This window comes from Kitasatospora sp. Ki12, from assembly GCF_054601375.1.
The window spans coordinates 1876875-2099233 of sequence record NZ_BAAIHT010000002.1 but is presented as its reverse complement, the minus strand read 5'-3'; the positions used below and the strand labels follow the sequence as shown (position 1 = coordinate 2099233).

The following is a 222359-nucleotide window of genomic DNA, read 5'->3' as shown; positions in this document are numbered from 1 at the left end:
ACGGCGACAACCCGCGGGCCCAGTCTGGCCACAGCGGCGACGAGACCCGCTGGCGAGAAGCCCGAAGCCTGCTCGTCGACCTGCTCCCGCCCCACGGTGGGACGTTCCTCGACATCGGATGCGCCAACGGCCACCTGATGGAGAGCCTGACCGACTGGGCGGCCGAAGCCGGGATCATCATCGAGCCCTACGGGGTGGAGATCTCCACCGCCCTCGCCGACCTCGCCCGAACCCGCTGCCCGAAGTGGGCGCGTCGAATCTGGACCGCCAACGCGATGGGCTGGAAGCCTCCACACCGCTTCGACGCCGTCCGCACCGGCGTGGACTACGTGCCGGCGGACCTGCGGGGAGCGTACGTGGGCCATCTGCTGGACCATGTCGTCGCCCCGGGTGGCCGATTGATCATCGGCGTCTACAACGAGGAACGAGACCAAGTCACAACGGCGGACCTGCTGCGCTCCTGCGGCTACACCCCAGGCGGTTCCACCACAAGAGACCACCGACACCCCGAGATCCGATACAAGGGGCTGTGGCTGGCCAACGCCTGAAGCTCCCAGGTGTCGCTGCCGTGGAGGGCTCTGGGGCTTCCGGTATCAGGTGCTGGCCGATCCCCGGCGATCGAACAGGCCGGCCTTTGCCCCGGCGAGGAAGTCCTCCCACTCGCCCGACGAGAGGAGCAGCGTGTCCTTGGCCTTGTTCAGGGAGTCGCGGAAACCGACCATGCCGCGGTCCAGGAATGCGACTTCGAGGCAGTTGCTTCCGCCGGTGCTGGCTGTGATCCAGTCCGCCCGTTCCAGCTGTTGCTCGACCCATACTGGATCGAGATGGTTCTTCTCGTCGGCCGTGACGATGCTGTCGAAGTCGATGGAGGAGGAGCGGGCGTCGCGAGTCACGAGAGATCCTTGGCGATTTGAGCGAGGAGTTCGAGCGATTCCCTCGGCGGCAGGGCGTCCGTCTTCAGGTGATCGCTTGTTGTGCGGTAGTCCGCGACCGTTGCGGGGTCGTTGAGATGGAGGGCGGTCTTCATGCCCTCGATGGTGACCGAGTCGTGGCCAGTCGGGAACGTCCAGGCCATGAACGGGCCGTCGCAGCCGGCGTGTGCGCCATGCGACAACGGGATGACCTGGATGACGATGCTCCGGTGGGTGCTGGCGAGTTCGATCAGGTGGAGAACCTGCGCGCGGGCCGTCGCCCGGCCGCCGACCTCCTGCCGGAGCTGGGCCTCGGTGAGCACCGCCCAGATCCGGAGCGGAGTCTTGCGGGAGAGGGCGGCACGGCGGCTGTTCCGTCGCACGGTGATGAAGCGCTGGATATCGGCGTCGCTCTTCCAGGCACGGCCGGCGATGATCACGGCCAACTCGTACTCGTCGCCCTGGAGCAGGCCGTGGACGGCCACCGGGGACCAGATGAACAGGCCGTCGGCGATCTCCAAGTTCACCAGGTAGTCGCCGAGGGGATCGTCCGCGACACCTGGGTACTGCTGGTGCCAGTCGCGGTCGCGCGCGTTCCGAACCATCTCGCGCCATGCTGCTTGGACCGCTGGGTCGGTGATCTCCAAGACGGCGAAGAAGTGCGGGAGCTGCTGAAGCTTGATGCCCTGTGTGCCGTTCTCGATCTTCGAGATTGTGGACGCAGAGCTGTACCCCAGCTCGGCGGCGGCCTCCTCGACACTCCAGCCGAGACGCTGCCGGGCGAGCTTGACCTCCATGCCGAGTCGGCGTCGGCGCGGTGTCGGCTCGACGGCCACCCTTGAGCACCTCCTCTTGCTGGGTTGAGGAAAGGCTAGCGCTTGGGCAGCAGCTCGCATATGCCTGTTCGTCGAAAAGGACAGAGTTTCCTTTTCGACCCTCTTGCCGATTGCCTGACGTATCGTCATCATCGGTTCACGGTCGGGATCGGGACCGCGCGCCACCCTGCGACCGGCAGGCGCCATCCTCCGACACGTTGACCTTCGTTACGCCACAGCCCGATTGCCGCCTGTGAGTCCATGCCTGGTGCTGCGCCTGTCGGTTTTGCGACGGCCTGGGACGGCTCTCTTTGTGACGTTCGGGCCGATGGGAGGCAGCAACATGGACCAAGCCACTGTCTTAACGGCGCTCTCCTTGGGAGCAGAGCGCGGAGCCGCGCTCGCAGCCCTGGCCGAAGGGCCTCGGGCCATCGACTGCCCGGACCTGGGCAGCGGTCGGCTTGTCTTCACGCGTCACCAGGAGGTGCGCTACCTGCTCCGGCACTCGGGCTTCGTGTGCGCGCCGACCGCGGCCGGCATGCTGGACGAGATCAGCCCCGTGCTCCGCCCGGTGCTCGAACCGGTCGCATCGTGGGTGCTCTACGCGGACGCGCCGCAGCACCCGCGGTTGCGGGGCCTGCTGGCGAAGGCATTCTCGCCGCGCCGGATCGCTGCCCTGAAGCCGCAGATCGCGGCGGCGGCGGACGCGCTCGTGGCCCGGTTCGTGGATGCCGGCGGCGGGGACGCGGTGTGCAGTATCGCGCAACCCCTGCCGGTCCATACGATCTGCGCACTGCTGGGCATTCCGGACAGCGACCGGGACCTCGTCAAGACCTGGTCCGACGATGTCATCCTCCTCACCGAACCCGCCCTCACGGACGACCAGGAGAAGCAGCTCGCCGCCGCCTGGGCGGGTCTGTGGGACTACTTCACCGGCCTCATCGAGCACCGTCGCGCCCGAGCGGCCGACGACATCGTCTCGGCCCTGGTCGAGGTGGAGGAGCAAGGGGAGCGCCTTTCGCTGGAGGAGGCGGTGGCCAACCTGATCGCCCTGCTGGTCGGTGGCCACGAGACGACCACCGGGTTGATCGGCGCGCTGCTCGCCGCGATGGCCGGTCACCCGGGATTGGCGGAGGCGGCGGCCGGATCGGAGCAGTCCGTCGCCGGGTTCGTCGAGGAGGTCTTGCGCTTGGACGGGCCGGCGCTCATCACCGCCCGGACGGCGTCCGAGGACTGCGAGGTCTTCGGTGTCCCGGTGCCGGCGGGCCGACGGCTGGTGCTGCTGCAGGCGTCCGCGAATCGCGACCCGGAGGTGTTCGAGCAACCGCTGGAGTTCCGCCCCAATCGGCAGCCGAACCCGCACGTCGGCTTCGGCCACGGTCCGCACGCCTGCTTCGGTGCCGCGCTGGCCCGCATGGAGGCCGCCGCCGTGATGCGCTCGGTCCTGCGGCGCGGCTGCCGGCTCCACGTGGAGGACGGGGTGTCCTGGAAGCCCTCGCAGGTGATCCGCTCCGCGACGTTCCTGCCGGTGCGCGTCGAGCGGGAGGCGAAACGGTGATCCTCACCGGCGAGGCCATCCGGCGGTTCATCGACCAGGGCGACATCGTCTTCTCCCCCTACGACCCGGCTGGCGTCAACCCCAACTCCATCAACTACCACCTGGGCCGCGAGCTGAAGGTCTTCGACGACCACACCGGTACGTGGCTGGAGATGGAGCTGCCGGATGAGGGCTACGTACTGGAGCCTCACCGGATGTACCTCGGGCACACCGAGGAGACGATCGGCAGCGACCTCTTCGCGATGCGGCTGATCGGATGCAGCAGCAACGGCCGCCGCGGGCTCTTCCTCCAGCTCTCTGCCGACCTCGGACACACCGCCTCCTGCCACCGGTGGACGCTGGAGATCGTCGCAGCCCTGCCGATCCGGATCTATCCCGGCATGGCTGCCGGCCAGGTCAGCTTCTGGCACAACACCGGGCTCATCGCTCCCACCGCGGCGACCTACGCCCACTTCAACCACGCCTGCGAGTCCCAGACGCTGATCGGAGCGCGCCCGTGATCCTCACCGGACACCAGATCGCCCGGGAAGTCGAACAGGGCCGCATCAAGATCGACCCGTTCGACCAGGCCCGGTGCACCACCAACAGCTACGACCTGGCCCTGGGAAACCTCGTGGGCGTCTATCTGGACGAAGTCCTCGACCCGACACGCGAGCCCGAGGTCGAGTACCGCGAGATCCCACCGACCGGCTACCTCCTCGAACCCGGAGACTTCGTCCTGAGCCACACCGTCGAACGGTTCGGCAGCGACGAGCTCGTCCCCATCGTGCACGCCAGGTCCGGGTTCGCCCGCCTGGGCTGCTTCGTCCACTGCACCGCAGACCTCATCGACCTCGGCTTCTACGGCCGATCCACCCTGCAGCTGTACGCCACCCTCCCCATCGTCCTGCGGCCCGGCACGCTGGTGGCGCAGGTCAGCTGGTGGACGACCTACGGCGAGATCAACCAGCTCTACACCGGCAAGTACCAGGGGGCGGACGGCCCGCTGGCCTCGCGCAGCCACCTCGACGCCTGGGCGGTGGCCGCCCGTGGCTGACGACGGCTTCGCCCGCATCCAGCGCGGATCCGCCTGCCTGTTCGCCGCCAGGGCCCGCATCGAGACGGTACCCGCCTACGGGGGAGCAGACCCGTACGAGGCCGGGCGAGCGGCCGGGCCCGCCGTCGCCGACTTTGCCCGGCGCGTCGAGGGTGAGGAACTCGACGGCCTGGTCCTCCAGCTCGCCGACCCCCGCCACGGCGCCACCCTCGACGCCCTCACCGCTTCGGTCCGGGAGACCGTCACCGGCCTGCTGGCCGTGACCGGCTCAGACCCGGCCGCCGAACTCGCACACGCGGGCGCCGACGGGTGGTGGCTGAGCCTTGCGGGCGTCCGGTGGTTCCTGGTCGTCTTCGCGCCCTGCTACCCCGAGACCTCCCCGCGCTCCACCCGCGGATCGGCCTCCACCTTCCTCCTTCTCCAGCCCGTTCATGCTTTCGACCGGCACGCCACCCCCAAGGGCACCGTCATCGCGCCCGCCATCCGGCAGCGCATCCGCGACGCCCACCACGCGGCAGGCACCCCCTACGACTCCAGCCTCGCCCAACAAACCTGCGAGGCAGCCAAGTTCGTCGCCGCACTCAACCCCGGCGACCCGCCCGTCACCTGGTGGCACCCCGGCCCGACCAACCCGGAGACGACATGACCACCACCAGCCTCACCACCCTGACCGACGCCATCACCGCCACCCACGCCTCCACCCCGCCCACCACCTGGGACGCGCCCACCGACCTGCTCAGCGCCGCGGCCGTCCTGTTCACCACCCACCTCACCGACGGCGCCGACGAACTCCTGGCCGGAATCGCCCGCCTCCTCGGCCACGGCCCGCACCCCGCCGTCACCCTCCACACCGACCCGTCCACCCGGGGCCCGCGCGAACTCGACATCCTCCACCACGCCCTCGCCACCGCCGCCGAACCCGGCCGACCGCCCTGGCCCCATGGCACCGCCGACCCCACCCGGCTGGCCGCCACCACCCGCACCCTCACCGCCACCATCCCGTGCCGCCTCATCGCGCTGCGCGCCGCCGCCGTCCTCCACCTCCTGCGCCTGCTACCCGACACCGGCAGCCTTCTCCACCGAGACCTGCTCCGCCGCACCGCCTGGCTCCTCGACCCCCGCACCGACGACCCCGTCACCCTCCTGCTGACCCTCACCGCCCCCAGCGATCCGCTCGCCCCCACTCCTCGAAGCCGCGCCCGCACCGGCGACCGCAGACCCGCACCGCTGCCGCTCGCGGACTGGGCCGCCTGGCCGGCCCTCGACCAGGTCCTCACCCTGTCCGGCCGCATCACCGCAGTCCGCACCCACAGCCACGTCGCCTTCGCCGACCTCGCCTGGGACCGCCACACCGCCCAGCTCGCCTTCGACCCCGCCACCGCCGCCGGCCTGCACACCGGAGACCTCGTCGCCGTCCGAGGAACCTGCTCCACCAGCCGCACCGGCCGCCCCACCCTCTTCGTCCGCCACCTGGAACGCCACGAACCCGGAGCACCACCGCCGTTACCGCCCGCCACGCACCTCACCCCGGTCCTCGGCCCGCTGCGCGCTCACCTCGCCGCAGGAGGCTTCCGCGAGACCATCAGCCCCGTCCTCACCGACAGCTACGTCGGTGGATCGGCACGACCGTTCACCACCTGGGCGCATGCCGCCGAACGCCGCCAGTACCTGCGCGTCACCAGCGAACTCGACCTCCTCGCCGTCATCGCGGCCGGCACCACCCGCTGCTACGAGATCGGCCCGAGCTTCCGCAACGAGGGCCAACGGGCACGCCCCACCGTCGAGTTCGTGATGCTGGAGGCGTACGCCGCCGACCTCACCCTCGACCAGGCCACCGCATACCTCGCCGACCTCGTGACCGCCGTCACCGGCCTCACCGCCCCGCTGACCCGTCGGACGTTCGACGACGCGTTTCACGAGATCACCGGCATCGACCCCGCCGACACCACCGCCGTCCATGCCCTCGCCGCCGAACGCACCCCCTACACCGCCGAGCGCACCGACGACCCCGACCGTCTGGCCCGACGGCTGTGGCGGCACAGCGTCCGCCAGCACCTACCCGGCCTGACCGCGATCACCGACATCCCCGGCCCCGCCTCACCCCTGATCGCCGGTACTGGCCGCCAGGCCCGGCGCGTCTGGCTCTACTCCGACGGCCTCGAACTCGCCGAGATCGCCGCCAACGAACGCGACCCCGCCCTCCTGGCAGCCGCCTTCAGCGCCCAGTTCGCGGCCGACCGCCATCTCGCCCACCGCACCTACCAGCAGGTCATCGACCTTTACGACAGCGGACTGCCCCCATGCGTCGGCTTCGGCATGAGCGTCACCCGCCTCGCCGGCCTCCACCCCGCCCACGTACCAGCCCAACGCCCAACCTCCACGTCGCCCACCGCAGAGAGGACTCCATGACCACCACGCTCACCTGGCCCCTGCCCACGGTGCCCAGGTCCGCCGACGCCGTCCGGGCCGCCAGCTACCCCGACTTCGTCGCCATGACCAACCAGACCAACGTGATGCCCGGCGCCCATGCCACGCTCAACACCTGGGCCCTGCACTCCCGCCTCGGCCCGCAGCACCACCTGCTCGACGTCGCCTGCACCACCGGCTTCACCTCGCGCGAACTCGCCCGCCTCACCGGCTGCACCGCCACCGGCTTCGACCTCAGCGCCGACTCTGTCGCCCTCGCCCGCTACAACCACGGCCTCCTCGACCCCGCCCTGCGCCTCACCTACCACCAGGCCGACGGCACCACCTACCAACCCGAGCACACCTTCAGCCACATCGCCGTCGGCGCCGCCCTCGGCTTCTTCCCTGACCCGCCCACCGCGGCCAAGCGGCTCCTCGGCTTCCTCGACGACGGCGGATACGTCCTCGCCGCACCGTTCTGGGCCCCCGAACCCCTGCCCGAGCACGCCGCCGCCGTCCGCCGCGAGATCTTCGGCATCACCAGCCCCATGGAGACCCGCGACCAGGCCCTCGCCCTCTTCACCGGCCTCGACGTCCTCCACCAGGCCGACCACACCCTCACCCCCGAGCCCGACGAGGCCATCGAGCACTACTGCCGCTCCACCGTCGACCGCGCCGTCGCCCAGAGCGGCAACACCGACCCCGCCGTCCGCACCGCCATGACCGACCGCCTGCGCGAGATCAAGCACGCCACCAACACCCTGCGCGCCCACCAGCGCTACACCGTGCTCGTCCTGCGCTACGACGCCTACACCTACCCGAACCGCTACGTCGAACTCTTCTGAGCAGAAAGGCCCCACGGCCCGTGATCGTCTTCGTCAACGGCCCGTTCGGCGTCGGCAAGAGCACCACCACCGGCCTCCTCGCAGAACGCCTGCCCCAGGCCCTGATCATCAACCCGGAGGACATCGGCCACATGCTCTGGGCACAACTCCCCGCAGCACTGCGCACCGAGGAGTTCGAGCTGGAGCCCGTCTGGCCGCCGCTCACCCACTGCATGCTCGACCAGGCCGCCCAAGCCTACGACCGCCCGATCATCGTCCCGATGACCATCGCCCGCCACGCCGTCTTCGAGCACATCGTCCACCCCCTGCGCGAAGCCGGCCACGACGTCCGGCACTTCACCCTGCTAGCCCCGGCCGCCACCATCCGCGACCGCCTGCGCGAACGCGGCGAACGCCCGGACAAGTGGGGACCGCTCAGCTGGGAGGGCAACCAGGTCGAACGCTGCCTCGCAGCCCTGAGCCGACCCGAATACGCCGTCCACCTCGACACCGAACACCGCTCGGCCGCCGAGATCGCCGACGAGATCCTCACCCGCACCGGACTCCAACCGGCAGCCTGACCCAACACCGAGGGCCGGGTCGGAGCGCGCTGCTCCGACCCGGCCCTCGACCGCTTCTCCGAGAAGGCCGGTGGCCATCGCCCCGGCCGCCCCAGCTACGCGACGGTCAGCAGCGACCGAATCCGGTCCGCACCGAGCGCCAGCAACAAGGTAGGAAGCCGAGGGCCGGTATCCCGACCCACCAGCAGCTCGTACAACAACACGAACAGCTCCCGCTGCGCGGTCTTCAGCTCCGGCGACGCCGGAGCATCCAACGGCAGCCCTGCCTGGATCTTCGGCACTCCGTACACCAGCGACGTCAACCCGTCGAGCGACCAGCGCTCGTCCAAGCCGTCCAGCAACAGCTTCAGCGCCTCTCGCTGTGCAGGTGCCAGTTGTTCCAGCCGGGCGCGGTCGGGCTCGGTGCGTACCTGGGTTCGGTCTTCAGCCGGGACATAGGTGGTCACCCACGCCTGTGCGCGGTCCAACCGGGGCTGAGCCTCGTCCAAGCTCGCGAGCGGCTCCTCGACGGTGAAGTCCCGAAGGATGCGCAGCGTCTGGTGTGGGTCACCGGCCGCCACGTCTGCCACCGACGCCAGCGTGCGGAACGGCAGAGGCCTGGGCGTGGCCGGCAATGGCCCGGAGGCCGGTCCGACCGAGCGGGTCCGCACCGCCACATCCAGCTCTGTCGCGGTCCCCGCATCCACCTTGCGCCCGAGTGCGTCCCACTCGTCGTAGAGCCGCAAGATCTCGGCATCCAGCGCGATCTGGAACGATTGCCGCGGCTGGCGACGGTTGTACAACCATCGCACCACCGCAGGCTCCAGCACCTCCAAGATGTCGATCGGGGTCGGCACACCGCCGGCCGAACTACTCATCTTGGCCATGCCACTGATCCCGACGAAGCTGTACCCGAGGTACGAAGGCGGCAGCCCGTCGAATACCTCGCGCACCAGCTGCGACCCGACGGTGAAGGACGAGCCCGGTGACGAGTGGTCCACGCCACCGGCTTCGAAGGTCACGCCCTCGAAGGCCCAACGCATCGGCCAGTCGACCTTCCAGACCAGCTTCCCGCCGTCCGTCTCAGACAGCGCGAAGCCACCCGCATGGCCGCACTCGCACCGGTACCGCATCTGCGTGCTGGCGTCATCGAACGCGACGACCGTGGTGGAGTCCCGCCCGCAGACCTCGCAGTACGGCCGGTACGGGAAATACCCTCCGGCGCCGGCGGCGGCCAAGTCCTCGTCGTCCTGCTCCACCTCGGCATCGGACTCGGCCTTCTTCGTCCGGTACCGGCCGAGGACCCCGTCAATCTGCGCTCGGTTCCGCATCGCGTGCACAATCTGCTCGCGATAGGCCCCCGAGGTGTACATCTGCGTCTGGCTGATCTCCTCAACCTCAACGCCCAGCTGCGCCAGCGCCGCGCGCAACGGGGCCTTGAAGTGCTCCGCCCAGTTTTCGTGCTCGCCGCAGGGATCGGGTACCGCCGTCAGAGGCCGGCCGATGTGCTCGGCGAAGCTAGCCGGGACACCAGCCGGCACCTTGCGCAGCCGGTCGTAGTCGTCCCACGACAGCAGATGCCGACACTCCAGGCCCCGGCGGCGGATCTCGTCCGCGACGAAGTGCGGCACCATGATCTCGCGCAGGTTCCCGAGATGCACGGGGCCGGACGGGCTGATCCCGGACGCGCACACCAGCGGAGCCCCGCCACGGCGTTTCCCCTCGGCGATCACCTGGTCCGCAGTTGCGACCACCCAATCACCTTGCTTCACTGCCACGGCACGTTCCTCCGGCTGATGGATATTCAGGTACGCATAGCCTAGAGCGGGTTGAGCAAGATCCAAGCCAAATCGGTCGGTGCGTCATCAGCATCGACTCCTCGAACCGCTAGGCCGTCGCGCCAGTGGCCTCCGCCCAGCACCGTCTCCGCCCCCAACCCATGTCCGCACAAGGCGTCGGACTCAGGGGTGCCGCCACACTCCACTCATCGGGCGGGAGCAGCTGATCGGTCCATGACTGTGACCGATCTCTGTGATCGACGTCGCTCGCGGTCGCCCGTCAGCATCGGCGGCGTCCTGTGCTACGTTCCGTGATCCAACCGAACACAGAAAACCCTCGGCGGGTGCAGCGAACACCATGTGCCGAGGGCCTCTGGCAAAAGGAGCGGTCACTCCCGATGCTCGTACATCGTAGCGCCCACGCGCGCAGCTTCACCGTGCTGCCCAACGCAGCCCTCCAGGACCGGCGGCTGTCATTCACTGCCCGCGGCCTCCTTGTCGACCTCCTGTCGCGGCCGGTCCGGTGGCGCGAAGACGCGCGACAGATTGCCGACTCCAGCACGCAAAGCCGCGCTGCGGTGCGCAAGGCCCTGCAGGAGCTGACCGCGGCGGGGTACTACCGGGTGGATAAGGTTCGGATGCCCGACGGCACGATCCGCTCGGAGGCACACGTCTACGACACCCCACAGATACCTGGGCTGGAGGAGGCGAAGGAGCTGCTGGAGGCGGAAAATCTGCAGGTGGAACCGGGTGTGCCCCGTCCGGCGTCCGGTGCGGCGAACTCCGGTGGTGCTGGCGTCCCTGTTGTAAAGAACCTGATCCAAGAACCCTCCCTCCCCACTCGCGGTGACGACGTACACCGCCCTCCGGCGGCGACCACCCGGCGGCGGAAGCCTGAGGGCGGGTGGGCGGTCGCCTCGCTCGCAGACCTGGACGACGGCCCCCTGCGGGCTGCGGCGCAGACGCTGTACCGGACGCTCAGGGACCAACCGCGCCTGCGGCTGGGTGAGGCGGAGGTTATCGAGCTGGCACCGCTGGTGGCGCGCTGGTTGGCGGTGGGTTGTGGCCCGGCGGAGCTGGCCGCCGCGCTGCTGCCCGGCCTGCCGGAGACGATCCACTCGCCGGCGGGGGTGATTCGGGACCGGCTGTTGCGCAAGCTGCCGCCGTCGCAGCGCCGAAGCGCGCCCGCACGCCAGGAACACGAGTGTGACGTGTGCCGGGCTCCGTTGCGCAGGCCCGGCTTGTGCGGGCCGTGCTCGGGGATTCCCGGCCCGACGTCCACGATCGGCAGCGGGGAGCCGTACGCCGCAGCAGGGGCGGCGAGGGCTCGGGCGGCGATGCGCGGGCCGAAGTCGCTTGCCGCAGCGCGCTAGTGACACGGGATGCCGGACGGCCGTCCCGCAGGGTGTTGCGGGACGGCCGGGGCCGGTATCGCTGGTGGGCTACAGCCGGGCGCCGAGCGGGGTGGCGGTCAGATCGCTGATGTCCCGGGCGGTCCGCACGGTGTGGTGGATGAGCGGGCGCAGGTCGGCCGGCATCATGCTGCTCGGCTTGAGCAGCAGGACGGAACCCATGACCTCTTCGCGCCAGAAGACCGGGGCGGCGACGGAGTCCCAACCGGCCATGCACTCCTGGCGACCGATTGCGTAGCCGCGTTCACGGATGGCGAGGAGGGAGTCGGCCAGCTGGTCGTTGTCGCGGATGACGCCGGGCCCGGCGGTTGGTGGCACTTCCTCGGCGAGGACCTGGTCCCGGACGTCCTGGCGCAAGTACGCCAGGATGGCCCGGCCGGAGGCTCCGGTTCGGAGGGACCGGGAGACCGAGACGACGTCCTCCGCCGTCATGCCGACCTCGGCCGGGTCCAGGCCGCCGATCTCGTAGTCGGTGCACAGCCTTTTCGCGCCGCCGAAGGCGCTGAGCACGTAGAGGAGTGCGAGGCCGCCGGTGGCCTGGTGAAGGCGGACGAGATAGGTGTGGGTGCACGCGGCACCCGGAGTCCGGGTCATCGCCTGGACTCCGGCTCGAGCGGTGCCGGTGCCGAGTCGGTAGGTGCCCCGGCCCACTTGCTCGAAGACCCCGGTCTCGACGCCGGTCTGCAGGATGCGGTGGGCGGTGGCGTCGGGGAGTCCGGCCGTGCGGGCGATGTCCCGCAGGGCGTGGACGTCACCGGGGAGCCGGGTGAACGCTTGCTGGACGGCGTAGGCGCGGGCGGCGAGCGAGGCGGATTTGGCTGGCGGCTCGCTGCTTTGGCGCTGCGCGGAAACGGCGTCCTCGCGCATGGCGCTGCTCTTCATTTGGCAGTTCCTCCCAGAGGGATCGTCGCGCCTTCTTGGGGAGCGACTGCGGATGTCGCGGGCCCGCCCCTGTGCGGGCCAGCGGGGAGGTGGAGACCGCAGGGTCAGTTGCGTACGTCGAGGACGACCTTGCCGGCGGTGAGGCGGGCGGCGAGGTCGTGATGGGCCTGGCGGGCCTGGCCGAGCTTGTAGACGGGGCCGGTGAGCGGCTTGAGCCAGCCTTCCTGCACAGCCGTGAACAGCGCGGTCATCGACTCGTTGATGTGGGTGCGCGACGGGTAGAGGCTGGGCAGCCAGAAGCCGGTGATGCTCTTGGAGCCGGCGACGAGCTGGGTGATCGGGACGAGCCCGTCGACGCCGGTGACCGCGCCGAAGACGGACATACGGCCCCGGGGGGTGAGGGCGTCCAGGGTCTCGTGCAGCACCTGGCCGCCGGTCATCTCCATGGCCGCCGTGACGTGACCGCCTGCGGCCTCCAGAATGCGCTCGGCGAGGCCCTCGACGACGGAGGAGTCCACTACGGCATCGGCGCCCAGGTCGATGGCGGTCTGCCGCTTGGCCTCGGTGCTGGCCATGGCCACCACCTTCGCCCCGATGCGCTTGGCGAGCTGGACGGCGAGGGAGCCGACACCACCGGCCGCAGCAGGAACCAGCAGGGTGTCCTCGGCGGTGAGGCGCAGATCGGTGTGCAGGAGGTGCCAGGCCGTGTTGCCCTGGAGCATGAGCGCCACCGCAGAGTGGTCGTCGACGCCGTCCGGGACCTCGAAGGTCAGCTTGCGGTGGGCGGCGTTGATCTCCGCGTAGCCGCCGCCGCGGCCGAGGGACACGTAGCGGCGTCCGTCCTCGGCCTCGCCGAGGACCTCGTTGCCAGGAATGAAGGGGGCGGGCATCGGGGCCGGGTACGTACCCTCCCGCAGGTGGATGTCCGCATAGTTCACGCCGGCCAGGCGGGTGCGCAGGCGAATTCGGCCCGGCTTGATCTCGGGCTCGGGCATCTCGCACAGTTCCAGGACCTCGGGTCCACCGAACTCTCTCACAGCAATCGCGCGCATTTGGTTCAACCCCGGATATTGCTTGGCAGTTTCTTGGGGAAGCGCCTCGTCGGGGGGCGCTTCGGACAAGGAATATACCCGCCACGAAAACAGCGACTTCGATCGCGCATATAGGTGTCCCGGGTAGGGAAAGCTCAAGATCGTTTACGGAGTGTTCTCTGTCACGTCACTCTGGGTAGCCGACATCGTGATGTTGCTTACTGTGAACAGCGCAGGTGGCGGCCACTATTTTGATCATCGCCACCCATTGCCGAGGGTGAATCGCCCTCGATCTCATGATCGTTTTCCAGCCTCTGAAAAATGACCCACGCTATGCGCGTAGATCGCTCGAATTCGTTGACCGGTATCCGAGCGACTACCTATTGTCTTTCTTGCGACGCAGACCTGCGTCGCCCATTTGATGGAGGGTCACATTTCGATGGCGAACCAGGAGCTCTGGCCGGTCCCGGCGTGGATCGCACAGCGCCCGGACGGTCGTGCGACCGTAGCCATCACGGTCGGTGAAGAAGCCGGCCGAGCGTGCCCTGCACGAACGGTGACATCGCCCGGCCCCGGGAAGGGCCGGACGATGTTCGACAGCGGCTGGCGGTGACGCAGGGCAGCGGCCGGAGTCGGCCCTCGCCCGCGCCCCGGTGGTCACCACCGGGGCGAAAGCACGACGGCGCCTGGAGCGGGAACTCCAAGCGCCGGTCGTAACACCGTGTGAGTCGTGCAACACAACCCAGCAGGTGGGCTGCCTTTTCGACGAGCCTGGCCGACCTGCTACCACACTAGGAGTAGTGAACCATGCCTACGCTTCGGCGTACAGATGGAGCGGCAGGACGCCTGTCCGCACTGCAGAGCCCCGGCGCGCCCGCTGGCCTCTCTGACCGCACCGTCCGCATCATCACGGACAGTCTTCGCGGCGTGGCCCCGGCCGCCGAGATCGTGCGGATCACCGTGTCCGAGCCGGACAGCCTGTGGCTGGCCCGCGCCTACGGTCCGGACGGCGCGGAAATCACCCTTCCCGCCGCACTCGACGAGGCTCTGGCTCGCTGGGTGGCTTGCGACCTGCCCGCACTCGACTGGCGCCACCAGCACGACCTCGAGCTCGCCAGCGGACGCATCGCCCAGGCCGGCGACATCGCGAAGGCAGCGTGATGGCCACCCACGACGGGCGCATCCGCACCCACAAGCCCGAGATGTCCAGGGACTCCAAGCTGGCCGAGGTCTCGTTGACGGCCGAGCGGACCTTCTTCTACTTGCTCAACTACGTTGACGACAAGGGTCGGCACATTGACGATGCCGGAATCGTCCGCGGGCTGGTCTGGAAGCGCAAGAAGAGCTGGGACGGCGGGGTCCACACCGCCGAGCGCGTCGAAGACGACCTGCGGCAGCTCACCGAGGCCGGGGTGGTGTGCCGGTACGTGAACCCGGCCGACGAGGGCGAGGAACTGCTCCACGTCACGAACTTCAACAAGCACCAGCGCATAGACAAGCCCTCGCAGTCCCGCCTGGCCCCCTGCCCGCTGCACCAGACCCAGGAAGTCGACGTCGACAAGTCGGTCCCCGCCAAGCGGATCCGCAAGAAGACCACGGAGACTCACCCGGAGCCGCAACTCACGGCTGTCGCCCCGACCGCGAACACCGCCAGCGGGGGAGCGGCCGACACCAGCGACCTCGATCACCAGGGCCCGTGCTCGGGGAACTCCACGACACCCTCCACGACACCTTCCAAGACCGGATCCAGGATCACGGATCCTGGATCTACCCCTCCGGGGGGCGGCTGCGCCGCGCCCGCCCAGTCCATCTCGTCGGAGGAACCCTCGGCCGAGCAGGTCGCCGCGATGCACCCGCACGCCACCGGGGCCAGCGCCCTTGTCGCCGAGTACGTGCGGGCCTGCCCGCAGCAACCCACCGAGCGGTTCCGCGGGCACCTCGGCCGGGAGATCAAGCAACTGCTCGCTGCCGGATACAGCCCCGAGCAGGTGCGGTCCGGTCTGCGGCTGCTCTCGCAGAACCCGAAGGGCCCCAGCGCCCTGGAGTCGTTCGTGCAGGAGGCACTGACCTCCCGTGGAGCCCGTGCAGGCGCGCCCTACCAGGCGTGGACCAACCCGGTCGCCGGGGCCGCCGCCTACGCCGGGGACCTGTAGTGGCCGGCCGCGACCGAGAGCCGCGCCGTGCCGGCAACGCCCTGCATGGCCTCGTCGAGCGGTTCGCCCGCCTGGGCGTCGACCCCGAGGTGATCGGCGTTCCCGAACAGGCCTCGGTGCCGCAGCCGAACCGGGACGCACTCGAGCTGGCGGCCAGCCGCATCCCGCCGCTGTACCAGAACGCGATCGCCGACGACCCGCAGGTCCTCGCCTGGGTCGAGCACGTCAAGCAGGCCGCCAGCCGAGGCCCGGAGGGACAGCTCGGCATCGCTCGCGCGCACTCCCTGCTCCTGCTCGGCGAGACCGGCACCGGGAAGACGCACCAGGCCTACGGTGCAGTCCGCGCATTGCTGGGCGCCGGCGTCCGGCTGCGCTGGCAGGCGATCACCTCCGTGACCCTGCACGCCATGATGCGACCGCGACCCGGGGCCGACCCGGAACGAGAGATGCGGGAGCTGGAGCGCACACCGCTCCTGCTGGTCGACGACCTCGGCGCCGGCCGCGCGAGCGAGTTCACCGAGGAAACCACCTACCGGTTGGTCAACCACCGCTACGAGCAGCAGCTGCCGACCATTTTCACCAGCAACATCACACCGGCCGAACTGTCCGGTCTCCTCGGTGACCGCACCGCCAGCCGCCTGCGCCAGATGTGCCACAAGGCCGTCCTCGCCGGCCCCGACCGGCGCAGCGCCCCCTCCTTCTAACCTCCCGCGATCCCGCGCGGGGCCGGCCGAGCCGCCCCCGGGAGACGCCCTGCCCGCGTGCCCGCTCACCGAGGCGCGACCGGAGACACCCCCGAATGAACACCGCCGTCAACGAACTCGACGCCGCACACCTCCAGCTTGACCGCGGCTCCCCGCGCTGGCGCCTCAACGCTGCCTGCGTCGGGATCAAGAACCCCGACATCTTCTTTGCCCAGCCCCGGGCGGCCGCCCACCGCCAGGCCCTCGCGCTGTGCCGGCAGTGCCCGGTTCGCCGTGCATGCCTGAACGACGCCATCGAGTGCGGTGTCCGGGACGGCATCCGCGGAGGCCGCACCGAGGAGCAGTTGCGCGAGATCGTCGTGTTCCGTGAAGGCCGCCGCGTCGAACTCGACCGCGTCCGCGCCGTCCTTGCTGGCACCCACCGGCCTCGGCTGACCGAAGCGGAGAAGGGGTCCGTGGTCCGCGTCGCCCTCGACGCCGACCTCCCGATCGACGTCTGGGCCGCTGCCCTGGGCATCGGCTACAAGGCGGCCACGAAGCGCCGTCGCAAGGCGACCACCCAGCTCGACGTCATCCCGGCGTCCATGCGGCGCGAGGAGATCACCCTCGCCGCGGAACTGCGCCGGGCCGCCGCGAGCACCCTGGCGGTGGCCGCGTGATCCCCCGCCGCCCCAAGGTCTCCCAATGGGACATGGCCGCGATCGGTCTGCTCGGCGCGACTGGCTTCGGACTCTCCTACGACGCTCTCCAGCAGATGGCCCAGGCGATCCACGTCCGAGGCCACCTCAGCTACGCGTGGCCGGTCGTCGTTGACGGGTTCATCGCCTACGGAGTCCGAGCCCTCGTCCTTCTCCGTGAGGCACCCTGGACCGCCCGCGCCTACGCCTGGTCCCTCTTCGCCGGCGCTACCGGAACCAGTGTCTGGGCCAACGCCCTGCATGCAGTCCGCCTGAACGAACAGACGGCCAGCCACCTCGGAGAACTACACCTCGGAGACCTCGCTGTCGGAACACTCAGCACAATTGCCCCAATCGCTCTCGCAGGCGCGGTCCACCTCGGCATCATCGTCACCCGCCACGAGGCAACCCAGAGCGGCTCAGACGGCAACGCCCTTCAACTCGCCGACCCAACCCCGGGCGCCGTGGCGTTGAGCCGCGATGCAATGCCCGACCAGTTGGTCTCGCTCGACAAACCGACACCGGTCGATCGAGCGACACCTGCGCTCACCGCAACCCGCACAAGCAGAGCGGAACTCACGGCTGGCAACCCGGAGGCCCGGACCAGAACCGCAGGAGAGAAGCTAGCCGCCCACCGCCACGGCTCACGTTGGCGAGACCGATTTGCCGCACGGATTCTGCGCCGGAGCGAGAACAGCTCCGGCGGTCCGGCCGGCAGTGGTCCGGTTCCTCTGCCGGGTGGTCCGGCTGAGGGCGGCGGTCCGTCCGACGGTGGTCCGGTTCCTCCGCCCGGCGGTCCGGGCGCTGGCGGTCCGGTCGGCAGCGGTCCGTCCGCTGGTGGTCCGGTTTCTCTGCCGGGTGGTCCGGCTGAGGGCGGCGGTCCGTCCGCTGGTGGTCCGGTTTCTCCGCCCGGTGGTCCGGCTGAGGGCGGCGGTCCGGTCGGCAGCGGTCCGGTTTCTTCGCTCGGCGGTCCGTCCGACGGTGGTCCGGTTCCTCCGCCCGGCGGTCCGGGCGCTGGCGGTCCGGTCGGCAGCGGTCCGTCCGCTGGTGGTCCGGTTTCTCTGCCGGGTGGTCCGGCTGAGGGCGGCGGTCCGTCCGCTGGTGGTCCGGTTTCTCCGCCCGGTGGTCCGGCTGAGGGCGGCGGTCCGGTCGGCAGCGGTCCGGTTTCTTCGCTCGGCGGTCCGTCCGACGGTGGTCCGGTTCCTCCGCCCGGCGGTCCGGGCGCTGGCGGTCCGGTCGGCAGCGGTCCGTCCGCTGGTGGTCCGGTTTCTCTGCCGGGTGGTCCGGCTGAGGGCGGCGGTCCGTCCGCTGGTGGTCCGGTTTCTCCGCCCGGTGGTCCGGCTGAGGGCGGCGGTCCGGTCGGCAGCGGTCCGGTTTCTTCGCTCGGCGGTCCGTCCGACGGTGGTCCGCTTCCTCCGCCCGGCGGTCCGGGCGCTGGCGGTCCGGTCGGCAGCGGTCCGTCCGCTGGTGGTCCGGTTTCTCCGCCCGGTGGTCCGGCTGAGGGCGGCGGTCCGTCCGTCACCGGTCCGTCCGCTGGTGGTCCTGTTCCTCTGCCCGGCGGTCTGGTTGCTCGACCCGGCGGTCCACCTGAAGGACTGGATCCGGCGCTCCTAGCTGCTGGCCGTCAGGCCGCAGCACAGGCAGGTCGTATCACGTACCGGACGGTCCGCGAGGGCATCCGTCGCCAGGGGCTCAGTGTGGCGAACGACCGGATTCCGGAGATTCTCGAGGCCTTGCGGACCGACAGGCCACCGCCGCCACGCCGGTGACCGTGCACTATCCCCACCTCCTCACCCCTCCCCAACTCACCCAACGGAGCACCACATGAGCACCACCGTGCTGGCGGACCGCGACATCGTTGCCGACTTCATGGCCGTCCTGGCCCGCCACCATCACGTCCACAGCGCCCAGCCGCTGGGCGACGGCCGCTGGAAGGTCCGGCGGACCGTCGGCGGTCCGGTCGAGATCCTGAGCGGCGGTCAGACGGAAGAGCTGGTCATGGATCACTTGATCTCGGCGCTCGCCGCCCGTGGACTGGCCGGCGACGACGACTTCTGACTACCCGCTCTCCATCCGGCTCCGAGGATGTACCTGACTTCGGCCGCCGCCAACCGCCCCGGAATCCGGGTGCGTTGCCACCTACGGCGGAGCGAGCTATCCCCTTGGAGTGTCCTATCGGACACTCCAAGGGCTCGCCCCCGCCAAGGGGCGGGGGAATGCCGAGTGCCGTGGCCGAGCGGGGGCGCTCGACCACGACACTCGGTTCGCCGCAGCCAGGGGGCATCGGCGGGCAGGACAACCGACAGGAACAGTCCGAGATGACCGCCGCCGAGCCCGTCGCCGACGCCGCCGAGCTCGTCGCCGACGCCGCCGAGCCGACCGCAGAGCGCCGTCCGCGTCGCCGCTTCCACGAGCCGCAGCAGCGCCAGCGAATCCTGACGATCCGCGTGAGCAACGACGAGCAAGCCCTGATCCGCCGCGCCGCCGCCGATCGTGCCGAGACCGTCGCCCGCTTCGTCGCGAGCGCAGCGCTCACTGCCGCGACGCACCCCAACGCCACTCGCAACCCAGACGATCAGCTCGACCGTGCGATCGACGAACTCGCCTCCGCGCGCCGCCAGACCGCCCGCGTCGGCAACAACATCAACCAGATCGCACGGGAGCTGAACGCCGGCGGTCTCCCGCGCCCGGCCGATCTGGTCGCGGCGCTGACCGCGGTCCGCGGCGCCATCGCCACCGTCGACTCCACGGCAGCTGGACTCCTCAAGCAGCGGAAGAAGCACTGAACCCGAACATCACCCGCGGGGAGCGGACGTACGGTCTGCTGGCCTACCTCTACGGCCCCGGGCGTAAGGACGAGCACACCGACCCGCACCTCGTTGCCTCCTGGGACGGCTTCGCACCCGACCCGGGGCGCGATCCGAACGCCACGATCAAGCAGCTCCAGACGGCACTCGACCTGCGGGTCGACCAGCGCGGCTCCCGGCGCCGGTTGAAGAAGCCCGTGTGGCACTGCTCGGTCCGCACCGCCCCCGAAGACCGGCTGCTCAGTGACGAAGAGTGGGCGGTGGTGGCGCGCCGGGTCGTCGCCGCCACCGGTATCGCCGAGGACGGCGATCCCGACGGCTGCCGGTGGGTCGCCGTCCGCCACGCCGACGACCACATCCACATCGCCGCCACCATCGTGCGCGGCAACCTGCTCAAGGCGGACATCGAGTTCGACTTCCGCCGGGCCCAGGCCGAGTGCCGAAAGATCGAACGCGAGTGGGGGCTGCGCGAACTCAACTCCGGTGACGGCACGGCCGCGAAGGAGCCCACCAATCGTGAGAAGCACAAGGCCGCCCGCCTCGGCGAGGCGGACACGAGTCGGCAGCAGCTGCGCGACGCGGTCCGCCAGGCCCTGGCCGGCGCGGTGAGCGAAGCCGAGTTCTTCACCCGGCTGGAGACAGCAGGCGTGCTGGTCAACCGCAAGATCGGCCCGTCCGGCGACACCCTCGGCTACAGCGTCGCCGTCGTCGGAGAGCGCGACGCCACCGGCGAACCGGTGTGGTTCGGCGGGTACAAGCTTGCCCCCGACCTGACCCTGCCCAAGATCCGCCGCCGCCTCGCCGCTCCGGCCCCGGACCGTGGGGAGAATCCCGGTCCCGCGGCACAGGACGGTGGTGGCCGCACTCCGGCTGGCCGCCGGTCTCCGGCGGCCGCCGCCCGGCTCCGGGCGGCGGACACGGTCCTGGAGGCCATCGACCTGCTGGGGGGTGAGCCCGAGGACGTCGCTGGGGTGGTCGAGGCGACCGGGGAGGTGCTCGACGCCCTGGCGGCCACGGCCCTGCCCGCGCAGAGGACGGAGCTGCTCGCCGCGGCCCGGGCGTACGAGCGAGCCTCGCGCTCGCACGTGCGAGCCGCGAACGCCGACTCCCGTGTCGTGCGGGCCGCCGCGCGCGCGGTGCTGTCCGGCGGCTACACCACCAACCGGGGCCCGGACGCCACTGCCGCCGCCACCGTGCTGTCGGCGCTGATCCTGCTCGTGATCGCGACCAGCCGCTGGCACACCGAGCAGGGCCACCGCCAGCAGGCCGCCGCCGCCCGTGCTGCGGCCGACCGCCTGCGAGCGGCTTACCAGCAGGCCGCCGACCAGCCGCTGGCCGCCCTGCGCGAGCGCGGCCGCCAGCTCCCCGCCGCGGTGCGCGCACGCCACGAGCAGGCCGTACGCCGGGCGGTACCCGGTGAGGACGGTCAGCGGATGCTCGCCGAGCCGGAGTTCGACGCCCTGGCCGCCGCCCTCGCCGAGGCGGAGGCAGCCGGGCACGACCCCAACGCGCTGCTGGAGCGCGCCCGTTCATGGCGAGAGCTGGACACCGCGGGCTCGGTCACCGCCGTGCTGACCTGGCGAGTACGGCACATCGCGAAGCTGCCGCACCCCGCTGCGGGCAAGCCGGCCCGGATCACCAGCGCGACGGCCCCGGTCCCGCCCGCCACGACCGCTGCCGCTACGCGGCAGCGCCGCTGACCCGGCCGCCGACGGACGCCACCAGGGCTCCGTCGGCGGCCGAACCAACCCCACTTCGCCGCACCCACGCAGGAGACCGCCCTTGTCCCGCCCGACCGCCGCCGGCCACCAACGGCACCGAGCCACCAGCGCGGCCGACCGCGACTGGATGCTGCGCTGCTACACCCTGCGCGCCAGCGACTCGCTCGCCGCTGCCGTGGTCATGTACGCCGTGCCGCTGCTCGTCCTCACCCTCACCCACTCGCCGGGATGGGCCGGACTGGCCTTCCTACTGGAATGGCTGCCCCGCCTCGCCGCCATCGCGGGCGCCGGCCCCATCATCGACCGGTACAGCCCCCGCACCGCCGTCCTGGCCACGAGCCTGCTGCGCGGCTGCACCGCCCTCGCCACCCTGATCGGACTCGCCGTCGGAGCCGGGGCATGGCTGGTGCTCGTTTTCGGCGTGATCGCCGGCATGCTCGCCGAGGCCGCCTACCTCGCCAACGAATCCGTGGCCGCTGAAGCCAGCCGCCGGGCTGGCGAGCGCGCACACCGTGTCCAGGCCGTCCTCACCGGCACCGACCAGGCCGCCCTCCTGATCGGCCCGATGATCGGCGGCCTGCTGCTGCTCGCCGGACCGGCCCTGCTGCTGGTGGTCGTCGCGATCCTGTCAGCCGTCACCGCCACCGTCGCCGCGAGCGTCCGCAATCATCGCCCGCACTTGCACGTCGTCACCGACACCGTTGCCCGCCACCCGCTGGCCAGCCTCGCCACCGGCATGGGCACCCTGCGCCGTACCCCCGCGCTGGCCTGGCTGGTGGGAGCGCTGGCCTGCGTCAACCTGGCCAGCGGCCTGCTCCAGGTCTCCGCCCCCGTCACCGTCACCCGGATCCTGCACCACTCCAGCGCCGCCGTCGGCGCGGTGTGGAGCCTCGCCGCCGCCCTCTCTCTGGCCGCGGTCGCCGTCGCCCACCGCGCCATCGACCGCTTCGGCCTGTTCGGCGTCGGCACGGCCTCGGCCGCCGCCATGTGCACCGCCACCCTCGCCAGCGCCCTGGCACCCAACCTTCCTCTCTACGCCGCCGCGGTCGGGCTGCTGATGGCCGGCGAGGGCGCGGTGACCGTGGTCCTACGCACCGCCCGCGCCCGCCTCATCCCCGAGCGGGCCTTCGCCGCCACGCTCGCCACCACCGTCCTGTTCGTCCTCGCCCCGCTCCCGCTGGCCGGGCTCCTGGTCGCCCTGTGGCCCGCCGACCACCTGGCCCTGCTGGTCGCCGCGACCGGACTCGTCGTCTCGGCCGGCACCATCGCGTGCTTCCGTGGGCTTCGCGCCCACCGCGCCGCGTGGGAACACCCCCACGACACTGACCGGTCCCTGATGGCCGCTTGATCCGGAGGACACCGTGCCCGACGACCCGATCGCCTACATCGACCACGCCGACCTCACCGCCGAGGACTTCGCGACCTTCGAGTACCTGCGCGCCTACCTTCCCAACACCCACCCGCGCTGGGAGCTCGCGCTCGGCTCCAATTCCGTTACCACCGACGGCCAGTGGGCGAGTACCGAAGTTCTGTTCCGGCTCGCCGAGTCGCCCCCTGGGGCCGGGCGGTTCGCGCGCGTGTACTTCGACGAACACGGCAACGCCCTTCCGGACCGACCGGCAGACCCCGTCACCTCGCCACTCGCAGAGAGCCTGGCCGGCCACCTGCCCGGCTGGTCGGTCCGGCCCCTGCCGCTCCACCCGGGCCGCGACCTCGCCGACCTGCACGACCGGGCCTGGTCCTGGTCCTGGCCCGGCTTCACCAGCACCACCGCTCCGCACACCGCCATCGCCCTCACCGGCCCCGCCGGTGAGCGCCTGCTCGCGGTCCGGCCGGGCGCCGACACTCCGCTCCTCGTCGGCCCGGCCCGGCCCGACGACAGCCACCACCTCTTCGGCGGCGCACCGGAGCCGACCGCACCGGACCGCTTCGCGAAGGAGCTGGATACGGCCACGGTGGCGGCCGAGATCACCGGCACCGTCGCACCGCGCTACCAGCAGGCCCTCTGGCGGGCCCGCTCGGAAGCCACGGCCAACGCCGTCCAAGGCCTCCAGGACCTGAGCAACGCCCTGGTCGGGGAGCACTCCTGGTCGGACACCCGAGACCGAAGGGCCCAGATCTTCGAATCCGAGCACGACCGCAACCGCAGGGCCTGGTACCACGTCGAGGTACTCCTCGACACCGGGCAGCACGTCGTCGCCGGCATCCGATCCGCCACCCACGTCGAGGACCACCTGGACCCAGCCGTCGGACCCGACCTGCGACGCCTCGACATCGTCGAATACGCGCTCGCCCACCTCCAGGAGATCCGGGACGGCTGGCGTGACGCGAGAGCAGCCCTCGTCGGACCGCCCGAAAAAATCGAGCCCGTCCTGCGCCGTGCCGACGACCTGCGCAACCAGGAGGCCTGGCCCGTCGCCCAGCGGCTCGTGCAAGGCCTGCTGCCCGCACTGGCCGTGCACATCACGCCGAGGATCGGCACACCCGTCCCCGACCGGGACCAGCAGATGAAGGCCGCCCTCGCCCGCGCGAGCAACCTTCCCATCCAGCCCTCACCCGCCACTGAGGCCGCGACCGCAGCACCGCCACCAGGCCGGCACCGCCCCACCCGCTGACCACCCACTCGGCCGGTGCACACCGAGCCCGAACCGGGCCGACCGACCACACAACCGACCTGCCGGAGAGACATATCACCCACAGCACCAATGACGCCGACGACGAGATCACCCACGCCCTCAGCACCTGGTACGACACGATCGCCGACGCCCCCGACGACAGCCACCCCGCAGCCCACCCCTCCCGCACCCGGGCGTGGACCGCCGCCTGGGAGAAGCTCACCACCGAGCAGATCGATGCCCACCGCCACCTGCACATCACGGACTTCGGCGCCGGCATCACCGAGACGGTGCCGTACTTCCTCGTCCCCGCCCGCGGCTGCCCGTACTGGTCCAGCCAGGAAACCGACGCGGGCGTCGCACCGGTGTGGCTCGGCCCGGTCCTCTACTCCGGCAGCCCCCACGGCCAGTACGGCGGCGCCGGAGCCGCCACCGACACCAGCGCCCGCCTGGCCACGCTCGCAGGCCTCCACCTCGCCGACGAGTACGGTGCCCACGCCGTCGTCTACTCCGGGCTCACCGCCGACCAGGCCGACCGCCTCACCACCGCCGGACGTCACGAAGGCGCCGCCCGCGTCCTCAACCTGGCCACGGACGTCGCCCACGTGCGCGACCTGCCCACCTGCGCAGGCCTCGACCACTGGTGGGACGACACCCCCGCCGGCCACCGCCGCGACGCCCGCCGCCAGTGGCGCCGCGCCACCGAGGCCGGACTGACCCTCGACCCGCTCACCGGCCCCCGGATGCTGCCGCACCTGGAGGAGTTCACCGCGCTGGCCGTCGGCACCGCCGAGCGCCACGGCACCGCCCTCTACGGTCACGACATGTTCGAGCATCTCGCCCAGGTCCCCGGCGCCGTCCTGCTCGCCGCCCGCCACCAGGGGCGCCTCGTCGGCGGCATGTACGCCTTCCTCCACGACAGGTGCCTCTACCTGTGGGCCTCCGGCATCGACTACCAGCACCCCCTCGGCCGCCACGCCTACACCTGGCTGATGACCGAAGCCCCCCGCTGGGCCATCGAACACGGCGCCCGCCGCATCGACGCCGGACGCGCCAACTACCTGGCCAAGAAGCGCCTCGGCTACCGGCCGACGGTCCTGCGCACCGTCATCCACCTGCCCACTGAGGCTGCCACCACCGCCGACGCCCTGACCACCCTCTCCCGCCGACTCGGCGAACAGGCCCTGCGCCACCACCCCGACCTGCACTGGTGACACCCCCGCACGCTCACCCCCCCGGAAGGACCACCCCCTGACCAGCACCACCCCGACCCTCCTGCTCGTCTCCTCCGGCGACGAGCAGTACCGCCGCTACGCGCTGGAGCAGATCGCCGAGCACCACCGCGTCGTCCTCCTCGCCCAGCACGAGCCGACCTGGCAGCTGCCCTACATCGCCGACCACCGGGTCACCGACACCCGCGACCCGGACCAGGCGCTGGCCGCCGCCGAGCGCCTCGCCATCCGCCACCGCATCACCGGGGTGCTCACCTGGGACGAGTACGCCCAGCACAGCGCCGCCCGCCTCGCCGCTGCCTTCGGCACCTTCGGCAACTCCGAGACCACCGCCGCCACGTGCCGGAACAAGGCCGCCAGCCGCGCGGCCTTCGCCGCCGCCGGTGTCCCCTCCGCCGCCAGCATCCGCGTCGACTCCATCGACCAGGCCCTCGCCGCCGCCGAGCGCATCGGGTACCCCGTCGTCGTCAAGCCGACCGCCGCAGCCGGCAGCATCGGGGTGCGCCGAGCGGACGACTCCTCCGACCTCGCCGACGCCTACACCCAGGCCGCCACCCACGCCGACGACGGCTTCGGCGTCCTCGTCGAGGAGTACCTGGACGGGCCGGAGGTCTCGGTCGAGTGCGTCACCGTCCTCGGCGTGACCACGCCCGTCGCCGTGACCCGCAAGCGCCTCGGGCCCGCACCGCACTTCGAGGAGACCGGCCACAGCGTCGAAGCAGGAGACCCGCTCCTGACCCTGGTCGGGCCTGTCGCCGTGCAGGCCCTGGACGCCGTCGGCTTCGCCAACGGCGTCTCCCACGTCGAGATGCGGCTGACCGACGGCGGCAGCACCCCCCGCCTGATCGAGGTCAACGGGCGCCTGGCCGGAGACCTGATCCCCCACCTGGTCCGCGAGGCCACCGGCATCGACCTCCCGCTCGCCGCCGCCGACATCGCCCTCGGTCTGCAGCCCGACCTCGCCCCCACCAGGCGCCGGGCCGCCGCCATCCACATGGCCTACGCCCCCGCCACCGGCCGCCTCACCCGCGCCACGGCGAAGCCCGCGCTGCACGCCCAGCCGTGGCTGGAACGTCTGGTCTGGGAAAAGCAGACCGGTGACCACGTCGCCCTGCCGCCCGCCGGCGACCTCGGCACCGCCCGCGTCGCCCACCTCGTCGCACGCGACACCACCGCCGAGCGCTGCCTCCAGCACCTCGCCGACGCCGTCCGCCACCTCGACATCACCGTCAACTAACCCAACGAACAAGGCCCGGGGCCGGAACGCACTGCGTTCCGGCCCCGGGCCTTCGTGGTAGCGGGGACAGGATTTGAACCTGCGACCTCTGGGTTATGAGCCCAGCGAGCTACCGAGCTGCTCCACCCCGCGTCGGCGACAGTGACTCTACGGCAGCTACGACGTGGGGCGAAATCAGCGGACGGACACGTTGTACGTGCAGACGGAACTGGGGTGTCCCGCATGCTACTTCCAACTCCCCGGAGCGCCCGGTGCAGGCAGTTGGCTCGTGAAGGTGAGCGTGCCGTCGAAGGCCGCCGCGATCCATGCCGCCCAGGTGTGACCGAGCCGACATCGGTAAAACAGACAATTTGGAACAAGATTCTCTTTGCGGGATGTTCTATCCCGTACATCACGAGAGTTGGGGGCTCCTTGACCATGTCTGACCGCAGCGACGACCTGCCTGGCTTCACCCACTTCCGCTTCGGCCAGGAGCCGCAGCCAGCCGAGCCAGTCCCGAGCACCCTGGCTGTCCCGCACCCCGGCCCCCTGAGCCCTCGCGGCATGCTCATCGCCTGCGCTCAGTGCCAGGCGACCCGCGACTGGCTCCTCATCCACGTCCACCCCGACCTCGTTTTCGTCCGCTGCCGTTGCGCACACGAGTGGCGCGAGACGGACCTCGAGGTTGGCGATGTCGCCGGCGCCTGGGACGACTCCTTCGAGGAACGCGAGTGGGACTCGTTCGAGGAGATGTACCGCGGCCTCGGATTCGACGGCCTCTTCCGTGGGGCGTACTTCCAGTAACGAGCGGTATTGCATCCGATGCAACATTCATCGGATGCCGCGAAGGGTCTCGACCTGGGCTTCATCAAGGGAGCCGATCGAACCCGGCCCCCTTGATTCCCCTTCCAGGCGGGGAGGAGCATCCAACGCAACGATGTTGCGTTGGATTCAACGTGAACCGAGTGCTCGATCTGCCCGGTGCGTCCCATCTGGTGTTGGCGTCCGGGGCCAATCGGTGCGGTGCTCGGGCCCGGAACACACCGGGGTCATGGGCGGAGAGCATCGTCGAGGTACGCCTGCACCGGCGGGAAGAACCCCTGTGGCACGTACTTCGGCAGTGCGCCGTGCTCGACCCACGCCACCTCGGCGATCTCCTCGGGCGTAATCACCTCGGCGACACCGGCCACTACCTGGCACGCCACGTAGAACAGGTACCGGCCGGTGTCCGGATGGCACCGTTCTCCGAGCAGTCCGGAGAAGGCGACGTCGAGCCCCGTCTCCTCCCGGGTCTCGCGGGCAGCGGCAGCGTGTGGTGTCTCCCCGTGTTGCAGCTTTCCGGCGGGAAGTTGCCACAGGAGTGTGCCCTCGCGGTTGCGGCGGCGCACCAGCAGCACGCGGTGGTCCTGAACGACCACCGCGGCGGCGATGTGAGGCCCTTCCGGTGCCTGCGCCGAGTTGGCGCCGACGGCGGGGATCGGTTGGCCGGTGCCGGTCATGATGTGCTCGTCGGGCCGCCTGGTCGGCGCCTTGAGACGCAGCTCGGAGGGGAGTGGCGGGAGACCTGCGAGCCCGGTGGCGAGCCCGGTGTCGTCCAGTCCGGCCAGCGGTTCCAGCTCGATCGCCTTGGCTAGGATCTGCCGCAGCTCGCCTTCGATCGCCCCGAGGTCCAGTTCCTGGCCTGCCACCGTGACCCGCCACGACGCCGCATCAATGCGTTGTGCCGGCGGCGGCGGGAAGGTGGAACCGATCCCCTGCTCCCACTCAGCCGCGGTCGGCCGGGGGTGGTGGACGACCCACTCGTCCAGGTGCTCGTCGAAGTGCTCGGCGGCGTCGCGCACCTTGCGGTCAAGTACCGCAGCGTCGTTAGGCACCTCAAGCAGACCGCACAGGTACTTGCCGCGCTGCCCACGCCAGGCCCGCCCCTCCTTCGTCTGCCCTGGGAGCGGCCTGCCGATGATCGGCTTGAGCATCTTGGAGACCTTCGCGGTGTACATCAGGAAGGACTCCAGCAGCATCCACGCCTTCGGGTCGGGCGGAACCTGGCCGGTGAGGTTGGCCGCTTCACCCAAGGTGGCCAGGGCGTACCGGACGTCCCGGGCCAGCCAGGTCAGGTAGACCCGACGGGTCCAATCGCCCTTGATTGCATCGGTGTTCACGACCGACCATCCTGCCCTGGAACGCAGTCCAGCTCACGTCCTTTTGCCCGCAGCGACGTCCGAGACGTCGTCTACTCCACCGTGAGCAGGGCGAGGAGAAAGGACGGGGCCAGCCGCCGCATCGCCTCGCGGCCGTCGTCGTCGGTGTCCGCGAGCGTGGTGTTGAAGGCGTCGGCCATGAGGATCAGCTGCACGGCGGTGGCGGCCTGCTCCGCTGGCGTAGGGTTCGGCTCGGACAGCCCGGTCAGCAGGAAGGTCCGGCTGGCCCCGAAGATCATGCCCATCGCCCACTGCTCGGTGGCCTCTGCCGGTTGGCCGGCGGACAGCTCGGCCTCGACGGCCGCGCAGCTGGTTTCTGCCCAGGGCGGGATTTCCCCTGCTGCTGTCCAGGCTGCTTGCAGCCGCTCGATCGGGGTTGCCCGGGCCACGGTGTAGAGGTGGTTGGCGATGCTGTCGGCAGGTAGGCCCGGGAGCTGGTGTTGCGGTGGGGCTGCCAGGGCCGCCAGCGGGTCGCGGGGGTCGGTCTCCAGCAGGTGGGCGGCCCACTGCGGGGTGCCGTCCGCGACAGTGCTGCGGGCTGCCCGGGCGAGCGTAGCGGGGGACATCTCGCTGGGGCCGGCCATGGCTGTGATCGCCGAGAGGAACAGGAAGTCGGTCCTGTCCAGTGGGTCGGCCTCGGTTGCTCCCGGATCAAGTTCGGTGGCGAACTGCCACCCTGGGGCGAGGTTCGGCCTTGCCCGGACCTGCCGATCGATCGCCTGGACGCGGCGCTGCACTGCGGTAAGGCGGCGCTCCTGGGTGCCGGCCAGGTCAGCTGCGCCGTCGTACACCCACTCCTGGAGATCACCGTCCACGGGCATGGGACCGAAGCCACGGCGCAGCTGCTTGGCCAGGTCCTCGGCCGGGCGGGCGAAGGCGTGGCGAACGGTCTCCTCGGGCACGGGCAGGCCCGCGCCGAAGGCCCTCAGCGCGAGGTGGCTGCGGTCCGCGCCCTGGCGGCGGTTCTGGGCGAGCCAAACCACCAACGCGACCAACTGCTCGTCCGCCGTCGAGGAGCTGCCACCCGAGGGGCGGCCGGGGTAGTACCGGTGGTGAGGAGGGAGCAGCGGGTTCGGACGGCTACGCCAGCGTTCGAGATGGCGCGCCGACACCTCGGCGCCGTGCTGTGCCGCGAGGTCGATCAACCGTCGGTCGGCGGGGCTGGGGGAAGTTCTGGCCATGAGGCGAACGTAGTGCCGCCGCGTGGGCTCTGGCCGGGCTGTGGCGAACACCAAGTGGACGGCCTCTGCCCGGTGTAGTGTCCACCCGCCGTAGAACCCCCCGAGGTTCCCCCGGTTTGGGCTGGACGCCACTTGCTTCGATGAAGACACGAGGCCGGAGCAACCGGCCGGTGGCGCCAACGCGCGCGGGAGGGGCAGGAGATGGCAATGGACTCGATCGGCGCGGGGCAGGTCCGTGGCGCGGAGGGGGAGTGCCGTAGGACGGCTGGAGTCCGATGGCGGCGGTACCTGCGGATGGCCGGCATCAGTGCGCTGAGAGGCGCGTCGTCAGCGGCGGGGGCGGCGGCCGTCAGCGGTGCGCTGTGGTGGCTGGGGCATCGGTGACGGACCGCGTAGGCGCCCGGATGTTCCCGTTGCCGGGCGTTCTCGGCGCCCGGCTCTGATCAGCGAGGGGAGGGCCATCAGACCAGGCCACAGCGACTGCGGGCCCGCATGGGTCTTCGTGCCCGGTAGGGCGCCGCTCAGCAGGTTCCGTAGCGGACAGTGCGGTTGACGGCGTTGACCGCTTCGACCTGCCCGGCGCGCTCCAGACGGGCCAGGCTGAGCCGGACCGGGCCGGGCTGGCGGCCGAGGCGGCGTGCCAGATTGTCGGCGCTGCACGGCAGGGGGGAGGCGCGCAGCAGGGCGAGGACATCGGCGTCAGTCAGGTCGTCCCAGGATCTGGCGGCGCCGAGCGTGAAGATGGTGAAGGAGCCGCAGACAACGAGGGAGCCTCTGTCGACGGCGTGGTGGGCGAGGGCGTTGTAGGCGCCGAGTGCGCCGAACCCGCTGGTGCCGGTGATTCCGGTGACCAGCAGGCCTCGAACGAACAGCTTGAGGCGGCGGTTGTTCTGGGGGCGGATGGTGGGCTTCACGGGCTGCTGGCTCCCGGGCGAGGGGCAAGAGGGGCGACGGGACCGGAGTGGTGATCAGCTGGACTTGTCGCGCTGGCGGGTGATGCGGCCCGTGGCGAAGGCGATGGTCGTCGCACGCTGAAGCCGCTGGAGCTTGACCTGGAGGACGATCTGCTGAAGACAGGTCAAAAGCAGGGTTAGGGTGAGCAGGGTCGCGTGGAGGCCCACGCAGACCGTGGCGGTGAAGGCAGTGGTGACGGCCCCGGCGATGGCAAGGTACTGCGCGTCCGCGAGGTTCTTGGTGATGTCGGATTCGCTGGTGCTGCTGTCGGCGGTGATGACGAGGCCCTTCGAGGTCAGCGGGTGGTGCGGGTGTACATGGCGGTCAGCAGATCGAGGACCAGCTCGACCGGTGCGTGACGGTCGAAGGCCGCCTTCCAGCCGGGGTCGTGGGCGGTGCCGGTGACCGCGATCGTCCAGGTGTCCGCGGTCGGGTCGTCGGGCGCGTAGCCGAGGTAGACGCGTGTGTCGGGGGACGCGGCGTGGATGGTGCCGCGCGGGTCGATGACCCAGCTCCACTTGTGGAGGGCCAGGAAGTCGCTGATCAGGTAGGGGCTGCCCTCGCCGGTCAGCCATTTCCGGTGCTCGATGCGACCGCCCGGCGCGAGGCCGGGGACGGTGGGTGCAGTGACGGCGACGGTCATGATGATCGCCTTCCTTGTCGAAGGCGTCCATGGTTCCTTGCCGATGGCCGATATGCGTAGTTTGTGGTGTCTGCCGGAGGCGAACAAGGGGCGCTGCGGGACGAGCGACCCCCAGGCCGAGCGGGGCTCGGTGTCCTGTCTAGGTTGTGCCAGCGGGGGAGGCACGGCGGAGGGTTGCCGGCCTGGCTGGGGAAGGGGACCGTGGAGCGGTTGCCCTCGGTCCGGGCCGGGAGTTCGGCGAATCTGGCGGCGAGGTCTGCCACACCGAGCCCAACGCCTCGGCCGACGTCTTAGCGTGTTTTGCGGATGGCTTCGGTGGCGGCCTTGGCGATGGCGGCGGGAGCACTGGAGGGCCGGGGCAGGTGGAGCAGGGTGGTCCCCGGCAGGTGGCGGGATTCTGCGGTGAGGGTGAGCTGGAGCACGGCGCAGCCGGCGGCGGTGAGGCGTTTGATGCGGGTGACGGCTTGAGCGGTTTCGTTGCCGGTGTAGTGGGCGTCGGTGACGATCACGAGGAGGCGGCCGGTGCCGGGGCGGCTGAGGTCGAGGCCGTGGTCGAGTGCGTCGATGGCGTCGCCGAGGTTGTGGTTGCCGCCGTTGGCATCGAACGTCGTCACGCGGTCTGGGGCCTGGTGGGTGGGCCGGGTCAGTGCGGTCAGGTTCATGTCGTAGGCGATGGTGGCGGTGCGGGAGTCGGGGTCGGTCAGGGCCGCTGCGCGGGCCACGATCCAGGCAGCGGATGCGACGGGTTTGCAGGCGGCACTCATGGAGCCGGAGACGTCGACGGCGATGCCCACGCGCAGTGGTGGGGTGGGGGAGTTGCGGCGGCGGGTCTGGGTGAACGGCTCTGCGGTGGGTATCGATCCGGCAGCGCGCTGGGCGTCGCGGGCGAGGGCCCGGCCCATGTTGAGGCGGCCAGGCGGGGTGGGGCTGGTGGTCCGCTCCTCGGTGCGTTCGCGGTAGGCGGCGGCGCGAAGGGCGCGGCTCAGGCGCGCGGCGGCGGTCTGCTCGGCGGCGGTGGGCTTGCGGGTGCCGGTGATCGGGTTGCCGTAGGGCACCGGTGTGCCGTCGGGGCTGACGGTGGTGCCGCGGGAATTGAAGACGGACCGGGCGGTGGCGGCGGCCTGGCGTCGCCGGTCGGCCTGCTGGGCGCGGTCCTTGGCCTGCGCCTTGGCCTGCGCGGCCACGGCGTTGGTCGCGGCGACTTGTGCCGCGAGGTCGGCGGCGTCGTTGGCGTCCATGCTGTCCATGACGACCACCACGGCGCCGGACAGCAGATCGGTGAGGTCCTCCGGCACGGGCAGGGCGGGGGCAGCGGTGTCGAGAGCGTCGCACCACTCCCGGGCGTGCGCGAGCATGGTGGCGGCGTCGTGGTCGGCACACCGATGGGCTGCGTTCCAGATGCGGGTGAGGGTGGCCAGTAGGTCGGCGCCCAGGACCTGTTCGCACAGGTCGGCGACGGCCCGGGTCTCGCCGGCGTCCAGGATGCCGGCGTCCCGGCGGCCGAGGATCAGGGCCGCCACGCTGGCGGCATGCTCGGCGCCCTGGAGAGTGGGGTTGGCGATGTCGGGCATGACCAGGGTCCGGGCGCTGGTACGCAGGTACGTGCGGTCGGTCGGCCGCCTGATCAGGTGGGCGCCTTCGGCACGGCTCTCCTCCAGCAGGAGTGCGGCCTCGACGACGCGGGGGTCCGCACCGGCCGGCTGCCGCCATACGGAGTGGGCCGCGTGGGCGGCCTCGTGGACGAGAACGCCCCAGGCGGCGGGATAGCGCTCCTCGTCGCCCACGATCCGCGGATGGACCTCGTGCGGCTGGAGGGGGGCGAACAGGCCGGAGTCGAACTCGATCTCTGCCAGGCCGGGGTAGAACGCGGCGGGTGCGCCGCTGCGGGTGCCGGGGCGGCAGGTGACGAGCAGATCCTGGCGGCCGGACAGGGCGACCAGCCGATCGCCGAGCTCGGCTCCCACGCGCAGCCACGCGGCCGGGGAGGGCTGGGGTCGTGCGGGTGGGGCGCCGTCGTTGTCCCAGCGCGCCAGGTCGGTGTCGTCGTCGGGCGTGGTGGCGGAGGGCTGTACGTGGTGGTGGGTACTCATCGTGAGGGCCTCTGGTGCGAGGGCCCGGTGCTGGTCGGGGGCTGCTGGGCGGCTGCGGTCGCGGCGGAGAGCTGTCGGCCGAGGGTGAGGGGCGCGACCGATGTGACGCCCGCGACTTTGCTGACGGCGGTGGCGACGGCGTCGCGGTCCTCGATGGGTGCGATGCCGACCAGGTTTGCGAGCGCCGCCTTGGTGCCGAGGACGGCCTCGGTTTTCTGGTAGCTGAGCAGTTCCCGCAGCTGCGGTGCCCAGCCAAGTTCACCGAGTTCGACCTGGCGGGCGAGGTTTCGGGCAACCCGGACCACTCGGGCATCGATCCGCAGGGCCAGGGCGAGGTCGTAGTCCGTGCCGACCTGGATCTGCACGCTGAATCGGGACGACAGCGCCTCCGTCAGCACGGCGCCGTGCACGCCGGGATTGTGGCCCGCCACCACGTAGAAGCCCGGCTCGGCCTTGATCGTCTCGCCCTGGTGGGCCTTGACCTGGATCTGGCGCCGCCCGTCCATCGCCGGGTACAACGCCGCCAGAACCTTCGGCGAGATTAGGCTCGCGTCGTCGATCAGGAGGGCGCGGCCCTCGGTCATCGCGGTGACCAACGGGCCGTACCCGAAGACGTAGGCTCCTGCGTCGTCCTGCGTGTACTCGCCGATCAGGTCGCCGACCGTGGTGTCGCCGTCGCCGGCGACGGTGAGCAGGTCAGGGAACGCGGCCTCCACCAGCGAGGTCTTGCCGGTGCCAGGGGGGCCGTAGAGCAGCACCGGCACGTCGGCGTCGCGTAGACGATTCAGAGCCTCGACGTCGGGCAGGTCGGCCAGCTCCCGGGGGTGGTAGAGCTGGCCTCCCGCGCGGCGGATCGGGCCGCCCTGCTTGGGCGTGTTCGCTGCGGGAGCGGTCGTGCGGGCCGTGGCCGCTTGGGCCCGGGGAGAGTGGGTTCCCGGTGGACTGATCACCGCGGTCTGCGCGGCTGTGGCGGTTTTCCCGTTCGCGTGGAACTGCGGCTGTCCGGTGCCGAGCTGGTCGGCCTCGCCGCGCCGCACCAGGGTGAGGGCGGCGTTGCGGACGGCACCGTGGGAGTGGCCCAGCCGCCGGGCCATGTCCCCGATGGTGAGCATGTCCGCCGGCTGGTCGACCAGCAGTTGGGCCACCTTGGCCCGAAGTTCGCCGCCCTTGGTGCGTGCTGGAGTGCCGGGCGGTCCGGGTGTGGTCAAGGCGAGGATCCTTCAACGGGTGTGCGTGCGGGCGGGGTTGGCAATGTGCTGGAAGTCGGGCCGCTCTCGGAGCGGATCACGGACTGTGCCGACGTCGGCGACCGGCCCGGCAGGGGGCGCACCGGACCGTCCGCTCTCGCAGGCTGGAAACACCGGTGTTCCCGGCAGGGGCGTACCGTCGGCGCTCAGGGGCCGGCCGAGGGCTCGGTCCAGGCACATAGGGTGGCTGGCGGCGAGCAGCTCGCTGGCTGCCGAGCAGGTCCGTGCGTCTGGTCCGTGCTGGTTTCCGTCGCTGGGCAGGCGCAGCCAGGAGCCTCTTCGAAGCCGGCCTGGAGCAGGATCCGCCGGGCAGCGGCGTTGTAGCCGGTGGTGGTGATCTCGCCGGTGCTGGTGTGCCGGATCGTCATGAACGGCTGGGCGCTGCGCTCTGCTGGCGCCCCCGCCTCGTGGACGGGCGAGGGCCCCGGGACGACGAAAGTGTGGGCCGCCGACAGGGATTCGAGCGCCTCCATGCGGCGGTCGTGCAGGTCCTCGTCAATCCTGGCCAGGGCGTGCATCAGCGTGTACGCGGGGACGGAGTCCGGGTCGGGGTGAGTCTCGTCGAGGTCGGGGTCGACCGCGGTACGGGCACGGGCGATAAGCCGCTCGGCGGCGTGGAGCAGGCCGCCGTCCTGCAGGAGGCGTTCCAGGAGTTGGTCGAGCTGATCGGTGTCGGCGGTGGTGAGGCGGTCAGCGAGTTCGTGCAGTGTCGCTGCGCTGGCCTTGACGTTGGCGACGGAGTCGAGAGGATGCGAGATCAGGATTTCTCCGTGTTGTTCGGTTCGGGGGGTTGGAGGGGCTTGCGCGGCCGGTGCCAGCCGTGTTCCGGGTGCGGGACTCGGCGGTGGGGGGCCGTCCCCAGACGACACGGAGCTGGTGTCCTACCAGGTGGAGGGCACGCTCCCGGTTCGGCGTGGGGGACGTGATCGGTCTCCACTGGGACAAGGTGGTGGTCACCGCTGTCCGCACGATCTATGGGCGTGACGAGACCACCGGCCGACCGGTGGTGCACACATCGGTCGACGTTGAGGCCCAGTCGTCAGGTTCTGAGAGCGCCAACGCCGCACTGGGGGACTCCCGTCAGCCGTGAGCCCCAGAATCGCCGTGATCAACGAACGAATCGCAGTCCATCCGCCTCAACGACCACGGCGAACCGCGTGCCAGGGCTTGTGACTCCGCAACCTTCACCGAGACCGGACACTCGGCCTGGGGCACAACACGACGTCGTTGATGTGAGGTTGTGGGCCGTGGCAGTTACCGGGAGATGGTGTGGCGCTCCATGCCGGGGGAGGCCGCTCGCGCTGGGGCGGTGGTTCCTGCGGGCTGCGCCGAGCGGATGAGGGCGCTTCCCGCGTGCGCGGCCAGGGCACGGCTGTTGCCGCGGATCGGGGCTACCGGCTTGGCGGTGGCCCGCGCGGGCAGGGTACGCAGGTCGGCGCCGTAGCGGCGGACGGGGTTCGGGTTGACGACGGCGCCGTACAGGGAGGACACGAGGCGGGTCGGCGTCGCCGAGGACGCGGTGATCCACCAGCGCTCGTCGTCGGTGCCTCCGGTGATCACCCATCGGGCCTTGGTGCCGGCCAGTTCGGCCTCCGCGTCCAGGTCGCCCGGGAGGTGGTGGGCCTCGGCATACCCGTCGGGCGACTGCCACGGGAGGTGGGAGAGCCGTTCGTCCTTGACAGCGTGCCAGCCCGCCGCGACGAGGGTCTCGTCGAGGGCGATCGGGTAGGTGTCGGCCAGGTAGTGCTCGGGGCCTTCTGCGTGGGCGGCGACGAGGTCGGTGGCGAAGTCGGCGACGATCTCGGCGGGGGTGTTGTGATCCATGGTGACGAGCCAGTCCGGAGCGCCGTGGAAGGGGTCCGCGGAGGCCACGACCTTCCACAGAGGTCCGGGGGCTTCGGGGAGGAAGCCAAACCGTATTCGCAGGTCCGGTGAGGCCGCGTACACGTTGGCCGCCGAGTCGTCGCCCATGAGCCAGCGGGCATTGGCGAGTCGGCCGAGCGCGGTGTCTGGCAGGCCGGTGCCGGGGGCGAGGTAGCGGGGGGAGACGAAGTACTCGCGCCAGGCGTTTCCTCTGTGGTGGGGGGAGTTGTTATCGGGCGAGGACGAGATCAGGGAGTTCTCCGGGGCGAGCGCGGGGGCGTGGTGGTGTCGGGCCGTTCGGTCGAGGCTTGGGCCGGCGCGGACAAGCCGGAGGTGGTTCGGGCCGTCGCGGCATCCTGCGGGCGGAACGTCTGGTCGGGCCCGGGGTGTTGGCGGCGGTAGGTGTCCACCAGGACCGGGGCGTGGTCGGCCCACTCGTTCATCTCGTGCCAGATGTCGGCGGCGATCTCCTCGGCCAGTGGGTGGTCGAGGTCGTGGGCCAGCGCGATCAGGTCGTCGATGCGCCGGAAGCTCGAGTGGTAGGCGGTGCTGAGCGCGCGTCTGCTGTGGACGACCTTCGGGTCGGGCGGGTCTGCTTCGACCGCCATACCGACCCGGAGCAGGAAGCCGGCCGCGTACGGGAGGATCGCCTTGTAGTGCTGCCAGGCGGCCAGGTCGCGGGCGACGATGCCGTGGTCCCACCCCTCGGTGTCCACGATGTTGCCGTCGGCGTCGCAGAACCCGTCGTTGATGGCGTCCCAGTCGTCGGCAGCCCGCCGGATGCCGCGGGCCGCGGCATCGACGACGGCGATGTACTCGGAGACGGAGTGGATGGTCGGGTCCTCTCGGGTCATCGGGTTTGGCGTCGGGGGGAGGGCTGGCCGGCCTCTCCGGTCGGTTTCACCGCCGGCGGCTTCGATGGTGCGGCGGTGGTGCGCGTTGCAGCGGCGATCTTGTGTGCGGGCGCGGGCGCGGGCGCGGGCGCGGGGCGATCGTGGCGCAGGGTGTGGAATACCTCCTTGAAGTCGGCTGGGCCGCCGGCGAGATAGGGCGGTGCGATGGCCACCAGACTGGAGCGGGGATCGGAAGTCATCGGGCGGGTCTTCGGTTCTGAGAAGCGATGCTGTCGCGCGCGGTGCCGGGCATCGGAGAGGGCGTGGGGCTGCCAACCGGACGAGGACCTGCGCGGCGGGGGAAGCTTGCGGGCAAGGCGTTCGTGCAAGGGGGAGTTCAGTGCACCGGGGCGACGCGCGAGGTGCTGGCCGACGGTGGTGGTGCCGAAGGCCGGACAGGGCTGGCCAGCAATGGGGCGGCCGAGCGTAGGCGGGCGGCCGAGGGCCTGGGGACGGGTGAAGGCTCAGCGAGGCGGGCTGCGGTCTGCCGCAGCAGGTGGTACTGCTCGGAGCGGGGAAGAGCGGACAGGCTCCGCAGGTGCCGTGGGGCTTCGGGATCGAGGAGGGAGCCGGTGCCGAGCCCTGCGGTGAAGAGCAGCGCCTGCGCGGTCGCGACCTGGACCAATGACGCCCTGTCGTAGCCGGAGACGTACTCGGCGGCGCCGGGGAGGACTTCCGCCAGGCCTCGCGTGTCGTCGTCCAGGCCGTACTCGGTGACGGCGAGCACAGCGCGCACGGAGTCGCGCAGCGCGGCGGGGTTGCTGTCCGAGTACGACCAGGGGCCGCCCCAGGGCAGGTCGGTATCCGGGGAGAAGTCGGGCAGTGCGCCGCGCAGCGCCGTGTCGTAGCGGGGTAGGAGTCGCCCGGTCACGGCTGCGGCGGCGCGGACCGGATCGGGGGCCACGGTGATGCCGTGCGGGGCGAGGTGCTCGACGTCGTCCGTCGTACGGCCGAACACCGCCGGGAGGAGAGGGGCGACGATGTACTGTCCGATGTGCGGGAAGGGGCGGGGAAGGACGAGCAGCTCGCGGCCGGCCGGACCGCGCAGTACCCCGGCGCTTGAGTACACGAACTCGCCCAGCGCCCAGTCGGCGTGGGCGAGATCCCAGAGCCTCTCATGGAGTGCGTTACGGGCAGCCGTGGTTGGCAGATCCATGATGTCGGCGGCCCAATCGCCTGGCAGGCGAGGCGCGAGCGCCTGGGTGAAGGCGGCCAACGCGCGGGCACGTTCGGTGTGTTGTGCTTCGACTGCCCTGCTGGAGTCAGTGCTGCTCATCGGCGACTCCTGGACGAGCCGGTGGTTCCCGGCCGCGAGGCGGCCGCGACAGGGGCCTGCTGCAGTCGTACGGGGCGGGTGAATCGCAGGCCGGCGGCGGATCGCCGGTTCAGGGTGGCTGTACTGCCGGGGGCGCGGAGGAAGGGGCGGGCCTGGCCTACATCCTGTGCCCAGCCGTGGCGGAGCATGGGCGTGGTGATGGTGGCGCGGTCGCCGGGACCGGCCAGGTGGACGGCTTGGAGGTGGATGTGCGATGTCGCGGTCAAGGGTGCCCTGGGTGAGGTGGTCGGGGGCGGGATCAGCGGGAGCGGGGCCGGCCTGCGGGCGGCGGTTGAGCTGACCTCGGGGCGAGGCGCGGTGCGCCGGTGGCCGGGATGGTGCTCTGGCGGGCGGCGGCGGCGCGGGCGCTCGGCGAGATGACGGGCGGCAGCGGAACGCTGGTGTCTCGGGTCCACGCGTACGCGGCGTCCAAGCCGGCGAAGCCGCCCTCGCGTACGGTGTACGTGTCGTCGTCGACCTGCCGCCGGCTGTGGAAGGCCCGCACCGGTGCCTCGGCAGAGGACGGCGCGGTGTCCTCGGCGACGACCCAGACGTCGTACGGCTCGCTTCCGTCGGTGTAGCTGTTGCGAACGTTGAACCGGTCACCGGAGCAGCGCAGGAACTCCTCTATCCGCCGGGTGAGTTGGTCGGCAGGGTCGAGGGGTGCGGCAGATTGGGTGAACTGCTTGGGGTCGGCGCCCCGGGCGATGAGCCAGCGTTCGGCGAGCGGCACCAGCGCCTCAGTCTCCATGGCGGCCCGGACGGTTCCGGCGGCCTCGTCGCGTTCCAGGTGGATGGCGACGACGTCGGGTGTGCCGGGGACGTCGTAGATCGCGGACCTGTCGACGGCGATCACGTAGCTGGTGCGCAGCCGGGAGGAGGGATCGGCCCGGTGCTGCGCGGCGAGGAACAGGTACTCACTCTCACGGACGGCGAGCTTCGAGAGAACCTCGTCGCTCTCCTCGTCGGCGGGCTCCAAGTCGTAGATGTCGAAGCCGAGGACGGAGCTGGTGGTGGGGGCGATGGGGGCTCCTGGGTCAACGGTGTCGAGCTGCGGATCGGCTGGTGGGCGTGGCGGAGGCGGCTGCTGGGGCGGGGCTCACCGTGCTGGTTCGGGTGCTGCGCGCTGTGGCGGCGGCGCGGCGGGCCGCCGTCGGGGTAGCGGGGGCGGTCGCCCGCGTTGCCTGGGTGGCCAGCCAGGAACGGGCGTCGGCGGCGTCGCCGGTGTGGTGCAGACGCACGGTGTAGGTGCCGGAACGCTGGTCGCGCGTGATGACGGCGGCGATGTGGCGGCCTTCGACCGAGCCCAGGATGGTGCTGGTCCGCAGACTGTGGGCGTGTTCCACCGCGAAGTCGGCACCACTGTGGTGCAGGACTCGGGCGCCGACGGCGTCGTCCGCGGTGGCGGGGTCCAACCCGACAAGGCCGAAGTCGACACTGCCCGGCGGGGTGGAAGCGGTCACCGGCGCGGGGCCTGGTGCGGGGCCGATGCGCCCTGGACGGACGCGACGGAGCTGCCTTCGGTGTCAGGCGTAGCGGCACTGGTGACGCGGGAGCGGGCGGCCACGGCCCGGGCCGTGGCCGGTGTTCCCGAGAGGCGCTTGGTTGCCTCCTGGTAGAGGTAAGTGGCCTCGGCGAGGTGCTCGGTGGCGAGGTCGAACCTGGCACCGGCGGTTTCGAGGTCCGTTCCGCGCGATCGAAGGGTTCCGAAGTGCCGGACCTCCCGGTGATCGCCGGCACGGATCGGGCTGAGAAGTCCGATGACCTCGGCGGCGGATCGTCGTAGCTCCTGGTCGAGGCCGTCGAGCCGTTCGGCCTGACGGGAGACCAGCGTCGCCAGCGTCCGCAGTTCTCCCGGCTCCGGGTGCATGCGGAGCAAGTCCTCGGGTTCGGCGCCGAGGCGCGCCAGGACGGTGAGCCGGCCCGCGAAGGCGGGGGCGCCGTCGACCAGCTTGGCCGGGGCCGGGCCGGTGGTGGGGCCGCCCTTGCTCATCGTGTCCGCCCCGTGGGCTGTGCCGAGTGCACGCGGGCCGCTGCCGAGGGGGTTGTGTGCTTGGCGGGTGCTGCTGCTCGGTTGGGGGCCGTGGAGCCGGACTGGGCGGCGTGCACGCGGCGTCCGAGCGGGGTGAGGCGGAGCTGGTACCCGGCGCGAGGTCCCGCGTTCTTCTCCTGTACAACGAGGCGTCGGCTGATCAGCGAGTTCACCAGGGAGTCCGCCGTGGCCGGGTGGATGTGGGGAGCGTCGGTCGAGACCGTCCGGATGGTGCGGCTGCCGTGCCTGGAGAGCGTGATCTGGCCGCGGGCGACCGCGTCGAGGGCCCGTCGCTGGGCATCGGTGAGGTCAGTCACCGGCTCAGCCGAGGGGCTGGGGGTGGAGGCGAGGACCAGGTACAGGTCGGTGGCGGCGTCCAGCCGTTCGAGCAGTTCGCCGCGGCGCAGGGCGAGCGCGTCCAGGGACTGGGCGGTGGATCCCAGGAGCCCGTTGGCCTGCGCCAACGTCTCGTCGCGGCCTTCGATGACCAGCTCCATGTCGTCCCGGATCGAGCGGGCGAGGCTCATCAGGCGTTCCTGGACGTGGTCCAGGCGCCTGGTGACGGTGCGGATCTCATCGCTGACCCGGCCGAGTGCGGTGTCCTCGCTCTCCCGCCAGCCGGCCAGGTCACCGAGCCGCTCGACGCCGAGCTTGCGCAGTGCCATGGCGGTGCCGACGCGGGTCGAGGGAGCGCTGGGCGGCTGGGTCACGAGCGGCCAGTGCGGTTGGTGGCGACGGCGGCGAGTCCGACCTCGACGGCCTCGGCCAGGGTGTCCACCAGCGGGGCGCCCACTGCGGCCAGGCGCTCCGGGCAGTGCAGGCCGCCGGTGTGCAGCACCGGGACGGCGCCCACAGCGCGGGCGGCCACGGCGTCGTCGGCGCTGTCGCCGATCACGATGACGTCGGCCGGGTCGATGTCGGGGCCGAGGGCGGCGAGGTGGGCAGCGAGCGCCGGCGCCTTGGTGGAGACGGAGGGACCGATGCGGCCGTCGATCCGGTCCATTAGCTGGCGGATGCCGACATGCTGCACTTCGTGGAGCAGCCGCTCGTGCGGGGCGAGGGAGAGCAGGGACTGGCCGATGCCGCGGGCGCGCAGGCCCAGCATCAGCTGGCGGACGCCCGAGCGGAGCTTGATCGGGCGCTGGTCGAGCACGGCGAGGAAGGCGGCGTCGTTGCTGGCCCACTCCTCGTCGGAGATCACACGGCCCAGGAGATGGTCGTAGAACGAGCGGATCGGAACCCGGTGCTGGGAGCGGTAGGTGTCCACGCTGACCGGCTTGCCGCCGAGGGCGGGAAGAGTGCTGTTGAGGGCCGCGACGTGGTCGCCGAGATCGTCACGGACGGTCCCGTTCCAGTCCCAGACGATGCGGACACGGGCGGCGGCGTTGGTGCTGGCGGTCAAGCGCTTGTCTCCTGAGAGGTGGTGGGGTTGGTGCTGAGAAGGTCGGTGCGGAGGAGGACGGCCGCGGCCAGGACGGCGGCGAACACCGCTACGGTGGCGATGGGTGCGGTGCCGTGTGCGGCGAGACGGCCGGCGACGGCGGTCCCGATGGCCTGGCCGACGCCTATCACCGCGACCAGCCAGGCCGCGGCCTCGGTGGCGGTGCCCTTGCGGGCCAGGCGGTCGCAGAGCAGGAACGCGCAGGCGAGCAGCGGGGAGAGGTAGAGGCCGGGTGCGACGCTGAAGGCGACGGCCGCCAGCGGAACGGTGGCGAACACCATCGGCGTGAACGACAGTGCGTACCCACCGGCCGCCGTGAGCAGCTGGCGCTGAGGCGAGAACGGCCAGGGGGAGCGGGTGTAGGCGATCCCGCCGGCCAGACTGCCGACGGACAGCGCCGCGGGCAGCAGCCCGGTCAGCCAGCTGGCCCCGGTTCGGTCGGCGAGGGCGACCGCCAGGACATTGAAGGCGCCGAGGTTGACGCCGAGGCAGAGCATCGCGGCGAGCAGGACCAGCAGGCCGCGCGAGCGCAGAGGTCCGCTCCAGTGGACCTCGCGTCGCTCGGCGGGCGGCCAGCTGGCCGGCGGTCGGGTGGCGACGATGCCCGTGCCGAAGACGCCGATGACACCGCATGTCCACAACGCGACGGCGGGAGAAAGGAGTTCACACGTTGCGCTTGCGGCCAGGGGCCCCGCGACGAAGACGATCTCCTGGCTGATGCTGTCCAGGGTGAAGGCCACCCGCTGCTCGGCCGGATCGGGCACGAGGCGCGGCCACAGCGCGCGAAGTCCGGCCTCCAGCGGCGGCGTTGCGGCCCCGGCGAGTACGGCGAGAGCGCCGGCGGAGACCGGCCGAGCGGCCAGGTCGACCACGGCGAGCAGGCTGAACGCCACGAACGCCACGCTCGCCGCGACGGCCGAGACCGGTCCCAGCAGTGTGCGGTCGACGAGACGGCCGAGCAGGGGCTGGCCGATGGCGCCCGCCAGCCCGTAGAGGGCTGCGAGGACGGCCCCGAGCAGGACCGGTCCGCCGGCCGCGCGTACGGCGAGCAGCAGCGCAAGGGGCGCCATCGCGGTGGGCAGCCGGCCGATGAGGGTGCCGGCGAGCAGCGCGGGCACGTGGGGGCGGGCGAGGACGTCCCGCGTGGTGGGGCGGTGGCGGGAGCTGGAAGCGGGGTGCATGCGGGCGGCGGGGTCTCCTGGTGGTACGGGTGGCGGTCTCAGCCGGGCGGGGCGGCGCGCAGAGTGGCAGCGGCGGCGACCAGGTGGGCGCTGGCGCTGGTGAGCAGCGCGCCGGCGCGCAGGCGCCCGGCCTGGACGAGGCCGGCCGTGTCGGTGATGGTGGTGCCGGGGGCGGTCAGCTGGTCGAGGACGGTCGACATCGAGCCGCTGGCCGACAGGAGGGCCTGCTGGGCCTGCTCGATCCGCGCCAGGGCACGAAGGTGGGCGCTGGCGGGCGGGTCGGCGGCGTCCACGACGGCGGCGGCCGAGGCGCTGACGGTGGCGAGGTGAACCAGGGTGGTCAGCAGGTTGCGGCTGAGCAGCCGGACCGGGTCCGGGGAGCGGTGGGGGAGGTCGAGGGTGCGGGCGAGGGCCTGAACCTGTTCCGATTCCTCTTGGAGATCGGCGGTCAGCAGTGCGGTCGCCTCGTGGTGGACGGCGGTCAACGCATCCTCCGGGGTGAAGTGGCGGGGGGCTGAGCGGGGGTGATGACGAGGGCGGCCGGACCGGCGGCCAGGGCGGACGGAGAGGTCTGGCGGGCCGCATCGGAGCGGTACGGATCCGGTCCGATCTCCAGGTAGCGGCGCAGTGCCGTCGGCAGATCGGCGGTGCGGCGGCGGGCCGGGGACTCGGCGGCAAGGCAGCCGATGACGCTCTCGATGAGCAGCTCCGGGCAGTCGCCGACCAGTTCGGCCTCCCAGCCCTCGCCGTCCAGGCCAGCGGTGAACAGCCACGCCTGCTGGTCCGGGGGATGCAGGATCTCAGCGAGGTGGTCGGGCGAGGTGATCCGCGTGATCGCCGCGCCGCGGGTGTCCGCGCCGTCCCAGCCGGCCTCGGACAGGCAGTAGAGCGCCCCATCGAGATCGGAGCGGTCGGCCGTCTGGCCCTCGCCGACCCCGGCTACTTCGACCAGCGCCTCGGCAGCCGAGGCGAGGACCTCGTCGGGGGTCTGGACGCTGAACGTGGCGCGCCAGCCGGGCCCTTGAGCGGTGAGCGCCTCCCGCTGGTACGTCTGGTCGGCGAGGTCGTGCAGCAGCACCTGGACGTCGCCGTGCGAGAAGGACTGGTCCGAACCCTGGGCGGTACGGGCCCAGGCCGCCTCCTGCAGAACCCGGCGGGCCCGCACCACAGATGTGTACGAGCCGAGGGCGAGGTAGGGGGGACGGACCCCGACGATCCGGGTGTTCCAGGAGGCCAGCGGAATGGAGGGGGCTACCCGGGGCTTCGGCGCGAGGCCGGGCGGACGGCGCACCCGGGGAGCGCGGGCAGACGGGGTGGAGTTGGTGGTGGAGTCCATAAAGGTCCTCAGCGCCGCTTGGCGGCAGTGGAGTTGGAGATGGCAGGGGCGGGCTGGGCCGGGGTCTCGTGGCTGAAGACCAGCGAGGCGGCCTGGACGCGAGCAGCGGCCTGCTGCGACGGCGAAGCCACGAACTGCGCCACGGCCGCCGGGCCGGAAGCGGCCGAAACCAGCGCCGCCCGGGCCGGTGCCGCGGACGAGGACCTCAGGGCAGCCGCGGCCGGGGACTTCTCGGCGGGAGCGCTGCTGCGCGCACCGGCACGGCGAACGGTCGTCTCGGAGCGCGGAGGCCGCGGCAGATGGCGCTGCGCCCAGCGGCCGATGGCGGCCAGCGGTTCGGAGAGCGCCTTGCCGGCCGTGGTCAGCCCGTACATGTAGTTGCGCGGCTCGCCGGTGCGCTCCACCAGCCCGTCCGCCTCCAGCTGCTGCAGCCGCAGGTAGAGGTTGCCGGGGTTCATGTCGGCCGGCAGGGCGTCGTCGAGGATCTCGCTCGGATAGGCGGGCTCTCCGTAGGCGGCCAGGGCCATGATGGTGGCGACCGTGTTGGTCCGGTTGAGCGTGCCGAGGGCCTGCTCGGTGTACGCGCCCGGACCCGTCCCGTGCTGCGGGAGCGGCTGGTGGGCCGAGGACCAACGGGTGACAGGGATCTGGATGTACGCCACGGCCTCGCGGCCCGCGCGAGTGAGGGAGGCGAAGGTCATGCCGGCCTCCTGCCGACGGGTGATCAGCCCGTTCTCCTCCATCGCGTCGAGCCGCTTGTCGAGCTGGGCCTCGGTCATCCCGCGGGACTTCTCCGCCAGCTCGGCCACCGGCCGGGTTCCGTCGGCCAGCTTGAGCAGGCGCAGGAGCGAGACGGTGTCCTGCGGGCCGAGGATCGACACGGCGGCCTGGATACGCTGGGCCTGGGCAAGGATGGAGGGTGCGGTGGGCATGCTGGTCCTTCGCGGGTAGGAGAACGGGCGGAGGTGGGCGGATCAGGCCGCAGGGAGGGCGGTGAGCAGCTGCAGTCGGCGGGCCGCGGTGTTGTAGACCTGGTGGCCGCTGCGGCGTCCGGCGGCGAGCAGGTAGATCTCGCCGCGGCCGGAGGCAGAGTGGGTCGGGCGCTCCTGGTAGACCAGGCGCCAGCACCGGTCGCGGTCGAGGTAGATCCGGCGGCAGCCGGTAAGGTCCCACAGGCCGCGCCGGCCGAGGACGGGGCCGCGCTGCTGGCATCGGACCAGGCGGCGCAGGTTGTCGACGGCGGCGTCCTTCACGTCCTGCGGGAGCTGGTCGAGGTCGGTGAGCGCCGCCGGGTGGGCATCGAAGTCCAGCAGAGCGGCGGCGGTCACGGGCAGTCCTCGGTCTAGACGGAGATGCGTGGCACCCCGGGCTGGGGCAGGGAGTCCGGGTCGGTGAAGGGGGGATGCGGCAGCAGCCGGTGGTGCGGATGGTCGGGGTTGGTGGTGCACGCACCGAACGGCCCGTCCGGGGCCCGGAGTTTGAGCAGCAGCGGCTCCAAGTGGTCGCGCTGCCACACGGAGGGACCGGTCGCGCCGGAACGGGAGTCGGTCAACTCCTGCCAGGCCAGCCAGCAGTGGTGGATCCTGGCCAGCGCCTCGTCGTGCTCGGGCCACCGGGCGCACCACGGCCTGCCGCTGGTGATCTCCTGCCCGTAGACGCCGAGCAGGATGTGGTCGACCCACGGCACCATCGTGGCCACTTCCACGGCGAGGGCGTCGTCGTCGAAGGCGAGGAGGGTCAGCGACACAGCGGCTTCGGAGTCATCCGGCGCGCCGTCCGCCTTCGCGTCCGGGCCGTCATCGACGAGCGGCTCGGAACCGGGCTGGTCCTCTTCCTGCTCCTCGGCGAGGCGCTCTGCCACGATGGCCAGCGAGTCACGCTCCGCCTGGAGACGGGCCAGGGTTGCGCGCCACTCGGCCACGGTCTCTGGTGAGACCGCCGGGCGGCCGGGCGGGTCGGCGGGCGTGGGGGTGGACAAGGGCGGCTCCTGGGGAATCGGTCGTGCGTCGGTGAACACGACTCTGCCCGCGGGCCAGGTCCTTGCTCGGGAGATATCCGATGAGGTATGCCCGCCAGAAATTCACTTGCGAGGAGCTTGGTGGTTCTCGCACAGAGGAATATCGAGTGTCAGCAACTCGGTTGCAAGGGCGGCTTGTTGGGGAACAACGCCATTTCCTAGAGCGGTCAACTGGGCAGACCTGGAAAGTTCTGTGATCTGCGTCACCCATCCATTTTCGAGGCCCATCACCCATTCCACGAATGCCGGGGAGAGGCGGCCGCGGGAATCCACCGGATCGGGTGCCGGACGGGTCATCCGCTCCCACTGGGAGATGGCGGAGGCGTACTCGCCCCAGCGTTCGCCTCCGGTGGAGGCGGTGACCACATCGGCAGCTCCGGCTGGGGTGGTGGCAGGCTGAAGTCGTTGCGGCCGCGACCGGGCGGGCGCTCCGTGCTGCAAGCCTTCGGTGCCGGGCGGAGCTTGGCCGCCGCGCTCGGCAGGGTCAGATCGCCCCTGGATCCGCGCTGGTTGGGGCCTCCCTTGGTGCCGTCGCTCGCCCGGGGCGTCGGCAGCAGGTGCTCCACCAGGTCGGAGAGATTCGGCCCGTGGCCGCCGGCCTTCCGCCGGGACGGGTGCTGCGAGCCGCCGATCGTGCCGAGATTCGAGGTCGGGGTGAGCAGCAGCGTGACCACGTGGCCGAGGTCCCCCCGGCCGGCATCCGGACCCTTGAAGTCCCGCGCCCTCGGGGTCGGAAGGCTCAGCCGGCCAGGCAGCGATGAAAACGCGCTCCCTTCGGTGGGGGGCTCCGACGTCGGATGCGCGTAGCACCTGCCAGCGCGCATCGAACCCTGCGGAGGCCAGGTCTGCGAGTACGGCACCGAGTGCCCGCAGATGATGTTCATCTCCGGCGTCTCCCAGACACCACGGGCAGCGCTCCACGTCGCCATCGGTATTCGAGCGAGCGGGGGTCGAGAGCAGGCCTCGGACATTCTCCAGAATCACCAAACAGGGCTTGAGAGTTGATATGGCGCGGGCGATGGTGTGCCACAGCCCGGAGCGGGTGCCGTGGGCGAGACCTGCCTGCTTCCCGGCGACGGAGACGTCGGTGCACGGGAAACCGGCGACGAGGACGCAGACCGGTTCGACCTCGGTCCAGTTGACCTGGGTGATGTCGCCCAGGTTCGGGACGGCGGGCCAGTGGTGCGCAAGGATGGCGGCTGCGCCGGGGGCCGGGTCGGCGTGCCAGGCGACCGTGCCGCCGAGCACCGACTGGACGCCGAGGTCGAGGCCCCCGTAGCCGGAGCACAGCGAACCGATGCGAAGACCAGTCATCGCGACGCCCTGCCTCGTGCGCCCGTCGACAGGTCCCTGGCGCGCGGTGCTTCGGCGATCGGCGCGAACGCGGGGGCTGTTCGGCGTGCGAAGGCGGAGCGCACCCGGGCGGCGCCGGCTCGCAGACCGCTTCGGGTGGGCGCGGCGGCACGCTCGGCGGCAAGGCGCAGGCCGTCGGCGGCCCGGTCCAGCACCAGCTCGGAGCGCCGCAGCGACAGGTGGTGTCCGCTCTGGTCGGCGGTGTAGGTGGAGCCGGTGGAGTGGTCGTGCCAGATGTTGCGATTGAGGGCGACGAGGTGCTGGTCGGCCTCGGCCAGTCCCAGGGCGGCGTCCCGCAAGGCCAGGCCAGCAGGATGGGGCGGCTTGCCAGGAGGGCGGGACGCGGTGAGGGCCGCCGCGAAGGACACGATGCTCAGGTGGATCTGGCGCAGCGTCTCGATGTGCTCGGGCGCCGTGCGCAGGGTGTCCGGTCGGCGCAGGGTATCCAGGCCAGTACGGGCGATGCGTATTCGTTCGGCGGCGCCGGACAGCGCCGCGGGCAGGTCGGGGTCGGGGGAGGACAGGAACGGACTCCAGGTGGGGTTAGAGCCTCTTGGCCATGGAGGGGCCGGCGCCGGGCTGGTGGCCGGGCGGTGCGGCCTCGGGGCCGGTGCGGAAGGTGCGGGTGAGGGCGGAGCGCAGACGGGCGGCTGCTCCGCGGGAGGGGCGGGCTTCGGCCTCGGTGGCCTGGCGGGAGGACCTGGCGGCCGATCTGGGCGCCGGACCGTTGTTGCGCAGGTGGCGGGCGGCCGTGGAGAGCGTCTCGGCGGCCTCCCGGTACAACCACTGGGCGTGCTGGCAGGTGAGGGCGGTCGGCGAGAATTGGTGGGCGTCGGCGAGTTCGAGGACCTCGCTCACACGCTGCAGTGCCACCGCCGACATCGAGACCGCCCGGGTGGTGGCCCGGCGTTCACGCCGGGCGGCGGCGGCCTGCTCCGGTGCGGCGAACGCATCCACGGGTCGCAGGGCGGCTTCGATCAGCCCGGTATGGAGTACGTGCAGGGCGAATAGCTGCACGCCGACGGCGCCCGGGGCGGGGAGCGGGCCGTGCGCGGGCACAGCGGGCCACGAGGCGGCGATCTCGTCGAGCATCGCCGCGAGCTCCCACGAGGTGGGGTGCGCGGTGGACAGGGCGGACTCCTGGTGGTCAGCGTCCCCGGCGCAGCGGGATGACCTGCGCCGTGGGTGCGGAGGGAGCGGGTTGGCCGGCGCTCGCGGGCTGGGCGCTGACGATCCGGGGCCTGGCCACGGCGGCTGAGGCCTGCCCTGCGCGGCGCTGGCGCAGCTCGTCGGCGGGCAGCGGCACCACCGGCGCCGGGGCGGTGTCGGTGAGCAGATCTGCGACGGCGCCCAGTTCGCGGGCGGCAGTGCCGGCCAGGGCCTCGGCGGCGGCGAGCGCCTGCTGGACTCCGTCGGCGCCGACCGGGTCGAGGAGCCGGGTTGCGGCACCGGCCACGGCGGCCAGGGCCTCACTGGTGCGCGAGGCGGCGGCGGCGAACGCGGCGAGGGCAAGGCGGTCGGCTCGGGGGTCCGATACCCGAAAGAGGTACTCATCGCTCGCCTCAGCGGCGATCGCCACCAGATGGGTCATCGGCCACGCGGCCTGGGAGGGGTGGTCGGCGATGGCGGGAAGCGTGCGGCGGACGGCCTCCAGCCGGTCGGCCAGCGACCGCATCACGGCCGTGGGGTCGGTGCTGTTCAGAGCGCTCCGATCGTCAGGGGGACATGAGGCAGGTCATCGGCGAGGGGCTGAAGGAGCCGGTGCTGCGGTGGGCGCGGGGGCCTGGAGGCAACGCGGGACGCGCCGGCCCGGCGCGCCGCCGTGCTGGCCGCCTCCTGCCCGGAGACCGGGGTGAGTACCGAGGCCTGGCCCCTGGCCTTCGCGCGTGCGGCGACCGCCCGGGCTGCAGGCCCGGTGGGGTTCGCCACCGCCTGTTGCTCTTGCTCCAGTTCGCGCATGCGGACCTTGCCGAGCCCGGTGCGGAAGCGGCGGATCGTGCTGATGGTCTGGGTGAGCGCCTTGTCAGCTGCGGCGAACTGGGCCGACACGCGTAGATCCAGACCGGCGGAGTAGAACTGCGAGCGGTACTGGCTGCGTGGCCGACTCTGGTTGGCCAGGTCGCAAGCGTCGTCCAGCAACTCGGTGAGCTTGTGCAGGACGGGGCTGGTCCGGGTGGCGGCGAACGCGGGCCCCCAGTCCTCGCCGTAGTTCGCTGGCGCCGGTCCGGTGCGGTGCGAGAGTTCGGCTCGAAGCCGGGACGCGGAGGCGACGTAGTCGGCCAAGGCACTGATGTCCCGGGCCAGCAGATCCGGCACCGCGGACGACGGCCGTCTCGCGGTCTGACGAAGGTTACGGCGGATCACGGCCAGGCGGTCGGCGAGGTCGGTCAGACGCTGGACGTCCTCCTCGCGGACGGAAGTCACCGCCGGCGGCCCGACGCCGCGGCCGGCTGGCCGACGGCGGAAGCAGGTGCCGTGGTGGAGACGGCATGGGTACGCCGGGTACGGGAGGCTGCGGGCGCAGCAGCGGCTGGCAGTTGTCCGCTCAGCACCACCAGCTCGCTCCCCGCGGCGATGGCGGCGTTCCGTCCCTCGGCGACCGCGCACAGCATCTGGTAGTCGAGGCGCCGCTCTCGCTCGACACCCTCGGCGTCGTCTCGTCGAGCCGGAGGTGTGTCGTCGACGAGGATGGCCAGGGCGTGGGCAAGGTGGCGGTGAACGGTGGCGGCTCGCGCCCGCCCGGCGCGGAAGGCCGACGTCGCCGCCGCGAGGCGCCGCGGGTCCTGGGCCGGTGTGGAACCGGCGAGGTCGTGCATCCGGGCTGAGCAGTGCCGCATCACGGTCCTGGCGTGCTCGCACTCCTCGGAGATGGCCTTGACCATGCCGGGACGGCCGGGCACGCGGGCCGTCCTGTCGAGGTTCTCCGCGATGAAGGTGAAGACGGAGGCCATCTGCGCCAACTCAACTTCGTAGTCGACGGATTGGGGTTCCGGTCGGGGAATTAGTGGCTCCTGGGTGAGACTAGCGACGGTGTGCTGCGGCCGGGGTGGGGGTTGCGGTGGAGCTGGTCGGCGAGGCGGTGCGCGACGTGGGGGCGGGTGTGCCAGCGGTGCGGGCAAGGGCGGCCCGGCTGCGCATCGGAGGCAGGGTGGCGCCGTCGCGGCCTGAGCGGGCCTGCTGGCGCAGGGTGCCGCTCGCGCCGGTGAGCGCGAGTCGGGTGCGGGAGAGCGCGAGGTTCAGCTCGTGCCCGGCGCGCTCCCGGACGGCTTCGGCGTGCGGGCCGCTCAGGCCCGCGACCTCGTGGAGGCGAGCGGACATGGCGACGGCCTGGCTGATGCCGTACACGGCCTGGCCGACCTGGGTGCCGGCGTCGGCGAGTGCGCGGGCCGTGGCCCGCCGGGTGCTGTCGGCCAGCGGCGAGGATGCCAACACGTCAGCGGTCGCGACCAGTTGGGTGTGCCGGTCGCTGATGTGGCCGACATGCTCGGCCAGCTCGCGCACGCCGGGAGCGCCTTCCTCTCGGTAGGCACCGGGCAGTGCGGCGGCGACGACATCGATGGCGTCGGCTGCGGCCCGCAGTCGGGTGGCCTCGGGGCTCGGCGGTCGGGGCGAATTCTTGGTGGGCAGGGCTGGACTCCTTCGGAGGGGCTATCGGGACCGGGCGGGACGTTCGGCGTCGGTCAGCGGCTGCTCCTGATGGGTGATCGGGGCGGCGCCGCGGCTTCGGCCGGAGAAGGGAGAGCGGCACCGTGTGCGATGGTGGCGGGGGTTCGGGTGCGCGCGGCCTCGCGTCGTTCGGTGCCGCCAGGGGACGGGGCCAGGGGCGGATCGGACCGGAGTGGGAGTCCGTTGGCGGTGAGCCAGCGCTCCTGGACGGCCTCGGCGCTGCCGAGGGTGTGCAGCGCGCAGCCGAGCAGGCGCGCGGCCGGCAGGGAGGAGTCCCGGGCGAGCAGCCGCACGATCCCGGCCGATGCGGCGCTCTGGCGGAGCACGGAGGCTCGAAGGACCCGCTCGCCCCAGTACTGCGGATCGCCGGTGAAGCCGTCGCGCGTAGCCGCGCGCACGCCGTCGGCGGTGATGGCGCCGGAGGCGATGGCTCCCTGCTTCTGCGCTTCCCACAGCACGGTCAGTGCGTCGATCGGCTCCCCTCGGTGCGCGAGGGCGGCCAGGGCCTGGAAGGCGGCGCCGTGCCCGCGGTCGAGGAAGTCGCCCGGCCGCAGCCACCGGATGATCTCCTTCAGGTCGTCGGGAGCAGCGGTGGCGGAGGAGAGCAGCGCGGTCTCGTCGACCATGGTCGTCTCTCGTACGGCGTCGGGGATTTCGAGCGGCCACGGGCCGGGCAGCGGACGAGGGCGCTCGTCCAAGGTGCCCCAGAGGTCGGCCAGCTCGTGGACGGCCTGGCGCAGCTCGCCGGTCAGTTCCAGCACGCCGTCCAGAGCGCCGGTTCGCGCGGCGTGCTGGAGCCGGTGCGCGCGCTCGTGGACCTGGCGGCGGATCGAGGACTCCAGCACCATCCTGGCGTAGGCGCGGGCGTGGCGCGGGTGCGGACAGACGGCGATCAGCGTCGCGCCGTAGCCCGGGCTCAGTCCCTGGCTGGTCCTGCGCGCGGCGGCCAGCGCTTCCAGCGCGAAGTCCCGGACCTGATCGTCGCCGGCGCCCTCAGCCGCACCCGGGTGGCCGGCTGCGCGCTGATCGAGAAGCACCTCGTACAGCGCGGCGTGGGCGGGGCGGAGGAAGTGGGGCGGCTTCAACCACCCGTTGATGGAGGCGAGTTCCGTGGGGGAGAGGAGTAGCGCTCCGAGGAGGGCCTGCTCGGCCTCCATGCCGGGGCTGAGCGCGGTGGCGGCCACCGTCACCGTGACCGGCGGGTGGAGGAGACGGGGAACGCGTGAACCGTGCCCGCGGCTCGGAGCGGGGCCGGCAAGCCGCGTGGAGCCAGTCCCGTGGCTGGGTCGGTCGCGGGCAAGGGCGGGGTCGTTCCCGTTTTCGCGTCGATCCGGTCGATCCATCGGCGGGCCTGGGCGAGGGTGCGGAAGCCGCCCTCCGTGATGCTGTACGTCGCGCGCCGCATGTGCACGGTCTCCAGCTGGATGAGGAAGCGGCGGCCGACGGCGCGCGAGTGCCGGTCGTGCAGCAGGACGAAGTTGGCCTCCCGCTCGCCGTTCAGGAACGCGGGGAAGGCGCTGTTGTAGCGCAGGATCCGATAGCGGTCTCCCGAGCGGCGCACACGGTCCTCGATCAACCGGGTGGTCCTGGCACCGGGGCGGGCGAAGCCGTAGTCCTCGCCCGAGAGCAATCCCTCGATCCGCTCGCCGGGGCCGAGGTTGTATGGGTCGTCGGGGACGGGCCGGTACTCGGCGACGGCGCGGGGGTCGGCCCCCTGTCCGACCAGCCACCGACCTGCCCAGCCAAAGGTCGGCGCCGGGCGGGTGCGGACCCGGCAGCGGTGGGTCTCCGGGGCGAAGGATACGTGGATGCCGTACGCGCGTGGCAGCCCGGGGGGTCCGCCGATCGTGTCCCAGTTGAAGGCCACGTGGAAGTGCTGATGGCCCATCCGGTGGGAGCTGACGACTTCGGTCAGTTCGGGCGCCAGGCTCAGGAACTCCACGGCGGCTTCGGTCTGCGGGTCGGCGGGTGTCCAGCCGTGCAGGGACTGGGCGATGGTGTTCACGAGCCTCCTGCTCGGATCGGGGGAAGGGCAAGGACCGGGGTCGCCGGGCCGAGCGCCCGCTCAGCGGATGGGCTGTGGCGGGCACCGGGGCGACGCTGGGTCCGCGAGGGCTGGAAGGGCGTCGAGCCCGGGCAGCATCGGGGTCGCGGAGACGATCGCGCCGCGGCGGCGCCGCGGGCCGCCGGCCACCACGGACCTCGCGGCGGCGGCCTGGCTGCGCGGACCGTAGAGGTTCGCGAGGTAGCGGCGCACCGGTTCCTGTGATGGGCGGCGCACGAGCGGCCCCAGGACCCGGGCCGCCTCTGTGGGGGGCACGACATCGCCCGCCTGCTGGAACTGGGCCGAAGGCGAGCCGGCCCACGGGTGGTCGGCCGGCATCCCGACCAGCAGCGCGACCTCCGCCAGCCCGAGCCGTCGCTGCGGATCGCTTGCCCAGTACGCGCTGCGGGAGCGGCCGGTGATGGCCGGGGCGGTCCGGTCCGCCGACCACTCGTTGCCGCCCGGAGTGGAGCGTTGCCCCCGCGTGTTGACCCGTACTCCCGCCGGCCAGCCCAGGGCCTCGGCCGCTGTTCGGGCAGGAACCGGGTCGTCAGGATCCACGGCGTTGAACTTCACGTAGCGGTGGCGCCCGGCGATGAGGTAGGTGCGGCGGCGGTGGGAGGCGAGGCCGACGTCCGCCGCGTCCAGCTTCCACTGGGCGGAGTCGCACCAGTCCGCCATCTCCAGCACCTCACCGATCGCGTCCGGCACGATCGAGGGCAGCGCGCTGGACTGCTCCATCGCGAGCCATTGCAGGTGGTCGTAGCAGGCGGACAGGCTCAGCGCCCAGAGCGCGGACTCGGCCACGAGCCCGATGCCCGGGTCGGTCATCCTGGAGATGGGCTCGCGGGCGTCGTTGCGGGTGATCAGCGGGCCGGTCCACCCGCAGTTGCCGTCCCAGACTGGATCGGTGCAGATCAGACAGCTGTCTGCCTCGTCGCAGTCGCCGTCGCCGTGCCAGTGCCCGAACGTGGCCTCCAGCGCGAGGGGGAGCATGTCGAGCAGCAGCTCCAGGTTCTCGTGGGCGTGGCCCTGCCGGAGTCCCGCGGGGCTCCAGGTGATGCAGGGCGCGCTGACGATCAGACCCTCGACGTACCGAAGAGCCGGGTGGGTGGGGTCAAGGTGACGGACATCGGCGACGATGCGCCGGAATCCGGCCGCCCGCGCGGTGGCCGCCGCGTTCTCGTCCAGCTCGACGCCGACGGTGTCGAAGGGCGTGCCGCCATCAGCGAGGATCTGGAGACCGACCTCCCAACCGCCCGGTCCGGCGAAGAGGTTGACGATCCTCGGCGGGTCGCCGCGCCGCGGCGGGTACAACCAGGAAACCGGCCAGGGGTGCGCGAGCGAGACCAGTTCCCGGTGGGACCAGGGGCCCATCTGCCGCAGCTGGGGGAACCACGCCGGATCCCCGGCCGTGGAGAGGTTGGACCACCGGCGGGGCGGCAGGGACGTGTACTCCTGCCGCGTCACCGCGTCCGGCCCGGTGCGGGCGGTGCCGGTGGCGGTGGCGGTGCGGGAGACGAGCGGAGCACCTCACCGTCTGCGCCCCTCACGGCGTCGGCCGGCGGGGGAGCGGCGGATGGAGCGGTCGCGGAGGTGCTCAGGGCGGCGGCCCTGCGCGGCGAATCGCCCACTGCGGCGACCGGCTGGCGGAGGCCGGTGGTGATCTGCGAGGCGATCTCGTCCAGCGTTTTGACGTGGCGGCGGAACTCGCCGGCCAGGTACGCGTCCGTGACGGAGGGTCTGGCAAGTTCCAGCAGAGAGGACCGAAGGCCGCGCAGGAGCTGCAGGTCGTCCCTGATGGAGGTGGTCCGCGCGCCCTGCACGGCTTCCCACTCGCCCGTGAGGTCTTCGAGATCGTTGTAGATCCCGCCGGCTACCTCGCTCGGGACATCGGGATCGAGGTACGGGAGGGAACGGTCCGCCAGGGCCTGCGGGTAGGTCGCGCGGAGGTCGACGAGATGGTCCGCAAGCCACCACAGGCCGTCGACCTGGTGCATCGCGGTGAACTGCGGGGCCTCCGCCGGGGCGAAGACCCGGACGTAGGTGTCGACCGCTTCACGGACTGCGTCGGGCAGGATTCCCCTGGTACAGAGCAGATCCCGCTGGTTCTCCCGGGTGAGGGTGCCAGGGTCGGAGCGCCCGTCCCGGGCGTCCCGGTTGAACACGGAGTGCTCGTCGAAGCCGAACCAGTTGCCGGGCAGCTCCCCGTACGCAGGCGAGACGATGCGGACGTTGACGCCCGTCCAGGTGTCGTGGACGCTCCCCTGCTCGAGCGTGGCGATGACGACGGTGTCGGCGCGGCGGGCGATCTGCTGGAGGCCGGTGGTGGTGCCGTCCGGAAGGGGACGGATGAGTCGCAGGGCCTTCGCCTGGTCGACGGGGGTGCACGAGGACGTCAGAAATGGCCTCCGAGGAAGGCGAGTGCGGGCGGCGCCAGCCACCACGCCCGGGAGTGAAAGGTCAAGCGGGGCATGGGCGGTGACGTGGCTGACGTCGCGGTGACGTGTGGGGAGTGAGGAGATCAGACGGGGTCGCCGGAGCGGCAGGAGTACGGCGAGCACCCATCGGCGGGGCCGAACTCAGCCTCGTCGGCGGCGACCCGCTCCTCCAGGGCGAGCTGCTCGCGGCGGGTGAGCCGGTCGATGGGAGCCTCGGCCAGCGGCATCCGGGACCGGTGCAGATACGCCTGGCCGAGCAGCGGCCGGCCGTCGGCGTTGGCGCGGGCGTTACCGGCGCGGATCTCGCGGTCGAACTCGACCACGTCCTCCCACTCCGCCGGATCGCCGTCGCGGATCGCCCGCCACTGCGCGTTGCCGTGGTACGGGCACCCCAGGCACGACGACTTGGGGGTGCTCTCCAGGCCGTGTTCGGCGAGCAGGCCCAGGCAGTCACCGCGTGAGAGGCCCAACTCGATCAAGGGGAACCGATTGCGCGTGTATTTGACGTCGGCGTCCTTCGCGCGGTGAAACTCGTCGGTGCTGATGCCGATCCACTGCTCGGCGAAGACGTCGGCCGGTATCCGCGCCGGATAGGGATATCCGAGGATTTCCCGAACCTGCCGCTTAATTGGCTTGATTTTGTATTCGCCGGTACATTGACGGCGCGTCATGCCAGGTGAGCCGTCCTGGTTTAGGATGTAGAGCGGCATGCTGGCGAAGCGGTGGGAAGGGTTCAGGGCGTCGGACCTGATGTTTCCCGAGGATACCCGGAGGATGGGTATTCTGGCGGGTTTCGCTATTTCCTGTTCGACGCGGTCGAGGTGTTCGTAGACCTTCTTCGGCTCCCAGCCGGTGTCCGCGAAAATGGCGTAGTCGAGGCGGGGCAGCTCACCGAGGGCGGACAGTAGCAGCAGGCAGGTCGACTGGACCCCGGCGCCTAGAGAGAGCGTGCGCACGGTCGGGGCGTTCGTGGTGGCGGCGCTCACGCGGCGGCCTCCGCCTTGGCCTTGGCCCGCTCGGTGATCGCCGCAGTCTGCCGGGACGAGGCCTTGCCGATTACGTCGGCGCCGGGCTCCTTGTACCAGGGCCGGAGCTCGAGCAGCGCTGGCTTGATCCCGGTCGCGAAGAGCAGCGCCGAGCCCTTCTTGAGGGCGCGGACCTGGTCGGCGGGCAGGATCCGCTCCTGCCGCATCGAGACCGAGGTGGAGCGTCCGGAGTCGGACGTGGAGTGCGAGACGGTCTCGACGTCGTGGTCGCCGACGAGCCGGCTCAACTTGTCGGCGAAGTCGGCGTCGTCGATGCCGCTGCCGACCAACTTGATCGTGGCGGCGGACCACATGGCGTCCATGCCGACCTCGCCCCAGACCCGCTGGCCCTGCCGGTAGGACTGGAGGATCGTGATCGGGATTACGCCGCGGGAGCCCAAGTGGCTGTACAGATCGGGGAGATCACCGATCTTGCACACATTGGCGGCCTCGTCGAGGACGCACAGCAGCGGCGGGTCGAGGCGTCCGCCGTCGCGCTCCGCCTGGATGACCGCGGTGCGCATCACGCTGTCCGCAGCGGCGGCGATCAGCGCGGACGCGGAGCCGCCGCCGTCCTTCGACAGCAGGTACAGGGTGTCCCTGCGGGTGACGAAGTCCGAGGGCTTGAACTCCGGGAGCGTGTCGTTCGGGGTGACCCAGGCAGCGATCTTCGGGTCCAGAAGGCAGGCCGCGTACTGCCGCGCGGTTTCAAAAATGCCGTCCCGCGTCTCGACAGCGCCTGACACGGTGCCCTGCAACTGTGCTGCGATGGCAGTGAGTTGGTGTTCCTTGAGGATGTCGATCGGGGTGCGGTCGGCGGGCTGGGCGAGCCAGCCGAGCACGTCGGTGATCGGGCGACCGTCCGCGCCGGCAGCGAGGAACAGCGCCGTGAGCGTGTTGGCGGCGGCCGTGGACCAGAAGTCGCCCTGCTCGCCTTCGTCGACGGACGCGGTGACGAAGTGCTGGGCCAAACGCCTCGCGCCGGGGAGGTCCTTGGCGTCGGCCAGCGGATCCCACCACATGGCCTGCTCGGTGTGGGCGATCTGCTGCGGGTCCATCGTCCACACCCGCCCGGCCTCGGACCTGGCGTCGAGCGTGACGGTGTAGGCGTCGCCGGCTGCCTTGTTGCTGGTCAGGAGGACGGGGCCGGGAGCGCGCAGGATCGACGGGACGGCCAGACTGGTCGTCTTGCCGCTTCGGGGGGCCATGATCGCGACCGCGACGTCCTCCCAGGACGTGCGGACCTCGGGTCCGCCGTCGCCGAGGTTGCCGAGGAGGACGCCGGTGTCGTCGGGCTTGATGGATCCCGGCTTGGCGTCGGCGAGGCTTGGGCGAAGGCTCTTGGCCTTGGCCGAGACCTCCTTGGGCAGTAGGACGGCCAGGTCGCGGCTGGTGGCCAGCCCGGCGGCCTTCTTGGAACGGCGGCGCTTGAGCGCCTGGGCCGCGCCGACGGCGGCCAGGGCGGCGAAGAGCAGGCCGGGGGCAATCCTGGCGCCTATCAGGACCTGGAGCGAGCCGAGCGCCGGCCACAGATGGTCGGGGTGCAGGGCGGCGGTGACCGGCTGGTACGGCTGCCAGGGTCCGCTGCCGACGGCGGAGTTGGTGAGGTTGCCACCGACCCAGGCGAGCGAGCCGTAGGCGGCGAGGGCGAGGCCGGCGCCGATCAGGGTGTAGAGGAGGGCATCGGTGCCGGGGCTGGAGGACGGCGCCTTTGGGGAAGGGGAGGAGGGGGAGGGCAGAAGAAGGTCCTTGCGGGAAGCCCGGGCGCGGGGCGGAGCGCGCGGGCGTGGGGAAGGCCGCAGTGCGGGCCTGGGGACGGGCTGGCGGCGGCGCGGTGCGGTCGCGCGCTCGCGGCCGGGGCCGAGATAGCCGCTGGTCAGCGATGGGAGGTTGCCGGGCGGTGCTCTGGCGCCCACAGCCGGGCGGCGGCTGGAGGGGCCGCGGAGCTGACGGCCCGGTGCCCGGTGCGCGCGGCCACGGCGCGGTGGCGGCCTGCGAGGTCGAGGTCCACGAGCTGGCAGGCCGCGCGCGCCAAGGAGTGATCGCGGTGCAGTGGCGGGGTGGTGCCGTCGGCACGCATCAGCGGGGCGATGATCCGGACTTCGTGGCTTCCGGTCCGCAGCGCGATCCAGCGGCAGCTGGCCGACGGGTCGTCGGCGGACACGATTCTGGTGGAGGCCAGGACCCGCCGGGCGGTGGCTGCCCACTGGGCGTCGGTCAGGCGCGGCGCGTCGGGGTGGTCGCGGATGGTGCAGTGCCACACATCGCGGCTGCGGCCCAGGCGCTCGTCCTGGTCCGGACGGTGCGCGCGGAGAAGCTCGTTCAACTCCTCTGCAAGGGCGGCGAGTTCGATGCTTCCGGGCAAGGGGAGTTCGCCGACTTCACGCCAGCCGTCGATGACGCTGACCGGCGGCTCGCCTGGCTGGCGCAGGGCGTGGTGCTGCGCGGCAACGAGCAGGTCGCGGGTGCTCGCGTATCTGGTGATGGAAGGGATCAGAGGGGAAACGTTTCTTCACCGCCCGCGTGAGCGAGCCTGCGGGGCCACGATGGAGGCCGGTGGCGGCTGCTGCCGCTCGGGCCCGGGCACGGTGGCGCCGCTGGTGCGCGCGGCGGCAGAGCGGATTCGGGGCGGGTTGGCGGCCAGTTCGCGGATCTGTGCGGGCAGGTCGGTGATGTCGGCGCCGGCCTCCCAGATGTCGTCCGCGGCTTGGCCGAGCGGCTGCCAGAGATATCCGCCGCCGGGCCGGTCCTTGGCCCACCGGCTCGCGGCGGCCACCACGTCGGACAGCGCCTCAAGGGTGCCGCCATCTCGGGTGATCTCCGCGAGTAGTCCCGCCACTTCGGACGGGTCGGCGGATGCGCGGATTCGTGCGGCGACGTCACGCAGGCCGGTGGTGAGAAGGGCAGTGGGAGTGCCTGAGGTCGCCTGTTCCTGCGGCAGCGGGTTCACCGCGACCTGCCGGGGGCGGCGGCCGGTGCGCTGTGCCGGGTGGTGGTCTCGGACGAGGCTGCCGGGGAAGGCGTGCTGGAGACGATCCGGGCGGCGTTGGCCCGGGGTGCGAGTTCGGGGTCACCGGGACGGTAGTACATCCACGGCCACTGGCCGCCGATCGCGTACAGCCCTCGGTCGTCCGGGACGACGTGCATCCGTCCGCCGTCGCCGTCGTACTCCTTGGGCCAGGTGTAGATCAGCGATCCGTCCGGCTGGAACGCGGCTTCGAAGCCGGCGTCAGCGGCGAGCATGTCGGCGACGACCTGCTCGGCGGCCTGGCGGGTGAACAGCGCGGTGCCGTACGGGTCGGCATAGCCGCGCCGGGTCGGCGCGAGGCCCGGCAGGGGGATATCGTCCGAGCCTTCGGCATGCCAGTAGTACACGCGTTCGTTGCCGCGGATTTCAGAACCGTCCCACAGGGCCTGTTCGGCGGCCAGGGCTACCGCAGCGGCCTCGGCGGGGTCGGCGTGGTCGGCCATCAGCCGGGTCGCTGCGGGCAGGTGGAGTTCGGCCTTCTCCATGGTGCCGAGCACGCTCTCCTCGATCGTGGCGGCCTGGCGGCTGAGTTCCTGCAGGTGCGTGCTGTCCGGGTCGGGGCTGAAGGCCTGGTTCCAGGCATCGAGGTCGATCCGGGCGGTGGCGGCTGCCTCGTGGGTGAGGTTGAGCAGGCCCTGTGGGGCGAGGAGGGCCTGGATCAGGTTCTGGCTCGGCCGGCCGTTGTCGGTGTCGAGCTGGTCGGCAAGGTTCCGCAGCCGCTGTGCGAGGGACAGGTGGGTGGGGTGGGTCAAGCTCGGGTTCTCCGGGGGTAGGAGGTGCGGGGGAGGGTAGGCGCGGCGGCGCTGACCGGGGCGGTCGTGGCTGTGCGGGCGGCCGGGGACCGGTTGCGGGCGGCCGGCGCCCGGGCAGCCGGAGAGGTGTCGGACTGCTGCGGGTAGGGCACGTTGGAGGCGTTCCGTTGGAGCGTGGCGACGGCCTCGGCGCCCGCGTCGAACCAGTCGGCGATCTCCTCCCGCTCGTGCGGGGGGCCGTGGGTGTCGCGCGCGGATCCGGCGGCGGTTCTGAGAAGCTCGCGGGTGCCGTCGGCCACGTTGTGCGCTCCGGCGACCATCTGGGCTGCCACATCGGCGAGTTCACGCAGGTCGTCTATTCGGCTGACCACGTCGGCGAGTTCGTTGAGCTTGCCGCGCAGGTCGGCGAGAACCTCCAAGGCCTCCTCGCCGATCGCGGAGAGCCGAAGGCGCGGATCGACCTCGACCTCGTACCCGGCGCCCTCCAGCCGACGGGCTGCCTCTTCGACGACGGCGCGGAAGACGAGTGGGCCGTCGAGCATGTGCAGGGACATGGGCTGATCGGTGTTGCGCGGTGGCGCGAAACCGAGCTTCGTCAGCATCGCGCCGGCCGCGGAGTCGGCGCCGCTGGCGGAAGCGGCGCCGAAACTGCCCGGCGAGATGCGGATCGGGCCGGTCACCGCCGTGTCGTGTGGCCGAGCACGCTGGTGATCGACGCGGCGGGCACCGGGGCTGGGAGTTGCACGGACCGCGGGGCGTGCACGACCTGGGGCGCAGTGCGCTGGGCGGCGTTGGCCCGGGGCGAGAGGTCGGTGGCGTCGATGGGGAAGTCGAGGTCGAAGCCCCGCAGCCGGGCGGCGATCTGCTCCAGGTGCAGTCGCAGGAGGACGGTGGTGGCGCTGGCCTGCCCGAACTGCTCGGCGGCGGCGTGAGCGGAGCGTGCGGTACTGGCCCCGCCGGCGGCCTCGGCCGCACGCTGCAGCGTCTCCTCGACCTCGTGCAGCACAGGTTCCAGCAGCTCGATCGAGCGGGCGAGGTCCGAGGGCAGGGTGCTGTCGGCGAGGGAGTCGCCCAGCCGCCGCACCGCCCAGGCGGCGACGCGGGAGCTTTCGCCGTCGTCGGGCTGGTTGCGCGAGAGTGCGGTGATCAGGCTCAAGTGATGTCCGCCCCTCGCTAGAACGGGTTCTCGACGACGCGGTCGGCGTCGGTGGCGGCGTCGAGCAGCTCCGGCAGGTCACCGGGGCTGGCCTCACGCTGGTCCACCCACCAGCCGGCGCGGTCGATCGTGCGGGCCAGAGCCTCGACCTCCTGCCACCGTTCCTCGGTGAGATCGCCCTCGGTGACGAGGCTCTGGTAGGCGCCGGTCACGAGCTGATGGCGGCAACGCGCGCCCCAGGCGAGGATCGTCGCCGGGCCGGACAGCGGCGGCATCGCGTACCGCTCGGCCCAGTCGACGGCGGCCTGCTCCTCCTCTGCGCGGCGGGCGGCGACCCAGACGGTGCGTTCCTCGTCGTGGTCGCCTTCGCGCTGGGCGCGCCAGCAGTCTGTGCAGTCGCGTCCGGCGAGCCAGCGGGCGTACCCGGCCCGCCGGTCAGCCGGCCTCGCGCCGAGGTCGTGCTCGTGCTCGTGTCCGCAGGAGTGGGTGACCACCCACTTGGTCTTGACAGCCATGTTGTCTGTTCTCCTTGGCAGTTGGATGGATCAGCGGTGCTGCGGGTGCGCGGACGTCACGGAGCTGCGGGCCAGGACGGCGGCGACGATCTCCGGTTGGACGGCGACGGTGTACCGGCCGCGCCGGAGGCGGGCGGTCGCGCGGGCGGCGGCAGCGAGGTTGTCGTCCTCGGGGCGGTCCGTGACCGGAGCCCGGTAGAGGTCGAGGGCCGGCACGTGCTTCCAGCCGGCTCGGGTGAGCAGCGGGGCTGGGTCGATCGGCAGGCCGGAGGTGACGGCGGCGACGATGCCCAGCTTCGGGTGTCGGCCGATCGCGACGTCGGGCTCGCCGTCGCTGCTGCGGCGGGTGGCGGCACAGGTGTCGAACTCGGGGTCGGCGAGCACTCGGTGGCCCATGGTGCGCAGGGCCCGGACCGCGGCGACGGCCCGTTCCCGGCTGTTGCGCCGCGGGGCGGCGAGTCGGAACGAGCCGAGCGCGGTCGGGTCGGGCTCGAATCCGAGTTGCGGCAGGAGCGCGTCCGCGACCCTGAAGGTCATGCCGCTGGGCGTGGCCGAGATCGTTCCCGTCTGGGCGTGGCGGGAGATCGTGATGTCGACGATGTCGTTGCTCTCGGGGGTCGTGGACACGGTGGACTCCTTGACGTCGTTGAGCAGAAGGGGCGTTGGTCAGCGGGCGTGGATGCTGTAGGCCCGGCGCGGATCGACCGGCTGCGCGGCGGCTTCGACGGGCTGGGCGGCGGTGACGCGGCCCAGCCGCAGGCTTGTGGCGGTGGCTGCCTGCGCGCGGGTGCCGAGCTCGGGGGCGACGGTCGATCGGGTGGCCTGCGCGGGACGGGCGGTTCGAGCCGGGGCCGCGGCTGAGATCGTCGCGAGGTCGCGGCGGACGCCACCGAGGGTGGTCTGCGCATCGTTCAGGACGGCGGACACCTGCGAGGGGTCCAGGGCCCGTGGGTCGTCGCGCAGCTGCTGTGAGAGCCCGGTGAGGATCTCCTGGATCGTGACGAGCGTGTCCTGCCGGTTGCTCAGCAGCGCGCCCATCCGGCTGTCCGCCTGATGTTGTTCGGGGGCCGGGAAGATCCGCGTTGCGAACGGGTCGAGGCCGGCCACCGGTTCGGCGGTGCCCGTTTCCTGCTTCGGCGCCGGGAAGATCCGGGTGGCGAAGGGATCCTGCGCGGGGTCCTGTGACGTGGTGGCGTCGGCGATCTTGACGAGGTGGGTGCGGAACGACTCGCCGGGGTTGCCGGGAGCGTGGTCGGGGTCGAACGCGGCGTCCGAGACGACGGTCAGCCCGGCCGCGCGCAGGCGGGCGACGGTGTCCGTGGCTCGGTCGACTCCGCCCGCCTCCGGCCTGGTCAGGGAGTACAGGGTCGGATGGTCCGGGACCCGGTAGAAGCCGGCCTTCGCCAGGAGTGTCGCCGCGTCCGGGCTTCCCGAGTGGTTGGTGGCGGTGATCCCGTGGTCGGGGTGGTGCCGGACGGCCACGTCCGGCTGCCGGTCCGTGGCGACCTCCGGCGGCTGCGGGGAGACGCGACCAGGGGTGATGATCTTCGCGCCCTGTCCGGCGGCGACCGAGGAGGGAGAGGGGTGGCCGGGATGTTCGGCGTAGTCGAACGCGGGGTCCGGGCGCACCTCAGCACCGGTGGCGCGCAGGGCTGCCACGGTCTGACGGGCGTGGAGGAAGAGGTTGTCGGTCTGGCCGGTGAACGCCAGATCGGCGCTGCCGGGGACCGGCGTGAAGCCGTAGTCGGCCAGCAGCCGGCGCTGCCGGTAGGTGGCGTGCTCCAGGCCGGCGGCGGTGACGCCGTGCTGGGGATGGCGGACGATGTGGATGGCGGGGCTGTCGCTGATGCGGTCTCTCCTAGAGCGTGGCGGCGGTGGCGGGGGCGGTGGCCAGCACTCGGGCGGCGGGCGCGGCCTGGATGATCGGGCCCGCCGGGAGCCCGCGAGCGGTGACAGCGCTTGCCGCAGTCGCGCGCGCACTGCGCGTGGTTGTGATCGGCGCCTCGACGACGCTGCCGACGTCCGCCAGTGCGGCCTGGACGGTGGTCAGGTTCTCGGCCAGGGCGGCTGTCTGGTGCCGGGCGATGCTCACCCGGGCGCCGAGGACCTCGCCTTGGGTCGGGGGGAGCTGGGAGACGAACGCCTGGGTGGAATCGAGCAGCTCCAGCAGGTTCGGCAGCGCCCCGACCCGCGGATCGAGTGCGACGTCGAGCACATCGGCCACGTCCCTGCTGTCGGTGAGGCTGCGCAGGCTGACCGTTTCGACGGCCAGGTCTTCGGCCGCCTCGGCGAGCCGGTCGGCACTGGCCGGCGGTGCGGCCAGCCCGACCGTGGCGACCTGCAGGCCCAGGCCCTGTAGGACCAGGCTCGCCCGGGCCGCCGCGGCCAGGGCCTGCCGTTCGCTCGCGTCCTCGGGCGGCAGGTAGATGTCGCGGTCGGGAGCGCCGCCGTCGTAGCGCCAGCCGAAGGTCCGCAGCACCTCGGGCACCAGGCCCTCGGTGGAGTCCGTCGCGGTCGCCGCGACGATCCCGTCACCCGGGTGGCGGGCGAAGACCACGTCAACCCCGGCCAGCGGCATCGTCCGCGAGGTCGACGGGGCGGAAGCACCGAGCGAGTCCGCCCGGTTGAGCCAGGCGACCTGGGCCGCGCGGGCGACGGCGTCCGGACCGTCGAAGACGTACTCGCCGTCGCGGGGGCCGGGGGTCGCGCCGTTCTGCTGGAGGAGCCGGTGCGCGCTGTCGGGTGCGTCGGGGCCGAGTCGGGCGGTGATGGCACCGTCCGGACCCGGCCCGAAGGAGATGTCGGACATGATCCTCGCTGTCGAAGTGGGGGCTAACGGCCGGGCGGTCAGCGCCGTCGTCCCTGAGCGGACGACGCGAGCCGAGCTGCGTTGGGTACTGAGGGCTGAGCGGGGGGAAAGGGCCGGGAGGTCGCGCTAGCGGCGCTGGCCCGGTCGGAGACCGGTGGACGGGTCTCGCGCAGGATGAGCTGTCGGAAGGAGCGGCGGGTGTGCCCGGCGAACGCCTCGGGCACGTCGCCCGTGACGAACATCGCGCTCTGGGGCAGCCGATGGAGTAGTTCCACGTAGCGGTCCGGGCTGTCGCGCTCGGAGGCGATCATCCACTCGGCGTCGTCGAACGTGCGCCGCGCCTCCACCAGCAGCTCGCCGGACGCGATCTGCTCGGTGATCGACCGCGAATCGGGCGACTGGACGCGGCTGAGTCGGCGGCAGGCCTCCACCCGGGCCGCCGCCGACGTCGCCCCCGCGTTGTGGAACGGGGCCTCGGAGGTCAGCCAGTCGTAGTGCCGGACAACGTCCGAGGAACGCTGTTGTGGTGCATGCCAGTTACCCACCCGGCAGCCGACTTCGGCCAGCTGGCGGACCGCGAGAGCGGCAGCATCGGCCTGCTCGAACATCGTGGTTGCCGGGGACATGCGCCAGGCCCCGAGCGGCTCGGCCCGGTTCACGAAGCCGGCCTCGGCGAGGATCTCCGCGATGTCGGGGGCAAGCTGGTGCGGGGCGATGACGAACTCGCCCCAGTCGAAGTTCCAGCCGAAGGTCGCGCGTTCGGGCCGTCGGGTGGCGCTCACCGGTGGCGGACGGAGAGGGCCAAGCTCGGGACCGAGCGCGTGCTGGGCAGCGGCTGCTTCATCTCCTTGACGCGGGCCAGCAGGTCGGCCTCGGCCTGGTCGCGGGTGGCTGCGGCGTCTTCCAGGATCTCCAGCTGATCGGACAGATCGGCGAGCAGCTGGTCGTCGACCCGGCGCTGCCGGTCGGCGCAGATCACGAGCCGCACTCGTTCGAACGCGACGCGGGTCTCGGCCTTCACCAGCACACGGTGGGCGTCCAGCACGCGGGCGGCACCAGCGCTCAGGCGTGCCTCCTCGGCGTGCAGAGCGGCGATGCTGGTGCCGACAGCCGCCTCCACTCGGTCGTCCAGACGGGTCAGACAAGCAGGCAAGGAGCAACTCCGGGAAAGGGGAGGGGTGGTAGAGGGCGGATGGCCCCAAGGGATTGAGTCGGGTGGGGGCACCGCGGGGACGACGGGGCGGGCAGAGTCCCGAGCCGTCAGCGCGCCCGGCCGGCAGCAGGCTTGGCCAGGGGAGCCGGGCTGAGCGCACCGTCCGGATCGGTTGCTCGAGCGGGCGCGGCGGAGCGGATCTTGCCCGAGGAAGCCCGTGCCGCCGCGGCAGCCGACGACGGCGGCGCGGTCACGGGCAGCGGACCGGTCGGCGACCAGAGGCCGGCGTAGTCACTGAAGACGGAGGTCGGCTCGGTGTCCCAGGGCACCACCGGTCCGCGCTCGTACTCGTACAGGCCAATCACCTCGACGCCCTCCGCGTGCAGGACGTACGCCCAGTTCAGGCCCTCGGTGGTCTGCTCGGTGACGATGTCCTTCGAGGGCGGCGATCCGTCCGAGGTGAGGATGCCGCCGGCGCTGACCTCGCTGCTGGCGACGGAGTCCCTGCCGATCAGCCGGGCCCGCAGCCCCTCAGGGGCTCCGTTCAGCAGATCGACGCCGATCTCCTCCCAGCCGATGGCCGGGGTGTCGATCAGGTGGTGGGACAGTGCCTCGACATCGCCTCGGAAGCGGTGCTGCCGAGCGCTCAGCAGGAGGGGCAGCATGTGGCTGGGATAGCCGTCATGGTGGCAGTAGATGCCCGTGAAGCCGACGTCGGTAGGCCGGGCGATGACAGAGCGGGTGGACAGGAAGCACTCCTGGGGGCGAGCAGAGAGGAAGGCGAGCAGGGAAGTGGGGCTGGACGTGGCTGCTGGGGGCAGGGTCAGCGGCTGCGGTCGTGGGCGGCAGCGGGCCGTTGCGCCGGGCCGGCCGGGGGACTTACGGATGGATCCCGGCGGCGGCCCGCGGCGCTGGCATCCGCGACGACAAGGCCGGATCCGGCAGGACAACCTCGTTGGCGTTCTCGACGTACCGGGTGGAACGCGAGGCGGAGGCAACGGCCCTGCGCGGCTCCGGCTGAGGGAACGGGGAGGTCAGCGGATAGCCCCAGCCGACCACTGCCGCGTCCAGGTCGGGGTACTCCGTGGCGCCGAAGAAGCCGGTGCCGTCAGTGGAGAGGACCGCCGCAGCGCCGTCCGCCGGAAAGCTGGTCAGCAGCTGGGTCGGGCCGTCAGCCTTGCTGAGCCGGGCGTGGACCACGAGTCGGCCTGAGATCAGGTCCGAGGCCAGGTGATGGGCCCAGATCGTCCCGGGCGCGCGGGTCATCGTGGGCTCCTCCGGTGCCGGCTGCGTGACGGACTGCTGCTGCTCCGTCTCGGAGTACAGGCGCAGGACGTCGTAGCCGGCCGCATTGAGCAAGCGGGTAGCTTCGGTGACGAGCCGCGGGGCCAGAGACTCGGCAGTGGTGCGCGAGACCCGGTGCAGACCGGTCGCGTCGTCGCGGACGAAGCCGGCCTGCTCCAGCCGCTGCCGACTGGAGCGGTCTACGGACAGAGCGGCGACCGCGTCGAGAGCGGGGTCGACAGCGAAGGTGATGGTGGGCGAGGGCACGTTCCTCCGTTCGTTGAGTGGTTGAGCGAGGACGCCGGGAAGCGCGGCTACTCCTCGTCGTCGCTCAGGTCCGGGTTGTCGCTCGGGTCGTGGACGTAGCCGAAGACGATCCGCTCCAGCTGGCCGAGCAGAAGGCCGTCGTGGATTCGGAAGGCGTCGAGGCGCTCGGCGACGTAGTCCTGCCGGTCGGCCTCGGCACGTGCCACCCGGGCCAGGTTGCGCGTGGACAGGCGGCCCCACTCCAGGAGGTCAGTCGGCGTGGCGAGTTCCATCCACACCCAGATCCCGGAGCCCAACTTGAGGATCCCGTGGGGGTGGAACATGCCGGACCGACGGCGGGGGTTGGGGCTGCGACGCTCACCCCAGCCGCGCACCAGGCCGTGCGCGAGCTTGTCGAGGGCAGCGGCCTGGACGTGCGTTTCGAGGTCGGCGTCGGAGAGCCGCTGGCGAACCTCGGATTCGAGATCGCCCTTGCGGAAGCGCCCGGTGTCGTCGGTCACGGCTTGGGCGGCTTCCTCCACGATCTCCCACAGCCGCACTTCGGCGGTCACGCTCATGCCGCCTCACGCTCCCGCCAGGCCGCGGCCATCTCGGCGAGCGCCGCCATCGCCTGCTCGATCACCTCGCCGGTGACCGCCCGGCCGACCAGCATGAACTGCTCGTCGTAGAGCTTCACCGTGTCGGTTCCGCGGGCCTGCGCGAGCGGCGGCACCACCTCACACAGGAACTGGGTGGCAACCCGGCGCCGGCGGACCTCCTCCTCGGCCCGTTCCTTGCGCTCCGTCCACGCCGCCGGCAGGCTCAGCTCGCCCTCGACGACCTTGTCGGCCAGCTCCGGGTCCTCCGCGCGAAGCCGGGCAAGCTGGTTCTCCACGGAGTCCGCCTGCGCCTTGGCCTCGCGCGCGGTGTTGTAGGCCTCGGTGAGCCCGAGCGCGCCGTTGATCACCAGCTCCACGAGGTCGGGTGCGTGCCGGAGAACGGTGTTCGCCTGGCCGATGCGCCCAAGGGAGACCCCTGCCTGTTCACTCAGTGAACGGGCAGGCCGTTCACTGCGTGAACGGTCGCTCTGTTCACTCAGTGAACAGGCCTTCGCGGCGATCATCGCCATCTGCCCCTTGGTCAGGTTGCGGCGCCGGATATTGACCGAGAGGGCGAACATCGCGGGGTCGTCCCCGCTGTAGGTGGCGAACTCCGGCGCCACGCCGGCGATCTCGCAGGCCTTGATGCGGTTGCGGCCGTCGAGGACGCGGCCGGAGTCGTCGAGCATGATCGGGTGGTACTGGCCGTTCGCCTTGATGTCCTCGGCCAGTGCGAGCAGCTCGTCGTCGTCGAGCATGGGGAACGAGGCGGCAGTGGGGTGGAACTCGATGATGATGTCCTAGAGTTGGTGGGCGGATGTCGGCAGTGGCGCCAGCGACCGCTACGCGGCGGAGAGTTGGTCTCGCGGGGCATTGGCCTTCATGCGGCTGTCGGTGTCGTAGAGGCTCCGCTCGGCGGGGTGGAGGAGATGCTGCACCACGAAGCTCCGGCCGGCGATCTTGTAGAGGCCGCGTCCCCGGGTGAGCGCCGCGATGGCCTGAGTCTCAACTCCGGTCAGCCCCAGCAAGCTTGCGGTCGCGGCGAGCTGGTCCGGCTCCTGCCGGTAGATGATCCGAGTCGCGCAGTCGGTGAGCAGGCCTTCGGCCAGGGCCCGGCCGCGGGATCCGGCATCGCCGGCCGACAGGAGGTCGGAGAGGCGGTGGATCACCAAAAGGTTGGCAATGCCGAGGCCGCGGCTGAGCTTCCACTGCTGCTGCATTCGTTCGAGCAGCGGCAGGTGGCGCATGAGCCGCCAGGCCTCGTCGTACACCACCCAGCGCCGTCCGCCGCCGGGGTCGGACAGGGCCGCCTCCATCCAGGCGGAGGCACAGGTCATCGCCAGGATGAGCGCGGTGTCATCACCTGCGGATCCGAGCTGGGAGAGGTCGATGCTCAGCATCGGTGACCGGGCGTCGAACTCCACGGTGCTCGGCGCGTCGAACATCCCGGCGAGGTCGCCCTGGACGAGGCGCCGCAGCGCATGGGCGAGGTCCTCGGCGGCGGCGCCGAGGCGGCGGGCGGGATCGCCGAGGGCGTCGTCGAGGCGCCGCGCGTCGCCGAGCATGGCGGCGATGTCGCCAAGCAGCGGAACCCGGCCGGTGCGCTCGGCGTCGGAGACGACCTCGTCGAGCGCGACGTCGAGCGCGGTGTGCTCCATCGGGACCAGGTCGCGGCCGAGCACGGTGCGGGCGAGCGCGCCGAGCAGCAGGAGCCTCCGCTTGCGGACCTCGGTGGTCCAGTCGGCGAGGTTCACGCCGGCCGGGGCGGCGGGAGCGTCCAGCGGGTTCAACCTGCCGCTCATCCCGGGCCCGAGGGCGATGGTCCGCCCCCCGAGCGCCTCGGCCACCCCACTCCACTCCCCCTTGGGATCGCAGGGGATGTAGACCTTGTAGCCGTGCGCGATGCTGCGCAGGGCAAGGCTTTTGGCCAGCGCCGACTTGCCCATGCCGATCACGCCGGCGAGCAACACGTTAGGGTTAGTAAAACCTTCAACTTTCCCGTACAGGCTGAACGGGTCGAAGCAGAAGGACCCTTCGGCGTGGACGTCCCGGCCGATGTAGATGCCCCCTGCGCCGAGGCCACCCTCGGCCAGGAACGGGTAGGCGCCGGCGGCGACGGCGGTGGTCATCCGGTGCGGGGGGAGCTTGAACTTGCCGCCGCGGGCGGAGGCGGGGCCCGGACGCCCGGCGGCCGGGTAGAGCGGGCGCGCGTCGAGTTCGTCGACGCCGGCGGTGAGGGTGCGCCGCCGCGGCTGGTCGGCGAGGCGGGCTTCGCGGCGGGCGGCGGCCAGGTCGCGGCGGGCGCGGCGGCGGTCGTCGCGATCGCCGCCGGTGGGGGTGAACAGCGCGCTGGCGCTGGTGCGTATGCGCAAGGAGGAGTGTCTCTTCTCGTCCGCCGGTCAGCGGCGGATCAGGCCGGCGACGGGGGCGTGCAGGTCGGTGGGGGTCGTGAACTGCCTCACGTGGGCGCTGGTTTTGAGGTGGCGCTGGCAGACGGTGAGGTCGGGAGCGCCTTCGGGCAGGCGTGTCGCACAGGCCTCCCTGGTCGGCAGGCGGCCGTCCGCGCGGGGCGCCGCGTGGTAGGCGGCGTGCAGGTGCTCGCACACCTGCCAGAGCCGGATCCGGGAGTTGTGGAGCTGGTCGCCCTCGGCGGCGGCGTGGGCGCGGGTGCGCGCGGTCGCCCGGTCGAGGAGGGTGTGCAGTGCGATGCTGAGCTCGTGGAGCGCGTCGAGTTCCTCGCGGGAGAGGGGTTGGCGACTCGTCAGCTCGATGTCGCGCTGGGATGCGATGGCGGCGGTGGCGAACCTGATGAGGTTCGGCTCGTCGTGGTCCATGGAGACGGTGCCCTTCGGCGGTCAGAGGCGGGCCAGCGGCAGGGCGGCGGCGCTGAAGGCTTCGGCCTGCTGCATGGTGAGGCGGCGCAGGTCGATCAGGGCGGCGACGGCGGCGGTTTCGACCTGGGCGCAGGCGGAGTTGAGCGCCTCGGCGTCGTCGGCGGAGACGACGAGCAGGCCGGTCATGGCGACGTCCGCATGGCCGGCGATGAGTTGCAGCTCGCGTTCCTTGACGTCGGCGTACTCGACCGTGTCGGCCTCGCTGTCGACCTGGCCGCGACGCACGCGCTCGGCGGCGTCGGCGATGATGGTCGCCTTCTTGCGCTGGACGTCCTTGAGGGCGGCGTCCAGGCCCTGGGGGGTGTAGAGGAGCGAAAGGGTGCGCCGCACGCCGCTGCTGTACAGGAGCTGGTGGAGGAAACCGGCCGACGTCTCCGTCCGGGGCCACTGCTCGATCCAGTAGACCGCGTGGTGGGCGGAGTCGGTGCGGATCTTCTCAGGTTCCTCGACGAGGACGACGGGTCCGGCGGCGGCCACGTCGGCCTCGGGTCGGCCGGAGTCGGACCACCGCTCCAGCGCGCCCAGAACCTTCGGGTCGTAGGCGGTCCGGACGGTGGCAGCGATCTCGCCCGCGGTCAGCCAGCCGCCCGGGGCGAGCCCGGCGCCGCGCAGGGACTGGTCGAGGGAGGATGTGAGCTGCTGGAGAACGGAGAACGAGCCGGCCAGTCCGCCGCCGGCCTGGTTGATGAGGCGCCGGGCGGCGCGCAGATCCATCGAAACGGCGACATACGCCTCGTGGGGGGCTGCGGCTGGGCCTGCTGCGGAGAGCAGATCCTCGTAGATGGGGCCGGCGACCGGAGTGTTGGGGCGGCCGTGCTCCAGCCAGTAGCGCTGCAGGGCGTCCCCGGAGTCGGGGACGGTGCGCTCGACGACCTGGATGCGGGCGATCTGCCCGGAGCGGGACAGCGCCGCCAGGGCCCGGCCCCAGCCGGCCACGTTGTCGGACTGCGTGCCGGGGTCGAGCAGCGCGAACGCGCGGCTGCTGACGCGGGTGACGGCGGTGAGGGTAGCCCGCTGCTGGTCGTGGACCGCGCCGAGTCGGCCGTCCGGAGAGGTGACCGCGCGCAGCGACGCGGCGGTTCCGGGCAGGTGGAGCAGACCTTCGACGCGGGGGCGGGTCGAGGGGCGGGCGAGCCACAGCAGCTGGCCGCGGGCTCGGCGCAGCCAGTAGCGCAAGGCGACAGGCGCCCACTCGGCCGGGGACCGGCCGCGTATTCGTACCACGACCGTGGCGGCGAGCAGCGCCCACAGGGGGCTCAGGGCCACGGCGGCGACGACGCCGGAGGCCATCAGGACGCCGAGCAGGAGCAGGCCGGCGACGCCGACGACGACGAGCTGAGGGAAGGTCAGGCCGAGGAGGATGCCCCGGCGGGAGCGGGTGGGGAACTTGATGGTGGCGGGGGTGCTCAGGTGGTGCTCTCTGGAGTCGGGGAGCTGTCCCGGGGGCCCTCCCGGCCCGCGTGAGTGCGGGCCGGGAGGGCAGGCGGCGGCACGAGATGGCCAGCCGCTTGGGACACGGGAGGGAAAGCGCGGTGGGCCAGTCCGTCAGGACGGCGGGCGCTGCGGGAAGGTGAAGCGCGTACCGGCGTCGGCACCGGTGGCGGCGGGCCCGGCGGGCGGGGCGATCACCGGGTCGAAGGGCGCGGCGGCCCCGGCAGGGGCAGCGGCCGAGCCCGGTGTGGTGATCCGGACCGCGGGCGAGGCGGCGGCCGAGGCGCCGCCCGATGCCGGGGACGGCCCTGCGGGGGAGGCCCCGGACGAGCCGGGGCGCGTGACGAGCGCCTGCCCCTGGTCGCCGTCGCTGCGGTCGGACGCCGGGCGGGAGACCAGCGGGACGCCGCCGTCGCCAGGGCCCGACCGCGTACCCTCCCCGTAGCGGAAGGCCGCCGGGGTGGCCTTGGCGAGGACGGTGGACGGCTCGGATCCCTGCGACCCGCCACCGCCACCGTCGCCCATGGCCTGGCCGGGGACCTGGGCCGGTCCCTGCGGGCTGGCAGCGCCCGCTCCTGCGGCGCCGCCGGCTCCGGCTCCACCGGCGCCTGCGGCTGCTCCGGCGCCCGCGCCCGCTCCACCGGTCGCGGCGGTCATGGCCAGCTGGCCGCCCTTCTTGGCGGTCGAGGTCGCGGCCTGCAGCCCCGCAGCCGTGGAGCGGTGCAGGTCGTGGCTCTGGCCGCCGTCGGCTGACGACCAGTGGACGAACTTGAAGACCATGAACGGGGCGCACAGGACGAGCGCCATCACCACGAGACCGGCGATGATGTCGCTGAGCGCCGCGATGCCGTCCCTGGTATCGCTCTGGCCGATCGCGGACACGCCGACCAGCATGACGATCGTGACTACGAGCTTCGTGAAAACCAGGGTGGCGGTGGCCTCGATCCACTTGCGACGCCAGTCGCGGGTGGGCTCCCAGGGCCCGCCGGCCGCGGCCAGCGGGGCCAGGACGACGAGCACGAGGATCGTCACCTTCCGCATGACCATCATCGCCCAGTAGAGGACCGCGCCGATGGCGCATCCGATGGCGGCGAACACCGGCACGAGCCAGCCGAGCGGGATGATGACACCGAGCTCACCGACCTTGACGATCCTTCGGACAGCATCGGAGATCGAGACGTTGGCGATCTCGAACAGACTGCGGGACAAGGCGTCGACCACGGCCAGGGCTACCGAGGTGAACGTGATCGCCGTGACAGCGAAGAGCACAGAGCTGATGGTGGCCGTGACCGCCTGGCCCAGGGCCTGACCGTCCCGCCGCCAGGCGGCCCGCATCAACTGCAGGATGAACGTCAGTACGATCACGGTGAGCCCGATGGACAGCACCAGGCCGTAGTTGTCGCGGAACCATCCCGCGCTCAGGTCGACCCGGGTGGTCTCGTCGACCGCCCGCGAGGCCATGTCGACGGCGGAGGAGGCGAGTTCGCCGCAGCTCTTCGCGATCCAGTTGCCGATGCCGGAGGTGACGGAGTCGGCGACCGCGCTGGCGCCGTCGCAGAGCAAGTTCACGCCAGGGACATCACAGAACCCGATAGATGATCAGCTCCTCAAGTGGACTCCTGGGGGAAGGAGTGGTTAGGGGTAGACGGTGGGGGCGACGGCGGCCAGCGCGCAGTCCTGCATGGGGCGGCACTGGACGGCCAGGGTGATCGCGCGGTCTTCGGCGCCCCGGCCGCCGCCGTCCCATGCCACCTCGACCTTGCCGGTGACGGTGACGGCGTAGACGTACGCGGCGGTGAGCGCGCCCGGGTTGGCGGCGATGGCTCGCGAGTAGGCGTCGGGCACGTGCGCCTCGCTGATGGCGGCCTTGGAGGTCTGGCCGTTGGCGGACAGACGCGACCACATCACGGGGTCGGGGACCTGGCCCTCGACGGACGCGCCGTCTGCGTACTGGGCCTCGTGGGTGAGCCACCTGCGCAGCCCATTCACGAAGTCCTGCTGGCTGGTGGCCCGGGAGTCGTAGGTCCACAGCGCGCCGACGAAGGCCGCGGCGAACTCGGTGGGGCTGGTGGTGTGTGGCGGGGCGGCCACGGCCGCGCCCGTGCCAGCAGCGGCGGGTCGGCCGGAGGCGGACCCAGCGGCGGAGGCGGGGGAGGGTGAGTGGGCGGGACGCAGGGTGGGTGCGGCAGTGGGCGGCCGGTCGCGGTGTTCGTCGCCGCCCGACAGACGGGCGAGGAGCCCGGCGAGCAGGCCGGCGACCACGAGGACTGCCAGGCCGATCAGAAGCCGCCGGACGGCGATCGGGTCGCCGCTGCGAAACCGCACCGGGGACGGGTACTTGCGCTCTCGCACTACTTGACCTGCGTCCCCAGTGCGGAGAAGAAGCTGACCAGACCGTTAGCGGCGCCGAGCAGCAGCGCGACACCGGCCGCGACCATCGAGCCCTGCTTGCCCTTCGCCTCGGCGCCGTGGCTGCCGGTGTGGTGGCCCCACGCCCACACGACGCCGGCCACGCACAGCGCGCCGACGGTCGCGATGACCGCGAACAGGTTGATGGAGGAGACGACCTGCTTGAGGACGCCGAGGCCGGGCAGGCCGCCCTCGGCGGGCGCCACGCCGGGGTCGAAGGCCAGCTGCGTGGCGGTGGTGGCTGCGAGGATCAAGGACAAACGTTTCTCCTGTAGAAGGCGTGCCGGGGCGCGTACGCGCGCCGTCCGGCCGGAGGAAGGGAAGAAGGGGGAGAGCCCACGTGGGATGTGGGAGAAGGTCTGAGCCGTCGCGGTGGCGACTGGGGTGTCGGCGAGCGACGCCGGTGGCGCCCCGCCCTGCGCGGGTAGACTGGGAACTCCCAGGCTCCGGCGGTCAGGTCAGCAGTGATCAGGGGGCGATCCGCCGGGCGGCGATCACGTCCGTGCGCCAGCTGTCGAGGGTGGCGATCCGTACGACGTCGCCGGTGTGCGGCGCGTGCAGGACGAGCCCCGCGCCGATGAACATCCCCACGTGTTCGGGGCCGTTGGGGCCGGGACGGGTGAACAGCAGGTCTCCGGGCCGGAGTTGGTCGAGTGCGACGGCGGTGCCGTTCTTCACCTGGTCGTACGTGGTGCGGTCGATGGCGAATCCGGCGGCCTTGTAGGCCTGTTGCATGAGGCTGCTGCAGTCGCAGTGCTGCATCGGGTCGGTGCCGTGGCTGTCGGTGCAGGTGCCACCCCACTGGTAGGGGGTGTTCAACTGGCCCAGGCCCCAGCGGATCGCGGCCTGCACCTGTGCGCTGGCGTCGGTCGGGATCTGGTAGCCGGCGGGCAGGGCGCCGGGCGGGATGGTGCCCCAGTTGGTACCGCCGCTCGGCGGCGTGCACGACCCCGGGGAGGCCGCAGGGGCCGAAGGTGGTGCCGCGGTCGACGGGGAGGAAGCCGGTGCCGTGGCCGCCGGTGCGGCGGTGGCGCCGGTGCCGGCGGCGGGGGAGCCAAGGGCCTTGGTGATGGCCTGCTGCAGGGCGGTGGCCAACGGTTCCCACTGCGCGTAGGCATCCGGGAAGCCGCTCTTCTGTACGGCCTGGGCGGCAACGGTGAGCGGCTTGTCCTGCCAGCCAGGAACCTTGAGCAGCTCCTTGTAGAACGCGGTGCTCGCGTACACCGGATCCTGCAGCTGTGACGGGCTGCCCCAGCCCATGGAGGGCCGCTGCTGGAAGAGGCCGAGCGAGTCCCGGTCCCCGCCGGCGAGGTTACGCAGTCGAGACTCCTGCATGGCCGTGGCGATCGCGATCACCTGCCCGCGCGGCGGGACCTGCAGCGCGATACCGGTGGCCGCGATCGTCTTGGCCATCGGTATCTGCACGGACGGCAGGTCGAGGCCCTCAGTCGGCACGGTCGGGCCGGACTGGCCGCCGAGGATCAGCTTCACCGCCGACTCCACCGCGGCGGGGTCCACGCTCTGAGCACCCGCGCCGCCCGCACTCACACAGTCCGCCTTGGCCTTGGCGTCGTGCCCAAGGACAACGAGCAGCGGCAGGATCAGCAGGAAAGGAGCCGCGAGACCGGCCGCGCCGAGACCGGCGACAGCCTTCTTCACATTGCCTGCCGCAGATGCGTGTCCTTTCGGCTCAGACCCGGCGGGGCGCCGGAAGGCATGAAATGGTGAAGTCCCGGCAAGGGGAATCTCCGATCGTTGGAGTGCGCAAGCGGATCGCGAAAAGGCGACTCGATGCGCATCGGGGAAGGGGGCGTCGCGGCCAGCCCGGGATTTCGACGGAATCTGTAGATTTCGTCTGCCCAGGTCGTGGCGCTTGTGGCGACGTCTTCGAACGTAGAGATCCGAATGTCTCCCGTGCAAGGAGTTCGCGAACATTCGTAAAAATTGCCGAAGTCCTTGCACGGGAGACATCCCGACTTCTACCTTCGAAGGAAGCCCCGCAGCCACCCGTGTTCCGGGGCTCACTTCTATGCGCCAGCCGTATCCGGAACCGTCCCCGGCAGCGGCTCTCGCGCAACACCCCCCAAATACCCAAGAGGACATTTGACGACCGACTACACCCTCCTCCGGGGCGACGCCCTGACCCGCCTGAGCGAACTGCCGAGCGGCACGGTCGACTGCGTCATCTGCGATCCCCCGTACAACAGCGGCGGGCGCACGACCCAGGAACGAGTCGGCCGAAGCGCGAAGGCGAAGTACACCACCGTCGGCTCGAAGAACCAGCTCCCCGACTTCCCCGGAGAGAACAAGGACCAGAGGTCGTACGGCTTCTGGCTCTCGCAACTGCTCGCCGAGAGCTTCCGGCTGACCGCAGACGGCGGCACCGCGGCGGTGTTCACCGACTGGAGGCAGTTGCCGACCACCACGGACGCGCTGCAGGCCGGCGGCTGGACCTGGCGCGGCATCGTGCCCTGGTACAAGCCGGCCGCCCGCCCGCAGAAGGGTCGCTTCACCCAGAACACGGAGTTCGTAGTCTGGGGCAGCCGCGGTGCCATGGACGGCGATCGCAACCCCGTCTACCTCAAGGGCCTGCTGGAAGGCAGCCAGCCCAGCGGATCGAAGCGCCAGCACATCACGCAGAAGCCCGTCGCGATGATGCGCGACCTGGTCCAGATCTGCCCGCCAGGCGGCAGGATCCTGGACTTCACCGCGGGCTCCGGCTCGACCGGCGTCGCTGCCCTGCTCGAAGGTCGGTCCTTCCTCGGCATCGAGCTGACCAGCCACTACGCCGACATCGCCGAGGAACGCCTCGCGGAAGCCAAGCGCACAGCCGAGGCCGTCGACCAGGCCTCGGAGTAGGCGCCTCCGACCTCGACTACGGGACGGCGCCCACCCGCGAGCAGCCCGCAGACGGCCTGCGCTCGACACCAGCCCGGCCGTCGCCCACAAGGTCGTCCGGTAGAACGGCCGGCTCGCCGCACGTCCACCGCAGGCGCGCGCACCCCATGGCATCGGAGCCGGCCGTGCCCAGGCGCTCGCCGAGATCCCCAGGCCGAACGTGACCCCGGTCTCCTCGGACACAGCCTCACCTCAGCGGCCCCGGAGCACTCCGGGGCCACCCCACCACCCAACGGAGCCACCACGCCGATGGCGCACACCAACCCGCACACCCACGACATGCCGATGGCGGTCTTCCCGGGCTACCTCGCCGGACCCGGCGAGGACCTCGACACGCTCTTCGCGTTCGGCCGGGGGCGAGACGACTGGCTGCTGACCGTGGTGGACGACAACCTGGTCGCCAGCCACGAGAGCGCGACCGGGCTCGTCATTCTCAACCGAGCTGCGGACAGCCCCTACCCACGGTGGATCATCGGCTCCAGCCGCAGCCCGCTGAGCGACTTCGCCTGGCACGTCACCTTCGACGCGCCTACACCGGCCGAGGTGGTCATGGCCGTGGCCCGTCGTCTCGCCCATGGCACGGGCCAGCCCACCCACCCCGAACGCGAGCAGCAACTGTGGAGCCGCACCTCCCACGCCAACACCCTCAACGCCCTCCACGCAGAGGCAGCTCGCGCCCGCTGGAGTGCCGGCACCCGGTGCTGCGCCGCGACCCTCGATGCGCCCGACGACACCGCCACTGTGCAGATCCACCGCGCCGCCGAGGGCCATGGCGGCACCGCCGACATCGCCTACACCCTCACTGCCGGAGCCCGCGGCCACGAAGGAACCTGGTGGACAGGCAAGTTCAGCCGTGACGTCCCGACCAGCGTCATCATGGCGGCCCTGCGCGCCGTCACCGACCCCGGCCGCTACACGCGCCGGGCCTCCCAGATCCCGATGCTCCACCGCGCCCTTCTGCGCACCCGCCCGGTGGCCCGACGATGCCCGGAGCCCGTCCGTGGCCGGTGACCACTCCAGCCACCGCACTGCGCAGGCCGAGCAGCACGTCGTGGTGAGCCCCGGCTACCTGGCCGGGCCCGGCGACCTGGACAGCGCCAATGCGGCGTTCGAGGCCTTCCTCGCCGAGCACCCAAGCTGGTCCCGATACTCCTGCGACGGCGGAGACACCAGCGTCGCCATCAGCGACTGCCTCACCGGCCGGATCCGGCTCGGCCACGAGCCCGGCGACCGCAACTCCCGCTGGACGGTCGCCGGATACGAGTCCCCGGTTGGTGAACGGTCCTGGCACGCCGCCTTCGACCTGGAGACCCCGTACCAGATCGCGCTTGCCGTCGCCGGAACCCTGTCCTTCGCCTTGTCCCGCAGCAGCCACATCGCGAAGGACGAAGCGCTCTGGGGCCGGGAGAACACCTGCGAGACACTGCTGAACCAGATGCGCGAGGCCGACTGGCTCGACGTCAGCACGGAGTCCAGCATGGCGTTCCAGTCCCCCGACGCCACCACAGGGCTGATCCGCTGGGACGGCGGAGGGTTCTACAACGAGCCCTGGGGCGCGGATCATCCGGCCGAGGTCACCCTGTGGGCCCGCGACCCGCGAACGGGGTGGCGAGCCCGCTTCTCCAAGGACGCACCCACCCGCCTGATCACCGCAGCCCTGGGCCACCTTACCGACCCGCAGCCCGAGATACGGCGACTCGCGGACGTCCCCACTGCCCACCTGGGCGCGGTTGAGATCCGGCCCTACAAGGAGTCACCGCGGCCCACGGCCGCCACCGGGCGCACCACGCTGGCCGACATCGCGGTGGCGCGGTGGGACGCCGCAGCTGCCACGGCAGCACAGGTCGCCGCCACTCGATCAGCAGGGAGGAAGACCTGAGCACCACCCCGCGCCCTCGACACTGGACGGAAGTCGACGGCGACGTTCACGTCCATCCGGTCTACCTGGCTGGAAGCCCGCACGTGGGCGATCCCGCGCTCCAGCCCATCCTCGACCTGCCGAGCGTCGAGCAGCACCACGACGAGCTGGGCAACTTCTTCGCCTTCACGACGGACGGGCGCATCCGGGTCGGATTCATCCCCGAACAGGACTGGGACACCCTGTGGAAGATCGCCGTCGCCCCCGGCGCGGACGCCTTCGAAGCGCCCCGCTGGGTCGCGAACTTCTCCACCGACACCCCGATCGAGATCGTCAAGTCCGTCACGACCGAACTCGCCCGCATGTACCGCACGGACGGCGACACCTGGCTCGACGAGCGGACCGCCGGCCCCTTGGAGTGGGTCGCTCCCTTTGCCCAAGCCGAATGGACCCCCCAAGGCGTGGACCTCAGTCGACTCACGCTGCGCTCGCCGGACGGCCTGGCGAGCATCACCTACCGGCGTGCCGGCCTCCTGCACACCGCCGATACCGAACAAGCTGGCCAAGACGGGCGGTTCAACCGGCCTCGAAGTGAGTCACGGCCTGGTGCCGGACCCGCTCCCGCGCGACTCTCTCAGCGTCGGTCAAACTGCCGCCCTGCGGATATCTCACCGTTCCAGGACTACCGAAGCCACCTGTCCACTGTTCGGCGAACAGCCCGACATCACCCAATCAGGTTCAGCAGCGAGAAGGATTACCCTGCTTAGTTCATCGCACCGTGATTCAACGGCCCCGCTTGGCGGGGCATCAGCCCGGTCAGCACGCTGTGCTGGTAACGGACCAGACCCTCGATTGCAGAATGCTCCTCTTGAGGAGGCCCACTCTGCGTTGTGCCGTGTCTTGGATGCTCTTCCAGGTGGAGAGGTCAGTCCGGCTGACGCTGAGGTGGTTCGGCAGGCGTGGAAAGCCTATACGGCTGTCCTTGTCGCCGATGAATGAGTGTTGATGGAGAGGCGGGGACCGAAGCGCAGGCTCGATCTGGAAGCCGAGTACTGGCGCTTGCTGCAGTCCGGGGTGGGCACGGTCGAGGCGTGCAAGCCTCCCAGATGGGGAGGTGAGTCCGGCCGTCGCCGAGGTCGTTCGGCGGGCGTGGGCCGCCTGTTACGTGCGCCCTGGTCGCTTCGTGAGTGCGCATCCCACCGAGGCCGGGCCTCGCCGACCGGCACAGTCCAGTCCGCGCGAACGAACTCGATCCGAAGCTCTGAGCCCTGGTCAGCCTCCACCCTGGGCTGAGCGCATAACCCACCGTTGTCCGTTCTGCCGCCCACCCATCTGCCCAGCGCCTATTGCGGTCCGCCCGAGGCAGCCCGGCAGCCGAGCTACCGAGACAGCCAGTTGAGATGGCGCCTTATTCCCAGTCGTAAGGCTGACAAATGACAGTGGGATTCTGAATGCCAGCGGGTTCGGGAGCTGGAAAGCCACCCTTTATGGCGCATTCGCGGCAACAGAGCAACGGCAAATCTTCATACTTTTGATGGTTGAAAACTTCGCCAGGTCCACAGTCAAGAAACCTGCTGATCATGAACTTAGCATCATTGGGTGGTATTCCCAGCTTCATCAGGACGCCAGTCAGCCACTTGCCGCCTCCCTGGAGGCATAGGAGTGTGCCAGTAGGTTTCCCGCAGATGGTGCAAGTCGGTTGCATGGCTGGTCCTTAGAATGCTTCTGCTTGCTGATCATTATCTCGTCCACTCCCCAGCTTGCGCTTCACCCAACACCTCCAATTGCCAGCTGCGAGCTGACCTTGCGGCCGATCAGGCCCGACAAGCCGTGCCCGTAGTCGCGCATCCGCCACCTCGGACCCATCCGGCAAAATCGGCGGCCGCCTCATGGGTAGAGGTTGTTGATCTTGCCCCCTCGGATCTCAACCGCACATTCGTCGAAGGAATCGGGAGGATTTCCCGACGCCCCACACCTCCGCCACTTTGAGTCAACCTCGGAGCGCTTAGGAATCGGGCAGACCCCTGCACTTCAGCGACAATTGCGATCTCCAATTAGGGTCCTGTGTGCATATAAGAAGCCCATCGCGAGGGAACATCTGGCGCCTCGTCGCGAATGTGGCGGACGACGTCCCCCAGGGCTGACGCCGTGTGAGCGACTCCCAGTGCGCCGGCTGTGCCGCCAGCGTGGAGAGTCTCATAAATTGCCTCGGTAACCGTTATAGCCGTGCTGACAGTAATGGGCCACAAGGTGCCGACGACATGGGTGTAGCCAGCTAGCTGGAAGGCGGACGCCACATGAATGGCCTCGTCCGCGAGCGCCGGGTTTCCGTGCTGATTGGTGCTACATGCCGACAGGAACGCGAACTCGGCATTTTCGTTCTGGATCCGTGAGACGCTGAGGACCGACAGATTCTTTCCATGAACCATTAGGTGACTAGCTGACGGCTGCTCGGCATCGCTCGATCCATGGCAGGCGAAGTGTACCCAAGCGCAGCGCGGGAGGGCGTCGAGGACGCGGCCAAGAGTCGCCTCTGGCCCGACTAGACACTCCAAGTCGTCCGGAAAGTGTTTGTCGAGTATATCGATCGCTTTCTCTACTTCCGGCAGGTCGGCCTGGCCTGGTGTGTGTGGCATGGCAACGATCAGTTTGTGTGAGCGTCTGCCCGTCGTCGTTCTGGTTCGCGCACGGCTTAGCGCTCGGATGGTGGGGGTGTAGGAGGAGACGACCCGATCTAGGACTGTGCGTGGGGAGGCTCCGTCGTGTTGGTCGTGATGGCCGGCTGCGTGCAGGGGTAGGAAGTTGAGTGGGCCGGTCGGCGACCACCAGACCCGAGGCCACGGCTGGCCGCGCCGGGGAGCAGTGGTGAGGCCGAGGTCGGTGAGAACTGGTTCGGCAATGGTGTCCCACAGCCAGCCGAGGGTACCGGAGGCATTCTCTTCCGCATCGGCGCGCTTCTCGATGTCCGCCTGTTGGTCCTGGGCGGTCCTGACGGCATCCAGGAAGGCGTCCGCTTGCTCGGCGAGGGCTTCGGGTGTGAGTTCGGGTAGTGGTATGACATGCAAGTCATTGCGAGCCAGAATGAGGGCGTCGGAGCCATATTGGCTGACGTTGATGGTGATGATGGGGCCCGAGTGGGCCGCACCGAGCAGTTCGTCATACCCCAGTGGTGATAGGAAGCGGCGCAGTTCGGGTTCCTGGTCGGTGAGTTGGTCCCATTGGAGGGCGAGTGCTTGGCGGCGGTCCACGGCGCCTCTGGTCCTCGCGGGTGATTCGAGGGAGTCTGCTGTCAGTGTTGAGGTGTACACGTCGCTGTCGAGTTCTTGGCGTAGCCAGTCGAATCTGTCGGCCAGTTCGCTGTCTCGCTGGCGTAGTTCGGTGAGGTCGCTGCGAGACTCCAGGGCCTGGGTAATCAGGACTCCCCGCCCCTTCTCCAGCAGTTCGACGGCGCGGGTTGGGTGACCAGCGTGGAGCGCGGCTGCGGTAGCGTCGGATACCAATCCGGGGAAGCGCGAAAGCTGATGTTCCTGGTCTCTTCGCCATAGGTGGCGGGCGGCCACGCGTGGCAGTAGGTCGACAGCCAAGGCCAGTGCGTCGGCCGCCTCGGACCAGTGGCTGGCGGCGGCTTCCAGGCGACCCCAGTCGCGGGCGGCGTCCAGACGTATGTTCGGCGGCGCCTCGTTCATGTGCGCTGCTCGACGCAGAGCGACTACGGCCTCATCGCGTGCTGTGGTGTCCGCCGGAAAGGCGTAATGCCAGGTGTTCAGGGCGCTGCCCAGGTTCGCGAGCAGCCTGGCGCGGTCTGGGTGCGTTCTGGGCGTTACCTCTACTGCTTGCCGGTCCGCTTGGATGGCTTGCGTGAGGGCTGGCAGGTGCCCCGTGTTGTCGTAGACGATCTTCAGTACTGCGCCGAGTCCCGACAGGACCATGCCCCGGTTGGGGTGCGTCTCCGGGGTTGCGGTTACCGCTTGGTTGAGCACGGCAGGTGCCTCAAGGAGGGGCTCCAGGGATCCGGTCTGCTCATACTTGGTCATCAACGCGTTTCCCAGATTGACCAGGAACCCAGCTGTGCGAGGGTCTTGGTCTCGCGTTCCGTCGAGCGCTTCCCGGTCTGCGGCGATGGCTTCGTCGATGGTCGCCTCGTCGGGTGTGCGCCGGTAGAGAACGACCAGGGCGTGGCCGAGGTTGGTCAGAAACCCCTGGCGCAACACCCCGGCTGGCTCTGCCGCGGCTGCATCCCGGAGAATACCGACAGCGTCGTCGAGCGTGCCTAGGTCGCCAGTTGAGTCGTACCTGACGCGTAGGGCAGTGCCCAGTGGCGACAGAACGCTCCCACGGCCTTTGTGGCCAAGCGGTGTAAGGTCGGAGGCTTCTCGGTAGAGCCTGATGCTCTCTTCCAATGCGGCCCGGTCTCCCGAGCTCTTGCGCCACAGGAGCAGAGCGTTGGCGAGGTTGGAGAGCGAGGACCAGCGGAGAACATGGCCGACCGGAGTGGCTTCAAGGGCTTCCCGGCCGAATCTAATTGCCTCTTCCAGCGCTGCGGGGTCGTATACGCGCTCGTGCCAGGCCTGCAGCGCGCTGCTGAGGCCGAGCGCGAAGTCACCCCGGTTCTTCGTTTTCGATCGCCTCGCCACCGCCTCACGGAGTGCGGATATCGCCTCTACGAGCTCCTCTTTGTCATCTACACGCTCGTGGTGAGCGTGTAGCGCCTGGCCGTATCGGGACAAGTAGAGAGCCAGTTCTGCGTCATTGTCCTCGATCTGCCTGCCGGCCAGGACTGACTCCCGGCCTGTCTGAATAGCCTGCTCCAGTGCATCAATGTCCCATGTGTTGATGTGAAGGTCTACGAATGCGGTGCACAAGGTAGACAGGTATCCTGCTCGGATGGGGTCGAGGTCTGCCGTGAACTCAATCGCACGCTGTAAGAGAGCAATCGCCGCCTCAATTTTTGTGCGGTCCTGTGTGTCAGCTTCCTCGAGGAGGTCGACGGCTTGGTCGTGCCACGATGTCACCTCGTCTAGGAGCTCCTGTACCTGAGTCGGGACAACCTCAGGGATCTGCCGATAGACGGGGCTGAGGAACTCGACGGCCTGCTCCAGTTCTTCCCTGCCCTCGCTCTGCGGCAGTGCAAGGTATCTGTCCCAGTGCAGCAGGCCAACAGCGCACAAGGCTTCCCAGTCGGACACGGGATGTGTACGGCTGTCCAGTAGGGCCGCGGCTTCCCCCGCAGCCTTCTCCCCCAGAACCACCTGGGGGTCTTGGCCATCCCGGAACTCGTGCAGCCGTTCCATCACCGTGGCCAGCAGACTCTCCCGCGACATGTCTCCTCCACGTGTCTCGCAGCGGTGCTGAATGCGACTTAACTGACCGTAAGGAAGCAGATGCCACACCACGACAGCGCGCCTCGTGGACAAATGGTATGTACACCACGCTAGTGTGCATCGCGCCGCGTTGCACGCCGCGCAGCCGGACTCGAGCCCCAAGGGGTTTCAGATGACCGATACGCGTCAAGATGTCGCGTTGCTCTGTGAGCAACTCCCCGCCCTCCGCCGCCTGGCCACGAAGAAGGGCGCCGCCCGGGAGCTCGCGGACATCGTCGACACCGCTCGCCAGCAAGGCGAGTTCATGGAACGCCTGAGACACTTCACACTCAAAAGGCTAGGCGTGGACCTGGGCCAGCTGATGTCGAGTAAGCCAAGCCCTCCACCAGTCAATGCTGAAGTGGTCTTCCTGTGTCCTGGCGACCGCTGCTCCCGCTACTGGGCGCCCCGCAGTGACCCAGCCTCGAATCGGCCTCCTCTCTGCGAGATCGAAGGAGAGCCTCTGCACGGGCAGCCGCTTTAGCATGGACACGCTTCTGGCTGAACTCGGCAAAAAGCTCGCCGACCGCTGGCTAACCCTCCTGGTCCTACCCGGAGCCCTCTACCTGGCCGTCGTCGCCGCCTCCCAGCGTCTTGGGCACACCCACCCATTTCGCATCACCGGACTCACCGGGTGGGTGCGCCACCTCGCGACCTCGCCAGCATTCAACGCACCTGCCAGCCTGACCCTGGTCCTGCTCGCCGCGCTTCTCGCATCGTCCACCGCTGGCCTGGCCGCCCAAGCCGGCGGATCCCTCATCGAACGCCTTTGCCTCGCCTCGCACTGGCAAGCCTGGCCGACTCCACTGCGTCAACTCGCTGGCAGGCAAGTTGAAAAGCGGCTGACCCGCTGGCAGGCAGCAAAGCTCGCCTACGATGAGAGAGTCGATGCCGAACGCCGCGCCCGTGCGACGCGCATTAGCGGTGGGACCGAACGCAGTGACCGGATCGCCGCGCAGCTCAAAATGACACGCATCGCCGAGGAGCGGCCTGTCCACCCCACCTGGATCGGCGACCGATTCAACGCCGCCTCCGTCCGCTTCGATCGTGAGTACAACCTGGACCTCGGGACGGTCTGGCCCCACCTCCGTCTCACGGTGCCCGAAACCACGCGAAGCGAGGTCGCTGCCGCGCAGGAAGCCCTCAGTCGATCCACGACACTGGTCGCATGGGGCGCCCTTTACGTTGCACCAGCCGCACTGTGGTGGCCCGGACTGCTCATTGCCGCGGCCATCGCCGCCGCCGGCTGGCGGCGCACCCAGACCGCCACTGACGTGTACACCACACTCCTTGAAGCGGCCACCCGCCTCTATGCCGCAGATCTTGCACGCCAAATCGGTATCACCCACGCCGGACCCCTTAATCGCCAAACCGGCTGGGCCCTCACCTGCCTCCTGCAAGACCAGCCCCACCTCATCGAGCTCACAGCCGGCCACACCCAAGTTAGCCCGCCCCAGCCCGATGCCCCGCCCCGCACGACGAGGCTCAGCCTCCGCCTGGGCCGCTGGCTCCGCGGTCTCCCAGCCCGGCGGAAGGAGATGCTGTTCATCGTCTCGAGGTCGGCGGCGTGCTCCGGCGCCGGCAGGCCGTCGGCCCACCGGGTCTTGTCCTCCCCGGAGTGATGGGGAAGGCGCCGTGCCGGGCGCCGCTCCTGTGGGGGTGCACGCGACGTTGTGGAGTGCCTTGGACACACTTCGCGGATGGGGAGGTGTGTCCGCCGACGCTGAGGTGGTTCGGCGGGCGTGGGGCGGCCTGTTGCGTGCGCCATGGTGGCTTCGTGAGTGACTGTGCTGGTCGGCGAGGCCGACCTCGGTTGGATGCGCCCATTCAGGGGGTTGGTAGGTTGGTGGTATTAATGGATGTTCCTCCCGGCCAGCGCGAACTGCAGTGGGTGCACGCCCGGGTGGGCGCGCAGCGCGAACAGCGGCCGCCAGCAGGCGGGCGGCTCGTGCCCGGCCGCGTCGGCGGCCACGGCCCGCAGGTACCGCCCGGCGAACACCACGTCCAGCTCGGCCATCGCCGGCGGGTCGGCGAAGTACCCGTCGCCGAGCCGGTCGCGGACCGCCTCCGTGACGTCGAGGTAGAGCCGGTTGAAGACCGCCACCCCGTCGGCCGGGGGCAGCTCCGCCGCGAGCCCGCGCAGCCGGTCGACCACCTCCGTGACCGTGGCCGTGACGGTGGCCGTGGCCGCCGTCGCCGTTGCTGTCGCCGTGCGATCCACCGCTGTGCCGGGCATGCGCCACCCTCCGATGTCGATCGTGCACTGATCGCATCATCGTGACAGCGCGCCCCGGCGCCGGCCGGGCGCGGCACGCCGTGGCCCGGGCGGGCCGCGGGCCTCAGCCCAGCTCGTACGCCAGGACGAAGGTGTGGGCGCCGGACTCGTCGACCGTCAGGTGGAACTCCCCGGTGATCCCGGCCAGCTCGCCCGCCCCCGTGCCCGGCACCACGCGTATCGTCGTGCCGCTGGTGTCCCAGGCCGCGTGCTGGAGCACGAACGAGCCCTTGCGCCCGTCCAGTTCACCCGTGACGTGCTCCACCGCGACGTACGACGCCGGGGCGCCGGACGGGCCCCCGACGGAGAGCATCCGCACCTCGCTGGTGCCGCTCAGCGCACCCGTGAAGGTCTTGGCGAGGCGGATCCGCCCGAAGGCGGCGCCCTCCCGCTCCTCCGTCTCCACCGGCTCGAACGCCGTCACCTCGAACGATCCCTCGGCCTCGAACCCCATGGCACCCGTCCCCTCGTCGGCCGATCCGCGCGATCGGCACCCCGCCGACCCTGCCGTGAGCCTTGCACACCCCACTGACAATCGGCCGCCCCGCCGACCCGGGGCCGCCGCCCGTCACGGCTCCCAGCGCACCGCCAGCACCGCCGCGTCGTCCGCCAGCCCGTCGGCCCCGACCCAGCCGCCGACGTCCGTCAGCACGGCGTCCAGCAGGTCCGCCGGGCTCCCGCCGTGCAGGCCCGGCAGCCGCTCCGCCAGCGGGTAGAACCGCCCGCCGGCGTCCCGGGCCTCCGACACGCCGTCGGTGTGCAGGAGCAGCAGGTCGCCCGGCTCCGGGTCGAAGCGCCGCGCCGGGTACGAGTCGCCGGTGAGCCCGCGCAGCCCCAGCGGCGGCGCCGGGAACGGGGGCTCCAGCTCGCTCACCAGGCCCGCCCGGCGCAGCAGCGGGGCCGGGTGGCCGCAGTTCACCACCCGGACCGGCCCGCGGTCCGGCGCCACGTCCAGCAGCACCGCGGTCGCGAACCGGTCCCCGTCCGGCCGGGCCGTGAGCGCCGCGTCCAGCCGCTCCGCCAGCCGCCCGGGATCGGCCTCGGTCCGCGCCGCCTCCCGGAACACCCCGAGGACGTCCGCCGCCGTCTCCACCGCGGGCAGCCCGTGCCCCTGGACGTCCGCGAGCAGGATCCGCACCCCGAACCGGGTCTCCACCACGGCGTACAGGTCCCCGCCGATCCGCGCCTCGGCCGCCGCCGCGACGTACCGCACCGCCACCCGCAGCGGGCCGATCCGCTCGGGCGGCGGCCGCAGCAGGGCCCGCTGCGCGGCCTCGGCCACCGTCCGGACCTGGAACAGCTCCCGCTCGCGGGCCGCCACCAGGACGACGCTGGCGGCACTGGCCAGCGTCGAGGCCAGCACGGTCACCGGCACGCTGATCCGCACGGACAGCGGCAGCTCCGCGTTGGCCGACTCCAGCAGCCCGACCGCGAGCAGCGCCGCCGCGCCGACCAGCAGCGGCACCCGGGCCCGCCGGGTGGTCGCCCCGGCGAGCACGGGGGCCACCGCGAGCAGCGGCGCCAGGGTGGTCCCCGGGCCGATGGCCAGGGCCGCCACCACGGCGGCGACCAGCAGCAGGAGCGCGCCGTACAGCAGGGTCCGGGTCCGTCGGGGCAGGTGCAGCGGCGGCACCCCGTCCGGGCCGTCGGCGGTCACGCGTCCTCCAGTGGTGCGGCGTCGGACGGGTCCGACAGGGGTCCGGCGGTCGGTCGGGCCGGTCGGGCCGCCCGACCGCGGACGGGTCGAAGGCCCCGGCGGAGCGGGGGCCACCGGTCCACTCTCCCCGCCCCGCCCCGGGGCGGCACCTCGGCGGAACCTCGGCGACAGCTCCGACCCGGGCGCCGACCCAGGGCCTGTCTTCGGACTCCCGCCTGCGGGGCGACGCCGGGGCACGCACCTCGCGGCGTTGTCGTCGGTCGCCGATGTCCCCCAGCCTGGCGGCCGGGAGGTGCCCCCACCGCATGGACTCCCTCCTCCGCCTTGCGATGCACGCACCCCAACGCCGCCCCGCCCGCCCTGGCGGGCGGACGACGGGAGTCCGAAGACAGGCCCTAAGCTGGGCCGGGAGATGAGACGCAAGAGCCGCCGCCCGGCCTCCCCCCTCCCGCAGCGCCGGGGCGTGGACCCGGTGCACCTCCGGCTGCCGCTGGAAGGCCCCTGGCCGACCCTGCGGGAGCACCTGGTCGAGCGGCTGCGCGCCGTTCCGGCCGAGCGGATCGACGCGGCGCTGCGCGAGGGCGAGATCGTCGGCGAGCAGGGCCCGGTCGCCCCGGACGAACCGTTCCGCCCCGGTGCCCACCTGTGGTTCTACCGCGACCTCCCGCCCGAGGTGCCGGTCCCGTTCGAGCTGGTCGTGCTGCACCGCGACGAGCACCTGGTCGTCGTCGACAAGCCGCACTTCCTGGCCACCACCCCGCGCGGCCGGCACGTCACGGAGACCGCGCTCTCCCGGCTGCGGCACGCCCTCGACCTGCCCGCGCTCAGCCCCGCACACCGGCTGGACCGCCTCACCGCGGGTCTCGCAATGTTCGTGGTCCGCCCCCAGGACCGCGGCGCCTACCAGACGCTGTTCCGGGACCGCCTGGTCCGCAAGGAGTACCGGGCGATCGCCCCGTACGACCCCGGGCTGAGCCTGCCGCGCACGGTGCGCAGCCACATCGTCAAGGAGCGCGGCGTGATCGCCGCACAGGAGGTCGACGCGCCGCCGAACAGCGAGAGCCGGATCGACCTGCTGGAGCACCGCGACGGCCTCGGCCGCTACCGGCTGCGCCCGCTCAGCGGCCGCACCCACCAGCTGCGGCTGCACATGAGCGGTCTCGGACTGCCGATCCTCGGTGACCCGGTGTACCCGGTGGTGCTGCCCGAACCGGCCCCCGACGACTTCCGCCGCCCGCTGCAACTGCTCGCCTCGACGGTCGAGTTCACCGATCCGCTGACCGGCCGCGAACGCCGCTTCGAGAGCCGCCGCACACTGACCGCCTGGACCGACCCGGAGGACTGGGCCGACCCGCGGGGCCTTTCCGATGGCTCCGGTACGCAGTCCTAGGACCGTCCGATGATCTAGTCCCAAGGTCCGACCGAGTCCCCGTCCCGGCGGCCGATCCGGTGCGCGGCGGGCGGCGGGATCGTTGCGGTATGAACGCAGAACAGCGCACCGCCGTACCGCACTCCGCCCCCGTGGCCGTCGTCACCGGCGCCTCCCGAGGCCTCGGCCTGGCCCTCGCGCGGGCCCTGGCCGCCGACGGCTGGCAGCTGGTGATCACGGCCCGGGGCGCGGCCGAACTCGCCGCGGCCGAGGCCGGACTGGCCGCCGTCACCAAGGTCGTCGCGCTGCCCGGCAGCATCGTCGACGACGACCACCGCGCGCACCTGGCCGAGGCCGCCGAGCGGCTCGGCGGCGCGAGCCTGCTGGTCAACAACGCCGGTACGCTCAACGGCGCCGCGGCCCCCGGGTCCGAGCCGCTGCCCCGGCTGGCGGACTACCCGCTGCCGGACCTGCTGGAGACCTTCGAGGTGAACGCGCTCGCGCCGATCGCGCTCACCCAGCTGGTGCTGCCCCAGCTGCGCGGCCACGCCGGCGCGGTCCTCAACATCAGCTCCGACGCCGCCGTGGTGGCCTACCCCGGCTGGGGCGGCTACGGCGCCAGCAAGGCGGCGCTCGACCTCGCCACCGCCGTACTCGCCCGGGAGGAACCGGAGTTGCGGGTCTGGGCGGTCGACCCGGGCGGCATGCGGACCCGGATGCTCCAGGAGGCCAGCCCGGGCGAGGACATCTCCGGCGAGGCGCTGCCCGAGGACGTCGCACCGGTCCTGCTCGGCCTGCTCCGCGATCGCACCCCGTCCGGCCGCTACCGGGCCGAGGACCTGGCCATCTCCGCTGTCACCGCCGTCCTCGCCGCCCCGGCCGCGGACCGGGCCGGGCGATGAGCGCACCCGCCGATCCCGGCCTCGACCTCACCGTGCCGCCCGAACTCTCCGCCCGCGCCCCGGCGGAGGCCCGCGGCACGGCCCGGGACGCCGTCCGGATGCTGGTCGGCCGGCGGGCCACCGGCGCCGTCGAGCACCGCCGGTTCACCGACCTGCCCGAGGTGCTGCGCCCGGGGGACCTGCTGGTGGTGAACAACTCGGCCACCCTCCCGGCCGCCCTGCCCGGGCGGCTGCCCGACGGCACGCCCGTCGCGCTGCACGTCTCCTCCGCCCAGCCGGACCGGAACGGCACCCACCTGGTGGAGTTGCGCCGGGTGGTGCCGGGCGAGGCGGCGGCGTACTACCCGCCGGAGGAGTCCCCGGCCCGCACGGGGCTGCGGGTCGCGCTTCCCGAGGGTGGTGCGGCGGTGCTGGCCGGGGCCTTCACCGCCCGCCTCTGGTACGCCGAACTCTCCCTGCCCGAGGGGATGTTGTCGTACCTGGCGCGGCACGGCCGGGCGATCCGGTACGGCTACGTGGACCGCGAGTGGCCGATCGAGGCCTACCAGACGGTCTTCGCGACCGTCCCCGGCAGCAGTGAGATGCCCAGCGCGGCCCGCCCGTTCAGCGCCGAGGTGGTGGCCCGGCTGGCGGGGCGGGGCGTGCTGGTCGCGCCGGTCACCCTGCACACCGGGGTGGCCTCGCCGGAGGCGCACGAGGCCCCGTACGCGGAGCGCTTCCACGTCCCGGCTGCCACCGCCCGGCTGGCGGGCCACGTCCGGGCCGGCGGCGGCCGGGTCATCGCCGTCGGCACCACAGTGGTCCGGGCCCTGGAGTCCGCCGCCGAGCCGGACGGCACGCTCGGGGAGGCCGACGGCTGGACGGAGTTGGTGATCACGCCGGAACGCGGTGTCCGCGCCGTCGACGGCCTCCTCACCGGCTGGCACGAGCCCCGCGCCTCGCACCTGCTGATGCTCGCCGCCGTCGCCGGACTGCCCCTGCTCACCTCCTGCTACCGCGCCGCTGTCGACCACCGGTACCTGTGGCACGAGTTCGGCGACGTCAACCTCCTGCTGCCGGACTGAGACCGGGCGCGGCACCGGCCGGTCGGGCCGGCGGGGTCGGGCCGGCGGGGTCAGGCCAGCAGGGTCCGGGCGACGTGGTCGGTGTCGAGGTACTCGCGGACGGCGGTGATCCGGCCGTCCTCGACGGTGAACACGCCCAGGCAGTGGTTCTCGTACGGTGCGCCGTTGGCGGCGGTGCCGACGGTGGTCCACTCGGCGACGGCCAGCGGGCCGTCGGCGAGGACCCGGGTGAGGGTGATGACGGGCAGGCCGTCGGCGGCGAAGTAGGTGCCGATCCGGCCGAGGAAGTCGCCGAAGATCTCCTCCTTGCCGCGCCAGGTACGGGAGATGGCGAGGTGGCCGGGGTAGTCCCAGGTGGCGTCCTCGGCGAACAGGGCGATCGCGGCGTCGAGTTCGCCCGCCGCGATGAGGGTGACGTAGTCGGTGACGACGGTGCGGGCGTCGGGGTGCTGCACGGTGGCTCCCTCTGGTCGGTCCGGTCGGGGCTGTCCCGCCGTGGCACCAGGTAACCGCCGGGGCGGGCCGGCGGGCCAACAACCGTGGCGGCGGCCCGACAACCGTCCGTTGTCCATGCTGTCGGGGGGCTGGTGCGGGTGGTGTTCAGGCGCCCGGGGAGGTGCCCGGGGGCAGCTCCAGCTCGAACCAGACCACCTTGCCGTCCTCGGTCTGCCGGCTGCCCCAGCGGTGGGCGAGCTCGTTGACCAGGTGGATGCCCCGGCCGCCCTCGTCCTCGCTGCGGGCGCGGCGGATCCGGGGCGCCTCGCTCTCCCGGTCGGCGACCTCGACGGTGAGCACCCGGTTGCAGAACAGCCGTAGCTGGGTGGGGGATCCGGCGTGCACTAGGGCGTTGGTGATCAGCTCACTGGTGAGCAGCTCGGCCCAGTCGGCGAGCGCGCCGAGCCCCCAGGCGTCCAGCGTCTCGCGGGTGAAGCGGCGGGAGTGCGCGACCATCGCGCGGTCGCCGGTGAGCGGCAGGGTGGCGATCCGGTCCGTGCCCCGCGGGCGGACCTGCGCCATGATGACGGCGATGTCGTCCTCGCTGGTGCGGCCGGTGAGCCGGGCCAGGACGGCGTCGCAGGTCTGCTCCAGCGTGGGGCGCCGGTCGGCGACGGTGCGGCAGAGCAGCTGGATCCCGTCGTCCAGGTCGCGGCCCCGGCGTTCGACCAGTCCGTCGGTGTAGAGGGTCAGGATGCCCTCCTCGGGGAGGGTGAACTCCGCGCTCTCGAACGGGACTCCGCCGACGCCGAGCGGTGCGCCGGTCGGCAGCTCGATCAGGTGCGCCCGCCCCTGGGTGTCGGCGACCACGGGCGGCAGGTGCCCGGCGCAGGCCGCGGTGCAGCGGCTGTCCACCGGGTCGTACACCACGCAGACGCAGGTGGCGAACTGGCCCTCGCCGACGGCCGTGGTGGCCTCGTCCAGCCGGTGCAGCACCCGCGCCGGGTCCAGGTCCAGGGTGATCAACGTGCGGGCTGCCGTACGGAGTTGGCCCATGGTCGCGGCGGCCCGGATGCCGTGCCCCATGACGTCCCCGACGATCAGGGCGACCCGCCCGGAGGAGAGCGGCACGACGTCGAACCAGTCGCCGCCGACCTCGCTGACCACACTGCTGGGCAGGTAGCGGTAGGCGATCTCCAAACCGAGGGTGCGGTGCACCTCCTGGGGCAGCAGGCTGCGCTGGAGCATCAGCGCGGTGTCCCGTTCGCGGCGGTAGAGCCGGGCGTTGTCGATGGCGAGCGCGGTACGGGCGACCAGCTCCTCGGCGAGTGAGCGGTCGGCCGGGCCGAACGGCAGCGGGTTGCGGGTGCGGACGAACTCCGCGCCGCCCAGCACGTGTCCGCGCGCCATCAGCGGCACCATCAGGTAGGAGTGCACCCCGGCGTCCAGCCCCGGCTGCACCCGGTCGGGGGAGGCGACGATCCGGCGCAGCTCCTCCTCGGTCACCTCGGACACCAGGATCGAGCGCCCGGTGCGCAGGCTCTGCGCGTACAGCTGGGCGGACTGCGAGGTCTCGCCCACCTGGTCGGCGGCATCCGTCATGCTGCCGTCCGGGGCGACCTCGCCGACTGCCACGGCCCGCATCAGCACCCGCCCCTCGGCGGGGACGGGGCCGGGCTCCTCGCCGCTGAGCACCGCTTCGCGCAGGTCGACGGTGATGAAGTCGGCGAAGCGCGGGATCACCACCTCCACCAACTCCTGGGCGGTGCGGTGCAGATCGAGCGTGGTGCCGATCCGGTTGCTGGCCTCGTTCAGCAGCGACAGCCGCTGCTGGGCGGCCCAGGCCTCGTCCAGGGCCCGCTGCCGGGCGGCGGCCGCGTCCCGCTCCCGGGTGAACAGCAGCGCGTTGTCGATCGAGACGGCGGCCCGCACCGCCAACTCCCCGGCGAGCGCCACGTCGTCGTCCTCGTACGGGCGCTCCACGAGCGTGCGGTAGAAGCCCGCGACGCCGACCGGAGTGCCGCGCGCGATCAGCGGGACGACCATGAAGGAGCGCACGTTCTGCTCCTTGACGGCGGCGGTGCGCACCGGGTCGTCGGCGAACCAGGCCAGGCCCTGCTCGTCCATCCGCGGCACCAGCAGCGGCTTGCGGTTCGCCAGGCACCACGCGTACGGCGAACCGGGCCGGAAGCGGTGCACGTTGCCGAGGCGGGCGATCGGCTGCAGGGTCGAGCCGTGCACCGAGTGGAAGGCCATCCGGCGCAGCAGGGCCGAGCCGTCGGCCGGCGCGCGGGCCTCGCGCTCGCCGCGGACCAGGTCCTCCAGCACCTCGACCACCACCGTGTCGGCCAGCCTGGGCGTCGCGACCTCGGCCAGCTCCTGGGCGGTCTGGGCGAGATCGAGCGTGGTCCCGATCCGGGTGGAGGCCACGTTGACCAGCGCCAGGCGTTCCTGCGCGGCCTTCGCCTCGCGCAGCGCCTGCTGGCGGGCCAGGACGGTCTGGTGCTGGCGCAGGTACAGCCGGGCGTTGTCGATCGCGACGGCGGCCCGCGAGGCCAGTTCGTCGCCGAGCGTGATGTCGGCCTCCGCGAAGGACTCGCGCTCGCCGCGCCGCGAGTACACCACCATGCCGAGCGTGGTGCCGCGCGCCACCAGCGGGGTGATCCGCACCGAGCGCGGCCGGTCGCCGAGGTAGGCCTGCCGGCGGCTCTCGTTGATGCCCTCGCTGAGCATCGGCAGTTCCCAGGACGGCGTGACCACCGTGCGGCCGGTGCTCAGCGCGCGGGCGTACGGGGAGTCGGCGGGCAGCTCGTACACGGCGTCCACGGGCAGCGCGTCGGACGGGTAGAGCGGGTCGGCGGTGACCAGCGCCAGCCGGCGCACCAGCTGCGGGGCGTCCGGGGCGGGCGGTTCGACGGTGCGGCCGGCCACCAGGGCCTCCAGCGCGAACACCCCGCTGATGTCGGCGACCCTGGGCACCATCGCGTCGGCGAGCTCGCGGGCGGTCTGCCGCAGGTCGAGCGTGGTGCCGATCGAGGCGGTCGCGTCGACCAGCAGGGACAGCCGCTCCTGGGCGCGGGCCGCCCGGGCGTCGGCCCGGAACCGCTCGGTGATGTCGATGACGGTCGAACTCACTCCGAGGACCCGGCCGCCCCGGTCCTCCAGCCGGAAGTACGAGGCCGACCAGGCGTGGTCGTGCTGCGGATCGCCCGGGGTGCGGCCGTGCGAGCGGGTGTCCACCACCGGCTCGCCGGTCTCCAGCACCCGGCGCATCACCGCCTCGGCCTCGGCGCCGTTGATCCCGGGCAGCACCTCGGTGAGCCGGTGTCCCAGGTGCCGCCCGGGGGACAGGCCGTTCGCCCGGGCCAGCGCGTCGTTCAGCCGGACGAACCGCAGCTCGGTGTCGAAGACCCCCATGCCGACCGGGGACTGCGTGAAGAACCCGTCCAGGACGGCGAGGTCCGCCTGGATCCGGCGCAGCGTGGTCACCTCGGAGGCCACGGCCAGGACGAGCGGTTCACCGTCCGGCCCGACGATCGGATGGGTGCGGAACTCCAGGTTCACCAGGTGCCCGTCGCGGTGGCGCACCGGGAACACACCGGTCCAGGCCCGGCCGCCGAGGATCTGCCGGAACAGCTGCAGCACCTCGGGACGCTCGTCGTCGGTGGTCAGCAGCTTGGCCGCCTTCGCCCCGACCGCGTCCTCCACACGGTGACCGAGCAGTGCCTCCGCGTCGCCGCTCCAGTGCAGGATCCGCCCGTCGGCCGCGATCAGCGCCGTCGCGATCGGCACCATCAGCAGGGCGTCCTGCTGCGGTTCCCCTGCGCGCCGCGCGTTGTGGTTCACCATGGCCAGAGAACCGTCCCAGAACCGTCCGGTGATCGTTCCCACCAGCCCTGCCATCTTCGCACGCGGCCCCGGGAGAGCGCTCACCGTGGCGGCGGGCGAGGTCCGCTCACCGCGGTAGCGGGCGCTCCAGGCAGAACTCCGTCCACCGGCCCGGCTCGGCCTTCTCCAGCACCGGCCCGCGCCGAGGAGGCCGTCGGCGGGCAGCCGACGGCCTCGCCGGTGGAGCGGGGTCAGGAGTGGAAGCGCACCTCCGGGTCGGCGGCGGTCGGGCCGTCGAACAGCGGCTGCTCGACGCCCTTCAGCTGCAGGTCGAAGAAGGCGCCGACGTACCGGCGGGTGAGCTCGACGGCGCGCCCGCTCGCGATGGTGACGCCGGGCCCCCGGGGCAGGCCCAGCCCGTCGATCAGCACCGGGAAGTCGGTGAAGCTGTGGTGGTCGGTGCCGTCGACGGTCAGCCAGCGCTTCCAGCCGTCGAGGTTGGGCCAGCTCTTGACCCAGCTGCTGTCCTCGTCGTCGCCGCCGAGCGGGTGGCCCATCATCAGGAAGGGCTTGCCGCCGATCCCGGAGGCGGGCACCAGGACGTCCATGGTGCCGTCCAGGTCCACCCCGGCCCGGATCCGGTCGTCGGAGAGCAGGGCGGGCACGGCGGCCGCACCCCCGGCGGAGTGCCCGGCCATGCCGATCCGGTTGCGGTCGATCATGCGGGCGGCGTAGCGCCAGGCGGGGTGCGGGCGGCTGGTCAGCCGGTCGATGACGAAGGACACGTCCTTCGCCCGGCTCTCGTCCACCTTCGACCAGTCCTTCGGCTGGCCGCACATCACGCAGGGCACCGTCCGGCCGTCCGGGAAGGTCGTGCCGGTGTTCTCGTAGGTGTGGTCGACCAGTGCGACGACGTAACCGCGGCTGGTCAGGTCCTCGGCGAGACCGGTGATCGCGGTCCGCGGGTCGACGAAGCCGGGGGACAGCACCACCAGCGGGTAGTGGCCGCCCTGCGGGCGCGCGCCGGTCTCCGACCAGGTCCGGACGCCGGTGAGCGTCTCGGTCGGGACGGTGTTGCCCGGCAGCCTGAAGTCCAGCAGCCCGCGGGCCGCCCCGGCGGTCATGTACGGGGCCGGGGTGCCCGTCCCGGCGCGGGCGGGGTAGTAGATCGAGACCATCAGCTGGCGCGGACCGGCGGAGGGCACCCACGGGTCCGGACGGTCCTCGTCCACCAGGTGCAGGACCTCCTGGCCGACGGCGTACGGTCCGGTCGGACGCGGGAGCTCGATGCGGACGGCGGCCGGGTCGCTCGTCGGGGCGGTGCCGGGTGCGGCGGGACCCGCGGTGCTGGTGGCGGGGGAGGGGGCGGTGCCGGGGGCGGCCAGGGCCGGAACCGCGGCGGCGACGGACAGGGGCAGCGCGAGCAGCAGGGCCGCCGCGCCGGCAGTGACGCGAAGTCGTCTCATGTCGGCGACGGTAGGCCGCGCGCCTGGGAGTTGACGTCCACTCAGCGACGGACCGGACCCCTCCGGGAAGAGCCGTTCGCGCCCTTAGGGGCCGGTCCTCCGGAGGCCGGTCCTCCGGCGGCCGGCCCGCGGGCTCCCGCCGGTCGCCCGGAGCTGCTCCAGGAAGTCCGCCGCCGCGCGGGCGTTGGGCACCGGGAAGGTGAGCGGCAGGCCGGCCGAGTGCATCCGGATCTCCAGCTCCCCGAGGCCCGACGTCCGGGTCGACTCCACTTCGGCCCACCGGTAGGACTCCGTCGCGGCGAGCGGGTGCGGCGGGCGGTGCACCAGCCCGCCGGGCGTCACCGTCAGCCGGCCCCGGGCGAACCGGACGCTGCCCTCGGTGCGCAGCGTCTCGTGCAGGGCTGCCCGGAGCCCGGGGGAGAGGCGCTCCTCCAGCTCCCGGAACAGCCCGCCCAGCCCGCGCAGCCGCGCCAGCACCACCGGCTCGTCCACGCCGGCCAGCCATATTCGCCCCTGCTCGTGCTCCCCGCAGCGGCCGCCGGGGGAGTACTCCGTGGCCTCCACCGAGCCCCAGGGGAGCGGGCGCTCGGAGCCGTCCGCACCCACCAGCACCAGCCCGGCCTCGTGGACGCGTACGGACCGCGGCCCGGACGCCGGCCGCAGCCGGCCGAACGCGCTCGCCGCCACCACCGCGACGGCCCCCACCACGGGCGCGGGCCACCACCCGCCGAGCGCCAGACAGGCCGCCACCGCGACGACGACCGCGCAGGCGCCCACCCAGACCCGGACGAGCCGGGGCACCGGCCGGAACCGCCGGTACACGCGCACCACCGGCCCGAGCCGATCGGCCGGATCGACCGGACCAGCCGGGCCGGTGAGGCCGGCCGGACCGCTCGGACGGACCGCGCGCACCGGTGTCGGCGACCACACCACCGCCACGTCGGCCCCCTTTCACTCGGCGGACCCCCATCGGGACCGCAGCTGCCGGATCCCAGCATCGACCGTCCGTCGCACCCGGCAACAGTGCCAATCGGCACCTTTTGGCCTGAAACGACCCGACCATCATCGCTCCCCGCCCGCTGCTCCCCGCGACCGGGGGTGCCGATGAGCAGGGGAAACGGCCTCCGGCCCGCCCAGGCCCGCCCAGGCCCGCCCAGGCCCGCCCAGGCCCGCCCAGGCCGGCCGCAGCCCGCCCCGGCCCGCCCCGGCTGCCCCTCGCCCCCGCCTCACCCAGCCGTCGCGAAGTCCCTCTGCAGCCTGCGCAGCAGCGCCGTGCCCGCCGGATCGGCCGACCGCCGGGTGTTGGCCAGCACCAGCGCCCCCACCTGCTTCTCCGGGTCGAAGGCCGCGAAGGACCGGAACCCGCCCGTGCCGCCGTTGTGCCAGATCTGCAGGTGGCCGCCCTGCTGGGTGTGCAGCCGGTGCCCGAGCCAGCCCAGGTGCATCCAGGCGAACGGGTTGACCCGGTGCCTGGTCTCCCGGGTGAGCGTGATCGCGGGCGACAGCGGCGCGTCCGGCTCCCGCTCGGCGGCCAGCTGGGCCCGCAGGAGTATCGCCAGGTCGGCGGCGGTCGACCGGAGCCCGCCCATGCCCGGCAACGCCGCCAAGTCCCAGTGCGGCACCGGCCGCCCGCCCGCCGTGTGTCCGTGTGCCAGTCGCCCGGTCCGGTCGGAGCCGCTTCGGTCCGCGTCGGTCCGGTCCGCGTCGGTCCGGCCCGCACCTGACCGCTCCGCGCCGGACCCCTCCGCACCGGTCCGCACGTGGGTGTCCGCCAGCCCCAGCGGCTCGCAGACCTCGCGCGCCACCAGTTCCTCGTACCCGGTGCCGGCCCGGTGCGCGAGGGCCAGGCCGAGCAGCCCGGCGCCGAGGTTGGAGTAGCGGAAGCTCCGCCCGGGGGTGGCCCGCAGCCTCGTCCGGGCGAGCCCGCCCAGCACGTACTCGGCGCTGCAACGGGCGTACGGATCGGGGTCGTTGGGCTTGACCAGTGCCTTCAGCAGCATGCCCCGGGGCAGCCGGGGGAGTCCCGAGGTGTGGGTGGCCAGGTGCCGCAGGGTGATCGGTTGCCCACCCCGGCCCGGGACGACGGCCGGGCCGTCGGGGCCGTCGGCGAGCACCTCGGCGAGCGGCTCGTCCAGCCGGACCGTGTCGTCGAGCACCAGCCGTGCGAGCACGAGCGCGGTGAACACCTTGGTGACGGAACCGATTTCGAACACCGTGTCCGGCCCGGGCACGCCGCCGCCCGGGCCCGTCCGCCCGACGCCCCGGATCTCCGTCTCACCGCCGGCCAGCCCGGCGACCACCACGCCGACGTGCTGGCCCGCCAGCCGGTCGGCCGTCTGCTGCACGACGCGCGCGAGTTCGTTCATGGCAGTGAGCCTAGGCGGGCCGACCTGCATGATCCCTCCGCCCCGAAAACGATTTCGGCCGCTCCTGATGCTCCTCCAGATGTACGCCCGGCTGCGCCCGGCACGGTACAACCCGGCGCGCCGCCACCCGGTCAGCATCAGTCGGTCCGACGGTCCCCGCCCGGCCGCGCGGCAGGACGCCGAGCTCACTCCGCCAGTGCCGCCCGCAGCCTGGCCGCGACCTCCGCGGCCCCCGCCTCGTCCGGGTACTTCCCCCGCGGCCAGAAGAACCCGCGCAGCCCGTCCTTCGGATTGCGCGGCACCACGTGGACGTGCAGGTGCGGCACCGACTGGCTGATCCGGTTGTTCGCCGCCACGAAGCTGCCCGCCGCACCCAGGCCCCGCTCGACGGCGGCGGCCACCCGCTGCACCCGCAGGAAGAACGGCCCGACCTCCTCGGCGGGCAGGTCCGCCAGCGTCCGGTGATGGGCGCGGGGCACGACCAGGACGTGTCCGGGGAACAGCGGGCGGCGGTCCAGGAAGGCCACCGCCGTCCCGTCGTCCAGCACCAGGTGCGCGGGCTCCTCGCCCGCCACCACCGCACAGAAGACGCAGTCCATCCGTCCATTCAAGCCATCGGCGGCCGCCCCGGCACCCCGGCAAACCCCCGCCGCCCCGGCGTCACCCGACCGGCCGCCGACCGGGTGCGGCCGCCCGGCCGCCGGGCGCACGGTGCTGCAGGGGGCCGATCAGCGGGCGCGCCGAGCGCCGCACGAGGAGGTGGCCCGGATGTCGGGCAAGTTCGAGGTCTATCAGGACGCCGGCGGCAAGTACCGGTTCCGGCTCAAGGCGGGCAACGGCGAGATCGTCGCCACCGGCCAGGGCTACGTCAGCAAGGAAGCCGCCCATAAGGGCGTCGACGCCGTCCAGCGGGCCGCCGACGGCGCGGCCGTGGTGGACGTCCCCAAGGCCGCCTGAGCGTACGGGCCCCGGCGGGCGGACACGCCGGTCCGGCCCGCCGGGACCCCGTATGCCCGGCCCGGCCCGGCCCGACCGTCCCCGCCCGCCGGGGCCCGTACGCCCGGCCCGGCCCGCCGCCTCACTCGTACCGGTACAGCAGCGACTCCCGCTCGGTCTGCTCGATCATCTCGATGGTCAGCGACTCGTCCCGCAGGTGCGAGAGCGTGACCTCCGCCGACGTCGGCTGCGCGTCCTTGGCGAGCCAGTTCTCCGGCTTCCAGGCCGAGGCTCGCAGCAGGGACTTCGGGCAGTGCGCGTACACCTCCTCCACCGCGACCACGATCGCACTGCGCGGCGGCTTGCCGACGGCGGTCAGCTGCCGCAGCAGCTCGGGGTCGGTGGAGACGCAGGCCCGTCCGTTGACCCGCAGCGTGGTCTCCCGGCCCGGGACGACGAAGAGCAGCCCGACCCGGCCGTTCTCCAGGATGTTGTGCAGGGTGTCCAGGCGCTTGTTGCCGGTGGCGTCCGGGATGGCCAGGGTGTGCTCGTCGAGCACCGAGACCAGCCCGGCCGGCCCGCCGCGCGGGGAGACGTCGCAGCGCCCGGCGGCGTCGGAGCTGGCCACGAAGACCAGCGGCGAGCAGGCGATCAGGCGCTGGGCGACCTCATGCAGGTGGTCGACCTGCTTGCGGCGCGCGTGATCGCCGGGCTGCTCGTAGATCTCGCGCAGTTGGGCCGGGTCGCGGAGGGCGTCCGCGCGGAGGGCCTCGAACAGACTGGTCGGCCGGTCCGGTCCGGCGCTTGACGGAGCGGCAGTTTCCGGTGTGGTGGTCATACCGGAAATCTAGCCGAGGCCCTCCGGCACCCCGCCGGCCCGGCCGCCCGCGACCCCCGGGAGAAGCCCGGCCGTACCCCTCGCCACCAGCGGTTTTCCGCTGATAATGGGGCCAGGGACTAATGGGGCCGGGGACCCCAGCCAGCCGGAGGTGGTGGTCGTGATCGTCAGAATCTGGGCCGGGCAGGTGCCGGCCGGTCGCATCGAGGAGTTCTGCGCCCACCTGGCCGCCCAGGTGCTCCCGCAGCTGGGGCGGACGGACGGCTGCCTCGGCGGCGAGCTGCTGCGTCCGGTGTCGGAGGAGAACGGGAACCGGGTGCTGGTGGTGAGCCGCTGGCGCGACGAGGACGCGCTGCGCGGGTACGCCGGGCCGATGTGGCGGATCCGGCCGGTCTGGTCGGAGGGCGAGCTCCGCTACCTCGCCCACCCCCCGGAGGTCACCCACTTCCTCCAGGTCACCGCACCCGCCGCACTCTGAACACTCCGCGGGAGCGCTCGCCGAGAGCGCTCCCCGCTCGCACTCCGTAACGCGCCCGTCCCTCTCCTCGCACCGGCGACGGCGCCCTCACACCGACAACGGCACCGGGTGGATCTCGTCCGCCGGGTGCCCGCTACGGGTGTGGACCCGCTGCACGGCCTCCTTGGTCGGAGCCTCGGAGAGGCAGTACACGGTGCCCGAGTCCGGGTCCGCCCACGCCTGCTCGAAGTGGACGCCCTCCTCGCCCTCGACCTTCAGGTCGGCCGCGTGGGCCGCCTTGAGCTGCTCGGCCGTGATCCCGGCCATCCCGTGGTGGACGTCCATGAACTTCATCGCCCTCGCCTCCGTAGCTTCGGTGCGTCACCGGCAGGGCCCCACCTACCAGCGTCGCCCCCACCACGCCTGTCCGCCACCAGACCGCCCCGGCTGCCCTGCAGCCCCCCGCCACGGACCCACCGCACCGGATCCCGACAGCAGCGCGTAGCACCCCGCCGCACATTCCCCGCAAGGCCGTGAAACAGGCCACAGCGAAACCCACTCCCTGCCCTTGCGTCGACCGTGGCAGAATGACCGCAACAGCAGTGACGTTCAGCGCACTCCGGGGTCGGTGAAAATCCGAACCGGCGGTTACAGTCCGCGACCCGTCCGCAGCCAGCGGCCGGTTGACCAGGTGAAATTCCTGGACCGACGGTTAAAGTCCGGATGGGAGGCGTGCGCGGGCGGACGAAGAGCAGTGCCCGTGGTCCATCGGATGTCCCGAACATCCGGGCCGGCCGCGGTCAGGTGAACGACGGGAGACGGGTGTCTCCCGAGCCGGGTGAGCGATCTCCCGGCGGCTTGGGCGCTCCCGGCGACGGGTGCTGCCATGAGCCCGTGCACCGGTGCCCGTCCGCGTCATCTCCCCCTGCCGCCCCGGAGTCCGCGCCCCAAGCGCGAGGAGAACCCGGGTGTTCACCGGCATCATCGAAGAGCTCGGCGAGGTCGTGTCGATCGAGGAGATCGGCGACTCCTCGCGGATCCGCCTGCGTGGCCCGGTGGTCTGTTCGGACGCGGGGCACGGCGACTCCATCGCGGTCAACGGCGTCTGCCTGACCGTTGTCGACAGCCCGGAGGAACTGGCCGCGGGCACCGGCGAGTTCAGCGCCGACGTGATGGCCGAGACGCTGCACCGCTCCAGCCTCGGCGAGTTGAAGCCCGGCTCCCGGGTCAATCTGGAGCGCGCCATGGCGCTCGGCGCCCGGCTCGGTGGCCACCTCGTCCAGGGCCACGTCGACGCCACCGGGCGGCTGCTGAGCCGCGAGCCCGGCGAGCGCGACGCGAACGGCGAACTGCGCTGGGAGGTCCTGCGGTTCTCGCTGCCGGACACCATCTCCCGCTACCTGGTGGAGAAGGGCTCGATCACGGTCGACGGCGTCAGCCTCACCGTGGTGGAGGCCGCCCGTGACAGCTTCACCGTCAGCCTCATCCCGGCCACTCTCGCGCTGACCACGCTGGGCGCCAAGACCGTCGGCGAGAGCGTCAACCTGGAGGTGGACGTGCTCGCCAAGTACGTGGAGCGGCTGCTCGAGTCGCGCACCCTGCCGAGCCTGCCCGGCCTCTCCACCCTTTCCATCCCGCCCGACCCGTCCACCTCGTCCGACCTGTCCGACCTGCCGACCGACGGAACCCCGGGGGAGTCCGAATGAGCTGGCTCAGTGGAGAAGCGTTCACCGTCTTCGGTGAACACGTGAAGTGGGCCGACATGTTCGGCAACCTGCTCGGTTTCGGCGGCCTCGCGCTCGGCTGGCGCCGCTCGGTCTGGAGCTGGCCGGTCCAGCTGCTGTCCGGCGTGGTGCTGATCACCGCCTACCTCGGCGGCCACGTCCCCGGCCTGATCGGCAAGCAGCTGATCGTGATCGCCACCGCCGCCTGGGGCTGGGCCCAGTGGCGGCGCGGCCGCCGCGACACCGGCACGATCGCCGTCCGGTTCGCCACCTGGCCCGAGCGGGCCGCCCTGGCGGCGGGTACGGCGGTCGGCACCGTCGCGCTGGCGATGCTCTTCCAGTCCTACCCCAGCCTGTCCTGGAGTCCCTGGTCGGACGCCTACATCTTCGTCGGCACGCTGGCGGCGATGGTCGCCCAGGCCCGTGGCTGGCTGGAGTTCTGGTTCGCCTGGATCGCGGTCGACGTCGTCGGCGTCCCGCTCGCCTTCAACAGCGGCTACTCCTTCTCCGGCCTCACCTACTCCATCTACTTCGTCCTGGTGCTGCTCGGCCTGCGCTCCTGGTGGCTGAGCACCCGTGAACCGCGCACCGAGTCCGCCACCGTCCCGCAGGGAGCCACGGCATGACCGAGAACCAGTCCGACAAGGGCACCACCGAGGTCGACCTCGTCCTCGACCCGGTCGAGCGGGCGATCGCCGACATCGCCCTCGGCCGCGCGGTGATCGTGGTCGACGACGAGGACCGGGAGAACGAGGGCGACATCGTCTTCGCCGCCTCCGCCGCCACCCCCGAGCTGATGGCCTTCACCATCCGCTACAGCTCCGGCGTGATCTGCGCCCCGATGACCGGGGAGGAGCTGGACCGCCTCAAGCTCCCGCCGATGACCCAGGTCAACGAGGACCGCAAGGGCACCGCGTACACCGTCTCGGTGGACGCCCGCGAGGGGGTCGACACCGGGATCTCCGCCGCCGACCGCGCCCGCACCGTCCGGCTGCTCTCCTCGGCCGGCACCGAGCCCGGCGACCTCACCCGCCCGGGGCACGTCTTCCCGCTGCGCGCGGTCGAGGGCGGGGTGCTGGTCCGCCCCGGCCACACCGAGGCCGCCGTCGACCTGGCCCGGCTGGCCGGGCTGCCGCCGGCCGGCGCGATCGCCGAGGTGGTCAACGACGACGGCTCCATGGCCCGGCTGCCCGAGCTGGTCGTCTTCGCCCGCGAGCACGGCCTCGCGATCATCTCCATCGAGGACCTGATCGCCTACCGCCGCCGCACCGAGCTGCACGTCGACCGGGCCGCCGTCACCTCCCTGCCCACGGCGTACGGGGAGTTCACCGCCGTCGGCTACCGGGGCACCATCGACGGCACCGAGCACATCGCCCTGGTGGCCTCCGGCGGCCCGGACGGCGGCCTGGACGGTTCCGGACGGCTGCCGGACGGCGAGGACGTCCTGGTGCGGGTCCACTCCGAGTGCCTGACCGGCGACGTCTTCGGTTCGCTGCGCTGCGACTGCGGCCCGCAGCTGGAGGCCTCGTTGCAGCGGATCGCCGAGGCGGGCCGGGGCGTGGTGCTCTACCTGCGCGGGCACGAGGGGCGGGGGATCGGCCTGGCCCACAAGCTGCGCGCGTACGAGCTGCAGGAGCAGGGGCGCGACACCGTCGACGCCAACCTGGACCTCGGCCTGCCCGCCGACGCCCGCGACTACAGCATCGCCGCGCAGATGCTGGTGGACCTCGGCGTCCGCTCGCTCACCCTGCTCACCAACAACCCGCAGAAGCTGACCGCGCTCACCGAGCACGGCCTCAAGGTCAAGGGGCGCGAGGCGGTCGAGATCGCGCCCGGCGAGCACAACCTGAGCTACCTGCGGACCAAGCGCGACCGGATGGGCCACGACCTGCCCGGCCTCGGCTCCTGAACACGCCCACCACTCGTACGACGAACAGGAAGTAAGAACATGAGCGGCCACGGAGCCCCCGAGCTGACCATCGACGGCGCCGCCGACCTCAAGGTCGCCGTCATCGCCGCCCAGTGGCACGACCAGGTGATGAACGGCCTCCTGGACGGCGCCCACCGCGCGCTCAAGGAGCTGGGCATCGCCGAGCCGACCGTGCTGCGCGTCCCGGGCACCTTCGAACTGCCGGTCGCCGCCAAGCGGCTGGCCGAGCGCGGCTACGACGCCGTGGTCGCCCTCGGCGTGGTGATCCGCGGCGGCACCCCGCACTTCGACTACGTCTGCCAGGCGGCCACCGTCGGCCTGACCCAGGTCAGCGTCGACACCGGCGTCCCGGTCGGCTTCGGCGTGCTGACCTGCGACAACGAGGAGCAGGCGCTCGACCGCGCCGGGCTGCCCGGCTCCGCCGAGGACAAGGGCCACGAGGCCGTCACCGCCGCCGTCGCCACCGCCGCGGTGCTGCGCGCCGCGCACTGACGAGGGCCCGTACGGTCCCGGACCGCGGACGTCCACCGGACTGTCCACGGTCCGGGACCGTTTACCGTCCGTCCGTCCGCACGCCGTAAGGTGGCCCCATCATGGCTTCGAAGACATTCGAGGAGCTCTTCGCCGAGCTCCAGCAGAAGGCCGCCACCGGCGACCCCTCGTCCTCCCGTACCGCGCAGCTCGTCCAGCAGGGCGTCCATGCGATCGGCAAGAAGGTCGTCGAGGAGGCCGCCGAGGTCTGGATGGCCGCCGAGTTCCAGTCGGACGAGCAGACAGCGGAGGAGATCTCGCAGCTCCTCTACCACCTTCAGGTGATGATGATCGCCCGTGGGCTGACGCTCGACGACGTCTACAAGTACCTCTGAACCCTCAAGCTCCGCCGAGCAGTCCCCTCCAACAGGTAAGGAAGCAACCTCCCATGCTGCGCATCGCCGTCCCCAACAAGGGTTCGCTCTCGGGTCCCGCGGCGGAGATGCTCCATGAGGCCGGCTACCGCCAGCGGAAGGATCCCAAGGAGCTCGTCCTCGTCGATCCGAACAACGAGGTCGAGTTCTTCTTCCTCCGCCCGCGCGACATCGCCGTCTACGTCGGCTCCGGCCGCCTGGACGTCGGCATCACCGGCCGCGACCTGCTGCTGGACTCGCACTCCAACGCCGAGGAGGTGCTCGCCCTCGGCTTCGCCGGGTCGACCTTCCGCTTCGCGCGCCCCGAGGGCGTGGCGGTCGAGGACGTCAAGGGCCTGGAGGGCCTGCGGATCGCGACCTCGTACACCGGCCTGGTGGAGCAGCACCTGGCCGACCACGGGGTGAAGGCGACGGTCACCAAGCTGGACGGCGCGGTCGAGACCGCGGTGCAGCTGGGCGTCGCCGACGTGATCGCCGACGTGGTGGAGACCGGCACCAGCCTGCGCAACGCGGGCCTGGAGGTGTTCGGCGAGCCGATCCTGATCTCGGACGCCGTGGTGATCCGCCCCAAGGGCGCCGGCGACGACCCGCAGGTGGAGCAGTTCCTGCGCCGCCTCCAGGGCGTGCTGGTGGCCCGCCGCTACGTGCTGATGGACTACGACATCCGCGCGGAGAACGTCGGCGCGGCCGTGGGCCTGACCCCGGGCCTGGAGTCGCCGACCGTCTCGCCGCTGCACACCGAGGGCTGGGTCGCGGTCCGCGCGATGGTGCTCCGCAAGGAGGCGCAGCGGATCATGGACGACCTGTGGGGCATCGGCGCCCGGGCCATCCTGGTCACCAACATCCACGCCTGCCGCCTCTGAATCCCACTCGCCCGTGCGCGAGCGACCCGCTCGCCTGTGGGCGCGTGACCCGCTCGTCCGTGGGCGAGTGACCTGCCCGCCCGCCCGCGGGTAAAGAACGGTTCAATGGGGCGGGGACGCCGGCCGGCGTCCCCGCCCCGTCGTGCTGCCGCCACCAGATCCACCCGGAGACCCCCGTGTCCACGCCGTCCGTCGAGTTCCCCGTCACCTGGGCGCCGCGCCGCACCCGCGTCGTGCTGCTGCCGGTCTGCGCCCTGCTGGTGGTGCTGTTCGCGGTGCTGGCCGTGCTGCTCCCGGAGAACTGGCAGCTCAACGACCGGATCATGATGACGGCCAGCGGCGTGCTGTTCGCCGCCGTCGGCCTGATGCTGGCCCGTCCCCGGGTGAGCGCGGACGCGGACGGCGTGACGGTGGTCAACTTCGTCCGCAGCCGCCGGCTGGCCTGGGCCGAGATCGTCCGGGTCAACTTCCGGCAGGGCGACCCGTGGGCCACCCTCGACCTCGCCGACGGCACCTCGCTCGCCGCGGTCGGCATCCAGTCGGGCGTCGGCAAGGCGCAGGCGATCGCGGCCGCCCGGACGCTGCGCGACCTCGTGGAGCACCACGCCGGGGCCTGACGCCGACGTCCACGGACGTGGCGCCCCCGGCGCCGCCCCGGCCTGCGGTTCGTGGGCCCGGCGGGTCCGAACACCCTTCCTACGCCTGTCCGGGTATGGTCTACGCTGGTAAAAGCAGGGCAAAGTCCGCCCTGCCCCGAAGCGCCTCGAGAGCGCCAGACCGTACCGACCTGAGGAGTGACACTCCCCCTCGATGGACGATCCGTCCGGTAGTACCTGCGCCGCCCCACTTCCGGCCTCCGGAAGGCAGGCGGCACTGTGATCACCGCCTGGCTGCTGTTGTTCGCGGCCGTTCTCCTGATCCTCGCCAACGGCCTGTTCGTGGCCGCCGAGTTCGCCTTCGTGACCGTCGAGCGCGGGGCGGTGGAACGTTCCGCCGCGACCGGCGACGCCCAGTCCGCCCGCGTCTCCCGGGCTCTGCGGCACCTCTCCTTCGAGCTCTCCGGGGCCCAGCTCGGCATCACCGTCACCTCGCTGGTGGTCGGCATGCTCGCCGAGCCGGCCCTGTCGACCCTGCTCTCACCCGTCATGTCCGGCCTGGGCGTGCCCGACTCGGCCGCCCGCGGCGTCGCCGTGGTCGTCGGCATGGTGCTGGCCACCGTCGTCCAGATGGTGATCGGCGAGCTGGTCCCGAAGAACTGGGCGATCTCCCGCCCGCTCCAGGTGGCCCGCGCGGTCGCCGCCCCGCACATGGCCTTCTCCTTCGTCTGCCGCCCGCTGATCAGCTTCCTCAACGGCGCCGCCGACCGTACGGTCCGGGCCTTCGGGGTCGAGCCGCAGGAGGAGCTGGGCCACGCCCGCACCCCGGCCGAGCTGGTCTCGCTGGCCCGGCACTCGGCCAAGGCCGGCGCGATAGACGAGGAGTCGGCGCGGCTGTTCGTCCGCACCCTGGGCCTGGGCGAGCTGACCGCCGAGTCGGTGATGACCCCGCGCGTCGACGTGGCCGCGCTCCAGCGCGACGCCACCGCCTCCGACGTCGTCAACCTGACGCGGGCCACCGGCCTGTCCCGCTTCCCGGTCTACTCCGACAGCCTGGACGAGGTCACCGGCATCGTGACGCTCAAGGACGCGCTCGCCGTCCCGGCCGCCCGCCGCGGCCTGGTGCGGGTCGCGGGCCTGTCCTCGCCGCCGCTGCTGGTGCCCGAGACGCTGCCCGCCGAGGTGCTGCTCGACCGGCTGCGCCGGCTCCAGCCGATGGCCATCGTGGTCGACGAGTACGGCGGCACCGCCGGCGTGGTCACCGTCGAGGACATCGTCGAGGAGATCGTCGGCGAGGTGCAGGACGAGCACGACCCCGACGACCACCCCGACCTGTCCCCGCTGCCGGCCGTCGACGGCCTGCCGGTCTGGGAGGCCGACGGCCGCGCCCGGATCGACCAGCTGGAGAGCATCGGCCTGAACGCCCCGGACGGCCCGTACGAGACGCTGGCCGGCCTGGTCGCCGACCTGCTCGGCAAGCTGCCCGAGGTGGGTGAGCAGGCCGGGCTGCCCGGCTGGCGGTTCACCGTGACCGCGGTCGACCGCCACCGCACCAGCCGGGTCCGGGTGGAGCGCACCAGCGCGCCCGGCTCCTTCGGCGAGGACGGGGAGGGCGTCCGATGACCGCGCTCCAACTCGCCGTCGCGCTCCTGCTGCTGCTCGGCAACGCCTTCTTCGTCGGCGCCGAGTTCGCCGTCGTCTCGGTGCGCCGCAGCCAGATCGAGCCGCTCGCGGAGGCCGGGCACAAACGTGCCCGCACCGTGCTGCACGCCCTGTCCAACGTCTCCGCGATGCTGGCCGCCGCCCAGCTCGGCATCACCGTCTGCTCGCTGGGCCTCGGTGCGCTCGCCGAGCCGACCATCGCCTCGCTGCTGGAGGACCCGTTCCACGCGATCGGCGTCCCGTCCGGCCTGATGCACCCGCTCTCGTACGGGATCTCGCTCGCCGTCGTGGTGTTCCTGCACATGGTGATGGGCGAGATGGTGCCGAAGAACATGGCCATGGCCGGCCCGGAGAAGGCCGCGCTCTGGCTCGGCCCGCCGCTGGACCGGCTGGCCCGCTGGCTCGCCCCGGTGATCCGGGTGCTGAACGCCCTCGCCAACGGCATCCTGCGGCTGTTCCGGGTGGACGCCAAGGACGAGGTCGAGTCGGTCTTCACCACCGAGCAGCTGATGTACCTGCTGGTGGACTCCCGGGACGCCGGTCTGCTCGACGAGGACCGCCAGGAGCGCCTGGAGGACGCCCTGGAGCTGGGCCGCCGCCCGGTCACCGAGGTGCTGCTCCAGCCGGAGCAGCTGGTCACCGTGGACACCAAGGCGACCGCCGCCGAGGTGGAGGCGCTCGCGCTGCGCACCGGCTTCTCGCGCTTCCCGGTCACCGACGGGGACCCGGCCGGCCACGGCTACCTCGGCTACGTGCACCTCAAGGACGTCCTCGACGTGGACGACCCCGCGGCGCCGATCCCGGCCCGGCTGTGGCGTCCGATCACGGCGCTGCGCGGCGGCCTCCCGCTGGACGACGCCCTCGGCGCGATGCGCCGCGCGGCCTGCCACCTGGCCGCGGTGCTGGACCAGGACGGGCGCACGCTCGGCGTGGTGATGCTGGAGGACGTCCTGGAGGAGCTGGTCGGCGAGATGCACGACCCGGACCACCGCGCCACCGCCTGACGCGCCCGCCCCGCCTGACGCGCCCGCCTGGTCGACCGGAGACCCGCACACCGGAGACCCGCGCACCGGGGACCCGCACACCGGAGACCCGCGCACCGGAGACCCGCCGACCGGAGTTCCCGCGTTCGCCCGGGGCGTGTCCGCTCACGGCGATTCTGCCCACAGCATGCAGCCGTTCCGTGCCGGCCACTCTCGGAGGAGGGTGGTCGGCATGAGACTTCTGCTGCTGGGTGGAACCAAGTTCGTCGGACGGGTCGTCGCCGAGGAGGCGCTGGCCCGGGGCTGGGAGGTGACGGCCCTCAACCGGGGCACACAGCCCGCCCCCGAGGGCGTCCGGGTGCTGACCGGCGACCGCACGGCCGAGGGCGGGCTCGCCGCGCTCGGTTCGGGGGAGTGGGACGCAGTGGTGGACACCTGGTCCTGGGCGCCGGCGGCGGTGCGCGACAGCGCCCGGGCGCTGAAGGGCCGGGTCGGCCACTACGCGTACGTCTCCAGCCGGTCGGTGTACGACTACCCGCTGGCGGCCGGCGGGGGCGAGGCGGCGCCGGTGGTGGCCTCCTCGCCGGACCTCACCGGTGAGGTGCCCTACGCCGAGGCCAAGCGCGGTGCCGAACTGGCCCTGGAGGCGGAGTACGGCGGGCAGGCCCTGCTGGCCCGCGCCGGGCTGATCCTCGGCCCGTACGAGGACATCGGCCGGCTGCCCTGGTGGCTGAACCGGATCGCCCGGGGCGGCCCGGTGCTCGCCCCCGGCCCGCGCGACCTGGCGCTGCAGTACATCGACGTCCGCGACCTCGCGGTCTGGACCCTGGACGCGGTGGTGGCCCGCCTCGGCGGCCCGTACAACGTGGTCAGCCCGTCCGGGCACGCCACCATGGGGGAGCTGCTGGAGGCCTGCGTGCGGGCCACCGGCTCGGACGCCGAACTGTGCTGGACCGACCCCGAGCGGATCCTGGCGGCCGGCGTCGAGCCGTGGACGGAGCTGCCGATCTGGCTGGCTCCCGGTGAGCTGTACGACTACCTGCACACCGGCACGGTCGAGCGGGCGGTCGGCGCCGGGCTGCGCTGCCGGCCGGTCGCGGAGACGGTCGAGTCCACCTGGGCCTGGCTGCGGGGGATCGGCGGCACCGCGCCGCAGCGCGCGGACCGGGTCACGGTCGGGCTCGACCCCGAGCGGGAGGCCGCGCTGCTCAGGGGGTGAGCCCGGCACCCGCCGGGACCGGCGGGCGCGGATCAGCCGCGGCCGTCCATGCCGTGCGGCCGTCCCTCAGCCGCGGCCGTCGATCAGCTCCCCGTACGCCTGGACGAGGTCCGGCAGGCGCAGTGTGGCCAGGTCCTCCCGGCCGGGCGGTTCGCGCAGCAGCGACAGCCGCAGGTCCCGGTAGGCGCAGGACTTCTCGTACAGGGTGCGGATGAACCGGCCGTTGCCCAGCTCGTCGATCCAGCCCTCGCGGACGACGTGGGCGCAGATGCTGGCCAGCTCCTCGGCGGCGTCCTCGTCCCAGCCGTCGCCGTCCCGGCCGGCCAGCGCGGCGCCGATCGCGGTCAGCTCGCCGGGGCGGTAGCTGGGGAAGTCGACCCGGGTGGTGAAGCGGGAGTTGAGGCCGGGGTTGGTGGCGAGCAGCCGGTTCATGCCCTCGGGGTAGCCGGCCAGGATCACCACCAGCCGGTCCCGGTTGTCCTCGGCGCGCTTGAGCAGCACCTGGAGCGCCTCGTCGCCGTAGGCGTCGCCCTTGGTGTAGCCGGAGTTGGAGAGGCTGTACGCCTCGTCGATGAACAGCACGCCGTCCAGGGCGGAGTCGATCAGCTCGTTCGCCTTGACGGCGGTCTGGCCGAGGAACTCGCCGACCAGGTCGGCGCGCTGGGCCTCCACCAGGTGGTCGCCGGAGAGCAGGCCGAGCGCGTGGAAGACCCGGCCGAGGATGCGGGCCACGGTGGTCTTGCCGGTGCCGGAGGGGCCGGAGAAGACGAAGTGGCGCTTGGGCGGCTGGACCGGCAGGCCCTGCTCGGCCCGCAGCCGCGACATTCTCAACTGGGCTGACAGTGCCCGCACTTGTCGCTTGACGGGCTCCATGCCGACCATCAGCGAGAGCTCGGCCAGGGCGGCGTCCAGCTCGCGCTCGTGACCGCCCGCCCGGGGTGCGGGCGCGGCGGCGGTCCGGGGCTGCGCCTGGCCGCGGACGGGCAGCGGCGGCGCGGTGGGGGCCATCGGGGTGCCGCTGCCGGAGCGCTCCCCGGCGGCCTGCGGTGCGCCGTCCGGTGACGTCCCGTCGGGCAGGACCTCCTCCGCGGTGGAGCCGGCCGCCGGAACGCCGTCCGGCAGCCCGTCGGGCAGGGAGCCGTCCGGCACGGGCCCGTCCACCAGGCTGGCGTCCACCGAGGGCCCGCCGCCCACTCCGCCGCCCGGCAGCCCACCGCCCACACCGCCGCCCGGCAGCCCGGCGCCCGACAGCCCGGCGCCCTGCAGCCCGAGGTCCTGGGTGCCGTCGGTCAGCGGTCCGTCGCCGGAGACGGTCGCACCGCTCTGACCGGCGCCGTCCCCGAACTCCTCGCCGTACCCCGGACCGCCGGGGTAGCCGACCTCGTCCACGAAACCGGCCGCGCCGCCGTCGGCCCCGCCCGGGCGCCCGTCCGCCGGCAGGCCGTCGGCCAGCAGGCCGTCCGCGAGCCCGTCCTCGGCCGAGATGGCCGTCAGCCGGGTCGCGGTGTCCATGAACGCCGGGTCCGCCCGGTGCACCGCCCGGTAGAGCGGCAGCGCCGCCGCGCTGCGCCCGGCGCCCTCGTACGCCCGCGCCAGCCAGTACCGCAGCTCCTTGCGCTGCGGCTGCTCGGAGCGGCAGCGGGCCAGCGAGGAGGCCAGTGGCGCCTGCGCCTGCGCGCACATGTCGAGCCGCACCCGCGCCATGCCGGCGAACAGCCCGGCCTCGATGCCGAGCAGCGGGTCGTCCAGCAGCCGGTCGGTGTCCCGGATCAGCTGCTCCCAGTCCTTGAGCAGGTAGGAGCGGCAGGCGTACAGGAAGCGGGCGGACGGGTCCTCGCTGGGCGCCGGGCACTGCTCCAGCGCCCGGTCCAGCTCGGCCAGGTGGCGGCCGTCCAGCCAGTGCGAGGCGTGCGCCAGCGCGAGGTCGCGGGCGTCCTCCAGGACGGGCTGCACCCACCAGCCCAGCCAGTACCAGGAACTGAGCGGCCGTCGGTGCAGCCGGCGCTGTTCGCCGAACCGCTTCTGGTGGCGGTACATCGCCAGCAGCGCGGCCGAGGTGTCGCTGCGCAGCGCGTGCAGGCCGAGCCAGGCGTCGGCCATGCCAGGGTCCAGCCGGACGGCGGCCCGGAACTCCTCCTCGGCCCGGGCGTACGCGCCGGCCGTGTAGGCGTCCATGGCGCGCAGCCAGGCCCGGTCGGCGAGTCGGTCCGGGCCGCCCGCCGTGCTGTCGGAACTGTCCACCGTCGTCACTCACGCCCCCCGCGGTGTGGCCCGGGGCTCGGCCGGTGAGTCGCTCCGCGCAGCTTGGCCGGTGGTCGTCGAGCCCCCTGCGGCGCATATGCGCCTGCCTGGAATCGTACCGGCGCCGGGCTGATCCGGAAGGGTGCCGCACAGGGTCAAATGCGATCGCGGGAGCGGCTGTTGAGCGGCCGGGCGACGAAGCGGGCGGCGGGGGAGCGAGATTCGGAAGGGGACCGGACGACGCCCCCGGCTCACGGGGGAACAAGCCGGGGGCGCCGGGTCCGAGGCGGCCGGAAGCTTTCGTTCCGGCGGCTGGGGAGAACCTAATTCCTGGTGATGTCGCAGGTCAAGGAGCTTGTTGAAGATTCACCTACAGTGCCCGGCAGGATCCGTCCGGTCACCCCGTCGACCCGCGTCGCGGCGTGCGGGCGGCTCGGGTCGACGGCGAAATGCGCCGATTCGGCCCGGGCCCAGCCCGCCCAGAACTCGGCCAGATCCGGACCGTCCCGCTCCTCCCCGCGCCGCCGGGCCGCCGCCGCGTCCAGCTCCATCCAGATCACCCGGGCCAGCCACGGCCGCACCTCCCGCCGCCCCGCGCCGACCCCCTCGACCAGCACCACCGGGGCGGCCGGCACCGCGGCCGTGCCCGCGAAGCGGCGCAGCGTCCAGTCGTACACCCGGTACCCGGCGTCCCGGCCGGCCGCCAGCGGCTCCAGCACCTGCGCGCGCAGCCGCCCGGTCCAGCCGAAGAGCTCCTGGTGGGTGGCCAGGTCGTCGAGGCGGACCACCGGCGCCCCGTCGAGCGCCGCCGCCAGCCGCCCCGCGAAGGTCGTCTTGCCGGAGCCCGCGTGCCCGTCCACCGCGACCAGCCGCACCGGCCCGCAGGACGGCGGCAGCGCGCGCAGCTCCGCCGCGAGGGCGCCCAGGGCGTCGTCGACGGGTGTGGGGAAAAGTCCTGATGCAGCCACATTGTCAACCCTACGGTGCCGTAGCCCACCACTGCGGCCAGTTCATCTCCGCAGGTCGTGACGGCGGCACCGGATTCGGGCATACTCGCTTCGCCACACATGTGAACGGCCGTTCACCGCGACCCGGTGCCGGTCGGGCCGATCTGCCACACCCCGCTCCGGACCGAGCCACACCCTCGGTCCGGCGCCCTGATCGAGGAGGCGACCGCCGCCATGACCCCCTCCCCTGTGAAAGCCGTGGAGCGCCAGCTGCCCAGCGAGGAGGCCCGCGAGCTGCTGAGCCTCACCCGGGACCTGGTCCAGCGCGAGCTGCAGCCGCGCGCGGCGGAGGACGAGGCCGCCGGCCGCTTCCCGCGGGAGGTCTTCCGCACCCTCGGCGAGGCCGGCCTGCTCTCCCTCCCGTACGGCGAGGAGCACGGCGGCGGCGAGCAGCCCTACGAGGTCTACCTGCAGGTGCTGGAGGAGCTCGCGGCCGGCTGGCTGGCCATCGGCCTCGGCGTCAGCGTGCACACCCTCTCCTGCCACGCGCTGGCCACCTTCGGCACCGACGAGCAGCGCGCCAAGTGGCTGCCCGGCATGCTCTCCGGCGACCAGCTCGGCGCCTACTGCCTCTCCGAGCCGCAGTCCGGCTCGGACGCGGCCGCGCTGCGCACCCGCGCCGACCTCGACGGCGAGGCGTACGTGGTGAACGGCACCAAGGCGTGGATCACCCACGGCGGACAGGCCGACTTCTACAGCGCCCTGGTGCGCACCGGCGGCGAGGGCGCCAAGGGCATCAGCTGCCTGCTGGTCCCCGGCACCCAGCAGGGCCTCTCGGCGGCCCCGCCGGAGCACAAGATGGGCATGCGCTCCTCGCCGACCGCCCAGCTGCACTTCGACGGCGCCCGGGTCCCCCGCGAGCGGCTGGTCGGCGAGGAGGGCCAGGGCTTCCAGATCGCGCTCGCCGCGCTGGACTCCGGCCGGCTCGGCATCGCCGCCTGCGCGATCGGCGTCGCCCAGGCCGCGCTCGACCTCGCGGTCGACTACGCGCGCACCCGGCGCCAGTTCGGCCGCCCGATCGCCGACTTCCAGGGCCTGTCCTTCATGCTCGCCGACATGGCCACCCAGATCGAGGCCGGCCGCGCGCTGTACCTGTCCGCCGCGCGCCTGAAGGACGCGGGCCGCCCGTTCTCGAAGGAGGCGGCGATGGCCAAGCTGTTCTGCACCGACACGGCGATGCGGGTGACCACCGACGCCGTCCAGGTGCTCGGCGGCTACGGCTACACCCAGGACTTCCCGGCCGAGCGCTTCATGCGCGAGGCCAAGGTGTTGCAGATCGTCGAGGGGACCAACCAGATCCAGCGCCTGGTGATCGGCCGCCACCTCACCAAGGGCTGACCCCCCGGGGGGGCTCGCGTACGGCCTCCGGCCGTCACTCCAGGGTGCGGAGTGACGGCCGGAGGCGTTCCTGGCGGAGCGTCGGCCCGGGGCCCCGGGCGGGAGGTCAGCGCCGGACGAGCCGGCGGCGCTGCTCCGGGATCGACCGCAGCGCGGCGACGGTCGGGACGGGCACGGCGGGCACCGTCGCGTCGACCACGGCCATCCGCACCGGGCGGTCCGCCACCGCGTGCGAGAACGGCTGGGTGCGCCAGTCCAGCCCGTTCGGGAGCTTGAACAGCGTGTCGAACGCGGTGGGCTCGGCGTCCTCCGGCGTCTCCACCTCCGCGAGGTCGTCCGTGGGCGTGCCCGAACCGGGGCAGATCGCGGGGGTGAAGGGGTTCCAGGCGGTCGGCAGCAGGGCGTGCTGGGGCAGCCGCTCCTCGTCCGCTACCAGCGCGATCGGGCGGCGGCAGTCGGGGCAGTTGACCCGGAAGACGTCCCAGTTCTCGGCCTCGCCGGGGTCGGTGCCCGGCGCGTGGTCGACCGCGAGGTCGTCGCGGCCGGACACATCGTCGATCTCGTCGGCGCCCAGCGCGCGCTGGTCAGTAGCAGGCATGAGGATCCCCCTAGGATCGGGCCCGGCATGGTCGTCCAGGGCCACAACCAGCACTTCCCTGTGATCCGGGCTCATAACCCTGCGGTGTTGTGCACCGTGATGCACCGGGTGTGTCCTTGGCCACACCTCGCGCCACATTCACCCGGCACGTGCCCGCCTGGCACCTGCGAGCACCGCCCGTGCCACCGCGTGCGCCCCCCGTGCTCCCGACCGGGTAGGTTTGCGGACTGTGGAGGATCTCGACCAACGCATCGTCCAGCTGCTCCTAGAGGACGGCCGGATGAGCTACACGGACCTGGGCAAGGCCACCGGCCTGTCCACCTCGGCGGTGCACCAGCGCGTGCGCCGCCTCGAACAGCGCGGGGTGATCCGCGGCTACACCGCGATCATCGACCCCGACTCCGTCGACCTGGCGCTGACCGCGTTCATCTCGGTCAAACCCTTCGACCCCAGCGCCCCGGACGACACCCCGGAGCGGCTGGCCGGCCTGCCCGAGATCGAGGCCTGCCACAGCGTCGCCGGGGACGAGAACTACATCCTCAAGGTCCGGGTCGGCGCCCCGGGCGACCTGGAGGACCTGCTCGCCCGCATCCGCAGCGCCGCCGGAGTCTCCACCCGCACCACCGTCGTCCTCTCCACCCCGTACGAGGCACGACCCCCGAAGCTCTGAGCGCGAAGGGCCGAGGTGCAGACTTAGCGGCATGACCGAACGCGACACCCGGACCGTCCTGCTGCGCGGCGGCGCCGTCTACAGCCCCGCCGACCCCTTCGCCACCGCGATGCTCGTGGAGGGCGAGCACATCGCCTGGGTCGGCAGCGACGGCGCCGCCGAGGCGTACGCCGCGACCGCCGACGAGATCGTCGAGCTGGACGGCGCCCTGGTCACCCCCGCCTTCGTGGACGCCCACGTGCACGCCACCGCCGCCGGTCTGGCGCTCACCGGCCTCGACCTCACCGGCAGCCCCTCGCTGGCCGCCACCCTGGCCGCCGTCACCGCCTTCGTCGACGCGCGGGCCGAGCCCGGCGGGGTGCTGATCGGCCACGGCTGGGACGAGACCGGCTGGCCTGAGGGCCGCCCGCCCACGCTCGCCGAACTCGACGCCGCCGCCCGGGGCGCCGCACTCTACCTCTCCCGCACCGACGTGCACTCCGCGCTCGCCACCACCGCCCTGCGCGCCCTCACCGAGGGCCTCGCCGAGCGGCCCGGGTACGACGACGAGGCCCCGCTCACCAAGGACGCCCACCACGCCGTCCGGCGGACCGCGCTGGCCCGCCTCACCCCCGAGCAGCGCCGCCGCGCCCAGCGCGCCACCCTGGCCCGCGCCGCCGAACTCGGCATCGGCGCCCTGCACGAGTGCGCCGGCCCGGAGATCTCCTCCGAGCAGGACCTGGCCGCCCTGCTGGACCTGGCCGCCGACCGCGAGGGGCCCGAAGTCTTCGGCTACTGGGGCGAGTTGGGCGGGGTCGAGACGGCCCGCCGGCTCGGCGCGGTGGGCGCCGGAGGCGACCTCTTCGTGGACGGCGCGATCGGCTCGCACACCGCCTGCCTGCACACCCCGTACGCCGACGCCGAGCACACCGGCACCGCCTACCTGACCGCCGAGCAGGTCGCCGACCACGTCGCCGCCTGCACCGAGGCCGGGCTGCAGGCCGGCTTCCACGCCATCGGCGACGCGGCCGTGATGGCCGTCGTCGAGGGCGTCCGGGCGGCCGGCGAGCGGGTCGGCGCCGGCCGGGTCAGGGCCATGCGCCACCGCGTCGAGCACGCCGAGTCGCTGGACGACAAGACGATCGCCGCCTTCGCCGAGCTCGGCCTCACCGCCTCCGTCCAGCCCGCCTTCGACGCCGCCTGGGGCGGCTCGGAGGGCATGTACGTCCAGCGCCTGGGGGCCGACCGGGCGGCCGCCCTCAACCCCTTCGCCGCCCTGCTGCGGGCCGGCGTCCCGCTGGCCTTCGGCTCGGACGCCCCGGTCACCCCGCTCGACCCCTGGGGCACCGTCCGCGCCGCGGCCTTCCACCGGACCCTGGACCACCGGATCTCGGTCCGCGCCGCCTTCACGGCCCACACCCGCGGCGGCTGGCGCGCCATCGGCCGGGACCAGGACGGCGTGCTGGTGCCCGGCGCGGTCGCCAGTTACGCGATCTGGGCCGCCGCCGAGTTGGTCGTCCAGGCCCCCGACTCCCGGGTGGCCGGCTGGTCCACCGACCCGCGCTCCGGCACCCCCGGCCTGCCCGACCTCACCCCGGGCCACCCGCTGCCGACCTGCCTGCGCACGGTGGTCCGCGGCCGCACCGTGCACCAGCGCTGAAGCCCGTTCCGGCGGGCCGGACAGGGCGCTTAATCGGATGAGGGCGCCGGGTACCGGCCCGTAGGTTGATCACCATGACGACCGACCCGCTGGTACCCGCCGACTTCACCGTCCCGCGCGAGCTGCTCGCCCCGGAGTTCCGCCTGGAGCCCCTGGGCGAGCGGCACAACGCCTCCGACCACGCCGCCTGGACCGGCAGCATCGAGCGCATCCGCGCCACCCCCGGCTTCGTCGGCCGGAACTGGCCGCCCGTCGAGGGCATGGCGCCGGAGCGGAACCTGGCCGACCTGCGTCGCCACGCCGCCGACTTCGCCGCCCGCACCGGCTTCACCTACACCGTCCTGGAGCCGGCCGGCGCGGAGGTGATCGGCTGCGTCTACATCTACCCGGACCGCGAGGAGCCCTCGGCGGTCTCGGTCAGCTCCTGGGTCCGCGCCGACCGCGCCCACCTGGACGCCCCGCTCCACCGCGCCGTCTCGGACTGGCTCGCCGACTGGCCGCTGGGCCCGATCCGCTACGCCGAGCGCTGACCGCCCGGGCGGGGGCGAACAGTTCCACTGAACGGGGCCGGTGAACGGGGCCGAACGGGTCGGCCCCGGCCCCGGCACCCTCACCTCACGTCCCACCGATGTTCCGGGGTACCTTCTTCGCACAGCGTCCGAACAGCAAGCCCCAGGAAGATGGTGCGCCGGTGGCCATTCCCGTCACCCAGGAGCGGTCGGGGACCGTGCCCGAGCCCCAGGAACCGGCACCCCGACCGGGCCGGGGCGCCCGCGCCCTCACCAAGGTCCGCGCCGGGCTGCCCCGGACCGGCCTGGCGGCCCTGGCCGGCCTGCTGCTCGCCCTCGCCTTCCCGCCGTACGACCTCTGGCCGCTGTCGCTGCTCGGTGTCGCCGCGCTCTCGCTGCTCACCCGGGGCCGCACCGTCCGCCAGGGCCTGTGGACGGGCTTCGCCTTCGGCCTGCCGTTCTTCCTGATGCTGCTCAGCTGGCTGCGGGTGGTCGGCTGGGACGCCACGATCGGCCTGTCCGTCGTCGAGGCGCTGTTCCTGGCGCTGCTCGGCGGCGGACTGGCCGTCACCTCCCGGCTGCCGGCCTGGCCGCTCTGGGCGGCCTGCCTGTGGATCACCCAGGAGTGGGCCCGTGACCGGCTGCCGCTCGGCGGCTTCCCCTGGGGCCGGCTCGCCTTCGCCAACACCGCCACCCCGTACACCCCGCTGGCCGCGCTCGGCGGCGCGCCGCTGGTCACCTTCGCGGTGGCGCTGTCCGGCGCCCTGCTCGCCTGGGCCGTGCCGCGCCTGCGCGGGCCGCGCAAGGCTCCCGGGGCGGCCGCGCTGGCGGCGTTCGGCGCGGTGGGCCCGCTGGTGGCCGGCTACCTCGTCCCGGTGCCGACGGCCGCGGCCGACACCGTGAAGGTCGCGATCGTCCAGGGCAACGTGCCCAACCCGGGCATGGACTTCCTGGGCCGCCCGATGATGGTCCTCAACAACCACGCCTCGGCCACCGAGCGCCTCGCCGCCGACATCGCGGCCGGCAAGGTCGAGCGCCCGGACGTCGTGATCTGGCCGGAGAACTCCTCCGACCTCGACCCGTTCAGCGACCCGCTGGCCCGTCAGCGGATCGACGAGGCCGTCCGGGCGATCGGCGTGCCGACCCTGGTCGGCACCCTGGTGGACGGCCCGGACGCCCAGCACGTCCAGAACGAGGGCATCGTCTGGGACCCGCAGACCGGCCCCGGCGCCTCCTACACCAAGCAGCACCCCGTCCCGTTCGGCGAGTACGTGCCCTTCCGCGCCCAGCTGATGAAGGTGATCACCCGCCTCCAGCGGGTCGCCCGGGACTTCTACCCCGGCGACCACAACGGCGTGATGCAGCTCGGCCCGGCCCGGATCGGCGACGTCATCTGCTTCGAGGTGGCCTACGACGAGATCGTCCGCGACACCGTGGACAGCGGCGCCCGGGTCCTGGTCGTCCAGACCAACAACGCGACCTACGCCAAGACCGGCCAGCCCGAGCAGCAGCTCGCGATGAGCCGGCTGCGGGCGGTCGAGCACGGCCGGGCGGTGCTGATCGCCGCCACCAGCGGCATCAGCGCGGTGATCTCCCCGGACGGCACCGTCCAGCAGCGCACCGAGGAGCTGACCCCGGCCGAGCTGTCGGCGACCGTCCCGCTGCGCGACGGCACCACGGTGGCCGACCGGGTCGGCGCCGCCCCGGAGTGGACGCTGGCGATCGGCGGCCTGCTGGCCTGCGCCGCCGCGGCGCTGGTCGGCCGCCGTCGGAGGTAGGGGCCCGTCGTCGACGGGCCCCGGCCACCGGAACACCGGCCGGGCGGGAATCGTTGGACCAGGTGGTGCCGTAGCCGGCCCGGACCTCCCGTGCGGCGCGCAGAGCACCGCTGGGAGTGGATCCGTACCGTGACGCAGCAAGCTACCCCCACCCGTCCGGCCCCGCGCGGCAGGCTCCGCCGGGTGCTGCCGCTGCTGGTGACCGCCTGGCTGGTGCTGGAGATCTGGCTGCTGGTCCAGGTCGGCTCGTGGCTGGGCGGTCTCACCGTCCTGCTGCTGCTCGTCGCCGGCGCCCTGATCGGCGGCTCACTGATCAAGCGGGCCGGGCTGAAGGCGCTGTCGGCGGCGATCGAGCAGAGCAAGAACCCGCAGTCCGAGCAGCCGCAGACGGGCACCAGCATGACGGTGCTGGCGGGCGTGCTGCTGATCGTCCCCGGCTTCCTGTCGGACCTGGTGGCCCTGACCCTGCTCTTCCCGCCGACCCGGGCGCTCTGGCGGGCGGCCGGGCGCCGGCTCGCCGACAAGGCGCTGCGCAGCACCGGGGCGGTCGGCGCGGACGCGTTCGCGGACGCCGTGCGGCTGCAGGAGCAGATGCGCATCCACCGCCCGGACGGCAAGGTGATCCAGGGCGAGGTCGTCGAGCCCGGGGCCGGCCCGCGCGGCCCGCAGGGCCCGGACACCACCTACCGCCCGCCGATCACCGGCTGACACCACCGACCGACACCGGTCACCGAACCGCCACCCGTCCACCGGGCGACGCCGACCCCCCGGTCGGCCGTCGCCCGGTCGGCCGTGCGCCGCCGGGGGCGACGGTCGCGCCGGGACCGGACAACGCGAAAGGGACCCTGGAAACCAGGGTCCCTTTTCGCGTCCTCCCGCACGGGGCGGGAGCGAGGTCAGGCGCTCTTACGGGTGTCCCGCGGGTGTACCGCGAGGTTCATCCCGCCGGAGCGGAGCACGGCCAGCCGTTCGGCCAGCACCTCCTCCAACTCCTCGCGCGTCCGGCGCTCCATCAGCATGTCCCAATGGGTGCGCGTCGGCTTGGTCTTCTTCTCTTCCGGCTCGTCGCCGTCGAGAAGCGCTGCCTCCTGGCCACAGAAGCGACATTCCCAGGTCGCGGGGATCTCCGCCTCGACCGAGAAAGGAACCTCGAATCGGTGTCCGTTCTGACATGCGTACTCGACGGTCTGGCGGGGAGCCAGATCGATACCGCGGTCGGTCTCGTAGCTAGTGGCCCCGAGTCGCGTGCCGCGGAGAGCTCGCTCGCTCATGAATCGTGCCTCCCGGGCTTATGGCCCACAGGACTAGTGGTCGCTGTTCTTCGTCGTTCGGTCAACGCTCGGCTTCCGACGAAGATTCCCGTCCCGGGACATGCGTCGTCTGTTGTGCCGCCCCTGTTTGTACCCACCTGCGCCCGATTTGTCACATCTGGCCGGTGATATCACCCCGGGTGTCACCTATTTCACATCTGGTGATCGTGCGGACTTTCTGTGACGAGCGTACCGGGACGGGTTCCGGAGGCTTCAGCCGACCCCGGCCCGGAGCCGGGAGGCCGGTCAGGAGATGGGACGTGAGCGGATCATCGGCTCGCCCTTGGCGAGGTCGACCGGGCGGGTCCGCGGGGCCGGCTCGGCCGGTGCGGCCACCGGCGGGCGCTCCGGGCGGGGCGGGACGCCGGCGGCCGCCTCGGTGCGGGTGTCGCGGTGCGGCAGCAGGGCGATCACCGCGTCCCGCAGCTGGGCCGGGGCCTCGTCGTCCAGCGGGTCGACGGTGGCGGGCACCTGCAGCCGGACCGGGGCGCCGTTGCCGATCCGGGCGTAGCCGCGGCCGGCCGGCGCGTGCGCGGCGGGCACGATGTCCAGCGGCGCGCCGAGCGCGGCGCGGCCCTCGTCCGGCCCGGCCGGGCCGAGCAGCACGCGGGCCCGGGTGGTGGCGCGGACGGTCGGGGTGATCCGGTCCCGGGCCTCGATGTCGTCGGCGATCACCACGGTGACCCGGGCGGCCCGGCCGTGCCGCAGCGGGAGCTCCAGCAGGTCCTGCGGGTCCGGGCGGCCCTCGGCCTGGGCGAGCTCGCTCAGCTCGGTCGGGTGGTCGAGCAGCAGCCAGAGCGGCCGGGTGACGTCCTCGGGCGGCGCGGAGCCGGCCCGCCGGGCGGCGTTGAGCGCGGTGAGCCGGCGCTCGGTCTCCTGGACGGACCACTCCAGCGCGGCCAGCGCGCCGCGCAGGCTGGTCTCCACGGTGTGCACGCCGGGCCGGTTCACCAGGCAGGCGTGCTCCCCGGTGCCCGCGCCGTCGACGATCACCAGGTCGGCGTACGGGAGGGCCTGCAGCGCGATCGAGCGGAGCAGGCTGGAGGTGCCGTAGCCGGTGACGCCGAGCGCCAGCAGGTGGGGCTCGGAGGAGCGCGGGCCGGTGCGCCAGACCACGGGCGGCTGCTGGACGGTGGTGCCGCCCCGGGTGACCGGGATGGTCCGGGCGGTGCCGTCCTCGTCGGTGAAGCCCAGCACGATCTCGCCGGGGGCGGCCACGAAGCGCTGGGCGACGAGGTCGGCGGGCAGCGGGGCGAGCGCGGCGATCAGCAGCCGGTTGGACTCCTCGTCCCAGTCGAAGCGGTACTCCCGGGCCCGCCCGGCCTTGCCCTGGACGACCTGCTCGATCCGGGCCCGGGCGGCGGGCTCGGTGTCGGTGAAGTAGGCCGGGTAGCTCAGCTCCAGCCGGGAGAGCCGGCCCTCGCCGTCGAACTCCCAGGAGGTGAAGGCGTTCTTGTAGCTGCCCTCGAAGTGGTAGAGCGGGTTGGCGTCCTCGGGGCCGCACAGGTACGGGGTGAGCGCGGCGTAGAGGGCGCCGAGCTTGACGTCGGCGACGTCGGGCGCGGCCGGGGCGGGCGGCGCCTTGGGGGACCGGCCGGCCCAGGCGGCGCTGGCCATCAGGGCGATCAGGGCGAACAGCAGGCCGTGCGGCAGCAGGTAGACGCCGACCAGCAGCGCGGCGGTCAGGAAGACCGTCGGGCCGCGGCGCTCCTTCGGGGTGGAGTGCCAGCGGCCCTTGGCCCAGGCGACGTGGTGGCGCAGGCCGCGGCCGATGACGGAGACCGGGGCGAACATGTCGGAGGCGTGGTCCCCGGCGGTCCGGGCGATCTCGCGGCCCTTGCTGAGGTGGCGGTGGAGCGGCATTCCTTGACTCCCCGGGCGAGTGGGACGGGTGGGAGGAGCGGGACGGGCGGGTGCGGCGGTGGGGTACGACGGGGCCCGGGGCGGTGGGATCCGCGCCCGGGCCGGTACGGGGGAGTGGGTGCGGCTAGAACCTGATGCCGCCGAGCAGGCTCGCGAGGCTGGCGCCGCCCGCGGTGATGCTGGGGGCGATGGACGAGCCGGCGATGTAGAAGCCGAGGAGAGCGCAGACGATGGCGTGGGAGACCTTCAGTCCGTCTCTGCGGAAGAAGAGAAAGGCGATGGTGCCGAACAGGACGATGCCGGAAATCGAGAGGATCACGATCCGCTCCTCGGGAGGGGGGACAAGCGGGGGTGGGGGTGTTACGTAAAGTGCACCAATCGTGACAAAAAGTAATAGATGATGGAACGGCGCAAATGGGTGGTTCTGCCGTTCGATGCCGTTCCGGACGCCGGACGGCGGTATGCGAACCGGCCGGTACGGGGCCGGTCACCGGGGGGATTCGGTGCGTCGAGGCATTCCCGGGGGGTGGGCGGGAAGTTTCCGGGGGGTCCGGGAAGTTCGCTCGAATGGCCGCGCAACCCGCGTGGCCGCGTGTCGTGGCCGTTCCGGGCCGTCATCCGGATCACGGACACCGGCTGGCCCGCTCCGGCGCCGGCCGCTACCGTGCCCTGGGCGCAGCCCGTGACCACCCGACGAACCGACCGGAAAGGCCGCCCGCCATGACCGACGCCGCCAGCCAGCAGCCCGCCGACGCCCCCGACGCCGAGGTGATCGCGCTGGCCGGGAAGCTCTTCGACGCCGCCCGCGCCGGGGAGACCGACACCCTGGCCGCCTACCTGGACGCCGGCGCCCCGGCCGACCTCACCAACGACCGTGGCGACACCCTCGTCATGCTGGCCGCGTACCACGGCCACGCCGCCACCGTGGAGGCCCTGCTCCAGCGCGGCGCCGACCCGAACCTCGCCAACGACCGCGGCCAGACCCCGCTGGCCGGCGCCGTCTTCAAGGGCGCCGACGACGTGCTGGCCGCCCTGCTGGCCGGCGGCGCCGACCCGCAGGCCGGCACCCCGAACGCCGTCGACACCGCCCGGATGTTCGGCAAGGACGAGCTGGTCGCCCGGTTCGAGGCCCGCTGAGCGGAGATCGTAGGCTTTTCGACCATGGACACCACCGCCACCGAGGACACCGGCACCGTCGAGTTCCACATCACCGGCTACGCCCACCCCGACGCCCAGGCCCTGTCGGCGGAGGTGCAGCAGGAGTACGTCCGCCGCTACGGCGACCCGGACTTCACCGAGATGAGTGCCGAGGACTTCGAGGCACCCGCCGGGCTGTTCCTGATCGCCTACCTGGACGGCCGCCCGGTCGCCTGCGGCGGCTGGCGGGCCAAGGAGGCCGGCGGCGCGGACGAGCTGCGCGAGGGCGACGCCGAGCTCAAGCGGATGTTCGTGGTCCCGGACGCCCGCGGCCGCGGCCTGGCCCGGGCGGTGCTGCGCCGCCTGGAGCAGACCGCCGTCGAGGCCGGGCGCACCCGGTTCATCCTGGAGACCGGCACCCAGCAGCCCGAGGCCATCGCGCTCTACAAGTCCGAGGGCTACACGGCGATCCGGAAGTTCGGCTACTACAAGGAGCACCCGCTGGCCGTCTGCCTCGGCAAGGAGCTCGTGACGGTCTGATCGGCCGCCCCGCCGGGTAGGCTCCCGTCGCCCTGACAGCCACGTCCTGGGGGACGGGATGAGCCACCGAGCACCCGGAGCCGACCGGCTCCCCGCCCTGGCCGCGCCGGGCGGGGAGCTGGACCGGCTGGTCCGCGCGGGCGTGCGCACCGTCGGCGCGGGCGCCGTCTGGGCCGTCGGCGACGCCGGGGGCACCCTCGGCGGCGGCAGCCACGGCGTGCTCGGGCAGGGCCCGTACGCGCGGCTCACGCCCGGACCGGACACCCGGTACGACCTCGCCAGCCTGACCAAGATCGTCGCGCTCTGGCCCTGCGCCGGGGTGCTGTGGCGGTCCGGGCGGCTGCCGCTGGACGAGGCGCTCGGCCGCTGGTGGCCCCCGGCCGCCGGCCGCCCGACCGGTGCGGTCACCGCCCGGCAGCTGCTCGCCCACACCGCCGGGATGCCGCCGTACACCCGCTTCGAGCGGCTCTACGGGCGCGAGCCCGCGGCGATCCGGGCCGGGGTGCTCGCCGCGCCGCTGCACCGTCCGCCCGGCACGGCCGTCGAGTACACCGACCGCGCCGCCGTGCTGCTCACCTACCTCGTGGAGGACCTCGGCGGCGCCCCGCTGGACGTCCTCGCCGCGCGCTGGACCTGGCGGCCGCTCGGCATGGCCGACACCCGGTACGGGCCGCTCGACGCCGCGCTCCTCGACCGCACGGCGCCCACCGAGTACGACGAACGGGCCGGCGGGCACCTGCGCGGCGTCGTCCACGACCCCTCCGCCCGGCTGCTCGGCGGCGTCTCCGGCAACGCCGGGGCCTTCTCCACCGCCCGGGACCTCGCCCGCTTCCTCACCGCGGTGCTCGCCCCGCCGCCCGGGCCGCCGTGGGGCGGGGCGTGGACCGAGGAGTCGCTGCGCGAGCAGACCGGCGGCCTGCGGCCCGCCCGCGGCCTGTCCTGGCTGTACGCCCCCGGCACCGAGCCGGCCGAGGGCACCTTCGTCCACTACGGCTTCACCGGCACCGGCTTCTGGGTCTCCCGGCGGCTCGGCCGCTGGGCGCTGCTGCTCACCAACAAGGTCCACCACGACCGGGTCACCCAGCCGCTGACCGATCTGCGCAACGCCTACCGGCGGCTGGTGTTCGGGTGAGGAGCGGGCGGCACTCGTTCGGGTGATCGGGTGCGAACCACCGTTTGCGGTGCGGAGATCGCGGCAGATTGTCCTCGACGGACGGCACCCGGCGGAGGAGGCGCGATGACGGACACCTGGACACTCTCGGAGGAGGAGTGGCTCGCCCGGATGGTGCGCGCCTACGTCGGCTGCAGCGTGCTGCTCACCGACGAGTCCGGCAAGGTCCTGCTGCTCAAGGCCAGTTACCGCGACCAGTGGCAGTTCCCCGGCGGCGGGATGGACCCGGGAGAGGCGCCCGCTCAGTGCGCGGCGCGGGAGCTGCGCGAGGAGACGGGGCTGGCCGCCGGGCGCCTGCGGCTGCTCGTGGTGGAGTGGCGCGACGCCATCCCCGACCAGGGCGAACACGCCCACCCGGCCGTGCAGTTCATGTTCGACGGCGGGACGGTCCCCGCCGGCGCGGCGGTCCGGCTGCAGGCCGAGGAGATCGCCGACCACGGCTGGTTCACCCCCGCGCGGGCGGCCGCCGTGCTGCACCCTGCCGCGGCGCGCCGGCTCACCGGGGCCCTGGAGGCCCGGCGGACGGGCGCCGCCGCGCTGCTGCACTCGGCGGGGTACGTGGGGTGAGGGGCGGCAGGACGATCAGAGGAGCGTGCTCCAGTAGAACCAGAACCGGTTGAGCACCAGCAGCGCGATCACCGCCGCCCACAGCACCGGCAGCGCCCAGTGGTAGCGCGCCGCCTCCCGGACCACCACCCGCAGCCGGGGCCCCACCGGGATCACCCCCGTACGGAGGTTGTGCAGCGTCGTGTACCAGAACAGCGCCACCACCGTCGCCCACACCACCATGCAGTACGGGCACAGCGCACCGATGTCGTACAGCGCCTGGTCGATCAGCCAGTGCACGAACACCACACCCAGCGCGGTGCCCGCGTGCAGGCCCAGCCAGAACCAGCGCCGGTACGCGGCGCCCGACAGCAGGCCCGCCCCGATCGCCGCCAGCGCGCCGAACGCGGCCAGGCCCAGCAGCGGGTTCGGGAAGCCGAAGACCTCCGCCTGCTCGGTCCGCATCACCGAGCCGCAGCTGATGATCGGATTGATGTTGCAGCTGGGGACGTAGGAGGGGTTCTCCAGGATGCGGAGCTTGTCGAAGGTCAGGACGGCCGAGGCGGCCAGCCCGACCAGCCCGCCGAGGAACAGCAGGAACGCGTAGGCCCGGCCCGCCCCGATCGGGGCCCGGCCGGCGGCGTCGGGAGCGGGACGGGACAGGTGCACGGTGGTAGCGGCGGACATGGCAGCACACTCCGGTGGCTGGCTGGGAGGAGCCGGCCCGGCCGGGAGTTCGGCCGGACCGGTGGTGCCGTGCGGTGCGGGGGAAAGGGCCTGGCTACTGGAGGCCGGCGGCCTGCTTGACCTGCGCGGTGAACTGCTCCGGCGAGACCACGGCCTTGCCGGCGAACAGCGTCACCGGCTTGCCGTCCACCTTCACCGTCGGGGTACCGGTCACCCCGCTGTCGTTGAACGCGTCGGCGACCTTCGCCGCCCACGGCGCGTAAGTCCGGTCCTTGACCGCCTTCACGAAGGCGTCCGTCTTCAGCCCGGGCACCTGGCCGGCCAGGTCCAGCAGGTGGTCGACGTCGCCGAAGCCGTCCTCGCGCTCGTCGGGCTGGTTGGCGTACAGCACGTCGTGGAACTGCTTGAACTTGTCCACGCCCTCGTTCAGCGCGGCGCCGACGGCGGCCAGCGCGGTGCGCGAGCCCTTGCCGCCGAGGTTCTTGTCCAGGAAGGCCGCCAGGTGGAACTCCACCTTGATCTGCCCGTCCTCGGTGAGCTTCTTGACCGTCTCGCCGTTCGCCGCCTCGAAGTGCTTGCAGATCGGGCAGCGGAAGTCCTCGTAGACCTCCATGGTGTGCGGGGCGTCGGCCTTGCCGTAGGTGATCACCGTGCCGTTCGGGCCGCCGGCGTTCGCCGGCACGACCAGCGGCGCCGAGGTGGCCGCCGCGGCGGCCTTGTCGCTCTTGCCCGAGGCCGAGTTGACGGCGACGGCGGCACCGCCCGCGAGGGCGAGCACGGCGACGGCCGAGACCGTCACCACGATCCGCTGACGGCGCTTGGCGGACTGCTGCTCGCGGCGCTGCGCCTCCTGGATCCGCTCACGGGCACTGACGCGCTTGTCCTGCTGCTTGCTGGGGGCCTGAGCCATGGGAAGTCAACTCCTGTACGCGGCGCGCGGGAGCGCGCGGGAAACCGCACCGGGTGCGGCGGGGCCAGGGAACGCGGGAGTCGTGCGCACTGCCTGCGGGCGCACCGGGGCCGAGGACCGGCGGGGTACGGAAATGACCGGCGTACGGGGGAAAGCCCGGTACGGAAGGGGTCAGCAGGCAGGCGCGAAGGCCGGCGGGCCGCGGCGCGGCGCCGGGCTCAGCACCACGTCCTCGCGGCGCGGCCGCACCCGGTCCGACACCGGCAGCGGCACCCGCAGCACCGGGCGCTCCGGGGCCGGGACCAGCAGGACGAGCAGGGCGCGCAGCGGCCGCCCCAGCGACTCGCGCAGCGCGCGCAGCGCCCGGGCCAGGCCCGACAGCGCCGAGTCACCCAGCCGCAGCCAGGCGGCGGCGGCCAGCGCGATCACCAGGTGCACCAGCAGGAGCAGCAGTTGGGTCAGCGCCGGCGCCAACTGCCCGGCGTGACCCAGCGGGCCCGAGAGCAACGAGCCGTCCACCGAACCGCCGCCGCAGACCAGCAGGTTCACCCCGCGCGCGGGGACCTGCCCGGAGAACACCGGCCCACAGCCGGTCTGGCCCAGGTTGAACGTGGTGTTGAGCAGCAGCTCGACCGGCACCATCACGGCGGAGATGTGCAGCATCCGCCGCTCCCCGCCGGCCACCACGGAGGCGACCAGGAAGACGACGGCGCACGCCGAGGCCACCAGCGACAGCGGCAACGGGCGGCCCGTGATGACCACCTGGCCCAAGGCGGCCATCGGCACGGCGAGCGCGGTGAACACCGCGGCCCGCAGGGCCCTGGTCGCATGGGTGGAGGTCGTCACGCTCCGGAGTATGCCATGACGCTCACACCCGGCACGAGGGCGCATGGACCCTTGCGCTTCCGGCTGACGCGCCCTCAGGGGGAGGCGGGGACGGAGCCGGGGCTGGAGGCGGGACTGGAGGTGGGAGCGGAGGTGGGATCGGAACCGGGGCCGGAGGCGGGGTCGACAGTCGCCGGATAGGACCTAGCCTGGAAGCGTTCCCGGCGACCCCGACGAGGGGATGGACGCGCATGGCGAAACCCGAGACCACCGTCGGCCAGGTCCTGATGGCCCGGATCGAGGCCCAGGCGGAGGTGCTGGCCGGACTGGACGACGCCGTCCGGGCCGACGAACCGGACGCGGTGCACCGGATGCGGGTCGCCTGCCGGCGGCTGCGCAGCGCCCTGCGGACCTTCCGGCGGCTGTTCGCCCCCGGCACGACGGAGCACCTGGTCGCCGAGCTGCGCTGGCTGGCCGGCGCCCTCGGCGGCGCGCGCGACCTCGAGGTGCTGGCCGCCCGGCTCGCCGCCCAGGCCCGGGAGCTGCCTGCCGAGTGCGGGCCGGAGCGGGTCGCCGCCGCCCTGGAACGCTGGGGCGAGGCCGAGTACCACCGGGTCCGGCCCGAGGTGGTCGCCGCCCTCGACAGCCCCCGCCGCCGCGCCCTCGGCGAGGCCCTCACCGACCTCCTCGCCGACCCGCCGCTGCGCCACCGCGCCGCCCGTCCCGCCCTCCCCGAACTGTCCCGCGTCGCCGCCCGCGAGCAGCGCCGCACGGCCGACCGCGTCCGGGTGGCCCTCGCCGCCGGCCCCGAGGACCGCGACCACGCCCTGCACGAGGCCCGCAAGGCCGCCAAACGCGCCCGCTACACCGGCGAGACCGCCACCCCGGTGGCCGGCGGCCCGGCCGAGCGCTACACGGCGCGGATGAAGGCCGTCCAGGAGGTCCTCGGCGAGCACCAGGACGCCGTGGTCGCCGCCGCCACCCTCGCCGCCCAGCCGGTGGCCGCCGCCGAGCCCTTCGGCTACGGCGCCCTGTACGGTCGCCAGCTCGCCGCGGAGCAGGCCGCCCGCGAGCGCCTGCCGAGCGTGTGGCAGCAGGCGGGCAAGCGGACGCTGGCGCGGTTCGGGTAGGGCGCCCGGCCCGGGGCGGGGGCCGCGGTCAGGGCGGGCGGAGAGGTGGCTACGGGTGCGGCGGTGGGGTGTCCGGGGGGCGGGCGGTGGCGAAGGCTCGGCGGGCGGGGCTGTCAGGTGGGGCGAGGAAGGCGAAGACGTGGCGGCCCTCCTCGGGGAGGGGGAGCACGGTGTAGTCCAGGACCCCGGTGGCCAGGTCGGGGTGGCGGATGTGGAGGCGGCCGGGGCGGGGTGGGGCGGCCCGGTGGCGGTCCCAGAGGGCGGCGAAGGCGGGGCTGTCGTCGGACAGCCGCCGGACCAGTGCGAGGAGGGCGCGGTCGTGGGGCCGGTCGGCGTGGTGGGCGCGCAGTGAGGCGACCAGGTCGGCTCCGATCGAGCCGTCGGCGGCGACGTTGCCCTCGGAGCGGTCCCGGTGCGGGCAGCAGAACACCTGCCAGAGCAGGTTGCGTTCGTGCGGCGGCCGCCGGTCCGGCCGGGCCATCAGCAGGGCCGCGGCGGGGTTCCAGGCCAGCAGGTCGAAGGTGGGGCCGGTGACGAAGGCCGGGGCGGCGTCCAGGGTGTCCAGCAGGGCGAGGGTGGTCGCCGGGAGGGCCGGGGGTTCGGCGGGCGGCGGAGCCGGGCGGCCCTGCCGGGCGGCCAGGCGGTGCAGGTAGGCGCGTTCGGGCCCGGCGAGCTGCAGGGCCTCGGCGAGGCCGTCGAGGACGGGTCCGGTGGGTACCCGCTGGCGGCCCTGCTCCAGGCGCGCGTAGTAGTCGGCGGAGATCCCGGCGCGGGCGGCGACCTCCTCGCGGCGCAGCCCGGGTGTACGGCGGCGCCCGGCGGTCGGCAGGCCCGCGTCGGCGGGCACGAGTCGGGCGCGGCGGGCGCGCAGGAAGGCGCCCAGCGGTGTCTCGGGCATGCGCGCCACGCTGCCACAGCCGGGCCGGATCAGCCAGGACCTGGCTGTCCCCGGCAGGCCGTTCCCGGGGAACGCCCGGCCGCTGGTGGGCCGCCGGCCGCGGCGGCAGGCTCGCCGTATGGGACTTCTCGACGACAAGGTCACGATCGTCACCGGGGCCGGCCGTGGCATCGGCGCGGCCGCCGCCCGGCTGTTCGCCCGGGAGGGCGCGCTGCTGGTGCTCGCCGCCCGCTCCGCGCCCGAGGTGGAGGCGCTGGCCACCGAGCTGACCGCCACCGGTGCCGAGGCGGTGGCGGTCGCCGCCGACCTGACCACCGCCGCCGGTGCCGAACGTACGGTGGCCGCCGCGCTGGAGGCCTTCGGCCGGCTGGACGCGGCCTTCGACAACGCGGGCAACGGTGCGGTGCCCGTCCCGCTCGCCGAGCGTTCGGAGGCGGAGTGGGACGACGCCCACGCGCTCAACCTGCGGGGCAGCTGGCTCTGCCTGCGAGCCCAGCTGCGGGTGATGGCGGCGGCCGGGCGCGGCGGCGCGGTGGTGCTCAACTCCGGGGTGGGCGCCCTGGTCGGGGGGTTCGGCGACGGCGCCCAGCAGGCCGCCAAGCACGGCCTGACCGGCCTGGTCAAGGCGGCCACCGCCGACTACGCCCGGTACGGCATCCGGGTCAACGCCGTCGCGCCCGGGGTGGTGCGCACCCCGGGGACGGAGCCGTTCTTCGCGGCGGGCCCGGAGTTCGGCGCGCTGGTGGAGCGGTCCACCCCGCTGGGCCGGGCGGGCTCGGACGTGGAGGTGGCCGAGGCGGCGGCCTGGCTGCTGAGCGACCGGGCGTCGTACGTCGCGGGGGTGACGCTGCCGGTGGACGGGGGGATCACGGCCACCCGCCGGTTCGACTGAAGTCGGCCGAGGGCCGGCTACCGGGGGCTGAGCCCCGCCGAGCGGGCCGCGTCGCGAAGCAGGGCGTGGAGCATCGCGGTGGTCAGGCGGCCGGTGTTCGTGTTGCGCGGGCTGACGTGGTAGCAGCCGTAGAGCCGCAGCGGGGGGCCGCCGTCGTGGGCGGGGAGGACGGCCGAGGCGGCGTGGCCGAAGGCGGGGCGGGGGCGGGGTACCTGCCAGCCGGCGTCCGCGATCACCGGGAGCAGGGCCTGCCAGGCGAAGCCGCCGAGGGCGACCACGGTCCGTACGGTGGGGCGCAGCAGCCGCAGTTCGCGGGTGATCCAGGGTCGGCAGGTGTCGCGTTCGGCGGTGCTGGGCTTGTTGTCGGGCGGGGCGCAGCGGACCGGGTCGGTGATCCGTACGCCGTACAGTTCCAGGCCGTCGCCGTGGCGGACGGATTCGGGGCGGTTGGCGAGCCCGAGGTCGTGGAGGGCCGCGTAGAGCAGGTCGCCGGAGGGGTCGCCGGTGAAGATCCGGCCGGTGCGGTTGGCGCCGTGGGCGGCGGGGGCGAGACCGACCAGGACGAGCGGGGCGTCGGGCGGGCCGAAACCGGGGATCGGCCGGGCCCAGTAGTCCCAGTCCTGGTAGGCGCGGCGCTTGGTGCGGGCGGTCTCCTCACGCCATTCGACGAGGCGGGGGCAGGCCCGGCAGCCGGTGACCACGCGGTCCAGTGCGGCGAGTCCGTCGGCGCGGGCGGCGGCCGCGGCGGGGTGGCGGGGGTCGCCGGGGTCGTCGGCGGGGGACTGCGGGGCGGCCACGGTCGGCATGGCCCGATCCTAGGGCCCTGGGGGTGTCCCGGGTGTCGGGGATTTCGTGCCGTTCTGTTCCGGTTCGACCCGGTCGTGGCCGGGCAGACGTAGCGTGGAGGCGGTTGCTCCGGCGGCCCCCGGCCCGGCGGGCCGGTGGTGGCCGGGCGCGCCGTGCGTGCGGGCCGCGAGGAGGCCGCGATGATCGTCGATGCGGTGCTGGGGGCGCTCGGGGGGCTGGCCGGGCTGGGGGCGCTGTGGGCGGCCATGAGCCTCAGGGTGGTCCAGCAGTTCCAGAAGGGCGTGGTGTTCCGCTTCGGGAAGGTGCGGGACGAGGTGCGCGAGCCCGGGCTGGTGGCGCTGATGCCGGTCGCGGACCGGCTGCGCAGGGTGAACGTGCAGATCGTGACGATGCCGATCCCGGCACAGGAGGGCATCACCCGGGACAACGTCACGGTGCGGGTGGACGCGGTGGTCTACTTCCGGGTGGAGGACCCGGTGAAGGCGACGGTCAACGTGCAGGACTACAACTTCGCGATCTCCCAGGTCGCGCAGACCTCGCTGCGGTCGATCATCGGCAAGAGTGAGCTGGACGACCTGCTGGCCAACCGCGAACCGATCAACCAGGGGCTGGAGTTGATGATCGACAGCCCGGCCCTCGGGTGGGGCATCGAGATCGACCGGGTGGAGATCAAGGACGTCGCGCTGCCGGAGTCGATGAAGCGCTCGATCGCCCGGCAGGCCGAGGCCGAGCGGGAGCGGCGCGCGCGGATCATCACCGCGGACGGTGAGTTCCAGGCTTCGTCGCGGCTGTCGGAGGCCGCGGCGGTGATGAGCGCGACCCCGGCCGCGCTGCAGCTGCGGCTGCTGCAGACCGTGGTGGAGGTGGCGGCGGAGAAGAACTCGACGCTGGTGCTGCCCTTCCCGGTGGAGCTGCTGCGCTTCCTGGACAGCGCGACCGAGGTCCAGCAGCGGAACCTGCTGGCGGCCGCGGCGGTCGCCGCCGGGGCGAAGGCCGTGGAGGAGGCGGTGGAGAGCGGGGAGATCCCCGGAGAGGAAATCGACCAGGAGCCGCCCCGGCACGAACTGCCGCCCTTGGAGGAATTGTTGGGGCAGACGCCGCTGGACGGGCCGGACTCGCCGGGCTCGTCGGACTCGCCGGACGGACGGGCCGAGCGCGGGGCGGCGGGCGCTCCGGCCGACGCGGAGCGCTGAGCGGCCGCCCGGTGGCGTGGGGCACCGGCCCGGCTCAGGATGGACAGAGGAAGCCAGGTCAGGAGGCGGACCATGACCAGAGCCAGCGACATCATGCACCCGGGCGCGGAGTGCATCCGCGAGCACGAGACGCTCGCCGCCGCCGCCCGGATCATGCGGGAACGCGACGTGGGCGCCCTGCCCATCTGCGGGCCGGGCGACAAGCTGCTGGGCATCGTGACCGACCGCGACATCGTGCTGCGCTGCGTCGCCGAGGGCCGTGACCCGGCGTCGGTGACGGCGGGCGAGCTGGCCCAGGGGCGGCCGATGACGGTGGAGGCCGACGAGGACTGCGAGCAGGTGCTGCGGGTGATGGAGCAGTACCAGGTGCGCAGGCTGCCGGTGATCAACCACCCCGAGCACAAGCTGGTCGGCATGATCAGCGAGGCGGACATCGCGCGCGGCCTGCCGCAGACCAGGCTGGCCGAGTTCGTGTCGGCGGTCTGCGCGGAGGAGGCGCCGGCGAAGGCTGACGTGAGCTGAGTCCGCACGTGGTCCGTGGCCCCCGCCCCCGCCGGGCGGGGGCCACGACTGCGCGGCAGGGGCGGGGGGCGCGGGCGGCCCCGGTCACCCCAGGGCGTAGACGGTGGTGGCGTGGGCGGCGGGCTCCTCGGCGCCCTCGGGGGTGAGGGTGATGTCGAGGAAGGCGATCCGGCGGCCGAGCTTGGTGATCCGGGCGTGCACCAGGACGTCCTGGGCGAGGACCGCGCGCTGGAAGGTGGTGGACTGCTGGACGGTGGTCATCGGGCCGAAGCCGCCGCGGGCCGCCGAGAGGGCGATCACGCAGGCCGTGTCGGCGGCGGCCATCAGGGCCTGGCCGGAGAGTCCGCCGCCCTCCCGGGCGAGCCGGTCGGACCAGGGCAGGCGCAGGACGGCGTGCTGTTCGCCGGTCTCGACGGCGGCCAGCCCGAGGTCCCGCACCCAGGGGGCGAAGTGGTCGGCCAGGAGCTTGTCCGCCTCGGCGGTGGTGAGGGTCATCGCGCCATTGTGGCCGGGGTGTTGGCGCGGTGTCAGGAGCTCGGCGCGGCCAGGGTGTCGAGGTGGCGGCGGAGCACCGCGCGCAGCTCGTCCGGGCCGACCAGGGCGGGGTGCTGGACGGCTTGCAGGGTGAGGCCGTCCAGCAGGGCGGAGAGCCGGCGGGTCTCGATGTCGAGGTCCAGGCCGGGGGCGAGGCCGCCGGCGCGGACGGCTTCGGCCAGGACGCGTCGGACCAGCGCGTCCAGGCCGGTCTGCATCTCGGCGGCGCGGGGCCGGAGTTCGGGGCGGGTGCGGGCGGCGGTGACGAAGGAGAGCCAGAGCGCGGACTCCTCCCGGCGCGCGGTGTCCAGCGGGAGGATCTCGGCGAGCAGGCGCGTGGTCTGTTCGCGGCGGTCGGTGCCGGGGGCCGGGGCCGGGTCGAGCAGGGTGTGGGCGTGGGCGCGGATGCGGGTGTCGATCCGGCGGGCCAGCTCCTGCATCGCGAAGATCATCAACTCGGAGCCGCCGGCGAAGTAGTGCCGCACCGAGCCGATCGCGAGCCCGGCCTCCTCGGCGACGTTGCGCAGCGAGGCGTGTTCCAGGCCCTCCCGGGCCGCGACGCGCAGCACGGCGTCGGCGACGGCCTGGCGGCGTTCCACGGGGTCGACGATCTTCGGCATGTTGCCGTTATAGCACGGGTGAGCTAAATTGCTGATTTAGCACGGTCGAGCTATAAAAATCGGGGGGCAGGAATGAGCAACTGGGTGTACGTGACGCTGGTCGTCGCCGTGATCGTCGTGGTGGTGGTCCGCAGGCTGCGCGGGGAACCGCTGAACGTCCGCGACCTCTGCACGCCGCCGGTGGTGCTCACCGGCCTCGGCCTGTGGGCGCTGTGGCAGCGGCACGGTCTCGGCGCGGGCGACTACGCCTGGGTGGCCGCGGGTGCGGTGCTCGGCGTCGCGCTGGGCGTGGCGCGCGGCACCACCATCCGGGTCTACGAGCGCGAGGGGGTGCTGTGGCAGCGCTACACCGGCCGGACCTTCCTGGTGGCGGCGGTCTCGCTGGCGGTGATGGCCGGATTCGCCGCGCTCGCCGGGCGCAACGGCCTGGTTCCGGACGCCCGCCCGGTCCAGCTGTCGATCGGGGTCGGCTTCCTGGGGGAGGCGCTGGTGGTCGGCCTGCGCGGGCTCGCCTCGGGAGTCCCGTTCGCCCCCGAGCGGCCGGTTGCCGGCTCGTCGTTCGGGTTGGACCGATTCCGGCGGTAACTTTGGTTGTCAAAGGCGGATGCGGTAACTATGGTTGTCACCATGACGACCGTGGAGATCACCCATGAGGAGCGGGCGGAGCTGGCCAAGGCCCTCCTCGGCGCGCTCGACCCCCTCGCCGTCGCCGTCCGCACCCGGGCGACCGGCCTGCCCGAGGAGCGGATCTGGCACGCGGAGCCGGCCGAGGTCGCTCTCTCCGTCCTGTCCGCCTGGAAGCTGGTGGACACCGAGGTCAAGCGGCTCACCGCGATCGCGGCCGCCACCGCCGGCTCCTACGGCGCCAGCTACGAACAGCTGGGCGCCGCCTGGGGCATCACCCGGCAGGGCGCGCGGAAGAAGTGGCCGGAGGCGGTCAGCCGCCCGGCGGGGCGCCCCGGCTCACTCGAACTGTTCGGCGGAACCGCCGAGTTGACCTCGGACGGGGCCGAAGGCGGCTGGCGCTGGACGGCCACGGGTGCGGACGGGGAACGCGGCGGCTCCACCACCGGCCATCCGACCCGGGAGGAGGCGGCGGCGCACGCCGGGGCCTTCCTCGCCGGGCACGCGTAACCCGGGCCGCGTAACTTGGGCCCGCGTAACTCGGGCCCGCGCAGCCCGGGCACGCGTAACGTCGGAGCGCGTGACCAGGCCCGCCCGCTCACTCCGCCGCGCGCAGCCCCCTGGCGATCAGCTCCGCCAGGTGCAACGCCTGCCGCCCGTCCGCGAGTTGGGCGATCTGGGTGCGGCAGCTGAAGCCGTCCGCCAGTACCACGGTGTCCGGCCCGGCCGCCCGCACCTCGGGCAGCAGGACCCGCTCGGCGATCGCCTCGGACACCTCGAAGTGGCCCTTCTCGAACCCGAAGTTGCCCGCCAGGCCGCAGCAGCCGGAGTCCAGCACCCGGTTGTCCAGGCCGAGTCGGGCCTCCACCCGGCGGTCGGCGGCGCTGCCGAGCACCGCGTGCTGGTGGCAGTGGGTCTGGGTGACGGCGTCCAGCCCGAGGCGGGGGAGCGGGGCGTCCGGGGCGTACTCGTCGAGGAACTCGGCGAAGGTGCGGGTGCGTTCGGCGAGCGGCCGGCCGTCCGGACCGAGCAGTCGGGGCAGGTCCTCGCGGAGGGTGGCGGTGCAGCTCGGGTCCAGGCCGACCACGGGGGTGTCGGCCGGGAGCCCGGCCGCCGCCAGTGCCCGTAGGCTGCGCCGCAACACCCGGCGGGCGGTGCCTAGTTGGCCGGTGGAGTACCAGGTGAGGCCGCAGCAGACCGGGCCCGCGGGCAGCCGGACGTCGAAGCCCAGGTGCTCCAGCGCCTCGACGGCCGAGCGCGGCACGTTCGGCTGCAGGTGGTCGGAGAAGGTGTCCGGCCACAGCAGCACCGGCCGCGCGCCGGGCGGAGCCGGGTGGGTGGCGCGGTGCCGCCGGTACCAGGCGGTGAAGGTCTCCGGTGGGAAGACCGGCAGCACCCGGCGCGGGTCGATCCCGCCGATCCGTTTGAGCAGCCCGCCGAGCGGCGAGCGGGCCAGCGTGTTGGCCGTCCCCGGCGCGAGCGCGACCGCTCGCAGCCAGAGCGGCAGCCAGCCCATCGAGTAGTGCGGCAGCGGGCGCGGGCGGTGCCGGTAGTGCTGGTGCAGGAACTCCGTCCGGTAGGTCGCCATGTCGACGTGGACGGGGCAGTCGCTCGCGCAGCCCTTGCAGCCCAGGCAGAGGTCCAGGGCCTCCCGCACCTCGGCCGAGCGCCAGCCGTCCGGGATCGCGTCGCCGCGCAGCATCTCGGCGAGCAGCCGCGCCCGCCCCCGGGTGGAGTGCCGCTCCTCGCCGGTGGCCATGTAGCTCGGGCACATCACCCCGGTGGTCGGGTCCACGCACTTGGCCACGCCCACGCAGCGGTGCACCGCCGTGGTCAGGCTGCCGCCGTCCTGCTCGTACGGGAGGGCCAGTGGCAGTGGGCGGCGGGGGGCGGTGACGAAGCGCAGGTCGGCGTCGAGCGGGCGGGGGTCGACCAGGGCGCCCGGGTTGAGCAGGTTCTCCGGGTCCCAGATCCGCTTGAACTCGCCGAACAGGCCGATGATGCCGGGCGGGTACATGCGCGGCAGCAGCTCGGCCCGGGCCTGCCCGTCGCCGTGCTCGCCGGAGAGCGAACCGCCGTACGAGACGACCAGGTCGGCCGCCTGCTCCAGGAACTCCCGGAAGAGCGGCACCCCTCGGGGTTCGTCGAGCGGGAAGTCGATCCGCAGGTGCACGCAGCCGTCGCCGAAGTGCCCGTACGGGACGCCGCGCAGGCCGTGCCGGCGCAGCAGGGCGCGCAGGTCCCGCAGGTAGTCGCCGAGCCGCTCGGGCGGGACGGCGGAGTCCTCCCAGCCGGGCCAGGCCTGCCCGCCGCCGGGCAGCCGGGTGACGATCCCCGCGCCGGCCTCCCGGACGGCCCACAGCTGGCGCTGCTCGACCGGGTCGGTGACCAGGGAGACGGCGGCCGAGCGCTCGCGGCGCACCGCGTCGGCGAGCCGGCGGGCGGCCTGGTAGGCGGCCAGCGGGGTGGCGCCGCCGGTTTCGAGGAAGAGCCAGCACTCGCCCGCCGGCAGCCGGTCCAGCGCAGGCGGACGGGGGCCGGCCGCGAGCAGTGCGGCGATCAGGTCGGCCGCCATGCCCTCGGCGGTCAGCGGCCCGTACGGCAGCAGTGCGGGGACGGCGTCGGCGGCGGCGCCCTCGTCGGGGTAGCCGGCCACCACCAGGGCGCGGGCGGGCGGGTCCTCGACGAGCCGGACGGTGGCGCCGAGCAGCAGCGCGCAGGTGCCCTCGGTGCCGGTGAGCGCCCGGGCGAGGTCGTGGCCGTGTTCGGGGAGCAGGGCGTCCAGCGGGTAGCCGGAGGTGCGGCGCGGCAGCCGGGGCATGTCCTGGCGGATGGCGGCGAGGTTGCGGTCGGTGAACTCCTGTAGCTGCCGGTGGAGTTCGCCGGCCCGCCCGGGCAGTCCGGCGAGCGCGGCGCGCTCGGCGGGGCCGAGCCGGCCGCCGACCGTCAGCTCGGTGCCGTCGGCGAGCAGCAGCTCCAGCCGCTCGACGTTGTCGGCGGTGCGTCCCCAGGCGAGCGAGTGCGAGCCGCAGGAGTCGTTGCCGATCATGCCGCCGAGGGTGCAGCGGCTGTGCGTGGACGGGTCGGGGCCGAAGCGCAGCCCGTACGGCCCGGCGGCGCGCTGGAGGTCGTCCAGGACGGTGCCGGGCCGCACCCGCGCGGTGCGGGCGTCCGGGTCGACCTCCAGGACGTCGCCGAGGTGGCGGCGGAAGTCCAGCACCACCGCGCCCGGGCCGATCGCCTGACCGCCGATGCTGGTGCCGGCCCCGCGCGCCACCACCGGCACCCCGTACGCCCGGCAGAGCGCCAGCGCGGTGCGCACGTCGTCCGGGTCGGCGGGCTTGACCACGCCGAGCGGCAGCTGCCGGTAGTTGGAGGCGTCGTGGCTGTAGACGGTCCGCTCGGCGGCGCCGAAGCGGACCTCCCCGCGCAGTACGGCGGCCAGCTCACGGCCCAGTTCGGCCCCGGGTTCGGCGGACGGACGGCTCACGGGGACCTCCCGGGCGGTGCGACGGCATGGGCTCCGCCGATGATCGCAGCCGGGGCGCCGTCCGGGTACCGGGCATGACGGGGGTTCCGCCGTCGGGGTGGCGTCCGGCTTCCCGCACGTCGGCCGTGGACGGTCCGTGCCGCGCCCGGGCCCGGCGGGTCACTTGCGGCCGGTGAGTGTGCCCTTCGCGATGTGGGACAGCTTGGCGACCTCGAACGCCGGGTAGGCGCCGCCGGCCAGCAGCGAGAACTTGATCCCCTCGCGGCCGCCGGGCCGGCGGTGGCCGGGCGGCTGGAAGCGGCGGTGGTGCTCGGCGGCCCGGTGGAAGAACTGCGGCCGCTCGGCGCGGGTGACGCAGCCGGCGAGGTCGAAGACGAACAGGTAGTGCCGGATCATCCGGACGAACAGCGCGTCGCGCACCGCGTAAAGGTGGGGCTGGTCCTCCAGCAGGGCGAAGCTGCGCTCGTACTGGTCGAAGAGGTCGAAGACGCTGCTGCCCGGGCCGCCCGCCGGGTGGACGGTCTCCCGGCGGCGCAGCTGGACGCACTCGCGGGCCAGTACGGCGGCCTTCCGGGCGCCGAGCAGGGCCTGGTGCACCACCGGGACCTCCTCGTAGCGGCCGGCCGGGAAGGCGAGCCCCAGCTCCTCCCAGTGGCCGCGGCGGATCAGCCGGTCCCAGATCAGCGGCGGCGCGCCGAACAGCGCGGGCCGGTCGAAGGGCTCGAACGTCTCGGGGCCGGCCTCGGCGAGCAGCGCCTCGGCCCCGCCCGGCCAGTCCCGGTCCTTGTGCCGGCGGGAGTGGCCGAACAGCAGGACGTCCACCGGGCCGGTCTGTTCGAGCCGGTCGGCGAGCGCCCGGAGCGCGTCCCGGGGCAGCAGGTGGTCGGCGTCGAGGAACAGCAGGTAGTCGCCGGTCGCCCGCGCGGCCCCCGCGTTGCGGCTCACCCCGACCCCGACCGCCGCGTTCAGGTGCAGGGCGGTCACCCGGGGGTGCCGCGCCGCGTACGCGTCGGCGATCCCGCCCGCGGTCTCGGGGGAGCGGTCGGCGACCACGATCACCTCGACGTCGGCCAGGGACTGCGCGAGCAGCGAGTCGAGGCAGTCGGCGAGTTGTTCGTGCTGGTCGTAGGCGGGGAGCACGACGCTGATCAGGGGTGAGGGCATGACGCCGGAGCGTAAGAGGGACCGCGAACGGTCGCAAAGCCTTGACGGCCCGTAATTCCGAGCAATTGGCGGCAAATCGTACGACCGTGCGCCATATCTTCACGCCGTCTTCCGGACGCGTCCACGACAGGTGTGAACCGGCCGCTCCGCGCCCCGCGTTCGCCGGAACGCGCGGGGGCCCGCGACGCGGGAGTGCGTCGCGGGCCCCGGGGCCGGTCTTCCGTCCGCAGCTGCGGGGGGCCGGCTCAGTACCAGTGGCTCGGTGCCGGTGGCTCAGTGCCGGTGGTCAGGCACCAGCGGCTCAGTACCAGTGGTGGCTCTGCCAGAACGACCAGGCGCCGCAGGGGCTGCCGTAGCGGGTGTTCATGTAGTCGAGACCCCACTTGATCTGGGTGGCCGGGTTGGTGCGCCAGTCGGCGCCCGCGGAGGCCATCTTGGAGCCCGGCAGGGCCTGGACCAGGCCGTAGGCGCCGGAGGAGGCGTTGACGGCGAGCGGGTTCCAGCTGCTCTCGCGGAACACGATGTTGCTGAAGCACTGCAGCTGGCCGGCCGGGACGATCTGCGCGGCGATCTGCTGCGGCGTGCCGGAGTAGGTGGTCACGAGGCTCTGGCGCTGCTCGGAGCGGGAGGCGGCGGCATCGGCGTCGGCCTTGGCCTTGGCGTCCGCCTGGGCCTTCGCCTCGGCCTCGGCCTGCGCCTGGGCGGCGGCCTGCGCGGCGGCGTCCGCCTGCGCCTTCGCATCGGCCTCGGCCTGCGCCTGGGCGGCCTGCTGGGCGGCGGCAGCGGTGTCAGCCGGGGCCTGGTCCGCGACCTGCTTGCCGTCCACCGAGACGGCGGCCACCGGGGCGGTGGCCTCGGTGGCGGTCCCGGCCTGCGGGATGGCGAGGGCGGCGGTGGCGGCGCTCGCGACCACGAGGGTGGCGACGCCGGTGATCAGGGAGTTGCGGCGGGCATGGCTGAGCTGCATGGAGCGGGCGTTCCTATTCCGTCGGGGACCGTGCCGGGGGTGCCGGGCACGGGGCATCGCGCGGGGCTCCGGGGTGAGCGGGGCCCGCGCGGCCGTCCGGGACGGCCGTGGCGCCCCGGCGCAAGTGGCGGGGCGGGCGGGCTGCACGGCGGATCGGACCGGCCGTGCTGCCTTGGCGACGGACCATTCTTGGCAGCGCCCGAGGCGGGTCGCAAAGGCGGTGGCTACTACGCCGGGTAGTGGTCGCCGGGCGGGCCGGGCCAGGGTCCCGTGGTCGATTTGATGGGATTTGTCCGCTCTGTGCATCTGCGGGTCGGGCCCGCCCCGCACCGACGGAAGGTACGGGCGACAGTCGTGGTGGCCTGCGTTCTTCAGGCCGGGCGGTGCCGGGCCGGGTCCGGCCCGGGCGTGGCCCCGGTGCCCGGCCGGAGCCCGTGCGGCGCCCGTCCACTAGCGGGAGTCGTAGATGCCGAACCCCCTGTGGGCGGGCTCACACGCGGAGCGGCCCGATGTCGACGCGGCGTGACCGCCCGCTCACGGCTTCAGGGGGTCGCGTACGGATTTCCCGGGACGGGCCGCGCGGCGGAAGGGGCGGCGGGGGAAGCCGCCGGCTCCTCCTCTGCGAGGTCCGCCGCGTCCGCCGCGTCCTCCCGCCCGGCCGGGACGAGGTCGCGGGCCAGCAGGGTGGCGCCGGCGACGGCCCCCGGCATGGCGAGCACCGTCACCAGCGGCACCAGGAAGGCCAGCACCAGCGGCGTGCCGAAACCCAGCGCCAGTCCGAGCCGGGCGCGCAGCAGCCGGATCCGCTCGCGCTGCGGCACCCGGCGGCGCTGCAGCGCCACGGCGGTCAGCTCGACGGTCAGGAAGAAGCCGGACACCAGGAAGCCGAGCGCCGGGACGACGGTCTGCCCGACCACCGGGATGAAGCCGCAGCCGAACAGCAGCACGCCGAACGCGGCCACCCGCAGCAGCACGGACCCGGTGTCGCCCAGCGCGGTCAGCAGCTCGCGCCAGAGCGGGGTTTCCGGGGGCTCGGGCGCGTCCCCCTCGGTCTCGTCGACCCGGGTGCTCAGCGCCTCGTAGAAGGGCTGGCCGACCAGCAGGGTGGCGGCGGTGAAGGTGAGCAGGGAGACCAGCAGGCCGCCGCCGAAGACGATCGCCGCGAGCGCGTCGCGCAGCAGGCCCCGCCAGGGCGAACCCCAGTGGTCGGCGAAGGGGGTGGCCCGGGCCGCGAGGTCCTCGGACCAGGCGCCGAGGAAGGCGAGCGCGACGACGTAGCCGACCAGGGCGAGCAGCGCCGGCAGCATCCCGAAGCCCCACCAGCGGCCGTGCCGCCCCACCCACTTCTGGCCCTCGACCAGGTACTTCATCCCCGTCGCAAGATCCCGCATGGGCGATCACCCTAGGGCCTCCGGGTCCGGAACCCCGCATTGCCGTGTTCCTGCCATTTCGAACCGGCAGGGCCGGGCCCTTCCTGTCGCGCCGCCCGCCGGGCCACGCTCGGTCTTCCCCCACATGCAAGGAGGAACCCGATGAAGCGTCAACTCGGCAGAGTCGTCAGCCTGCTGGCGGGCCTGGTGCTCGGCGCCGGCATGCTGGTGCTGCCCGCCGCCGCCTCGCCCGCGCCGTCGCCGACCGTCGTCGGCGGCACCCGGGCGGCGCAGGGAGAGTTCCCGTTCATCGTGCGGCTCTCGATGGGCTGCGGCGGCGCGCTCTACACCCCGCAGATCGTGCTCACCGCCGCCCACTGCGTCGACGGCACCGGTGCCGACAGCAGCATCACCGCCACCGCCGGTGTGGTCGACCTGCGCAGCGGCAGCGCGATCAAGGTCCGCTCCTCGTACGTCTACCAGTCGCCCGCCTTCACCGGCGCCGAGAACGGCGACGACTGGGCGCTGATCAAGCTGGCCTCGCCGGTGAGCGGCGGCCAGGTCACCACCCTGCCGATCGCGACCTCCACCGCGTACGACAGCGGTACCTTCACCATCATGGGCTGGGGTGCCGCGCGCGAGGGCGGCGCCCAGCAGCGGTACCTGCTCAAGGCCACCGTGCCGTTCGTCGACGACGCCACCTGTGCCGGCGCGTACTCCGGCCTCAACGAGGCCGGCTCGCTCTGCGCGGGCTACGTCTCCCAGGGCGGCGTCGACACCTGCCAGGGCGACTCCGGCGGCCCGATGGTCCGCCAGGACGCGGCGGGCCGCTGGGTCCAGGTCGGCATCGTCAGCTGGGGCAACGGCTGCGCCCGCGCCGGCTACCCGGGCGTCTACACCCAGGTGAGCACCTACGCGTCCCAGATCGCCGCGGCGGCGGCCCGGCTCTGAGCGGCTGACCCGTCGCGGCAGGGCCGGTCACCACACCCGCAGGTGGTGGCCGGTCCTGCCGCGCGCGTGGGGCCGGGCGCCGATCGGACCACTCCGTGTGGCCTGCGGCGCGGCGCGGCGGTTGGCTGGGGACCGCGCCGTCAGGAGGTGCGCGCCGTGAGCGAACGGTCGCCCGGTGCGAAGGGCGGGGACGTCACCGGCCTGCGGAACGCGATCAACGCGGCCAACGCGGCCGGCAGCGGCGACATCGGGCCCTCACCCGTGCAGCCATTCCTCGGCCCGCCGCCGCTCGCGGGCGATCCGGCCGGCGGTGTGCGGCGGCAGCCGGGCGAGCAGGGCGGTGGCCGCGTCGGGCCGGCCGGCGAGGACCTGGGCGCCGGCCAGGCGGGCGGTGACCAGGGCGTGGTCGCGCGGGTGGGCGGCCGGGTCGAGCAGTCGAAGGGCGCTCTCCAGCCGGGCCGTCGCGGTGCGGGCGTGGGTGGTGCGGCCGGTGCGCAGGGCGAGGTCCCGCTGGCAGGTGCCGTGGGCGACGGCCAGGACCAGCTCGGCGCGTGCCGTCCAGGGCGTCGGTTCCCCGGTGCGGCGCGCGGTGTCGGTCAGCCGCCGGGCGTCCGCGAGCGTCCGGCGCACCTGCGGCGCCTCGCCGGCCAGCGCGTGGGCGTGGGCCCGGGCGACGGCGGCCCAGGCCTGCAGACCGGGCTGGGGCGGTGCGGTGGTGCGGGCGGCCTCGGCGAGGGCGAGTGCGGCGGCCGGGTCCCCGCGCCACCAGTGCAGGGCGCTCTGCCGGGCGAGCAGGGTGGTGGCGGTGGCCCGGTCGTCGGTCGCGCGGGCCCATTCCAGTCCGGTGGCGTACCAGCTGAGCGCGCGGGCGCGGCGGTCGCCCTCGAAGTGGGCCCAGCCGGCGAGTTCGGCGTACTGGGCGGCGAGCGAGCGGACGGCGGCGAGGGTGTCGCGCGAGGCGGTGTGCTGCCAGCCGGCCAGGGTGCGGGCGTGGTGTTCCAGGACGGCGGCGAGCTCCTCGCCGCCGATCCGGCCGGCGGCGGCGCGGTAGTCGGCGAGCAGGTGGGCGAGCACCTCGATGGTGGCGGCGTCCGGTGGGGCGGTGTCGGTGGTGAGCGCCGGCCGGGTGGCGACGGCGAGTTCGCCGAGGCGTTCGCGTTCCTGCCGGACGGTCTGCCACAGGTGTGCCAACTCGCCGCCGGCGAGCAGGAGTTCGTCGGCCCGGGCGGGCAGCCCCGGCGGTGGCCAGCGGCGGGCGTTCTCCACCCGGCTGATCAGTGAGTTGTGGTAGCCCAGCAGCCGGCCGAGCTCGGCCTGGCTGAGGCCGCGGGTCTCGCGCCAGTGGCGCAGCCGTCGGCCGAAGCGCAGGCGTGCGGACTCGGGTTCCGGGCGGGGCCGGGCAGGCGGGGGTGACGTGCGGGAGGGCAGGGGCGGCACGGGGTCTCCCGGTGGGCGTGGGGGAGCGCTCGTGGGGGAGCGCCATGCCCAGGTATCCCCCTTGACGTGCCTTGGTCAAACTGGCGTGGGGTGCTGGAAACGGCACCGGGCCCGGGAGCCTCCGCAACGGCTCCCGGGCCCGGCGTTCTCGCGCGGGGCGGACGGGTCAGGACTCCGCCGCCACCGCGGCCCGCCGGCGGCGGCCCACCACGGCCGAGGCCGCGAGCACGATCGCCGCGGCGACCAGCGACAGGTACATCTGCTTGCGCCCGTCCTCGGTGGTGAACATGTAGATCATGACGAACCCGATCATGCCCATCGCGGTCCAGGTCAGGTACGGGTACAGCCACATCCGGACGGTGTGCCGCTCGGGCATCTCGCGCTCGATGATCTTGCGCATCCGCAGCTGGGTGGCGCAGATGGCCAGCCAGACGAAGAGCGCGATCGCACCGGAGGAGTTGAGCAGGAAGGCGAACACGGTGTCCGGCGAGGTGTAGTTGAAGAACACCGCGACGAAGCCGAAGACCACCGAGGAGAGGATGGCCACCCGCGGCACGCCGCGCTCGGTCACCTTGGCGAAGGCCTTCGGGGCGTCGCCGCGCTGGCCGAGCGAGAAGGCCATCCGGGAGGCCGTGTACATCCCGGAGTTGAGGCAGGACAGCACCGCGGTCAGCACGATCACGTCCATCACCTGGCCGGCGCCGGGGATGCCGATGTGGGACAGCACCGCCACGTACGGGCTGGCCTTGACCTCGGCCGAGTCCCAGGGCAGCAGGGTGACCACGAGCAGGATCGAGCCCAGGTAGAAGATGCCGATGCGCCAGATCACGCTGTTGGTGGCCTTGGTGACCGCCTTCTGCGGGTCCTCCGACTCGCCGGCGGCCAGGGTGACGATCTCGCTGCCCATGAAGGCGAAGACCACCGTGAGCATGCCGGTGAACACCGCGCCCACCCCGTGCGGCAGGAAGCCGCCGTGACCGGTCAGGTTGCTGGCGCCCACCGAGTGGGTGCCGGGCAGCAGGCCGAAGGCGGCCAGGGTGCCGATCACCAGGAAGGCGGCGATCGCGACGACCTTGATCCCGGCGAACCAGAACTCGAACTCGCCGTAGGAGGAGACCGAGAAGAGGTTGGTGGCGGTCAGCACCGCCATCACGATCAGCGCCCAGCCCCACTGGGGCACGCCGGGCACCCACTGGTTGAGGATCTTCGCGCCGGCCGTCGCCTCGACCGCGAGCACCACGACCCAGAAGAACCAGTACAGCCAGCCGATGGAGAAGCCGGCCCAGCGGCCCAGCGCGCGGTCCGCGTACGCCGAGAAGGAGCCGCTCTGCGGGTCGGCCGCGGCCATCTCGCCGAGCATCCGCATCACGAGCACGACGAGCGCGCCGGCCAGTGCGTAGGAGAGCAGGATGCCGGGACCGGTGGACGCGATGCCCGCGCCGGAGCCGACGAAGAGGCCGGCGCCGATCACGCCGCCGATGGCGATCATCGACAGGTGGCGGTTCTTGAGCCCGGCCTTCAGGTGGCCGTCGCCGTCGTGCCCGTGCGGTCCCGCCTGGTGGGGGACCTGCGCGGCTGCCGCCGACTTGGTGGTGTTCGCACTCATCTGTGGGGTGCCCTGTTGCCTTTCCAGCGCGGCGACCCCGGGCTCGTCGCCACAGGGTGGGGGGACAGACCCGCGCATTGCGGTGCAACCTAACTTCTACGCCCGAGTATCGGAACAATGCTTTGATAACTGTTCGCTTACCGGACATAAAAGCCCAGGTCAGGGTGGGTTTGACCGGGCTCCGGAAAGCTCAGATCTGACGCATCGTCAGGGTGGCGGGGGTCGGCCGAGGTCAGATCTCCCTCAAATCGAGCACCACGACCTCCGGCCGGAACCCCGATGGAAGGGCCGTGAGCCGGGCCGCGAGGATCCGCGGGATGTCGTCCTCCCGCGAGTACCCGGGCACCACGGTGACCTCGTCCTGGCGCACCTCGCCCGAGACGGCGTAGGTCACCCGGTACGCCGTGCGGTCCGGTGGCGGGGCGGGGCCGGTCGGGCTCGTCGCGGTCATCGGCGTCGACCTCCTCGGCCCATTGTCGGCGCGGTGTGGCCGATCGGGGCAAATCCGGGCAGAGTGGGACTCTCGGGGCGATCGTCGGAGCATCCCCCGAGCGTGCGGCGCCCGTCGGTTCCCGGCGCCGGGCAGGAGCGACCCCATGCAGACCACCTGGAAGGGGACGATCAGCTTCGGGCTGGTCAGCATCCCCGTCCACCTCTACTCCGCGACCCAGGAGCACGACGTCCCGCTGCACCAGGTGCACGCCAAGGACGGCGGCCGGGTGCGGATGAAGCGGTACTGCGAGCAGGAGGAGAAGGAGATCCCGTACGCGGAGATCGCCAAGGGCTACGAGTCCCCCGACGGGCGGACCGTCACGCTCAGCGACGAGGACCTGGCCGACCTGCCGCTGCCCAGCAAGAAGATCATCGACGTGCTGGCCTTCGTCGACGAGGGCGAGATCGACCCGCTGATGTTCTCCAAGGCCTACTACGTGGGCGTCGCCGACAAGGCCGCCGCCAAGCCGTACGCGCTGCTGCGCGACGCGCTCACCGAGTCCGGCCAGATCGCCGTCACCAAGATCGCGCTGCGTACCCGGGAGTCGCCCGCGGTGCTGCGGGTGCACGACAACACGCTGGTGCTGCAGACCTGCATCTGGCCCGACGAGGTCCGCCCGGCGGCCGGGATCGCTCCCGAGGAGGACGTCACCGTCCGGCCGCAGGAGCTCAAGATGGCCCGGTCGCTGATGGACACCCTCTCCGAGGACTTCGACCTGTCCCAGCTGCACGACGACTACCAGCAGGCGCTGCAACAGGTGATCACCGCGCGGCTGGAGGGCGTCGAGCTCCCGCACGAGGAGGAGCCCGGCGAGGCGCCGGACAACGTGATCGACCTGATGGAGGCGCTGCGCAGCAGCCTCAAGCAGGCCAGGGGCGGGCACGGGCCGGTCGGCGGACCGGCGGCCGGGGAGCCGGCGGAGGAGCCCGGGCCGCGCAAGCGGGCCGCCCCGGCGAAGACGAGCACGGCGGCGGCCCGGAAGACCGCGGCGAAGAGCACCACCGCCAAGCCCACCGGGACGAAGAAGAGCACCACGGCCAAGAGCACCTCCACGGCGAAGAGCACCTCCGCGGTGAAGTCCACCTCCGCGGTGAAGACCACCTCCGCGGCGAAGAAGACCGCGAGCCGGAAGTCCGCGGCTCCGCGCAAGGCTTCCTGACCCACCGGGCCAGGCTTTCCCTCCCGTCCGGCATTGGAGGAGACCCCGATGGACCTGCTCACCTACAAGGAACTCGAAACCGGCCCAGGCGCCCAGCGGGACCAGGGCTTCGGGCACCAGGCCTGGACCTGGCTGCTCACCCTCAGCCCCACCGTGGTGACGTTCATGATCGCGCTGTCCGTCGGCCTCGGCATGGTCGCCACCCAGGTGAGCCTGCTGCCGATGCTGGTGCTGATGGCGATCTTCTGGGGCCTGACGGTCGTCGCCATGGTCGGCGTGATCGCCCGCTGGATGACGCCCGGCCGGGGCAGGCACCGGATGGCGGCCTGACCCGGTCGGGAGCGCGGCGCCGGGTGAGCGCGGGTCCGGGAGGGCTCAGCCGATCCACACCGTGGTGACGTTGCAGAACTCCCGGATCCCGTGCCCGGACAGCTCCCGCCCGAAGCCGGAACGCTTGACGCCGCCGAACGGCAGCGCCGGGTGGGAGGCCGTCATCCCGTTGAAGAACACCCCGCCGGCCTGGATGTCGCGGACGAAGCGCTCCTGCTCACCCTCGTCCGTGGTCCAGACGTTGGCGCTCAGCCCGAACGGGGTGTCGTTGGCGGCCGAGACCGCCTCGTCCAGGCCGGCCACCCGGTAGACGGTGGCGACCGGGCCGAAGGTCTCCTCCTGGTGGATCCGCATCGCCGGGGTGATGCCGGTCAGCACCGTCGGCTCGTAGAACCAGCCGGTGTCCCAGCCCTCCGGGCGCCCGCCGCCGCACTCCACCCGGGCGCCGTGGGTGCGGGCGTCCTCGACCAGTTCCTCCAGGTCGTCCCGGCCCTGGCGGCTGGCCAGCGGGCCGACGTCGGTGGCCTCATCCATCGGGTCGCCCACCCGCAGGGCGCGCATCGCCGCCGTGAACCCCGCGGTGAAGCGGTCGTAGACGTCGGTGTGCACGATGAACCGCTTGGCGGCGATGCAGGACTGGCCGTTGTTCTGCACCCGGGCCCGGACGGCGGTCGCCACCGCGGCGTCCACGTCGGCGCTCGGCAGGACGACGAACGGGTCGCTGCCGCCCAGCTCCAGCACGGACTTCTTCACCTCGTCCGCCGCGGCGGAGGCGACGGCCCGGCCGGCCGGCTCGCTGCCGGTGAGGGTGACGGCGGCGACCCGGGGGTCACGGACCACGCCCTCGACCGCGCCGGAGCCGATCAGCAGGGTCTGGAAGCAGCCCTCCGGGAAGCCGGCCCGCCGGAACAGCTCCTCGATCGCGACCGCGGTGCGCGGCACGTTGGACGCGTGCTTGAGAAGCCCGACGTTGCCCGCCATCAGGGCCGGCGCGGCGAACCGGATCACCTGCCAGAACGGGAAGTTCCACGGCATCACGGCCAGCACCGGCCCGATCGGGCGGTAGCGGACGTAGGCGCGCGCGGCGCCCGAGTCGGCGACGTCGGCCGGGGCCGGGTGCTCGTCGGCGAGCAGCGCCTCGGCGTTGTCGGCGTACCAGCGCATCGCCTTCGCGCACTTGGCGGCCTCGGCCCGGGCGGCGGCGAGCGGCTTGCCCATCTCCAGGGTCATGGTGCGGGCGACCGCCTCCAGGTCCTGGTCCAGCAGGTCGGCGGCGCGGTGCAGCAACTCGGCGCGGGCGGCGAACGGGGTGTCGCGGTAGGCGCGGTAGGTGGACTCGGCGAGGGCCAGCCGTTGTTCGATGCCGGCCGCGTCGAGCGGTTCGAAGGTCTCCAGGGTCTCGCCGGTCGCGGGGTTGACGCTGGCGATGGGCATGCGGGGCTCCCGAGGGGGTGTGGACCGGTGCCGGTCCGGGCCTGGTGCGTCTGGGCCCTCACACCCTCCCCGACAGCCGGGCGCCGGGCACGCCACGGCGCGCCCGGCGTGTCCCGCCGGGCGCGCGGCCGGGCCCGTCACTCCGGCAGCGACTCCACCCGGGCCGCCGCCTCCCGGGCCCGGGCGCCGGCCCTGGTCCGTCCGGCGGTCACCAGCCGGCCGGGGAAGCGGTGCAGGTACTCGGCCTCCAGCTGGCCGGTGCGCAGGGTGTGCCGCTTCAGCGCCTCCTCCGACCCGTACAGGAAGGTCTCGTGGCGCGTGCGGTGCAGCTGCTCCAGCTCGTGCAGGAGCACGTCGTTGCCCAGGGCGTGCGGGGAGACGCCCTCGGGCCGGATGTGGGTGGCATCGGCGTGCCGCATCTCGGTACCTCCTCGACGGAAGCCCCCTCCTACGGAGTGCCCGGTGGCCGCCGCCGGTACACCCGTGCGACGGGGGGCGGGTGGCGCGGGTGATTCAGGTGGTGCGGGTGATTCGGGTCATCGGACAAGGAGTGTTGTAAAAGAAGTGTCGTACAAGAGTTCTTGTCAGTAGTCTCCCCGGCATGACCGACACGACGGACGAACCGCGCGGCACCCGGGAGATCCAGGACTCCCGGGTGCTCGCCGCCCTCACCCACCCGCTGCGACGCCGGCTGCTGGACCTGCTCAAGGTGGACGGCCCCGCCACGGTCGGGAAGCTCGCCGAGCGCACCGAGCAGGCGGTCGGCAACGTCAGCCACCACCTGAAGGTGCTGGCCGAGAGCGGACTGATCGAGGGGGCGCCCGAGCTCGCCCGCACCCGGCGCGAGCGGTGGTGGCGGCGCGCCGACCGCGAACTCACCTGGACCAGGGCCGACTTCGACGGCGACCCGGTCACCGAGGCCGTCGCCGACGCGGCCGGATCGATCCTGCTGGAGCGCCAGGTCGAGCTGGTCCGTGAGTGGGCCGTGCGGCGTGGCGGCTACCCGCCCGACTGGCGGGACGGCTGCTCGGTGGCCACCCAGACCTGGCTGCGGCTCACCCCGGAGGAGGCCCGGGAGCTGGCGGCGGACCTGCACGAGGTGATCCAGAAGTGGGCGAACCGGCCGGTGCCCGAGGACGGGCGGGAGCGCGAGACCGTCCTCGCCTTCGCCCACAGCGTCCCGGCCAGGCCGTGAGCGCCGTCCAGGCCCCGGAGCGGGCACCCGGGACCGCCCGCCCGCGCTGGGGCCTGTTCGCCCGGCGTGACTTCCGGCTGCTCTGGGCGGGTGAGACCGTCAGCAGGCTGGGCAGCAACATCACCTCCGTCGCGCTGCCGCTGGTCGCGGTGCTGGTGCTGGACGCCGGACCGCTCGCGACGGGAGCGCTGACCGCCGCCGTCTGGCTGCCCTGGCTGGTGTTCGGCCTGCCGGCCGGGGTCTGGGTCGGCCGGGCGCCCCGGCGGACCGTGATGATCGCCTGCAACCTCGCCTCCGCCGCCCTGCTCGCGAGCGTGCCGGTGGCCGGCTGGTTCGGAGTGCTCACCCTGGCGCAGCTGCTGGTGGTCGCCCTGTCGACCGGGATCTCCTCGGTGTTCTTCGACGCGGCCTTCGAGGCGTACCTGCCCGAGCTGGTGGCGCCCGAGGACCTGATCGAGGGCAACGCGAAACTGCAGGGCAGCGCGTCGGCGGCCGCGGTCGCCGGGCGCGGACTGGCGGGGCTGACCGTCCAGGTGCTCGGCGCGACGACCGGACTGCTCGCCGACGCCGTGAGTTTCCTGGTCGCGACTGCGACCCTGCTGAGGATCCGGGCTCGTTCCGGGCTCGACCCGGCCCCGGGCCGGGTCGGGCCCGGAACGAACGGGACGGGCGGGACCCTGAGTCAGGCCCAGGCGGACGGGACCCTGGGTCAGGCCCGGGAGGGGCTCGCCTTCCTGCTGCGCGACCCCTACCTGCGGTCCTTCACGCTCTACGGCGCGGCCGCCAACTTCGCGCTCACCGGCTACCAGTCGATCACCGCGCTGTTCCTGATCCGGGACGCCGGAGTCGCCCCGGGCTGGGTCGGCGGGCTCGCCTCGGCGGGCGCGGTCGGCGGAGTGCTCGGCGCGCTGGCCGCCCGGCCGCTGTGCCGGCGCCTCGGTACGGCCCGTGCGCTACGGATCGTGCTGATCGCGCTGTCGCCCTTCGGCATGCTGATGGCCCTGGCCGGACCGGGCCCCGGGATGCTGCTGTACGTGCTCGGGGCGTTGGTGGTGGTCGCGGCGGTGGTGTTCTGCAACGTCGTGCTCAACAGCTTCCGGCAGTCCTACCTCCCGCCCGCGTTGCTGAGCCGGGTCGCCGCCACGTCGATGTGCGCCAACCACGCCACCATCCCGCTCGGCGCCCTGGCCGGCGGGGCGCTGGGCGCGGTGGTCGGGCTGCGCGCCACCATGTGGGTGATGACCGGACTGCTGGCGCTGTGCGCGGTGCTGCCGCTGCTGTCGCCGCTGCGCACCGTCCGGGAGCTGCCGACCGGAGCGGCGGAGGCGGCGCGGTGATCGCCCGGATCGATCGCGGATCGTAGGATGAATTCATCCGTACCTTCGGGTTCCCCCGCTACCGCTCGGACAGAACGCTGATGCCGCTTCCCAAGGCCGAACTCCACCTGCACATCGAAGGCACCCTGGAGCCCGAGCTCGCCTTCGAGCTCGCCGCCCGCAACGGGGTCGAGCTGCCCTACGCCGACACCGAGGAACTGCGGAAGGCCTACTCCTTCAGCGACCTGCAGTCCTTCCTGGACCTGTACTACGCGCTGATGGCCGTGCTGCGCACCGAGCAGGACTTCGCCGACCTCGCCGACGCCTACCTGGCCCGGGCCGCCGAGCAGGGCGTGCGGCACGCGGAGATCTTCTTCGACCCGCAGGCGCACACGGCCCGGGGGGTGCCGCTCGGCGTGGTGGTGGACGGGCTGACCCTGGCGCTGTCGCGCAGCGAGGAGCGGTACGGCATCAGCACCCAGCTGATCATGTGCTTCCTGCGCGACGAGTCCGCCGAGTCCGCGCTGGAGACCTTCGAGGCCGCCCGCCCGTACTTCGACCGGATCGCGGGCATCGGCCTGGACTCGGCCGAGGTCGGCAACCCGCCGGCGAAGTTCCGCGAGGTGTACCGCCGGGCCGCCGAGGCGGGGCTGCGGCGCGTCGCCCACGCGGGCGAGGAGGGCCCGGCCTCGTACATCACCGAGGCGCTGGACGTCCTCGGCGTCGAGCGCATCGACCACGGGCTGCGCTGCCTGGAGGACGGCGAGCTGGTCGCCCGCCTGGTCCGCGAGCAGATCCCGCTGACCCTCTGCCCGCTCTCCAACGTCCGCCTGCGCTGCATCGACACGATCACCGACCACCCGCTGCGCGAGATGCTGGAGGCCGGTCTGCTGGTCACCGTCAACTCCGACGACCCGGCGTACTTCGGCGGCTACGTCGAGGACAACTTCCGTGCCGTCCGGGAGGCCCTCGGGCTGGACCCGGAGACGCTGCGCCGGCTGGCCGCCAACTCCTTCCGGGCCTCCTTCATCGACGACCGGCGCCGGGCCGAACTCCTGGCCGAGGTCGAGGCGTTCACCTTCGGCCCGGCGGAGGGCTGACCCGCGCGGTTCGGGGAAAGCCCCACCCGGACGGGCCGGCCTGGCTAGCCTGTCCGGGTGACCACCCCGCCATCGGAGCCCCCGGCCCAACTGGGCCTGCTCGACCTCTCCGTCGACCTCTCCGTCCCGCAGGTGTACTCCGGCACGGACTTCACGGTCTACCTGCACATCAAGAACCCGTTCTCGGTGCCGGTGTGGATCGACAAGGTGGACATGAGCCTGCCGACCCAGCTGTTCTGGCGCACACCCGAGCGGCCGGAGACACCCGAGAAGGCGGCGGAGCCGGTCCTCCCGGAGGCCGAGACGGCACGGCTGACGGCGGCCGTCCAGGAACGGCAGGCCCGCATCCGGCAGTTGGAGGAGGAGTCGGCGGCGCTCCCGCCGGAGCGGGCCGAGGAGGCGTGGGGGATCCAGGACGAGATCGCCCTGCTGAACCAGGCGAACGTGCGCGACCAGGCGCGGCTCAGCGGCGCCGACGACGACGAACTCCACCTGTACGCCTACGGTGAGTCGAGGGTGTCCCTGCACGGCCGGGTCCAGGAGACGCGCGTCTACGCGTACGACAGATCGACCGTGGCCCTGTACCCCGACCGTCCGGCCGAGCAGGAACGCGTGCCGCTGATCGGCTCGCTGCCCCGAGGCGTCGCGCTGGAACCAGGGTCGACCGACGTCTGGACCATCCGCCTCGGCACGCCGCGGAACCCGTTCTTCGTCCCCGCGAGCTACCGGCTGCAGCTCAACGTGGTCTACGGGCTCGTACCGGAGCAGCGCGGGGGTCCGCTGCCCGGGGCACCCGGGTCCGCGCGCCGGAGGGTCTTCGCCAACACCACCGCGCTGACCGTGCCGCTCAAGGCCGCGTTGTGGAACGTGATGACCGGCGGGGTGGCGGGCGGCCTGGTCGGCAGCCTCGGCCGGTCGCTGCAGGAGGCGCAGAGCGTGAGCGCGCTCGCCCACCAGCCCCTCGGGACCACGCTCGGCTCGCTGGTGCTGGCGGTCATCCTGACCGGGGCGGCGATCGTCTTCGCCGCGCGGAAGTCGGAGGCGCCGTCGTTCGTCACGGTCGAGGACTTCTGGGGCGGTGTGCTGGTGGGCTTCCTGATCGGCTACTCGGGCACGGCCGCCTTCACCGAGCTCACCGGGCTGCCGGCGTAGTCCCGCGCTCCCGGGCGTAGTGGAGCAGGGTGACGCCGTTGGTGAAGCGGTGGGTGTCCTTCAGGGCCAGCGGGGCGGGGTGGTCGGTCGGCCGGAAGAACAGGGTGCCGCGGCCGAGCACGACGGGGTGGACGTAGAGCCGGAACTCGTCGATCAGGTCCTGGGCGAGGAAGGACTCGGCCAGGTTCGCGCCGCTGAGGCAGAGGTCGCCGCCCGGGCCGGCGGTGAGGGCGGCGATCGACTCAGGGGTGACCTCGCGGACGACGGTGGTGTTCCAGTCGGCGTGGTCGAGGGTGCGGGAGAAGACGACCTTCGGCATCGCGCGCCAGATGCCCGCGAACTCGATCATCGGGGCGTCGGCGGCCGGGTCCTGGTCGGCGGTCGGCCAGAACGAGGCCATCAGCTCGTGCGTCACCCGGCCGGAGAGGAAACCACCCATCCGGGCGAGTTCCCGGTTGAAGTGGGTGTGCACCTCGTCGTCGACGGAATGCCAGGAGAGGTCGTGGTCCGAGCCCTCGAAGTAGCCGTCGACCGAGAGCGAGACGAAGAGAACGATCCTGCGTCGCATGGCGCCCCCATGAGGAGGAGTGGTCCGCCGCCCTCCCCTCCTGGCGGGGCGGGAGGGCGGCGGACGGGATCAGATCAGGGTGCTCCAGTAGTACCAGAACCGGTTGAGGATCAGCAGCGCGATCACCGCGTACCAGAGGCCCGGCACGACCCAGTGGTAGCGGGCCGCCTCCCGGACGACCACCCGCAGCCGCGGCCCCACCGGGATCACGCCGGAGCGCAGGTTGTGCAGCGTGGTGTACCAGAACAGCGGGATCACCGCGGCCCACACCACCATGCAGTACGGGCAGAGCGCGCCGATCCGGTAGAGCGCCTGGTACATCAGCCAGGTCACGAAGCCGACCCCGAAGACCGTCCCGGCCTGCAGGCCGAGCCAGAACCAGCGCCGGTACGTCGCGCCGGCGAGGAGCCCGGCGCCGACCGCGACGACGACCCCGAAGGCCACCAGCCCGATCAGCGAGTTGGGGAACCCGAAGGCCTCCGCCTGGTCGCTGCGCATGATCGAGCCGCAGCTGATGATCGGATTGATGTTGCAATTGGGGACGTACGACGGGTCTTTCAGCAGCCGGATCTTGTCCAGGGTGAGGACCGCCGAGGCGAACAGGCCGACCGCGCCGCCGATCAGCAGCAGCCAGGCGAACGGGCGGCTCGCGCCGTGGGCCGTCCGGGGGGCGGGGGTGAGGGTGGGCGCGTTGGGGGCGGTCACCCGGTCACCTGCTTGACCATCGCGGTGAACTGCTCGGGCGAGACGGCCTTGCCGTTGGTGAGGACGTCCAGCTTCTTGCCGTCCAGCTTGACGGTCGGGGTGCCGGTGACGTCGCTCTTGTTGAACTCCTCGTTGACCTTGGCCGCCCACGGTGCGTAGGTACCCTCCCGGACGGCCTTGACGAAGGAGTCGGTCTTCAGCCCGGGCACCTGGTCGGCCAGGTCCAGGATGTGGTTGACGTCGCCGAAGGCGTCGCTGCGCTCGTCGGGCTGGTTGGCGTACAGCACGTCGTGGAACTGCTTGAACTTGTCCACGCCCTCGTTCAGCGCGGCGCCGGCGGCGGCCAGCGCGGTGCGGGAGCCCTTGCCGCCGAGGTTGCTGTCCAGGAACGTCGCCAGGTGGTACTCGACCTTGTACGAGCCGGCGTCGGCGAGCTGCTGGACGGTCTTGCCGGTGGTGGTCTCCAGCTGCTCGCAGAACGGGCAGCGGAAGTCCTCGTAGACCTGCAGGGTGTGCGCGGCGTCGGCCTTGCCGTAGGTGATCACCGTGCCGCCGTCGCCGGTCGCGTTGGCGGGGACGACCAGCGGGCCGTTCGCGGCGGCGTCCGAACCGGACCCGGAGGAGCCGCCGACGGCGAAGGCCACGCCCGCCGCGAGGGCCAGCACCGCGGCGGAGGCGGCGCCGACCACCACCCGGCGGCGGATCCGGTCCGAACGCTCGGCCTGGGCCCGGGCGACGCGCATCCGGTCGGTGGCGGAGTTCTTCTGGTCGGTCTTGCGGGAGTTGCTCATGGGGTGTCGTCGTCCTGTGCTCTCGGGCGTACGGGGTGCGGGCGCGGCCGGTGGGTCGGGGCCTGCGCGGGGGAGAGGCGGCCGGGTGAGCGGGGGCGCTGCGCGCGAGCGGAGTTGCTGCGCGCAGGCGGAGAGGCTCGGGGCGAGCGGGGGTGCTGCGCGTGAGCGGAGAGGCTCGGGGCGAGCGGAGGCGCTGTGCGCGAGCGGAGGGCTCAGGCGGCCAGGACGAACGGTGGGCCGCGGCGGACGGCCGGACGGACGACGACGTCCTCGGCCGGGACCAGCGCACGGCTGGCCGGGGGAACGGGCACCCGCGCCACCGGACGGGCCGGGACGGGCGCGGTGAGCAGCAGCAGCCAGCGGGCGGCGGCCGGGAGGTGCCGGTGCAGGAACTCGCCCAGCATCCGGACGGTACGGGCCAGGCCGGCCAGCGCGGCGTCCGCGCGGCGCAGCCAGTAGGCGCCGGCCAGCGCGATCACCGTGTGCAGCAGCAGGAGGAGCAGGACGCCCGTCTGCTGGGAGACGCCGTGGCCGAGCAGGAAACCGCCCAGCGAACCGCCGCCGCACAGCAGCGGCTCGAAACCGCGGCCGGTGCCGGGCGGCAGGGAGGGGCAGGTGCTCTGGGCGAAGTCGAACAGTGCGCTGACACCCAGCTCCAGCGGCAGGAACACCGCGGCGACCACCGGGAAGCGGCGCTCGCGGCCGGCGAGCGCGAAGGCGACGGTGAACACGGCGGCCGAGGCCAGGAGCATCGTGCCGACCGGCAGCTCCCGGCCGGTCACCAGTACCTGGCCGAACCCGGCGAGCACCACGACCAGCGCGGCGAAGACCGCCGCGCGGAGCGTCCTGGTGACCGGGCCGATGTCCATGGCATCCGAGTCTGCCACAGGTTGAAAGCGGAACGGTCTTGTCGGCGGGGGGCTGTGAACAGCCTCACCACCCGCGCTGAGCTGGGCTTATGTGCTTCTTACGGGCTCGTCGGGGTGGTCGTGCGAGGTGTCCGGGAGGCCGTCGGCGGCGCCGACCCGAGCCTCCACCAGCTCCCGGAAGTGCCGCAGGTCCTCGCGGACCGTCCGCTCGATCGCCCCGGCCTGGGCGAAGCCGCGCGGCCCGCCGAACGCCAGGTGCACGGCCTCCGGGTCGTACTCCACCCGGATCTGCACCCGGGTGTGCCGGGCGTCCAGCGGCAGCAGCGCGAAGGCGCCGCTGAGCCGCAGCGGGTCCAGCGTCCGCCAGGCCATCACCCGGCCCCGGCCCCGGTCGGTGATCTCGGTGTCCACCGAGCGCTCGGCGCCGTCGATCTCCACCCCGAGGTGCGCGAGGTTCCGCCCGTGCGGATGGGCGCTGCGGACTCCGTCGACGAACCGTGGGTACTCGTGCACCCGGTGCAGCTGCTCCCAGGCGGCGAGGACGGGGGCGGCGATGTCGATCTGTTCCTCAAGGGTGCTCATGGTGGGTCGGGACCTCCCTTGGTACCAGGGTGCGCTTTGGGGTGGGGGTGGGCAAAGGGGGGGTGTGTTGGTGTTCGGGGGGCTCTCGGGAGGGTGGGTGCGGGGGCGGTTCCGGGGGTGGGCGCTCCGAGGGGCTGGATGATTTTCAGACTGCCGACTCTGTGGGGTGGGGGTTGGGCGTCGTTGGCAGTCTGAAAATCACCCGCCACGCCCCTCTCCGCGCCCACCCCCTCCACCGCCCCCTCCCGCAGCGCGTCCCTCTCGCCTGGTGGGGTGGGGGGAGGTGGTGGGCGCGCGGGGCGGTGCCCGCGCGCCCCGGGTGGGGATGGGTAACGGGGTACGGGCGGGTGTGGGGGAGGGTGGTGGTGGGCGCGCGGGGCGTTGCCCGCGCGCCCATGGTGGGGGTCGGGGGAGACTGGGCGCATGCCGGAGTTGCCTGAGGTCGAGGCGTTGAGTGCGTACCTGTCCGAGCGGTTGACCGGGCGGGTGATCGCGCGGGTGCAGCCGGTGGCGATCAGTGCGCTGAAGACGTACGACCCGCCGGTGACGGCGTTGGAGGGGCGGACGGTCGGGCCGGTGACGCGGCGTGGCAAGTTCCTGGACATCGAGGCCGGCGGGCTGCACCTGGTGGTCCATCTGGCCCGGGCCGGCTGGCTGCGGTGGAAGGACGGCCTGCCTGACGAGCCGCCGCATCCGAGCCCCAAGAACCCGTTGGCGTTGCGGCTGCGCCTGGAGGGCGAGGCCGGGGACGGGTTCGATCTGACGGAGGCCGGGACGAAGAAGGGGCTCGCGGTGTACGTGGTCCGGGACCCGGCGGAGGTGCCGGGTGTGGCGAGGTTGGGGCCCGACCCCTTGGACCCCGGGTTCACGGTGGAGGCCTTCGCTGCTCTGGTGCGGGAGGACCGGCGCCGGATCAAGGGGCTGCTGAGGGACCAGAGCACGCTGGCGGGGGTGGGCAATGCCTACTCGGACGAGGTGCTGCACGCGGCCCGGATGTCGCCGTACAAGATCGCGGCCAGTCTGACGGAGGAGGAGACGGCCCGGCTGTACGGGGCGCTCGGCAGCACGCTGCGGGACGCGGTGGAGCGTTCGCGCGGGCTGGCGGCGGGGGAGCTGAAGGCGGAGAAGAAGCTCGGGTTGCGGGTGCACGGCCGGACCGGCCAGCCCTGTCCGGTCTGCGGGGACACCGTGCGGGAGGTGTCCTTCGCGGACTCCTCGCTGCAGTACTGCCCGACCTGCCAGACCGGGGGAAAGCCGCTGGCGGACCGGCGGATGTCGCGGTTGTTGAAGTGAGGCGGGGCACGGGGCCCCGCCTCGGCCGGCGGGCGTCCGGTCAGCGCTTGACGGCGACGCCGCCCCAGTAGTAGGCGGCCTTCGGGTCGGCCGGGGGTTCGCCGTCCGGGCGCCAGGCCAGGACCGGGGCGACGCCCGGCTCGATCAGTTCCCAGCCGTCGAAGAAGCGGACCACGTCGTCGTAGCCGCGCGGGACCAGGGTCATCCCGCCGGCCCTTGCGGCCTCGGCGACCTTGCCGACGGCCTCCGGGTCGAAGTCCGGGGTGGGGGTGGTGAGGGCGATGCAGCTGCCGGCGGGGAGGGCGTCGCGCAGTGCGGCGACCCGGCCCCACGGGTCGTCCTCGTCGGCGATCAGCATCAGCACGGCGATCATCAGCAGGCCGACCGGCTGGGTGAGGTCGAGGGTGGAGGTGAGCGCCGGGTCGGCGAACAGCTCCTCGGGCTTGCGCAGGTCGGCGTGGATGTAGGTGGTCCGGCTGGCCGGGCTGGAGACCATCAGCGCCCGGGCGTGGGCGAGCACGATCGGGTCGTTGTCGACGTAGACCACCCGGGTGCCGGGGCTGACCGTCTCGGCGATCTCGTGGGTGTTGGGCGAGGTGGGGATGCCCGTGCCGAGGTCGAGGAACTGGCGGATGCCGTGCTCCCGGGCCAGGTGGCGGACGGCCCGGCCCTGGAACGCGCGGTTGGCCTTGGCCATCTCCTTGACGCTCGGCACGGCCTGCTCGATGGCCTGGCCCATGGCGCGGTCCGGCGGGAAGTTGGTCTTGCCGCCCAGCCAGTAGTCGTACACGCGCGCCGAGTGCGGGGCGGTGGTGTCGACTCCGAACCGTTCCCACTGGCTCAGCTCGGCGGCGTCGTCCTGCGGGGCATGCTCGGGGGAGTCCTGACTTGTCGTCATGGCCACGTCCTCTGATGGCAGATCATCACACTGGGGAGGCACAGCGTAGCGGTCCTGACGGGTGGTCTGGCGTCCGGTCGGGGAAGGTGGGGGAGGGTCGGGGGCGGGGTGTGCGTACGGGGGTCCCGGGCTTCCTTTCGGGTGTGCCCTTGGGCTGTCGGAGTGGTGATCGGGGCCGTAGGGGGCGCCTCCGGGGAGCGGCGGTGACGGCCGGGGGAAGTATTCCGCATGCTGTCAGATCGTCAGATTACTTCGCGAAGATTGTTGCTGGTCGCGGCCGGGATGTCCCTGCTGGGGGCGGCCGCCGGCTGCCGGAGCCCCTGGAGCGGTGGCGGCGAGGTCGCGGCCGAGGCGGGGGTGGACGAGAGCGCCCTGCCGGTGGCGCCGCCGGCGCCGGGTGCCTTACCGGCCACGCCGCCGCCCTCGGCCGCCGCCCCGAGCGTGGTGCCCGTGCACAAGGTGCTCACGGCGGCGGAGGCCAAGCCGGTGTACGAGCTGGACGCCGAGCGGCGGGTGGTGGCGCTCACCATCGACGACGGCCCGGATCCCCGGCACACGCCCACCGTGCTGGCGCTGCTCCAGCAGTACGGGATCCGGGCGACGTTCTTCCTGATCGGGGAGAACGCCGTCGAGCACCCGGCGCTGGTGCGGGAGATCGCCGACCGCGGCCACCACATCGCCAACCACACCTGGACCCACCCGGACCTGCGGCACATGGCCGACGCCAAGGTGCGGGACGAGCTGGAGCGCACCTCCGACCTGCTGCACAAGACCACCGGGCGGCTGCCCACCTGGTTCCGCGCGCCCGGCGGGGACTGGTCCGACGCCTCGCTCAAGGTGGCCGCGGACCTGGGGATGCGGAACATGGCCTGGTCGGTGGATCCGCGGGACTGGGCCCGGCCGGGGACCTCGGTGATCACCGACCGGATCCTCAAGGACGTCCGGCCCGGGGCGATCGTGCTCAACCACGACGGTGGCGGGGACCGCTCGCAGACGGTGGCGGCGTTGAAGACGTACCTGCCGGTGCTGATCGACTCGGGGTACTTCTTCACGGCTCCGCCCAACTGAGAGCACTCGTGCGGGCGGTGAGGTAGCGGCTTTTCCGGCCAAACCACTCGAATGGGTGGATTGGGAGAACCGTTTCTGCGGATTTTGGGCCTCTAGGGTGATCTCGCACCAATTAATCAGGTACCGCCGCGTACCACCTGAAAGGCCCTCACCCATGCGACTCCGCAACACCTTTCTCGCCGCCGTCAGCGCCGCCGCCCTCGTCCTCGCCGTGCCGACGTCCGCCAACGCGGCCACCGGTGACTTCCTCTACAAGGTCGGCCCCGGAGTTCTGACCGGGCTCGCCGACCCGGAGAGCCGCGTGTGCATCGACCTCCCGGAGCTCGGGAACGGGCCGGGCTTCGCACCCGAGAACCTCACCTCCTCGACGGCCACGGTCTTCCTCGAGGCCCACTGCGACGGTGACGTCTTCTATGTGATGAACCCCGGTAAGAAGCTCGGCGACCGGCTGAAGCTGCGCTCCGTCGTCTTCTCCTGAGGTCGAGCGCACCGCCGACGCGCGGGCGGCCCGGTGGCCGGTGGTGACCGGTCGGCGGGCCGCCCGTTCTGTTGGGGCGGTCGTGGCGGCGGCGTAGCGTGAAGGGGGGAGGATGCCGCTGGTCCCGCCGACGGAGGAGGAAGCGATGTCCGTACGGGAACTGGACGCGGAGAGGCAGGAAGCCTTCGCCGGGCGCGTGGTGGACGTCCTGAACGACGCCTGTCTGGGGCTGATGACCAGCCTCGGCCACCAGACCGGGCTGTTCGACCTGATGGCGGGCCTCGCCCCGTCGAGCAGCGAGGAGATCGCGCGGGCCGCCGGGCTCAACGAGCGCTACGTGCGCGAATGGCTGGGCGGGATGGTCGTCGGCGGGTTCGTCGAGTACGACCCGGAACACGGCACCTACATGCTGCCGCCCGAGCACGCGGCGTCACTGACCACGGCGGCCGGGCCGGACAACCTGGCGGGGATGATGCCCTTCCTCGCGATGATGGGCGAGGTCGAGCAGGAGCTGCTCGGCCACTTCCGTACCGGGGGCGGGATGCCGTACTCGGCGTACCCGCGCTTCCAGCAGCTGCAGGCCGAGGAGAGCGCGCGGGTGTACGACCTGGCGCTGGTGGACGCGATCGTGCCGCTGGTGCCCGGGCTCACCGAGCGGCTGCGGGCCGGCATCGACGTGCTGGACGTCGGCACCGGGGAGGGGCACGCCGTCACGGTGCTGGCGAAGGCCTTCCCGGCCAGCCGGGTCACCGGTATCGACATCGCCGAGAACGGCATCGCCGCCGCCCGTGCCTCGGCGGCCGAACTCGGGCTGGACAACGCCCGGTTCGAGGTGTCGGACTCGGCGGAGATCAGCGGTCCGTACGACCTGGTCACCGCGTTCGACGTGATCCACGACCTCGCCCGGCCGACCCGCACCCTGGCTGCCGTCGCGGGCGCGCTGCGGCCCGACGGGGTCTTCCTGATGGGCGACGTCGCCGCCAGCAGCAGGCTGGAGGAGAACGTCGAGCACCCGCTCGCCCCGGCGCTCTACGCCTTCTCGACCTTCTACTGCATGACGGTCTCGCTCGGCGAGGGCGGCGAGGGGCTCGGGACGGTCTGGGGCGAGCAGACCGCCCGGCGGATGCTGGCCGAGGCCGGGTTCCGGTCGGTCGAGGTGGAACGGGTCGAGGGGGACATCCTGAACCTGTACTACGTGGCGCGGCTCGACGGCGCCGCGGCGGCCTGACGCGGCCGGGGTGGCCCGGGCCGGGCGGTCGGCGTACGTTCGAAGGGTCCGGCCCGTTCGCGGTGCGCCGGTGCGTGCGCGCCCGGAGGTCCGGTCCGTGCAGCCCTGGGCGGAGTGAAGGAGGCACGGGATGACCGGCAACGGCTACGCACACCCCGAGGCGCTGGTCCACACCGAGTGGCTGGCCCACCACCTGGACGACGGCACCGTCCGGGTGGTCGAGGTGGACGAGGACACCACCGCGTACGACCGCGACCACATCCCCGGCGCGGTCGGCTGGAACTGGACCACCGACCTGCACAGCAGGGTCGGCCGAGACTACGCCGACCGCGACGGCGTCCAGCACCTGCTGCGGGCGGCCGGCGTCGAGGACGACACCACCGTGGTGCTGTACGGCGGCAACAACAACTGGTTCGCCGCGTACGCCTACTGGCTGCTGCGGCTGCGCGGCTTCGGGCCGGTGCGGCTGCTGGACGGCGGGCGCAAGAAGTGGGAGCTGGAGGGCCGCGAACTCACCCCCGAGGTGATGGACTACCAGCACACCGGGTACCGGCTGACCGGGCCCGAGCGGCCGGAGCTGCGGGCGCTGCGGGACGAGGTGCTGGCCAAGGCCGAGGTGTTCGCCAAGCCCGGGGCGGACGCGGTGCTGGTGGACGTCCGGTCGCCGGCCGAGTTCCGGGGCGAGCTGATCGCGCCCCCGCACCTGCCGCAGGAGCAGGCGCAGGTGCCCGGGCACATCCCCGGCGCGGTGAACATCCCCTGGTCGCAGACGGCCAACGACGACGGGTCGTTCCGGTCGGCGGAGGAGCTGCGGGCGCTCTACGCGGGCAAGGGCGTGTCGACGGAGCGCGAGGTGATCGCCTACTGCCGGATCGGCGAGCGGTCCGCGCACACCTGGTTCGCGCTCACCGAGCTGCTCGGGTACCCGCACGTGAAGAACTACGACGGCTCGTGGACGGAGTACGGCTCGCTGGTGCGGGCGCCGGTGACGCTCGGGTCCTGAGGTACTGGTGGGGTGGGTGTGGTGATGTGACACCGTCGCGGCCTTGCTGCGACGGTGTCATTTCGGCGCGTTTCTTTTCATGAACATCTCACAATCAGGGAGTGGAACAGGCGCCTCCGGGACAAGGATCGATCCGACCCATCGTTCCGGTGATCCCTGGAGGACCACGTGCGCAAGAGGCTGATCGTCTCCGCCGCCAGTGCCCTGAGCCTGTTCCTGGCCGTCCCCGCCTCGGCAGCAGACTTCCAACCCGGCGCGGCCGGCGCGGGCGACTCCTACTACCCGACCTACGGCAACGGCGGATACAACGTCTCGCACTACGACATCCGGCTGAAGTACCAGCCCGCCACCGACGAACTCGAAGGCACCACCACCATCCTGGCCACCGCCACCCAGGACCTCTCCCGGTTCAACCTCGACTTCGCGCTGAACGTCTCCGAGGTCCGGGTCAACGGGCGGCCCGCGGCGTTCAAGACCAGCGGCGAGCAGGAGCTGGAGATCACCCCCGCCCGGCCGCTCGCCAAGGGCAGCCAGGCCACCGTGGTGGTCCGCTACAAGGGCGTGCCGTCCACCGTGAAGAAGTACGGCTTCACAGCGTGGCTGCGCACGCCGGACGGAGGGGTGGCGGCCGGCGAGCCCGAGGGCGCGTGGTGGTGGTTCCCGAGCAACGACCACCCCAGTGACAAGGCCACCTTCGACGTCTCGGTGCTGGTGCCGGACGGCAACCAGGTGATCAGCAACGGCATCCTGACCGGCACCTCCTCCTCGGCCGGCTGGACCCGCTACAGCTGGCGCGAGAACAAGCCCCAGGCGACATATCTGGCCACGCTCGCGGTCGGCAAGTTCGACGTCTCCACGGACACCACGGCCGGCGGGCTGCCCGTCTACACCGCGTACAGCAAGGACCTCGGCGAGAACGCGGACGCGGCCAGGGCCAGCGTCGAGCGCACCGGCGAACTGGTCGACTGGCTGAGCGGCTACTTCGGCGACTACCCGTTCAGCTCGATCGGCGGCTACGTCCCCAACGTGCCCACCGGCTACGCGTTGGAGAGCCAGACCCGGGTCTTCTACAGCCCCCGGCAGTTCGCCAAGGGCACCAACACCTCGGTGGTCGTGCACGAGCTGGCCCACCAGTGGTACGGCGACAGCGTCTCGGTCGCGCGCTGGAGCGACATCTGGCTGAACGAGGGCTTCGCCCGGTACTCGCAGCTCCTCTGGTCCGAGCACGAGAACGAGGGCACCGCTCAGGAGCTGGCCGACTACATCTACGCCTCGCACCCGGCCGACGACGCGTTCTGGACCGTCAAGCCGGGTGACCCGGGTGCCGACAACCAGTTCTCGGGCGCCGTGTACGACCGGGGCGCGGTGGCCATCCAGGCGCTGCGCAACACCGTCGGCGACGAGAAGTTCTTCCAGATCCTGAAGGGTTGGCCCACCGAGCGCCGCTTCGGCAACGCCACCGTCCAGGACTTCCAGGCGTACGCGGAGAAGGTCTCCGGCAAGAAGCTCGGTGACCTCTTCCAGACCTGGCTGTTCACCCCCGCCAAGCCGGCCGTCGGACCGGTGCCGGCGGGCACCGCCGCCGCTGCGGCCTCGCTGGCGCCGGGCGCGGACCGGGCCGACGGGCAGCTGCCGGCGGAGCCCAAGTCCTGGAAGAAGATCCAGGAGACCAACTCCCTTCACGACAGCAGGCACTGACGCCCGGGCGCGGGGTGGGGTGACGTGAGGTGAGGTCCGGGGGTGGCCCGGCGGGCCGTTCGGGAACGGGCGGGCGGCCGGGCCACGCCGTTGGTGGGCCTGGCTCCTGGCGGGCTACGCCGGGGTCGGGCCGTCCGCGGCCAGCAGCTCGGTGAGGCGGCGGACGGCGAAGGGTATGAGGTCGCGGACCGGGACCAGCCGGCAGGACGCGGCCCCGACCGGCACCGCGCGGATGCCCGCCCGCTCCTCGAACTCCCGCCCCACCACCGGGAAGTGGGTGTCGTTGTCGTCCCCCACGTCCGGCGCCTCGATCCAGACCCGCTCGCCCTGGATCGCCATCGGGAAGCGGCGGAGCTTCAGCCGGCGGTTGGGCGCGAAGGTCTCGGCGTAGTGCAGGAAGGTGTTGCGGTTGTGCCCGACACCGACCAGCAGCACATGGCCGCCCAGGTCGTGCAGGGCGCCGAACGGCGACTCCCGCCCGACCGCGAAGCCGAGCGACCGGCGGGCGGTGACCTCCCGGGCGTGCGCCCCGACGGCGGCCACCGAAACCTGCGGATGGGTGCTGCGCAGGCTCTCCGGCAGGGCGCGCAGGGCCTCCGCCACCGCGCCCGTCCGGGAGGACAGGCCGGGATGGAACAGCGGGACGGCGGCCCGGAGTTCGGCGAGCTCGGGGCCCGGCGGGCCGCCCTGCCCGGGCGCCGGGTCGCGGACCGTGTCGGTGGTGAAGGTGGGCGCCGCGACGGTGCCGGCCGGCCCGACCGCCTCGCGCAGGCTGGCCACCACGGCCGCCGCGCCGCCCTCGACCCGGCCGAGGCTGGAGAGCGAGGAGTGCACGATCAGCGCCATGCCCGCACGGACGCCCACCCGGCGCCAGCCCTCCACGAGGTCGGCGGTGGTGAGCGGGGTGGTGCCCGGTGTGGTCATGGTGCCCCCTGATGGTGCGGGTGGTGGTGTTGGTGGCGCCGGTGGTGGTGCCGGGCCGGTGCGTTGGTGGTGCTGGATCGTTCGGGGCCGACCATAGCGGGTGGCACTGACAACGGGTCAGGAAGGGGGTGTGCCGGGTCAGTCCACGGCCGGGCTGCGCCGCTCCAGCAGGACGACGTCACGCCAGCGGCCGTCCAGCCGGCCGATCCGCTCCCGGGTGCCGACCACCCGGAAGCCGGCCCGGCGGTGGAGCGCGAGGCTCGCGGTGTTCTCGGGGAAGACACCGGCCTGCACCGTCCAGATCCCGGCGGCGTCGGTGGAGGCCACCAGGGCTTCGAGCAGGGCGTGTCCGACACCCAGGCCCCGCGCGGCCGGGTCGACGTAGACGGAGTGCTCGACCACGCCCGCGTAGGCGCGACGGCCCGAGACCGGGGAGACGGCGGCCCAGCCGAGGACGTGGTCGGGGGCGTCGGGGGTTTCGGGGACTCCGGGGGTTGCGGGGGTTCTGCGGGTTGCGGGGGTTGCGGGGCCGAGGGCCACCAGGCGGTGGTCCGGGAGCTTGGCGGCGTCGAAGGCCGCCCAGGTGGGGGCGGTGGTCTCGAAGGTGGCGTCGCCGGTGTCGATGCCGGCGCGGAAGATCGCCAGGACGGCCTCGGCGTGCTCGGGGCGCATGGCGGTGATGCGCGGGGAGAGGGGCCCGGTGGTCATCGGGCGTCCGCCTCGGCCAGGGCCAGGGCCTCCTGCTCGGCGGTGAAGCCGTGGCCGAGCGGCGGCTCGCCGCGGCCCCGGTCCCAGGCGAGCACGTCGGCGACGGTGACGGCGAGCGGCGTCGCCGGCAGGCCGGCGGTCCGGGCTCTGGCCGGGTCGCGCTGCTGGCCCGGCCAGAGCGGCTCGGCCCGGACCAGCGGGAAGAACGGCGGCGGCGCCGTCTCCGGCGGCACCGGGACGACCTCCACCTCGGTGCCCGCGACCTCCGCGCAGGTGGCGATCAGCCCGCCCAGGGTGGTCGGCTCGGCCGGGCCGACGGCGTGGAAGGCGCCCGGCCGGCCGTCCTCGACCAGCCGGAGCACCAGCCGGGCCAGGTCCCGCGCGTCGACCAGCTGGACCGGCTGCTCCGGGCGGCCGGGCAGGGCGGTCCGGCCGCCCCGCGCCGCCCGGCGCGCCCAGTACGTGAGCCCGCGTTGCCCGTCGTGCGGCCCGGCCACCTTTCCGGGCCGCACGATCGTCGCCCGGTCGCCGTAGCGGGCGGTGACGGCCTCCTCGCAGGCGACCTTGAGCCGGCCGTAGGTCTCCTCGGTGAGCTCCTCGGCCTCGCGCAGCGGGGCGCGGAGCGGGGCGGACTCGTCCGAGCCCGGGGCGAGCCCGTCCTGGGCGTAGACGGCGTGGCTGGAGACGAAGAGGTAGCGGCCGACCCGGTCGCCGAGGACGGCCGCGGCCCGGTCGACCTGGTGCGGGTGGTAGCCGCTGACGTCCACCACGGCGTCCCAGTGGCCCTCGCGCAGGGCGGTGAGGTCACCGGTGTCGCGGTCGCCGAGCAGGTGGCGGGCGTCGGGGAACAGGCCGGGGTTGGTCCGGCCGCGGTTGAACAGGGTGACCTCCGCGCCGCCGCGCAGGGCGTCGTCGGCGATCGCGCGGCCGACGAAGGAGGTACCGCCGAGGACGAGGATCCGCATGGGCTCCAGGGTAGGACCGGGCGGCGGGTCTTCTGGTGGGTCTTCGGCGGGTCGGTGGGCTCCGGTCAGTCGGTCCTACGTTGTTGATGGGTTGGACGGGCCAGTCGTATGGTCCTGAGGCCCAGAGACGCCGGGTATGGCTTTCAGTCGGTTGCCCTCGATGGTTCCGGTCACCTGGCCGCCCGGCGCCTCACGACGACTCGGCCGCTGATTAGGAGCTGCGAGCCCCTCGGGTGCATCGCTGAGTAGGACCACGCTGGCGAGGTCGTCCGGAGCACTGAGCACGAGCGAGCGACCGGAGGAACAGGTGGCCCAGATCTGGGCGGGCACGGACATCGGCAAGACCCACCACCACTGCGTGGTGCTGGACGCCGAGGGTAGACGGCTGCTGTCGCGCCGGGTGCTGAACGATGAGCCGGAGCTGATGGCCCTGCTCGCCGACGTCCTCGCCCTGGACGAGGACGTGGTCTGGGCAGTGGACGTCGCAGACGGCATGGCCGCCCTGTGGATCAACATCCTGCTCGGCCACGGCCAGCAGCTCGTCTACATACCCGGCCTGGCGGTCAACCGGGCCTCGGCCGGCTACCGGGGCACCGGCAAGACCGACGCCAAGGACGCGACCGTCATCGCCGACCAGGCCCGCATGCGCCGCGACCTCACGGTGCTGCGGCCGGACGACGAGCACGCCGTCGAACTGCGGATCCTCACCGGCCGGCGAGCCGACCTGAGCGCCGACCGCACCCGCCGGATCAACCGCCTGCGCGGCCAACTCACCGGCATCTTCCCCGCGTTGGAGCGATCCCTCGACCTGGACAACCTGGGGCCGCTGATCCTGCTGACCGGCTACCAGACGCCCGCCGCGCTGCGGCGCGCCGGCCGCACCCGGCTGACGACCTGGCTCCGCAACCGCAAGGTCCGCGGCGCCGAGGCCCTGGCCCAGACCGCCACGGAGGCCGCCGAGCGCCAGCACACCACCGTCCCCGGGGAGAAGATCGCCGCACAGGTGATCCACACCCTGGCCAAGGAGGTGATGGGCCTCAACGAGCAGATCGCCGAGATCGACAAGCTCATTGCGGCCCGGTTTCGCGAACACGACCTCGCCGAGGTGATCGCCAGCATGCCCGGCATCGGCCCGCTGCTGGGCGCGGAGTTCCTGGCCGCCACCGCCGGCGACATGAGCCGGTACGGCAGCCCGGACCGCCTGGCCAGCCTGGCCGGAGTCGCGCCGGTCCCGCGCGACTCCGGCCACGTCAGCGGCAACCTGCACCGGCCACGGCGCTACCACCGCGGCCTGCAACGCGTGTTCTACACCTCCGCGCTGATCAGCATCCGCAGCTGCGAGGCATCCCGCCGCTTCTACGAACGCAAGCGCGCCGAGGGCAAGCGCCACACCCAGGCCGTGCTCGCGCTGGCCCGCCGACGAGTGAATGTCCTGTGGGCCCTGATCCGTGACGGACGGTGCTACCAAGGCGACCTCCCAGTCACATCAGCGGCTTGACAACAGCATTAGGAGGTGAGCTTCGGGTAGTCGGTGAAGCCGGTCGCCGTCTGGCCGTAGAGGTGTGTCGGGTCGACGGGGGTGAGTGGGGCGTGGGCGGCGAACCGTTCCGGCAGGTCGGGGTTGGCGATGAAGGCGCGGCCGTAGGAGACCAGGTCGGCCAGCCCGGCGGCCAGTACCGCCTCGCCGCGCTCCCGGTCGGTGGGGGCGCGGTTCTCCCCGACGTTGGCGATCAGTGGGCCGGACCAGCGGGGGCGCAGGTCGGCCAGCGCCGGGTAGTCGTCGTTGTCGGTGAGGTGGAGGTAGGCCAGGCCGAGGCCGTCCAGCTCGGGGAGCAGCGCCCGGTAGACCGGCGCCGGGTCGGCCTCGTGCATGCCGAACTGCGGGTTGCCGGGGGAGAGTCGCAGGCCGAGCCGGTCCGGGCCGATCGCGTCCGCGACCGCCGTGACCAGCTCGATCGGGAAGCGCAGCCGGCCGGCGAGGGTGCCGGGGCCGTACTCGTCGGTGCGCAGGTTGGTGTTGTCGGCGAGGAACTGGTGGATCAGGTAGGAGTTGGCGCCGTGCAGTTCGACGGCGTCGAAGCCGGCGTCGAGTGCGTTGCGGGCGGCGTCGACGTGGTCGGCGATCGCCTGGCGGATCTCCTCGCGGGTCATCTCGCGCGGGGTGACGGCCGCCGCCTTGGCGCCGTCCTTGACGTGCACCGGGCCCGGCGCGGGGACGGCCGAGGGGCCGGCCGGCAGGTCGCCGAGCAGCCGGTTGAGCGGGTGGCCCTGACGGCCGCCGTGCATCAGCTGGGCGACGACGCGCCCGCCGGCCGCGTGCACGGCCTCGGTGACCGTGTGCCAGCCGGCCGTGTGCGCGGGCGTCTCCAGGCCGGGCAGCCGCCAGCCGGACTGGCCCCGGCTGCTGGGCCAGATGCCCTCGGTGACGATCAGGCCGGCGCTCGCGCGCTGGGCGTAGTACTCGGCGACGACGGGCAGCGGCGTACCGTCCTCGGCGGCCCGGTACCGCGTCATCGGGGCCATGACGACGCGGTTGGGGAGGTCGAGCGAGCCGAGGCGGTACGGGCTGAGCAGGGATTCCGTGGTGGTGGTCATGCCGGTACGGTAAAACTTGACACCGGTGTCAGGTTCAAGCCTCGGCGGCTGCTCCGGTGGCTGCCGTCGCGGCCGTGGCCGCCGTCTCCGTTCCGGCTGCCGCGCCGGCCTCGGTGAGGATCAACTCTTCCATGCCGTACAGGAATCGCTCCATCGCGGGGCGCGGGAGCACGGACGGGTCCGCCGTCATGGTGAGGCTCAGCGCCTCGGGGGACTGCAGGGCGTCCAGGGCGTAGGTCAGGCCGGGGCGCGGTTCGAACTCCACCGGCCAGCTGAGTGTGGTCCGGTCGTCGCCGGGGTCGGGGGTGGGGCCGTCGCCGGGGTCGGGGGCGGCCGGGACCAGCTCCCGGGTGTCGTTGAACACGCAGGAGCGGTCGGCGAGTTCGACCCCCTCGGCGGTCGCGGCCGCGATCTCGGCGGCCAGCGCGAGCTTGTCGTAGTAGGCGTGGCGGTAGGTGCCGATCGCGGCGGCGTGGGTGCGGCGCACCACCTCGCCGAACTCCGCGCCGGCGTCCGGGAGGTGGAACAGGCCGTCGCCGGCGACCACGCTCACCGCGTTGGTCAGCTCGGGCAGGAAGCGGTTGTTGACCACGACGTTCAGCACGGCCTCGGTCGTCCCGGCGAGCCGGGCGGTCATCGTGGCCGCTGCGGCGAGCAGGACGGAGGAAGTGCTCACCCGGTGAGCGCCGGCCACCCGCTCGACCGCCCGGGGCAGGGCGGGGGAGCGGAGCACGGCGTTCGGGAACGTGGCGGCCGGGGGTGGGGAGAGCGGGTCCTGGGCGGCCGGGTCCTGGGCGGTCGGTGGGAACAGTCGCGGCGGTCCGAGCCGCAGCTTGCGGACGAACTGCTTGCGGGCGCCCACGTCCCGGCGGACGCCGCGCTCGGAGGTCTGGAACTCGGCCTCCTCCAGCGGCTGTCGGCCGGGTTCGCGGAGCATTGCCAGCTCCTCCGGGGAGGTGCCGAGGCTGAGTGCGGTCAGGTCCGCGACCAGCCGGCTCATGCCGGAGCCGTCGACCGCGGTGTGGGAGAGCACCAGGCTGATGTGCCGGGCCAGTCCGTCCACTGTCACCACGCCGACCCGGATCGGCCACTGCTCGCCGGTGTCGAACGCGCGGGCCGCCAGTTCCGCGTGCAGTCGGGCGCCGAGCTCGCCCGGGTCGTCGGCCCCGGCGGCGTCCGCCAGTTCGACGGACAGGACCCCTTCCGGGTCGACGACCTGGCGCAGCCGCCCGTCCCCGTCCGGGAGCAGTCGGGTGTGCAGCGAGTCGTGCAGGTGCAGCAGCTGCTCCAGCGCGCCGAGCACGACGGGCAGCGGCAGTCCGGGGTCCAGCGGCGCCGCCGTGGTGATGTTGTAGCGCGGCGCGTCGGCCGGGGGCAGTCGGCGTACGGCGTCCCAGATGGCCTGTTGGCCCCAGGTGGCCGGTCCGGACCCGGACCGTCCGGACGAGAAGGCGATCTCCAGCAGTTGACGAGTGCTCACCGTGAGGCTCTCCGTAGGGCGGTGGTCATGACGTCGTGCCGGTGCGTTGGGAGCGCGGGGTGCTGCTGGGGAGAGTGTGGCGTACCGCCCGCCGCGCGTCGAGGGCCCGGCCCCCGGGGTGGTGGTTCGGGTGGGGGTTCCGTAGGTCTCTCGACATGAAGTATCTTGATGTCGAGATTGACGGTGATCACGCGACAGGGGCCTGCCATGCGGGGGAACGGACTGATGGCGCAGCTGCGGAAGCCGCCGGGCGGGCGCGACGCGCGGATCATGCTGATGGCGCAGTGCGTCGACCGGACCGGCACCGGGGTGTGGGCAGCCGCCTCGGTGCTCTACTTCACCTACGTGTGCGGGATGGACGCCGGACGGCTCGGACTGCTGCTCGGGGTGGGCGCGGTGGCCGGGATCGCCGGATCCCCGCTGGCCGGACGGGCGGCCGAGCGGGTGCCCGTGCGGTGGCTGCTGATCGGCTGCCACCTGCTGCGGATCGGGACCATGGGCCTGCTGCTGGTCGTCGACGACTTCGCGGCGCTGCTCCCGGTGGTCGCCCTGACCTGCCTGGCCGAGCGGGCCGCCAAGACCCTGGAGATGCTGTTCGCCACCCGGGTCGCGGGCGAGCGGCGCAGCACCTACCAGGCGCTGTTCCGCAGTGTGGCCAACGCCGGGTACGCGCTCGGAGCGGGCGTCTCGGCGATCGGCCTGGCCGTCGGCACCACGGCCGCCTACCGGACGCTGATCCTGGCCAACGCGCTCTCCTTCGTCCTGGCCGCGGCGCTGGTCTGGCGCACCCGGGAACCGGCCGGGCGCGGGCTGGTCACGGCGCCCGCCGGCCCCGGCGGGCAGCCCGCGGCCGGGCCGGACGCCGCACCCAGCCCCTGGCGGGACAAGGGCTACCTGCTGTTCGTCCTGCTGGACATGCCGCTGAACCTCGACGACTCGATCCTCAACGTGGGCCTGCCGCTCTGGCTCGTCCACCACACCGGCGCGCCGCACGCCGTCGTCCCGGTCTTCCTGGTCCTCAACACCGTGCTCGTGGTGCTGCTGCAACTGCGCGTCTCGACGCTCGCGGAGGGCCCGCGCGGAGCGGCCGCGGCCGTGCGCTGGTACGGGGCGACGCTGCTCGGCAGCTGCCTGCTGATCGTGCTCGCCACCGGCGCCGGGCCGTGGACGGCCTCGATCGCGCTGCTGGCCGCCGCGATGCTGGTCACCCTGGCCGAGCTGATGCGGTCGGTGAGCTCCTGGGAGCTGGCGGTCGTCCTGGCGCCGCCGGGCGCCCGGGCCTCCTACCTGGGGGTGGCCGGGATGTCCCAGTCGGTGCAGAAGTCGGCCGGCCCGCTGCTGCTCACCGGAGTGGTGATGGCGGCCGGCCCGGTGGGCTGGCTGGGACTCGGCGCGGCGACCGTCGGCCTCGGCGCGCTCCAGCGCCGGGCGAGCCTGCGCCGGCTGGCGGCGCTGGGGACGCCGGCGGTTCCGGCGGCCGGCCCGGTGGCCGAGCCGTCGAAGCGGGCGGGTGCGAACGCCGGCTGAGTGGGAGGGCGGCTGAGTGGGAGGGCGGCGCAGGGGTTTCCGGTCAGCGGGCGGCGGCCGTGACCGGGCGGGTCCGGAGCATCCAGGCCGCGGCCGGGGCGGCGCAGAGGACCGCCAGGAGGAGGGCCCCGGCGGTCACCAGCCCGACCGGGCGCCACGGCAGCGCCCAGGGCGCCGGTGCGCCGAGGACGGCCAACGCGGCGTGCACGGTGCCGAGTTGGGCGCCGGTCACGGCACAGCCGAGCAGCGCGCCGACCGTCACCACCAGCACCGCCTCGGCGGTCACCAGGCGGACCACCTGGGCCCGGGTGGCGCCCGCGAGCCGCAGCAGGGCGAGTTCGCGGCGGCGGTCGGCGGTGGTCGTGGCGAGGGTGTTGGCGAGCGCGATCCCGGTGTAGACGAGCGCCAGGCCGAGCACGAGGACGGTCCTGAGCCAGGCGATCCGGCCGTTGGAGGGCGCGGTCGCGGCGAGCCAGTCGGCCCGGGTGAGCACCGTCGCCCCGTACGGCCGGGCGGCGGCGCGGGCGTCGGCGAGGGCGGCCGTGTGGTCCGTGCCGGGGGTGAGGCGGAGCTCGATCCGGTCGACGCGGGCGCCCGGGGCGTTGGCGGCGGTGACGTACACGCCGTTGTCGCCGAGGCCGTCGCCGAGCACCGCGGCCACCCGCAGGGCCGTCCGGCTGCCGTCGGCGCGGACCACCGGCACCTGCTCGCCGACCGTACGGCCCCACTCGGCGGGCAGCACCAGGGAACCGTCGTCCAGGGCGGCGGGGTCGCCGGCGAGCAGGGGGAGGCGGGCGAGCGCGGTCAGGCCCGCCGGGTCGGCGGCGCGGGCCTCGGTACGGACCGTGACGCCGTCCGGTTCGGTCAGGGCCAGCCGGGTGGGTGCGGTCGCCGAGAGCGCCGCCAGGCCCGGGACGGCGCGCAGGGCCGCGGTCAGTCGGGCGTCGACCGGTTGGGGTGTTTCCGGCTGGGCCGCCGCCTGCTGGGTGTCGATCGGCCGGGCCGAGGGGGTGGCGGGGACGACGACCAGGTCCGCCGCCGTCCGCGAGCCGGCCTCGGCGGCGCGGGCGGCGCTCACCGTGCCCAGCGCGCCCGCCAGCGAACCGGTCAGCGCCACCGCCACCAGCACCGGCGCGGCCACCGCACCCGTACGGCGCAGCGCGGAGCCGGCGTTGGCCCGCACCAGCCGGCCCGCGTACCCGGCGAGCCGGGCGGGCAGCAGCCGGCCGAGCACCCGCACCAGCGGCGGCGCGAGCAGCGGTGACAGCAGGCCGCACGCGCAGATCAGCCACATCGGCTGGGTGGTGTACGTCTTGCGGTGCAGCAGGTCGGCGGGGTCGGTGGCGAGCGCGGTGCCGGCCAGGACGGCGGCGGTGAGCAGCAGCCCGAGACCGAGCAGGAGGCGGCCGCGGGTCAGCACCCCGGTGTCGAGGTCGGCCGCGCTCAGGGCGTCCAGCGGACCGACCCGGCCGGCCCGGCGGGCGGCCACCGCCACCCCGGCCACGGCGACCAGCAGCCCGGTCCAGAACGCGGCGTGCAGCGGCCAGGCGGAACCGCTCGGGGCGAATCCCGGCGGAGCCATGCCGACCCCGGCCAGCCACCGCACCAGCGCCGGCGCGCCCAGCCGGCCGAGTCCGCAGCCGACCGCCGAGGCGGCCGTGCCGAGCAGCAACGCCTCGGCGAGCACCGTCCGGCGCACCTGCGCGCGGGTGGCGCCGGCCAGCCGGAGCAGACCGAACTCGCGGCGGCGCCGGACGACGGCGTACGAGTACGTGGAGGCGACCACGAACGCCGAGACGAACGCGCTCACCCCGCCCGCCGTGCCCAGCGCGGCCACCAGAGAGACCAGATCCCCGCCGCCGGGCGGCGCGTCGACCGCGGCGGCGAGGCCGAGCAGCATCACGGCGGTCATCGCGACGCCGAGGGCCAGGGCGAGGAAGGCGCCGAGCAGGGAGGGCCAGCGCGTGGCCAGGGAGGAGAGGGCGATCCGCAGCATTCTCATGGCGTCCAGCGAACCGGCCGGGGGCGGCCGCAGTCAGCGGGCCAGGGTCTACTGCGGAGGGTAGGGAGGGCTCTACCGGCGTTGCCCGTAAGGGGCGGGCGGGGGCCGGACGGGCGTCTGACCGGGGCCTGCCAGGGGCGGCCTTGGGCCGAAGGTAGGCCAGGCCCTACCGACGGCGCGCCGGCCCGCTGCCTAGGGTGGGCGGGCAGCGGGCGGTTCGAGGACGGGGGCACGATGAGCGGGCGGACGGCGGTCTCGGCGGTCGCGGGGGACGGGGCGGACGTGGGGAGGGTCCGGTGGCCGGCGGCGCGGGTGGACTTCCTGCGCTCCGGCGCCCCCTGGCGGGCGGCCGGGTACCTGCTGGCCACCGGGCTGAGCGGCCTGCTGCTCTGTGCCGGCCTGCTGGTGTCGGGGGTGGTCGCCGGGGTCCTGGCGGTGGTGCTGGTCGGGCTGCCGCTGGCGGCGGCGCTCGCCCTGGCCGGGGTGCCGACCGCGGCCTGGGAGCGCCGGCTGGTCCGCTTCCTGGACGGCGGCCGCGTCCCGGACCCGCACCTCCTCCCCGAACGCCCTGGCCTGGAGGCCTGGTTGCGGCTGCGCTACCGCGAACAGGCGACCTGGCGGGAGCTGGGCTTCACCCTGCTCGCCGCATTCGTACTGTGGCCGATCGACCTGGCGGTGGTCGGCTGCGCCCTCACCGTGCCCGGCTACCTGATCGCCGCGCTGCCGCTGCTCCTGCTGGACGGCGAGCAGGTGAACGTGCTCAAGCTGGTCGAGGTGCACTCGCCCGCGCTCGCGGCCCTGCTCGGGCTGGCCGGGCTGCTGCTGCTCCCGCTGCTGGCCTACCCGCTGGCGGCGGTGGCCGCAGCACGGGCGGCGCTGGCCCGGCTGGTGCTGGCACCGGGCGCGCAGGAACAGCGGATCGGCGAACTGGTGCGCTCCCGCGCCCGGTTGGTGGACGCCTTCGAGGCGGAGCGGCGCCGGATCGAGCGCGATCTGCACGACGGCGCCCAACAGCGCCTGGTGGCCCTGGCGATGACGCTCGGCCTGGCCCGGCTGGACGCGCCGGCCGACGGCCCGCTGGCCGCCCGGCTGGCCGACGCCCAGCGCGAGGCGGGCGAAGTCCTGGCCGAACTACGGGAGTTGATCAACGGGATCCATCCGCAGGTGCTCACCGACCAGGGCCTGCCGGAGGCCTGCGCGGACGCCGCCGACCGCTCGCCGATCCCGGTCGCCACCCGCTTCGACCTGCCCGGCCGACTGCCCGCGCCGGTCGAGTCGGCCGGCTACTTCGCCGTCACCGAGGCGCTCGCGAACCTGGCCAGACACAGCGGCGCGAGCGCCGCGACGGTCGACGGCCGGTACGCCGACGGGCGGTTGACCGTCGAGGTGCTGGACGACGGCCACGGCGGCGCCGACCCGGCGCGCGGCACCGGACTGACCGGGCTGGCCGACCGGATCGCCGTCCTGGACGGCACCCTGACGGTCAGCAGTCCGCCCGGCGGACCGACCCTGGTGCGGGTGGAGATCCCCTGCGCCCCGATCGACGGAGGAGCAGCGCGACGATGAGTGGAGCGGTGGTGGACGGGCCGGTGACGGACGGGACGGTGGAGGGCGGAACGGGCGCGGCGGTGGGCCTGCGGGTGGTGGTCGCGGAGGACGGCGTGCTGCTGCGGGAGGGCCTGGTCGGCCTGTTCGCCCGGTTCGGGCACGAGGTGGTGGCGGCCGTCGGCGACGCCGAGGCACTGGTCGCCGCCGTCGAGGAGCACCGGCCGGACCTCGTCGTCACGGACGTCCGGATGCCGCCGGGCCAGACCGACGAGGGCTTGCGGGCCGCCCTCGCGCTGCGCGAGCGGCTCCCCGCGCTGCCGGTCCTGGTGCTCAGCCAGTACGTCCAACGTTCGTACGCGGCACGGCTATTGGACGCGGGGGACGGCCGAGGCGTCGGCTACCTGCTGAAGGACCGGATCGGGCAGATCGAGGAGTTCGTGGCGGCCGTCGCCGCGGTGGCCGCCGGCGGCACGGTGGTGGACCCGGAGGTGGTGCGGCAGCTGCTGCGCCGCCGCCGGGACCCGCTGGAGCGGCTCACCCCGCGGGAACGCGAGGTGCTGGCGCTGATGGCGGAAGGCCGGTCGAACGCGGCGATCTGCCGGGAGCTGGTGGTCTCGGAGGCGGCGGTGAGCAAGCACATCGGCAACATCCTGCTGAAGCTGGACCTGCCACCGGCCGAGGAGACCCACCGCCGGGTGTTGGCGGTCCTGGAGTTCCTCCGGGCCTGAGCGCCCGGTCCCGGCGCCCTGGGGTTCTGAGACGGGCCCCAGGCGGGCGGGGCTCAGAGCCGGTCGTAGACGGCGGACAGCCGGTGCAGGACCTCGGCGGCGCGGTCGAGCGCCTCGGCGTCGTAGTCGGCCAGGTCGGCGTGCAGGGCGTCGGTGAGCGCCTCCTGGCGCTGCCGGTGCCGTTCGCGCCCGGCGTCGGTGAGGGTGACCACGACGGAACGCTTGTCCTCGGGCGGCCGGGTGCGGGTGACGTACCCCGCCGCGACCAGGCCGTTGACCAGCTGGGTGGTGGCGGCTCCGGTGGTCTCGGTGCCCGCGGCGAGCCCGCTGATGGTCAGCGGCCCCTGGTCGGCCAGGGTGCGCAGGGCGCGGGCGTGGGTGAGGGAGAGGGCGCCGGGGGTGCGGGTGGCGCGGCCGCGCAGGCGGGCGTCGGCTGCGCTGAGGCGGTAGGCGGCGCGGGACAGGCGGTCCAACGCCTGGGCGCGGTCGGGGGTGGGCGGCTGCTCGGCCATGGTCGGCGCTCCTCGGTGGGGTGGCGGCGGGCGGTCGGGGCGGGCGGGTTGACAGCAGCCTAGTCTAAGTACTTAATGACTAAGTACTTATTCATTAAGTACTTAGCCAACTTCGGGGCGGCTCGACCCCGCCCCCGATCTCAGGAGGAGACCGTCATGACCGTCCGTTCGACCGGCCAGAGCTGGGCCCTGGACATCGCCCTCGCCCAGGGCGGCTTCGACGCGCTGCACCCCGAGGCCGTCGGAACCATGGAGCAGCTCGGCCACGACCACACCGACTTCGCGAAGGTGTTCGCCCTCGTCCGCAGCGGCGCGATGCTGCCCAAGGCGTGGGCGACCGTCGCCGGCCAGGCCGAGGAGCGCGCCGCCCACCACGAGCGCGGCGGCTTCGCGCAGACCGCCGCCGACCTCTACCTGCGGGCCGCGGTGATGTGGGGCCGGGCCCAGTACTCGATCTTCGACGCCGCCGACCCGCGCAAGGCGGCCATGCGCGCGCACGCCGACCACTGCGTGGCCCGCCTCGGCGCCCTGCGCGACGGGCGGGTGCGCAGGGTGGAGCTGGACTTCGAGGGCGGGCGGATCCACGCCCTGCTGCACCTGCCCGCCGGACCCGTCCGGAACGCGCCGGCCGTCATCCTCGGCCCCGGGATGGACATGATCAAGGAGGACTACATCTGGGCCGCCGAGCGGTACTACACCTCCCGCGGGATGGTCGCGCTCTCCGTCGAAGGCCCCGGCCAGGGCGAGACCCGGGCCGGCGGACTCACCGTCGACCTCACCAACTACGAGCGGGCGATCGGCCGTTACCTCGACCACCTGGCCGCGCTGCCGGAGGTCGACGCCGACCGGATCGGCATGTTCGGCATCTCGATGAGCGGCTACTGGGGCTCCCGGGCGGCCGCCACCGACGGACGGCTGGCCGCCCTTGCCGCCTTCGAGGCCGTCACCGGCGACTTCGCGACCATCTTCGAGCGTGCCCAGCCGACCTTCAAGAACAACTACATGTACATGGCCGGGTACACCGACGAGGCGGCCTTCGACCGCGACCTCGCCCACCGGATGCCGCTCGGCGACCTGGTGGCCGACATCACCTGCCCGGTCCTGTACGGCATCGGCGAGTTCGACGAGCTCACCGACCTCGGCCAGGCCCTGGAGAGCTTCGAGCGGATCCGGGCGCCGAAGGAACTGCGGGTCTACGAGGACGAGTTCCACCCGCTCGGCGGCGTGGCCGCCGAGGCGTTCCGGTTCGGCGCCGAGTGGCTGGAGCGGGCCCTGAACGGTGAACTCGCCGAGCCGGGCCGCGATGTCCGCCACTACGTCCACCGCGACGGCCGCACCACCGACGGCACCGCCGACCCCGCCTGGTGGCTCGGCGCCACCCCCGCCCGCCTGGCGGCGGTCCGGGCGTAGGGCGCGTCTTGCGGATCTTTGCCGGGTCCGCGACGACAAGATCCGCAGGACGCGCCCCAGGCGCGGGACTGAGCCCGCGGGAACGGCGCCCGGCGCGCGGGCGGGGCCGTCCCGCGCGCCGGGCTGCCGCCCCTGGGGCGTGTCCTGGCGGCTCAGGAGCGGGTGGCGGTGACGAGGTGGTAGTCGAGGAGGCGGTCGCGCCAGGCGGGGAGGAAGTTGCGGGTCCAGTGGCCGGGTGGGACGGTGTCGACGAGGTAGCGGTCGAGGCCGGGCCAGACGTCGGGGCCGATCGACTCGGTGCGGAGGTCGGTGAAGCCGGCGTCGGCGAGGTCGGCGGTGAAGCCGGCGAGGGGGTGCGGGACGTCGAGGCCGTCGGCGAAGCTGGCGAGGAGGATCTTCAGGCGTTCGGCGACCTCGGGGCCCTCGGCGGTGAAGAAGGTGGTGACGGCGAGGCGGCCGCCGGGGCGCAGGACGCGGGCGGCCTCGTGGGCGAAGCCGGTGAGCTCGCGGAAGTGCTGGGCGGCTTCCACGGAGTAGACGCCGTCCAGGGTGGCGGCGGCGAAGGGGAGTTGGTCGGCCGAGCCGATGGTGTAGGCGAGCCGGTCGGGGTAGGTGGCCAGCGCCTTGGCGTTGACGGCGCGGGCGCGTTCGACCTGGTCGGGGTGGATGTCGACCCCGGTGACGGCGGCGAAGCGGAACTCCCGGAGCGCGAGGGCGGCGCCGAGGCCGCGGCCGCTGCCGACCTCGGCCAGCCGGAGCCGCTCGGGTGGTTCGGGGAAGGTCCGCAGGACGCGGCGGTACAGCTGCTCCTGGCTGTGGATCCGGTCCTCGGGGGTGAGTGAGGTGAGGTCGATGCCGTGCCAGTCGCCGAAGTTGATGAAACCTCCGGCGAAGCTGGCCGCTTTGGAGAGATCGCCCGCGCCGTAAGTCTGGCGCACGGTCGGGGGGATGCGGTTGTGGTCCATGGGCCGCTGGGTCTCCTGCTCGGTGGGCGCCCGGCCGTCGGGCGCGCCGAGGTACGTACCCAAACCGGTGGTCGTCCGAACACGGTACGTGATGGGCCGGTGTGCTCGGTGGGAAAAGGGCGCGGCGGTGTTCCGAGGGGGCTCGGAACACCGCCGCGCGACCGGGGGCGGCTACCGGCGCGGCGGGCCTGCGGCCCAGCGGCCCTGGGGGCTACCGGGTGAGGGCGGCGGGCACGTCGAGCCGGGTCAGCTTCTGCGGGTTGCGGACGATGTAGACCCGGGTGACCAGGCCGTCCGCCACCGCGAGGCTGATCACCGACAGCTCGCCGCCGAGGTCGATCCGGCCGGCCGGCGCACCGTTCAGCCACAGCGTCCCGGTGTCGAACGCGACCGGCGCGCGCTGGGCGCGGGCGAGCAGCGCCGCCACCGCGTCGGCGCCGTGCAGCGGGGCGAGCAGGGCCGCCGCGATCCCGCCGCCGTCGGCGATCAGGACCACGTCCGGTGCCAGGACCTCCATCAGGTCCTGCAGGCGCCCGGTGCGCAGGGTCGCGAGGAAGCGTTCCACCACCCGCTCCTGCTCGGAGCGGGTCACCCGGACCCGGGGCCGGCGGGCCGCCACGTGCCCGCGGGCACGCCGGGCGACCTGCCGCACCGCGGCCGAGGTCTTGCCGAGGGCCTCGGCGATCTCCTCGTACGGCAGCTCGAAGACCTCGCGCAGCACGAAGACGGCCCGTTCGGTCGGCCCGAGGGTCTCCAGCACGGTGAGCATCGCGAACGAGACGCTCTCCGCGAGCTCGACGTCCTCGGCGACGTCGGGGCTGGTGAGCAGCGGCTCGGGCAGCCACTCGCCGACGTACTGTTCGCGCCGGCGGGACAGCGTCCGCAGGCGGTTGAGCGACTGGCGGGTGACGATCCGGATGAGGTAGGCCCGCGCGTCCCGGACCCGTGCCGGGTCGACGTCGGCCCACCGCAGCCAGGACTCCTGCAGCACGTCCTCGGCGTCGGCGGCCGAGCCGAGCAGCTCGTAGGCGACGGTGAAGAGCAGACTGCGATGGGTGACGAAGGGGTCGGTGCCCGTCTCGGTGCCCGTCTCGGCGGCCGGGGCGGTCGTCATGCCGGCCGCACCCCGGTGGCGGGGCGCGCGGCCAGCGGGATCTCGCAGGACTCGGAGAACCCCTGGGAGGAGACGCCGTTGGCGATGTTGTTCCGGGCGGCCATGTTGACGAAGGCGACGTAGGCGGTGAGTTCGACCATCGCCGCCGCTCCGAGGACGTCGAGCAGGTCCCCGTACTGCTCGTCGGTGACGGTCGGCGGCGTGACGGACACGGCCTCGGCGTACGCCATCACGTCCCGCTCCAGCGGCGTGAACAGCTCCGAGGCGCGCCAGTTCGGCACCTGGCTGGCCTTGGCGAGGTCCAGGCCCTTGTGCTGGGCCTGGAAGTAGTTGATGTCCAGGCACCAGCTGCAGCCGACCAGTGCGGCCACGGCCATGTGGGCGTAGGACTTGAGGCTGTCGTCGAGCGCGTCCCAGGCGGCGATCCGGCCGGCGAACTCCGTGTTCGCGGTGGCGACCCCGGGGTTGTGCCAGATCACCTCGGTGGGCTCGAAGACGGCGCCGAACGCCGCGATCATGGACTCGCTGAGCTCGGCGGGCAGCTGGGCCTTGGGCAGGCGGAGTGCCATGGGGGTCCTCCTCGTGTGGTGGTCGGTTCGGACATGAAGACACCGGAGGGCGGGCGGGTGTGACAGCCGGGAGGAAGACCGGGGAGGAAGTCCGGGAGAAAAATCACCGCCGGGCGGGGCGGCCGGTTCGCTACAGTCCGCGAGGATCCCGAGACCTGACGAGATCCGATGCAGGCCGGCGAGATCTGCTGACGAGACCTGACGAGACCGTGACGAACACCCCGAGGAGAGCGATGAACACCCCCGACGAACGCCCCGCCCCGCCGCTGACCGGCGGCGAGCGCGAGATGCTGCGCGGCTTCCTGGACTTCCACCGGGCGACCCTCGCGATGAAGTGCGAGGGCCTGAGCGACGAGCAGCTGCGGCAGCGTTCCAGCCCGCCGTCCACCCTGTCCCTGCTCGGGCTGGTCCGGCACATGGCGGAGGTGGAGCGGACCTGGTTCCGCCGGGTGATCGACGGGGAGTCCGTCCCGCTGGTCTGGTCCGCCGAGGGCGACTACCAGGTGGCGTACGACGACGCCGGCAGCACCCGGGCCGAGGCCTTCGCCGCCTGGCAGACCGAGGTCGAGCACTCCCGCCGCATCGAGCTCGCCGCCGAGAGCCTCGACGTCACCGGCTACCAGGCCCGCTGGGAGGCCGACGTGTCCCTGCGGCTGGTGATGCTGCACCTGATCCACGAGTACGCCCGCCACAACGGGCACGCCGACTTCCTGCGCGAGGCGATCGACGGCGTGGTGGGGGCCTGACCCGACGGGCTACCAGCCGAGGAGGTGGGTGCGGCGGGTGAGCGCGGTGAGGACGGTCTTGGCGGTGGTCTCGACGGTGAGGCCGCTGGTGTCGAGCGTGTGGGAGGCGTCCGAAGCGGCCGGGTCGGCCTGGAGGACGACGTAGTGGAGCGCGGCGCCGGTGGCGCGGCTCTCGCGGCGGAAGGTGTCGAGCGCGGCCGGCACGGCCGGGGACTCCACGACGACCTGGTAGCCGCGGGTGGCGTAGGCGAAGGCGGCCTGGGCGGCGGCGGCCAGCGCGGTGGCGTTCTGGCGGCCGGCCTCCGGCAGGTGGGGCGGGAGCTGGCCGCTGCGGATGACCCGCAGGAAGTCGTCCGTCCGCAGGTGGACGCTCGGGTTCAGCTCCCGGGCGAGCAGCTCCGCGACCGGGCTGTTCCCGGCCCCGGAAGGGTCGACGAGGACGAGGACGCCCCCGGCGCCCCGGCCGCCCCCGAGCTCCGGCCCACCTACGGTCGTACGGTTCACAGCTGCGGATCCCTTCGCGGGCCGGGGACGGTGGGGTAGCCGGGGCGAGACGGTCGGAGTGCGAAGGGGCTGGTCGGCACAGATCCGGACAGCCGACCGCCTCGTCCCTACGACTGATGCGCTTCGGGGATCAACCTAGTCCAAACGGGTGCCCCGAGTCGTCCCCCACCCGGTGCGCGGACGGGTCGCCGGAACCGGCCGGTGACCTCGCGGTGAGCGTTCGGTGACCGGCCGGTGGCCGCGGGCGGGGCCGGTTCAGTGCTCCTCGGTGCGCAGGACGATCGGATTGGTCAGTGCCGCCATCGGCCCCCAGGGCAGGTCCGGGCCCATCGCGTTGCCCTTGCCCGGGGTGCCGTCCGGCTTCGGGTGGCGGACCTCGGCCCGGACGTACGCGGCGAGCGAGGCGGTGGTGCGCCACACCACCGTGCCGGAGCCGCCGGCGGGCAGGGACTCCTGGTGCATCTGCCCCTCGTCGGTGATCAGCCGGACGGTGCCGCCGGGCACCCCGGAGACGTCGAGCCGGACGTCCAGCGGCGCGTCGGCGGGGACGGTCAGCTCCTCGCCGATGCCCGCCTGCCGACCGTGCCCGGTGACGGTGAACTCCAGCCGGACTGCGCTGGACTCGGCGAGCCAGCTGCGCCCGTCGCGCAGCCCGTCGAGGACCGCGTCCCGGGTGAGGTCCTCGGCCAGCACCACGTTGTGCGGGGAGCCGATCACCTGCGGCTCGCTGTGCGCGTCGCTGTTGCCCATGGCGGGCAGCCAGGAGCGGCCCTCGCGCAGGGCGACGGCGAGCCGGCCGTCCCAGGTGTCGACGGCGGACTCGTCGTCGTACGTCCAGGGGCCGTTCCACACCTCGACCGCGTCGGCCTGGTCGTAGCCGAACTTCCACTGGCAGGCGACGTACGGGCAGTACGGGTGCGCGGGCACCACCAGGCCGCCGGAGCGGTGGACCTGGCGGACGAAGCGCGGGAACTCCTCGTCGCGCGAGCGGTAGCGCCAGTCGACGAACTGGCCGCCCTCCAGGCCGAGGGCGAGCCAGTGGCCGTTGCGGGTGGTGATCTCCTCGCCCGGGACGATCAGCAGGTCCGGGCCGGCCAGCGGGCCCCAGACGGCGTGCGAGGAGCTGGTGTTGTGGTCGGTGGAGACGATGAAGTCGAGGCCGGCCGCGCGGGCGCCGGCCGCGACCTCCTCGGGCCGGCGCCGCCCGTCGGAGTGCACGGTGTGCAGGTGGCAGTCGCCCCGGTACCAGGCCCGGCCGCGGCCGCGGGCCCGCTCCGCCGGGTAGTGCGGGGTGAACTGCGGCCCGGGCGCGCCGAACCGCAGGGTGACCTCGACGTGGTAGTCCAGGCCCTGCGGGGCGATCTGGTACGGGCCCAGCACGATGTGCCAGGTGCCGGGGTCGACCGGGCCGGGGAGGTAGCCGGGGGTCGCGGCCGAGCGGGAGAGGCTGAACTCGGTGCGGAAGCCGCCGGACCAGCCGCGGAAGCCGGGCCCGCCGAGGTCGGTGCCGCGCTCGTCGAAGATGCCGATGTCGCAGGAGTTGCCGGGGGTGCCGGCCGGGACCGGGGGCTTGTCGTAGCCGTAGGAGACGGCGATCTCGCGGACGCCCTCGGGGACTTCGACCGGGAGGTAGACGAAGTCGGCGGTGCCGGTGGGGAGATGGCCGGTGAGGGTGAGGGTGCGGTCGGGGTCCGTGGCGGGGGCGGCGACGGCCTCACCGGCGCCGGCGGCTCCGGCGGCGAGGCCGAGGGCGGTGACGGCGCCGGTGGCCAGGCCGGTGCGGAGCAGGTCGCGGCGGGCGGGGCGCGGGGAGGCGGGGCTCGGGGTGTCGGAGTGTGGGGTCGCCGGGTGCGGGGTGGTGGGCTCGGTCGGCATCGAGGTCTCCGGTTCGGGGGCGGGCGGGTCGCTCGCGTGCCTACCCGGGGGAGTGAACCCGGGGTGATTCGGGGCCCACGGGGGTGGGGCGGGTCGGTGAAGAGGGGCCGAGCGGGGGCGGGGGCGAGTTGCGGGGAGTGACGAATGGTCGGTTCATAGTCATGTAATCAGTTGATTCGAGTGCAGATGGGTTGGAGGCGGGCGTGGCGGTGAGTCGGCGGGCGCTGCTCGTGGTACTGGCCGGGGGCGTACTGGCGGGATGCCGGACCGAGGCGGCGTCGACGTCGCTCGCCGGGTCGGCCTCGTCGTCGGGCTCGTCGCCGCTCTCCGCGGCGGCGACGCCGTCCGGCATATCCGGGGCGGCCGCCGCGCCGACCGCGACCGGGACGCCCAGTGCCGCTCCCTCACCCGCTCCGACCCCGGCCCCGACCGCGGCACCGGCGAAGGCGAAGGAGCCGACGCGGGCGGAGGTGGTCGAACGGTACGCCGCCGAGGCCCCGGCCGACTGGGGGCTGGAGGTCGCCGGGGTGATCACCGAGCTGCCCGAGGGCGAACGCGCGACGGCGCTCACCTTCGACGCCTGCGGGGGCCCCGGCGGCAACGGCTACGACGCCCCGCTGATCGACTTCCTGCGGGCGCACGCCGTCCCGGCCACGCTCTTCCTGAACGCCCGGTGGATCGACGCCAACCCGGACGAGTTCGAGCAGCTCGCCGCCGACCCGCTGTTCGAGATCGGCAACCACGGCACCGTCCACCGCCCGCTCTCGGTCACCGGCCGCGCCGCCTACGGCATCGCCGGCACCCGCGACGTCGGCGAGGTCTACGACGAGGTGGCCGGCAACGCGCGGAAGCTCACCGAGCTGCTCGGGCACCCGCCCCGGTTCTTCCGCTCCGGCACCGCGCACTACGACGACGTCGCCACCCGGGTGGTCGCCGACCTGGGCGAACGGGTGGCGGGCTTCAGCGTCAACGGGGACGGCGGCGCCACGCTCGGCGCCTCCGAGGTGCGGCGGGAGGTCGGCTCGGCGGCGCCGGGCGCGATCGTCATCGGCCACCTGAACCACCCCGGCGGCGGCACCGCCGCCGGCGTGGCCGCGGCGGTGCCGGGGATGCTGGCGGCGGGGCGGCGCTTCGTCCGGCTCTCGGACGTGCTGTAGCCCCTGCCCCGTGGGGCAGTGGGCAGGGGCAGGGCCGGGCGCGCTCAGGCGAGCCGGAGGCCGCCCGGGTGCTCCTCCTCGATGATCCGCACCAGCCAGTCGAAGACCGTCGGCCCCTTGCCCGCCCGGGCGGCGGCCAGCTCGGCGGCGACCCGCTCCCGGTTGGTGGGGTGGCAGCGGCCCAGTCGCAGCTCCAGCTGGCGGACCGTCTCCGGGTAGCCGAGGGCGCGGCGGGACGCCTCGTGGTCGCGCCACTCGATGACCCAGTCCCCGTCGTCGGGCGTGCCGTAGCCGCCGCGCAGGCAGTCGGCGAAGGCGTCGAGGTTGCGTCCGAAGTAGCCGTCGGCGCCGATCTCCCGCCCGACGACGTCCCAGAACTCCTCCAGGGAGCCGACCCTGCTGCCGTCGATCACGTAAGTCACCGTCACGGGGTCGAGGATATGCCCGTCAGGTGAACGGCCGGAGGCGGCGCCGGTGGGCGCGGGAGCGGCCGCAGCAGCCACGTCGGCTACGGCGCCACGGCGATCGCGGTGGCGAGCAGCCCGTCCCGGACAGTCCAGCGGCCCTCGAAGCCGTCGAGCCGGCGCCCGCCGACCACCGGGCCGGGGACCAGCAGGCGGGCGGTGAAGGTGCCGTCCGGGGAGAGGTCCAGCTCGGCCTCGCTGAACTCCAGGAACAGCCCGGTCAGCGGGAACCACGCCTTGTACACCGACTCCTTGGCGCTGAACAGCATGCGGTCCCACGGGGTGTCCGGGTGCTCGCCGGCCAGGTCGGCGAGCCGCTTCCGCTCGACGGGCAGCGCGACGACGTCCAGGACGCCCTCCGGCAGCGGCAGCGCCGGCTCGGCGTCGATGCCGACGGAGGCGAGGGTGCCGGCCCGGGCCACGGCGGCGGCGCGGAAGCCGTCGCAGTGGGTGAGGCTGCCCACCACGCCGTCCGGCCAGCTCGGCGCGCCGCGCAGGCCCGGCACGAGCGGGCGGTAGGGCACGCCGAGCCGGGCCAGGGCGGCCCGGGCGCAGTGGCGGACGGTGGTGAACTCGCGGCGCCGCTTGTCGACGGCCCGGGCCAGCACCGCCTCCTCGGCCGGCTCCAGCCGGGCCTCCGGCGGGTCGTCGTACGCCACCTCGGTCGCCACGACGTCCGGCAGCAGCTCCCCGATCACCCGTTCCCCCTTCGGTCGGTCGCGCGGCCGTCGCCGCGCCGGACGAGGGTAACCCGGGCGGGGGTTCCCGGTGGGCGGAACGGGGAGCACCGCCGGAGGTCCGCCGGCCCCGGGGCCTACTCGAAGGCGGCCGCCGCCTCGCGCAGCGCCCGGGCGACCGTCTCCGGGTCGTACGGCGCCGGCTCGCCGGGCAGGTAGGTGACGGAGCGCAGCGCGCCGGTGTAGCGGAAGGCGCGGTGGCGCTGGTGGACCGGCCAGGACACCGGGGACTTGCGGTCGATGCCGACGCTGATGCCCTGGAACGGCGCCATGCCGATCAGCTGGTGGACCGGGCCGAGCCGGCCGCCCCGGTCCGGGGCCTCGGCGCCGTCGACGAGCAGCCGGAACTCCCACTTGAGGTCGGCGACCGCCGTGGCCGCCAGGGTGACCAGCGTGGCACCGGGCGGCACCGGGCCGCCGTCGGCCTCCAGCAGTTCGCCGTACTGGTTGTAGGCGAGGCGCAGCCGGCCGTCCTCGACGTAGAGGCTGTAGCCGCCGCCCTGGTCGCCGTGCGAGACCAGGACGCCCTGGTCGCCCGCCCGGTAGCCGTCGAGCGCGACCTCGACGGTGAAGGAGCGGAAGGAGATCAGCCGGGAGGAGCGGTAGCGCTCCAGCTCGGGGGTGCCGGGCAGCAGGGTGACCGGGCGGCGCAGCCGCTCCGCCTCGGGGCCGCGCAGGGCGAGGGCGCCGCTGCCGTCGGCGAGCGGGAAGACGCCGTTGCGCCAGGCGGCGTCCTCCCAGGCGGCGGACAACTCCTTGACCAGCTCGGGGTGTTCGGCGGCGACGTCGTGGATCTCGGTCGGGTCGGTGCGCACGTCGTACAGCGCCCACTCGCCGTCGTCGTACCCGGCGCCGGGGCGGTGCAGGGTGACCAGCTTCCAGCCGTCGCGGTAGTAGCTGCGGTTGCCGGTCATTTCGCAGTACTGCTCGTGGTGGGTGCCGGGGGCGGCGCCGTCGCGCAGCACGGAGGCGAAGCTGATGCCGTCGAGTTCCTGGACGGGGCGCTCCCGGCGCTCCGACGGCCGTTCCACGCCCGCGAGTTCGAGCAGGGTGGGGAGGATGTCGGTGACGTACTGGTACTGGGCGCGGACTCCGCTGTCGCCCTCGGCGCGCGGCAGGCCGGCGGGCCAGGAGAGCACGAAGGGGACGCGGACGCCGCCCGCGTAGGTCTGGCCCTTGTAGAGGCGGAACGGGGTGTTGGAGGCCATGCCCCAGCCGCGCGGGTAGTGGACCAGGCTCTGCGGGCCGCCGATGAGGTCGATCTCGCGCTGGACGTCCGGGGTCCAGTCGGCCGGGAGGTTCGGGTGGTGGACGAAGCGGCTGAAGTAGCTGCGGGTGCCCTCGGCGCCGCCCTCGCCGGTGCCGCCGTTGTCGCTGGTGAACACGATGAGGGTGTTGTCGAGTTCGCCGAGCGCGGCCAGGGTGTCGGTGAGCCGGCCGAGGTTCTGGTCGACGTTGTCGACCATCGCCGCGTACACCTCCATGTAGCGGGCGTACAACTTCTGCTGTACGTCGTCGAGTTCGCCCCAGGGGCCGACCTCGTAGCCGGCCTCGGAGTTGCGCTCGGGCAGCTCGGTGCCGGGCGGGAAGTGGCCGGCGGCGAGCTGGCGGGCGAAGCGGGTGCGGCGCAGCTCGTCCCAGCCGCCGTCGTAGCGGCCCCGGTGGCGGGCGAGGTCCGCGGGCTTGGCCTGCAGCGGGCCGTGCACGGCGTTGTGGGCGAGGTAGAGGAAGAAGGGCTTGTCGGCGTCGTGGGCGCGCAGCGACTTGACCATCTTGATCGCCTGGTCGGTGATGTCGTCGGTGTAGTAGTAGTCGTCGGGGAACTCGTCGATGTCCAGGGGGCTGTTGTCGCGGACGAGTTGGTGCGGGTGGAAGAGGCTGGTCAGGCCCTCCAGGACGCCGTAGTACTGGTCGAAGCCCTTCTGCAGCGGCCAGTTGGCGCGGTCGTCGGCGGCGTTGGAGGCGGAGTCGCGGGTGAGGTGCCACTTGCCGACGGCGTAGGTGGCGTAGCCGGCGTCGTGCAGCAGCTCGGCGAGGGTGGGGATGTCCCCGGCGACCTCCATTCCGTAACCCGGGAAGCCCGGGTCGGCGTTGGCGACGAAGGAGTAGCCCACCCGGTGCGGGTTGAGGCCGGTGAGCAGGGCCGCCCGGGCGGGGGAGCAGAGCGGCATGGTGTGGTAGTTGGCGAGCCGGACGCCGGTGGCGGCGAGGCGGTCCAGGGTGGGGGTGGGGATCTCGGAGCCGAAGGGGCCGATGTCGCTGTAGCCCATGTCGTCGATCAGGACGACGACGATGTTGGGCGCGCCCTCGCGCGGGCGGACCCGGCGGGGCCAGGCGGGGGTGGACTCGCGGAAGGTGCGGCCGACGGTGCCGGGGAAGCCGGCGTACGGGTCGCGGCGGTGCGGGTGCTCTTCGGGCGCGGTGGTCATGCGGTGCTCCGGGTGGTGGCGCGGGCGGGAGGGGCGGTGGCTTCGCCAGGGGTGGTGGTGCGGGCCGGTTCCAGGTGCGGGACGGCGGGCAGGTGCGGGACGGCGGCCAGTCGCGGCACGGCGGCCAGGAGTTCGGCGGTGTACGGGTGTTCGGGCGCGGTGACGACGCGGTCGGCCGGGCCGGTCTCCACGATCCGGCCGCGGTGCATCACGGCGATCCGGTGGCTGACCCGGCGGACCACGGCCAGGTCGTGGGCGATGAACAGGACGGCCAGGCCGAGTTCGCGCTGCAGCCGGGCGAGCAGGTCGATCACCTGGGCCTGGACCGAGACGTCCAGCGCGGAGACCGGCTCGTCGCAGATCAGCACGCTCGGCTCGGGCGCCAACGCCCGGGCGATGCCGATGCGTTGGCGCTGGCCACCGGAGAAGGCGCGCGGGTGGCGGTCGGCCGTGGCCGGGTCCAGCCCGACCTGGGTCAGCAACTCGGCGACCCGGGCCTCGCGCCGGGCGCGGTCACCGAGACCGTGGGCGATCAGCGGTTCGGCGATGATCTGCCCGGCGGTCATCCGCGGGTTGAGCGAGGAGTACGGGTCCTGGAAGACCAGCTGGATCTCGCGGTGCGGCGCGCCGTGCCGGGCCGGTCGGGCCTGCTCCTCGCCGCGGAAGCGGATGCTGCCCGCCGAGGGCGCGTGCGCCCCGACCAGCGCCCGGGCGAGGGTGGACTTGCCGGAGCCGGACTCGCCGACCAGGCCGAGCGTCTCGCCGGGGTACAGGTCGAGGTCGACCTCGTGGAGCGCGGTGACGGCGCGCCGCCGGGAACCGTACGTCTTGCTCAAACCCCGTACGGTCAGCAGGGGTTCGGCGCCCGGGGTGCTGTTGGCGGCGGCCCGGGAGGGCTCCTCCAGGCGCGGGACGGCGGCCAGCAGTTCGCGGGTGTACGGGTGCCGGGGCTCAGCCGTCAGCTCGGCGGTGACGCCGTGCTCGACCACCCGGCCGTGGCGCATCACCAGCAGCCGGCGGCAGGTCTGGGCGATCACCCCGAGGTCGTGGCTGATCACCACCAGCGCGGTGCCGGTCTCCCGGTTGATCCGGGTGAGCAGGCGCAGGATCTGCTGCTGGACCGTCGGGTCGAGGGCGGTGGTCGGCTCGTCGGCGACCAGCACCTCGGCGTCGTGGGCCAGCGCGAGGGCGATCATGATGCGCTGGCGCTGGCCGCCGGAGAACTGGTGCGGGTGGTCGCGCAGCCGCCCGGCGGCGTCCGGGATGCCGACCAGGTCGAGCAACTCGGCCGCACGGACCTGGCGTTCGGCCTTCCGCAGCGAGCCGCCGTGGGCGCGGAGCGCCTCGTCCAGCTGGGTGCCGATGGTGAGGACCGGGTTGAGCGAGGACATCGGGTCCTGGAAGATCATCGCGATCCGCCGGCCGCGCAGGGCGCGCAGCGCCTCCTCGGGGAGGGCGGCGAGGTCCTGTCCGGCGAGCTCGACCGAGCCGGCGGTGATCCGGCCGCCGGGCGGCAGCATCCGCAGCAGGGCGAGTGCCGTGGTGGACTTGCCGGAGCCGGACTCGCCGACGATGCCCAGGGTGTCGCCCGCCGCGAGCTCGAAGTCGACGCCGTCGACGGCGGTGGTGCCGCCGAACCGTACGGTGAGGCCGGACACCCGGAGCACAGGGCGGGTGTCGGGCGCGTGGGGCAGGCCAGGTGTGTGGGGCGCGTCGGGCACGGTGGTCATCGGCGGATCCCCCGGTTCAGGGCCTCGGCGATCAGCGTGAAGCCGAGCACCAGCGCGGTGGTGGCGGCCAGCGGGGCGGCCGCGAAGGTCGGGTCGGTGGCCAGGTAGGCGACGGACTGGCTGAGGATGCTGCCCAGGGTGGGCTCCGGCGGGCGGACCCCGAGGCCCAGGAAGCTCATCGCGCCCTCGATGAACACGCCGAGCGAGAGCGCCACGGCGGTCTGCACGATCAGCGGGTCGACCGCGTTGGGCACCACGTGCCGCAGCAGCACCCGGGCCCGGGAGGCACCCCCGACGCGGGCCGCCAGGGCGTACTCGCGCTCCCGCTGGACCAGGATCCCGGCGCGCAACTGCCGTCCGAAGCCCGGTACTTCGGCCAGCGCGATGACGATCACCACCGGCCAGCGGCCGGGGCCGAGGACGGCGGTCACGGCGAGGGCGAGGATCAGCCCGGGGAAGGCGAGCAGCAGGTCGAAGGCCCGCTGGACGGCGAGGTCGGCCCACCGGGAGGTGGCCGCGAGCAGCGCGGCCGAGCAGCCGAGCAGGGCGCCGACCGGGACGGCGGTGACGATCAGGGCGAGGTCGGTGCCGATGCCGTGCAGCACCCGGCTGAACAGGTCGCGGCCCAGGTCGTCGGTGCCGAAGGGGTGTTCGGCGCTCGGGCCGGCCAGCGCGAGCGCGCTCTGGGCGTTCGGGTCGGTGCCGGTGAGCAGGGGTGCGAGCAGCCCGGCGAGGGCGGCCGCACCGACCAGGGCGAGGCCGGTCAGGCCGCGCCACGTGCGCAGGGCGGACAGGTAGCGGTTCCGGTCGGTTCGGTCCGTCCGGGGCTCGGGGGGAAGGGTGGCGGTGGTCATCGGGTCACTCCCAGCGGATCCGGGGGTCGAGCCACGCGTACGCGAGGTCGGTGAGCAACTGGACGGCGACGTAGACCGCCACCACGAGCAGCAGCAGGTCCTGCACCACCGGGTAGTCCCGGCGGGCGACGCCCTGCTCGATCAGCTGGCCGAGGCCCGGCCAGGCGAAGATCCGCTCCACCAGCACGGCCCCGGCGATGAGGTGGCCGATCTGCAGGCCGAGCACGGTGACGGCGGAGGGCAGGGCGTTGGGCAGCGCGTGCCGCCAGACGATCCGCCGCCGGGAGACGCCGAGCGCGGTCGCGGTGCGGACGTAGTCCTCGGCGAGGGCGCGCTCGATGCCGTCCTTGAGGTAGCGGGCGAGCACGGCGGCGCTGGGCAGGGCCAGGCAGAGCGCGGGCATCGCCAGGTACTGGAGGGCCAAGTCCGGTGCGGCCAGCAGGGATTCGTGACCGCCGGCCGGGAGCAGCCGCAGCGAGACGGCGAGGACCAGGACCAGCAGCACGCCGGTGACGAAGGGCGGCATGGCCAGGACGGCGGTGGTGACCGCCTGGATCACGGCGGCGAGCGGACGGCTGCGGGTGGTCGCCCCCGCCACCGCCAGCGGCAGTGCGATCAGGACCACCAGGAGCAGGGCGCCGAGGGCGAGTTGGGCGGTGGCGCCGAGGCCGTTGCCGATCAGGTCGGCGACCTGGCCGCCGATCGCGTAGCTCGGCCCGAGGTCGCCGCTCAGCAGCCGGCCGAGCCAGCCCAGGTACTGGCCGAACAGCGGCTGGTCGAGGCCGAGTTGGGCGCGGATCGCCTCGACGGCGGCGGGGGAGGCGTCCGGTCCGGCCAGCGAGGTGGCCGGGTCGCCGGGGATCAGCCGCAGGATGAGGAAGACCAGGAAGGAGGCGAGGGCCAGGACCAGCAGTCCGCTGGGGAGGCGTTTGAGGAGGAAGGTGCGCATGGGGTCGGGTACCGGGCCGTCCTGCTCAGGCCGTCAGGCGGGCGTCGTCGAGGTTGAGGTAGCCGAACTTGTTGAGCGTGGCGCCCTGGGCCTTGCGGCCCGCGACCTCGACCAGCCCGGCGATGGCGAGGTCGATCACGAACTCCTCGTCCAGCAGTACGTCGGTGATCTGCTGGTAGAGGGCCTTCGCCTCGGGGCTGTCGCTGTCGCCGCGGTTCCAGGCCCGCTGGACGACGTCGGTGTAGGCGGGGGAGGTGAAGTGCGAGCTGTTCCTGGCCTCGTTGAAGGGGTAGGCGCTCACCGCGAGGGTGGCCGGGTGCAGTTGGGCGAAGCCGTGGCTGAGCGTCCACAGCGCGGGCATGGACTGGGAGATGAGCTGCTTCTGCATGGTCGGCGAGTCGGTGGGCTGGAGCACCGTGTCGATGCCGACCTGCTGGAGGTCGTACTGCAGGATCTGGGCGGTCGCCGTCGCGCCGGGGTCGTTGGAGTGCGCGAACGGCAGGGTGATCCGCTCCAGGCCGGCCTCCTTGAGCAGGGCGCGCGCCTTCTCCGGGTCGTGGCGGTAGTGGCCGGCGCCGGCCTCGGTGAAGGCGGGGGACGACTTGGGCCAGGGCACCGAGGAGACGCTGCCGTAGCCGCCGAGGGCCTGCTGGACGAAGCGCTCGCGGTCGACCGCCCAGGCGATGGCCTGGCGCACCCGCTTGTCGCCGACGTGCTCGGCGGTGACGTTCACGCCGATGTAGTAGGCGCCGGCGCCGGTGTCGTACTGCTTGATCCGGAACTGCGGGTCGCTGCGGAGCGTCGCGACGTCCTTGCCGCGGACGTTGTACGACAGGTGGGTCTGGCCGGTCCTGAGCGAGGAGAGCAGCGACTCGGCCTGCGGGACGATCCGGATCTCCACGCCGTCGAGGTACGGGCGGCCCGGGTTCCAGTACCGGTCGTTGCGGGTGAAGGTGAGCGAGGAGCCGGGCTTGCGGTCGGTGAAGGTGAACGGGCCGGTGCCGATCAGCCGGGTGCCGGCGACGGCGTCCTCGACGCTGCCGGCATCCGGGACGATCATGAACTCGAAGAGGTCGAAGAGGTTGCTGACCGGGTGGGCGAACAGCAGGGTCAGCTCGAAGTCGCCGTTCTTGCGGAAGTCGGTGACGGCCGCGGCGGTGGACCGCAACTGGGCGGATCGGGCCGGGTTCTGGAGGTTCTTGACCGCGAAGACCACGTCGTCGGCGGTGAACCGGCGGCCGCTGTGGAAGAGCACGTCCTCGCGGAGCTTGAGCGTGACGCCGGTGCCGTCCGGCGCGACCTCCCAGGCGGTGGCCAGCTCGGGCTGCGGCCGGAGCCGGTCGTCGTACCGGGTGAGGGTGTTGAAGACCAGGCGCTGGACCAGGGTGTTGGCACTCTGGGCGAACAGCAGGCTCGGGGTGAAGTCGACGCCGGTGGCGACGGAGAGCACGCCGCCCTTCCGGGGAGTGTCCGAACTTTCGGCGGTGGCCGAGGTGTTGGCGACCTCGTCGACGGCGGACCGGCAGGCCGCGAGCGTCAGCAGGCCGGCACCGGCGAGGCCGGCGCGCAGCAGGGCGCGGCGGCTCGGAGCGGGGGGACGGATGAGCGCGGTCATGGCGGTCCTTCGGGAGGAGGGATGAGGGGGGTGGTCGGGGGGCCTGCGCTCAGTGGCGGTGCTCAGTGCCTGCGCTCAGTGGCGGTGCTCAGTGGCAATGGGCCAGGGCGTGCACCGGCCGGGCGTACAGCTCGCCGAGCACCGGGGTGCCGGCGGCCACCGCGAGCACGTCGGCACCGCGCCGCTGGGCGATCAGCAGCTCGGCGTCCCGGCGCAGGTGCGAGCGGAGGGCGAACTCGGCCCGGACGACGTTGAGGTAGCGGGGGTCGAACAGGGCGAAGGTCTCGGTGAGGACCAGCAGATCGGGGTTGACCACGTCGGCGAGCAGGGCGAGGGCGCGGCCGATGATCCGGGCGCGGTTGCGCACCAGCCGGTCCGCGACCGGGTCGCCGCGCTTCACCGCGGCGATCAGCGCGGCCCGGTCCGGCTCGGCGGTGACCCCCGCGGCGGCCGCCGCCTCGAACAGCGTGGTGTCGGAGGCGGCCACCGACAGGCAGCCGAGTCGGCCGCAGTGGCAGCGCGCGTCGCTCCGCGCGTCCGGGTCGGTGACGGTGCCGGTGACCGGGAGGTGGCCGAGGTCGCCGGTGGCCGAGGGCGGGCCCTGGTGGACCGTGCCCGCGACCGCCAGCGCCGCGTCCACCACGTGGCCGACGAACAGCTGGACCATGCTGCGGCGCGCCGCCGGGTGGCCGAACAGGATCTCGGCCTGGGTCAGCGCCCGGGCGTGGTTGTCCACCCGGACCGGAAGCCCGGTGGCGTCCTGCAGCAGCCCGCGCAGCGGCAGGTCCCGCCAGTCCAGCGGTCCGTGGCGGAGCACCAGCCCGCGCTCCGGATCGACCGAACCGCCGCAGACGGCGCCCAGCCCGACCACCGTGCGGCCGGCGCGCAGCGCGTCGATCAGCCGGGGCAGCCGGGCCGCGAGTGGCTTCAGCACGTCCGGCCCGGTCAGGCCCCGGTTGGCGATCTCCTTGCGGCGCAGCACCCGGCCGCGCAGGTCGAGCAGCGCGACCGTTGTGTACGGGACGCCGAAGTGCACCCCCGCGACCGCGAGTTGCTCGGTGTCCACGGCGAGCGGGAGCTGCGGACGGCCGACCGTTCCGGCCGGGACGCCCGCCAACTCCGGCCGCTCACTGAGGAGTCCGAGCCGGACCAGGTCCACGGTCTGCCGGGAGACCGCCGAGGCGCTGAGCCCGGTGAGCGAGGCGACCCGGCTGCGGGCGACCGGCCCGTGGTCGAGCACCGCGCGCAGGACGGCGGCGGCGTTGGCGTCCCGGCGGTCGTCGCCGGTGCGGAGGGGCGTGGACGTGGACATGGTCTCGGCCGCGGTCGTCTCGTCGGTGGCTGTCTCGTCGGTCGTCGGCGCGTCAGTTGGCGGTTCGGTCGGCGGCGGCTCGGTCGTCGGCGGCTCGGTCGTCGGCGGTTTCGAGCTCCTCGGCGGGCACCAGACCGGCCACCCGCGGCGGCTCGGCGGGCTCCAGCAGGCGGCTCGGGGTGCCGTCCACGCCGACCGGCAGATCGCCGTCCAGGGTGATCCGGCGCACCAGGCGCGGCTCGTCGCCGTAGTCCGCGACCGCGTAGTGCTGGGTGGCGCGGTTGTCCCAGATCGCCACGTCGCCGACCTGCCAGTCCCAGCGGACGGTGTTCTCCGGCCGCTCGACGTAGCGCTGGAAGAGGTCGATCAGCGCCTTGCCGTCGTCGCCCGAGAGGTGCTGGAGGCGCTGGGCGAAGGCGCCCAGCAGAAGGGTCTTCTCGCCCGTCACCGGGTGCACCCGGACCACCGGGTGCTCGGTCTTGAAGGCGGTGGAGACGAAGACGTCCCGGAACAGCTTGGCGACCTCGGGGTTGTTCGCCAGCTCCGGGCGCAGCGCGAGCCGGGCGGCGTAGTCGTAGTCGTTGGTGTGGACGGCGCGCAGGCTCTCGGCGAGCGTCTTCAGCGGCGCGGGCAGGTCCTGGTAGGCGGCCGCGGTGTTGGCCCAGAGGGTGCTGCCGCCGGCCGGCGGGACCTCCAGGGCGCGCAGGATCGAGGCCTTCGGGTAGGACGGGACGAAGGTGACGTCGGTGTGCCAGTTGTTGGCGCGCACGCCCTTGGTGGCGTCCAGCTCGAAGATGTAACGGCCGTCCGCGCTGGGCACGGTGGGGTGGCCCACCGGGTGGCCGAGGAGCCGGGCGAAGGCCTCCTGCCCGGCGTCGTCCAGGTGCTGCTGGCCGCGGAAGAAGAGCACCTTGTGCTCGTACAGGGCGGCCTCGACGGCGGCGACGGTCTCGGCGGGGAGGTCGCCGCCGAGGCGTATGTCGTGCACGACGGCGCCGATGCGGCCGGCGGCGGGGGTGAGGCGGAGGACGGTGGGGGAGGCGGTCGTGGTCATGGCGGAGCCCTTTCGGGAGCGTGGTGACGATGAGTGACGAGGTGTGGGTGCGCGACGGCGGGTGCGTGACGGCGTGCGGGCGCGTCAGGCGCAGGCCCGCGGCGTGTGCCCGGCGAGTGGCGCGGGAGGGACGGCCCGGTCCGGCGGACGGTCAGAACGCGAGCGCGCCGCGACAACAGCGGCGCGGGCAGCGGCGGGGAACGGGGCGGACGACGGTGTGCATCGACCCTCCTTCCGGCTCGCTGCGACTGGGTTCGGAGCTCATGGTGCTGAACCACGCGGGCTGCTGTCAATCGCCATCTTGGCTGGTGGGAAAGGGTGTTGCCGCTTCGTTTCGGCCGTTTGCGGATTCTTGCGGCCCGTTGCGGCCGGTTGCGACGGATGGCGCCGGTGTGACGGCGGGATGGCGGGCGTGCTGCGGCCGGCGCCCGGCCTTGTGGCGCGGGAGCGGGGGTTACTAACGTGCGGAGCGGAAGTAATCCGGGCCGGTGCGGGAGGTTCCCGCACCGGGGCCGAGGCCTGCCCGGAGTCGTGCTGGGCGGCGGCGGTGGCTACCTACGGTGACGGTGCCAGCTCGCTGTTCGACTACCGTCCCTTCACTGCCCGAGCAGGCGGGCGAAGTCCAGGCCGAGGCTGCCGAGGACGGGCAGCGCGCCGAGGTCCGTCACGCCGCCGACCGGGATGCTGTAGCCCTGGTTCACCTCGCGGGGCGCGGCCGCGCGCGGCGCGGGTGCGGCCGTGGCGGGGGCGGCGACCGCCGGAACGAGGGCGGCGCCGAGGAGCAGGGCGGCGAGAGCGGTGCGCATGTGAGGTGACCTCCGGGACAGGCCTGCGGGTGACGGTCTGTCAACACCCTCCGTGGCGGCGCGGTCACGCATCTTCGCCCCTTCGGCCGCATTGGTAAAGATTCTTGCCTTGTGTTCATGCCAACATCGCGGAGGTCTGGACCATCCGGAGGTTGAGCGCATACGTTCCCTTTCCAAGGGTGGACATCGAGTCGCCGAACTGCCTTGCGGATTTGCCGACTTGCATCTGTCATGCCCATGACCAGCAATTCCCGGCATGTTCAGCCGGCACTGCAACCGGAGGGAACGAACCATGCGCGCCATCGGCAAGAACCTCAGGATCCTCGCGGGCGCCCCGCTCGCCGCAGCCGCTCTCATCGCCTTCACGGCCGGCACCGCCAGTGCCGCGATCCCGATCAACAAGCCCATGACCGGCAAGGCCACCTACTACACCGACTCGGGCTACGGCGCCTGCGGCACCCAGATCAACGCCTCCTCGCAGATGCTGGTCGCCGTGTCGCACACCTGGTGGACCACCGCCAACCCGAACAACGACCCGGTCTGCAAGGGCATTTCAGTCAAGGTGACCTACCAGGGCAAGACCATCACCGTCCCGGTGAAGGACCAGTGTCCCTCCTGTGACTCCACCCACATCGACCTCAGCCAGCCGGCCTTCGCCAAGCTGGCCCCGCTCGACAAGGGCGTCATCAGCGGCCTCACCTGGCAGTTCGTCAAGGCCGGCCTGAAGGGCGAGACCGTCGAACTCTCCGCCCCGATCACCGGCTCCACCATCGGCTGACACCGGCGGTGCCCAACCGGCCGTGCCCGCCCCCGACGTATGACGGGGACGGGCACGGCCGGTGGCCGTCGAGGGGTGAACCCGGCCTCCGTGGCCGGTGATGCGCTGTCAGGGGCGTGACAGTCCGGTGACGCGGAACGCGCCATTCCGTCGACTGTTCGTACTACCGTCGATCGTGCGCACCGCCCTGTCAGCCACTCCGGTCCCCGTACGAGAAGGGGCGGGCAAGGCGCGTGCCCTCACCCGAAGTTGGCTCACCGGCTCACCGGCTCAGGAGAAACCGCATGTCCCTCTCGACGATCCGTCGCACGACCCGCACCCGCACGCTGGCCGGCACCGTCCTGGCGGCCGCCCTGCTGCTGCCCGCCGCGACGGCCTGCTCCTCCGGTTCCTCCGGCTCCACCGCCGCCGCCGGCAGCACCACGGCCCCGGCCGCCACGGCCGGTACCACCGCTCCCGCCTCCCCGGCCGCCACGCCGGCCGCGAGCGGCGCCGCCACCCCGGCCGCCACCCCGCCCGCGGCCGGCAGCACGTCCCCGGCCGCCGCCACGCCCAGCGCGCGCCGCACCAGCACCCCGCCGCCCGCCGGCAAGGCGACCTCCCCGGCCCGCACCCAGACCCTGCCCGACGGCAGCACCGCCGAGATCCGGGAAGTCGCCCCCCAGCACTTCGTCGCCAAGATCGTCCACGGCGGAGACGTCCTTGCCACGCTCGAAGCCAAGGAGCACGACGCCGGACTCGACGCCAACGACATGTTCATCGTGCTCTCGCTGGACGGCACGGTCCACGCCTGGATGGGCGGCGCGCACGAGGGCACCGGCACCTTCAAGGTCGCGGGCGACTGGACGGTCAAGGTCACCAAGCTCGGCGAGCTCAAGTACCGCGCGGACATCCTCGGCATGGACAACGCGGTGTACGCCACGCTGGAGACCAACGGGCACGACGTCGGCGTCGACGCCAACGGCGTCTACATCGTGCTCTCGGCCGGCGGCCGGGTCAGCGCCCACGCGTGAACGCCTCCCCGGCGCCGCGCCGGGCCGTCGGAGTGTCCAGCCGACTCAGAACCAGTGCAGACAGTGCGGCGCGCGATCGCCACGGAACAGCGCGTCGGCCAGGGCGGCCGCGCCCGGACGGTGAGCCAGCACGTGCCCGGCCCGCACCAGCGTGCCCGGGGTCGTCCCGCCCAGGTAGACCGCACCCAAGTCGCGGATGTCCAAGGACAGATCGGGCTCCCGCTCGGTCACGGCGCACTCGGCCTTGCCGTCCCGGACGGTCAGCAGGTAGCGGCCGTGCTCCCCGAGGAACGGGTCGTCCACGTCCAGCACCAGCTCCCCGTCGGCGAACCACCCGCGCGAGGTCAGCGCACGCGGCACGTCCAGCAGCCGCACCCAGAGCCAGTCGGTGTCGCCGCTCAGCTGGCCGGCACGGAAGTCCGAGAGCTGCCAGCGCAGCGGATGCTCGGGCGCGACATGCTTGAACACCACCTTGGTGACCAGGTCGTGGTCGAGCAGGAACCGGGCCAGAGCCGTGGCGACCGCGTCGTCCGTGGTGATCGTCTCGTCGACCGACAGGGTGTCATCGCCGACCGAGTAGCTGGCGTACCCGTCCGCGACACCGTCCGCATCCCGGTGCACGGCCACGTAACGCGGCGCCCGGGCGACCGGCGGCTGCCCCGCGCCCAAGGCCCACCACCGGTGCGGCCGCGACAACGCGCCCGGCTGCGCCCGGCGGTACCGGTCGTAGACCTCCTCCAGGACCTCCCCGCACTCCGACCGCCGCAGTACCTCGACCGAACCCGTCGCGGAAACCCCGGCCGCACCGCGCGCCGCCCGGGGGACGGCGAAGTCGCCCTCCCGGCGCGACACCGTCAGGCGCTGAGTGGTGTACGTCGCCGGCCCGTAGCCGAACCGCCCGTAGATCCCCGCCTCGGAAGCCAGCAGGACGGACAGGACCTCCCCCCGCTCCCGCAGCTCCGCGAGCTGATGCCGCATCATCGCCGTGAGCACGCCCCGACGCCGGTGCGACGGCAGCACACCGACACAACTGATGCCCGCCACCGGGACGACGACCTCCCCGGGCAGGGTGAGCTCGAAGGAGTACGCGCTGGCGGTACCCACCGGCTTCCCGCCCGGCGCGACGGCCAGCAGCGCACGGTCCATCTCCAGCGCCGACCACCACAACCCACCGCCGTCCTCGGCCGGAGTCTCCGGGAAACGCCCGAACGCGGCATGGACGGTGTCGACGAAGACCCCGAGATCCTGGTCGGTGGTGGAACGAATCTCCATCGCTTGCGCCGCCTCCCCTGCAACCCGGCACCACGACCTGCGGCACCCGCGCCACAGTCCAGCCCTGCGCCCGCCCCGGTCAACCGATTTACGGCTGCGGCCCGTCGCCGTGCTCGCCCCTGCGACTCCGCGGGGGCGAGCACGGAGAACCGCCTCAGACCTGCCGCTCGATCGCTTTGAAGATGTCGGCGTCGGTCTCCTGCTGCCACTTGGGCAGGTCGTCCCAGTCGGCGACGTAGGCGGGCTTGGGGTCCTCGATGTGCTTGTGGATCTGGGCGATCCAGCAGGTGGCGACGAAGCGGCCCTTCTGCTCGCGGGTCAGCTTCGCGGTGGTGCCGGCACTGACGGCCACGAAGTCGCGGACCTGCCCGAACACGGCTGCTGCGGAGGCCCGTTCCCAGTCGGGCGTGTCCGACCAGGGGGCGACGTAGCCGGGCTTCGGCTCGCCGGGGAAGTGCCTGCGCACCCCGGCGATCCACGCCTCACGGAAGATCCGGCCGTCCTCGGTCATGACTGTCACCCTTCGGTCAGGAGGTACACCTTCTGCCACTCCAACGACGTCATCGTCAAGGCGGCTTCGGCCAGTTGGCGGGCGGACTCGGTCTTCAGCCCGGCCAGGCTGCTGTCGATCCACGGCTGGATGTTGCGGTACCCCTGCTCGCGGTACTCGACGGCCTGGAGCAGGCACTCCAGCTTGTCGGCGTCATGGGCGACGACGACCTCGAGGGAGTCGGCGTTCTCGTACTCCGCGACGACCCGCTGAACGCCCTCGGCGACAGCCGGGTGCGCGGCGCTGACCTGGTCGGCGGTCACCCGCTCGTTGGAGGCGGCCGTGAGGTAGCGGCGCCCGATGTGCGGGATGTCGCCGATCCGGGTCTCCTGGGTGTCGTGGAACAGGCAGAGCAGCGCGACCTTGGCCGGGTCGGCACCCTCCATCATCGCGAGCACCGCCCCGACGACACCGGCACGGAACGAGTGTTCGGCAATCGTCTCCGGATCCTTCACCCCGGCGATCCACCAGCCGGACCGCTTCGCCCGCTTGAGCATCCCCACCTCGAGGAGATAGCCGGCGGTGCCCTTCGCCTGAGTGTCGTCGTCGGATCGGTTCAAATCTGCCACGGCTCTGCTCCGTTGTGTAGATAGCGGGTCTGGCCGTCGGCGAGTGCTCGCAGCGCGGCCTGGAGGCGGGCGCGTTGGCGGGGCCGGAGTCGGGCGGCTGCCTCGGGGCCCGGGAGGAAGAGGGCTTCGGAGAGTTCGTCGTCGTGCGGGCGGAGGGTGGCGGCGATCGTGGGGGAGAGGGTGCCGGCCTCGAAGATGAAGGCGAGCTGGTCGTCCCAAGGCCCGTGCGGTGCGACCCAGTCCACGACGAGGAGGCGGTGGATGGTGATGGTGAGACCCAGTTCCTCTCTCAGCTCGCGAACGGCGGCACGGTCGGGCGGCTCGTTGGCGTCGGCCATGCCGCCGGGCATGTCCCAGCCCTCCTTGTAGGTCGGGTTGACGGTGAGGACGCGGCCGCGATCGTCACGCAGGATGACGTCGGCCGAGACGCGCTTGCGGGCCTGTTTCGCGTTGCCTTCGGCGAGGTAGGCGTTCCAGGCCTCGGCGTCGGTGGGTACTGGCCTCACGATGAACCTCCCCGGAAGGCCGTGATGGGGGCCGTGCAAAGTGCTCGCCCCTGCGGAGCCGCAGGGGCGAGCACGGAGAACCGCCTCAGACCTGCCGCTCGATGGTTTCGAAGATGTCGGCGTCCGTCTCCTGCTGCCACTTGGGCAGGTCGTCCCAGTCGGCGACGTAACCGGGCTTGGGGCACTCGATGTGCTTGTGGATCTGGGCGATCCAGCAGATGGCGACGAAGCGGCCCTTCTGCTCGCGGGTCAGCTTCGCCGTGGTGCCGGCGCTGACCGCCACGAACTCGCGGACCTGCCCGAACACGGCTGCTGCGGAGGCCCGTTCCCAGTCGGGCGTGTCCGACCAGGGGGCGACGTAGCCGGGCTTCGGCTCGCCGGGGAAGTGCCTGCGCACCCCGGCGATCCACGCCTCACGGAAGATCCGGCCGTCCTCGGTCATGTGGAGTCCCTTTCGTCACGCGGCGTGTTGGAGCGCCGAGATGTTGTCGTGCAGATCTGAGATCCGGTGGTCCTTCATCAGGGGGACAAGATGCGGCTTGACTCCGTCGAGCTTCTTCGCGATGTAGCCGGATCCCGTCTCGCCCGCGAGTGCCATTGAGGCCGTGCTGAAGTGGACCACCTGCTCGATGTCGCCGTTGTGGGCGCTGAGAACCGCGAGCTCTGCGAGGACAGAGCCCCGGCGGCGGGGCGAGTGGCTGATCTCCAATGCGGTGAGCAGGGACTCTTCGGCGAGATCCGGTCGACCGAGGGTGAGATAGCAGGTTCCACGTTCCTCGGCCAGACGAGTGCCGTCGAATCGCAGCCAACCGCCGTTCTGTAGTGGGCCGGTGAGATGGTGTACCTGCTCGGCCTCAGCGAGCGCTCGGTCGCATGCCTGGAGTCGGCCCAGGCCCGCATAAGCCTGGGCCTGGACAGCGGCGACCCAGTGACGGGTGGAGAGCTGGTCGTCGCCTCGGTCGGCAATTCGTCGTGCTGCCGTCAGGATCGGTTCGGCGGAGCCGAAGCGACGCTCTGAGAGTTCGACGAACGCGTGCCGAGTCAGTGCGCAAGCCCAGAGGTCGTAATCCGAGGCTTCGCGCGCCGCGGCTGCTGCGAGCGTGTAGCACTGCGTGGCGTCGGTGTACCGGTTCGAGTCGAAGAGGACTTCTCCGGCGAGCTGGTACAGGTCGCCGACCAGGCCGCACAGTCGCGTGCGATCGGGCTCGGATGTGACCGAGCGGAGTTCGGCAGCCAGAACCCCGAGCTGGTACCGGACCAGCGGGTACACATCCTGCTTGGTGCGGGAGGCGGAGAAGATCTGCCACAGATGGGCGTTCATCAGGGCTGCGGAGTCGCCGGACGGGACAGTGGCGAGCGTCGCGGCCGCGCTCTCGCCGCAGGGAAGTGTGATCAGCGCCCCCGTCGCCGCAATGAGCGCGAGGGCCTCGCGTCGCTTCATGTCATCACTTTCGTCGAGGAGCGCAGGTGCCGCCTGGCGAACCGGTGCCAGGAGCGGCGGGTTCAGGAGGTTGTCCAGCTCCGAGGCGGTGACCTCGAGGAGCGCTGCGAGCTTCGGCCTCTGTTGAGGGTGGGGGTCGGCGCGGCCGCACTCCCAGCGGGTGACAGTGGAAGTAGCGACTCCAAGATCAGCAGCAAGCTTTTCCTGACTGTAGCCCAACTCCCGACGCCTTCGGGCGAACAGGTCGCGCTTGCTGCTCATCCGTCCCCGCTCCACGTATGCCATCGTTCCAGCCATCCACGTGCGACGCCTGGGAAACGCCCGGAAAGCGCCACAGGCCCGCTCTGGTCGACGGTAACGCATTGTCGTTCACTGGTCACGCGCTGCTCTGGCTCGTCGTTCTACGGACCTACGCCTGGCGGCGTCTCTGTCTGAGACTCCGATGGCCGAGGGGCTGTTGATGATGAGTGGGCTTCTGATCACTGGCCGCGTGCCGAAGCCGGCTACGGCTCTCCTGCCGTACTTGCCGGAGTCGGCGGCTGCGGCCCGGCGGGTGGTGCGGGAGAAGTTGAGTGAATGGGAACTGCCGGAGCTGGTGGACACGGCGGAACTGATCGTCAGTGAGCTGGTGGCGAACGCGGTGAAGACGGGGTGTCTGACGCGGATGACCGTCTCCGTCCGCCGTGTCACGGACCGGACGGTGCGGGTGGCGGTGCGGGACGGCTCTCGGACGTTGCCGGTGCTGATGGTTGCGGGGTGTGACGAGGAGGGGCATCGGGGGTTGGCGTTGATCCACGCGCTCACCCGGGGGCGTTGGGGGGTGGCGGTGGAGTCCTTCGGGAAGGTGGTGCACGCCGATCTCGGGGTGGGGCGGCTGTGACGGTCTACGGTGTGGCGGCGGTGAGGAGGTCGGCGAGGGTGGTGAGGGAGTCGACGGTCCAATCCGCTTCGGGGGCCTGGGCGGTGAGGCCGATGTGGCCTCGGCGGAGGTGGGCGGTGCGGAGACCCATTTTGCGGGCGGGGGTGATGTCGTTGGCGGGGTGGTCGCCGACGTAGAGGATCTCGTGCGGGGCGCCGGGGGCCCAGGTGAGGACGCGGTCGAAGAAGCCCGCCGACGGTTTGGAGACGCCCCATTCGGCGGAGGTGGCGATGGCGTCGGCGGGTACCTCCAGGCCGGTGAGCAGGCCGGAGACGGCGGCGGGCTGGTTGCCCGCGATGCCGACCCACAGACCCGCCTCGCGCAGGCGGCGGAGGGCGGGGCGGACGTCGGGGTAGAGGTCGGTCTCGTCGAGGTGTTCGCCGTGGCCGGCGGCCCGGCGGGCGCGCCATTCGGCGGCGATGTCGGCGCCCGGGCGGAGGACGCGGATGGCGTCGGCGTTGTCGCGGCCCTGGGCCACCACGGCACCGACGAGGGCGGACATGAGGTGGGGTGAGACGCCGAGCCAGCGAGCCCAGTCGGACCAGTAGCGGTCGTCGGAGATGAGCGTCTCGCCGATGTCGAAGACCACGGAGCGCACCATGCGGGCAGCTTACTGTTCTGGGATCCGCAGGTGGGTCGGGAGAGGGGAATCCAGGGGTGTCGGAAGCGCGGAAGCCGGTGCTGTACGTCGTGGTGTGCGCAGCCGGAGTGGCCGGTGGGGTGGGGGAGTTGGTCGCGGCCGCGCAGGAGCGGGGCTGGGACGTGGGGGTGGTGGCGACGCCGAACGCGATGGGGTTCATCGACGCCGATGCGATCACGGCGCAGACGGGGTTTCCGATCCGGTCCGCGTGGCGGAAGCCGGGCGACCCGCGGCCGCTGCCGGATCCGGACGCGATCGTGGTCTCCCCGGCGACGTTCAACACGATCAACAAGTGGGTCCTGGGCATCTCGGACACGCTCGCGCTCGGCATCCTCTGCGAGTCGTACGGCTGGGGCGTCCCGGTGGCGGTGCAGCCCTGCCTGAGCCCGGCGCAGGCGGCGCACCCCGCGTACGAGGAAAGCCTGGCGAAGCTGCGGCGGATGGGGGTGCGGGTCGCGGACTTCGTGCCGGGGTCGTACAGCTGGACGCGGGCGCTGGACCTGCTGGGGACTGAGAGGGACTGACGGGGACTGACAGGGTGGCTGGTCGCGGCCGGCGATCCTGGCAGTGTGGAGGGTGGTTCGGGCCGATCGGCCGGGGTAGCGTCCGGGCAGGTCAGCGAGGGTGTGGGAGGTTCCGGTGGCGGCGGTCAACGGCGAGGTGTCGTTCTGGTACGCGGCGAGTGGGGTGCCGGAGCCGGGCCCCGCGCTGCCGGGGGACCGGGACGTCGACGTCTGTGTCGTCGGCGGCGGGTACACCGGCCTCTGGACCGCCTACTACCTGAAGAAGGCCGACCCCTCGCTGCGGATCGCCCTGCTGGAACAGCGGTTCTGCGGCTACGGCGCCTCCGGGCGCAACGGTGGCTGGCTGTACAACGGCTTCGCGGGCCGCGGGCCGCGGGGCGTTCGCCGAGCGGTACGGCTGGCAGCGCGCGGCGGCGATGCAGCGGATGATGGACGACGCGGTCGGGGAGGTCGTGGACATCGCCGCGGCCGAGCGGATCGACGCGGACGTGGTGCGCGGCGGCGTCCTCGAAGTGGCGCGCAGCAAGCCGCAGTTGGAGCGGCTGCGGGCCTTCGTCGAGGGCGAGCGGGCGTACGGCGAGGGCCGGGTGGAGCTGCTGGGAGCCGGGGAGGCGGGCGACCGGATCGCCGTGGCCGGCACCCTCGGCGGCTGCTGGAGCCCGTACGGCGCCCGCATCCAGCCGGCGAAGCTGGTCCGCGGCCTGGCCCGGGTGGTGCGGGAGCTCGGCGTCGAGGTGTACGAGGGCACGACCGTCACCGCGATCCTCCCGGGCAGCGCCTACCGCAAGCCGCGGGCCGTGACCCCGCTCGGCACCGTCACCGCCGAGCGGGTGCTGCGCGCCACCGAGGGGTTCACCGCCGGGCTGCGCGGGGAGAAGCGCACCTGGCTGCCGATGAACTCCGCGATGGTCGCCACCGAGCCGCTGCCCGCCGGGTTCTGGGCGGACGCGGGCTGGCAGGGCCGGGAGGTGCTGGGCGACTTCGCGCACGCCTACATGTACGCGCAGCGCACCGCCGACGACCGGATCGCGCTCGGCGGGCGGGTACGTCGGCAGCGGGGTGACCACGACCAACCTGGCCGGGCGGACCTTGCGCGACCTGGTCCTCGGCCACGACACCGAGCTGACCCGGCTGCCCTGGGTGGGGCACACCGTACGGCGCTGGGAGCCGGAACCGCTGCGCTGGCTCGGGGTGCAGGCGATGTACGCCGCGTACCACGCCGCCGACCGGCAGGAGGCGGCCGGGCGGGCGACCACCTCGCCGATCGCCCGGGTCGCGGACCTGGTGGCCGGGCGGTAGGCGCGCGGGCCCCGGGTGGTCCGTCGCACGTCCGGACCACCCCCCGGACCCCCCGGACCACCCCCGGACCGCGCCCGGATCGTCCCCGGCCTGTCCCCGGACGGAGCGCGGCCGTTCGGCGGTGCCGTCGTGCGGGGGCGCCCCGCGGCCCGCACCGTGGGGGCGTGATGCGGAGAACCCTGCCGGCCCTGTGCCTCGCCCTGCTGCTCTGCGCGCCCGCCGCCCTGGCGGAGGCGCGCTCGCCCGGCCGGCAGGTCGCCGTCGTCGACCAGGCCTCCCGCCGGGTGCTGGTGCTGCAGAGCGCCGAGGGGCTGACGGCCTACCGCGGCCCGGACCGGTTGCCGGTGATCTGGAGCTGGAGTGCCGACCGGGCACCGGAGTTGGCGGACCTCGCGCCCGCGCGCAGCTGGACGGACCCGGACGAGGTGAAGAGCCGGATCCGGCAGGGCCGCCGCTACCTGCTGACGACCGCCACCGGCGGGCTGGCCGCCGTGGTGGAGACCGCCACCGGCCGGGCCCGCTGGGCGGCGGACCTGGGGCCGGCCGCCAACCCGCACAGCATCGAGCTGCTGCCGGACGGCAACGTCGCCGTCGCCGCGAGCACCGGCGGCTGGGTGCGGCTGTACGCGGCCTCGCAGGGCCCGCGCGCCGCCGGGTACGCGGAGGTCCCGCTGCCGGACGCGCACGGCGTGCACTGGGACGCGCGGACCGGGCTGCTCTGGGCGCTCGGCGCCACCACGCTGACCGCGCTGCGGGTCGGCGGCACCCCGGCCGCGCCCACCCTGACCGTCGCCCGGAGCACCTCGCTGCCGGACCGGGGCGGCCACGACCTGGCGCCCGTGCTGGCCTCGCCCGGGCGGTTCTGGGTGAGCACGCTGGCCGGCCTGTGGAGCTACGACCCGTCCGAGGACCGCTTCACCCGCGTCCGGCTGGCCGACCGGGCGGCCGAACGGGACGTCAAGAGCGTCGGCGACGAACCCGGCCGCACCGGCCGCCTGCTCACCGTGACCCCCGCGCACACCGGCCCCTGCGACTGGTGCACCGCGGCGATCACCCTGCACCGGCCGGAGGGCACCCGGGCGCTGCCCGGGACGCACCTGTACAAGGCGCGCTGGTGGGGAGCCTTCTAGGGCCGGTCCTCGCGGCCCGCGGCCGCCGAGCGGGTCCCCGGACGGCCGATACCAGATCCGGGCCCGCCGGTAGTTGATCTTGGGCGTCGAGTCGGTGATATCACCCGAATTGCGGACAGCGTTCGGCTGATGGGGCATATTGTGTACCCCGGCAAACTACTCCGATGGAAGTCAGTTTCCCGTCGCGGTCCGAAAACGATCTGCCGACCCCCGTCGACTGGGATAGCGTCGAAGGCGTCGGGGGGCCGACACCGATCCGGTGTATTCGAACGCTAGCTACCTGGCCGTAAAGGCCGATTGAGTCCTGGAGAAAAACATGCGGAATTTCCCCGAGGAAAACCGACCGGACACCCTGGACGATCTGCAGCTCGCGGTGGACTCGCTGGCCGCGTTCCCGTCCCGGAACGCGGCCGGCGGGGCGGTCGTGACCGAGCGGCTCGCGGCCGTCGCCGAGCTGTGCCGGTCGGTCGACGCGGTGCTCGACAGCCTGGTCGTCCAGGCGGCCGCGGAGGCCGCCGAGGAGGGCTGGACCGCGGCCCGGATGGCGGCCGAACACTCCGCCTACTACGCCAGGTTGCAGCGTGCGCTGCTCCCCGCGGTGGCCGGCGCCGGGCTGACGCAGCAGTGAGCGCGGCCTACCTGGGCGCGCACGTGCTGGCCTGCCCGACCCGGTGGAGCGACGTCGACGAGAACGGGCACATCAACAACGTCCGGCTGGTCGGCTACGTCCAGGAGGGGATTTACGACCTGTTCCGCCACCACGCGACCGCCGTCCGGGAATCGCTGTTTTCCGCCGGATTCATTATCGCGCGGCACGAGATCGATTATCTGGAGCAGTTGCACCACCACCCCGACCCATTGTCGGTACGGCTCACCGTGGAACGGCTCGGACGGAGTTCCGCGCATGTCGAGGTGAATGTCTGCCGGGACGCGCTGACGTTTATGCGGGCGCGGACCGTGGTGGTCGCCCGGGACCGCGAATCCGGGCGTTCGCGCGCCCTCAGCCCGGACGAGCGGAGCTTTCTCTCCGCGTTTATGCCGGACCCGGCGCGGGCCGAGGGCTCCCGGACCACCGCGACGGCGACGGCGCCGGCGCAGCGGGTGGTGCCCGGAGTGGTCGGCAGGGGCGCGCCCTCGCGGCGCCCGCGCCGGCGGTGCCGCGCCTCGGTGGGCTGAGCGCCCCCGTACGGCGGGAGCGCCCGAGCGGCGCCCGTTCCCGGGGCGGTGCCCCCGGGCCGGCGGCGTGATCGACAACGGCGTCGATCCGCCAGGCCGGATCCCCGGCGCCCGGCCGGGCCCGATGGCATCGGGCCGGTTCCCGGGGCGCCGGGCCGAGTTACGCTGAGCAGCACGGGCACCGACACGTCCCACGCCGGTCACGGGCTGCGGACGTCACCTCCCGGCCCAGGGGGTGCGGGCCGCCGACGGTCCTGCCGGGCCCCGGCGACCCTGAGGAGGACGCGATGACCATCTCCTGGGAGGACTTCCGCGCCCGCGTCGTGGAGCGCGGCGAGTACCGGGGCGAGGCGGAGGCGGACCACGCCACCCGGGTCGTGCTCGCCCTGCTCGGGGAGCACCTGGTGGGGGCCGACCGGGGCGAGATCGCGGACGCGCTGCCCGAGACGTACGCCTCGCTGCTGCGCGACGCCCGGCCCGCGGCCGAGCCGCTGACCGCCGAGCGCTTCGTCCTGGGCGTGGTCGGGTGGATCGACGGGGCGACCCCGGCGACGGCGCAGTGGGACATCGGGGCGGTGCTCAGCACCGTGGCCGACCTGGTGCCCGGGGACCTGCTCGACCGGGTGATCGAGCAGCTTCCGGAGGGCTACGACCTGCTGTTCGGGCACCCCACCTCGGTCTGACGGGCGCCGGACCCGCTGCTACCGGGTGGCCCGCGGCCGTCCGGTGGTGGCCCGGAACAGCTCCGCGCCCAGCCACAGTTCGGCCTGCGGGGTGGCGTCGGGCTCGGCCCCGGTGAGCGCGGGGATGGCGGTGGCCGAGCCCCAGGCGTACCGGCGGACGGGGTTGCGGAGCGGGGCGAAGGGAGGCGGCACGGTGGCTCCGGGAGGGGGAGGCCCTCAGCGGCAGAGCGCGGCCGCGCCGATCAGCCCGGCGTCGGTGCCGAGTTCGGCGTGGCGCACGTCGAGGCCGCGGATGTACGAGAGGGCGGCGTAGCGGTCCAGGTGGCGGGCGAGCGGGGTGAACAGCACGTCTCCGGCGGTGGCCACGCCGCCGCCGACGACGACCCGGTGGAGGTCCACCAGGGCGGCCGTGCCGGCGATGCCGGCGGCCAGGGCCTGGGCGGCGCGGTCGAAGGAGGCGAGCGCGACCGGGTCGCCCGCGGCGGCGGAGGCGGCGACGGCGCGCGCCGAGCGGTCCTCGCCGTCGGGCCGCCAGCCCCCGGCGAGTGCCCGGCGGGCGATCGCGGTGCCGCTGGCGAGGCCCTCCAGGCAGCCGCGGGAGCCGCACGGGCAGGGTTCGCCGTCCAGCTCGACGGTGATGTGTCCGAGGTGTCCGGCGTTGCCGCTGGGGCCCGGGCGGACCGCGCCGTCGAGCACCAGTCCGGCGCCGACCCCGGTCGACACCACCAGGCAGAGCGCGTTGTCGGCGCCCCGGGCCGCGCCCTGCCAGTGCTCGGCGGCGGCCATCGCGACGCCGTCCCCGGCGAGGCGGACGGGCAGTGCGCGGGCGGCCACCGCGGGGTGCGCGGCGACCTCGGTGACCAGCGGGAAGCCGCGCCAGCCGGGGATGTTGACCGGGCTGACGGTGCCGTCGGCGAGGTCGACCGGGCCGGCGCTGCCGATCCCGAGGGCGGTCACGGCGGGCCAGTCGGCGGTGCCGGAGAGTTCGTCCAGCACCTTGTGGACGACGGCGAGCACGGCCGGGCCGGGCTCGGTCGCCGGGGTGGGCAGCTGGAGCCGGTGCCGGAGCCGGCCGTCGCCGTCGACCAGCGCTCCGGCGATCTTGGTGCCGCCGACGTCGACGGCGGCGAACAGCGGGGTGGAAGGCACGGTGGGCTCCAGAACACGTAGGGGGCGGCGCCCCGGCCGGGGAGCCGGGGCGCCGCACAGCGTAGAACAGGGCCTATCCGGCGGCCCGCAGCCGCAGCGTGACCAGCTCGAACGGGCGCAGCGCGAGCCGCACCGCGCCGTCCGCCACCGTCACCTCGCCGCGGGTGCCGTCCCAGGGCCGCTCCAGCAGGTCGCAGGGGACGGCGTCGGCGAGCGGGAAGGAGGTGGTCAGCCGGCCCCGGGTACGGCCGCCGGAGGCCTCGTAGACCCGGACGATCAGGTCGCCGCTGCGGTCGTCGGCGAGCTTGACCGCGCTCACCACCAGCGCGTCGTGGTCCAGCTCCACCAGCGGCGCGACCCGCTCGGCGGTGCCGGTGACCCGCCGCTCGGGCAGGCCGATCCGGTAGCCCTCGCGGACGGCGTCGCCGATCGCCGCGCCGGGGACGAGGGCGTGCCGGAACCGGTGCAGGCCCTGGTCGGTCTTCGGGTCGGGGAAGCGCGGGGCGCGCAGCAGCGAGAAGCGGACCGTGGTGGTGGTGCCGCCGTCGGTGGCGCGCACGGCGCGGGTGACGTCGTGGCCGTAGGTGGAGGCGGTGACCAGGGCGACGCCCCAGCCGGGCTCGTCGAAGTGGACGAAGCGGTGGTTGCAGGCCTCGAACTTGGCGGCGTCCCAGCTGGTGTTGGTGTGGGTGGGCCGGTAGAGGTGGCCGAACTGGGTCTCGGCGGCGTAGCGCTCGGTGTGGACGTCCAGCGGGAACGCGGCCTTGAGGAACTTCTCGGTCTCGTGCCAGTCCACCAGGGTCTCGATGTCCAGGCGCTGCTCGCCCGCCCGCAGGGTGAGCGTCTGGACGGCGGTGGACGAGCCGAAGGAGCGCACGACCCGGACGGAGACCTTCTCGGCCGTCTCCGCGAAGACGGTGAGCGAGTCCACGCCGGTCAGGTCGGTGACGGTGTTGCGGTAGAACTGGTCGACGTCCCAGGCGTCCCACATGTTCGGGAAGTCCGGGTGCAGTTGCAGCAGGTTGGCGCGGGTGCCGGGGGCGACGGTCTCCCGGCCGCTCGCGACCTCGACCGCCGAGGCGATCAGGCCGTCGGCGTCCACCACGACGTCCAGCAGGCCGTTGCGCAGCAGGTAGCCGCCCTCGGGGCGCTCGGTCAGCGTGCAGCCCTCCGCCGGCGGAGCCACCACGGCGGCCCCGCCGGCCGGGACGGCGGAGCGCGGGTGCGGCGCCGCGTTGAACACCAGCTCGTGCCGGCCCCGGTGATCCCCGGCGAGGGCCCGCTGGGCCGACGCGATCAGCTCCACCAGCTCCTTGGCCAGCGCCGCGTACGTCGCCTCGGCCTCGCGGTGCACCCAGGCGATGGACGAGCCGGGCAGGATGTCGTGGAACTGGTGCAGCAGCACGGTCTTCCAGATCCGGTCCAGCTGCTCGTAGGGGTACTCCGCGCCGGTGCGCAAAGTGGCGGTGGCGCACCAGAGTTCGGCCTCGCGCAGCAGGTTCTCGCTGCGCCGGTTGCCCTGCTTGGTCTTCGCCTGGCTGGTCAGGGTGGCCCGGTGCAGCTCCAGGTAGAGCTCGCCGACCCAGACCGGCGGGTTCGGGTACTCGGCCTCGGCCTTGGCGAAGAAGTCGGCGGGCTTCTCCCAGCGGACGGTGGCCGAGCCCTCCAGGTCCCTCAGCCGGGCCGCCTTGGCCACCATCTCGCGGGTGGTGCCGCCACCGCCGTCGCCCCAGCCGGTCGGGGCGAGCGAGTGGCTGGCCACCCCCTTGTCCTTGAAGTTCCTTGCCGCGTGGGCGATCTCGCTGCCCTTCATGGAGCAGTTGTAGGTGTCCACGGGCGGGAAGTGGGTGAAGATCCGGGTCCCGTCGATGCCCTCCCAGAGGAAGGTGTGGTGCGGGAATTTGTTCACCTGGCTCCACGAGATCTTCTGGGTCAGCAGCCACTTGGAGCCCGCGTTGCGGATGATCTGCGGCAGGCCGCCGGTGAAGCCGAAGGTGTCCGGGAGCCAGGCCTCGTGGTTCTCCACCCCGAACTCGTCCAGGAAGAACCGCTTGCCGTGCACGAACTGCCGGGCCATCGCCTCCGAGCTCGGCATGTTGGTGTCGGACTCGACCCACATGCCGCCCGCCGGGACGAACCGGCCCTCGGCGACGGCCTTCCGGACCCGGGCGTACACCTCGGGGCGGTGCTCCTTGATCCAGGCGAACTGCTGCGCCTGGGACATGGTGTAGAGGAAGTCCGGCTCGTCCTCCAGCAGCGCCGTCATGTTGGCGGTGGTACGGGCCACCTTGCGGACGGTCTCGCGCAGCGGCCACAGCCAGGCCGAGTCGATGTGCGCGTGGCCGATCGCGCTGATCCGGTGCGCGGACGGCACGGCGGGCGCGGCCAGCACGCCCGCCAGCTCCGAACGGGCGGCCGCCGCCGTGCCGTTGACGTCCTGGAGGTCGACCGCGTCCAGGGCCCGCTCGATCGCCCGCAGCAGCTCCCAGCGGCGGGCGCCCTCCACCGGCAGCTCGGCCATCAGCTCGCCGAGCACCTCCAGGTCCAGCACCAGCTGCCAGACCGTCTCGTCGAAGACGGCGAGGTCCATCCGGGCCAGCTTGTACTGCGGCCGGTCGCCGGCCGTCTCCCTGTCGCCCAACTCGGTCGGCAGGAAGGGGTGGTAGTCCAGGATGACCGGGTTGGCGGCGGCTTCGACGTGCAGCAGCACCTGCTCCCCGCCGGCCGCCGGGGCGGCGATCCGCACCCACTGGTTCTGCGGGTTGAGGCCCTTCACCGGGGTGCCGTCCGGGCGGTAGACCAGGCCCTCGCACTGGAAGCCGGGCATGTTGGCGTCGAAGCCGAGGTCGATCAGCGCCTCGACGGTGCGGCCCGCCCAGGCCTCGGGCACGGTGCCGGTGACGGTGATCCAACTGGTGCCCCAGGGCGCGCCCCAGGCGTCGCCGACCGCGATCGGGGCGCGCGGCGCGGCCAGGCCCTCGGCGACCGGGACGGGCTCGCCGGGCGCCGTCCAGATGCCGACCTCCAGCGGGACGGACTCGGGGTACACGGCCGGACGGATGCGCTCGTCCAGGACGCGCTTGAGACGGGACTCGACGAGGGTGCGGTCATCGTGCATGTCAGCGGGCTCCGTTGCGTGGCTGAGGGACAGCGGCGTTCAGGGAGAACGTACGTCTAGAGAGAACGTAGGTGGGAGGGGTGGACCACGTCGGTGATACCGCGCGCGGCCAGGTGCTCGCGGTCCCCGGCGCGTTCGGCGAGGACGGCGGTCGGGCGGGCACCCGCCTCGGCGAGGCGCATGAACGCCTCGTACACCGGGCCGCCGGGGCCGCAGACCGAGCGCTTCGGCGAGGTCACCTCGTCGCCGGTGGCGACCACCACGGCGGTGCCGCGCGGCTTCGGCGGCCGCCAGGAGCGGCGGGCCTCGGCGGCGGCCTCGGCGAGCCGGGCGCCGGCCGGTTTGACCTTCCGGTCGGTGGTCAACAGGCCGAGGCTGTACTCGAGTTCGGGGAAGTCGGCGAGCGAGCGGTCCACGTCGTGCGAGCACCACCAGGTGACGCCCCACAGGTCCGGGCAGTCCAGCACGGCCTCGACGGTGGCGCCGGTGAAGCGGGCCGCGTCGTCCGGGGCGATGTGCGGGGCGGGCGCGCCGACCTCCTGCAGCCAGACCGGGCGGGCCGGGTCGTCCGCCCAGGCCTTGGAGAGCTCGACCAGGTACGCGGCGTGCTGCGCGGTGGCCGTGGAGTGCGGACCGTAGCGCTGCGCGGTGCCGTTGAACACCCAGGAGTGCACGGCGGTGGCGGCGCCGATCCGGGCCGAGTGCCAGGGGGTGAACGGGTGCCCGTCCAGGTACCAGGCGGCGTCGTAGGAGGCGTGCAGGTGCAGCCGGCCGGGGGCGCCCGTCTCGCAGGCCGCCAGCATCCGGCGCAGCCAGGCCTCGGCCTCGGCGGGGGTGGCCCGGTCCGGGTCGGGGTGCGGGTCCCCGGAGAACTGGTTGATCTCGTTGCCGAGCGTCATCCCGAGAAAGTTGGGCCGCTCGCGCAGCGCCCCGGCGAGGGTGCGCAGGTAGTCGGCCTGGCCGTCGGCGACCTCGGGGTCGGTGAAGAGGTTGCGCCGGTGCCAGGTCCGGGTCCAGGAGGGCAGGAAGTCGAAGCTCGACAGGTGCCCCTGCAGCCCGTCCACCGCGACGTCCAGCCCGCGCTCCCCGGCCGCGTCCACCAGGGCGGTCAGCTGCTCGACGGCGCGCGGGCGGACCAGGGCGCGGTTGGGCTGGAACACCGGCCAGAGCGGGAAGACCCGGACGTGGTCCAGACCGAGGGCGGCGATGGAGTCGAAGTCGGCGCACACGGCGTCGAGGTCGAAGTCGAGCCAGTGGTGGAACCAGCCGACGCTGGGGGTGTAGTTGACGCCGAAGCGGGGGGCGGTGGTCATCGGGGGGCTTCCTCGACTCGGTGGGGCGTACGGGGGCGTACGGGGCGTACGGGCCGGCGGGGCTATCCCTTGACGGCTCCCTCCTCGACACCTCTGAAGAAGAAGCGCTGGCAGAGGCCGAACACCACGACGATCGGCAGGAAGGCGATCATGGTGCCGGCCGCGATCAGCCGGGGGTTGGCGGAGAAGGTGCCGTTGAGGTACTGGAGTCCGACGGTCAGGGTGTACTTCTGCGGGTCGTTGAGCACGATCAGCGGCCAGAGGAAGTCGTCCCAGGCGCCGATGAAGGTGAAGATCACGATCACGCTGATCATGCCGCGCACGTTGGGCAGGCCGACGTGCCACAGCCGCTGCCAGACGTTGGCGCCGTCCACCAGCGCGGCCTGGTCGAGCTCGGCCGGCACGGCGGCGAAGGCGGTGCGCATCAGCAGCACGTTGAGCATGGCGATCGAGCCCGGCAGCGCCACCCCGGCCAGGGTGTCGGCCAGGCCGAGGCCGCGCACCAGCACGTACTGGGAGACGATGGTGACCTCGCCGGGCAGGACGAGCGTCGCGAGGAACAGGCCGAGGACGAGCCTGGCGCCGCGGAAGCGCAGCCGGGCGAGCGCGTAGCCGGCCAGGGTGCAGCCGACCACGTTGCCGGTGATGCAGACCGCGGCGACGAGCACCGAGTTGAGCGCGTAGGTCCACACCGGGACGGTGTCGGCGACCTTGCCGTAGTTGTCGAGGGTGGGCTGGTCGGGCAGGAAGACCGGGGTGCGGGAGTAGACGTCCTCGGCGGGGCCCTTGAGGGAGGTGGACAGCTGCCACAGGAACGGGCCGATGACCAGGAGCAGGACGAGCAGCAGGAGCAGGTAGCGGACGGCGATGCCGCCGGGGGAGGGGGTGTTGAAGCCCCGGGCGCCCCTCGTGGCCTTGCTGTGCTTGGTCTTCTCGGTGGTGTCCTGGGCGCCCTGGGGGGTCGTCTTCGTCGGGAGGGTGGTCACGGGTTCAGGCCGCCTTCCGGTTCAGGCGCATCAGGAACAGCATCGGGCCGAGGGTGACGAGGAACAGCAGCAGGCTGAGCGCCGAGGCGTAGCCGAGGTGGCCGTTGAAGCCGCGGCTGTACATCTGGATCAGCATCACCACCGACATGTCCCGCCCGCCGGGGCCGCCCTGGCCGTTGGAGAGCACGTACAGCTCGGAGAAGACGCGCAGCGAACTCACCGAGATCAGCGCCGAGATGAGGATCATGGTGGGCCGCACCCCGGGCAGGGTGATGTGCCAGAACCGGCGCACCGACCCGGCGCCGTCCACCGCCGCCGCCTCGTGCAGTTCGCGCGGGACGTTCCCGAGGGCGGACAGGTAGATGACCATGTAGTAGCCGAGGCCCTTCCAGACGGTCAGGGCGATCGCGCTGAACAGCAGCAGCCAGCGGTCGGTGAGGAAGGAGACCGGGGAGCCGGCCAGCCCGGTCTGCCGGAGCAGGCCGTTGACCAGCCCGCGGTCGTCCAGCACCCAGCCCCAGACCACCGCCACCACGACGGCGGAGGCGATCACCG

Annotated in this window: 220 protein-coding genes, 1 tRNA gene, 6 pseudogenes and 1 riboswitch (2 of these 228 cut by a window edge); of the genes and pseudogenes, 88 read left to right on the top strand and 139 right to left on the bottom strand. The window is 73.0% G+C overall.

Annotated features, from left to right (window positions below; translation table 11 throughout):
* Window positions 1-548, top strand: the 3' portion of a protein-coding gene (locus ACYP53_RS26760; RefSeq protein WP_449788982.1) for a class I SAM-dependent methyltransferase. 172 nt of this gene lie to the left of the window's left edge; 548 of the gene's 720 nt are visible here — the last part of the coding sequence; its start codon lies beyond the left edge, outside the window; it ends in the stop codon at window positions 546-548.
* Window positions 549-593: 45 nt separating this feature from the next.
* On the opposite strand, the gene ACYP53_RS26755 is transcribed toward ACYP53_RS26760, so the two are convergent.
* Window positions 594-893, bottom strand: coding sequence for a DUF397 domain-containing protein (locus ACYP53_RS26755; RefSeq protein ID WP_449788981.1), 300 nt, complete (start codon window positions 891-893; stop codon window positions 594-596).
* Complete coding sequence (locus tag ACYP53_RS26750; RefSeq protein WP_449788980.1) at window positions 890-1747, bottom strand: helix-turn-helix domain-containing protein; 858 nt, start codon at window positions 1745-1747, stop codon at window positions 890-892. The genes ACYP53_RS26755 and ACYP53_RS26750 overlap by 4 nt, the downstream gene beginning before the upstream one ends.
* A gap of 247 nt (window positions 1748-1994) precedes the next feature.
* On the opposite strand from ACYP53_RS26750, the gene ACYP53_RS26745 reads away from it, so the two are divergent.
* From ACYP53_RS26745 to ACYP53_RS26715, 7 genes are read left to right on the top strand one after another with little or no spacing between them, the layout of a single operon-like run.
* Entirely contained in the window at window positions 1995-3284 is a 1290-nt protein-coding gene (locus ACYP53_RS26745; protein ID WP_459649274.1) for a cytochrome P450, read from the top strand.
* Window positions 3281-3784 (top strand): dCTP deaminase, encoded by a 504-nt coding sequence (locus ACYP53_RS26740; protein WP_459649273.1) that lies wholly within the window; start codon window positions 3281-3283, stop codon window positions 3782-3784. Before ACYP53_RS26745 ends, ACYP53_RS26740 begins: the two co-directional genes overlap by 4 nt.
* On the top strand, window positions 3781-4320 hold the full coding sequence (gene dcd, locus ACYP53_RS26735; protein WP_459649272.1) for a dCTP deaminase: 540 nt from the start codon (window positions 3781-3783) through the stop codon (window positions 4318-4320). The genes ACYP53_RS26740 and dcd overlap by 4 nt, the downstream gene beginning before the upstream one ends.
* Window positions 4313-4966: a hypothetical protein gene (locus ACYP53_RS26730; RefSeq protein WP_459649271.1), complete on the top strand. Its 654-nt coding sequence runs from the start codon at window positions 4313-4315 to the stop codon at window positions 4964-4966. Before dcd ends, ACYP53_RS26730 begins: the two co-directional genes overlap by 8 nt.
* Entirely contained in the window at window positions 4963-6729 is a 1767-nt protein-coding gene (locus ACYP53_RS26725) for an amino acid--tRNA ligase-related protein (protein ID WP_459649270.1), read from the top strand. The genes ACYP53_RS26730 and ACYP53_RS26725 overlap by 4 nt, the downstream gene beginning before the upstream one ends.
* Window positions 6726-7571: a class I SAM-dependent methyltransferase gene (locus ACYP53_RS26720; protein ID WP_459649269.1), complete on the top strand. Its 846-nt coding sequence runs from the start codon at window positions 6726-6728 to the stop codon at window positions 7569-7571. The genes ACYP53_RS26725 and ACYP53_RS26720 overlap by 4 nt, the downstream gene beginning before the upstream one ends.
* 20 nt (window positions 7572-7591) lie before the next feature.
* On the top strand, window positions 7592-8131 hold the full coding sequence (locus ACYP53_RS26715; protein ID WP_459649268.1) for an AAA family ATPase: 540 nt from the start codon (window positions 7592-7594) through the stop codon (window positions 8129-8131).
* 95 nt (window positions 8132-8226) lie between these two features.
* Here the strand turns inward: ACYP53_RS26715 and lysS are convergent, their stop codons facing one another.
* Window positions 8227-9888 carry a lysine--tRNA ligase gene (lysS, locus tag ACYP53_RS26710; RefSeq protein ID WP_459649267.1) on the bottom strand — a complete coding sequence of 554 codons (1662 nt, stop codon included), beginning with the start codon at window positions 9886-9888 and terminating at the stop codon, window positions 8227-8229.
* 398 nt (window positions 9889-10286) lie between these two features.
* Between lysS and ACYP53_RS26705 the strand changes: the two genes are divergently transcribed.
* Complete coding sequence (locus ACYP53_RS26705) at window positions 10287-11261, top strand: hypothetical protein (RefSeq protein ID WP_459649266.1); 975 nt, start codon at window positions 10287-10289, stop codon at window positions 11259-11261.
* Window positions 11262-11330: 69 nt separating this feature from the next.
* Here ACYP53_RS26705 and ACYP53_RS26700 read toward each other — a convergent pair whose 3' ends face one another.
* Complete coding sequence (locus tag ACYP53_RS26700) at window positions 11331-12182, bottom strand: IclR family transcriptional regulator (RefSeq protein ID WP_459649265.1); 852 nt, start codon at window positions 12180-12182, stop codon at window positions 11331-11333.
* A 104-nt stretch (window positions 12183-12286) separates the two neighbouring features.
* Window positions 12287-13177 (bottom strand): quinone oxidoreductase family protein, encoded by an 891-nt coding sequence (locus ACYP53_RS26695; protein ID WP_459649264.1) that lies wholly within the window; start codon window positions 13175-13177, stop codon window positions 12287-12289.
* Between the two features lie 843 nt (window positions 13178-14020).
* On the opposite strand from ACYP53_RS26695, the gene ACYP53_RS26690 reads away from it, so the two are divergent.
* From ACYP53_RS26690 to ACYP53_RS26635, 12 genes and pseudogenes are all read left to right on the top strand, one after another.
* Window positions 14021-14374 carry a hypothetical protein gene (locus tag ACYP53_RS26690; protein ID WP_459649263.1) on the top strand — a complete coding sequence of 118 codons (354 nt, stop codon included), beginning with the start codon at window positions 14021-14023 and terminating at the stop codon, window positions 14372-14374.
* Window positions 14374-15366 carry a hypothetical protein gene (locus ACYP53_RS26685; protein ID WP_459649262.1) on the top strand — a complete coding sequence of 331 codons (993 nt, stop codon included), beginning with the start codon at window positions 14374-14376 and terminating at the stop codon, window positions 15364-15366. Before ACYP53_RS26690 ends, ACYP53_RS26685 begins: the two co-directional genes overlap by 1 nt.
* Window positions 15366-16070: an ATP-binding protein gene (locus ACYP53_RS26680; protein ID WP_459649261.1), complete on the top strand. Its 705-nt coding sequence runs from the start codon at window positions 15366-15368 to the stop codon at window positions 16068-16070. Before ACYP53_RS26685 ends, ACYP53_RS26680 begins: the two co-directional genes overlap by 1 nt.
* A gap of 95 nt (window positions 16071-16165) precedes the next feature.
* Window positions 16166-16729, top strand: coding sequence for a WhiB family transcriptional regulator (locus tag ACYP53_RS26675; RefSeq protein WP_459649260.1), 564 nt, complete (start codon window positions 16166-16168; stop codon window positions 16727-16729).
* Between the two features lie 32 nt (window positions 16730-16761).
* Window positions 16762-17013: pseudogene (locus ACYP53_RS26670) on the top strand (DUF2637 domain-containing protein); the annotation flags it as partial.
* A gap of 1135 nt (window positions 17014-18148) precedes the next feature.
* Window positions 18149-18361 (top strand): hypothetical protein, encoded by a 213-nt coding sequence (locus tag ACYP53_RS26665; protein ID WP_459649860.1) that lies wholly within the window; start codon window positions 18149-18151, stop codon window positions 18359-18361.
* 210 nt (window positions 18362-18571) lie between these two features.
* Entirely contained in the window at window positions 18572-18805 is a 234-nt protein-coding gene (locus tag ACYP53_RS26660) for a hypothetical protein (protein ID WP_459649259.1), read from the top strand.
* 260 nt (window positions 18806-19065) lie between these two features.
* On the top strand, window positions 19066-19533 hold the full coding sequence (mobC, locus tag ACYP53_RS26655) for a plasmid mobilization relaxosome protein MobC (protein WP_459649258.1): 468 nt from the start codon (window positions 19066-19068) through the stop codon (window positions 19531-19533).
* Window positions 19534-19739: 206 nt separating this feature from the next.
* A complete protein-coding gene (locus ACYP53_RS26650) occupies window positions 19740-21254 on the top strand; it encodes a relaxase/mobilization nuclease domain-containing protein (RefSeq protein WP_459649257.1) in 1515 nt (504 codons plus the stop codon).
* An 82-nt stretch (window positions 21255-21336) separates the two neighbouring features.
* Window positions 21337-22623: an MFS transporter gene (locus ACYP53_RS26645; RefSeq protein ID WP_459649256.1), complete on the top strand. Its 1287-nt coding sequence runs from the start codon at window positions 21337-21339 to the stop codon at window positions 22621-22623.
* A gap of 13 nt (window positions 22624-22636) precedes the next feature.
* Complete coding sequence (locus ACYP53_RS26640; RefSeq protein ID WP_459649255.1) at window positions 22637-23890, top strand: hypothetical protein; 1254 nt, start codon at window positions 22637-22639, stop codon at window positions 23888-23890.
* A 290-nt stretch (window positions 23891-24180) separates the two neighbouring features.
* Window positions 24181-25104, top strand: coding sequence for a GNAT family N-acetyltransferase (locus ACYP53_RS26635; protein WP_459649254.1), 924 nt, complete (start codon window positions 24181-24183; stop codon window positions 25102-25104).
* A 13-nt stretch (window positions 25105-25117) separates the two neighbouring features.
* Here the strand turns inward: ACYP53_RS26635 and ACYP53_RS26630 are convergent, their stop codons facing one another.
* Window positions 25118-25357, bottom strand: coding sequence for a hypothetical protein (locus tag ACYP53_RS26630; protein ID WP_459649253.1), 240 nt, complete (start codon window positions 25355-25357; stop codon window positions 25118-25120).
* 12 nt (window positions 25358-25369) lie between these two features.
* On the opposite strand from ACYP53_RS26630, the gene ACYP53_RS26625 reads away from it, so the two are divergent.
* Window positions 25370-26359 carry an ATP-binding protein gene (locus tag ACYP53_RS26625; protein WP_459649252.1) on the top strand — a complete coding sequence of 330 codons (990 nt, stop codon included), beginning with the start codon at window positions 25370-25372 and terminating at the stop codon, window positions 26357-26359.
* Window positions 26360-26414: 55 nt separating this feature from the next.
* On the opposite strand, the gene ACYP53_RS26620 is transcribed toward ACYP53_RS26625, so the two are convergent.
* A tRNA-Met gene (locus ACYP53_RS26620) sits at window positions 26415-26491 on the bottom strand.
* 285 nt (window positions 26492-26776) lie between these two features.
* Here ACYP53_RS26620 and ACYP53_RS26615 point away from each other — a divergent pair.
* On the top strand, window positions 26777-27142 hold the full coding sequence (locus tag ACYP53_RS26615; RefSeq protein ID WP_459649251.1) for a hypothetical protein: 366 nt from the start codon (window positions 26777-26779) through the stop codon (window positions 27140-27142).
* 245 nt (window positions 27143-27387) lie between these two features.
* Here the strand turns inward: ACYP53_RS26615 and ACYP53_RS26610 are convergent, their stop codons facing one another.
* The 56 genes and pseudogenes from ACYP53_RS26610 to ACYP53_RS26335 form a co-directional block, all read right to left on the bottom strand.
* Window positions 27388-28497 carry an NUDIX hydrolase gene (locus tag ACYP53_RS26610; protein ID WP_459649250.1) on the bottom strand — a complete coding sequence of 370 codons (1110 nt, stop codon included), beginning with the start codon at window positions 28495-28497 and terminating at the stop codon, window positions 27388-27390.
* 71 nt (window positions 28498-28568) lie between these two features.
* A complete protein-coding gene (locus ACYP53_RS26605) occupies window positions 28569-29717 on the bottom strand; it encodes a hypothetical protein (RefSeq protein WP_459649249.1) in 1149 nt (382 codons plus the stop codon).
* Between the two features lie 521 nt (window positions 29718-30238).
* Window positions 30239-30631, bottom strand: a complete 393-nt coding sequence (locus ACYP53_RS26600) for a DprA-like winged helix domain-containing protein (RefSeq protein ID WP_459649248.1) — start codon at window positions 30629-30631, stop codon at window positions 30239-30241.
* 335 nt (window positions 30632-30966) lie between these two features.
* Complete coding sequence (locus tag ACYP53_RS26595) at window positions 30967-31314, bottom strand: SPDY domain-containing protein (protein ID WP_449788953.1); 348 nt, start codon at window positions 31312-31314, stop codon at window positions 30967-30969.
* A 290-nt stretch (window positions 31315-31604) separates the two neighbouring features.
* Window positions 31605-33404, bottom strand: a complete 1800-nt coding sequence (locus ACYP53_RS26590; protein ID WP_459649247.1) for a vWA domain-containing protein — start codon at window positions 33402-33404, stop codon at window positions 31605-31607.
* Window positions 33401-34549, bottom strand: coding sequence for an AAA family ATPase (locus ACYP53_RS26585; protein WP_459649837.1), 1149 nt, complete (start codon window positions 34547-34549; stop codon window positions 33401-33403). The genes ACYP53_RS26590 and ACYP53_RS26585 overlap by 4 nt, the downstream gene beginning before the upstream one ends.
* Window positions 34550-34797: 248 nt before the next feature.
* Complete coding sequence (locus tag ACYP53_RS26580) at window positions 34798-35019, bottom strand: hypothetical protein (RefSeq protein ID WP_459649836.1); 222 nt, start codon at window positions 35017-35019, stop codon at window positions 34798-34800.
* A gap of 886 nt (window positions 35020-35905) precedes the next feature.
* Entirely contained in the window at window positions 35906-36622 is a 717-nt protein-coding gene (locus ACYP53_RS26575; RefSeq protein ID WP_459649246.1) for an SPDY domain-containing protein, read from the bottom strand.
* A gap of 140 nt (window positions 36623-36762) precedes the next feature.
* Entirely contained in the window at window positions 36763-37368 is a 606-nt protein-coding gene (locus tag ACYP53_RS26570; RefSeq protein ID WP_459649245.1) for a hypothetical protein, read from the bottom strand.
* Window positions 37369-37744: 376 nt separating this feature from the next.
* Window positions 37745-38683, bottom strand: coding sequence for a hypothetical protein (locus ACYP53_RS26565; protein WP_459649244.1), 939 nt, complete (start codon window positions 38681-38683; stop codon window positions 37745-37747).
* 298 nt (window positions 38684-38981) lie between these two features.
* Window positions 38982-39701 carry a hypothetical protein gene (locus ACYP53_RS26560; protein ID WP_459649243.1) on the bottom strand — a complete coding sequence of 240 codons (720 nt, stop codon included), beginning with the start codon at window positions 39699-39701 and terminating at the stop codon, window positions 38982-38984.
* Between the two features lie 58 nt (window positions 39702-39759).
* On the bottom strand, window positions 39760-40185 hold the full coding sequence (locus tag ACYP53_RS26555; RefSeq protein WP_459649242.1) for a hypothetical protein: 426 nt from the start codon (window positions 40183-40185) through the stop codon (window positions 39760-39762).
* Window positions 40182-40715: a hypothetical protein gene (locus tag ACYP53_RS26550; RefSeq protein WP_459649241.1), complete on the bottom strand. Its 534-nt coding sequence runs from the start codon at window positions 40713-40715 to the stop codon at window positions 40182-40184. Before ACYP53_RS26550 ends, ACYP53_RS26555 begins: the two co-directional genes overlap by 4 nt.
* A complete protein-coding gene (locus ACYP53_RS26545) occupies window positions 40712-41464 on the bottom strand; it encodes a hypothetical protein (protein WP_459649240.1) in 753 nt (250 codons plus the stop codon). Before ACYP53_RS26545 ends, ACYP53_RS26550 begins: the two co-directional genes overlap by 4 nt.
* The gene (locus ACYP53_RS26540; protein ID WP_459649239.1) at window positions 41461-42156 is read right to left on the bottom strand and encodes an HAD family hydrolase; all 696 of its coding nucleotides are present in this window, start codon (window positions 42154-42156) and stop codon (window positions 41461-41463) included. Before ACYP53_RS26540 ends, ACYP53_RS26545 begins: the two co-directional genes overlap by 4 nt.
* Complete coding sequence (locus ACYP53_RS26535) at window positions 42153-43376, bottom strand: MFS transporter (RefSeq protein ID WP_459649238.1); 1224 nt, start codon at window positions 43374-43376, stop codon at window positions 42153-42155. Before ACYP53_RS26535 ends, ACYP53_RS26540 begins: the two co-directional genes overlap by 4 nt.
* Window positions 43377-43414: 38 nt before the next feature.
* Window positions 43415-43861 (bottom strand): hypothetical protein, encoded by a 447-nt coding sequence (locus ACYP53_RS26530; protein ID WP_459649237.1) that lies wholly within the window; start codon window positions 43859-43861, stop codon window positions 43415-43417.
* Window positions 43858-44712 (bottom strand): DUF317 domain-containing protein, encoded by an 855-nt coding sequence (locus tag ACYP53_RS26525; protein ID WP_459649236.1) that lies wholly within the window; start codon window positions 44710-44712, stop codon window positions 43858-43860. The genes ACYP53_RS26530 and ACYP53_RS26525 overlap by 4 nt, the downstream gene beginning before the upstream one ends.
* Window positions 44713-44720: 8 nt before the next feature.
* Window positions 44721-45644, bottom strand: coding sequence for a winged helix-turn-helix transcriptional regulator (locus ACYP53_RS26520; protein WP_459649235.1), 924 nt, complete (start codon window positions 45642-45644; stop codon window positions 44721-44723).
* Window positions 45645-45686: 42 nt separating this feature from the next.
* Complete coding sequence (locus ACYP53_RS26515; protein ID WP_449788938.1) at window positions 45687-46040, bottom strand: hypothetical protein; 354 nt, start codon at window positions 46038-46040, stop codon at window positions 45687-45689.
* Between the two features lie 14 nt (window positions 46041-46054).
* The gene (locus tag ACYP53_RS26510; protein ID WP_459649234.1) at window positions 46055-46690 is read right to left on the bottom strand and encodes a DUF4913 domain-containing protein; all 636 of its coding nucleotides are present in this window, start codon (window positions 46688-46690) and stop codon (window positions 46055-46057) included.
* 102 nt (window positions 46691-46792) lie between these two features.
* Window positions 46793-47095, bottom strand: a complete 303-nt coding sequence (locus ACYP53_RS26505) for a hypothetical protein (protein WP_459649835.1) — start codon at window positions 47093-47095, stop codon at window positions 46793-46795.
* A 444-nt stretch (window positions 47096-47539) separates the two neighbouring features.
* A pseudogene (locus tag ACYP53_RS26500) lies at window positions 47540-48043 on the bottom strand (DNA cytosine methyltransferase); the annotation flags it as partial.
* Complete coding sequence (locus tag ACYP53_RS26495) at window positions 48040-48450, bottom strand: hypothetical protein (RefSeq protein ID WP_459649233.1); 411 nt, start codon at window positions 48448-48450, stop codon at window positions 48040-48042. The gene ACYP53_RS26495 and the pseudogene ACYP53_RS26500, both read right to left, overlap by 4 nt.
* 175 nt (window positions 48451-48625) lie before the next feature.
* Window positions 48626-49174, bottom strand: coding sequence for a hypothetical protein (locus ACYP53_RS26490; RefSeq protein WP_459649232.1), 549 nt, complete (start codon window positions 49172-49174; stop codon window positions 48626-48628).
* Between the two features lie 55 nt (window positions 49175-49229).
* A complete protein-coding gene (locus tag ACYP53_RS26485; RefSeq protein ID WP_459649231.1) occupies window positions 49230-49760 on the bottom strand; it encodes a hypothetical protein in 531 nt (176 codons plus the stop codon).
* 20 nt (window positions 49761-49780) lie between these two features.
* Window positions 49781-50506 carry a hypothetical protein gene (locus tag ACYP53_RS26480; RefSeq protein ID WP_459649230.1) on the bottom strand — a complete coding sequence of 242 codons (726 nt, stop codon included), beginning with the start codon at window positions 50504-50506 and terminating at the stop codon, window positions 49781-49783.
* Complete coding sequence (locus ACYP53_RS26475) at window positions 50503-51042, bottom strand: hypothetical protein (protein ID WP_459649229.1); 540 nt, start codon at window positions 51040-51042, stop codon at window positions 50503-50505. Before ACYP53_RS26475 ends, ACYP53_RS26480 begins: the two co-directional genes overlap by 4 nt.
* A gap of 61 nt (window positions 51043-51103) precedes the next feature.
* Window positions 51104-51583 carry a hypothetical protein gene (locus ACYP53_RS26470; protein ID WP_459649228.1) on the bottom strand — a complete coding sequence of 160 codons (480 nt, stop codon included), beginning with the start codon at window positions 51581-51583 and terminating at the stop codon, window positions 51104-51106.
* A 179-nt stretch (window positions 51584-51762) separates the two neighbouring features.
* On the bottom strand, window positions 51763-52932 hold the full coding sequence (locus ACYP53_RS26465; RefSeq protein ID WP_459649227.1) for a DnaB-like helicase N-terminal domain-containing protein: 1170 nt from the start codon (window positions 52930-52932) through the stop codon (window positions 51763-51765).
* 2 nt (window positions 52933-52934) lie between these two features.
* Window positions 52935-53753: a hypothetical protein gene (locus ACYP53_RS26460; protein ID WP_459649226.1), complete on the bottom strand. Its 819-nt coding sequence runs from the start codon at window positions 53751-53753 to the stop codon at window positions 52935-52937.
* Between the two features lie 60 nt (window positions 53754-53813).
* Complete coding sequence (locus ACYP53_RS26455; RefSeq protein ID WP_459649225.1) at window positions 53814-55262, bottom strand: DNA cytosine methyltransferase; 1449 nt, start codon at window positions 55260-55262, stop codon at window positions 53814-53816.
* Window positions 55259-56239: a hypothetical protein gene (locus ACYP53_RS26450; protein ID WP_459649224.1), complete on the bottom strand. Its 981-nt coding sequence runs from the start codon at window positions 56237-56239 to the stop codon at window positions 55259-55261. Before ACYP53_RS26450 ends, ACYP53_RS26455 begins: the two co-directional genes overlap by 4 nt.
* Before the next feature lie 77 nt (window positions 56240-56316).
* Window positions 56317-57147: an adenine nucleotide alpha hydrolase family protein gene (locus ACYP53_RS26445; RefSeq protein ID WP_459649834.1), complete on the bottom strand. Its 831-nt coding sequence runs from the start codon at window positions 57145-57147 to the stop codon at window positions 56317-56319.
* A gap of 68 nt (window positions 57148-57215) precedes the next feature.
* Window positions 57216-58997 carry a type IV secretory system conjugative DNA transfer family protein gene (locus tag ACYP53_RS26440; protein ID WP_459649833.1) on the bottom strand — a complete coding sequence of 594 codons (1782 nt, stop codon included), beginning with the start codon at window positions 58995-58997 and terminating at the stop codon, window positions 57216-57218.
* Window positions 58998-59134: 137 nt separating this feature from the next.
* Entirely contained in the window at window positions 59135-59584 is a 450-nt protein-coding gene (locus ACYP53_RS26435) for a hypothetical protein (protein ID WP_459649223.1), read from the bottom strand.
* A gap of 186 nt (window positions 59585-59770) precedes the next feature.
* Window positions 59771-60208, bottom strand: a complete 438-nt coding sequence (locus ACYP53_RS26430) for a hypothetical protein (protein WP_459649222.1) — start codon at window positions 60206-60208, stop codon at window positions 59771-59773.
* The gene (locus ACYP53_RS26425) at window positions 60205-61038 is read right to left on the bottom strand and encodes a hypothetical protein (RefSeq protein ID WP_459649221.1); all 834 of its coding nucleotides are present in this window, start codon (window positions 61036-61038) and stop codon (window positions 60205-60207) included. Before ACYP53_RS26425 ends, ACYP53_RS26430 begins: the two co-directional genes overlap by 4 nt.
* Window positions 61035-61718, bottom strand: a complete 684-nt coding sequence (locus ACYP53_RS26420; protein ID WP_459649220.1) for a hypothetical protein — start codon at window positions 61716-61718, stop codon at window positions 61035-61037. Before ACYP53_RS26420 ends, ACYP53_RS26425 begins: the two co-directional genes overlap by 4 nt.
* Window positions 61715-62194, bottom strand: coding sequence for a hypothetical protein (locus ACYP53_RS26415; protein WP_459649219.1), 480 nt, complete (start codon window positions 62192-62194; stop codon window positions 61715-61717). The genes ACYP53_RS26420 and ACYP53_RS26415 overlap by 4 nt, the downstream gene beginning before the upstream one ends.
* Before the next feature lie 17 nt (window positions 62195-62211).
* Window positions 62212-62709 carry a hypothetical protein gene (locus tag ACYP53_RS26410; RefSeq protein WP_459649218.1) on the bottom strand — a complete coding sequence of 166 codons (498 nt, stop codon included), beginning with the start codon at window positions 62707-62709 and terminating at the stop codon, window positions 62212-62214.
* A 30-nt stretch (window positions 62710-62739) separates the two neighbouring features.
* Window positions 62740-63336, bottom strand: a complete 597-nt coding sequence (locus tag ACYP53_RS26405) for a hypothetical protein (RefSeq protein WP_459649217.1) — start codon at window positions 63334-63336, stop codon at window positions 62740-62742.
* A gap of 39 nt (window positions 63337-63375) precedes the next feature.
* Window positions 63376-64689, bottom strand: coding sequence for a hypothetical protein (locus tag ACYP53_RS26400; RefSeq protein ID WP_459649216.1), 1314 nt, complete (start codon window positions 64687-64689; stop codon window positions 63376-63378).
* An 867-nt stretch (window positions 64690-65556) separates the two neighbouring features.
* Window positions 65557-66300 carry a hypothetical protein gene (locus ACYP53_RS26395; protein ID WP_459649215.1) on the bottom strand — a complete coding sequence of 248 codons (744 nt, stop codon included), beginning with the start codon at window positions 66298-66300 and terminating at the stop codon, window positions 65557-65559.
* Complete coding sequence (locus ACYP53_RS26390; protein WP_449788915.1) at window positions 66297-66671, bottom strand: hypothetical protein; 375 nt, start codon at window positions 66669-66671, stop codon at window positions 66297-66299. Before ACYP53_RS26390 ends, ACYP53_RS26395 begins: the two co-directional genes overlap by 4 nt.
* 107 nt (window positions 66672-66778) lie before the next feature.
* A complete protein-coding gene (locus ACYP53_RS26385) occupies window positions 66779-67336 on the bottom strand; it encodes a hypothetical protein (RefSeq protein WP_459649214.1) in 558 nt (185 codons plus the stop codon).
* Window positions 67337-67550: 214 nt separating this feature from the next.
* Complete coding sequence (locus ACYP53_RS26380) at window positions 67551-68222, bottom strand: hypothetical protein (RefSeq protein WP_449788913.1); 672 nt, start codon at window positions 68220-68222, stop codon at window positions 67551-67553.
* 47 nt (window positions 68223-68269) lie between these two features.
* On the bottom strand, window positions 68270-68779 hold the full coding sequence (locus ACYP53_RS26375; RefSeq protein ID WP_459649213.1) for a hypothetical protein: 510 nt from the start codon (window positions 68777-68779) through the stop codon (window positions 68270-68272).
* A complete protein-coding gene (locus ACYP53_RS26370; protein WP_449788911.1) occupies window positions 68776-69558 on the bottom strand; it encodes a plasmid replication/partition related protein in 783 nt (260 codons plus the stop codon). Before ACYP53_RS26370 ends, ACYP53_RS26375 begins: the two co-directional genes overlap by 4 nt.
* A gap of 84 nt (window positions 69559-69642) precedes the next feature.
* Complete coding sequence (locus ACYP53_RS26365) at window positions 69643-71172, bottom strand: ATP-binding protein (RefSeq protein WP_459649212.1); 1530 nt, start codon at window positions 71170-71172, stop codon at window positions 69643-69645.
* Between the two features lie 27 nt (window positions 71173-71199).
* A complete protein-coding gene (locus ACYP53_RS26360; RefSeq protein ID WP_459649211.1) occupies window positions 71200-71634 on the bottom strand; it encodes a DUF6238 family protein in 435 nt (144 codons plus the stop codon).
* A 21-nt stretch (window positions 71635-71655) separates the two neighbouring features.
* On the bottom strand, window positions 71656-73104 hold the full coding sequence (locus ACYP53_RS26355; protein ID WP_459649832.1) for an SCO6880 family protein: 1449 nt from the start codon (window positions 73102-73104) through the stop codon (window positions 71656-71658).
* A 135-nt stretch (window positions 73105-73239) separates the two neighbouring features.
* The gene (locus tag ACYP53_RS26350; RefSeq protein WP_459649831.1) at window positions 73240-74718 is read right to left on the bottom strand and encodes an SCO6881 family protein; all 1479 of its coding nucleotides are present in this window, start codon (window positions 74716-74718) and stop codon (window positions 73240-73242) included.
* Between the two features lie 42 nt (window positions 74719-74760).
* On the bottom strand, window positions 74761-75450 hold the full coding sequence (locus tag ACYP53_RS26345; RefSeq protein WP_459649210.1) for a hypothetical protein: 690 nt from the start codon (window positions 75448-75450) through the stop codon (window positions 74761-74763).
* Between the two features lie 26 nt (window positions 75451-75476).
* A complete protein-coding gene (locus ACYP53_RS26340) occupies window positions 75477-75785 on the bottom strand; it encodes a DUF6112 family protein (RefSeq protein WP_449789081.1) in 309 nt (102 codons plus the stop codon).
* Between the two features lie 217 nt (window positions 75786-76002).
* Window positions 76003-77193, bottom strand: a complete 1191-nt coding sequence (locus ACYP53_RS26335; protein WP_459649209.1) for a C40 family peptidase — start codon at window positions 77191-77193, stop codon at window positions 76003-76005.
* 444 nt (window positions 77194-77637) lie between these two features.
* On the opposite strand from ACYP53_RS26335, the gene ACYP53_RS26330 reads away from it, so the two are divergent.
* The 4 genes and pseudogenes from ACYP53_RS26330 to ACYP53_RS26315 all read left to right on the top strand — a co-directional run.
* Window positions 77638-78393: a DNA-methyltransferase gene (locus ACYP53_RS26330; protein ID WP_459649208.1), complete on the top strand. Its 756-nt coding sequence runs from the start codon at window positions 77638-77640 to the stop codon at window positions 78391-78393.
* Between the two features lie 288 nt (window positions 78394-78681).
* Window positions 78682-79443 carry a DUF317 domain-containing protein gene (locus ACYP53_RS26325; RefSeq protein ID WP_459649207.1) on the top strand — a complete coding sequence of 254 codons (762 nt, stop codon included), beginning with the start codon at window positions 78682-78684 and terminating at the stop codon, window positions 79441-79443.
* The gene (locus ACYP53_RS26320) at window positions 79433-80311 is read left to right on the top strand and encodes an SPDY domain-containing protein (protein ID WP_459649206.1); all 879 of its coding nucleotides are present in this window, start codon (window positions 79433-79435) and stop codon (window positions 80309-80311) included. Before ACYP53_RS26325 ends, ACYP53_RS26320 begins: the two co-directional genes overlap by 11 nt.
* A pseudogene (locus ACYP53_RS26315) lies at window positions 80245-80643 on the top strand (SPDY domain-containing protein); the annotation flags it as partial. The gene ACYP53_RS26320 and the pseudogene ACYP53_RS26315, both read left to right, overlap by 67 nt.
* 226 nt (window positions 80644-80869) lie before the next feature.
* Here ACYP53_RS26315 and ACYP53_RS26310 read toward each other — a convergent pair.
* Window positions 80870-80962, bottom strand: a pseudogene (locus ACYP53_RS26310) (helix-turn-helix domain-containing protein); the annotation flags it as partial.
* Between the two features lie 1382 nt (window positions 80963-82344).
* A complete protein-coding gene (locus ACYP53_RS26305) occupies window positions 82345-85611 on the bottom strand; it encodes a CHAT domain-containing protein (RefSeq protein WP_459649205.1) in 3267 nt (1088 codons plus the stop codon).
* 524 nt (window positions 85612-86135) lie between these two features.
* Between ACYP53_RS26305 and ACYP53_RS26300 the strand changes: the two genes are divergently transcribed.
* Window positions 86136-87272 (top strand): hypothetical protein, encoded by a 1137-nt coding sequence (locus ACYP53_RS26300; RefSeq protein ID WP_459649204.1) that lies wholly within the window; start codon window positions 86136-86138, stop codon window positions 87270-87272.
* Between the two features lie 233 nt (window positions 87273-87505).
* Here ACYP53_RS26300 and ACYP53_RS26295 read toward each other — a convergent pair.
* The 3 genes and pseudogenes from ACYP53_RS26295 to ACYP53_RS26285 all read right to left on the bottom strand — a co-directional run.
* Window positions 87506-87886, bottom strand: a pseudogene (locus ACYP53_RS26295) (DUF5995 family protein); the annotation flags it as partial.
* A 103-nt stretch (window positions 87887-87989) separates the two neighbouring features.
* Window positions 87990-88379, bottom strand: coding sequence for a DUF3224 domain-containing protein (locus ACYP53_RS26290; protein ID WP_189917142.1), 390 nt, complete (start codon window positions 88377-88379; stop codon window positions 87990-87992).
* A gap of 114 nt (window positions 88380-88493) precedes the next feature.
* Window positions 88494-89582, bottom strand: coding sequence for a PP2C family protein-serine/threonine phosphatase (locus ACYP53_RS26285; protein ID WP_459649203.1), 1089 nt, complete (start codon window positions 89580-89582; stop codon window positions 88494-88496).
* Between the two features lie 412 nt (window positions 89583-89994).
* On the opposite strand from ACYP53_RS26285, the gene ACYP53_RS26280 reads away from it, so the two are divergent.
* The 3 genes from ACYP53_RS26280 (at window position 89995) to ACYP53_RS26270 (ending at window position 92917) form a co-directional block, all read left to right on the top strand.
* Window positions 89995-90972, top strand: coding sequence for an RluA family pseudouridine synthase (locus ACYP53_RS26280; RefSeq protein WP_459649202.1), 978 nt, complete (start codon window positions 89995-89997; stop codon window positions 90970-90972).
* Between the two features lie 89 nt (window positions 90973-91061).
* On the top strand, window positions 91062-91853 hold the full coding sequence (locus tag ACYP53_RS26275; RefSeq protein WP_459649201.1) for an SDR family oxidoreductase: 792 nt from the start codon (window positions 91062-91064) through the stop codon (window positions 91851-91853).
* Complete coding sequence (locus ACYP53_RS26270) at window positions 91850-92917, top strand: S-adenosylmethionine:tRNA ribosyltransferase-isomerase (RefSeq protein WP_459649200.1); 1068 nt, start codon at window positions 91850-91852, stop codon at window positions 92915-92917. Before ACYP53_RS26275 ends, ACYP53_RS26270 begins: the two co-directional genes overlap by 4 nt.
* A 50-nt stretch (window positions 92918-92967) precedes the next feature.
* Here the strand turns inward: ACYP53_RS26270 and ACYP53_RS26265 are convergent, their stop codons facing one another.
* The 6 genes from ACYP53_RS26265 to ACYP53_RS26240 all read right to left on the bottom strand — a co-directional run bounded on the left by ACYP53_RS26265 (window position 92968) and on the right by ACYP53_RS26240 (window position 101611).
* The gene (locus ACYP53_RS26265) at window positions 92968-93372 is read right to left on the bottom strand and encodes a nuclear transport factor 2 family protein (protein WP_229928674.1); all 405 of its coding nucleotides are present in this window, start codon (window positions 93370-93372) and stop codon (window positions 92968-92970) included.
* Between the two features lie 145 nt (window positions 93373-93517).
* Entirely contained in the window at window positions 93518-97243 is a 3726-nt protein-coding gene (locus ACYP53_RS26260) for a SpoIIE family protein phosphatase (protein ID WP_459649199.1), read from the bottom strand.
* Window positions 97244-97431: 188 nt separating this feature from the next.
* The gene (locus ACYP53_RS26255; protein ID WP_459649198.1) at window positions 97432-98646 is read right to left on the bottom strand and encodes an alpha/beta hydrolase family protein; all 1215 of its coding nucleotides are present in this window, start codon (window positions 98644-98646) and stop codon (window positions 97432-97434) included.
* A gap of 84 nt (window positions 98647-98730) precedes the next feature.
* A complete protein-coding gene (locus ACYP53_RS26250) occupies window positions 98731-99477 on the bottom strand; it encodes a hypothetical protein (RefSeq protein WP_459649197.1) in 747 nt (248 codons plus the stop codon).
* A gap of 395 nt (window positions 99478-99872) precedes the next feature.
* Window positions 99873-101012, bottom strand: a complete 1140-nt coding sequence (locus tag ACYP53_RS26245; RefSeq protein WP_459649196.1) for a serine hydrolase domain-containing protein — start codon at window positions 101010-101012, stop codon at window positions 99873-99875.
* A gap of 185 nt (window positions 101013-101197) precedes the next feature.
* A complete protein-coding gene (locus tag ACYP53_RS26240; RefSeq protein ID WP_459649195.1) occupies window positions 101198-101611 on the bottom strand; it encodes an HIT family protein in 414 nt (137 codons plus the stop codon).
* A gap of 169 nt (window positions 101612-101780) precedes the next feature.
* Between ACYP53_RS26240 and ACYP53_RS26235 the strand changes: the two genes are divergently transcribed.
* Complete coding sequence (locus tag ACYP53_RS26235) at window positions 101781-101969, top strand: YegP family protein (RefSeq protein ID WP_189917164.1); 189 nt, start codon at window positions 101781-101783, stop codon at window positions 101967-101969.
* Window positions 101970-102090: 121 nt separating this feature from the next.
* Here the strand turns inward: ACYP53_RS26235 and ACYP53_RS26230 are convergent, their stop codons facing one another.
* Window positions 102091-102786, bottom strand: a complete 696-nt coding sequence (locus ACYP53_RS26230; RefSeq protein WP_189917166.1) for an MSMEG_1061 family FMN-dependent PPOX-type flavoprotein — start codon at window positions 102784-102786, stop codon at window positions 102091-102093.
* Between the two features lie 160 nt (window positions 102787-102946).
* On the opposite strand from ACYP53_RS26230, the gene ACYP53_RS26225 reads away from it, so the two are divergent.
* Window positions 102947-103264, top strand: a complete 318-nt coding sequence (locus ACYP53_RS26225; protein ID WP_189917168.1) for an antibiotic biosynthesis monooxygenase family protein — start codon at window positions 102947-102949, stop codon at window positions 103262-103264.
* Window positions 103265-103351: 87 nt separating this feature from the next.
* On the opposite strand, the gene ACYP53_RS26220 is transcribed toward ACYP53_RS26225, so the two are convergent.
* Window positions 103352-103597, bottom strand: a complete 246-nt coding sequence (locus ACYP53_RS26220) for an SCO4226 family nickel-binding protein (RefSeq protein WP_459649194.1) — start codon at window positions 103595-103597, stop codon at window positions 103352-103354.
* Between the two features lie 257 nt (window positions 103598-103854).
* Window positions 103855-103982: riboswitch (FMN riboswitch) on the top strand.
* Window positions 103983-104211: 229 nt separating this feature from the next.
* On the opposite strand from ACYP53_RS26220, the gene ACYP53_RS26215 reads away from it, so the two are divergent.
* The 10 genes from ACYP53_RS26215 (at window position 104212) to ACYP53_RS26170 (ending at window position 113125) form a co-directional block, all read left to right on the top strand.
* Entirely contained in the window at window positions 104212-104949 is a 738-nt protein-coding gene (locus ACYP53_RS26215; RefSeq protein ID WP_459649193.1) for a riboflavin synthase, read from the top strand.
* Window positions 104946-105593 carry a nicotinamide mononucleotide transporter family protein gene (locus tag ACYP53_RS26210; RefSeq protein WP_189917174.1) on the top strand — a complete coding sequence of 216 codons (648 nt, stop codon included), beginning with the start codon at window positions 104946-104948 and terminating at the stop codon, window positions 105591-105593. Before ACYP53_RS26215 ends, ACYP53_RS26210 begins: the two co-directional genes overlap by 4 nt.
* Window positions 105590-106876 carry a bifunctional 3,4-dihydroxy-2-butanone-4-phosphate synthase/GTP cyclohydrolase II gene (locus ACYP53_RS26205; protein WP_459649192.1) on the top strand — a complete coding sequence of 429 codons (1287 nt, stop codon included), beginning with the start codon at window positions 105590-105592 and terminating at the stop codon, window positions 106874-106876. The genes ACYP53_RS26210 and ACYP53_RS26205 overlap by 4 nt, the downstream gene beginning before the upstream one ends.
* A 39-nt stretch (window positions 106877-106915) precedes the next feature.
* The gene (gene ribH, locus ACYP53_RS26200) at window positions 106916-107389 is read left to right on the top strand and encodes a 6,7-dimethyl-8-ribityllumazine synthase (RefSeq protein WP_189917178.1); all 474 of its coding nucleotides are present in this window, start codon (window positions 106916-106918) and stop codon (window positions 107387-107389) included.
* Between the two features lie 101 nt (window positions 107390-107490).
* Window positions 107491-107763: a phosphoribosyl-ATP diphosphatase gene (locus tag ACYP53_RS26195; RefSeq protein WP_097238956.1), complete on the top strand. Its 273-nt coding sequence runs from the start codon at window positions 107491-107493 to the stop codon at window positions 107761-107763.
* Window positions 107764-107816: 53 nt separating this feature from the next.
* The gene (hisG, locus tag ACYP53_RS26190; protein WP_189917180.1) at window positions 107817-108665 is read left to right on the top strand and encodes an ATP phosphoribosyltransferase; all 849 of its coding nucleotides are present in this window, start codon (window positions 107817-107819) and stop codon (window positions 108663-108665) included.
* A gap of 176 nt (window positions 108666-108841) precedes the next feature.
* Window positions 108842-109282, top strand: coding sequence for a PH domain-containing protein (locus ACYP53_RS26185; RefSeq protein WP_189917182.1), 441 nt, complete (start codon window positions 108842-108844; stop codon window positions 109280-109282).
* Window positions 109283-109540: 258 nt separating this feature from the next.
* The gene (locus ACYP53_RS26180; RefSeq protein ID WP_189917183.1) at window positions 109541-110884 is read left to right on the top strand and encodes a hemolysin family protein; all 1344 of its coding nucleotides are present in this window, start codon (window positions 109541-109543) and stop codon (window positions 110882-110884) included.
* A complete protein-coding gene (locus ACYP53_RS26175; protein WP_189917185.1) occupies window positions 110881-111927 on the top strand; it encodes a hemolysin family protein in 1047 nt (348 codons plus the stop codon). Before ACYP53_RS26180 ends, ACYP53_RS26175 begins: the two co-directional genes overlap by 4 nt.
* A 211-nt stretch (window positions 111928-112138) precedes the next feature.
* The gene (locus ACYP53_RS26170) at window positions 112139-113125 is read left to right on the top strand and encodes an NAD-dependent epimerase/dehydratase family protein (protein WP_189917187.1); all 987 of its coding nucleotides are present in this window, start codon (window positions 112139-112141) and stop codon (window positions 113123-113125) included.
* 66 nt (window positions 113126-113191) lie between these two features.
* Here the strand turns inward: ACYP53_RS26170 and ACYP53_RS26165 are convergent, their stop codons facing one another.
* Both ACYP53_RS26165 and ACYP53_RS26160 read right to left on the bottom strand, forming a co-directional pair.
* Window positions 113192-115300, bottom strand: a complete 2109-nt coding sequence (locus ACYP53_RS26165; protein ID WP_459649830.1) for an AAA family ATPase — start codon at window positions 115298-115300, stop codon at window positions 113192-113194.
* Between the two features lie 389 nt (window positions 115301-115689).
* Window positions 115690-116334, bottom strand: coding sequence for a uridine kinase family protein (locus ACYP53_RS26160; protein WP_459649191.1), 645 nt, complete (start codon window positions 116332-116334; stop codon window positions 115690-115692).
* Between the two features lie 213 nt (window positions 116335-116547).
* Between ACYP53_RS26160 and ACYP53_RS26155 the strand changes: the two genes are divergently transcribed.
* Window positions 116548-117711 (top strand): acyl-CoA dehydrogenase family protein, encoded by a 1164-nt coding sequence (locus tag ACYP53_RS26155; protein WP_189917189.1) that lies wholly within the window; start codon window positions 116548-116550, stop codon window positions 117709-117711.
* 106 nt (window positions 117712-117817) lie between these two features.
* Here the strand turns inward: ACYP53_RS26155 and ACYP53_RS26150 are convergent, their stop codons facing one another.
* Window positions 117818-118309 carry a hypothetical protein gene (locus ACYP53_RS26150; protein WP_189917191.1) on the bottom strand — a complete coding sequence of 164 codons (492 nt, stop codon included), beginning with the start codon at window positions 118307-118309 and terminating at the stop codon, window positions 117818-117820.
* Between the two features lie 229 nt (window positions 118310-118538).
* Between ACYP53_RS26150 and ACYP53_RS26145 the strand changes: the two genes are divergently transcribed.
* From ACYP53_RS26145 to fxsA, 5 genes are all read left to right on the top strand, one after another.
* Window positions 118539-118979 (top strand): Lrp/AsnC family transcriptional regulator, encoded by a 441-nt coding sequence (locus ACYP53_RS26145; protein ID WP_030243361.1) that lies wholly within the window; start codon window positions 118539-118541, stop codon window positions 118977-118979.
* 31 nt (window positions 118980-119010) lie between these two features.
* Window positions 119011-120618: an amidohydrolase gene (locus ACYP53_RS26140; RefSeq protein WP_459649190.1), complete on the top strand. Its 1608-nt coding sequence runs from the start codon at window positions 119011-119013 to the stop codon at window positions 120616-120618.
* Between the two features lie 74 nt (window positions 120619-120692).
* Window positions 120693-121148 (top strand): N-acetyltransferase, encoded by a 456-nt coding sequence (locus ACYP53_RS26135; RefSeq protein WP_459649189.1) that lies wholly within the window; start codon window positions 120693-120695, stop codon window positions 121146-121148.
* A 98-nt stretch (window positions 121149-121246) separates the two neighbouring features.
* On the top strand, window positions 121247-122905 hold the full coding sequence (gene lnt / locus ACYP53_RS26130; RefSeq protein WP_459649188.1) for an apolipoprotein N-acyltransferase: 1659 nt from the start codon (window positions 121247-121249) through the stop codon (window positions 122903-122905).
* Window positions 122906-123034: 129 nt separating this feature from the next.
* Entirely contained in the window at window positions 123035-123613 is a 579-nt protein-coding gene (gene fxsA / locus ACYP53_RS26125; protein ID WP_189917196.1) for an FxsA family membrane protein, read from the top strand.
* Window positions 123614-123801: 188 nt separating this feature from the next.
* Here fxsA and ACYP53_RS26120 read toward each other — a convergent pair whose 3' ends face one another.
* From ACYP53_RS26120 to ACYP53_RS26110, 3 genes are all read right to left on the bottom strand, one after another.
* A complete protein-coding gene (locus tag ACYP53_RS26120) occupies window positions 123802-124176 on the bottom strand; it encodes an RNA polymerase-binding protein RbpA (RefSeq protein WP_031071348.1) in 375 nt (124 codons plus the stop codon).
* A gap of 285 nt (window positions 124177-124461) precedes the next feature.
* Window positions 124462-126078, bottom strand: a complete 1617-nt coding sequence (locus tag ACYP53_RS26115; RefSeq protein ID WP_459649187.1) for a P-loop NTPase family protein — start codon at window positions 126076-126078, stop codon at window positions 124462-124464.
* A 124-nt stretch (window positions 126079-126202) separates the two neighbouring features.
* A complete protein-coding gene (locus ACYP53_RS26110; RefSeq protein WP_189917198.1) occupies window positions 126203-126397 on the bottom strand; it encodes a hypothetical protein in 195 nt (64 codons plus the stop codon).
* 401 nt (window positions 126398-126798) lie between these two features.
* Between ACYP53_RS26110 and ACYP53_RS26105 the strand changes: the two genes are divergently transcribed.
* The 4 genes from ACYP53_RS26105 to ACYP53_RS26090 all read left to right on the top strand — a co-directional run bounded on the left by ACYP53_RS26105 (window position 126799) and on the right by ACYP53_RS26090 (window position 129493).
* Window positions 126799-127215, top strand: coding sequence for an ankyrin repeat domain-containing protein (locus ACYP53_RS26105; RefSeq protein ID WP_189917199.1), 417 nt, complete (start codon window positions 126799-126801; stop codon window positions 127213-127215).
* Window positions 127216-127239: 24 nt separating this feature from the next.
* Window positions 127240-127755, top strand: coding sequence for a GNAT family N-acetyltransferase (locus ACYP53_RS26100; RefSeq protein ID WP_459649186.1), 516 nt, complete (start codon window positions 127240-127242; stop codon window positions 127753-127755).
* A gap of 58 nt (window positions 127756-127813) precedes the next feature.
* Window positions 127814-128887 (top strand): serine hydrolase domain-containing protein, encoded by a 1074-nt coding sequence (locus ACYP53_RS26095; RefSeq protein WP_459649185.1) that lies wholly within the window; start codon window positions 127814-127816, stop codon window positions 128885-128887.
* A gap of 105 nt (window positions 128888-128992) precedes the next feature.
* Window positions 128993-129493, top strand: coding sequence for an NUDIX domain-containing protein (locus tag ACYP53_RS26090; RefSeq protein WP_459649184.1), 501 nt, complete (start codon window positions 128993-128995; stop codon window positions 129491-129493).
* A gap of 15 nt (window positions 129494-129508) precedes the next feature.
* On the opposite strand, the gene ACYP53_RS26085 is transcribed toward ACYP53_RS26090, so the two are convergent.
* The 3 genes from ACYP53_RS26085 to ACYP53_RS26075 all read right to left on the bottom strand — a co-directional run bounded on the left by ACYP53_RS26085 (window position 129509) and on the right by ACYP53_RS26075 (window position 131915).
* Window positions 129509-130159, bottom strand: coding sequence for a vitamin K epoxide reductase family protein (locus ACYP53_RS26085; RefSeq protein ID WP_459649183.1), 651 nt, complete (start codon window positions 130157-130159; stop codon window positions 129509-129511).
* Between the two features lie 94 nt (window positions 130160-130253).
* The gene (locus ACYP53_RS26080) at window positions 130254-131069 is read right to left on the bottom strand and encodes a DsbA family protein (RefSeq protein ID WP_189917208.1); all 816 of its coding nucleotides are present in this window, start codon (window positions 131067-131069) and stop codon (window positions 130254-130256) included.
* Between the two features lie 171 nt (window positions 131070-131240).
* Window positions 131241-131915 carry a hypothetical protein gene (locus ACYP53_RS26075; protein ID WP_189917210.1) on the bottom strand — a complete coding sequence of 225 codons (675 nt, stop codon included), beginning with the start codon at window positions 131913-131915 and terminating at the stop codon, window positions 131241-131243.
* 230 nt (window positions 131916-132145) lie between these two features.
* On the opposite strand from ACYP53_RS26075, the gene ACYP53_RS26070 reads away from it, so the two are divergent.
* Window positions 132146-133024: a CHAD domain-containing protein gene (locus tag ACYP53_RS26070; protein WP_459649182.1), complete on the top strand. Its 879-nt coding sequence runs from the start codon at window positions 132146-132148 to the stop codon at window positions 133022-133024.
* 49 nt (window positions 133025-133073) lie between these two features.
* Here the strand turns inward: ACYP53_RS26070 and ACYP53_RS26065 are convergent, their stop codons facing one another.
* On the bottom strand, window positions 133074-133922 hold the full coding sequence (locus ACYP53_RS26065) for a helix-turn-helix transcriptional regulator (RefSeq protein WP_459649181.1): 849 nt from the start codon (window positions 133920-133922) through the stop codon (window positions 133074-133076).
* A 118-nt stretch (window positions 133923-134040) separates the two neighbouring features.
* Between ACYP53_RS26065 and ACYP53_RS26060 the strand changes: the two genes are divergently transcribed.
* Window positions 134041-134814: an SDR family NAD(P)-dependent oxidoreductase gene (locus ACYP53_RS26060; protein ID WP_459649180.1), complete on the top strand. Its 774-nt coding sequence runs from the start codon at window positions 134041-134043 to the stop codon at window positions 134812-134814.
* Window positions 134815-134831: 17 nt separating this feature from the next.
* Here ACYP53_RS26060 and ACYP53_RS26055 read toward each other — a convergent pair whose 3' ends face one another.
* Window positions 134832-135620, bottom strand: a complete 789-nt coding sequence (locus tag ACYP53_RS26055; protein ID WP_459649179.1) for a uracil-DNA glycosylase — start codon at window positions 135618-135620, stop codon at window positions 134832-134834.
* Window positions 135621-135803: 183 nt separating this feature from the next.
* Here ACYP53_RS26055 and ACYP53_RS26050 point away from each other — a divergent pair, with 183 nt between their 5' ends.
* Both ACYP53_RS26050 and ACYP53_RS26045 read left to right on the top strand, forming a co-directional pair.
* The gene (locus ACYP53_RS26050) at window positions 135804-136814 is read left to right on the top strand and encodes a slipin family protein (RefSeq protein WP_459649829.1); all 1011 of its coding nucleotides are present in this window, start codon (window positions 135804-135806) and stop codon (window positions 136812-136814) included.
* A 72-nt stretch (window positions 136815-136886) separates the two neighbouring features.
* Window positions 136887-137336 carry a CBS domain-containing protein gene (locus ACYP53_RS26045; protein WP_189917220.1) on the top strand — a complete coding sequence of 150 codons (450 nt, stop codon included), beginning with the start codon at window positions 136887-136889 and terminating at the stop codon, window positions 137334-137336.
* Window positions 137337-137420: 84 nt separating this feature from the next.
* Here the strand turns inward: ACYP53_RS26045 and ACYP53_RS26040 are convergent, their stop codons facing one another.
* Both ACYP53_RS26040 and ACYP53_RS26035 read right to left on the bottom strand, forming a co-directional pair.
* Window positions 137421-137831, bottom strand: coding sequence for a PaaI family thioesterase (locus ACYP53_RS26040; RefSeq protein ID WP_459649178.1), 411 nt, complete (start codon window positions 137829-137831; stop codon window positions 137421-137423).
* A gap of 32 nt (window positions 137832-137863) precedes the next feature.
* Window positions 137864-138490 carry a TetR/AcrR family transcriptional regulator gene (locus ACYP53_RS26035; RefSeq protein WP_189917224.1) on the bottom strand — a complete coding sequence of 209 codons (627 nt, stop codon included), beginning with the start codon at window positions 138488-138490 and terminating at the stop codon, window positions 137864-137866.
* A 72-nt stretch (window positions 138491-138562) separates the two neighbouring features.
* Between ACYP53_RS26035 and ACYP53_RS26030 the strand changes: the two genes are divergently transcribed.
* Window positions 138563-139075 (top strand): DUF1453 domain-containing protein, encoded by a 513-nt coding sequence (locus ACYP53_RS26030; protein ID WP_459649177.1) that lies wholly within the window; start codon window positions 138563-138565, stop codon window positions 139073-139075.
* 42 nt (window positions 139076-139117) lie between these two features.
* Entirely contained in the window at window positions 139118-139624 is a 507-nt protein-coding gene (locus ACYP53_RS26025; protein WP_189917228.1) for a hypothetical protein, read from the top strand.
* 88 nt (window positions 139625-139712) lie between these two features.
* Here the strand turns inward: ACYP53_RS26025 and ACYP53_RS26020 are convergent, their stop codons facing one another.
* The 4 genes from ACYP53_RS26020 to ACYP53_RS26005 all read right to left on the bottom strand — a co-directional run bounded on the left by ACYP53_RS26020 (window position 139713) and on the right by ACYP53_RS26005 (window position 146126).
* A complete protein-coding gene (locus ACYP53_RS26020; RefSeq protein ID WP_459649176.1) occupies window positions 139713-142604 on the bottom strand; it encodes an FAD-binding and (Fe-S)-binding domain-containing protein in 2892 nt (963 codons plus the stop codon).
* Between the two features lie 159 nt (window positions 142605-142763).
* Window positions 142764-143768 carry a glycosyltransferase family 2 protein gene (locus tag ACYP53_RS26015; RefSeq protein WP_189917230.1) on the bottom strand — a complete coding sequence of 335 codons (1005 nt, stop codon included), beginning with the start codon at window positions 143766-143768 and terminating at the stop codon, window positions 142764-142766.
* A gap of 301 nt (window positions 143769-144069) precedes the next feature.
* Entirely contained in the window at window positions 144070-144735 is a 666-nt protein-coding gene (locus ACYP53_RS26010) for an aggregation-promoting factor C-terminal-like domain-containing protein (protein WP_459649175.1), read from the bottom strand.
* Between the two features lie 542 nt (window positions 144736-145277).
* Window positions 145278-146126, bottom strand: a complete 849-nt coding sequence (locus ACYP53_RS26005; RefSeq protein ID WP_459649174.1) for an EI24 domain-containing protein — start codon at window positions 146124-146126, stop codon at window positions 145278-145280.
* A gap of 141 nt (window positions 146127-146267) precedes the next feature.
* Here ACYP53_RS26005 and ACYP53_RS26000 point away from each other — a divergent pair, with 141 nt between their 5' ends.
* A complete protein-coding gene (locus ACYP53_RS26000) occupies window positions 146268-147056 on the top strand; it encodes a S1 family peptidase (RefSeq protein ID WP_189917236.1) in 789 nt (262 codons plus the stop codon).
* 255 nt (window positions 147057-147311) lie between these two features.
* On the opposite strand, the gene ACYP53_RS25995 is transcribed toward ACYP53_RS26000, so the two are convergent.
* The 3 genes from ACYP53_RS25995 to ACYP53_RS25985 all read right to left on the bottom strand — a co-directional run bounded on the left by ACYP53_RS25995 (window position 147312) and on the right by ACYP53_RS25985 (window position 150550).
* The gene (locus ACYP53_RS25995) at window positions 147312-148493 is read right to left on the bottom strand and encodes a helix-turn-helix domain-containing protein (RefSeq protein ID WP_459649173.1); all 1182 of its coding nucleotides are present in this window, start codon (window positions 148491-148493) and stop codon (window positions 147312-147314) included.
* 166 nt (window positions 148494-148659) lie between these two features.
* The gene (locus ACYP53_RS25990; RefSeq protein ID WP_189917240.1) at window positions 148660-150099 is read right to left on the bottom strand and encodes an amino acid permease; all 1440 of its coding nucleotides are present in this window, start codon (window positions 150097-150099) and stop codon (window positions 148660-148662) included.
* A gap of 232 nt (window positions 150100-150331) precedes the next feature.
* The gene (locus ACYP53_RS25985; RefSeq protein ID WP_189917242.1) at window positions 150332-150550 is read right to left on the bottom strand and encodes a hypothetical protein; all 219 of its coding nucleotides are present in this window, start codon (window positions 150548-150550) and stop codon (window positions 150332-150334) included.
* Window positions 150551-150695: 145 nt separating this feature from the next.
* Here ACYP53_RS25985 and ku point away from each other — a divergent pair, with 145 nt between their 5' ends.
* Together ku and ACYP53_RS25975 are read left to right on the top strand one after the other, a co-directional pair.
* Window positions 150696-151751 carry a non-homologous end joining protein Ku gene (gene ku, locus ACYP53_RS25980; RefSeq protein WP_459649172.1) on the top strand — a complete coding sequence of 352 codons (1056 nt, stop codon included), beginning with the start codon at window positions 150696-150698 and terminating at the stop codon, window positions 151749-151751.
* A 48-nt stretch (window positions 151752-151799) separates the two neighbouring features.
* Complete coding sequence (locus ACYP53_RS25975; protein ID WP_189917249.1) at window positions 151800-152081, top strand: hypothetical protein; 282 nt, start codon at window positions 151800-151802, stop codon at window positions 152079-152081.
* Window positions 152082-152126: 45 nt separating this feature from the next.
* On the opposite strand, the gene ACYP53_RS25970 is transcribed toward ACYP53_RS25975, so the two are convergent.
* Both ACYP53_RS25970 and ACYP53_RS25965 read right to left on the bottom strand, forming a co-directional pair.
* Window positions 152127-153515, bottom strand: a complete 1389-nt coding sequence (locus tag ACYP53_RS25970) for an NADP-dependent succinic semialdehyde dehydrogenase (protein WP_189917251.1) — start codon at window positions 153513-153515, stop codon at window positions 152127-152129.
* A gap of 137 nt (window positions 153516-153652) precedes the next feature.
* Entirely contained in the window at window positions 153653-153934 is a 282-nt protein-coding gene (locus ACYP53_RS25965; RefSeq protein WP_189917253.1) for a DUF6158 family protein, read from the bottom strand.
* Window positions 153935-154116: 182 nt separating this feature from the next.
* Here ACYP53_RS25965 and ACYP53_RS25960 point away from each other — a divergent pair, with 182 nt between their 5' ends.
* The 4 genes from ACYP53_RS25960 (at window position 154117) to ACYP53_RS25945 (ending at window position 158278) form a co-directional block, all read left to right on the top strand.
* A complete protein-coding gene (locus ACYP53_RS25960) occupies window positions 154117-154710 on the top strand; it encodes an ArsR/SmtB family transcription factor (RefSeq protein WP_459649171.1) in 594 nt (197 codons plus the stop codon).
* Window positions 154707-156047 carry an MFS transporter gene (locus ACYP53_RS25955; RefSeq protein WP_459649170.1) on the top strand — a complete coding sequence of 447 codons (1341 nt, stop codon included), beginning with the start codon at window positions 154707-154709 and terminating at the stop codon, window positions 156045-156047. The genes ACYP53_RS25960 and ACYP53_RS25955 overlap by 4 nt, the downstream gene beginning before the upstream one ends.
* An 80-nt stretch (window positions 156048-156127) precedes the next feature.
* Window positions 156128-157126: an adenosine deaminase gene (locus tag ACYP53_RS25950; protein WP_189917256.1), complete on the top strand. Its 999-nt coding sequence runs from the start codon at window positions 156128-156130 to the stop codon at window positions 157124-157126.
* Window positions 157127-157183: 57 nt separating this feature from the next.
* On the top strand, window positions 157184-158278 hold the full coding sequence (locus ACYP53_RS25945; protein WP_459649169.1) for a hypothetical protein: 1095 nt from the start codon (window positions 157184-157186) through the stop codon (window positions 158276-158278).
* On the opposite strand, the gene ACYP53_RS25940 is transcribed toward ACYP53_RS25945, so the two are convergent.
* The 5 genes from ACYP53_RS25940 to ACYP53_RS25920 form a co-directional block, all read right to left on the bottom strand.
* Window positions 158259-158846, bottom strand: a complete 588-nt coding sequence (locus ACYP53_RS25940; RefSeq protein ID WP_459649168.1) for a dihydrofolate reductase family protein — start codon at window positions 158844-158846, stop codon at window positions 158259-158261. The genes ACYP53_RS25945 and ACYP53_RS25940 overlap by 20 nt on opposite strands.
* Window positions 158847-158915: 69 nt before the next feature.
* On the bottom strand, window positions 158916-159551 hold the full coding sequence (locus ACYP53_RS25935) for a vitamin K epoxide reductase family protein (protein ID WP_189917263.1): 636 nt from the start codon (window positions 159549-159551) through the stop codon (window positions 158916-158918).
* Window positions 159548-160342 carry a DsbA family protein gene (locus ACYP53_RS25930; protein WP_459649167.1) on the bottom strand — a complete coding sequence of 265 codons (795 nt, stop codon included), beginning with the start codon at window positions 160340-160342 and terminating at the stop codon, window positions 159548-159550. Before ACYP53_RS25930 ends, ACYP53_RS25935 begins: the two co-directional genes overlap by 4 nt.
* Before the next feature lie 212 nt (window positions 160343-160554).
* A complete protein-coding gene (locus tag ACYP53_RS25925; RefSeq protein ID WP_459649166.1) occupies window positions 160555-161211 on the bottom strand; it encodes a hypothetical protein in 657 nt (218 codons plus the stop codon).
* An 87-nt stretch (window positions 161212-161298) separates the two neighbouring features.
* On the bottom strand, window positions 161299-161793 hold the full coding sequence (locus ACYP53_RS25920) for an SRPBCC family protein (protein ID WP_189917268.1): 495 nt from the start codon (window positions 161791-161793) through the stop codon (window positions 161299-161301).
* Window positions 161794-162216: 423 nt separating this feature from the next.
* Here ACYP53_RS25920 and ACYP53_RS25915 point away from each other — a divergent pair, with 423 nt between their 5' ends.
* Window positions 162217-163086, top strand: coding sequence for an Fpg/Nei family DNA glycosylase (locus ACYP53_RS25915; RefSeq protein ID WP_459649165.1), 870 nt, complete (start codon window positions 162217-162219; stop codon window positions 163084-163086).
* 40 nt (window positions 163087-163126) lie between these two features.
* On the opposite strand, the gene ACYP53_RS25910 is transcribed toward ACYP53_RS25915, so the two are convergent.
* A complete protein-coding gene (locus ACYP53_RS25910) occupies window positions 163127-163984 on the bottom strand; it encodes an SAM-dependent methyltransferase (protein WP_459649164.1) in 858 nt (285 codons plus the stop codon).
* A gap of 228 nt (window positions 163985-164212) precedes the next feature.
* Here ACYP53_RS25910 and ACYP53_RS25905 point away from each other — a divergent pair, with 228 nt between their 5' ends.
* The 5 genes from ACYP53_RS25905 to ACYP53_RS25885 all read left to right on the top strand — a co-directional run bounded on the left by ACYP53_RS25905 (window position 164213) and on the right by ACYP53_RS25885 (window position 169459).
* Window positions 164213-165052, top strand: coding sequence for a polysaccharide deacetylase family protein (locus ACYP53_RS25905; RefSeq protein WP_459649163.1), 840 nt, complete (start codon window positions 164213-164215; stop codon window positions 165050-165052).
* A gap of 154 nt (window positions 165053-165206) precedes the next feature.
* Window positions 165207-165530 (top strand): hypothetical protein, encoded by a 324-nt coding sequence (locus tag ACYP53_RS25900; RefSeq protein ID WP_459649162.1) that lies wholly within the window; start codon window positions 165207-165209, stop codon window positions 165528-165530.
* 145 nt (window positions 165531-165675) lie between these two features.
* Window positions 165676-166758 carry a class I SAM-dependent methyltransferase gene (locus tag ACYP53_RS25895; protein WP_459649161.1) on the top strand — a complete coding sequence of 361 codons (1083 nt, stop codon included), beginning with the start codon at window positions 165676-165678 and terminating at the stop codon, window positions 166756-166758.
* A gap of 130 nt (window positions 166759-166888) precedes the next feature.
* Window positions 166889-167761, top strand: coding sequence for a sulfurtransferase (locus ACYP53_RS25890; protein WP_459649160.1), 873 nt, complete (start codon window positions 166889-166891; stop codon window positions 167759-167761).
* A gap of 168 nt (window positions 167762-167929) precedes the next feature.
* Window positions 167930-169459, top strand: a complete 1530-nt coding sequence (locus ACYP53_RS25885) for a M1 family metallopeptidase (RefSeq protein WP_459649159.1) — start codon at window positions 167930-167932, stop codon at window positions 169457-169459.
* A gap of 114 nt (window positions 169460-169573) precedes the next feature.
* Here ACYP53_RS25885 and ACYP53_RS25880 read toward each other — a convergent pair whose 3' ends face one another.
* From ACYP53_RS25880 to ACYP53_RS25870, 3 genes are all read right to left on the bottom strand, one after another.
* Window positions 169574-170383, bottom strand: coding sequence for an AAC(3) family N-acetyltransferase (locus tag ACYP53_RS25880; RefSeq protein ID WP_459649158.1), 810 nt, complete (start codon window positions 170381-170383; stop codon window positions 169574-169576).
* 138 nt (window positions 170384-170521) lie between these two features.
* Entirely contained in the window at window positions 170522-171091 is a 570-nt protein-coding gene (locus ACYP53_RS25875) for an N-acetyltransferase family protein (RefSeq protein WP_459649157.1), read from the bottom strand.
* Complete coding sequence (locus ACYP53_RS25870) at window positions 171088-172056, bottom strand: NAD-dependent epimerase/dehydratase family protein (RefSeq protein ID WP_459649156.1); 969 nt, start codon at window positions 172054-172056, stop codon at window positions 171088-171090. The genes ACYP53_RS25875 and ACYP53_RS25870 overlap by 4 nt, the downstream gene beginning before the upstream one ends.
* Before the next feature lie 307 nt (window positions 172057-172363).
* Between ACYP53_RS25870 and ACYP53_RS25865 the strand changes: the two genes are divergently transcribed.
* The gene (locus ACYP53_RS25865; RefSeq protein ID WP_387959312.1) at window positions 172364-173554 is read left to right on the top strand and encodes an IS110 family RNA-guided transposase; all 1191 of its coding nucleotides are present in this window, start codon (window positions 172364-172366) and stop codon (window positions 173552-173554) included.
* 8 nt (window positions 173555-173562) lie between these two features.
* Here the strand turns inward: ACYP53_RS25865 and ACYP53_RS25860 are convergent, their stop codons facing one another.
* Together ACYP53_RS25860 and ACYP53_RS25855 are read right to left on the bottom strand one after the other, a co-directional pair.
* A complete protein-coding gene (locus ACYP53_RS25860) occupies window positions 173563-174651 on the bottom strand; it encodes an alkene reductase (RefSeq protein ID WP_459649155.1) in 1089 nt (362 codons plus the stop codon).
* Window positions 174652-174685: 34 nt separating this feature from the next.
* Window positions 174686-176131, bottom strand: a complete 1446-nt coding sequence (locus tag ACYP53_RS25855) for a condensation domain-containing protein (protein ID WP_459649154.1) — start codon at window positions 176129-176131, stop codon at window positions 174686-174688.
* A 225-nt stretch (window positions 176132-176356) separates the two neighbouring features.
* Between ACYP53_RS25855 and ACYP53_RS25850 the strand changes: the two genes are divergently transcribed.
* Window positions 176357-177658, top strand: a complete 1302-nt coding sequence (locus ACYP53_RS25850; protein WP_459649153.1) for an MFS transporter — start codon at window positions 176357-176359, stop codon at window positions 177656-177658.
* 43 nt (window positions 177659-177701) lie between these two features.
* On the opposite strand, the gene ACYP53_RS25845 is transcribed toward ACYP53_RS25850, so the two are convergent.
* Window positions 177702-179660, bottom strand: coding sequence for an ABC transporter permease (locus tag ACYP53_RS25845; protein WP_459649152.1), 1959 nt, complete (start codon window positions 179658-179660; stop codon window positions 177702-177704).
* Window positions 179661-179894: 234 nt separating this feature from the next.
* Between ACYP53_RS25845 and ACYP53_RS25840 the strand changes: the two genes are divergently transcribed.
* Entirely contained in the window at window positions 179895-181226 is a 1332-nt protein-coding gene (locus ACYP53_RS25840; RefSeq protein ID WP_459649151.1) for a sensor histidine kinase, read from the top strand.
* Window positions 181227-181303: 77 nt separating this feature from the next.
* Window positions 181304-181936, top strand: coding sequence for a response regulator transcription factor (locus tag ACYP53_RS25835; protein ID WP_308437607.1), 633 nt, complete (start codon window positions 181304-181306; stop codon window positions 181934-181936).
* Window positions 181937-181989: 53 nt separating this feature from the next.
* Here ACYP53_RS25835 and ACYP53_RS25830 read toward each other — a convergent pair whose 3' ends face one another.
* Window positions 181990-182448: a MarR family winged helix-turn-helix transcriptional regulator gene (locus tag ACYP53_RS25830; RefSeq protein ID WP_189921345.1), complete on the bottom strand. Its 459-nt coding sequence runs from the start codon at window positions 182446-182448 to the stop codon at window positions 181990-181992.
* A gap of 156 nt (window positions 182449-182604) precedes the next feature.
* Here ACYP53_RS25830 and ACYP53_RS25825 point away from each other — a divergent pair, with 156 nt between their 5' ends.
* Window positions 182605-183858, top strand: coding sequence for an alpha/beta hydrolase (locus ACYP53_RS25825; protein ID WP_189921343.1), 1254 nt, complete (start codon window positions 182605-182607; stop codon window positions 183856-183858).
* A 152-nt stretch (window positions 183859-184010) separates the two neighbouring features.
* Here the strand turns inward: ACYP53_RS25825 and ACYP53_RS25820 are convergent, their stop codons facing one another.
* The 3 genes from ACYP53_RS25820 to ACYP53_RS25810 form a co-directional block, all read right to left on the bottom strand.
* Window positions 184011-184886 (bottom strand): class I SAM-dependent methyltransferase, encoded by an 876-nt coding sequence (locus ACYP53_RS25820; protein WP_229928946.1) that lies wholly within the window; start codon window positions 184884-184886, stop codon window positions 184011-184013.
* Window positions 184887-185034: 148 nt separating this feature from the next.
* Window positions 185035-185937, bottom strand: a complete 903-nt coding sequence (locus ACYP53_RS25815) for an RNA polymerase sigma-70 factor (protein ID WP_459649150.1) — start codon at window positions 185935-185937, stop codon at window positions 185035-185037.
* Window positions 185934-186506, bottom strand: coding sequence for a carboxymuconolactone decarboxylase family protein (locus ACYP53_RS25810; RefSeq protein WP_189921339.1), 573 nt, complete (start codon window positions 186504-186506; stop codon window positions 185934-185936). The genes ACYP53_RS25815 and ACYP53_RS25810 overlap by 4 nt, the downstream gene beginning before the upstream one ends.
* Before the next feature lie 233 nt (window positions 186507-186739).
* On the opposite strand from ACYP53_RS25810, the gene ACYP53_RS25805 reads away from it, so the two are divergent.
* Window positions 186740-187252, top strand: coding sequence for a DinB family protein (locus ACYP53_RS25805; protein WP_459649149.1), 513 nt, complete (start codon window positions 186740-186742; stop codon window positions 187250-187252).
* Window positions 187253-187261: 9 nt separating this feature from the next.
* On the opposite strand, the gene ACYP53_RS25800 is transcribed toward ACYP53_RS25805, so the two are convergent.
* Window positions 187262-187756, bottom strand: a complete 495-nt coding sequence (locus ACYP53_RS25800; RefSeq protein ID WP_189921335.1) for a P-loop nucleotide/nucleoside kinase family protein — start codon at window positions 187754-187756, stop codon at window positions 187262-187264.
* 255 nt (window positions 187757-188011) lie between these two features.
* On the bottom strand, window positions 188012-189631 hold the full coding sequence (locus ACYP53_RS25795) for a CehA/McbA family metallohydrolase (protein ID WP_459649148.1): 1620 nt from the start codon (window positions 189629-189631) through the stop codon (window positions 188012-188014).
* 203 nt (window positions 189632-189834) lie between these two features.
* On the opposite strand from ACYP53_RS25795, the gene ACYP53_RS25790 reads away from it, so the two are divergent.
* Window positions 189835-190788 carry a polysaccharide deacetylase family protein gene (locus ACYP53_RS25790; protein WP_189921331.1) on the top strand — a complete coding sequence of 318 codons (954 nt, stop codon included), beginning with the start codon at window positions 189835-189837 and terminating at the stop codon, window positions 190786-190788.
* 44 nt (window positions 190789-190832) lie between these two features.
* Here the strand turns inward: ACYP53_RS25790 and ACYP53_RS25785 are convergent, their stop codons facing one another.
* The 10 genes from ACYP53_RS25785 to ACYP53_RS25740 all read right to left on the bottom strand — a co-directional run bounded on the left by ACYP53_RS25785 (window position 190833) and on the right by ACYP53_RS25740 (window position 202738).
* The gene (locus ACYP53_RS25785; RefSeq protein WP_189921329.1) at window positions 190833-191216 is read right to left on the bottom strand and encodes a barstar family protein; all 384 of its coding nucleotides are present in this window, start codon (window positions 191214-191216) and stop codon (window positions 190833-190835) included.
* 80 nt (window positions 191217-191296) lie between these two features.
* Window positions 191297-191950, bottom strand: coding sequence for a 4'-phosphopantetheinyl transferase family protein (locus ACYP53_RS25780; RefSeq protein ID WP_189921326.1), 654 nt, complete (start codon window positions 191948-191950; stop codon window positions 191297-191299).
* 116 nt (window positions 191951-192066) lie between these two features.
* Entirely contained in the window at window positions 192067-194418 is a 2352-nt protein-coding gene (locus ACYP53_RS25775; protein ID WP_459649147.1) for an arylsulfatase, read from the bottom strand.
* Window positions 194415-196148, bottom strand: coding sequence for an ABC transporter ATP-binding protein (locus tag ACYP53_RS25770; RefSeq protein ID WP_459649146.1), 1734 nt, complete (start codon window positions 196146-196148; stop codon window positions 194415-194417). Before ACYP53_RS25770 ends, ACYP53_RS25775 begins: the two co-directional genes overlap by 4 nt.
* Window positions 196145-197002, bottom strand: coding sequence for an ABC transporter permease (locus ACYP53_RS25765; protein ID WP_459649145.1), 858 nt, complete (start codon window positions 197000-197002; stop codon window positions 196145-196147). The genes ACYP53_RS25770 and ACYP53_RS25765 overlap by 4 nt, the downstream gene beginning before the upstream one ends.
* A gap of 4 nt (window positions 197003-197006) precedes the next feature.
* A complete protein-coding gene (locus ACYP53_RS25760) occupies window positions 197007-197951 on the bottom strand; it encodes an ABC transporter permease (RefSeq protein WP_459649144.1) in 945 nt (314 codons plus the stop codon).
* 25 nt (window positions 197952-197976) lie between these two features.
* Complete coding sequence (locus ACYP53_RS25755) at window positions 197977-199566, bottom strand: ABC transporter substrate-binding protein (protein WP_459649143.1); 1590 nt, start codon at window positions 199564-199566, stop codon at window positions 197977-197979.
* An 88-nt stretch (window positions 199567-199654) separates the two neighbouring features.
* Complete coding sequence (locus ACYP53_RS25750; protein WP_459649142.1) at window positions 199655-200878, bottom strand: ROK family protein; 1224 nt, start codon at window positions 200876-200878, stop codon at window positions 199655-199657.
* A gap of 52 nt (window positions 200879-200930) precedes the next feature.
* Window positions 200931-201932, bottom strand: a complete 1002-nt coding sequence (locus ACYP53_RS25745) for a TauD/TfdA dioxygenase family protein (protein ID WP_459649141.1) — start codon at window positions 201930-201932, stop codon at window positions 200931-200933.
* Between the two features lie 596 nt (window positions 201933-202528).
* Window positions 202529-202738: a hypothetical protein gene (locus ACYP53_RS25740; protein ID WP_189921310.1), complete on the bottom strand. Its 210-nt coding sequence runs from the start codon at window positions 202736-202738 to the stop codon at window positions 202529-202531.
* Between the two features lie 292 nt (window positions 202739-203030).
* Here ACYP53_RS25740 and ACYP53_RS25735 point away from each other — a divergent pair, with 292 nt between their 5' ends.
* Both ACYP53_RS25735 and ACYP53_RS25730 read left to right on the top strand, forming a co-directional pair.
* The gene (locus ACYP53_RS25735) at window positions 203031-203516 is read left to right on the top strand and encodes a cysteine/serine endopeptidase inhibitor (protein ID WP_189921308.1); all 486 of its coding nucleotides are present in this window, start codon (window positions 203031-203033) and stop codon (window positions 203514-203516) included.
* Between the two features lie 284 nt (window positions 203517-203800).
* On the top strand, window positions 203801-204529 hold the full coding sequence (locus ACYP53_RS25730) for a hypothetical protein (protein ID WP_459649140.1): 729 nt from the start codon (window positions 203801-203803) through the stop codon (window positions 204527-204529).
* A 45-nt stretch (window positions 204530-204574) separates the two neighbouring features.
* Here ACYP53_RS25730 and ACYP53_RS25725 read toward each other — a convergent pair whose 3' ends face one another.
* From ACYP53_RS25725 to ACYP53_RS25700, 6 genes are all read right to left on the bottom strand, one after another.
* A complete protein-coding gene (locus tag ACYP53_RS25725) occupies window positions 204575-205801 on the bottom strand; it encodes a GNAT family N-acetyltransferase (protein WP_459649139.1) in 1227 nt (408 codons plus the stop codon).
* Between the two features lie 154 nt (window positions 205802-205955).
* The gene (locus ACYP53_RS25720; protein ID WP_459649138.1) at window positions 205956-206312 is read right to left on the bottom strand and encodes a hypothetical protein; all 357 of its coding nucleotides are present in this window, start codon (window positions 206310-206312) and stop codon (window positions 205956-205958) included.
* 5 nt (window positions 206313-206317) lie between these two features.
* Window positions 206318-206848, bottom strand: coding sequence for an HD domain-containing protein (locus tag ACYP53_RS25715; RefSeq protein ID WP_459649828.1), 531 nt, complete (start codon window positions 206846-206848; stop codon window positions 206318-206320).
* 59 nt (window positions 206849-206907) lie between these two features.
* A complete protein-coding gene (locus tag ACYP53_RS25710) occupies window positions 206908-207426 on the bottom strand; it encodes an NUDIX domain-containing protein (protein ID WP_459649137.1) in 519 nt (172 codons plus the stop codon).
* An 85-nt stretch (window positions 207427-207511) separates the two neighbouring features.
* Window positions 207512-207868, bottom strand: a complete 357-nt coding sequence (locus ACYP53_RS25705) for a hypothetical protein (RefSeq protein ID WP_459649136.1) — start codon at window positions 207866-207868, stop codon at window positions 207512-207514.
* Window positions 207869-207883: 15 nt separating this feature from the next.
* Window positions 207884-209128, bottom strand: a complete 1245-nt coding sequence (locus tag ACYP53_RS25700) for a helix-turn-helix domain-containing protein (RefSeq protein WP_459649135.1) — start codon at window positions 209126-209128, stop codon at window positions 207884-207886.
* Window positions 209129-209309: 181 nt separating this feature from the next.
* Here ACYP53_RS25700 and ACYP53_RS25695 point away from each other — a divergent pair, with 181 nt between their 5' ends.
* Window positions 209310-209747: an ATP-binding protein gene (locus ACYP53_RS25695; protein WP_459649134.1), complete on the top strand. Its 438-nt coding sequence runs from the start codon at window positions 209310-209312 to the stop codon at window positions 209745-209747.
* 4 nt (window positions 209748-209751) lie between these two features.
* Here the strand turns inward: ACYP53_RS25695 and ACYP53_RS25690 are convergent, their stop codons facing one another.
* Entirely contained in the window at window positions 209752-210387 is a 636-nt protein-coding gene (locus ACYP53_RS25690) for an HAD family hydrolase (RefSeq protein ID WP_459649133.1), read from the bottom strand.
* Between the two features lie 56 nt (window positions 210388-210443).
* Between ACYP53_RS25690 and ACYP53_RS25685 the strand changes: the two genes are divergently transcribed.
* The 6 genes and pseudogenes from ACYP53_RS25685 (at window position 210444) to ACYP53_RS25660 (ending at window position 215238) form a co-directional block, all read left to right on the top strand.
* Window positions 210444-210950, top strand: coding sequence for a flavoprotein (locus tag ACYP53_RS25685; protein WP_459649132.1), 507 nt, complete (start codon window positions 210444-210446; stop codon window positions 210948-210950).
* Between the two features lie 115 nt (window positions 210951-211065).
* A pseudogene (locus ACYP53_RS25680) lies at window positions 211066-212249 on the top strand (NAD(P)/FAD-dependent oxidoreductase).
* Window positions 212250-212416: 167 nt separating this feature from the next.
* Complete coding sequence (locus ACYP53_RS25675) at window positions 212417-213379, top strand: DUF6528 family protein (protein ID WP_459649827.1); 963 nt, start codon at window positions 212417-212419, stop codon at window positions 213377-213379.
* 316 nt (window positions 213380-213695) lie between these two features.
* Window positions 213696-214007 (top strand): hypothetical protein, encoded by a 312-nt coding sequence (locus ACYP53_RS25670; protein ID WP_189921292.1) that lies wholly within the window; start codon window positions 213696-213698, stop codon window positions 214005-214007.
* The gene (locus ACYP53_RS25665) at window positions 214004-214555 is read left to right on the top strand and encodes an acyl-CoA thioesterase (protein ID WP_189921290.1); all 552 of its coding nucleotides are present in this window, start codon (window positions 214004-214006) and stop codon (window positions 214553-214555) included. The genes ACYP53_RS25670 and ACYP53_RS25665 overlap by 4 nt, the downstream gene beginning before the upstream one ends.
* A gap of 287 nt (window positions 214556-214842) precedes the next feature.
* Window positions 214843-215238, top strand: a complete 396-nt coding sequence (locus tag ACYP53_RS25660) for a DUF2267 domain-containing protein (RefSeq protein ID WP_189921288.1) — start codon at window positions 214843-214845, stop codon at window positions 215236-215238.
* An 18-nt stretch (window positions 215239-215256) separates the two neighbouring features.
* Here the strand turns inward: ACYP53_RS25660 and ACYP53_RS25655 are convergent, their stop codons facing one another.
* The 6 genes from ACYP53_RS25655 to ACYP53_RS25630 form a co-directional block, all read right to left on the bottom strand.
* Window positions 215257-215430 (bottom strand): hypothetical protein, encoded by a 174-nt coding sequence (locus tag ACYP53_RS25655; protein WP_459649859.1) that lies wholly within the window; start codon window positions 215428-215430, stop codon window positions 215257-215259.
* Window positions 215431-215454: 24 nt separating this feature from the next.
* A complete protein-coding gene (locus ACYP53_RS25650; protein WP_459649131.1) occupies window positions 215455-216387 on the bottom strand; it encodes an ROK family protein in 933 nt (310 codons plus the stop codon).
* Between the two features lie 73 nt (window positions 216388-216460).
* Window positions 216461-219505, bottom strand: coding sequence for an alpha-mannosidase (locus ACYP53_RS25645; protein WP_459649130.1), 3045 nt, complete (start codon window positions 219503-219505; stop codon window positions 216461-216463).
* Window positions 219506-219561: 56 nt separating this feature from the next.
* Window positions 219562-220818 carry a glycoside hydrolase 5 family protein gene (locus ACYP53_RS25640; protein ID WP_459649129.1) on the bottom strand — a complete coding sequence of 419 codons (1257 nt, stop codon included), beginning with the start codon at window positions 220816-220818 and terminating at the stop codon, window positions 219562-219564.
* Window positions 220819-220880: 62 nt separating this feature from the next.
* Window positions 220881-221804, bottom strand: coding sequence for a carbohydrate ABC transporter permease (locus ACYP53_RS25635; RefSeq protein WP_373313847.1), 924 nt, complete (start codon window positions 221802-221804; stop codon window positions 220881-220883).
* Between the two features lie 4 nt (window positions 221805-221808).
* A protein-coding gene (locus ACYP53_RS25630) for a carbohydrate ABC transporter permease (RefSeq protein WP_189921282.1) crosses the window boundary here: on the bottom strand, window positions 221809-222359 show its 3' portion. The gene runs 322 nt beyond the window's last position; the window shows 551 of its 873 coding nt (coding positions 323-873); its start codon lies beyond the right edge, outside the window; it ends in the stop codon at window positions 221809-221811.

What these genes read in the sequence shown, in the direction of transcription:
- ACYP53_RS25985 (WP_189917242.1), bottom strand. Translation starts at nt 150,550, where the DNA reads ATGACCGCGACGAGCCCGACCGGCCCCGCCCCGCCACCGGACCGCACG.
- ACYP53_RS26025 (WP_189917228.1), top strand. Translation starts at nt 139,118, where the DNA reads ATGACGACCGTGGAGATCACCCATGAGGAGCGGGCGGAGCTGGCCAAG.
- ACYP53_RS26045 (WP_189917220.1), top strand. Translation starts at nt 136,887, where the DNA reads ATGACCAGAGCCAGCGACATCATGCACCCGGGCGCGGAGTGCATCCGC.
- ACYP53_RS26000 (WP_189917236.1), top strand. Translation starts at nt 146,268, where the DNA reads ATGAAGCGTCAACTCGGCAGAGTCGTCAGCCTGCTGGCGGGCCTGGTG.
- ACYP53_RS25675 (WP_459649827.1), top strand. Translation starts at nt 212,417, where the DNA reads ATGCGGAGAACCCTGCCGGCCCTGTGCCTCGCCCTGCTGCTCTGCGCG.
- ACYP53_RS26520 (WP_459649235.1), bottom strand. Translation starts at nt 45,644, where the DNA reads ATGCCCACCGCACCCTCCATCCTTGCCCAGGCCCAGCGTATCCAGGCC.
- ACYP53_RS26525 (WP_459649236.1), bottom strand. Translation starts at nt 44,712, where the DNA reads ATGGACTCCACCACCAACTCCACCCCGTCTGCCCGCGCTCCCCGGGTG.
- ku (WP_459649172.1), top strand. Translation starts at nt 150,696, where the DNA reads ATGCAGACCACCTGGAAGGGGACGATCAGCTTCGGGCTGGTCAGCATC.
- ACYP53_RS26080 (WP_189917208.1), bottom strand. Translation starts at nt 131,069, where the DNA reads ATGGCTCAGGCCCCCAGCAAGCAGCAGGACAAGCGCGTCAGTGCCCGT.
- ACYP53_RS26360 (WP_459649211.1), bottom strand. Translation starts at nt 71,634, where the DNA reads ATGGACCACGACGAGCCGAACCTCATCAGGTTCGCCACCGCCGCCATC.
- ACYP53_RS26695 (WP_459649264.1), bottom strand. Translation starts at nt 13,177, where the DNA reads ATGCCCGAGCCCGAGATCAAGCCGGGCCGAATTCGCCTGCGCACCCGC.
- ACYP53_RS25660 (WP_189921288.1), top strand. Translation starts at nt 214,843, where the DNA reads ATGACCATCTCCTGGGAGGACTTCCGCGCCCGCGTCGTGGAGCGCGGC.
- ACYP53_RS25725 (WP_459649139.1), bottom strand. Translation starts at nt 205,801, where the DNA reads ATGGAGATTCGTTCCACCACCGACCAGGATCTCGGGGTCTTCGTCGAC.
- ACYP53_RS26240 (WP_459649195.1), bottom strand. Translation starts at nt 101,611, where the DNA reads ATGGACTGCGTCTTCTGTGCGGTGGTGGCGGGCGAGGAGCCCGCGCAC.
- ACYP53_RS25705 (WP_459649136.1), bottom strand. Translation starts at nt 207,868, where the DNA reads ATGACCGAGGACGGCCGGATCTTCCGTGAGGCGTGGATCGCCGGGGTG.
- ACYP53_RS26700 (WP_459649265.1), bottom strand. Translation starts at nt 12,182, where the DNA reads ATGAAGAGCAGCGCCATGCGCGAGGACGCCGTTTCCGCGCAGCGCCAA.
- mobC (WP_459649258.1), top strand. Translation starts at nt 19,066, where the DNA reads ATGACCGCCGCCGAGCCCGTCGCCGACGCCGCCGAGCTCGTCGCCGAC.
- ACYP53_RS26165 (WP_459649830.1), bottom strand. Translation starts at nt 115,300, where the DNA reads ATGGACGCCTACACGGCCGGCGCGTACGCCCGGGCCGAGGAGGAGTTC.
- ACYP53_RS25755 (WP_459649143.1), bottom strand. Translation starts at nt 199,566, where the DNA reads ATGACCGCGCTCATCCGTCCCCCCGCTCCGAGCCGCCGCGCCCTGCTG.
- ACYP53_RS25905 (WP_459649163.1), top strand. Translation starts at nt 164,213, where the DNA reads ATGCTGTCAGATCGTCAGATTACTTCGCGAAGATTGTTGCTGGTCGCG.
- ACYP53_RS25930 (WP_459649167.1), bottom strand. Translation starts at nt 160,342, where the DNA reads ATGAGCAACTCCCGCAAGACCGACCAGAAGAACTCCGCCACCGACCGG.
- ACYP53_RS26195 (WP_097238956.1), top strand. Translation starts at nt 107,491, where the DNA reads ATGGCTTCGAAGACATTCGAGGAGCTCTTCGCCGAGCTCCAGCAGAAG.
- ACYP53_RS26135 (WP_459649189.1), top strand. Translation starts at nt 120,693, where the DNA reads ATGACGACCGACCCGCTGGTACCCGCCGACTTCACCGTCCCGCGCGAG.
- ACYP53_RS25845 (WP_459649152.1), bottom strand. Translation starts at nt 179,660, where the DNA reads ATGAGAATGCTGCGGATCGCCCTCTCCTCCCTGGCCACGCGCTGGCCC.
- ACYP53_RS26275 (WP_459649201.1), top strand. Translation starts at nt 91,062, where the DNA reads ATGAACGCAGAACAGCGCACCGCCGTACCGCACTCCGCCCCCGTGGCC.
- ACYP53_RS26015 (WP_189917230.1), bottom strand. Translation starts at nt 143,768, where the DNA reads ATGCCCTCACCCCTGATCAGCGTCGTGCTCCCCGCCTACGACCAGCAC.
- ACYP53_RS25695 (WP_459649134.1), top strand. Translation starts at nt 209,310, where the DNA reads ATGGCCGAGGGGCTGTTGATGATGAGTGGGCTTCTGATCACTGGCCGC.
- ACYP53_RS25910 (WP_459649164.1), bottom strand. Translation starts at nt 163,984, where the DNA reads ATGACGACAAGTCAGGACTCCCCCGAGCATGCCCCGCAGGACGACGCC.
- ACYP53_RS26150 (WP_189917191.1), bottom strand. Translation starts at nt 118,309, where the DNA reads ATGCCTGCTACTGACCAGCGCGCGCTGGGCGCCGACGAGATCGACGAT.
- ACYP53_RS26535 (WP_459649238.1), bottom strand. Translation starts at nt 43,376, where the DNA reads ATGCACCCCGCTTCCAGCTCCCGCCACCGCCCCACCACGCGGGACGTC.
- ACYP53_RS25950 (WP_189917256.1), top strand. Translation starts at nt 156,128, where the DNA reads ATGCCGCTTCCCAAGGCCGAACTCCACCTGCACATCGAAGGCACCCTG.
- ACYP53_RS25990 (WP_189917240.1), bottom strand. Translation starts at nt 150,099, where the DNA reads ATGAGTGCGAACACCACCAAGTCGGCGGCAGCCGCGCAGGTCCCCCAC.
- ACYP53_RS25760 (WP_459649144.1), bottom strand. Translation starts at nt 197,951, where the DNA reads ATGCGCACCTTCCTCCTCAAACGCCTCCCCAGCGGACTGCTGGTCCTG.
- ACYP53_RS26210 (WP_189917174.1), top strand. Translation starts at nt 104,946, where the DNA reads ATGAGCTGGCTCAGTGGAGAAGCGTTCACCGTCTTCGGTGAACACGTG.
- ACYP53_RS25720 (WP_459649138.1), bottom strand. Translation starts at nt 206,312, where the DNA reads ATGACCGAGGACGGCCGGATCTTCCGTGAGGCGTGGATCGCCGGGGTG.
- ACYP53_RS25850 (WP_459649153.1), top strand. Translation starts at nt 176,357, where the DNA reads ATGGCGCAGCTGCGGAAGCCGCCGGGCGGGCGCGACGCGCGGATCATG.
- ACYP53_RS26175 (WP_189917185.1), top strand. Translation starts at nt 110,881, where the DNA reads ATGACCGCGCTCCAACTCGCCGTCGCGCTCCTGCTGCTGCTCGGCAAC.
- ACYP53_RS25805 (WP_459649149.1), top strand. Translation starts at nt 186,740, where the DNA reads ATGAACACCCCCGACGAACGCCCCGCCCCGCCGCTGACCGGCGGCGAG.
- ACYP53_RS25900 (WP_459649162.1), top strand. Translation starts at nt 165,207, where the DNA reads ATGCGACTCCGCAACACCTTTCTCGCCGCCGTCAGCGCCGCCGCCCTC.
- ACYP53_RS25690 (WP_459649133.1), bottom strand. Translation starts at nt 210,387, where the DNA reads ATGGTGCGCTCCGTGGTCTTCGACATCGGCGAGACGCTCATCTCCGAC.
- ACYP53_RS26060 (WP_459649180.1), top strand. Translation starts at nt 134,041, where the DNA reads ATGGGACTTCTCGACGACAAGGTCACGATCGTCACCGGGGCCGGCCGT.
- ACYP53_RS25645 (WP_459649130.1), bottom strand. Translation starts at nt 219,505, where the DNA reads ATGCACGATGACCGCACCCTCGTCGAGTCCCGTCTCAAGCGCGTCCTG.
- ACYP53_RS26375 (WP_459649213.1), bottom strand. Translation starts at nt 68,779, where the DNA reads ATGAGCGTGACCGCCGAAGTGCGGCTGTGGGAGATCGTGGAGGAAGCC.
- ACYP53_RS25640 (WP_459649129.1), bottom strand. Translation starts at nt 220,818, where the DNA reads ATGACCACCGCCCCCCGCTTCGGCGTCAACTACACCCCCAGCGTCGGC.
- ACYP53_RS26255 (WP_459649198.1), bottom strand. Translation starts at nt 98,646, where the DNA reads ATGAGACGACTTCGCGTCACTGCCGGCGCGGCGGCCCTGCTGCTCGCG.
- ACYP53_RS26055 (WP_459649179.1), bottom strand. Translation starts at nt 135,620, where the DNA reads ATGCCGACCGTGGCCGCCCCGCAGTCCCCCGCCGACGACCCCGGCGAC.
- ACYP53_RS26235 (WP_189917164.1), top strand. Translation starts at nt 101,781, where the DNA reads ATGTCGGGCAAGTTCGAGGTCTATCAGGACGCCGGCGGCAAGTACCGG.
- ACYP53_RS25895 (WP_459649161.1), top strand. Translation starts at nt 165,676, where the DNA reads ATGTCCGTACGGGAACTGGACGCGGAGAGGCAGGAAGCCTTCGCCGGG.
- ACYP53_RS26205 (WP_459649192.1), top strand. Translation starts at nt 105,590, where the DNA reads ATGACCGAGAACCAGTCCGACAAGGGCACCACCGAGGTCGACCTCGTC.
- ACYP53_RS26010 (WP_459649175.1), bottom strand. Translation starts at nt 144,735, where the DNA reads ATGCAGCTCAGCCATGCCCGCCGCAACTCCCTGATCACCGGCGTCGCC.
- ACYP53_RS26230 (WP_189917166.1), bottom strand. Translation starts at nt 102,786, where the DNA reads ATGACCACCACACCGGAAACTGCCGCTCCGTCAAGCGCCGGACCGGAC.
- ACYP53_RS26370 (WP_449788911.1), bottom strand. Translation starts at nt 69,558, where the DNA reads ATGCTCGACGACGACGAGCTGCTCGCACTGGCCGAGGACATCAAGGCG.
- ACYP53_RS25830 (WP_189921345.1), bottom strand. Translation starts at nt 182,448, where the DNA reads ATGGCCGAGCAGCCGCCCACCCCCGACCGCGCCCAGGCGTTGGACCGC.
- ACYP53_RS25940 (WP_459649168.1), bottom strand. Translation starts at nt 158,846, where the DNA reads ATGCGACGCAGGATCGTTCTCTTCGTCTCGCTCTCGGTCGACGGCTAC.
- ACYP53_RS26065 (WP_459649181.1), bottom strand. Translation starts at nt 133,922, where the DNA reads ATGCCCGAGACACCGCTGGGCGCCTTCCTGCGCGCCCGCCGCGCCCGA.
- ACYP53_RS26595 (WP_449788953.1), bottom strand. Translation starts at nt 31,314, where the DNA reads ATGACCGTCGCCGTCACTGCACCCACCGTCCCCGGCCTCGCGCCGGGC.
- ACYP53_RS26100 (WP_459649186.1), top strand. Translation starts at nt 127,240, where the DNA reads ATGGACACCACCGCCACCGAGGACACCGGCACCGTCGAGTTCCACATC.
- ACYP53_RS26690 (WP_459649263.1), top strand. Translation starts at nt 14,021, where the DNA reads ATGCCTACGCTTCGGCGTACAGATGGAGCGGCAGGACGCCTGTCCGCA.
- ACYP53_RS25810 (WP_189921339.1), bottom strand. Translation starts at nt 186,506, where the DNA reads ATGGCACTCCGCCTGCCCAAGGCCCAGCTGCCCGCCGAGCTCAGCGAG.
- ACYP53_RS26660 (WP_459649259.1), top strand. Translation starts at nt 18,572, where the DNA reads ATGAGCACCACCGTGCTGGCGGACCGCGACATCGTTGCCGACTTCATG.
- ACYP53_RS25925 (WP_459649166.1), bottom strand. Translation starts at nt 161,211, where the DNA reads ATGGACATCGGCCCGGTCACCAGGACGCTCCGCGCGGCGGTCTTCGCC.
- ACYP53_RS25750 (WP_459649142.1), bottom strand. Translation starts at nt 200,878, where the DNA reads ATGTCCACGTCCACGCCCCTCCGCACCGGCGACGACCGCCGGGACGCC.
- ACYP53_RS26725 (WP_459649270.1), top strand. Translation starts at nt 4,963, where the DNA reads ATGACCACCACCAGCCTCACCACCCTGACCGACGCCATCACCGCCACC.
- ACYP53_RS25815 (WP_459649150.1), bottom strand. Translation starts at nt 185,937, where the DNA reads ATGACGACCGCCCCGGCCGCCGAGACGGGCACCGAGACGGGCACCGAC.
- ACYP53_RS25870 (WP_459649156.1), bottom strand. Translation starts at nt 172,056, where the DNA reads ATGCGGATCCTCGTCCTCGGCGGTACCTCCTTCGTCGGCCGCGCGATC.
- ACYP53_RS25920 (WP_189917268.1), bottom strand. Translation starts at nt 161,793, where the DNA reads ATGAGCACCCTTGAGGAACAGATCGACATCGCCGCCCCCGTCCTCGCC.
- ACYP53_RS26705 (WP_459649266.1), top strand. Translation starts at nt 10,287, where the DNA reads ATGCTCGTACATCGTAGCGCCCACGCGCGCAGCTTCACCGTGCTGCCC.
- ACYP53_RS25765 (WP_459649145.1), bottom strand. Translation starts at nt 197,002, where the DNA reads ATGACCACCGCCACCCTTCCCCCCGAGCCCCGGACGGACCGAACCGAC.
- ribH (WP_189917178.1), top strand. Translation starts at nt 106,916, where the DNA reads ATGAGCGGCCACGGAGCCCCCGAGCTGACCATCGACGGCGCCGCCGAC.
- ACYP53_RS25965 (WP_189917253.1), bottom strand. Translation starts at nt 153,934, where the DNA reads ATGCGGCACGCCGATGCCACCCACATCCGGCCCGAGGGCGTCTCCCCG.
- ACYP53_RS26685 (WP_459649262.1), top strand. Translation starts at nt 14,374, where the DNA reads ATGGCCACCCACGACGGGCGCATCCGCACCCACAAGCCCGAGATGTCC.
- ACYP53_RS26245 (WP_459649196.1), bottom strand. Translation starts at nt 101,012, where the DNA reads ATGAACGAACTCGCGCGCGTCGTGCAGCAGACGGCCGACCGGCTGGCG.
- ACYP53_RS26220 (WP_459649194.1), bottom strand. Translation starts at nt 103,597, where the DNA reads ATGAAGTTCATGGACGTCCACCACGGGATGGCCGGGATCACGGCCGAG.
- ACYP53_RS25700 (WP_459649135.1), bottom strand. Translation starts at nt 209,128, where the DNA reads ATGAGCAGCAAGCGCGACCTGTTCGCCCGAAGGCGTCGGGAGTTGGGC.
- ACYP53_RS26410 (WP_459649218.1), bottom strand. Translation starts at nt 62,709, where the DNA reads ATGGCTGTCAAGACCAAGTGGGTGGTCACCCACTCCTGCGGACACGAG.
- ACYP53_RS26580 (WP_459649836.1), bottom strand. Translation starts at nt 35,019, where the DNA reads ATGACGATCCGGCACACCAGCACCGGCGAGATCACCACCACCGGCTAC.
- ACYP53_RS26270 (WP_459649200.1), top strand. Translation starts at nt 91,850, where the DNA reads ATGAGCGCACCCGCCGATCCCGGCCTCGACCTCACCGTGCCGCCCGAA.
- ACYP53_RS26155 (WP_189917189.1), top strand. Translation starts at nt 116,548, where the DNA reads ATGACCCCCTCCCCTGTGAAAGCCGTGGAGCGCCAGCTGCCCAGCGAG.
- ACYP53_RS26070 (WP_459649182.1), top strand. Translation starts at nt 132,146, where the DNA reads ATGGCGAAACCCGAGACCACCGTCGGCCAGGTCCTGATGGCCCGGATC.
- ACYP53_RS26035 (WP_189917224.1), bottom strand. Translation starts at nt 138,490, where the DNA reads ATGCCGAAGATCGTCGACCCCGTGGAACGCCGCCAGGCCGTCGCCGAC.
- ACYP53_RS26325 (WP_459649207.1), top strand. Translation starts at nt 78,682, where the DNA reads ATGGCGCACACCAACCCGCACACCCACGACATGCCGATGGCGGTCTTC.
- ACYP53_RS26280 (WP_459649202.1), top strand. Translation starts at nt 89,995, where the DNA reads ATGAGACGCAAGAGCCGCCGCCCGGCCTCCCCCCTCCCGCAGCGCCGG.
- ACYP53_RS26105 (WP_189917199.1), top strand. Translation starts at nt 126,799, where the DNA reads ATGACCGACGCCGCCAGCCAGCAGCCCGCCGACGCCCCCGACGCCGAG.
- ACYP53_RS26385 (WP_459649214.1), bottom strand. Translation starts at nt 67,336, where the DNA reads ATGCTGCCCCTCCTGCTGAGCGCTCGGCAGCACCGCTTCCGAGGCGAT.
- ACYP53_RS26565 (WP_459649244.1), bottom strand. Translation starts at nt 38,683, where the DNA reads ATGAGCAGCACTGACTCCAGCAGGGCAGTCGAAGCACAACACACCGAA.
- ACYP53_RS26095 (WP_459649185.1), top strand. Translation starts at nt 127,814, where the DNA reads ATGAGCCACCGAGCACCCGGAGCCGACCGGCTCCCCGCCCTGGCCGCG.
- ACYP53_RS25795 (WP_459649148.1), bottom strand. Translation starts at nt 189,631, where the DNA reads ATGCCGACCGAGCCCACCACCCCGCACCCGGCGACCCCACACTCCGAC.
- ACYP53_RS26290 (WP_189917142.1), bottom strand. Translation starts at nt 88,379, where the DNA reads ATGGGGTTCGAGGCCGAGGGATCGTTCGAGGTGACGGCGTTCGAGCCG.
- ACYP53_RS25715 (WP_459649828.1), bottom strand. Translation starts at nt 206,848, where the DNA reads ATGCTCAAGCGGGCGAAGCGGTCCGGCTGGTGGATCGCCGGGGTGAAG.
- ACYP53_RS26140 (WP_459649190.1), top strand. Translation starts at nt 119,011, where the DNA reads ATGACCGAACGCGACACCCGGACCGTCCTGCTGCGCGGCGGCGCCGTC.
- ACYP53_RS25740 (WP_189921310.1), bottom strand. Translation starts at nt 202,738, where the DNA reads ATGCGCACCGCTCTCGCCGCCCTGCTCCTCGGCGCCGCCCTCGTTCCG.
- ACYP53_RS25860 (WP_459649155.1), bottom strand. Translation starts at nt 174,651, where the DNA reads ATGACCACCACCACGGAATCCCTGCTCAGCCCGTACCGCCTCGGCTCG.
- ACYP53_RS25730 (WP_459649140.1), top strand. Translation starts at nt 203,801, where the DNA reads ATGTCCCTCTCGACGATCCGTCGCACGACCCGCACCCGCACGCTGGCC.
- ACYP53_RS25880 (WP_459649158.1), bottom strand. Translation starts at nt 170,383, where the DNA reads ATGACCACACCGGGCACCACCCCGCTCACCACCGCCGACCTCGTGGAG.
- ACYP53_RS25770 (WP_459649146.1), bottom strand. Translation starts at nt 196,148, where the DNA reads ATGACCACCGTGCCCGACGCGCCCCACACACCTGGCCTGCCCCACGCG.
- ACYP53_RS25735 (WP_189921308.1), top strand. Translation starts at nt 203,031, where the DNA reads ATGCGCGCCATCGGCAAGAACCTCAGGATCCTCGCGGGCGCCCCGCTC.
- ACYP53_RS26090 (WP_459649184.1), top strand. Translation starts at nt 128,993, where the DNA reads ATGACGGACACCTGGACACTCTCGGAGGAGGAGTGGCTCGCCCGGATG.
- ACYP53_RS26615 (WP_459649251.1), top strand. Translation starts at nt 26,777, where the DNA reads ATGTCTGACCGCAGCGACGACCTGCCTGGCTTCACCCACTTCCGCTTC.
- ACYP53_RS26005 (WP_459649174.1), bottom strand. Translation starts at nt 146,126, where the DNA reads ATGCGGGATCTTGCGACGGGGATGAAGTACCTGGTCGAGGGCCAGAAG.
- ACYP53_RS26490 (WP_459649232.1), bottom strand. Translation starts at nt 49,174, where the DNA reads ATGCTCGACGAGATCGCCGCCTCGTGGCCCGCTGTGCCCGCGCACGGC.
- ACYP53_RS26590 (WP_459649247.1), bottom strand. Translation starts at nt 33,404, where the DNA reads ATGAGTACCCACCACCACGTACAGCCCTCCGCCACCACGCCCGACGAC.
- ACYP53_RS25840 (WP_459649151.1), top strand. Translation starts at nt 179,895, where the DNA reads ATGAGCGGGCGGACGGCGGTCTCGGCGGTCGCGGGGGACGGGGCGGAC.
- ACYP53_RS25915 (WP_459649165.1), top strand. Translation starts at nt 162,217, where the DNA reads ATGCCGGAGTTGCCTGAGGTCGAGGCGTTGAGTGCGTACCTGTCCGAG.
- ACYP53_RS25875 (WP_459649157.1), bottom strand. Translation starts at nt 171,091, where the DNA reads ATGACCACCGGGCCCCTCTCCCCGCGCATCACCGCCATGCGCCCCGAG.
- ACYP53_RS26170 (WP_189917187.1), top strand. Translation starts at nt 112,139, where the DNA reads ATGAGACTTCTGCTGCTGGGTGGAACCAAGTTCGTCGGACGGGTCGTC.
- ACYP53_RS26605 (WP_459649249.1), bottom strand. Translation starts at nt 29,717, where the DNA reads ATGGCCAGAACTTCCCCCAGCCCCGCCGACCGACGGTTGATCGACCTC.
- ACYP53_RS25890 (WP_459649160.1), top strand. Translation starts at nt 166,889, where the DNA reads ATGACCGGCAACGGCTACGCACACCCCGAGGCGCTGGTCCACACCGAG.
- ACYP53_RS26720 (WP_459649269.1), top strand. Translation starts at nt 6,726, where the DNA reads ATGACCACCACGCTCACCTGGCCCCTGCCCACGGTGCCCAGGTCCGCC.
- ACYP53_RS25670 (WP_189921292.1), top strand. Translation starts at nt 213,696, where the DNA reads ATGCGGAATTTCCCCGAGGAAAACCGACCGGACACCCTGGACGATCTG.
- ACYP53_RS26120 (WP_031071348.1), bottom strand. Translation starts at nt 124,176, where the DNA reads ATGAGCGAGCGAGCTCTCCGCGGCACGCGACTCGGGGCCACTAGCTAC.
- lnt (WP_459649188.1), top strand. Translation starts at nt 121,247, where the DNA reads ATGTTCCGGGGTACCTTCTTCGCACAGCGTCCGAACAGCAAGCCCCAG.
- ACYP53_RS26570 (WP_459649245.1), bottom strand. Translation starts at nt 37,368, where the DNA reads ATGACCCGAGAGGACCCGACCATCCACTCCGTCTCCGAGTACATCGCC.
- ACYP53_RS26030 (WP_459649177.1), top strand. Translation starts at nt 138,563, where the DNA reads ATGAGCAACTGGGTGTACGTGACGCTGGTCGTCGCCGTGATCGTCGTG.
- ACYP53_RS25960 (WP_459649171.1), top strand. Translation starts at nt 154,117, where the DNA reads ATGACCGACACGACGGACGAACCGCGCGGCACCCGGGAGATCCAGGAC.
- ACYP53_RS26300 (WP_459649204.1), top strand. Translation starts at nt 86,136, where the DNA reads ATGGACACGCTTCTGGCTGAACTCGGCAAAAAGCTCGCCGACCGCTGG.
- ACYP53_RS25825 (WP_189921343.1), top strand. Translation starts at nt 182,605, where the DNA reads ATGACCGTCCGTTCGACCGGCCAGAGCTGGGCCCTGGACATCGCCCTC.
- hisG (WP_189917180.1), top strand. Translation starts at nt 107,817, where the DNA reads ATGCTGCGCATCGCCGTCCCCAACAAGGGTTCGCTCTCGGGTCCCGCG.
- ACYP53_RS25775 (WP_459649147.1), bottom strand. Translation starts at nt 194,418, where the DNA reads ATGACCACCGCGCCCGAAGAGCACCCGCACCGCCGCGACCCGTACGCC.
- ACYP53_RS25745 (WP_459649141.1), bottom strand. Translation starts at nt 201,932, where the DNA reads ATGACCACGACCGCCTCCCCCACCGTCCTCCGCCTCACCCCCGCCGCC.
- ACYP53_RS25975 (WP_189917249.1), top strand. Translation starts at nt 151,800, where the DNA reads ATGGACCTGCTCACCTACAAGGAACTCGAAACCGGCCCAGGCGCCCAG.
- ACYP53_RS26040 (WP_459649178.1), bottom strand. Translation starts at nt 137,831, where the DNA reads ATGACCCTCACCACCGCCGAGGCGGACAAGCTCCTGGCCGACCACTTC.
- ACYP53_RS25970 (WP_189917251.1), bottom strand. Translation starts at nt 153,515, where the DNA reads ATGCCCATCGCCAGCGTCAACCCCGCGACCGGCGAGACCCTGGAGACC.
- ACYP53_RS26085 (WP_459649183.1), bottom strand. Translation starts at nt 130,159, where the DNA reads ATGTCCGCCGCTACCACCGTGCACCTGTCCCGTCCCGCTCCCGACGCC.
- ACYP53_RS26675 (WP_459649260.1), top strand. Translation starts at nt 16,166, where the DNA reads ATGAACACCGCCGTCAACGAACTCGACGCCGCACACCTCCAGCTTGAC.
- ACYP53_RS26115 (WP_459649187.1), bottom strand. Translation starts at nt 126,078, where the DNA reads ATGCCGCTCCACCGCCACCTCAGCAAGGGCCGCGAGATCGCCCGGACC.
- ACYP53_RS26575 (WP_459649246.1), bottom strand. Translation starts at nt 36,622, where the DNA reads ATGGGCGACGACTCGGCGGCCAACGTGTACGCGGCCTCACCGGACCTG.
- ACYP53_RS26550 (WP_459649241.1), bottom strand. Translation starts at nt 40,715, where the DNA reads ATGAGCAAGGGCGGCCCCACCACCGGCCCGGCCCCGGCCAAGCTGGTC.
- ACYP53_RS26305 (WP_459649205.1), bottom strand. Translation starts at nt 85,611, where the DNA reads ATGTCGCGGGAGAGTCTGCTGGCCACGGTGATGGAACGGCTGCACGAG.